Below are 165,167 nucleotides of genomic sequence, written 5' to 3' on the forward strand. Positions count from 1 at the left end.
CGGCGCTGGCGGACCTTGTCGTTCATGGGAACCTCGTCAATGGGATCAATATTGTAGCGACCACTATATCCGAGATCAAATACCTGCCACCGCACGCTTCGCGTATGTAGCAGTCACTAAATATCTTGCATCTCTCTGTGCGCCTATGTAGTGTTCACTATATATCTTGATCAATCTTCAGCGCAGACAGGGGTACATCGCCATGCAATTCCAGGACAAAGTCGCATTAGTCACCGGCGGGTCATCGGGTTTGGGGCTCGCCATCGCCAAGGAGCTAGCAGAGCAGGGGGCTCATGTGGTGATTACCGGGCGGCGCCAGCAGCAACTGGACGAATCGCTACCCAGCCTCGGCAGCCGCGCTAGCGCCGTGGTGGCGGATGTTTCAAGCAGCGCCGACCTCAGTAGGTTGTTCGGCGAGATCGAGTCACGTCACGGGCGGATCGACGTGCTCGTGGCTAACGCGGGAGTGGGGGAGCTTGCTCCGCTAGGCAGCATTACCGAGGCGCATTTTGATCGAGCGTTCAACACCAATGTGAAAGGCGTGACGTTCACCGTTCAGGGCGCAATGCCGCTCATGAGCAAGGGCAGCAGTATCGTCATCATTGGTTCCACCGCTTCAATCGATCCCGGCCCAGGCTTGAGCGTCTATGGCGCGACCAAGGCAGCGTTGCGAACGCTGGTGAGGGGCTGGGTTCTCGATATCAAAGGTCGCGGGGTACGGATCAATCTGCTGAGCCCCGGCCCCGTCGATACCGATTCGCTGCGCAATATGCTTGCCGAACACGCAGACGCCGTCATCAAGTCGCTCAGCGAAAAAAGCACCATCGGGCGCATAGGCCAGGCGCATGAAATCGGTAAGGCGGTAGCTTTTCTGGCCAGTGATGCCTCCAGCTATATCAATGGCGTTGAGCTGTTCGCTGATGGAGGGGCTTCCCAGGTCTGACGCCATAAGCTTCTTTCGAACACCTTTCGGTTGCCATCCATCCGTGCAGGAAAAGACCATGCCCCATTCGTCGCGAGCATTCGCTACAACTGCATCTCAAGGCTATAGCCGCCGAGGCCTGGCCCTGGCCATCATCCTTGGCGCGCAGCTTATGCTCCAAATGGACTTTTTGATCGTGATGGTGGCATTGCCTCAGATCCAGATCGACCTGGGCTTTTCAGCGGCAACGTTGTCGTGGGCGCCAAATGCCTTCGCATTGGCCCTTGGCGGCCTGCTATTGCTTGGCGGTCGGTTGGGGGACGCCTATGGACGGGTAAGGGCATTCAAGACCGGCATTGCATTGTTCGTGCTGGCGTCTTTACTGGGCGGGCTGGCTCAGAGCCCGCTTATATTAATCACTGCCCGAGTACTACAAGGCATTGGCGCCGCCGTCGCGGCGCCCAGTGTGCTGGCGTTGGTGACCAATATTGCGCGCAATGAGGCAGAACGTAATCGCGGGCTTGCTCTCTTCATCACAGTTTCGTCGGTCGGTGCCTCGGCGGGTCTGGTTCTGGGAGGTGCGCTGACGCAATACCTCTCCTGGCGGTGGTCGTTGCTGATCAATGTCCCAGTGGGTGTGTGGATCCTGATGATGGTGAGCAGGGTAGTGGCCGAGACAGACCGGCAGCCCTCTGGGTTTGATATCAGTGGAGCACTTGCAGCGACGGCAGGTTCAATCGCATTAGTCTTTGGCTTTATCAACGCTGCTGAGCATGGATGGACCCACCCGTTCACATTGCCGGCTTTCGCCGCTGCGGTTTTTCTGTTGGCCGCATTCTGGCTCATAGAGGGGAAGGCACGGGCCCCACTACTCAATCTCGACCTGCTGCGTAATCAGACCCGAGTAACCGCGTTGGCCGTGATGGCGATCATTGTAGGCATGCACTTCTCAATGTTGTTTTTGGTGGTGCAGTTCTTTCAGCGGGTATTAGGCTTTGGCCCTCTGGAAGCAGGTCTGGCCTATTTGCCGGTGACGGCTACGGTCTTCGTGGTGACGCATTTCATGCCTGGCTTGATGACGCATTTCATGCCTGGCTTGATGACGCGATTCGGCGCAGCCCGGATTCAATTTGTCGGATGCCTTCTCGTGTCTGCAAGCTTCGTCGGCTTCTCCTTCATGGGGATTGATGACCATTATATAGGGGCGATTTTGGGGCCAATGCTGATTCATAGCCTTGGTATCGCTTTTGTCTTTACTCCCGGCACGGTCCTGACTATGGACGGTGTTCCAGCCGAGCATTCCGGCGCCGTATCCGGGCTGTTGCAGATGGACCAGCAGATTGGCGGCGCATTGGGTATCGCCGCAGTGACGTCGGTATTCGCTGCGGCTGCGGTGCCCGGCAACTTCGCATCTGGACTGCCAACGGCCTTCAGTGTGGCAGCGGTTTTCTCCTTCGTCGCTGCCTGCACAACCCTGATTCTGATCCTCAAGCGAGGAGTATCGAAATGACCCGAGTGGTCATTGGATAGCGAACGAATCACCTGACAAAACTGCTTCTCGGTAGGCCTTTGGATGTTAACCAAGGCCCCTTGTCGCGTTCACGAAACCTCATATCCGATCCTGGATTTCATACCTACCGGGCTAGTGCCCAGGAGAGCAAACATGAGCAACAACCTGGATATCGTCATACGCCTCGCCGCCGAGAGTGCGATCCATCGACTTCACGCCACCTACATTCATCGCTTGGACAGCGGTGATTTTCCTGGCGTGGCAGACGTGCTTCAGCATGCCGTGATTCATGTACTTGGGAACGAAGCGTCCACGCTGGAGGGACTACTGGAGTTCTTTCAGGTCGGCCTTCAAGTCCATTCAGATGGAACCCCGCGCACTTGGCATTCCATCACCAACGTGCTGATCGACGTAGCTCCATCGGGCGATAGGGCGAGTTCTGAAAGCTATTACACCGTACACCAGCAACTTGATGGCTTCCCCTTACAGCCTATCTGCGCCGGCAAATACCTTGATCAGTTTGAATGTCATGACGGTGAGTGGCGGTTCAGTCGCCGTGAAGTGACATTGCGCTTTGCTGGCGACCTTCGGCACCACGTTCAAGGTGCACAAAGCGAAGCGGTGGCGCAGACAGTCTGAAAGCAAAATTCAGTCTCCATGTCAGGCTTGAGTCAGACAGTTCTGATGACTTGATCATGTGGCGAAACCTCCGAACCAACGGGAAAAAAACATGAATAACAAACGACAGGCGCTGGTCACTGGCGCCAATAAAGGCATTGGTCTGGCTATCGCCAGAGGCCTCGCGGAGGCTGGCTTTTTCGTCTGGATTGGCGCTCGGGACAGCGCGCGTGGCGAGCTTGCCGTTGCAGATTTACGTGGGCACGGACTCGATGTGGGATTGATTGAGCTGGACGTCGCAGACGAAGCCAGCGTGCATCGCGCCGCTGCTACCTTAACCTCTCAAATTACCTCGCTCGATGTTCTAATCAACAATGCTGGCATTGCCGTTGATATGACTAAGCCTCCTAGCGAAGTCCAGATGAAGGATATGAAAGCGGTTTTTGAGGTCAACCTCTTCGGTCCAGTGCGCGTTACCCAGGCCTTCCTTCCTTTGCTCAAGGCCGCCAACCAGGCACGGATCGTGATGATGAGCAGCGGGGTGGGTTCACTGACTTTAATAACTGATCCGACTTCGATCTACTCGACCGTCAACCTTCTCGACTACACCTCGTCCAAGGTGGCGCTGAACGCTGTTATGGTTTCTTTCGCAAAAGAGCTAGCGCCGCTGGGAATCAAGGTGAACGCAGTCGAACCCGGACATGTGCGTACTGATCTCAATGGGAATTCTGGTGTGTTAACGCCTGAAGAGGGCGCAGCAACGGCGATCAAAATGGCATTGCTTGGACCAGAAGGGCCAACGGGCGGCTTTTTTGGAAGTCATGGCCGCCAACCTTGGTGAGCGAGGACGGCTACAAGTAGGTAACGCCACCTCACTGAAAGCGTCTGACAGCGGCTGCTTCTGGCCGATTTCTGCCTGCCACGACCGGCTGACACCTACCCAAAGCAGCCACTCTTGACCGGCGCCAGTTGGCCGATAGAACGCTAAGGCTCAGTCGCAATCAGTCAGACGTAACGCACTGTCGAGTTGCATCACCCCAGGTTTTTTCGAAATACACGCGTTCGAAACCATGCTCGGTGCGTCGCCCCACTTGAACATACCCAAGCCTGGAATAAATCAAGAGGTTGTCGGTCATCTTCTCGTTGGTATAAAGATGCACCGCATTCATTCCCAGCTGTTGGCTGGCATCTTCGCAAAAGCTGATCAGTGATTTACCTACCCCACGTCCTGTCGCGCTGGGCAGCACGGCCACATTTTCAAGCAGCACATACCCTTGCTCGGCATAAAACACCACAAAGCCTTCGACGCGGGTGGTTTCATCCGTGGCCACGTAAACAATGCCCGCCGCGATTTGCGCCCCGTAGTCGGCAGTCATTGGAGCGGGTTTGCGCCCGATTGCAGGTATATAGCGGGCGTAGGCCTGTTCAGCACAGTGTCTGATCGCAGGCTCGTCTTTTGCTTCAGCTAAACGGATCAAGAATAGGCCTTCGATAAGGGGCGAGGCTTGCGGTTGATACTCTGGCAGATCGTAAATGCAGATGTCGAGTGACCGTTTATGGCTCAGACCGTGTCAAAACTCGTGTTGCCAATTCCACTCCAGTGATTTGCCTTACTAAGCCCAGGTCAGACATCGGTTGCTCACATTCAGTATGAAGTTCCGAAGATCAGCGAACACTCCGACGACTTGGGCTAGAGGCTATGACCTATTAGCTGGCTATTGTTATTTTGGGGTTGGTGACCGGACAACCAGTAGACTAAAAAAACACTCAAAGCCGATTTGCTCCGAAGGTCTGGGAATTGTTCATGGCATTCATTATTACCTGCGTTGTGTCCCTGGTTTTCTGGACTGTTGTTTCAGTAATCACAGGGGCTAAGGAGCCTTGGGACCTGGCGAGTTACTGGACCATCATCTATCCCGCCGCGTTAGCTTTGTCAGTGATCCTTGGAGCAGTTCTAAAAAGCTCACAGTGGTCCGCAGGCGGCGTTGTAATGCTCTCTCAGATCCCAGTGGTTTTGGCGATTTCCGGTACATCATCCCCGTTGCTAGGTGTCGGGATCATCTATGCGGCCTTCCTCTCAATTCCGGCGATAACGCTGTCATGGCTCGCTGGCAAATTGCGCTCAGGCAAGAAAGGGCGGTGGGCATCTACGAAGAAATGAAGCGGCAAGTTGGACAGTGCGACGTCACCACCCGCTCGCCCCTATACGATTTTAAGGTCATAACGGCTCAGGAGACTGCACACGGCCGAGAGGTCGATAACTCACAAGGCATGGGTGTGGGGCATCAGCAACGATTCCCGGGCGCCGGTGTTTATTGAGCTGACCACAGACGGCGGACTGAGTCGCCCCTGTTTTGTGTTGCTGTTGTCTTGGATGCGGAAGCAGTGGAGGGTGGAAGAGGGGGGGAGTCGCAGATAAGGGGAAGCACAAATCCCACCCACAAAAAAACCGGCGCAATGGCCGGTTTCTTTGTATTCAAGCTGCATTGAGCAGCAGCTTGAAGTGTGTCGTGGTGCCCCGAGGGAGAATCGAACTCCCACTTCTTTCGAAAACGGATTTTGAATCCGCCGCGTCTACCAATTCCGCCATCAGGGCTCAATGGCGGCGAAGTCTACAGACGGTATTACCGTTGGTCAATCACCTTTCATGGTCAATTTTGTCTCTTTCCGCTAAACTTCGCGGCCCTGCTAGACGAACTCCATCATGCGCGTTGCTGACTTTACCTTCGACCTCCCTGATTCCCTGATCGCTCGCCATCCTTTGGCTGAGCGCCGCAGCAGTCGTTTGTTGACCCTGGACGGGGTCACGGGCGCGCTGGCTCACGAACATTTTTCCGATTTGCTGGAGCATGTGCGCCCCGGTGATCTGATGGTGTTCAACAATACCCGCGTGATTCCGGCGCGGCTGTTCGGCCAGAAGGCGTCGGGCGGCAAGCTGGAGATTCTGGTGGAACGGGTGCTGGACACGCACAGCGTGCTGGCCCATGTGCGGTCGAGCAAATCGCCCAAGCCGGGGTCGATGATTGTTATTGATGGCGGCGGCGAGGCCGAGATGGTCGTGCGTCACGACACCTTGTTCGAGCTGCGTTTCAGCGAGCCGGTGTTGCCGCTGCTGGAGCGTGTCGGGCATATGCCGTTGCCTCCTTATATAGACAGACCGGATGACAGCGCCGACCGCGAGCGTTATCAGACGGTGTACGCCCAGCGTGCCGGTGCGGTTGCTGCGCCGACCGCGGGTTTGCATTTCGATCAGCCGCTGCTGGATGCCATGCAAGCCAAAGGCGTGGAGATGGCGTTTGTCACACTGCACGTGGGCGCGGGTACGTTCCAGCCGGTGCGGGTCGAGAAGCTTGAAGATCACCACATGCACAGCGAGTGGCTGGAAGTCGGCCAGGATGTTGTCGATGCCGTGGCCGCATGTCGTGCACGCGGCGGCCGGGTGATTGCGGTGGGTACGACCAGCGTGCGCTCGCTGGAAAGTGCCGCCCGTGACGGTGTGTTGAAGCCGTTCAGTGGTGACACCGACATCTTTATTTTTCCGGGGCGTCCCTTCCATGTGGTAGATGCCCTGGTGACCAACTTTCATTTGCCGGAATCCACGCTGCTGATGCTGGTTTCGGCATTCGCCGGTTATCCCGAAACCATGGCTGCCTACGCGGCGGCGGTGGAAAACGGCTACCGCTTCTTTAGTTACGGTGATGCGATGTTCATCACCCGCAATCCCGCGCCGACCGCTCCCAAGGCATCGGGCCCAGAGGATCACGCATGAGCCGCACCAGTCGTATGTCTTTCGAGTTGTTGGCCACTGACGGCAAGGCGCGTCGTGGTCGTTTGACCTTCCCGCGAGGCGTGGTTGAAACCCCGGCGTTCATGCCGGTGGGCACTTATGGCACGGTCAAGGGCATGCTGCCGCGTGACATCGAGGCCACCGGCGCGCAGATCATTCTGGGCAACACGTTCCACCTGTGGCTGCGTCCGGGTACCGAGGTCATCAAGGCTCACGGTGACCTGCACGATTTCATGAAGTGGAATGGTCCGATTCTGACTGACTCGGGCGGCTTTCAGGTGTTCAGCCTTGGCGCGATGCGCAAGATCAAGGAGGAGGGCGTGACCTTCGCTTCTCCGGTCGATGGCGCCAAGGTGTTCATGGGGCCGGAAGAGTCGATGCAGGTTCAGCGTGATCTGGGCTCCGACATCGTGATGATTTTCGATGAATGCACGCCTTACCCGGCTGACGAAGATGTCGCCCGTGTGTCCATGGAGTTGTCGCTGCGCTGGGCCAAACGCTCGAAAGTCGCCCATGGCGAAAGCACTGCCGCGCTGTTCGGCATTGTCCAGGGCGGCATGCATGAAAGTCTGCGCAAACGTTCGCTGGAAGGCCTTGATCAGATTGGCTTTGATGGCCTGGCCATCGGCGGTTTGTCGGTGGGCGAGCCCAAGCACGAGATGATCAAGGTGCTGGATTACCTGCCTGGCCTGATGCCTCCTGAAAAACCTCGTTACCTTATGGGGGTAGGCAAGCCTGAAGATCTGGTTGAGGGTGTGCGCCGCGGAATCGACATGTTCGATTGCGTGATGCCGACCCGCAATGCCCGCAACGGTCATTTGTTCATTGATACAGGTGTATTGAAGATCCGTAACGCGTTCCATCGTCACGATGATTCGCCTCTGGATCCGACCTGCGATTGCTACACCTGTCAGAACTTCTCGCGCGCTTATCTGCACCACCTGGACAAGTGCGGCGAAATGCTGGGAAGCATGCTTAATACGATCCACAATTTGCGGCATTACCAGCGCCTTATGGCTGGTTTGCGCGAGGCTATTCAACAAGGTACATTGGCCGCCTTTGTCGATGCCTTCTATGCCAAGCGCGGGATTCCAACGCCGCCGATGGACTGAGTCAAAACAAGTTTTTCTGCTTTTTACTTAATTATGCAACTGGAGTGCTAAATGAGCTTTTTCATCTCTCCCGCTTTCGCGGACGCTGCTGCACCTGCTGCTGGCCCTATGGGTGGCGGTTTTGAATGGATCTTCCTAGTCGGCTTCCTGGTCATCTTCTATCTGATGATCTGGCGTCCACAGGCCAAGCGCGCCAAAGAGCAGAAGAACCTGCTGGGCAACTTGCAGAAGGGCGACGAAGTGGTTACCACCGGCGGTATCGCTGGCAAGATCACTAAAGTGACTGATGACTTCGTTGTTATCGAAGTTTCCGACACTGTTGAGCTGAAAATGCAGAAGGGCGCTATTGCTGCCACGCTGCCAAAGGGCACCCTGAAAGCGATTTAAGATTCAGACTTTTACCAATCGACGGGGCGCGCAAGGCGCCCCGCGTTATAAGCGGGCGGCGTGATGCTGAACAAATACCCTCTGTGGAAATACGTACTGATCCTGGCGGTGCTGGTGATCGGTTTTATTTATTCCGCACCCAATCTCTACCCTGACGATCCAGCGATCCAGATCAGCGGCGCAAGCACTGCGCTGCAGGTGGGTCAGGCTGATCTGGAACGGGCGAGCAAAGCGCTTGTTGATTCCGGAATCGCGGTCAAGGCCTCTTCGCTGGCCGAGAATGGCAAAGGCGGTTTGTTGCGTCTGAGCAAGCAGGAAGACCAACTGCCAGCCAAGGATGTTGTGCGCAAGGCGTTGGGCGATGACTATGTCGTTGCACTAAACCTGGCCCCGACTACTCCGAACTGGTTGCGCAATGTGGGCGCAACTCCGATGAAGATGGGTCTGGACTTGTCCGGTGGTGTGCACTTCCTGTTGGAAGTTGACATGGACAAGGCCCTGGATGCGCGTCTTAAAGTTTATGAAGGCGAAGTCAAAAGCCTGTTGCGCAAGGAAAAGGTGCGTTATCGCAGCCTGCCGCAACTGGGTGGCGCAATTCAACTGGGTTTCAGCGATGACGCTGCCCGTGAAGAAGCCCGCGCTCTGGTTCGCAAGAATTTCACCGATTTCGAAATCACCCCGGCTGAGCTGAACGGCATTCCTGTGCTGCGTCTGGCAATGACCCCGGCGAAGATCAACGAGATCCGCGATTACTCCATCAAGCAAAACCTGACCACGGTCCGTAACCGTGTCAACGAGTTGGGTGTTGCCGAGCCTCTGGTTCAGCGTCAGGGTGCCAACCGTATCGTGGTTGAGCTGCCGGGCGTGCAGGATACCGCTGAAGCCAAGCGTATTCTGGGCAAGACTGCCAACCTTGAGTTCCGTCTGGGCGCAGGCCCTGATGATTCGAAAGCCACCACCGAAATGTTCGAGTTCCGCGAAGGCGGTCGTCCGGCAGCACCGGTGGAGCGTGGTCTGATCATCACGGGTGACCAGGTCACTGACGCCAAGGCCAGCTTTGACGAGCACGGTCGTCCACAGGTGAACATCACCTTGGACGGTCACGGTGGCGAGTTGATGAGCCGTGCGACCCGCAGCAACGTGGGGCGTAGCATGGCGGTGATCTTCATCGAGCAGAAGCCGACCACTACCTACACCAAGCAGACTGTCAACGGCGTCGAGAAAGACGTGCCGGTTCAGACCTTCAAGGAAGAAAAGAAGATCATCAGTCTGGCGACCATCCAGTCGCCACTGGGCGCTCAGTTCCGGATTACCGGCCTGAATGGTCAGGGTGAGTCTTCCGAGCTGGCGCTGTTGCTGCGTGCCGGTGGTCTGGCTGCGCCGATGTACTTCGCTGAAGAGCGCACAATCGGTCCGAGCCTGGGTGCAGACAACATCACCAAGGGTATCGACGCTTCCCTGTGGGGCATGCTGTTCGTTTCGCTGTTCATCATGGCGATCTATCGCTTCTTCGGCTTGATCGCGACAGTCGCTCTGGCGCTGAACATGGTCATGCTGCTGGCGTTGATGTCGTTGCTGAGTGCGACGCTGACCTTGCCGGGTATTGCCGGTATCGTCTTGACGATGGGTATGGCGGTTGACGCCAACGTGCTGATTTTCTCGCGGATACGTGAGGAAATCGCCAACGGCATGACCGTTCAGCGTGCGATCCATGAAGGTTTCGACCGCGCTTATACCGCGATCCTCGACGCCAACCTGACGACGCTGCTGGTCGGCGGCATTCTCTTCGCAATGGGCACCGGCCCGGTGAAGGGTTTTGCGGTGACCATGTCGCTCGGGATCTTTACCTCGATGTTCACGGCCATCATGGTGACCCGCGCAATGGTCAACCTGATCTATGGCGGGCGTGACTTCAAGAAGTTGTGGATTTAAGGGGCTGCCATGTTACGTACCATTAACTTCATGGGCGTGCGCAATGTTGCGTTCGCCGTCACGATGCTCCTTACCGTTCTGGCGTTGTTCAGCTGGTTCCACAAGGGGCTCAACTATGGTCTGGATTTCACCGGCGGTACGCTGATCGAGCTGACTTACGAGCGTCCTGCCGATCTGGGCAAGGTTCGTGAGGAACTGGTCAGCTCCGGTTACCACGATGCTGTGGTGCAAAACTTCGGCGCTACTACCGATCTGCTGGTGCGTATGCCCGGTGAAGATCCGCAGTTGGGTTCTCAGGTTGCCGATGCGCTGCGTAAAGCAGGTGGCGACAACCCGGCTACCGTGAAGCGTGTAGAGTTCGTAGGGCCGCAGGTTGGTGAAGAGCTGCGTGACCAGGGTGGCCTGGGCATGCTGCTGGCGCTGGGTGGTGTATTGATCTACCTGGCCTTCCGCTTTCAGTGGAAGTTCGCGGTGGGTGCGATCATCTCCCTGATCCACGACGTGGTTGTGACGATGGGTATCCTGTCGTTCTTCCAGATTACCTTCGACCTGACGGTGCTAGCGGCAGTGCTCGCCATCATCGGCTACTCGCTCAACGACACCATTGTGGTGTTTGACCGTGTGCGGGAAAACTTCCGTTTGCTGCGCAAGGCATCGTTGATCGAAAACATCAACATCTCCACGACTCAGACGCTGCTGCGTACCGTTGCAACATCGGTGTCGACCTTGCTGGCGATTGCGGCATTGTGGGTGTTTGGTGGTGACAACCTTGAAGGTTTCTCCATCGCGCTGTTCGTCGGTGTAGTGGCGGGTACTTACTCCTCCATCTATATCGCGAACGTGGTGCTGATCTGGCTGAACCTGACGACAGAGGATCTCATTCCTCCTGTAGTCGCCGAGAAGGCTGACGATCTTCCCTGATCGCTGCGCTTCCCGAGAGTGATACCAAAAGGGCATGAGTTTTGAACTCATGCCCTTTTTTGTGCTCCAAGGCTTGGGTTCGTGGATTGCCGACGCTTACGCTGAAACGGTGACGATCCCAAGTACTGCGTAGGAAAACTACGTTTGAGATGGTCAGGAGGTTCACGTGAACAAATCGTTGCTTGTTGGTGCTGTGCTGGGCGCTGCCGTTGTTACGGCTGGCGGTGCTGTTGCCACCTACAGCCTCGTTAAAAGCGGCCCGGAATATGCGGATGTACTGGCAGTCGAGCCGGTTAAACAGCAAATAAAAACGCCGCGTGAAGTTTGCAAAGATGTAACCGTAACCAAGCGTGCTCCGGTCAAGGATGAGCACCAGATTGTGGGCAGTGTGATCGGCGCTGTTGCGGGTGGCTTGCTGGGTAACCAGGTAGGCGGCGGCAACGGCAAGAAGATCGCCACCGTAGCAGGCGCTGTTGGCGGCGGTTATGCCGGCAACAAGGTTCAGGAAGGTATGCAGAACCGCGACACTTACACCACCACCGAAACTCGCTGCAACACGGTCAATGACATCAGCGACAAGGTCGTGGGTTATGACGTGAAGTACAAGCTGAATGACAAGGTGGGTCAGGTGCGTATGGATCGTGATCCGGGTGGCCAGATTCCGGTCAACAAGGAAGGTCAGCTGATTCTGGGTCAAAACCAGCAATAAGTTTTGAGTCTGTGTAGATGAGAAAAAGCACCTTCGGGTGCTTTTTCTATTTCTGTAGGTCTGAAAGTAGCAGGCACAAAAAAACCGGCGCCAGGCCGGTTTTTTTATGGGCTGAGACTTAGCGCTTCATCGTGGCCGGCAGGTGCGGCGCGATGGAGGTCAGAACAGCTTTGAAGCACTTGGTGTTACCGGCAACGATGTGGCCTTTCTCCAGGAAGTCGTGACCGCCTGTGAAGTCGCTGACCAGGCCGCCTGCTTCTTGAATCAGCAGTGCGCCTGCAGCCATGTCCCATTCGGACAGGCCTGATTCCCAGAACGCGTCGAAACGACCCGCTGCTACATAAGCCAGGTCCAGGCTGGCAGCGCCTGCGCGACGGATGCCTGCGGTCTGGCCTACCAGGCTGCGGAACATGCCCAGGTAGTTTTCCAGGTTGTCCATCTGGTTGTCGCGGAACGGGAAGCCGGTGCCGAGCAAGGCGCCATCAAGGCTGGTGCGCGGGCTGACGCGCATGCGGCGACCGTTAAGTTGCGCGCCGTTACCTGCGCTGGCGGTGAACTCTTCCTGGCGAACCGGATCCAGAACCACTGCGTGAGCCAGGCGGCCTTTATGTTTGCAGGCGATGCTGACTGCGAAGTGCGGGATGCCGCGGAGGAAGTTGGTGGTGCCGTCCAGTGGATCGATGATCCACAGGTAGTCGGCGCCTTCGCCGCTGCCTTCGTGCATGCCGGTTTCTTCGCCGAGAATGCCGTGAGTCGGATAGGCTTTGCGCAGGGCGGTGATGATCAGCTGCTCGGCGGCACGATCGATTTCGCTGACGTAATCCTTCGCACCTTTTTCATCGACCTTGATGGTATCCAGGCGCTCGATGGAGCGGAAGATCAATTCGCTGGCGCTGCGGGCGGCGCGCAGCGCGATATTCAGCATGGGCTGCATGGACGTTTCACCTAGGTCGTTAAAGAAAGCCGAACATTGTATTGGCTGTGTCGGAATTTTTCCAGCGCTGCGTGTGTTGATAATAGTGCGTACATGAACTGTGGGAGATTCTATCTTGGGCCGCTCCCACAAAGGCTCTCCATACGGTACCGCAACCGTTCATAGCGTTCACTACGGTGGTTCTGTAAGATTTCACCCCCTCCTACTTATCTGTGAGCACTCGCCTTGCTGCAAAACATTCGTGTTGTCCTGGTCGGTACCAGTCACCCCGGTAATATCGGTGGGGCTGCTCGTGCCATGAAAAACATGGGGCTTTCGCGCCTGGTGCTCGTTGATCCGCAGTTTTTCCCTCACCATGAAGCTGATGCTCGTGCTTCCGGCGCTGGCGATATTCTGGAAAAGGCCCAAGTGGTTGCGACCCTTGAAGATGCCTTGGTGGGGTGCAATCTGGTATTGGGTACCAGTGCTCGTGACCGCCGCATCCCGTGGCCGCTGCTTGATCCGCGTGAGTCCGGTGTGTTGGCTGCCGAGCAGGCGGGGCAGGGTGCAGAGGTTGCGTTGGTGTTCGGTCGCGAGTACGCAGGCCTGACCAACGAGGAATTGCAGCGATGCCATTATCACGTGCATATCCCATCTGATCCCGAGTTCAGTTCGCTGAATCTCGCTGCAGCGGTGCAAGTCCTCAGTTACGAGGTACGCATGTCGTGGCTGGCTGCGCAGGGGCAGCCCACCAAGGTAGAGAAAGTCGAAGTGACCTCGGTGCGCAGTGCTGATCTGGCAACCATGGATGAGATGGAAGGCTTCTATGGTCATCTTGAGTCAACGCTGGTGGCTATCGGCTTTCTCGATCCGGAAAAACCTCGCCATTTGATGGCTCGTCTGCGTCGTCTGTATGGGCGCAGCGAGGTGAACCGTTCCGAGATCAGTATTTTGCGCGGCATCCTTACTGAAACCCAGAAGGCTGCACGTGGCGAACCTTATAAGCGGAAGGAACAATGATGTTCGAGCGTCTGCGAGAAGATATTCAGAGTGTGTTTCATCGTGATCCTGCTGCACGGAACTCCTTCGAGGTGCTGACCTGCTACCCCGGCATGCATGCCATCTGGTTGCACCGGCTGGCACACATCCTGTGGCGCAATGGCTGGAAGTGGCCTGCGCGCGTGGTTTCCAACTTTGGTCGCTGGATGACCGGGATCGAAATCCATCCGGGCGCCAAAGTGGGTCGGCGCTTCTTCATCGATCACGGCATGGGCATTGTGATTGGCGAGACGGCTGAAATCGGCAATGACGTCACGCTTTATCAGGGTGTGACGCTCGGTGGTACCAGCTGGAATGCCGGCAAGCGCCATCCAACGCTTGAAGATGGTGTGGTGGTGGGAGCGGGTGCCAAGGTGCTTGGGCCGTTTACGGTGGGTGCCGGGGCGAAGATCGGCTCCAATGCGGTGGTGACCAAGGCTGTGCCTGCAGGGGCTACTGCGGTGGGTATTCCGGGGCGGATCATTATCAAGTCCAGTGATGACGTGGAAGCCAAGCGCAAGGCAATCGCCGAGAAGCTGGGTTTCGATGCCTATGGGGTTAGCGAAGACATGCCGGACCCGGTTGCCCGTGCGATCGGTCAATTGCTGGATCACCTGCAGGCTGTGGATGGTCGTCTGGAGGGGATGTGCGAAGCCCTTAAAGGCCTGGGCAGCGACTATTGCGCCAAAGAGCTGCCCGAGTTGCGCGATGAGGTCTTTGACTGCGTAAAGGACAAGAGCGAAAGCAAGGTCGGCTGATGCGCCTTGAATCCGGGGCGTGTCATGCGCCCTAGTGTTTGCTATGATGCGGCCGCTCTTTTGTGCTTAATCCCGACTGTTTTGCTAGGTCTTATAGTTGACTTAAATACTCGGGAATAGCATACTCGCCCCTATTCCGAACCTCTGCGGTACACGCCATGCGACTGACAACTAAAGGCCGATACGCGGTAACTGCCATGCTTGACCTGGCGTTACATGCGCAGAACGGGCCAGTGTCTCTGGCCGATATTTCCGAGCGCCAGGGTATTTCCCTGTCTTACCTTGAGCAGCTGTTTGCCAAGCTGCGCCGTGGCAATCTGGTTTCCAGTGTTCGTGGTCCAGGCGGCGGTTACCAGTTGTCCCGTGATATGCACGGCATCAAGGTTGCTCAGGTTGTCGATGCGGTCAACGAGTCTGTCGATGCAACGCGTTGCCAGGGGTTGGGTGATTGCCATGCCGGTGATACCTGCCTGACTCACCATTTGTGGTGTGACCTCAGTGAGCAGATTCACGAATTTCTAAGCGGTATCAGTCTGGCCGACCTTGTCACTCGCCGTGAGGTACAAGAAGTTGCCCAGCGCCAGGATCTGCGTCGCACCAGCGCCAAGACCCAGTACCTGGATAAGATTGAAACGTCCGCCGTTGAATGAGCGTAGATGAATCAGCGGTGCGCCTGCCTGATAGGAGAGATTCAATGAAGTTGCCGATTTACCTTGATTACTCCGCGACGACCCCGGTCGATCCGCGTGTCGCTCAGAAAATGATTGAGTGCCTGACCGCTGACGGAAACTTCGGTAACCCGGCATCGCGCTCCCACGTCTTCGGCTGGAAAGCTGAGGAGTCGGTCGAGAATGCTCGTCGTCAGGTCGCCGATCTGGTTAACGCTGATCCGCGTGAAATCGTCTGGACCTCGGGTGCTACCGAGTCCGACAACCTGGCAATCAAGGGTGTCGCGCACTTCTACGCCAGCAAAGGCAAGCACATCATCACCAACAAGATCGAGCACAAAGCGGTGCTCGACACCACGCGTCAGCTTGAGCGTGAAGGTTTTGAAGTTACCTACATCGAGCCAGGGGAAGATGGCCTGATTACTCCGGCACTGGTAGAAGCTGCACTGCGCGACGACACCATCCTGGTGTCGGTGATGCACGTGAACAACGAGATTGGCACCGTGAACGACATCGCCGCCATCGGTGAGCTGACCCGTTCCCGCGGCGTGTTGTTCCATGTCGATGCTGCGCAGTCCACCGGTAAGGTCGAGATCGATCTGGCCAACCTCAAGGTTGACCTAATGTCGTTCTCTGCACACAAGACCTATGGCCCTAAAGGTATCGGCGCGCTGTACGTCAGCCGCAAGCCGCGTGTTCGCATCGAAGCGGCCATGCACGGTGGCGGTCACGAGCGTGGTATGCGTTCCGGTACCCTCGCGACGCACCAGATCGTCGGCATGGGTGAAGCATTCCGTATCGCCAAGGAAGAAATGGCCGCAGAAAACGTGCGTGTCAAAGCCCTGAGCGATCGTTTCTACAAGCAGGTTGAGCATCTGGAAGAGCTGTACGTCAACGGCAGCCTGACTGCTCGTGTGCCACACAACCTGAACCTGAGCTTCAACTACGTCGAAGGCGAGTCGCTGATCATGGCGCTCAAGGATCTGGCTGTATCGTCAGGTTCTGCTTGCACCTCCGCGTCGCTTGAACCGTCTTATGTGCTGCGCGCCCTTGGTCGTAATGACGAACTGGCACACAGCTCGATACGTTTCACCTTCGGCCGTTTCAGCACCGAAGAAGAAATCGATTACGCCGCGCAGAAAGTTTGCGAAGCGGTCACCAAGCTGCGTGCACTTTCGCCGCTATGGGACATGTACAAAGACGGCGTCGACATTTCCAAGATCGAGTGGGCGGCGCACTAATTTAAAGCCGCCTTACCGACAGGCCATGTTTAACCTGTAGTTGCATGGCTTGCAGAGCGGCTCCCTGATAGAGGAATAGCATCATGGCTTACAGCGAAAAGGTCATTGACCACTACGAAAACCCGCGCAACGTCGGCAAGATGAACGCGGAAGACCCCGATGTTGGCACCGGCATGGTCGGCGCCCCCGCTTGCGGCGACGTCATGCGTCTGCAGATCAAGGTCAACGAGCAGGGTGTCATTGAAGACGCCAAGTTCAAGACTTATGGCTGCGGTTCGGCTATCGCTTCCAGCTCTCTGGCAACCGAGTGGATGAAAGGCAAGACTCTGGATGAAGCAGAGACCATCAAAAACACTCAGTTGGCCGAAGAACTGGCTTTGCCTCCGGTGAAAATTCACTGCTCGGTACTTGCTGAAGACGCCATCAAGGCGGCTGTTCGTGACTACAAGCAGAAGAAAGGCCTGCTGTAATAGCAGCGTTTTTTAAAGAAGCTGGTGTGAAGTAATAAGGAGTTCCGATGGCTATCAGCATGACAGAAGCTGCCGCAAATCACGTACGACGCTCCCTTGACGGGCGTGGCAAAGGTGATGGCGTTCGTCTAGGTGTTCGCACCACAGGCTGTTCAGGTCTCGCCTACGTGCTTGAGTTCGTCGATGAGGCGCAAAGCGAAGATTCCGTGTTCGAATTGCACGGCGTCAAGGTGATCATTGACCCGAAAAGCCTGGTCTACCTCGATGGCACCGAGCTCGATTTCGTCAAGGAAGGGTTGAACGAAGGCTTCAAGTTCAACAACCCCAACTCGCGCGGTGAATGTGGCTGCGGCGAAAGCTTCAACGTCTGAGGCTTATTGTGGGTACTCCTTGTCATTTCGCTCTTTTCGAGCTCAAGCCGAGCTTTCGCCTCGATCTCGATCAGTTGGCGAGCCGTTACCGCGAGCTTGCTCGCGGGGTTCATCCTGATCGCTTTGCGGACGCCTCCGAGCGCGAGCAGCGCTTGGCACTTGAACACTCCGCCAGCCTCAACGAAGCCTATCAGACGCTCAAGAGCGCTCCGAAGCGGGCACGCTATCTGTTGGCGATGCGCGGTGACGAGGTTCCGCTTGAAGTCACTGTCCACGATCCCGATTTTCTTCTGCAGCAGATGCAATGGCGCGAAGAGCTTGAGGATCTGCAGGACGAAGCGGATCTGGCCGGGGTAGCTGTTTTCAAGCAGCGCCTCAAGGTTGCTCAGGACGAACTGAACGAAAGCTTCGCTGCCTGTTGGGATGATGCTGCGCAGCGCGAGCAGGCCGAGCGCCTGATGCGACGTATGCAGTTCCTCGACAAGCTCTCTTACGAAGTGCGCCAGCTTGAAGAGCGCCTCGACGATTAACTCCGTGCTGCTTCTGGCAGCGCGCCTGTGAAATTCTGATAAAGCATGGCTCTACTGCAGATCGCCGAACCCGGTCAAAGTCCTCAACCTCACCAGCGCCGTCTGGCCGTGGGTATTGACCTGGGCACAACCAATTCGCTGGTCGCTGCGTTGCGCAGTGGCCTCTCCGAACCGCTGGCTGATGCAGAAGGGCAGGTCATTCTGCCCTCTGCTGTGCGCTACCATGCCGATCGCGTCGAGGTGGGGCTGGCTGCAAAAGCCGCCGCCTCGACAGATCCATTCAACACCGTACTGTCGGTCAAGCGCTTGATGGGTCGTGGTCTTTCCGACGTCAAGCAATTGGGCGAGCAGTTGCCTTACCGCTTTGTAGGCGGCGAGTCGCATATGCCGTTCATTGAGACTGTACAGGGGCCGAAAAGCCCGGTAGAAGTCTCCGCCGATATTCTCAAAGTTCTGCGTCAGCGTGCTGAGCAGGCATTGGGTGGTGATCTGGTTGGGGCGGTGATCACTGTTCCGGCGTATTTCGACGACGCTCAGCGTCAGGCCACCAAAGACGCCGCCAAATTAGCGGGTCTTAACGTATTGCGCCTGCTCAATGAGCCGACCGCTGCGGCCGTGGCTTATGGTCTGGATCAAAGCGCCCAGGGCGTTGTTGCGATTTATGACCTTGGCGGCGGTACGTTCGACATCTCTATTTTGCGTCTCACTGGCGGCGTGTTCGAGGTTCTGGCAACCGGCGGTGATACCGCGTTGGGTGGCGATGACTTCGATCACGCTATTGCCAGCTGGATCATTGGCGAAACAGGTTTGTCTGCCGACATCGACCCCGCTGCGCAGCGCAGCCTTTTGCGGGCGGCTTGTGCTGCGAAAGAGGCGCTGACCACTGACAGTTCGGTCGCCGTCGAATATGGCGACTGGAAAAGCACCCTGACGCGTGACGCCTTCGAGGCGATGATCGAGCCGATGGTGGCGCGCAGCCTCAAGTCTTGCCGCCGTGCCGTGCGTGATGCGGGCATCGAACTGGATGAAGTTGAAGCGGTGGTGATGGTTGGCGGTTCTACTCGTGTGCCGCGTGTGCGCGGTGCCGTAGCTGAATTGTTCGATCGCCAGCCGTTGACGGAGATCGATCCGGATCAAGTGGTCGCCATTGGTGCGGCGATCCAGGCAGATACGCTGGCTGGCAACAAGCGCGACGGCGAAGAGCTGCTGCTGCTTGATGTGATTCCGCTCTCGCTGGGGCTGGAAACCATGGGTGGCCTGATGGAGAAGGTCATTCCGCGTAACACGACCATCCCGGTGGCGCGCGCTCAGGATTTCACCACTTACAAAGATGGTCAGTCGGCCATGATGATTCACGTGCTGCAAGGTGAGCGTGAATTGATCAGTGACTGCCGCTCGCTGGCGCGCTTCGAACTGCGTGGTATTCCTTCCATGGTCGCTGGAGCAGCGAAAATTCGCGTTACTTTCCAGGTCGATGCCGATGGTCTGCTCAGTGTCGCGGCTCGTGAGCTGGGTTCGGGTGTTGAGTCGAGCATTCAGGTCAAGCCCTCCTATGGGCTGACTGATGGCGAAATTTCCCGGATGCTCAAGGACTCCTTCGAGTACGCCAGTGATGATAAGGTCGCCCGCGTTTTGCGCGAGCAGCAGGTTGATGCTCAGCGTCTTGTGGAGGCTGTAGAGGCAGCCCTTGAGGTTGATGGCGAGCGCTTGCTGGATGCGGAAGAGCGCATGGTGATCGACCTGCAGTTGCAGGAATTACGCGAATTGATGCAAGGCACCGATGGCCCGGCCATTGAGCAGCAGACCAAGCGTCTGTCGCAGGTGACTGATGCTTTTGCTGCCCGCCGCATGAACGTGACGGTAAAAGCCGCTCTGGCGGGGCGCAACCTGAATGACATTGAGGAATAACTGATGCCGCAGCTGATTTTTCTGCCCCATGCCGTGTTGTGCCCGGAAGGGCTGGTTCTGGAGGTTGAGCCTGGCACTTCCATCCTCGAAATTGCTCATGAGCATCACATCGAGATTGAAAGCGCCTGCGGCGGTGTCTGCGCCTGCACTACCTGTCATTGCGTCATTCGCGAGGGTTTTGGCTCTCTTAATGAAGCAGACGAGCTGGAAGAAGACATGCTGGACAAGGCCTGGGGGCTGGAAGCTCAGTCCCGCCTGTCCTGTCAGGCAGTCGTCGGAAATGAAGACCTGACCGTTGAAATTCCGAAGTATTCGCTTAACCATGCGGCTGAAGCGCCGCACTGATTCAAGGAAGTCTCATGAGCCTTAAATGGGTTGATGTGCAGGAAATAGCGATCCAGCTTGCCGAGTTACACCCGGATGTCGATCCGCTGTCGGTGAATTTCGTCAAGCTGCGCAATCTGGTTATGAATCTGCCCGAGTTCGATGATGTCCCGGACCGCGGCGGTGAAAAGGTCCTCGAAGCCATTCAGGGCTTGTGGATCGAAGAAGCAGACTAAGCTCTGTTACTTATGCAGTTAGGAAATCCCCCAGAACCCGCGTATAATTCGCGGGTTTAATTTTTCGCTTTAATCATCGTTTCTGGAGTTACACCATGGCTGTTCAACGTACTTTCTCCATCATCAAGCCTGACGCCGTTGCTAAGAACGTAATCGGCGAGATCACCACTCGTTTTGAAAAAGCCGGTCTGCGCGTCGTTGCTTCGAAGCTGAAGCAACTGTCCAAGGCTGAAGCTGAAGGTTTCTACGCTGAGCACAGCGCTCGTGGCTTCTTCGGCGACCTGGTTGCTTTCATGATCTCCGGTCCTGTTGTTGTTCAGGTTCTGGAAGGCGAAAACGCTATCGCTCTGAACCGTGAGCTGATGGGCGCTACCAACCCTAAAGAAGCTGCTGCTGGCACCATCCGTGCTGACTTCGCTGACTCCATCGACGCCAACGCTGTTCACGGCTCCGATTCCGAAGCAGCCGCTGCTCGCGAAATCTCGTACTTCTTCGCAGCTACAGAGGTAACCGCTCGCTAAGTCCTGGACTAACGAGTGAAGGGTGAATTCATGATTGCAACGACTGGCAAAACAAACCTGTTGGGTCTTACCCAGCCGGAAATGGAAAAATTCTTCGATTCAATCGGGGAGAAGCGCTTCCGTGCCGGTCAGGTCATGAAGTGGATTCACCACTTTGGCGTCGATGATTTCGACGCCATGACGAATGTCAGCAAGGCCCTGCGTGAAAAGCTCAAGGCCTGTGCTGAGGTTCGCGGTCCTGAAGTCGTCAGCGAGGACATCTCCAGCGATGGCACCCGTAAATGGGTGGTTCGTGTGGCGTCCGGCAGCTGCGTCGAAACCGTTTATATCCCTCAGGGCAAGCGTGGCACCTTGTGTGTTTCGTCCCAGGCGGGCTGTGCGCTGGATTGCAGTTTCTGCTCTACCGGCAAACAAGGCTTCAACAGCAACCTCACCGCCGCCGAAGTGATCGGTCAGGTGTGGATTGCCAACAAATCCTTTGGCAGCGTCCCGGCTACCGTCGACCGTGCCATCACCAATGTGGTGATGATGGGCATGGGTGAGCCGCTGCTGAATTTCGATAATGTCATTGCCGCCATGCATCTGATGATGGATGACCTGGGGTATGGTATTTCCAAGCGCCGGGTGACTCTATCCACCTCTGGCGTGGTACCGATGATCGACGTGCTGGCTGAGCACATTGATGTTTCGCTGGCGTTGTCGCTGCACGCGCCTAACGACGCGTTGCGTAACCAGTTGGTACCCATCAACAAGAAGTATCCGTTGAAAATGCTCCTCGAATCCTGCCGTCGCTACATGGCGACGCTGGGTGAAAAGCGCGTGTTGACCATTGAGTACACCCTGCTCAAGGACGTCAACGACAAGGTCGAGCACGCCGTTGAGATGATCGAGTTGCTCAAGGACACGCCTTGCAAGATCAATCTGATCCCGTTCAACCCGTTCCCGCACTCTGGTTACGAGCGTCCAAGCAACAATGCGATTCGTCGCTTCCAGGACCAACTGCATCAGGCTGGATACAACGTCACGGTGCGCACCACTCGGGGTGAAGATATCGATGCCGCGTGTGGTCAGTTGGTAGGGCAGGTCATGGACCGAACACGCCGCAGCGAGCGTTATATCGCCGTACGTGAATTGAGTAGCGAGGCGAGTGTGGCTCAAAGCGCCGCGACTCGAACCTGATCGCGAACCTGGCCGAGAGAATCTCAATGTCCGTGCGTGCCGCCTTGCTGCTCTGCTTTTTGACCGCGCTGGCTGGTTGCGTGACCACGGGTAATGTCGATCCGATGAGCACCAGCAAAGGTCGCGACGCTGCACGTCAGGCTTATGTACAGCTGGGTATTGGCTATCTGCAACAGGGGCAGACTGAGCGGGCCAAGGTGCCATTGAAAAAGGCGCTGGAGCTCGACAGTTCCGATGCGGACGCCAATGCCGCACTCGCTCTGGTCTTCCAGGTCGAGATGGAGCCCGAGCTGGCTGATCAGCATTTCCAGAAAGCGCTGTCCTCGCGCCGGGGCGACGCACGTATCCTCAACAATTACGGCAGTTTTCTTTACGAGCAGAAGCGCTACAAAGAGGCTTATGAGCGTTTTGAGCAAGCTGCCGCCGATAATCTTTATCCTGAGCGTTCGCGGGTATTCGAAAATCTGGGCATGACTGCCGTTATGCTGGGTAACCGCGAAGCTGCCGCTGCTCATTTCACCAAAGCCTTGCGCATGGATCGTCAATTGCCACGCGCATTGCTGGAAATGGCTGAGTTGTCTTACGAAGACAGGCATTATGTGCCCTCGCGTGATTATTACGACCGGTTTAGCCAACTGAGCGAGCAAAATGCACGTAGTCTATTGCTCGGTACGCGGTTGGCAAAAATCTACGAAGATCGCAACAAGGCAGCCAGTTTTGGCCTGCAACTCAAAAGACTCTATCCCGGTACGCCGGAATATCAGCAATACCTGTCGGAGCAATGATGAAAGCGGTGCATCCCGAAGTCGTAGCAGCCACTCGCGTCAATCCTGGCGATACCTTGCGTCAGGCTCGTGAGAGTAAAAACTGGTCGCTGCCAGACGTCGCCCTGAGGCTGAATCTCACCGTAACCTCGTTGAGTAACCTCGAGGCTGGCCACTTTGAAAAATTGCCGGGTCATACGTTCGCCCGCGGTTATGTGCGCGCATACGCCAAGGTGCTGGAGCTGGATCAGGCCGCATTGGTCACCCAGTTCGATCAGTACACCGGTACAGACAGCGCGGGCAGTTCGGTGCATGCCTTGGGTCGTATCGAAGAGCCGGTGCGCCTTTCCCACAATATTTTGCGAATCGTCAGCCTGCTGTTGCTGATTGTGCTGGTTGGTGGTGGTTTCTTCTGGTGGCAGGATCAGACGTCCTTGCGTGGCAAGGACGCAGGTCTGAGCCTTGAGCACGTTGAAGTTGAAAGCGCTGATGGCACCACCCAGATTCATCCGCTGGACGAGCCTGAAGATCAGGCCGTTGCTGAAGCGCAAACGTCCGACTCGGCGCCTCTGGCCCTGAATCCTTCTACGCCGCCAGCACAGGCACCTGCTCAGGCCCCGGTTCAGACGCCTGCAACCCCGTCGTCGACTACGCCTCCTGCAGCTTCGCCGACGCACAGCGCGCCTGCGACCGCTCCAGCGCCATCAGCTCCGGTTGCTGCTTCTGCACCGGCTGCTCCTGCAGTCGCCACTGAAGCTCCGGTTGCCGGTGCTGGCCAGTTGAGCATCACATTCATCGCTGATTGCTGGACTCAGGTCACTGACGCAGGTGGCAAGGTTCTGTACAGCGGTTTGAAGCGCAAGGGCGACACTCTGGACGTGAATGGCAAGCCACCTCTCAATGTGCGCCTGGGGGCGGCAGCTGGCGCTCAGGTCAGCTACAACGGCATGTCAGTCGATGTGGCTCCGTTCACCACTGGCGCAACTGCTCGCCTGAAGCTGGGACAATAAGTCATGCACGGTGAATCTCCGATCAAGCGTCGCGAATCCCGGAAAATCTGGGTGGGCTCGGTACCGGTAGGCGGCGATGCGCCTATCGCGGTGCAGAGCATGACTAACAGTGACACTAATGATGTCGCTGCGACGGTTGCGCAAATCAATCGTCTTGAAGCTGCTGGCGTGGACATCGTCCGGGTTTCGGTACCGGATATGGACGCAGCTGAGGCTTTCGGTCGTATCAAGCAGTTGGTGAAGGTCCCGCTGGTTGCAGACATTCACTTCGACTACCGGATTGCCTTGCGGGTCGCCGAACTGGGTGTCGATTGCCTGCGTATCAACCCGGGCAACATCGGTCGCGAAGACCGGGTGAAGGCTGTGGTCGATGCCGCTCGTGATCGTGGTATTCCGATTCGCATTGGCGTCAACGCTGGTTCGCTGGAAAAAGATCTGCAAAAGAAGTACGGCGAGCCAACGCCAGCGGCGCTTGTAGAATCTGCGCTGCGCCACGTCGAGCACCTCGAGCGTCTGAACTTCAAGGACTTCAAGGTCAGTGTCAAAGCTTCCGATGTGTTCATGGCCGTCGAAGCCTACCGCTTGCTGGCCAAGGAAATTGTCCAGCCATTGCACTTGGGTATCACCGAGGCGGGTGGTCTGCGTTCAGGCACGGTGAAATCGGCAGTTGGCCTAGGTATGCTGCTCGCCGAAGGAATTGGCGATACTATCCGCATCTCGCTGGCCGCTGATCCGGTCGAAGAGGTGAAAGTCGGCTACGACATCCTTAAATCGCTTCGCCTTCGTTCTCGTGGGATCAACTTCATCGCCTGCCCGAGTTGCTCGCGGCAGAACTTCGATGTGGTCAAGACCATGAACGAACTGGAAGGGCGGCTTGAGGATTTGCTGGTGCCGCTGGATGTTGCGGTCATCGGTTGCGTGGTCAACGGGCCTGGTGAAGCCAAAGAGGCGCATGTAGGTCTGACGGGCGGTACGCCGAATCTGATCTATATCGACGGCAAGCCGGCACAGAAGCTGACCAATGACAATCTGGTGGATGAGCTGGAACGCTTGATTCGCCAGAAAGCGGCCGAAAAGGTCGAAGCTGACGCAGCCCTTATCGCGCGCGGCTAAACAGAATTGCTAAGGATTTTTTGTGAGTAAGTCTCTGCAAGCCATTCGTGGCATGAACGATATCCTGCCCGATCAGACCCCGCTGTGGCGTCATTTCGAAGGCACGGTCTCGCGTCTGCTGGATAACTACGGTTACCGACAGATTCGCATGCCTATCGTGGAATTCACCGACCTGTTCAAGCGCTCCATCGGTGAAGTAACCGATATCGTCGAAAAAGAGATGTACACCTTCGCCGATCGCAACGGTGACTCTCTGACACTGCGCCCGGAAGGCACGGCAGCCTGCGTGCGTGCGGTGCTTGAACACGGTATCACCGGTGGCGGTCAGGTACAGAAACTGTGGTACATCGGTCCGATGTTCCGCCACGAGCGTCCACAGAAAGGCCGTTATCGTCAGTTTCACCAGATCGGTGTCGAAGTGTTCAACCTTGATGGTCCGGACATCGACGCAGAGCTGATCGTCCTGACCTGGCGTCTATGGGGCCTGTTGGGTATCCGCAACGCAGTCAAGCTCGAACTCAACAGCCTGGGCACCAGCGAGGCGCGAGCGCGTTACCGCGATGCGCTGGTCGAGTTCCTGTCAGCACGCCTCAGTGAACTGGATGAAGACAGCCAGCGCCGCCTGAAAACCAACCCTTTGCGCGTACTCGACACCAAGAACCCTGAAACCCAGGCCCTGCTGGTCGATGCGCCGAAACTGGCGGATTACCTGGACGACGAGTCTCGCACCCACTTCGAAGGCCTCAAGGCGCGTCTGGATGCTGCGGGTATTCCGTATGTGATCAATCCGAAGCTGGTTCGTGGTCTCGATTACTACAGCAAAACCGTTTTCGAGTGGGTAACCGATCAACTGGGAGCCCAAGGCACTGTATGCGCGGGCGGCCGTTATGACGGACTGGTCGAGCAGATGGGCGGCAAGCCTACCAGTGGCGTCGGTTTCGCCATGGGTATCGAGCGTCTGGTGCTGCTGCTTGAAACACTTGAGCAGGTCCCTGAAGAGATATCCCGTCAGGTTGACGTGTACCTGTGCGCCTTCGGCGAAGCGGCGGAGCTGGCAGCACTTGCGCTGACCGAGCGTGTGCGTGATGAACTGCCGAACCTGCGCTTGCAGGTAAACGCGGGAGCTGGCAGTTTCAAAAGTCAGTTCAAGAAAGCCGACAAGAGTGGTGCGCTGTTTGCGTTGATCCTTGGGGAAGAGGAACTGGCGCAGCAGATCATCGGCGTCAAACCCCTGCGTGGTCAGGGTGAACAACAAAATATTGCCTGGGATGCTCTGTCTGAGCACCTGGCCTCCTGCGTTGTGCAGGGTTGAAGCTGATTTACAGCCGATTTAGCGAATAGGAGTATTGGGGTGTCAGGTACTGAAGATGATGAACTGGCGGCAATGAAGGACTGGTGGCAGCGTAATGGTAAACCCCTGGTGACGGGTGGTTTGCTGGCGCTGGTAGTGGTGCTTGGCTGGCAGGCCTGGACCAGATACGAAAGCAATCAATCGCAAGGTGCTTCGGCGCTTTACCAGCAGTTGCTGGAAACAGCCCTTACGCCGAGTGGCCAGGCTGATACGGCCCGTGTTGCTGATATCGCCAACAAGCTCAAAAACGAGTTTGGTGGTTCTGCCTACGCTCAATACGGCAGCCTGTTCGTAGCCAAGGTGGCTGTCGACAACGGCAAGCTCGATGATGCTGCGGCCGAGTTGAAGCTGGTCACCGACAAGCCTGCCAGCGACACGTTGGGCGAAATCGCCCGCCAGCGTCTGGCTCGCGTATTGGCTGCACAGAACAAGGCTGACGACGCGTTGAAGCTGCTCGACGGCGATGCCGAAAAGGCATTCCTGGCCAGCCGTGAAGAACTCAAGGGCGACCTGCTGGTACAGCTGGGTCGTACCGACGAGGCCCATGCTGCATACCAAAAAGCCAAATCCGCGCTGTCTGAAGAAGCGGCCGTAGGTGGCTTACAAATGAAGCTCGACGACTTGGCCAAAGGGGATGCGTGACGTGATCCGTTGGAAACATGCAGCATTGCTGGCTCTGGCCATTTTGGCCGCGGGTTGCAGCAGCAACAGCAAAAAGGAATTGCCACCGGCCGAGCTGACCGACTTCAAAGAAGAAGTCGTGCTGCAGAAGCAGTGGAGCCGCTCTATCGGTGAGGGCCAGGGCGAAACCTACAACATGTTGGTTCCGGCCATTGATGGCGACCGTATCTTCGCCAGCGACGTTGAAGGCTTCATTGTCGCGATGGACCGAATGAACGGTAAGGTCATCTGGGAAAAAGATCTTGAGTTGCGTGTATCCGGCGCCGTTGGCGTGGGTTACGGCATGCTCATGGTGGGAACCCTGAAAGGCGAAGTCGTCGCTCTGGACTCCAGCACCGGTGAAGAAAAATGGCGTGCTCGCGTGACCAGCGAAGTGCTGGCTCCGCCTGCCACCAACGGTGATGTGGTCGTGGTTCAGACCCAGGATGACCGTATTGTCGGCCTGGATGCAGCGACTGGTAACCAGCGCTGGATCTACGAAAGCACTCCGGCAGTACTGACCCTGCGCGGTACGGGCGCGCCGATCGTGACCAACCGCCTGGCGGTGGCTGGCCTGTCGACCGGTAAAGTGGTTGCACTGGACACCTCCAACGGCGTGCCGGTCTGGGAGCAACGTGTCGCTGTTCCTCAGGGTCGCTCGGAGCTGGATCGCGTCGTTGATATCGACGGCGGTCTGTTGCTGTCCGGTGGTACTTTGTACGTCGCTACCTATCAGGGCCGGGTTGCCGGTCTTGAGCTGGAAAGCGGGCGTGTGATCTGGCAGCGCGATGCATCGAGTTACTCTGGCGTAGCACAGGGCTTTGGCAGTGTTTATGCCAGCCTGGCCTCCGGCACCGTCGAGGGTATCGATGAGCGTTCGTCCTCTGCCTTGTGGAGTAACGAAGCGCTGGCCCGTCGTCAACTGGGTTCGCCGGAAGTGTTTTCAAGCTATGTAGCTGTCGGTGACATGGAAGGCTATCTGCACCTGTTGAGCCAGGTTGATGGTCGTTTCGTGGGCCGCGAGCGCATTGACAGTGACGGCCTGCGTGCTCGTCCGTTGGTGGTTGGCGACATGATTTACGTCTACGGCAACAGCGGCAAGCTGGAAGCCCTGACGATCAAGTAATGGATGTCTATGCTTGATCAGGACCCCGCTTCGGCGGGGTCTGCAGCACTCTGAGTGCTGCCCCGAACTCCGGCCGCTGCCCTGCAGCGGCTTTTGTATTTTCTGAAATAACGAAGTGGAGAGCCGCATGGTTCCCGTAATCGCCCTGGTGGGTCGACCGAACGTCGGCAAGTCCACCTTGTTCAACCGCCTGACCAGGACTCGCGACGCCATCGTCGGCGATCTGTCCGGTCTGACCCGTGATCGCCAATACGGTGAGGCCAAGTGGCAAGGGCGCTCCTACATTCTGATCGACACCGGCGGTATTTCCGGTGACGAACACGGCATGGACGAAAAGATGGCCGAGCAGTCACTGCTGGCTATCGAAGAAGCCGATGTCGTGCTGTTCCTTGTTGATGCCAAAGCCGGTTTCACTGCGGCCGACCAGATGATCGGCGAGCACTTGCGCAAACGTGGCAAGCGCTCTTATGTGGTAGCCAACAAGGTCGACAACATCGACCCTGAAATGGCCCGCGCCGAGTTCGCTCCATTGGGTATGGGCGATGCCATTCCGGTAGCCGGTGCTCACGGTCGCGGCATCAGCCAGATGCTGGAAATCGCCCTCAGCCAATTCCCGAAAGATGAAGGTGAAGAGGACGAGGAAGGCGAAGCCGAGGTGGTTGCTGAAGGCCAGGAAGCCAAGCGCATCCCGGGTCCGAGTGAAAAGGATGGCATCAAGATCGCGATCATCGGTCGTCCTAACGTCGGCAAGTCGACGCTGGTCAATCGTATGCTGGGTGAAGACCGGGTTATCGTTTATGACGAGCCGGGCACGACGCGTGACAGCATCTACATCCCGTTTGAGCGCAACGACGAGAAGTACACCCTGATCGACACCGCCGGGGTGCGTAAGCGCGGCAAGATCCACGAGGAAGTTGAAAAGTTCTCGGTGGTGAAAACCCTGCAAGCCATCAAAGACGCCAACGTGGTGATCTTTGTCATGGACGCTCGCGAAGGTGTGGTTGACCACGACTTGAACCTGCTGGGCTTCGCCCTTGAAGCAGGTCGTGCGCTGGTTATTGCGCTGAACAAATGGGACGGTATGGTCCCGAGCGAACGTGATTACGTGAAGACCGAGCTTGAACGCCGGTTGTTCTTCGTCGACTTCGCCGATATCCACTTCATCTCGGCGCTGCACGGCACGGGCGTTGGCAACCTGTACCAGTCGGTACAGAACTCCTTCAAGTCCGCGGTAACCCGCTGGCCGACCAGCCGCCTGACGCAGATTCTTGAAGATGCGGTCAGCGAGCACGCGCCACCGATGGTGGGTAGCCGTCGCATCAAGCTTCGTTACGCTCACCTGGGTGGTGCTAACCCGCCGCTGATCGTGATCCACGGTAACCAGGTCGAGAAAGTACCCAAGTCCTACGTTCGTTATCTGGAAAACACTTACCGCCGTGTGCTCAAACTGGTCGGTACACCGATCCGTATCGAGTTCAAAGGCGGCGAGAACCCTTACGAGGGTAACAAGAACACGCTGACAGACCGTCAGGTCAACAAGAAGCGTCGGATGATGTCGCACCACAAGAAAGCCGACAAGAAGCGTAGAGACAAGCGCTGATAGCGTTGCCTGCGCAGGGCTTATGTGGGAACTGAGCTTGCTCGCGAAGAACGATGATGCGGTCTGCTTTCAAACCGGGTCGCTTGTATCGCGGGCAAGCCCGGCTCCCACAGAGCCTGCGCAGTCCCGCGGATTGGGTAAAAAGCTTTCTCAGGAAAAGGCGCTAATAGCGCCTTTTTTTATGCGCGCGCTATGGGCTATCCTGCCTGACCCCGTGCCGCCGTCGAGCCGGGCGTAGAGCAGGAAACAGGCCCAATGATTGACAGCAAGTTGCCCAATGTCGGCACTACTATTTTTACCGTCATGTCTCAGCTCGCAGCCGAGACGGGCGCGATCAACCTGTCCCAGGGTTTCCCGGATTTCGATGGTCCTCAGGCGCTGCGCGATGCGCTGAGCCGTCACGTCGCTGAAGGGCACAACCAATACGCACCAATGACCGGTTTGCCTGCGCTTCGCCAGCAGGTCGCCACCAAGATTGCGCGCAGCTATGGCCGCCAGGTCAACGCTGAAACTGAAATCACTATTACTCCGGGCGCTACCCAGGCGATCTTCTGTGCAGTCCAGGCCGTGATTCGTCCGGGTGACGAAGTGATCGTTTTTGATCCTTGCTACGACAGCTATGAGCCCTCGGTTGAGTTGGCAGGCGGCCGCTGTGTTCATGTGCAGCTGGACGCAAACGACTTCTCCATCGACTGGCAGAAACTGCGTGATGCGCTGAGCCCCCGCACCCGGATGATCATCCTCAACAGCCCGCATAACCCGAGTGGCGCGTTGATCAGCCGTGCCGAACTGGATCAACTGGCTGCGCTGATCGCCGAGCGTGATATCTACCTTGTCAGCGACGAGGTCTACGAGCACCTGGTATTCGATGGTGTTCAGCACGTCAGCATCCTGAGCCACGAAGAGTTGTACCAGCGCGCCTTTGTGGTCAGCTCGTTCGGTAAGACCTATCACGTCACAGGCTGGAAAACCGGTTACGTGGTTGCGCCGCCAGCATTGAGCGCCGAGTTGCGAAAGGTTCACCAGTACGTCAGTTTCTGTGGCGTCACGCCGCTGCAATGGGCACTGGCGGATTTCATGGCCGAGCACCCTGAGCACGTCGAAGAGCTACCTGGGTTCTATCAGGCCAAACGTGATTTCTTCTGCGATCAATTACAGGGCTCGCGCTTCACGTTTGATCGTGTTGGCGGTACCTACTTTCAACTTGTGAATTACGCGCAGATCCGACCGGACCTCAACGACGTGGAGATGTCGCTGTGGATGACGCGTGAGCATGGCGTGGCAAGTATTCCTGTCTCCGTGTTCTACCAGAAACCACCTGAAGGCCAGCGGTTGATCCGGCTGTGCTTCGCCAAGCGTGAGGAGACGTTGCGTCAGGCAGCGGAAAAATTATGCGCGATCTGAGTGAACTACCCAACCTGAATGTGGCGTTGGTCCAGACTTCGCTGGTCTGGCATGACCGCAAGGCCAATCTTGAACACTTCGCCATGCTCCTGGCTCCCATCAAGGGCGCCGATCTGGTGGTCCTGCCGGAGATGTTCACCACGGGCTTTTCCATGGCGTCTGAAACCCTCGCCGAACCAGAAGCAGGTCCCACATCCAAATGGATGCTTGAGCAGGCCAGGCTGCTCAACGCGGTGATTACCGGTAGCGTCATCGTCAAGGATGCTGATGGCAGTCACCGCAACAGGCTGTTGTGGGCTCGTCCCGACGGCGAGCTGCTGCATTACGACAAGCGCCATCTGTTTCGCATGGCGGGTGAGCATGAGCATTACAGCCCTGGCGAGCGGCAAGTGCAGTTCGAACTCAAGGGGTGGCGTATACGTCCGTTGATTTGCTACGACTTACGCTTCCCTGTCTGGAGCCGTGACGGGCAGCACACCGATCTGTTGCTCTACACCGCAAACTGGCCGGGCGCCCGACGCATGCACTGGAATCGACTGCTCCCGGCACGGGCCATTGAAAACCTGTGTTACGTCGCCGCAGTCAATCGCACAGGCACCGACGGCAAAGGCTTCGCTTATACCGGTGACAGTCAGGTGCTGGATTTCCAGGGAGAGAGCCTGTTTAACGCCGGAGAGGCTGACGGCGTTTTTGAGGTGTCGTTGAACGCTGCGGATCTCGCGGCTTACCGGACAAAGTTTCCGGCTCATCTCGACGCCGATACATTCGAGATACACTAAATCCGTTCAGCGGTGGTGGTGCAGGTCGATACAAAAACCAGAGATGACTAAATGTTTCTATCTGGAGATCGACATGACCACCATCAACACCTCTTCCCTCAGCAGCTATACAAGCTCTTACAGTGTCACGCTCAAGAAAGACGACGCGGCGACCACGGCTACAAACTCCGAAGCCACCACCGTGACGAGTGATGAGACGAGCACCAACAGCACCAAAGTTGCCGCTGGCGGAGCATCTGCCGAAGGCGGGGCGGCAGGCAGTTCGACGTCCGATGCCACTCAGCAGAGCATCGAGAAGCTGCAAAAGCAGATCGAGCAGACTGAAAAGCTGCTGAAAGAGCAGGCACAGCAACTGGCCGCTGCGCAAAACGGCAATGGCACTCCTGAGGAGAAAGCCCAGAAAGCCATGGCCATTCAGGCGCAGATTTCCAGCACCAACGCTACGCTCGCCTCTCAGCAAGCGGCTTTGGTGCAGTTGACCACGTCCGGTGGTATCGACACCACGGCTTGATGGTTGCTGACCGGTGTTGATTAACGCCGGTTTTCATCCTGCTTGGTCGCTCCTGAAGCGTTGTCGCTGTCGGGCGATGAAATACGTGTATCAAAAGATTTCATCGTTACGTTGAAGTTTTGATGCGGGCGGCCGATATCGCTGTATCAATCCAGGAGTTGACCATGACCACCATCAATACAAGCTCGCTTGGCATGTATTCCAGCGGTTTTACGGCTGCAATCAAAACCAGCACAGACTCCAAAGCGTCCGACACCAAGTCGGGTGAGGTGACTTCGGTTGATGTGAACCTTCGTGGCAATGTGTATCAGACGGGGGACGATGCGAAAGCGGGCGCTGCTGCTCCGTCGAGTCCTGCTGAAGAACAGATCGAGCGGATCCAGAAACAGATCAAAGACGTGCAGAAGCAACTCCTGCGTCAGCAACAGCAGCTATCTGCGGCGCAGAACAGCAAGGGTTCTGAAGAGGAAAAAGCTCAGCAGGTGATGTCTATCCAGCAGCAGATTTCCGCTACCCAGGCTCAGTTGGCGACTTTGCAGGCAGCTTTGCTGACTGTGATGAAGGGCAATGTAAACACGACAGCCTGATTCTCGCGCAAACAAAAAGGCCCTGAAGCTTTCACTTCAGGGCCTTTTTTGTTCGTCCGGCGCCGCTACAGGTGCAGCGCCAGGCGGATCAGGCGGCTTTCGCTTCAGCCTGACTCAGCGAGCGGTTCAGCGCGCTGAACAGTGCCTTGAAGCTTGCCGTGGTGATGTTTTCATCAACCCCGACACCGTGGACCGCACGATCACCGTTGACTCGCAGTTCGATGTAGGCAGCCGCTTTGGCTGTGGTACCGGCGCCGATCGCGTGTTCGTGATAATCCATGATTTCCACGCCAACCGGCAGGCTTGATACCAGCGCTTCGAGTGCGCCGTTGCCTTTGCCTTTCCAGCGTTGGGTTTCGTCGTTGACGCTGACTTCGGCATCTACTGCGCTGGTGTTGTTTTCTTCCTGCAGGCGATGGCTGATCAGTGCGTAAGGTTTGTTGGCCTGCAGGTATTCACGCTTGAACAGCGCGTAGATCTGCTGGGCGCTCATTTCCAGGCCGAGGCGATCGGTTTCACCCTGAACCACCTGGCTGAACTCGATCTGCATGCGACGCGGCAGCGAGATACCGTACTCCTGTTCCAGCAAATAAGTGATGCCGCCTTTGCCGGACTGGCTGTTGACACGAATCACAGCCTCATAGCTGCGGCCGATGTCCGCCGGGTCGATTGGCAGGTAAGGCACTTCCCACAGAGCGTCGTCTTTCTGTTGGGCGAAGCCTTTGCGGATTGCATCCTGGTGCGAACCGGAGAACGCGGTGTGAACCAGGTCGCCCACGTAAGGGGCGCGGGGATGGACCGGGATCTGGTTGCATTCCTCGACGACTTTACGCACGCCATCAATGTCGGAGAAGTCCAGCTGCGGGTCCAGGCCCTGGGTGTACATGTTCAGTGCCACGGTCACCAGGTCCACGTTGCCGGTGCGCTCGCCGTTACCGAACAGGCAGCCTTCAACGCGATCTGCGCCAGCCATCAGGCCCAGCTCGGTGGCAGCGATACCGGTGCCACGGTCGTTGTGGGTATGCAGGCTGATGATCACGCTGTCACGACGATTGATGTTGCGGCAGAACCATTCGATCTGGTCGGCGTAGATATTCGGGGTAGCGACTTCAACCGTGGCGGGCAGGTTGAGGATGACCTTGTTCTCAGGCGTGGCGTTCCAGACTTCGATGACCGCGTCGCAGACTTCCTTGGCGAACTCCAACTCAGTCGCGCTGAAGGTTTCCGGGGAGTATTCGAACGTCCACTGGGTGTCAGGCTGCTCTGCGGCGTACTTCACAAACAGCTTGGCTGCACTGACCGCGATTTCTTTTACGCCAGCCTTGTCCTGATTGAAGACGATGCGGCGGAAGGAAGGGCTGGTGGCGTTGTAGAGGTGAACGATTGCCTTCTTGGCGCCGCGCAGGGATTCGAAGGTGCGCGCAATCAGATCTTCACGGCCCTGGGTCAGCACTTGAATAGTGGTGTCGTCCGGGATGTGGCCTTCTTCGATCAGCGTGCGTACGAAGTCGAAGTCGGTCTGTGAAGCCGCTGGGAACGATGCCTCGATTTCTTTCACGCCTACGGCGACCAGAGTCTTCCAGAAGCGCAGCTTCTTCACCGCATCCATTGGCTCGATCAGCGACTGGTTACCGTCACGAAGGTCCGAGCTGCACCAGATCGGCGCCGCAGTAATGGTCTTTGAAGGCCAGGTGCGGTCAGGCAGGTCGATGGTCGGAAAAGCGCGGTACTTCTTCGAGGGATCTTTGAGCATTGGCATTGGAGCGAATCCTTTGGGTACTTATTTTGTATGGGCCGGGAGAAGGCGGCCAACCGGTGAAGCGAGAGGCGGGGTGAGGCACAGCGATCTAGCTTGGCAGTCGTGCACTGACCAGGCTGAGACAGCGATGTTGCCGCAACAGAATGAGGGTTTGAGAGGTTTTCATAAGGCCAACCGTACTCATTGAGGTGAAAGTTGGCAAGCACTTGAAAAAAATTGAGATAAGTTCTCTTAAATCTGTTTTTTGTAGTTTTTTATAGCTCGAATCTCTGGGGGGTAAACTATTTATTGCTGGGCTTTGTTTGATTGCAGGAGCTACCGAAGGCTGCGAAACAGTTTTGCCTGCTCTATCGCTTCGCAGCCTGCGGCAGCTCCTACAGAAAATTCCTATGGCTGGAACGCGCCGATGAATATCGCCGGATCAACCCGTGCGTCATTAAGGCTGACGTTCCAGTGCATGTGCGGACCCGTTGCGCGACCGGTTGAACCCACACGACCGACAACACCGCCACGAGGGACTGCATCGCCGACCTTCACGTCGATCTTCGACATGTGGCAGAACATGCTGATGAACCCCTGGCCGTGGTCAACAAACACGGTATTGCCGTTGAAGAAGTAATTACCGGTCAGGATCACTTTACCGGCTGCAGGGGCTTTGATGGGTGTGCCCGCGGGAACCGCGAAGTCCAGACCGGAATGCGGGTTGCGCTCTTCACCATTAAAGAAGCGGCGCACGCCGAATTTGCTGGAGAGTGGGCCTGCCACCGGTTTGTCCAGCGCCAGATTGCTCGGTGTGCCTGGGCTGAAACTGCGATAGGCCTTGAGCTGCTCGGCCAGCTCACCGTCAATGCGCTTAAGGTCATCCGGGTTTGGATTGACCTGTCTCTGGTTTTTCAGGGTGATACGTTGTTCGGGGTATTTCTTGCTACCGACCGCGAAGTTCAGGGTGCGGCTGCCGCTGGCATCTTTGGTGACCAGTTGCTGAGTGCCCGGTTTTACCGTTAACGGAACGCCAATAATTGCCAGCCAGCGCACGCCCTGTTCTTTGACCACTAACACTGGTTTGCCGTCGTACGTGGCTTTTGGCGCTTGTGCGCCATTGCCCAGATCGACCACTGCAACTCCCCCAGGCACCGGCTTGTTCAGCAGGCGGGTGATGTAACTGTCAGCGTGGGCAGGCAGGCACAGAAAAGCAGCGAGCAGCGGGGCGATAAAACGCAGCATCAGTATTCAATCCAGAAGAGAAAGGGTGACAGGCGTCAGGTGGTTGTCCTCGACGCGCACTTGCAGTTCGCCTTCGCCAAGTCGCGCGGTTAGCCGCTGGCCGGTTCGGGTTTGTGCTGCAGTGCGAATTGCGTGGCCGCGCTCGTCGAGCAATATGCTATAGCCCCGTCCCAACGTCGCCAGCGGGCTGACCACGTGCAGGGTTTGTACTTGGGTCTGCAATTGCAGGCGGCGGGTTTTCAGCGCATCGCGCATTGCTTTGGGCAAACGCTCGGCCAGAACGTCCAGACGCTGGCGCAGAAACGCCAGCGTCCGGCCCGGATGCTGTGCGGCCAGGCGACTTTCCAAGTGTGCAAGTCTGACCTGGCGCTTGTGCGTTTGCTGCTCGAATGCACGGCGCATACGCATGTCCAGATCATCCAGACGTTGCGCTTGCTGGCGCAGACGTTCACCGGGGTGGCGCAGGCGGCGGGAAATGCCTTCCAGACGCAGGCGCTCGCGCATCAGCTTGTCTTTTATACGGCTGACCAGTCGACGATGCAGGTTGTCTACCCGGCGATGCAGGTCGCTGGAGTCGGGCGCCAGCAGTTCGGCCGCTGCGGAAGGCGTTGGCGCGCGGACGTCGGCCACGAAGTCGCTGATCGAGACATCGGTTTCATGGCCAACGGCGCTGACGATTGGCGTTACGCAGCCATCAATGGCACGGGCCACGGCTTCTTCGTTGAAGCACCAGAGATCCTCCAGCGAACCACCGCCACGGGCCAGAATCAGTGCGTCGAAACCACGCGCATCCGCCAGCTTGAGGGCGCGAACGATTTGGCTGATGGCTTCGCGGCCCTGAACGGCAGTAGGAATCAACGTGAGTTCGACTTGAGGTGCACGGCGGCGAAACACGCTAATGATGTCGCGGATTACGGCGCCGGTCGGCGAGCTGATAATGCCGATGCGTTGCGGGTGAAGGGGCAGGGCGATTTTACGCTCGGCACTGAATAGGCCTTCGGCGCTGAGCTTCTCTTTCAGCGCATCGAAGGCCAGACGCAGCGCGCCGTCACCGGCGGGCTCCACTGTGTCGAGGATCAACTGGTAGTCGCCGCGACCTTCAAATAGGGAAACCTTACCGCGTACCTTGACCTGCAAACCATCCTTGAGCGCCTGGCGGACCCGCGCTGCACTCTGCCGGAACAGTGCGCAACGGACCTGAGCCCCCGAGTCCTTCAGCGTGAAGTACACATGACCGGACGCCGGGCGTGAGAGATTGGAAATTTCCCCCTCGACCCAGATATTGCTGAACACATCCTCCAGCAACACCCGGGCGCGGCCGTTGAGCTGGCTGACAGTAAGGATTTCCCGGTCGAGGCCGAGTCTTGCGAAGGGGTCTTTAATCATGACGGGCATGATAAAGGCAATGCGCAACAAGCGCACGGCGGGAAATTTATCTGTCCCTGCAGGAGCGCACGAGCTGCGTGAGGCCGCGATGGCGGTCTGCCTGATACGCCGCAATCGCGGCCTCGCGCTGCTCGTGTGCTCCCACAGGAAATGCATTAGATTCAGGCGAAGCTCAAGGAAGAAGATCAATGGGCAACATCAATGTCATCGAAGCCTTCACCCAACTGGGCTTCACGCCCCTGAACTGGCTGCTCATCGTGTCGGGTATCGTTGCGGCTTATATAGTCTTTGGCATCGCAGGCTTCGGCACCGCGTTGGTCGCCGGTCCGATCCTGATCAACTTCATGCCGCTGTCGCAGATCATTCCTTTATTGGTACTGCTGGATTTCATCGCCGCATTTGGCAATCTGCTGCCTTCGCGTCAGTCGGTGGTCAAGTCCGAGCTCGTACGTCTGCTGCCGTGCATGGCGGTAGGGTGCAGCCTTGGCGTGGTATTTCTGCTCAACCTGAAGTCCGATCTGCTTCTCCTGTTAATGGGGGTGTTCATCTCCTGTTATGCGCTTTATACCTTGGCGGTCAAAGCAAGGCCGACGCAACTGGCCGCAGGCTGGGCGATTCCGATGGGGACGGTCGGCGGGCTGTTCGGTGCGTTGTTCGGGAGTGGTGGCTTTTTATATGCGATCTACCTGAACAGCCGACTTGAATCCAAAGAGCAGGTGCGAGCCACACAAAGTGCGCTGATCAGTTGCAGCACTATAGTGCGCCTTGGCCTGTTTCTGATTGCCGGGGTGTATGCGCAAATTCCGCTGCTGCTTCTGGCGTTGTGCTTGCTACCCGCCATGGCGCTGGGATCGTGGATCGGCCGTCGGTTGACCCTGCGCATGTCGCGGGAAACGTTCGTCAGGCTGGTCACCTGGCTGGTGCTGGTCAGCGGTATCGTGCTGATAGGGCGCTATTTTGCACATTGACTCTGACTTGACCTGAGCCGCTGGAGCATTAAGCTGCCGACCCTCGCACACATTAGCCAAAGAGCATCATGAGCAGCCAAAGTATTATCGTCCCGCTGATTTCAGGTTTCCCCGGCCGTGAGGCTCGGGCGCGTCTGATTCTGCGCTGGCTGGTGAAGCTCAACGTGGTTGAGCCGGAGTTGACCACCTGTGGGCGAACCTACAACAAGATGGCCTATGCCATTGCGCCCGGTGCTCGTGCAGTGGTCGAGCATCCGGAGGCGCTGCCCTTCGGTCAGCCGGTCAACGGCCTGGAGATTGTTACCAAACGCTGTATCTATACACCGCTCAAGGATTTCGCCGAAGAAGCCGGTTGCCCCGAGTGCCGCAAGGAAATCGGCGAGGCGCTGTTCGACAGTCTCGAAGAGTGGATGCCTGGCCACACTGACAACTTCATCTGCCCTGAATGTCGCCATGAAGACGACATCAACGGCTTTCTGTTCCTGCAGCCGTGTGGCTTCTCGGACCTGGGGTTCATCTTCAATGACTGGCTTGATGCATCCTTCAAACAGAGCTTTCTGGATGACTTCGCCGAACGTCTGGATCGTCCGGTTTCCTTCGTCAAAGTACGTTTATAACGTCGTGTGATAATTGCCTAAGGTTTACATTGAGCCGGCGGGGGTGTCTGGGTATAATGGCGCGCTTCCAATTTCCCGCTCGGGAGCCCCCGCGATGCTGCGTATCAGCCAAGAAGCACTTACTTTCGACGACATTCTCCTTGTGCCCGGTTATTCCGAGGTACTTCCTAACGAAGTCAGTCTGAAAACCCGTTTGACCCGTGGCATCGAATTGAACATTCCGCTGGTCTCCGCTGCCATGGACACCGTGACTGAAGCCCGTCTGGCAATTGCCATGGCTCAGGAAGGCGGTATCGGTGTCATCCACAAGAACATGACCATCGAGCAGCAAGCTGCCGAAGTCCGCAAGGTCAAGAAGTTCGAAGCCGGTGTCGTGAAAGACCCGATCACTATCGAGGCTGACGCCACGGTTCGTGACCTGTTCGAACTGACCCGCCTGCACAATATTTCTGGTGTACCTGTCCTGCACAATGGCGACCTGGTCGGCATCGTGACGTCCCGTGACGTGCGCTTTGAAAACCGTCTGGACGTGCCTGTTCGCGAAGTGATGACCCCTAAAGAGCGTCTGGTCACTGTTCGCGAAGGCGCTGACAAGAACGAAGTACGCGAGCTGCTGCACAAGCACCGTCTGGAAAAAGTCCTGATCGTCGACGCCAAGTTTGCGCTCAAGGGCATGATGACCGTCAAGGACATCGAAAAAGCCAAGGCTTATCCGCTGGCCAGCAAGGACGACCAGGGTCGTCTGCGCGTAGGTGCTGCTGTCGGCACCGGCAAAGACACTGGCGAACGCGTCACTGCGCTGGTCGCAGCAGGCGTTGACGTAGTGGTTGTCGACACCGCTCACGGTCACTCCAAAGGCGTGATCGACCGCGTACGCTGGGTCAAGGAAAACTTCCCTGAAGTACAGGTCATTGGCGGCAACATCGCCACTGGCGCTGCTGCCAAGGCACTGGTTGCCGCTGGCGCTGACGCAGTCAAGGTCGGTATCGGTCCTGGTTCGATCTGCACCACGCGTATCGTCGCCGGTGTGGGTGTGCCGCAAATCAGCGCGATCGCCAATGTCGCCGCAGCCCTTGAAGGCACTGGCGTTCCATTGATCGCCGATGGCGGTATCCGTTTCTCCGGTGACCTGTCCAAGGCCATCGTAGCCGGTGCGTCCTGTGTGATGATGGGTTCGATGTTCGCCGGTACTGAAGAAGCGCCAGGCGAGATCGAACTGTTCCAGGGTCGCTCCTACAAGGCTTACCGCGGTATGGGTTCTCTGGGTGCCATGTCTCAGGCTCAGGGCTCGTCCGACCGTTACTTCCAGGATTCGTCCGAAGGTGCCGAGAAGCTGGTGCCGGAAGGTATTGAAGGCCGTGTTGCCTATAAAGGCTCGCTGACCGCCATCATTCACCAGTTGATGGGCGGCCTGCGTTCTTCCATGGGTTACACCGGCAGCGCTGACATTGAAGAGATGCGCACCAAGCCTGAATTCGTGCGTATCACCGGCGCCGGTATGGCTGAATCCCACGTCCACGACGTGCAGATCACCAAGGAAGCGCCGAACTATAGGGTCGGCTAAAGCCGACCAGCTATAAGCTCCAAGCTTCTAGCTGCAAGCGATGGCTGTGGTGACACAGCCATCGCATACATCCCGATTAGCTTGCAGCTTGCGGCTTGAAGCTCGCAGCTGCTCTTCAGAGCCTTTTCCATGTCCCTCGACATTCACGCCCACCGTATCCTGATCCTCGACTTCGGTTCCCAGTACACCCAATTGATCGCCCGTCGCGTGCGTGAAATCGGCGTTTACTGCGAGCTGCACCCGTTCGACATGGACGACGAAGCCATTCGTGAGTTCGCTCCAAAAGGCGTGATTCTCGCCGGCGGTCCCGAGTCCGTACACGAAGCCAACAGCCCGCGCTGCCCGCAAGCGGTATTCGATCTGGGCGTGCCGGTTTTCGGTATCTGCTACGGCATGCAGACCATGGCCGAGCAGTTGGGCGGCAAGGTTTCAGGCTCTGAACTCCGCGAGTTCGGCTACGCCCGTGTTGACGTAGTCGGCAAAAGCCGTCTGCTGGATGGTATCGAAGACCACATCGACGCCGACGGCCTGTTCGGCCTCGACGTGTGGATGAGCCACGGCGACAAGGTCACCAAACTGCCTGAAGAATTCCACATTCTGGCCAGCACCCCGAGCTGCCCGATTGCCGGTATGGCAGACGACGCTCGCGGTTACTACGGCGTGCAGTTCCACCCTGAAGTGACTCACACCAAGCAGGGCGGTCGCATTTTGTCGCGCTTCATCCTCGACATCTGCGGTTGTGAAGCATTGTGGACTCCGTCGAAGATTGCTGAAGACGCTATCGCTCAGGTTCGCGCCCAAGTGGGTACCGACAACGTACTGCTGGGTCTTTCCGGTGGCGTTGACTCTTCCGTGGTTGCGGCTCTGCTGCACAAAGCCATCGGCGATCAACTGACCTGCGTGTTCGTCGACAACGGCTTGCTGCGCCTGCACGAAGGCGAGCAGGTTATGGCCATGTTCGCCGAGAACATGGGCGTCAAAGTTATCCGCGCCAATGCTGAAGACCAGTTCCTGAACAACCTGGCTGGCGAAAGCGATCCGGAAAAGAAGCGCAAGATCATCGGTCGTACCTTCATCGACGTGTTTGATGCCGAGTCCTGCAAACTGGACAACATCAAGTATCTGGCCCAAGGCACGATCTATCCGGACGTGATCGAGTCGGCTGGCGCCAAGAGCGGCAAGGCTCACGTGATCAAGTCGCACCACAACGTGGGCGGCCTGCCAGAAGAAATGAACCTCAAGCTGGTCGAACCGCTGCGTGAGCTGTTCAAGGACGAAGTACGTCGCCTCGGTCTGGAACTGGGTCTGCCGTACGACATGGTTTACCGTCACCCATTCCCAGGCCCTGGCCTTGGCGTACGGATCCTCGGTGAAGTGAAAAAGGAATACGCCGACCTGCTTCGTCGCGCCGACCATATCTTCATCGAAGAGCTGCGCAAAGCCGACTGGTACCACAAGGTCAGCCAGGCGTTTGTGGTGTTCCAACCGGTTAAATCGGTTGGCGTGGTAGGCGATGGCCGACGTTATGCTTGGGTCGTTGCACTGCGTGCCGTGGAAACCATCGACTTCATGACCGCACGTTGGGCGCATCTGCCTTACGAACTGCTGGAAACCGTCAGCGGCCGGATCATCAACGAGATCGAAGGCATCTCCCGCGTCACTTACGACGTGTCGAGCAAGCCACCTGCGACGATCGAGTGGGAATAACTCCCTACAGCGCTGCATAAAAAAACCGGCTTTGGCCGGTTTTTTTATGCCTGCGATAACGGCTAACTCTTGCTATAGAAGAACCCGCCAGAAAATCGAAAAGTCGCGTGCTTATATTTTGAGATATTCATCACATAAACACTGCAAGTCATTATGCGTCAACGCACCTTTCACTAATCGCAGCGGTCCAACCTGCGGCTTCATGTGTACACAAGAAAATGCTCACTTATTAATCGGGCAGTGAACGACCAGCCGCAAAAGCCGGCCGCATGCTCTATGGAAATGATGCTCTTATCAGGGACCCGTCTTTATGCGCTCTTACCTTTCTGTTGTCGCCGCTTCTCTCGCTACGCTTACCTGCCTGACCGCCATGGCAGCAGACGATATTTCGGGCGTGACGCTTGGTTCCTCGTTAGCTGATGCCAAAGAAGCCATCGCCAAGGCAAGCCCCGACTTAAAGCTTTCTCCGCTCATGTTGAGAAACGGCAATGAGGGAGGGGTAACAGCGGTGAGTGCGGACCTGATACCTGAGGCAGGTGTGGGTAGCGTAAAACGTCCTTCTGACGAGTTTGCAGCACTTCAAACTGACTCAGGCAAGGTTTGGTTCATCGCTCGCGTTCAGCGTCTTGAGCAGGGTGCGCGCATCAAGACCGATACGCTTGAGGCTTCATTGACGGAAAAATTTGGTAAGCCTTCCTCCCCCGGCTTGGGCTACGGTTTTGTCTGGCAATTCGACCGCGAAGGGAAACAGTACTTCGGTCCTGGTACAGCGGGGCCTTGCGATAGCATGATGCGGGGCGTTAGCAATCTTCCCGGCGTAACAGTGGGTGCACCTGAGTCGTTCAGTCCGACATGCGGGAAGTTGATTGTCGTATCAACGACGGAACAGCCTGACGGCATGGTGCCCTATTACACCGTCTCCCTTATCGACGCCAAAACAATGTTTGACGAGCTGGCCGCACGTGATGCTCAGGCAGAAACTGAGCGCTTGAAAAAGCTTTCGGACGAGCAAGCCAAGGGTGTGAAGCCTAAAATCTGATAACAACAGATAGCCAGGTCAGGTGATCGTGGTGCTGCTAGCGCGCGGAGCATTTGTTTTATGGCTCTGCTCGCCTCAAGCGCATACCGGCTTATCTGAAGGCAATCGCTGGTGGCACCGACAGCATCAAAAAGCCCGTATCTTTGCGGGCTTTTTGCGTTTTTCAGATCGCGAATTCCCGCACTGACCAATTGTCCGGCCGCTATAAAAAGGCGGATTGTATTGATATCTTTATAAGCGTACAGTTGTGTTCACTTATAGAGAGGGAGCAGTCATGACAACCAGCAGCGCTTCTCTGGCTCACACACTGATTAAACCGTTAATTGGCAGTCGTGTGCTCAATGGCAAGGACGATTTGATATCTGGCGGACTGGCCAGTGAATTACGCGATCTGTTGGCGCAGCGCGGCGTTTTAGTGTTTCCGCAGCTTCATTTAACTGACGCAGAGCAGATAGCGTTCACACAAACGCTTGGGGTTTTCGCGCCGGAAGTCAGTGATGGTCAGGGCATTACCAAGATCACCCTCGATGCGAAGGAGAACCCGGCCGGTGCCGAGTTTCTCAAGGGATCACTGTATTGGCACATCGACGGCACCCGGAACGAGTCACCTATCTTGGCTTCGTTGTTGTCCTGCAAGGTGACCGCGACGTGGGGTGGCAACACGGGCTTTTGTAATACCTACGCTGCTTACGAGGCCTTGTCGGAAGCTGACAAGCAACGTTATGAGGAGATGCGCGTTACTCACGCCCCCTGGGCGTCGTTGCTGTACTACGAACCGGAGCCCAGCCTGCAAAAGTTGCAGGCGATGCAAGCCATCGGCGAGAAGGAGCTGCCGCTGGTATGGAAGCATCGTTCAGGGCGAAAGTCGTTGATTCTCGGCTGCACTGCGCTGCAGGTTACCGGGTTGAGTGTTACTGAAAGCGCCCAGGTTCTGGTTGGTCTCCGGGAGTGGGCGACAGCCGAACCATTCAGCTATAGCCATGAATGGCAGGTAGGTGATCTGGTGATCTGGGACAACACCGGCACCATGCACCGCGCGGAAGCCTATGACCCGAGTTGCTCACGCATGATGCATCGCACAAAGCTGGAGGGTGAGGAGCCGTTCGAGTAACCATGTTGGTCATTGGCTTCCCCAACCCGCGCTGCCTAGTGTGGCGCGGCGCCTTTTAGAAACATGTCTACGGCCGTTGTCACCATTCCTTCTATTTCATCTCGGGTCATGGGCTCGGGCGCTTGCTGGAAGAGGCGTTCTTCAGGTTCTGCCGTGATTAGCGAAAGGAACTGTTTAGCCCTGACCCTGGGGTTACCCGGGCGCAATTCCCCGCTCTCTACCGCGGCCGACATCAGCGTTGCGAGCGCGTCGATGCCCTGGCTGGGACCTGATTCGTAAAACAACGTGCCGATGTCTGAGCGACCCGACTCGGCAAGTACCATCCGGTAAACCTTAATGGCGGTCGAGTCGTTGGTGACGATCATCAGTATCTGACGCCCGAACTCCAGAAGCTTCTCTTCGAGAGGGATGCTGTTCTCCGATTTGGCCGTCAGATCCGCCACGGCGTTGTACAGATGCGAGGTCGCATACATCTGGACGACGGCGATAAAGAGCGCTTCTTTGGAGGCGAAATAACCGTAGAGAGTGGCCTTGGAACCTCCGATTCGTGTCGACACTTCTTTCATGGATGCGCCTTCGTATCCCAACTCAAGGAATACGCTGGCAGCCGTTTCTACGATGGCGGTGCGTCGACTCTCGGTACGAACCTTCATTGCCTCTCCAAAAGAGTACACCTGTGTACATTTTAGTGTTGACGGTAGCTCGGTAAGCGGCTAAAAGTATACAGGCTAGTACGGCTTTGGGCGATGTGGCGGAGAGCGTCGTTAATTGAGTTTCAAGCGGTGTAATGTCGCTGGTATTTATAGGCTGAATAGCCATTGCGGCGGCCGTTATAAACAAACGTCCTAAAAGTTGACGCTCCTTTGTCTAAGTCTGGCCTTGCCTCTTACTGAAATTAGCGCAGCGTTATCTGAATAGTTGATTCAAGAAAGTCCTGGGCGGCGTGGCCGTTCTGGTTATGGCAGATGAATCTATCTGCTGAATCCCTGCGTCCGCAATGTGTAAATCAAGCAATAGCCATTGAACACTCTATCGTGTTTAACCTTCGGAGAAACAGACATGTGCGCAGATAAAGAACCCAAAGCGGGTGTATTTTTACTGTTGGCACTGGCGTTGGCCGGGTGCGCGTCTCAAGAGCCTTTTCCGTACGCAGGCATAGAGTCTGCTCGAGAGATGCGACCGAATAAGGCGGATGAGTCTGATCGCGTTCCGTATGCCTATAGAACTCGCGTGGACTGGAGTCGGTACAAGAATGTCATGCTGGAGCCAGTGACACTTTATTCCGGCGCAGATGAGCAGTTTTCCGGGATTACGTCGGAGGATAAACGTGATTTGGCCAACTACATGACCATCGAATTTTCCGAGGCGTTGGGCAAACGCTTCCGGTTCGTGTCCACGCCGCGACCCGATACACTGAGGATTCGACTGACCTTGACCGGAGTGGAAACAACAACGCCGGTGCTGGCAACGTTCTCGAGGTTCGATATCGGCATGGGTTCTTATAATCTCGTTCAGGCTGCACGGGATCGCAAGGGAACGTTTACCGGGTCAGTCAGTTACGTGGTCGAGATCTACAACGCGTCATCAATGCGCCTCCTTGAGTCCTATGTCTCCCGACAATATCCGAAGGTGTATGACATCAGTTCGACGTATGGCCGCTTATCTGCCGCGAGATCGGGTATTGAAAGAGGGGCCGACAGTCTGGTTGATACGTTGGCTGAAAAACAGAGTCGCGCTCTCACCCAACAATATCAACTATCTGATTGAAGTGCTTTTTATCTGTAGGAGCGCGCTTGCCCGCGAATCAGTGTGTCAGTCGATAACTATATTGGCTGCGCCGACGCTATCGCGGGCAAGCGCACTCCTACAGATAATGCAGTTCTTTTTAAAGAGTATGTTTGTTTGATATGAGCGTGAGGCGGCTAGTTATTTTATTTATCCAGACAAACGAAACGCCGGGAGATATCCCCCCGGCATTATCTGCAGATAGTGAGCAAGTATCAGCGGTCAGTTGGCAGGTTCTGGTAGAGAATTGCCGTGGCTAACTCCATATCCGAAGCCTGCAGCTCCGGATTTTCAGCGCGTGCACTCGCAATGGCCGCCTCCAGATACGGTCCGCGGATGCTTCCGCCGCTGGCGACAAAGCTACTGGCGTCGTCCTGGGCAGCGAGGATCTGCTTGTTGTCTTTGGATGTCAGGTAGCTGGAGCCGGTGGTGGCCCCCGACGTGAGTACATTGCGCCAGAACGAATCGGCCATTGCCGATCCCATGGGGAGTGAGAGCGCTACAACTGCGGCTAAAGCGAATTTGGAACGCATAGACATAGACCTCGATGGATGGTGATTTTCTAAACCGTACAGTACGGTTCATTTATGAAAAGATCAACTCATCCATTTCAAATAAGTCTGTTGGTGATCGTCTCTGGGTTCAGGCTGATTCCCGCAGGTCCAATGTTTGCTGCGTGACGCAACTGCGCTTAAATTTTGCCAGATGCAGGTGTATCGTATTCGCCCTCGCAGCGACTCTCGACTGCGACTCGTGTCTGGTTTTTTGAGGTGTGCGCGTTTATGTCTTTTACCCGTCGACAAATACTCGGTGGCCTTGTCGGTCTTGCCGTGGTTGGGCTTGGGGCGGGAGGGGCGTCACGTTATTGGCTGGGCCGCCGTGGGCCGGGCGAGGGGCATGACTTCGAGCTGATTGCCGCGCCGCTGGACGTTGAATTAGTGGCCGGGCATCAGACGCCAGCCTGGGCATTTGGCGGGTCTGCGCCAGGTACCGAGCTGCGGGTGCGACAGGGCGAGTGGCTGCGCTTGCGCTTTATCAATCACTTGCCGGTTGAAACCACGATTCACTGGCATGGCATCCGCTTGCCGCTGGAAATGGATGGCGTGCCCTATGTGTCGCAGCTACCCGTCAAGCCGGGCGAGTATTTCGATTACAAGTTTCTGGTGCCGGATGCAGGCAGCTACTGGTATCACCCGCATGTCAGCAGCAGCGAAGAGCTGGGGCGCGGCCTGGTCGGGCCGCTGATCATTGAAGAGCGCGAGCCCACTGGCTTCAAACATGAGCGCACGGTCAGTCTGAAAAGCTGGCATGTGGACGAAGAGGGCGCATTCACTGAGTTCAGCGTGATTCGCGAGGCTGCTCGTGAAGGGACGGCGGGGCGTCTCTCTACTATTAATGGTATTCCTCAGGGCGTTATCGAGTTGCCTGCCGGACAGATCACTCGGGTGCGCATTCTCAACCTTGATAACACCGTGACCTACCGTCTCAATCTGCCGGGAGCCGAGGCACAGATTTATGCGCTGGACGGCAATCCGATCAAGCCTCGCCCATTAGGCAAGGATTATTGGCTAGGGCCAGGAATGCGCCTTTGCCTGGCGATCAAGGCACCGCCTGCGGGTGAAGAGCTTTCATTTCGAAATGGTCCGGTGCGCCTGGGGACTTTTCGTTCGGTCGCCAATAATGATGCGCCGGGTGAATGGCCTCCGGAGCTGCCAGCCAATCCAATTGCCGAGCCGGATCTTGAAAACGCCGAGAAGCTCAACTTCAACTTTGAGTGGGTCGGCTCGGTCTCCGTCAATGTCGATAACGGCAAGCCGCCAAGTCTGTGGCAGATCAATGGCGAGGCCTGGGATATCACCGACAAGACCTGCGCCGACCGGCCTATTGCGAAACTGGTACTGGGCAAGAGCTACATCTTTGAGCTCAAAAACATGACCCAGTATCAGCACCCGATTCACTTGCATGGGATGAGCTTCAAGGTGCTGGCTTCGGATCGCAGGAAGATTATTCCGTATTTCACGGATACGTTCCTGTTGGGCAGAAACGAGCGCGCACGCGTGGCGCTGGTGGCGGATAATCCCGGCGTGTGGATGTTCCACTGCCATGTGATCGATCACATGGAAACCGGACTTATGGCAGCAATAGAGGTTTCTTGATGCGGCAGCCGCAAATCATTGATCGCAGTCGTGATCAGGACTTCATGCGCGAAGCGTTGTTACTGGCGGCTCAAGGGGCGGCGCTAGGTGAAGTGCCGGTGGGCGCGGTGCTGGTGCAGGACGGCGAGATCATAGGCCGTGGCTTCAATTGCCCCATCAGCGGCAGTGATCCCAGTGCTCATGCCGAGATGGTCGCCATACGTGCTGCGGCGCAGGCGGTCAGCAATTACCGGCTGCCGGGCAGCACGCTGTACGTCACCTTGGAGCCGTGCAGCATGTGCGCGGGGCTGATCGTCCATTCGCGTATTACTCGCGTGGTCTACGGCGCACTTGAGCCCAAGGCTGGCATTGTCCAGAGCCAGGGGCAGTTTTTCACTCAGGGCTTTCTCAACCATCGTGTGTTGTTTGAAGGCGGGGTGTTGGGTGAGGAGTGCGGAACGATGCTGAGTGAGTTTTTCAGGATGAGGCGGGCGAAGGGCTAACGCTAAGCTTGATTTGAAATGCGATCCCACAGGGGATCGCGTCTGAGTTGGAGATTTTTTAGATAGGCAGGTAGAGGAATTGTTAAAGCGGAGGATTTTCTTCTGCAGGCTTGGTCTTGTTGACGCCCGGCACATGCAGATTGCTTTCTGCAACCTGGCTGCCTTCCAGTTGTGGCTGCGTGGCCCAGGTGAGGATGTCGTAGTAGCGGCGGATGTTGGCCACAAAGTGCACCGGTTCGCCGCCTCGGGCATAACCATATCGGGTTTTGCTGTACCACTTCTTCTGCGAAAGACGCGGCAGCATCTTTTTAACGTCGAGCCATTTATTTGGATTCAGGCCCTCGTTCTCAGCCAGTTTCCGCGCATCTTCCAAATGTCCGCCACCAATGTTGTAGGAAGCGAGAGCAAACCACGTACGATCCGGTTCTAAAATCGTGTCATCCAGCTGTTCCTTCACGTATGCGAAGTACTTGGCACCACCCTGAATGCTTTGTTTGGCATCCAGCCGGTTCGACACGCCCATGGCCTGCGCTGTGTTTTGCGTCAGCATCATCAAGCCGCGTACACCGGTCTTGGAGGTAACGCCCGGCTGCCAGAGTGATTCCTGATAACCGATAGCCGCCAGCAGGCGCCAGTCCACCTGTTCCTTCTTGGCAGACGCCTGGAAGTGTTTTTCGTACTTGGGAAGACGTTCCTGCAAATGCTGGGCGAAGGTATATGCGCCCACATAACCAAGCACATCGACGTGCCCGTAATAGCGATCTTTCAAGCGCTGCAAGGTGCCGTTCTTGTTGACCTTGTCGAGATAAGCGTTGATTTCGTTAAGCAGGCTGTTGTCTTCGCCTGGCGCTACGGCCCAGCGTTGTCCCTTGCCTTCACCCAGATCGAACGCGACGCGCACGTTAGGGAAGTAAACCTGATTCATCGCCAGCTCGTTAGAGTCCACCAGCGTGATGTCGGTCTGGCCTTCATCCACCATGCGCAGCAGGTCGACTACTTCAACAGCGTCGGATTCTTCGTACTCAATTGCAGGATTTTGCGCTTTCAGTGCAGCCATTTGCTCGGCATGACTACTGCCTTTAAGGACAGTAATGCGCTTGCCCACCAGATCCGAAGGCTCCGTTGGGCGTGACTGGCCATTGCGATAGATGACCTGCGGAGTGACATCAAGGTAGGAATGAGAGAAGCGAGCCTGCTTTTTGCGCTCTTCAGTATCAATCAAACCAGCGGCTGCCAGGACCGGGCCGCCAGGTTTCTGGATCTGGTCGAAGATGTCGTCAAGATTGTCGGCTGTTTCGATCTTCAGTTCTACGCCGAGATCTTCGGCGAAACGCTTGACCAATTCGTACTCGAAACCGGTTTCCCCGTTGCGATCCTGGAAGTAGGTCGCGGGGCTGTTGCGAGTGACCACGCGCAGCACGCCGTCCTCCTTTACTCGCTCCAGTGTGTTGGGTTTATCCACACAGGCGCCGAGCATCAGGAAGAGTCCGGTTGCGATGAGCCATCTGGCACAACGAGGGCGGAAGTCTGATTGGGAAAACATCCGGGCAGTATACGCAAAGCGCACCCGCCGCCATATCTCGACAGCGAGGCTCGGGTCTGCTAGAGCGCGGCCTTTCTTATAGGTAACTTGAGGGGCAACTCGGGCCGCCGATATTCGGACACTGTCAATCTGGCCGTTTTGGGTGCTCAAACAGTACGTTTAGGCTAGAATGCACGGCCTCAAAGCACACCCCCTTCCCGAGGCTGTCCCGAAGATGTTGATCCTGCGCGGTGCTCCTGCCCTTTCTGCCTTTCGCCACAGCAAATTACTTGAGCAACTGAAACAAAAAGTTTCAGCTGTCAGTGGCTTGTATGCCGAATTTGCCCACTTTGCCGAAGTCGCTGGCGATCTGACTGGCGAGGAACAGGAAGTTCTCGTTCGCATCTTGAAATACGGCCCGAGCGTGCCGGTTCAAGAGCCGACCGGCCGGTTGTTCCTGGTGTTGCCACGTTTCGGCACCATATCGCCATGGTCCAGCAAGGCGAGCGATATCGCCCGTAACTGCGGTCTGGCCAAAGTTCAGCGCATCGAGCGCGGTATCACCTTCTATGTAGAAGGCCAGTTCAGCGAAGCTGAGGCTGAGGTCATTGCCGGTTGCCTGCACGACCGCATGACCCAGATGGTGCTGGGTTCCGTACAGGAAGCCGAAGGCCTGTTTACGCATGCCGAGCCCAAGCCGCTGACTGCAATTGACGTGCTGGGCGGCGGTCGTGCAGCACTGGAAAAAGCCAACGTTGACCTCGGTCTGGCGCTGGCTGAAGACGAAATCGATTATCTGGTCACCAGCTTCAATGGTCTGGGGCGCAACCCTCACGACATCGAGCTGATGATGTTTGCCCAGGCGAACTCCGAGCACTGCCGTCACAAGATTTTCAACGCCAGTTGGGATATCGACGGCGAGAGTCAGGAAAAAAGCCTGTTCGGCATGATCAAGAACACCTACCAGATGCACAGTGAAGGCGTCCTGTCTGCTTATAAGGACAACGCTTCGGTGATCGTCGGCAGTGTGGCAGGTCGTTTCTTCCCGGACCCTGAAACCCGCCAGTACGGTGCGGTGCAGGAGCCTGTGCACATTCTGATGAAAGTCGAAACTCACAACCACCCGACTGCGATTGCCCCGTTCCCGGGTGCATCGACTGGTTCGGGTGGCGAGATTCGCGACGAAGGCGCAACCGGTCGCGGTGCCAAGCCTAAAGCCGGCCTGACCGGTTTCACTGTTTCCAACCTGCAGATTCCAGGCTTCGAACAGCCGTGGGAAGTGAACTACGGCAAGCCTGAGCGCATCGTGACCGCGCTGGATATCATGCTTGAAGGCCCATTGGGTGGCGCGGCGTTCAACAACGAATTCGGCCGTCCAGCCCTGACCGGTTATTTCCGTACCTTCGAGCAGTCCATCACCACACCACACGGTGATGAAGTTCGCGGCTACCACAAGCCGATCATGCTCGCGGGCGGTATGGGTAACATCCGTGCCGAACACGTGCAGAAAGGTGAAATCACCGTTGGCTCCAAGCTGATCGTACTCGGCGGTCCGGCGATGTTGATCGGTCTGGGCGGCGGTGCGGCTTCTTCGATGGCCACCGGTACCAGTTCTGCGGATCTGGACTTTGCTTCCGTTCAGCGTGAAAACCCTGAGATGGAGCGTCGTTGCCAGGAGGTCATTGACCGTTGCTGGCAACTGGGTGACAAGAACCCGATCAGCTTCATCCATGACGTCGGCGCGGGTGGTTTGTCCAACGCCTTCCCGGAACTGGTCAATGACGGCGGCCGTGGTGGTCGCTTCGAATTGCGTAATGTGCCAAACGACGAGCCGGGCATGGCCCCGCTGGAAATCTGGAGCAACGAGTCCCAGGAACGTTACGTGATGGCTGTGGGCGCCGAAGACTTCGAGCGCTTCAAAGCCATTTGTGAGCGTGAGCGCTGCCCGTTCGCAGTAGTGGGCGAGGCGACTGCCGAGCCACAACTGACCGTAACCGACAGCCACTTCGGCAACAACCCGGTCGACATGCCGCTCGAAGTCCTGCTGGGCAAGGCGCCGCGCATGCACCGCAGTGCTGATCGCGAAAACGAGCTGGGTGATGATTTCGACCCGAGCGTGCTGGATATCGAAGAAAGCGTTCAGCGCGTTCTGCATCATCCGGCCGTAGCCAGCAAGAGCTTCCTGATCACTATTGGTGACCGCAGCATTACCGGTCTGGTCGCTCGTGATCAGATGGTAGGCCCTTGGCAGGTCCCGGTGGCTGACGTTGCAGTCACTGCCACCAGCTTCGACGTCAATACCGGTGAAGCCATGGCGATGGGCGAGCGTACTCCACTGGCTTTGCTCGACGCTCCTGCGTCGGGCCGTATGGCCATTGGTGAGACGCTGACCAACATCGCTGCGTCGCGCATTGAAAAGCTGTCCGATATCAAAATGTCTGCCAACTGGATGTCCGCTGCCGGTCACCCAGGTGAAGATGCTCGTCTGTACGACACGGTCAAGGCTGTGGGTATGGAGCTTTGCCCGGCACTGGGTATCACCATTCCGGTGGGCAAGGACTCAATGTCCATGAAAACCCGCTGGAGCGATGAAGGCGTCGAGAAGAGCGTAACGTCGCCGCTGTCGCTGATCGTGACCGGCTTTGCGCCGGTGACTGATATCCGTAAGACCCTGACTCCAGAGCTGCGTATGGACAAGGGCGTCACAGACCTGATCCTGATCGACCTGGGTCGTGGCCAGAACCGTATGGGTGCTTCGATCCTGGCTCAGGTTTACGGCAAGCTCGGTCGTGTTGCGCCGGACGTCGATGACTCGGAAGACCTCAAGGCGTTCTTTGCCGTTATTCAAGGCTTGAATGCTGACGGCCATCTGCTCGCTTACCACGACCGTTCCGATGGTGGTCTGTTGACCACCACGCTGGAAATGGCCTTTGCTGGCCATTGTGGTCTGGACCTGCACATGGACGGCCTGGCTGAGACGCCGGCTGAACTGGCTGCCATCCTGTTCAACGAAGAGCTGGGTGCAGTGATTCAGGTGCGTCAGGACGCCACTCCGGACGTATTGGCTCAGTTCAGTGCGGCGGGTCTGGAAGATTGCGTTGCTGTAATCGGTCAGCCGGTCAACAACGACGAAGTGTCCATCAGCTTCAGCGGCGAGCCGGTCTTTAGCGGCCAACGCCGTCTGCTGCAGCGTCAGTGGGCTGAAACCAGCTACCAGATCCAGCGCCTGCGTGACAACGCCGAATGTGCGGATCAGGAATTCGACGCATTGCTGGAAGAGGATAATCCAGGCCTGACGGTCAAGCTGGGCTTCGACGTCAACGAAGACATTGCTGCGCCGTACATCAAGACTGGTGTGCGTCCGCAAGTGGCTGTACTGCGTGAGCAGGGCGTCAACGGTCAGGTCGAAATGGCAGCTGCTTTCGACCGCGCCGGTTTCAACGCGATTGACGTTCACATGAGCGATATCCTCGCCGGCCGTGTCGATCTGAACGACTTCAAGGGCATGGTTGCTTGCGGTGGCTTCTCGTACGGCGACGTGCTGGGCGCTGGTGAAGGCTGGGCCAAATCGGCGCTGTTCAACAGCCGTGCGCGTGATGCGTTCCAGAGCTTCTTCGAGCGTCAGGACAGCTTCACCCTTGGCGTGTGCAACGGTTGCCAGATGTTGTCCAACCTGCACGAGTTGATTCCAGGCAGCGAGCTGTGGCCGCACTTTGTGCGCAACCGTTCCGAGCAGTTTGAAGCCCGGGTTGCCATGGTGCAGATCCAGGAATCGCCGTCGATCTTCCTGCAGGGTATGGCCGGTTCGCGTATGCCGATCGCCATTGCCCACGGCGAAGGTCACGCTGAGTTCTCCAGCGATGAAGCGCTGGTCGCTGCCGATGTTTCCGGCACGGTCGCGCTGCGTTTCGTCGACAACCACGGCAAGATCACCGAAGCCTACCCGGCCAACCCGAACGGTTCGCCGCGCGGTATCGGTGGCCTGACTACTCGCGACGGTCGCGTCACTATCATGATGCCGCACCCTGAGCGTGTATTCCGTGCCGTGCAGAACTCCTGGCGTCCGGAAGACTGGAACGAAGATGGTGCGTGGATGCGCATGTTCCGCAATGCGCGTGCCTGGGTTAACTAAGACGTCATGTACAAGCTCGCGTTCTTTGTACCGCCGAGCCATGTAGAGCAGGTCAAAAGTGCCGTATTCGCCGCTGGTGCAGGGCGAATCGGTGCTTATGATCAGTGTTCATGGCAAGTGCTTGGCCAAGGTCAGTTCCGCCCGCTGGATGGCAGCCAGCCATTTATAGGGCAGGGCGGCGTGGTCGAGCAGGTGCAGGAATGGAAGGTAGAGCTTGTCGTTGCGGATGAGTTGATTCAGCAAGTAGTGGTGGCTCTCAAGCAGAGCCACCCCTATGAAACGCCCGCCTACGAGGTTTGGCGGCTGGAGGATCTGTAATCCCCTGTAGGAGCAGCCGAAGGCTGCGATGCGATTTATCTGATACCGCCATCGCAGCCTTCGGCAGCTCCTACAGGAGTCCAGCGTTCTCTTTACGGCCTGATCTCAATCATCGTGCCGTCTTTCACCAGACTCCATACTTCCCGCATGTCGTTGTTCTTCAGCGCGATGCAGCCGTTGGTCCAGTCCAGCGTGTGGAAGTACCACTCCGGATATTCCTCATCCACTGGCGTGCCATGAATCATGATCATGCTGCCCGGCTTCACCCCTTCGCGTTTTGAGCGCTCTGCGTCAGCAGCGTTCGGGTAGGAAATGTGCATCGACAGGTTGTAATTGGTGCTGGTCTTGCGCCAGTCGAGCCAGTAAAACCCTTCGGGTGTACGCTGGTCGCCTTCCTTGAGTTTGGTGCCTTTGGGTTGTTTGCCCAACGAAATACGGTACGTTTTCAGGGACTCGCCACCACTGATCAGTTGCAACTGACGGGCTGATTTGAGCACCAGCACTTTGTCGATTTTCTTGTCAGCGATGTTCTCGACGTTGATCACTTTTTCGCCGACGATCTTCTGCTCGCTGCCTTTCGGAACAATAGTCTGAGTGAACGAGGCCTGAGACAGCGGCATGAATGACAAGCACAAAACTGCGAGCAACCAACGCATCTAAACGGTATCCCTGAGGCGGTGCCTTTTTTGGCTGGCCTGATTAAGTGTCTTGAATGGGCCGCGATGGCGGCAGGGACTCGTTGCGCACAGGGTAAGCCTGTTGGCGACGATCCGCGAAAAAGCATTCTAGGGTACGGCGGACCGTCATGAAAGCCAGCTCTGACCACGGTATGTCCGCTTCGTCGAACAGGCGAACTTCGAGGCTCTCAATTCCGGCGGCGAAGTCTGGTGTAGCCAGTTCGCCCCGAAAGAACACATGCACCTGATTAATGTGCGCAACGTCTACCAGCATGTACAGGCTGAGATCGCCCGGCGTTGCGCAGGCTTCTTCATCGGTTTCCCGGCGTGCTGCCTGCTCCATGGTTTCGCCGTTTTCCATAAAACCGGCCGGCAGTGTCCAGAACCCCAGGCGTGGTTCGATAGCCCTACGGCACAGCAACACCTTGCCTTCTCACACCGCCAGGCAGCCCGCCACGATATTCGGGTTCTGGTAGTGAATGGTTTTGCAATGTTCGCAGACATAACGCAGGCGGCTATCGCCTTCAGGAATGCACTGGATAACCGGTTTGGCGCACTGGCTGCAGAATTTCATGGAATGAGTCGATTGCTGAATTCAGCCGCTATCTTGGCGCGTGCTGCGGGTCATCGGCAAGCAGCCCTTTAGTCTTGCTTACATTGTCCTACAAGGGCTTGGGCGGTTGGCCGCTTTGGTGCATGATGCGGGGTAGGCAACAGATCGAGATTTCCCATGCTGGATGAGCTACTTCGCCGTGTAAGCAGTCATACGCCGAGCACATTTGAGACGGATCGACTTTTTCCCGAAGCTGCAGTGTTACTGCCGATTACCCGTAGTGACGAGCCGGAGTTGATTTTGACTCTGCGTGCCAGCGGGCTGTCGACCCACGGCGGCGAGGTTGCCTTTCCGGGTGGGCGACGTGACCCTGAAGACAGTGACCTGATCTTTACTGCACTGCGCGAAGCCAAGGAAGAGATCGGTCTGCCGCCGGGGCTGGTCGAAGTGATCGGGCCGCTCAGTCCATTGATCTCCAAGCACGGTATCAAGGTCACACCCTATGTTGGGTTGATTCCCGACTTCGTCGAGTATCGCCCCAACGATGCTGAAATCGCCGCCGTGTTCAGCGTGCCGCTGGAGTTTTTTCGGCAGGACACCCGAGAACATACACACCGCATCGATTATCAAGGTCGCAGTTGGTACGTGCCCAGCTATCGTTACGGCGAGTTCAAAATCTGGGGGCTGACTGCGATCATGATCGTTGAGTTGATCAACGTGCTTTATGACAGCAAGATCAGTCTGCATCACCCGCCTGAACACTCCGTGATCTAAGCGTCGATTAAACGGGCCGCAGAGCCTTGAGGATTCTTACCCATGAAATATCGTCTGGGCGATTTTCGCGTCGAAACCCATCCGCAAAGCTGGGTCGCGCCCAATGCCGTGCTGATCGGCAAGGTCAAGCTGGAGGCAGGGGCCAATGTCTGGTTCAACGCCGTGTTGCGCGGCGATAACGAACTGATCCACATTGGCGAAAACAGCAACGTGCAGGACGGCACGGTGATGCATACCGACATGGGTTCCCCACTGGAGATCGGTAAAGGCGTGACGATCGGCCATAACGCCATGCTGCACGGTTGCAGCGTCGATGATTACAGTCTGATCGGGATCAACGCGGTGATCCTTAACGGCGCGAAGATTGGCAAGTACTGCATCATCGGCGCCAATTCGTTGATCGGTGAGGGTAAGGTTATTCCTGATGGCTCGCTCGTCATGGGTTCGCCCGGTAAAGTAGTGCGCGAACTCACTGATGTGCAGAAGAAAATGCTTGAAGCCAGTGCCGCCCACTACGTCCACAACGCCCAGCGCTACGATCGCGACTTGATACCGCAGGACGATTGATGGAAGCCGAACGCCGTGTTGCCTCACCCTGCGTCAGTATTTGCGCGCTGGACGACGACGATGTATGCCTGGGTTGCCAGCGTACCGTAAAAGAAATCACCGACTGGCACGCCTTGGACAACGACCAGCGCCGCGCCGTGCTCAGGCTCTGCCATGAGCGAGCCGAGGCGAGTGGGCTTGTCTGGAAAATGTAGTCCGAGGTCCCGCTTTTCCTGTAGGAGCCGAGCTTGCTCGCGATAAGGCTGGGCGCGATCTACCTGATATCTGCGGTGTCTTTATCGCGAGCAAGCTCTGCTCCCACAGGTTGAATCTCATTTCAAATAAGCCATCGCCTGGCATCGGCTGATACCATTACCCATCTTCCTCGCCACATAAGCCTCACCTCATGCTCTTCCTGATTGCCTACATCAGCAGCGTTGTGCTGATCAACTTCGCTTTTTCCGCCGCGCCGCATCTGGACGTAATCTGGTCTGCCTGGGGTGGGTTGGTGTTTGTGCTGCGCGATATGGTGCAGACTCGTTTCGGCCACGGTGCGATCCTGGCCATGCTCGCGGCGTTGGTGCTGTCGTATGTGACTTCCGACCCAACCATCGCGCTGGCCAGCGCCACGGCGTTTGCCGTGTCCGAGTGCATCGACTGGCTGGTTTTCACCATCACCAAGCGTCCATTGCGTGATCGTTTGTGGCTCAGTTCGGCGTTGAGTATCCCGGTGGATACCTTCATCTTTTTCGGCTTGATTGACGCGCTGACTCCACCAGTGATTATCACGGCGCTGGTTTCCAAGTTTGCCGGTGTTACTGCCGTCTGGCTGATCATGGCCTGGCGTGCGCGCAAGAACGCTTGTCCTGGCTGAGAATTACGGGGCTTCGTGGTAAATTGCGCGCCTTTCTCCACAGCGGTCGCTCGCATTGACGCGGGCTGCCCTCGATATCTGCTCCACGAGGACCTGAGATGACTCAAATCGGAACTCCACTGTCGCCTGTCGCGACCCGTGTATTGCTCTGCGGTTGCGGTGAGCTGGGCAAGGAAGTAGTGATCGAACTGCAGCGCCTGGGCGTTGAAGTGATCGCTGTTGATCGTTATGCCAATGCGCCTGCCATGCAGGTTGCCCATCGCAGCCATGTGATCAACATGCTCGACGGTGCTGCACTGCGTGCGGTAATCGAAGCTGAGAAACCGCACTACATCGTGCCGGAAATCGAGGCAATCGCCACTGCCACTCTGGTTGAGCTGGAGGCCGAAGGCTTCACCGTCATCCCGACTGCCCGTGCGACGCAGTTGACCATGAACCGCGAAGGCATCCGTCGTCTGGCCGCTGAAGAGCTGGATCTGCCAACTTCGCCGTATCACTTCGCCGACACCTTCGAAGACTACAGCAAGGCTGTGCAGGACCTGGGTTTCCCATGCGTGGTCAAGCCGGTGATGAGTTCTTCGGGCAAAGGCCAGAGCCTGCTGCGCACTGCTGATGACGTGCAGAAGGCCTGGGACTACGCTCAGGAAGGCGGTCGTGCCGGTAAAGGCCGCGTCATCATCGAAGGCTTCATCGACTTTGAATACGAAATCACCCTGTTGACCGTGCGTCACGCGGGCGGTACTACCTTCTGTGCGCCAGTAGGTCACCGTCAAGAGAAGGGCGACTATCAGGAGTCCTGGCAGCCGCAGGCCATGAGCCCTGTTGCACTGGCCGAGTCCGAGCGTGTTGCCAAAGCGGTTACTGAAGCGCTGGGTGGTCGTGGTCTGTTTGGTGTCGAACTGTTCATCAAAGGTGATCAGGTCTGGTTCAGCGAAGTGTCGCCGCGTCCGCACGATACGGGCCTGGTTACCCTGATTTCTCAGGATCTGTCGCAGTTCGCCTTGCACGCTCGCGCCATTCTGGGCCTGCCAATTCCGCAGATCCGCCAGTTCGGGCCATCGGCTTCGGCGGTGATTCTGGTGGAAGGGCAGTCCACGAATACCACTTTCGCCAACCTCAACGAGGCGCTGAGCGAGCCGGATACCGCACTGCGTCTGTTCGGCAAGCCTGAAGTCAACGGCCAGCGCCGCATGGGCGTTGCTCTCGCTCGTGACGAGTCCATCGAAGCTGCACGCGCCAAGGCGACTCGTTCTTCGCGGGCTGTGAAAGTCCAGCTGTAACGTAGCGCTGCGTCAGATAAGGCGGTGTCCCAGACACCGCCCTATCGCTCCAACAGAAACCTCTGTTCACAGGAGCGCTTGTCTGAGCTAAGCAATCTTGTCCAGATCTGCCTCACGCGTTTCCTTCAGGCATAGCACGGCAATCACGCTGATTAACGCTGCTGCCGACACATACCCACCGACCCAGCTCAGGCCGCCCATCGCCACCAGTTTCTGGGCGAAAAAAGGCGCAACTGATGCTCCGACAATGCCACCCAGATTGTAGGCCGCTGACGCGCCGGTGTACCTGACGCGTGTAGGAAACAGCTCAGGCAACATCGCACCCATAGGGGCGAAGGTCACGCCCATCAGGAACAGCTCGATACACAGAAACAGCGCTACGGCCCATGTCGTGCCATGTGTCAGCAATGGCTCCATGGTGAAGCCGGACAGGATCGCCAGCACGCCACCGATGATCAGTACCGGGCGTCGTCCAAAACGATCGCTGGCCCATGCAGCAAGCGGGGTCGCCGCGGCCATGAACAGCACCGCGAAGCACAGCAGGGCGAGGAATGTTTCGCGGCTATAGCCGAGTGTGGACACGCCATAGCTCAGGGAAAACACTGTCGAGATGTAGAACAGTGCATAACAGACCACCATTGATGCGGCACCGAGCAGTACCGGTGCCCAGTATTGGCTGAACAGCTCTACTATGGGCATCTTCACCCGTTCATGGCGGGCTATGGCGTTGGTGAATACCGGGGTTTCTTCCAGCTTCAGGCGCACATAGAGGCCGACCATGACCAATGCCGCGCTCAGCAGGAAAGGGATTCGCCAGCCCCAGGAGCGAAACTGCTCGTCATCCAGTGTCATGGCCAGTGTCAGGAACAGCCCGTTAGCGGCGAGGAAGCCAATCGAAGGGCCAAGTTGCGGGAACATACCGAACCAGGCGCGCTTTCCTTTGGGGGCGTTTTCCGTTGCAAGCAAGGCTGCGCCACCCCACTCACCACCAAGCCCCAACCCTTGGCCGAAACGTAGCACGCATAACAGAATTGGCGCCCACGCACCTATCGTCGCATAGCCCGGTAGTACGCCGATCAGTGTGGTACAGACGCCCATCAGCAGAAGTGAGGCCACCAGCGTCGACTTGCGCCCAATGCGATCACCGAAGTGGCCGAACAGCGCAGAGCCTAGCGGGCGGGCAAGGAAGGCGATCCCGAAGGTGAGAAATGCCGACAGCATTTGTGCGGTGCCGGACGTCTGGGGGAAGAACACCGGTCCGATCACCAGGGCGGCGGCGGTGGCGTAAACATAGAAGTCATAGAACTCGATGGCGGTGCCAATGAAGCTGGCGGTAGCGACGCGTGTGGCGGAATTGGCCGGGCGAGCGGGCGCGCTATCATTTTCATGAGCGGCAGAAGTCGTAGTCATGCGGTTTTCCTGACAGTCATAGTGCCTTTCGACGAGGCATACATTAATTATTGTGGGTACAGCGCTGATCAGGTTAGCCCGGATGCGGGCGAGAGGCGTTGGCCGTGCCGGGGGGTAGGGCAGGGCCAGGGAAATGCACGATACGTTCAGGCTGAGTGACTGGCCGGATCACACGGGGTGCGGGTAGCACACGGATCGGCGGGCTGGGTAAGCGGTTCGATTATAGGAACCGCGCCGCCCGCATAACAAGGGGGCTTTAACGAGTGGCCGGCTTTTGCCACATCATGACCCGGGTAACCCGGTTGTCCTCGGTTTCGAGGATTTCCAGCCGGTACGGCCCGATCTTCAGGCATACCGCACTTTCCGGAATGGTTTCCAGCGCTTCGGTTACCAGCCCATTGAGCGTCTTGGGGCCGTCGGACGGCAAGTGCCAACCCAGGCTCTTGTTCAGGTCGCGAATTGAAGCTGCGCCGTCCACCACCAGTCGGCCGTCGGCCTGTGGGTGAATGTGCGGGTTGTTCAGGGTTTGCTCGTTTTCGAACTCGCCGACGATTTCTTCCAGAATGTCTTCCAGGCTGACGATGCCCAGCACTTCGCCATATTCATCGACCACCACGCCCAGGCGGCGCTGTTGTTTGTGGAAGTTGAGCAGTTGCAGTTGAAGCGGCGTGCTTTCCGGAACGAAGTACGGTTCGTAGCACGCGGCGAGGATCTGCTCTTTGGTCAGGTCTGCTTTGGGCAGCAGATGGCTGATCTGACGTGTGTTGAGTACGCCCTGAACCTGATTGATATCGTTGTGATAAACAGGCAGGCGGGTGTGCCTTGAGATGATCAGGCGCTCGACAATCTGCTCAATGCTGTCGTCGAGATTGACGCCGTCCACGTCATTGCGCGGAACCAGAATGTCGTTGACGGTGATGCTGTCCAGCGCATGGATACCTGAGAGCACGGGAGAGCGGCCAGGATGGTGTTCGTTGACGCCGTCGTGATGAGCATGTGGGCGTTCGTCGTCATCGTCCGCTGCGACCACCCGTGCGTTACGCTGGCCGAACGGTCGTAGCAGCGTCCTGGCAATGCAGTTGAACAGCCAGGCAAGTGGCCAGAGCAGTTTCATCGGAATGCGCAGCAGGCTGTTCGCCATGTGCACGATTGCTTCCGGATGACGGGCTGCGAGTCTGCGAGGGATGAGTTCGGCGAAGATCAGCGTGATGCTGGTCACGCTGATCCAGGCCAGCGTCGGACCATTGTAATACCAGTAGTTCATCGACAGCAGGGTGACGATTACGGTGATCAGCACCTTGATCAAGGTGTTGGCAAGGATCAGGCTGCCCAGTTCGAATTTAAGCTCAGGCCAGAGCGGGGCCGGTTGACGGTCACCGTTGCGCAGCGCTTTGAGTTGCAGGTGTGCTGCTTCAATAGCCGTAAAAAGGGCTGCCCAAAGAATCAACAGGGCCACGACACCGAGCATCGGGGCGATTGGCAAATTATCCATAATCAGCGAACCGTCAGATGTGCAGAATGAATTCGCGGACCAGCTTGCTGCCGAAATAGGCCAGCATCAGCAGGCAGAAACCGCCCAGGGTCCAGCGGATAGCCTTGTGCCCGCGCCAGCCAAGACGATTGCGGCCCCACAACAATACGCTGAACACCACCCAGGCCAGGCACGCCAGCAGGGTTTTGTGTACAAGGTGCTGTGCGAAGAGGTTTTCGACGAACAGCCAGCCGGAAATCAGCGACAGGGAAAGCAGCGACCATCCGGCCCAGAGAAACCCGAACAACAGGCTTTCCATGGTTTGCAGGGGAGGGAAGTTCTTGATCAGCCCTGACGGATGCTTGTGTTTGAGTTGATGATCTTGCACCAGCAGCAACAATGCCTGCACGACGGCGATAGTGAACATGCCGTAGGCCAGGATCGACAGCAGAATGTGGCTGAGAATGCCCGGCTCTTCAACGATGGGCTGTACCGTGCCCGCCGGTGCAAACTGCGCAAGCAGCGCGGTAATCATCCCCAGCGGGAATAAAAGCACCAGCAGGTTTTCTACCGGGATGCGCACGGTAGCGACCAATGTCAGCGCGATCACCGCAACGGCAATCAGGCTGGCGGCGCTGAAAAAATCCAGACCAAGCCCGATGGGGCGGATCAACTGGGAAAAAAGTCCGAAGGCATGTGCCACAACGGCCAGCGTGCCGAGCAGGCAGAGCAGCCGTTTGTCGGCGCGTTTCGCCTGGCTGAGGCGGATGCCCTGATAGATAGTCGCAGCGGCATAAAGGCAGGCGGCGGCGAGGCTGGGTAGCAGGCTGGGTGGCAAAGGGAACATAAATCCTGATGGACGGGCCTTTAAAGGCGCTGAGTTTGGCATACAACCGTCATTTCACGAAAGACCACAGATGCAGACTCCGTAGTGTCAGTCCAGCGGAGTCTTCGCTATAATCCGCGACCTGCTCTAGCCACAGGCTCGCCGAGCGCCATTTTATTACGGGCCGGGCCGCATCAACCGGGGTTCGCCAAGAGCCTGAAAGGATCGCGCATGTTTGAAAACCTGACAGACCGTCTCTCGCAGACGCTGCGCCATGTGACTGGCAAGGCCAAGCTGACCGAGGACAACATCAAAGACACCCTGCGTGAAGTGCGTATGGCGTTGCTCGAGGCCGACGTTGCCTTGCCGGTTGTCAAAGACTTCGTCAACAAGGTCAAGGAGCGCGCTGTCGGCACTGAAGTGTCCCGCAGCCTGACCCCAGGCCAGGCCTTCGTGAAGATCGTCCAGGCTGAACTTGAAGACATGATGGGGGCAGCCAATGAAGAGCTGACCCTTAATGTTACGCCGCCTGCCGTTATTCTGATGGCGGGTCTGCAGGGTGCGGGTAAGACCACTACTGCTGGCAAGCTGGCCAAGTTCCTCAAAGAGCGCAAGAAAAAAACCGTCATGGTCGTGTCTGCCGACGTTTATCGTCCGGCCGCTATCAAGCAGCTCGAAACCCTGGCGGGCGATATTGGTGTCACTTTCTTCCCTTCGGATATCAGCCAGAAGCCGGTAGATATCGCTGAAGCGGCAATAAAGGAAGCGAAGCTCAAGTTCATTGATGTCGTCATCCTCGACACCGCGGGTCGTCTGCATATCGATGCCGAGATGATGGGCGAGATCCAGGCGCTGCATGCTGCGGTCAAGCCTGCTGAGACGCTGTTCGTGGTTGACGCCATGACCGGTCAGGATGCCGCCAACACTGCCAAGGCGTTTGGTGATGCACTGCCGTTGACCGGTGTGATCCTGACCAAGGTCGACGGTGATGCACGAGGCGGTGCGGCGTTGTCCGTGCGCGCCATCACCGGCAAGCCGATCAAGTTCATCGGTATGGGCGAGAAGAGCGATGCGCTCGAACCGTTCCACCCTGATCGTATCGCGTCACGAATCCTTGGCATGGGTGACGTGCTCAGCCTCATCGAGCAGGCCGAGCAGACCCTCGACAAGGACAAGGCCGACAAACTGGCCAAAAAGCTGAAAAAGGGTAAAGGCTTCGATCTCGAAGATTTCCGTGATCAGCTTCAACAGATGAAGAACATGGGCGGCCTCGGCGGGCTCATGGACAAACTGCCAAGCATTGGCGGCGTTAATCTTTCGCAAATGGGCAACGCCCAGGGTGCGGCAGAGAAACAGTTCAAGCAGATGGAAGCCATCATCAACTCGATGACCCCTGGCGAGCGTCGTGATCCGGAACTGATCAGCGGTTCGCGCAAGCGTCGCATCGCGATGGGTTCGGGAACGCAAGTCCAGGATATCGGGCGTCTGATCAAGCAGCACAAACAGATGCAGAAGATGATGAAGAAATTCTCCGCCAAAGGCGGAATGGCCAAAATGATGCGCGGCATGGGCGGAATGTTGCCCGGCGGCGGCATGCCGAAAATGTGATGCATCGCGCGCAGGTTCCTCTGCGCGCATCCCACATGGGGGCTCGCCCCCTGTAAAAGCCCGCGTTGCGGGTCTATATAGGCCGTCGGAAGTGACGGCTCCCTGGCAAATCTGGATGGCACAACAGCAAGTGCCAGAAAAAGACATTTGCAAAAGTCCGGATATTCCTTAGAATATGCGGCCTTTCGGGCACCTATGCCCGCTGTGCATCTTAGATTTGCAGCACCGACTACAGGAACGATGTTCAATGCTAACCATTCGTCTTGCCCTGGGCGGCTCCAAAAAGCGCCCGTTTTACCACCTGACTGTTACCGATAGCCGCAATGCGCGCGACGGTTCGCACAAAGAGCAAATTGGCTTCTTCAACCCGGTTGCCCGTGGTCAGGAAGTTCGTTTGTCCGTGAACGAAGAGCGCGTTAACTACTGGTTGAGCGTGGGTGCACAAACATCCGATCGCGTTGCCCAGTTGCTGAAAGAACACGCCAAGACCAAGGTCGCGGCCTGAGCAATATGAACGCGGCGCCAACGACTGCCGACGACTTGATCGTCATTGGCAAGATTTATTCGGTACATGGCGTTCGCGGCGAAGTGAAGGTCTTTTCCTTTACTGATCCGATTGGAAACCTGTTGGATTACAAAACCTGGACGCTTCGGCGCGAAGGCAGCGTTAAACAGGTAGAGCTGGTCAGCGGACGCTTGCAAAACAAGTTCCTGGTCGCAAAGCTCAAAGGTCTCGATGACCGTGAAGAAGCTCGTCTTCTGGCCGGTTTTGAAATCTGCGTGCCGCGTAACCTGTTCCCTGATCTGACCGACGGCGAGTACTACTGGTACCAACTGGAGGGTCTCAAGGTCATCGACCATCAAGGGCAATTGCTCGGGAAGATCGATCATCTGCTAGAGACAGGCTCGAATGATGTAATGGTGGTCAAGCCCTGCGCAGGCAGCCTGGACGATCGCGAGCGCTTGTTGCCCTATACAGAGCAATGCGTGTTGGTTGTTGACCTGGAAGCTGGCGAGATGAAGGTGGATTGGGATTCGGACTTCTAGCAATGGCTAGCCTGCGCATAGAAGTGATCAGTCTGTTTCCCGAGATGTTTTCCGCCATCAGCGCATACGGCATTACCAGCCGTGCGGTGAAACAAGGGCTGTTGCAGCTGACTTGTTGGAATCCGCGGGACTACACCACGGATCGGCATCACACTGTTGACGATCGCCCATTTGGCGGTGGTCCGGGCATGGTGATGAAGATCAAGCCCCTGGAGGATGCTCTGGTTCAGGCCAGGCAAGCAGCAGGGGATGCGGCGAAGGTGATTTACCTGTCGCCACAAGGCCGCCAACTGAATCAGTCTGCGGTACGCGAACTGGCGCAGGAGGAAGCGATTATCCTCATCGCCGGTCGTTATGAAGGCATTGACGAGCGTTTTATTGATGCTCATGTCGATGAAGAGTGGTCGATTGGTGACTATGTACTGTCTGGTGGCGAGCTGCCGGCAATGGTGCTGATCGATGCGGTTACGCGGCTGCTGCCTGGAGCTTTAGGGCATGCGGACTCTGCGGAGGAAGATTCCTTCACTGATGGTCTGCTGGATTGCCCGCATTACACCCGACCGGAGGTGTATGCGGATCAGCGTGTTCCCGACGTGTTGCTAAGTGGCAATCACGCGCACATCCGGCGTTGGCGTTTACAGCAGTCCCTCGGGCGGACCTATGAACGACGCGCCGATCTTCTGGAAAGCCGCTCGCTTTCTGGAGAAGAGAAGAAGCTGCTCGCGGAATACATCCGCGAACGGGACGATAGTTAACGTATCGATGGTAGATCCGACGATTTACCTTAGGAGCACAGCATGACTAACAAAATCATCCTTGCACTCGAAGCAGAGCAGATGACCAAAGAGATCCCTACCTTTGCCCCGGGCGACACTGTTGTCGTTCAGGTGAAAGTGAAGGAAGGCGACCGCGCTCGTCTGCAGGCGTTCGAAGGCGTAGTAATTGCCAAGCGTAACCGTGGCGTGAACAGTGCTTTCACTGTTCGTAAAATCTCCAACGGTGTTGGCGTTGAGCGTACTTTCCAGACCTACAGCCCGCAAATCGACAGCCTGGCTGTGAAACGTCGCGGTGACGTTCGCAAAGCCAAACTGTACTACCTGCGTGACCTGTCCGGTAAAGCAGCTCGCATCAAGGAAAAACTGTCCTGAGTACAGTTTTTCGATGCAAGAAAAAAGCAGCCTAAGGGCTGCTTTTTTGTGCCTGGGGTTTTATTGTCCTCAGTCAGTACCTTATGTAGCACTGCTCAAGCGCGAATACTCATGTCTGCTATCGATGACCCTCTGATCGACCGGTTTCTTGATGCCCTCTGGCTAGAGAAAGGGCTCTCGGACAATACGCGTGATGCCTATCGCAGTGATCTTGCCTTGTTCAACGGCTGGTTGCAGGAACAAGGCCTGGAATTGATCAGCGTTGGACGCTCGGCAATCCTTGATCATCTGGCCTGGCGAGTGGACAAAGCCTACAAGCCGCGCTCCACGGCACGGTTTCTTTCAGGTGCCCGTGGCTTCTACCGTTACCTGCTGAGAGAGAAACTGATTCAAGTCGATCCCACGCTGCAGGTGGACATGCCTCAGCTTGGCAGGCCATTGCCCAAGTCATTGTCGGAGGCAGACGTTGACGCGTTACTGGCTGCACCTGACCTGAGCGAAGCTATCGGCCAGCGGGACAAAGCCATGCTCGAGGTGCTGTATGCCTGTGGCTTGCGAGTCACCGAACTGATCAGTCTGACCCTGGAGCAGGTGAATCTCCGTCAGGGTGTATTAAGGGTGATGGGCAAGGGCAGCAAGGAGCGTCTGGTCCCCATGGGCGAAGAGGCTATTGTCTGGATCGAACGCTACATGCGCGGCGCTCGCGATGAGTTGCTGGCGGGTCGCCCTAGTGATGTGTTGTTCCCCAGTCAGCGGGGTGAGCAGATGACCCGCCAGACCTTTTGGCACCGGATCAAGCATCAGGCCATGGTTGCCGGTATCAGCAAATCTCTGTCACCCCATACATTGCGGCACGCTTTTGCCACTCACTTGCTCAATCATGGCGCTGACTTGCGGGTGGTGCAGATGTTGTTGGGGCACAGTGATCTGTCTACGACGCAAATCTATACCCATGTTGCCCGTGCCCGATTGCAAGACATGCACGCCAAGCATCACCCGCGCGGCTGAGCGATTGAGGCTGCATCTTTTGCAGGCAGTCTGTGTCAGTCCGGGTAAGGTTTACGGGCCTTATGTGGTAGGCTTTGCCGGTTTCGCAGATTGAAGCTGACGGGCGCTTTTTTTGCCCCGGCCAGTCTGCCCACCGCCCGAGGAGTTTTCATGCGCGTGACCAATATTATCGCCGCCGCAGCAGTTGCGTTGGCCAGTACCTTCAGCGTGTTCGCCCAGGCGGATGCTCCCGCCGACCAGGCCATTCGCAAGACTCTGGATTCGCTCAAGCTTGAACTGCCGGTAGAAAGCATCGGCGCCAGCCCGTTGAGCGGGCTGTACGAGGTCAAGCTCAAAGGGGGCCGCGTGCTGTATGCCAGCGCTGATGGCCAGTTCGTGATGCAGGGTTATTTGTTTCAGATCCAGGACGGCAAGCCGGTTAACCTGACCGAGAAGACCGAGCGTCTGGCTATCGCCAAGACTATCAACGGCATCCCTACCGCCGAGATGGTTGTTTATCCGGCAATTGGCGAGACCAAATCACACATCACGGTTTTCACCGACACCACCTGCCCGTATTGCCACAAGCTGCACGCTGAAGTGCCGCAGTTGAATAAAATGGGCATCGAAGTTCGTTATGTTGCGTTCCCGCGTCAGGGCCTCGGCTCACCGGGCGACGAACAACTGCAGGCTGTCTGGTGCTCCAAGGATCGCAAGGCAGCCATGGATCGCATGGTCGATGGCAAGAACATCGAAGCGCCCAAGTGCGCCAACCCTGTCACCAAACAATTCGAAGTGGGCCAATCGATCGGTGTGAACGGCACACCGGCCATCGTTTTGGCTGACGGCCAGTTGATTCCGGGTTACCAACCCGCTGCACAAGTGGCCAAGCTGGCGCTCAGCGCCAAATAAATCAGCGTGTCCCATGACCGTTGAGTAAATAGAGAGTCGTGCTGTGCTGCACGGCTGTTTTCCACGGTTGGTTCCAAGCCGACCGTTTTACGGGGAGTTCATAGTGAATCCGGTCAAAGTAGGCATCTGTGGGCTGGGTACCGTCGGTGGCGGTACCTTCAACGTACTTAAGCGTAACGCCGAGGAAATTGCCCGCCGTGCGGGTCGTGGAATTGAAGTGGCACAAATTGCCCTGCGTACGCCAAACCCCAACTGCCAGATTACCGGTACACCGACCACCAGCGACGTCTTCGCGGTGGCAACCAACCCTGAAATCGATATCGTCATTGAACTGATCGGCGGCTATACCGTAGCTCGCGATCTGGTCCTCAAGGCCATTGAAAACGGCAAGCACGTAGTCACTGCCAACAAAGCGCTGATTGCTGTGCACGGTAACGAAATTTTCGCCAAGGCGCGTGAGAAGGGCGTGATCGTAGCGTTTGAAGCTGCGGTTGCGGGCGGTATTCCGGTCATCAAGGCAATTCGTGAGGGGCTTTCGGCCAACCGCATCAACTGGGTGGCCGGGATCATCAACGGCACCGGTAACTTTATCCTTACCGAAATGCGTGAGAAAGGCCGTACCTTCCCTGACGTTCTGGCTGAAGCCCAGGCGCTGGGTTACGCCGAAGCCGATCCGACGTTCGACGTCGAAGGTATTGATGCTGCGCACAAGCTGACCATTCTGGCGTCCATCGCTTTTGGCATTCCGCTGCAGTTCGACAAGGCTTACACCGAAGGCATCACCAAGCTGACCACCGCAGACGTCAATTATGCTGAGGCGCTTGGCTATCGCATCAAACACCTGGGCGTGGCGCGCAGCACCGCGGCGGGTATCGAATTGCGAGTACACCCTACGCTGATACCTGCTGACCGGCTGATCGCCAACGTCAATGGCGTGATGAACGCGGTAATGGTCAATGGTGACGCTGCAGGTTCGACGCTGTTCTACGGCGCTGGCGCGGGCATGGAGCCTACGGCTTCGTCCGTGGTCGCCGATCTGGTCGACGTGGTGCGTGCGATGACCTCAGATCCGGAGAACCGCGTACCGCATCTGGCTTTCCAGCCTGACGCCTTGTCCGCTCATCCAATTCTGCCAATCGAAGCCTGCGAAAGCGCGTATTACCTGCGCATTCAGGCCAAGGATCATCCGGGTGTGCTGGCTCAGGTGGCAAGCATTCTGTCGGAGCGCGGGATTAACATTGAGTCGATCATGCAGAAGGAAGTCGAAGAACATGACGGCCTGGTGCCGATGATTCTGTTGACCCATCGCGTGGTGGAACAGCGCATGAATGACGCCATTGAGGCCCTGGAAGCGGTGCAGGACGTGGTTGGCCCGGTCGTCCGGATTCGCGTCGAACATCTCAATTAAACACAGCGGCAAGCGGCAAGCGGCAAGCGGCAAGTGAAAGCGTACTGCTTTGGACTTGTAGCTTGCAGCTTGCAGCTTGAAGCTCAAACCGAAGGTTTGAAATCTTATGCGCTACATCAGTACCCGCGGCCAGGCGCCGGCCCTGAATTTCGAAGATGTGCTGTTGACTGGTCTGGCCAGCGACGGCGGTTTGTACGTGCCGGAAAACCTGCCGCGCTTTACCCAGGAGGAGATTGCTTCCTGGGCAGGCCTGCCATACCACGAACTGGCCTTCCGGGTGATGCGTCCGTTCGTAACCGGCAGCATTCCCGATGCGGATTTCAAAAAGATCCTTGAAGAGACCTATGGCGTATTCGCTCATAGCTCGGTTGCACCGATGCGCCAACTGAACGGTAACGAGTGGGTTCTGGAGCTGTTTCACGGCCCGACGCTCGCGTTCAAGGACTTCGCGCTGCAATTGCTCGGTCGTCTGCTGGACTACGTGCTGGCCAAGCGTGGCGAGCGGGTGGTGATTATTGGCGCGACCTCGGGTGATACCGGTTCAGCGGCCATTGAAGGCTGCCGCAAATGCGATAACGTCGATATCTTCATCCTGCACCCACACAACCGGGTATCGGACGTACAGCGTCGGCAGATGACGACTATCTTCGGCGACAACATTCATAACATCGCTGTGGAAGGCAACTTCGACGACTGCCAGGAAATGGTCAAGAACAGCTTCGCTGATCAGAGTTTCCTGAAAGGCACGCGCCTGGTAGCTGTCAACTCGATCAACTGGGCGCGGATCATGGCCCAGATCGTTTACTACTTCCACGCTTCGCTGCAGTTGGGTGGCCCGGCCCGCTCGGTGTCGTTCTCGGTGCCTACCGGTAACTTCGGCGACATTTTTGCCGGTTACCTGGCACGCAATATGGGCTTGCCGATCAATCAATTGATCGTCGCCACTAACCGCAACGATATTCTGCACCGCTTCATGAGCGGTAATCAGTATGTCAAAGAGACCCTGCACGCCACTTTGTCGCCGTCCATGGACATCATGGTGTCGTCGAACTTCGAACGTTTGCTGTTCGATATGCATGGTCGCAACGGTGCGACGCTGGCGGGGCTGATGGATAGCTTCAAGCAGGGCGGTGGTTTCAGTGTTGACGAGGACCGCTGGACCGAAACCCGCAAGCTGTTTGACTCCCTGGCTGTCAGCGACCAAGAGACTTGCGAGACTATTGCCGACGTTTTTGCCAAGACTGGCGAGGTGCTGGACCCGCATACCGCGATCGGTGTAAAGGCTGCTCGTGCCTGTCGCCGGAGCCTGGATACCCCTATGGTGATCCTTGGCACGGCGCATCCGGTCAAATTCCCTGAGGCAGTGGAGAAAGCGGGTGTAGGAAAAGCGCTAGAGCTACCTGCACATTTGTCTGATTTGTTCGAGCGTGACGAACGCTGCACCGTTTTGCCTAATGACCTGAAAGCCATACAGGCCTTCGTTAGCCAGCATGGCAACCGGGGTAAACCGCTCTAACGGTATATCCGTGTAACAACTTAAGGCCCGCCCCCCAGCGGGCCTTCTCGTTTCTGCATGCCAAACTTCGGGAGTTTTAGACACTTACGGATGAGTTAGTCGCTGTGAAAAATGCAAACAGAGGGGGCGCCTTCGAAGGCAAGAACATCGCCCCCGGAAAAAGCGCGCTATGCGTGCTGTCACTATTACTGGCGGTACTGTTCACTCAGCCCAGCCAGGCCGAACGAAGCCTGTCTTTCAGTCTTGGTGCTCCGTTCATGGTGGTGGAGCCACTGGCTATGTCTGAGTCGGATCGCCAATGGCTTGATGAACGCCCAGCGTTGCGAGTCGGCGTGGTGACGGTCGACTATGAGCCGATCGATATCGCTAGCGATCGAAACCGATATCAAGGCATCAGTGCCGATTATCTGAGTCTGATCGGCAGCAAGCTGAATGTCAGGATGCAGGTTCGTGGATTTCCCAGGCCCGAGGGGGCAATCAACGCTTTGCGCGACGGAACAATCGATATCATTGCGACCGCAAATGGTTTCGAGCGTACTTTCAACGAGCTGCGTTTATCGGCGGGCTATGTGGCCGATCGCTCGGTAGTTGTCGGTCGCAGTGGCGGGCGGGGGCTAATGGAGGGGCTCAAGGGCAACAAGGTGGTGGTGCTGGACGGTTATGTGGATTTGCTTGCTGTGCAGGCAGATTACCCTCAAAGCGAAATCGTTATCGCCCCGACTCTGTTCAGTGCCATGGAGGCCGTCAGCCATGGCGACGCGGACGCTTTTATCGGTAACGACGTTATTGCTCGTTCTTATATGGCATTACGTCCTTATCTGGGATTGCAGGTCCAGTACGACAGTCTGTTGCCACAAGACAGCTTTTCCTTCGCCGTACACGCGAACCAGCCGCAATTGCTCTCTCTGATCGACGCCGCTCTGGCTAGCCTGAGCCCGGCGACCAAGCGTGAAATATTGGGGCGTTGGACCCTTGGCCTGGGCTCTGACGCTGGTGGCCAGCGAGTGGCGCTCAACCGCAATGAGAGACGCTGGATTGGCAAGCACCCGGTTGTGACGATCGCTTCACAACAACACCCGCCCTATATCTATAAGGATAACGATGGGCAGTGGGTAGGTCTTAACATTGACATATTGGCCCGGATATCACGCATTACCGGCCTGCAGTTCGTTCATGAAGAAACCGCGACCATCGAGCAGACATTCAACCTTATGCGCAGCGGTCACGCTCAGATGAACACGACACTTGCCGAGAATGCCGAGCGCCGCGAGATGCTCGACTTCAGCTATGCATTTGGCGGCAACAGTTGGGTGTTTGTATTGCGGGCCGGGGATTCCTCTCCGCATTCTCTGCGCGAGTTGGCAGGTAAAACATTGGCCTTGCCTGCCAGGCATGCTCTGGAGGGCATCCTGAGGCGCGAGTACCCGCGCATAAACCTGATCCCTACGGCCAGCTATGAAGAAGCCCGGGAATTGGTCGCGTCCGGCGCTGCAGTGGCGACCATACAGAATGAAGCGGGGGCTTATCTTGATCCGCGAGGCGTATTGAAGGTTGGTCGTGGCGTTGAAGGCTGGTGGTCCTCTGACCGGATGTCTGTCGTCAAGTCTCATCCGGAATTGCTCGACATCCTTAACAAGGCTCTGGAGGAATTCCCGATTGCCGAAATGCGCGCGATCCGCACTAAATGGCTTTCGGCTGCTGCTCCGCAGGCCAGCCTCTGGAGCCGGATTCCGGGCTGGATTTACTGGGGTTTCAGTATCGCGCTGTTACTGGTGCTGGTTTCGCTGGTCTGGAGCAGTCGTCTCAAGATTCAGGTCAACCAACGTCTCAAGGCCGAAGAGGCACTCAACGACCAGTTGGTGTTCAAGCATGCGTTGTTCGACGGAATACCCAACCCCGTGTACGTCCGGGACCTGAAAGGGCGGTTGATCTCCTGTAATCGCAGTTACGAAGAGAGTCTGGGGATCAGCTTCGAACAGATGAACGGCCGACGCCTGATTGATGTGGAACTGATACCCCGCGAGACTGCTGAGCAACTACATGGGGACTACATCAAGTTGCTGGAAACCCGGCAGCCTATTTTCGCTGACCGTAGCATGCGTTTGATGGGTAAGCAGATTGATGCCTTGCAGTGGACCGTACCGTTTTATCGTGCCGATGGCGAAGTGCAGGGGCTGTTGGGTGGCTGGATCGATATCAGCGAACGCAGGCAGCTTGAAACGCAATTATGTGAAGTCAGGGAGCAGACACTTCGGGCGAGTGAGGCAAAAAACGCCTTCCTGGCCAACGCAGGTCATGAAATACGCCGGGAGCTGGCGGATATTATTGGCTTGCTGGAGCTTGAAACTGAACACATTCTTCACAACGGGCAGACCCCCTCCAGCGCCCTTGAGGAGGCGCTAGTTTCGACACGCTCGTTGCTCGACAGGGTTGACGCCATCGATGTAGTTGCATGAAACGCAGGGAGCTTGTGTGGGGTAACGCGGCTGCGTCAGAGCCATTCAGCGCTGACGCCTGAGCCCGGCAGTTTTTTCTCTGTCATATTCAACAGGCATGCTCGGGTAGTCGCATTGCAAAACCATCGAGAACTTTCCACTGAGGGCGATGGTCATTGATAAGCACCTTTGCATTCAAACTGTTGAGTGGTGATCCAGATGGAAAATATCAGCTTACTGCTAAGCGAAGCGCTGGCGCCTTACCAGGCTGTTCTCGGGCCTGTTGGAATTCTGGGTGAGCGACTGGTATCGATCAGGGATGTAACCGGTGCAGTGGTGATTGAACGTACATTCACTGCCGCTCATTTACGCGACAAGCGTCAACTCACGGACGTGGTCGATGGCTTGCGTCGTGATCTGATGGTTGCCGAGGGCCGAATCGAACCGTGTGTCATTGCCGCCATGCGCCATGCAGCCCTTGATCGTCCGTTCATCCCGGCGCAGGGTTTTGTTTGAAGTGCACTGGAACCTTACGGTCCATAGACGCTCTGACTATTTACGGCAAGTTGAGACATTGTGCTCCGGTGGCTCAACCTGTTCGTACTGGTCCCGAATGGACCACGGTTTACCCCGAGTAGTCTCCCCGCTGCTCGGGGTTTCTTTTTTAAACCGGTCTGAAATCTGATTTATTTACCGGGTTCCTCAAAAAACCTCTTGGCGTCCTCCAGATACTCCTCGCGCTTGGGCGATGGAATCCACTGGGCATAGAAGCCTACCAGCTTCGTTTCGCGCAGCACGCGTATTTCACGGTTGATGATTTCCATGGCTTGACGTCCCTGCAGGGTGTTTGCGCAGCCAATATGGGTGAACTGATATTTGGGAACGCCCTTTACCGGCAAGAACGTCAGGTCCTGTTCGGGGATACCTTGTTGACGGGCTTGATAGAGCGCCTCGGGCCAGTAGCTGATCAACCCTTGCAGTCGGCCCAGCCGCTCCATTTGCAGCAGGCTACCGACTGCATCGCTGCCGTAGTGCACGCTTAATTCATCTTCCGCGACGGTGTCCACAATTCCGTCGATTACCTGGCCATAGCTGCGCTCGGCAACTACCCCGATCTTGACGCTATGGCTGTTGAACAGCGCCTTCAGGTCGATGATGTTGTCTTTCACGAAGGGTGAGAATTGCGCCATGTCCTGCTTGCGGATAATCAGGCCATTGCTGAACACGGCGTAGGTAGGGATCGAAAAAACAATGTTTTTAGCCCGCTCTGGCGTCCAGAGTACGGTGGGATCGCAAGCGAAAATGCCGTCCTTGAGCATTTGCGTGCCACGCGCCCGGTTGACGCGCATCAGCAGGTGGTCATATTCCGGCATTCTGGCGATGAGCAGCGGCATGAGCCTGTCGATTGCGCCTTTCCCCTCATCCGGGCCGGAAAAAATAGTCGACGGGGGCAAATCACGTAGCAGCCAGATGAGGGTGTCCCTGGCATGGCTGGTGCTCGTGAAGCACATCATGCCGAGCACCGAGAGGCAGGCGACCAGAACCCGTCGGGCGAGAGGCGAGTTGCGTATCTGCATTCGCGGATGTCTTCCCCGGGAAGTGGCTGAGTAGGTGTCAACTGACAAACGAGAGAATAGACGTTCTGACGCAGACATGACGTGCAGTATCGCTCAGAGGCCTGCGCTGAGAATATCGGGCTTTGCCTGATAGCCTATTGGGGTATTTGGACCTTTCGAACCACTTGAACCATTGGCACGCTGCACTCATTGCAGCCGAACAGCCGGGGCGGGTCGTTCAATCAGGCGGCATCGGGTAGACTTGCCGCCTTTCCCCGTCTCTAGAAGCCCGTTCATGGCCCAGCCGTCCACGACCTACAAATTCGAACTCAACCTTACCGATCTTGATCGCGGGGTTTACGAGAACGTCAAACAGACCATTGCCCGCCATCCCTCCGAAACCGAAGAGCGCATGACTGTGCGCTTACTGGCTTACGCCTTTTGGTACAACGAGCAACTCTCGTTCGGCCGTGGTTTGTCGGACGTAGACGAGCCGGCCCTGTGGGAAAAAAGCCTGGATGACCGCGTCCTGCACTGGATCGAGGTGGGTCAGCCGGACGCTGATCGATTGACGTGGTGTTCGCGCCGTACCGAACGCACCAGCCTGCTGGCATACGGCAGCCTGCGGGTCTGGGAAGGCAAGGTCATTCCTGCCATCAAGAACCTGAAGAACGTCAACGTTGCAGCCGTTCCCCAGGAAGTGCTGGAAGTGCTGGCCAAGGATATGCCACGGGTCATCAAATGGGATGTGATGATCAGCGAAGGGACGATCTTCGTGACTGACGATCGGGGGCAGCATGAAGTCCAGTTGCAATGGCTCACCGGCGAGCGCGGCTGAGGTCGTCCAGGTCTCAACGGCTGCTGTAGGAGCGCACGAGCACCGCGAGGCCGCGATAGCGGTTTATCAGGCAGACCGCCATCGCTGCCTCGCGGTGCTTGTGAGTTCCTACAGAAGAAAAGCAGAAGAAAAGCATTTAAGTTCAGTTACTCAGTTATTTAACGTCTGGTTGGAATCAAAAAAACCGCATGCGCATCGAACCTCGCCTACTGCCGCAAACCCTGCCTTTTCTTGGTGATTTGCCGCCGCTACTGACACGGCTGTACGCCGCGCGGGGCGTGTTGTCTGAAGCCGAGCTGGATAAAAGCCTTGCGCGGTTGATCCCCTATCAGCAGCTCAAGGGAATCGATGCTGCGGTTGATCTGTTGGTCACCGCCCTGAACGAACGCCAGCGGATTCTCATTGTCGGAGACTTCGACGCTGACGGCGCAACGGCCAGTACTGTCGGCGTGCTGGGCCTTAGATTGTTGGGCGCTGCCCATGTTGATTACCTCGTGCCCAACCGTTTCGAATATGGATACGGTCTGACCCCGGAAATCGTCGCCGTAGCGCTGGAGCGCGAGCCTCAATTACTGATGACTGTCGACAACGGCATCTCCAGCGTTGAAGGCGTCGCCGCGGCCAAGGCAGCGGGTTTACAGGTGCTGGTCACCGACCACCATTTGCCCGGTCATGAGTTGCCAGCCGCAGATGCCATCGTCAATCCCAATCAGCCAGGTTGTACGTTCCCCAGCAAGGCGCTGGCCGGTGTCGGGGTGATTTTTTACGTGTTGATGGCGTTGCGTGCCCGCCTGCGAGACACCGGCTGGTTCGAGACAAACCAGCGTGCGCAGCCAAATCTGGGTGAATTGCTGGATCTGGTGGCCTTGGGCAGCGTTGCCGACGTGGTGCCGCTGGATACCAACAACCGGATTCTGGTGCATCAAGGCTTGATGCGTATTCGCGCAGGGCGTGCGCGTCCTGGCCTGAAAGCGATTCTCGAAGTGGCGCGTCGCGATCACAAGCGGATTACCTCCACTGACCTGGGCTTTATCCTCGGGCCACGGCTGAATGCGGCGGGACGTCTGGATGACATGAGCCTGGGTATTGAATGCCTGCTTTGCGAAGATGAAACCCTGGCCCGTGAAATGGCTGTGCAACTGGACGAGCTGAACCAGGACCGCAAAACCATTGAGCAGGGCATGCAGCGTGAAGCGCTTGCCCAGCTCAAGGATCTGCCGCTGGAGTCCATGCCATTCGGCCTGTGCCTGTTCGAGCCCGACTGGCACCAGGGCGTGATCGGCATTCTCGCATCGCGCATGAAAGAGCGTTATCACCGGCCGACGATTGCTTTCGCCAGCGCTGGCGAGGGCATGCTCAAGGGCTCGGCCCGTTCGGTGCCCGGGTTTCACATCCGCGATGCACTGGACGCTGTGGCCGCACATCATCCCGAGCTGATCAGCAAGTTTGGTGGTCATGCGATGGCGGCGGGTTTGTCATTGCCTGAGGAGAACTTTCCCGCTTTTGCTGCGGCTTTTGATGAGGAAGTCCGGCGTCAGCTCCAGGAAGAAGACCTGACTGGCCGTTTGTTGTCCGATGGTGCTTTGGCCGTCGAAGAGTTCCATCTGGAGCTGGCTCGTGCGCTGCGCAATGCCGGCCCTTGGGGACAGCACTTTCCCGAACCGTTGTTCCACGGCGTCTTCCAGCTAGTGGAGCAGCGGGTGGTAGGCGAGCGGCATCTGAAGATGGTGCTCAAGAGTGAATGCGGCAGCGTGAAGCTCGATGCAATCGCATTTGGCATCGACCGCGATGTCTGGCCAAACCCTAATATTCGTTGGGTCGAACTTGCCTATAAACTCGACCTCAACGAGTTTCGCGGCAATGAAACGGTGCAACTGATGGTGGCGCATATCGCACCTCGGTAGTACACACAGCAGGAACCCCCAACAGGATCGGATTGTCGACTAGGCTCTAGACACGGTTTTTTCATTGCGTGTCTAGACGCCTATTCCTGTCTGAGAGGTCCCCATGAGCCTGTTGTTAGAACCCTATACCCTTCGCCAGTTGACACTGCGCAACCGCATTGCCGTGTCCCCGATGTGTCAGTACTCAGCGGTGGATGGCCTGACTAATGACTGGCACCTGGTCCACTTGGGCAGTCGTGCAGTGGGCGGTGCGGGCCTCGTGTTTACCGAAGCCGTTGCGGTCACCAAAGATGGCCGGATCACCCCGGAGGATCTGGGCCTGTGGAATGACGAGCAGATCGAGGGCCTGCAACGCATCACCCGATTTATCAATGCTCAAGGCGTGGTCGCTGGCATACAACTGGCTCATGCCGGACGTAAAGCTAGTAGCTGGCGCCCGTGGTTGGGCAAGTCGGGCAGTATCAAGGCCGATGAGGGCGGCTGGACCCCGTGGGGGCCATCACCGATTGCCTTCGATCCCAAACACACTGCACCGGTGCAACTCAGCGAGGGGCAGATTCAGGAAGTGATTCAGGCCTTCGTTGCAGCCGCAAAGCGAGCGCTGACGGCAGGCTTCAAGGTTGTGGAAGTGCACGCCGCTCACGGTTATCTCCTGCATCAGTTTCTGTCGCCGTTGAGTAATCAGCGTCAGGATAAATACGGCGGTTCGTTCGAAAATCGTATCCGCTTGACCCTTGAGGTGACTCAAGCGGTGCGTGCTGTCTGGCCTGAGGAGTTGCCATTGTTTGTGCGCGTCTCGGCGACTGACTGGGTGGAGGATGGCTGGAATCCTGATGAAACCGTCGAGCTGGCGCGTCGCCTGAAAGACCTCGGGGTCGACCTTATTGATGTGTCCTCCGGGGGCACTTCTGCCAATGCGGAAATCCCGGTTGGCCCCGGTTATCAGACCCGTTTTGCCGAGCGAGTGAAAAAAGAGTCCGGCATCGCGACCGGTACCGTCGGCATGATTACCGAGCCTGCTCAGGCTGAACACATCCTGCGTACCGGTCAGGCCGATATCATTCTGCTGGCTCGCGAATTGTTGCGTGACCCGTATTGGCCACTGCACGCTGATGACGACCTTGGCGGCCGCAAGGCAACCTGGCCCGCTCAGTACCAGCGCGCGACCCACCGTGACCAGCCGATTCATGAGTCTGATTTGCGCGATTGATCAGAGATGAGGTGACAGGCACCCCGCCATCGATGGGGCTTGTCACCGCGGTGGGGGGTGTCTGAAAACGCGAGCTTGTAGGAGCTGCCGAAGGCTGCGATCGCGGTATGCCAGGATGAATGCATCGCAGCCTTCGGCAGCTCCTACAGGAAATGCGTTTTAATCGCTGGTTTGCATGCTCTGTAATAAGAGTTCCTGAGCACCGCGGCGGCAGATTGTCTTTTACACCGCGTCTCGAATCCCGGTCATGCACAAAAAATTCAATGCTTGAACATCACATGCCTCACGGTGGTGTAGTCCTCCAGCCCATACATCGACATGTCTTTGCCATAGCCCGAGAGCTTCTGGCCGCCGTGAGGCATTTCGCTGACCAGCATGAAGTGGGTGTTCACCCATGTGCAGCCGTATTGCAGGCGCGCGGCCAGGCGATGAGCGCGGCCGATGTCCCGGGTCCAGACTGACGACGCCAGGCCGTAATCCGATTCATTGGCCCAGGCCAGTACTTGGGCTTCGTCATCAAAACGGGTAACCGACACCACCGGACCAAACACCTCGCGTTTGACGATTTCATCATCCTGTTGTGCGTCGGCAATCACTGTTGGCTCAAAGAAGTAGCCGTTGCCCTCTATCGCTTTGCCGCCTGTCACCAGGCGCATGTGCGACTGGGCCAGCGCACGTTCGACGAAGCCGGCTACACGGTCTCGATGCTGGGCACTGATCAAAGGTCCCATTTCGGTTTCAGGATCATTCTGCAGGCCATGTTTGATACTGCTCACGGCTTCACCCAGCTTCGTGACGAAAGCGTCATAGACAGCGTTTTGTGCGTAGATCCGGCACGCCGCGGTGCAGTCCTGACCCGCGTTGTAGAAGCCGAAAGTACGAATGCCTTCGACGGCTGCGTCGATGTCAGCATCGTCAAAGATGATCACCGGGGCTTTGCCACCCAGTTCCATGTGCATGCGTTTTACGCTGGCCGCCGTGCTGGAGATGATGTGCGCGCCTGTGGCGATTGAGCCCGTCAGCGACACCATGCGCACTTTTGAATGACTCACCAAAGCGTTACCCACGGTAGTGCCGCGTCCGAACACCAGATTCAGCACGCCTGCCGGAAAGATCCCAGCCGCCAGCTCTACGAGACGCAACGCGGTCAGCGGCGTCATTTCCGAGGGTTTGAGCACGACGGTATTGCCTGCTGCGAGTGCCGGCGCGATTTTCCAGGCGACCATCATCAGCGGGTAATTCCAGGGCGCAATCGACGCGATGACGCCAATCGGATCGCGACGGATCATCGACGTATGACCGGGTAGATACTCGCCTGCCGCCGATCCGCCCATGCAGCGACTGGCGCCCGCGAAGAAGCGGAACACATCGGCAATCGCTGGAATCTCGTCATTGAGCGCGGCGCTGTAGGGCTTGCCGCAATTGTCAGATTCCAGCTTTGCCAGCTCTTCACCGTGGGCGTCTATGGCGTCTGCCAGCTTGAGCAGCAAGAGCGAGCGATCCTTCGGAGCGGTCTGCGACCAGCTTTCAAATGCAGCGTCCGCAGCACGCACCGCGCTGTCGACCTGGGCTTCGCTGGCTTCATTGATTTCCACCAGCACGCGGCCCAGTGCCGGGTTGAACACTGACTGCTGGGGACCTTCACCTTTCACCAATTGGCCGTTGATCAACAGTTTGGTTTGCATGGGGGGCATCTCCTTTTGGCTCTGGATTATTTTCCACCGCTTCCCGCCACGCTTTCACCGCCGCGGGTCAGGTAATACGCGCCAAGAATCGGCAGCATGGTGACGATCATGACCAGCATGGCCACTACGTTGGTGACGGGCACATCCCTGGGTCGACTCAGTTGGTTAAGCAACCAGATCGGTAACGTGCGCTCGTGTCCTGCGGTGAAGGTGGTGACAATGATTTCATCGAACGACAGCGCAAAAGCCAGCATGCCGCCTGCCAGCAAGGCCGAGCCGAGGTTGGGCAGAATGATGTAGCGAAAGGTTTGCAAGCCGTCTGCGCCCAGATCCATCGACGCTTCAATCAGGTTCTGGGAGGTGCGGCGTAATCGAGCGATGACATTGTTGTAGACGATCACCACGCAGAAGGTGGCATGGCCGACGATGATGGTGAACATGCCCGGCTCTATCCCCAGGGTTTTGAACGCCGCCAGCAAGGCCAGTCCCGTGATGATGCCGGGCAAGGCGATGGGCAGGATCAACACCAGCGAAATGGAGTCTTTGCCGAAGAAGTCACGCCGGTACAGGGCGAGAGAGGCGAGGGTGCCCAGTACCATGGCTATCAACGTTGCGATAAGCGCGATCTTCAAGGACAGCTTGATCGCTTCAAGCACGTCAGGGCGGGAGAACGCCACGCTGAACCACTTCAGGGTAAAGCCTTGGGGCGGGAAGCTGAAGGCGGCGTCCTGAGTGTTGAACGCATACATGAAAATAATCAGGATCGGAAAGTGCAGAAATACCAGGCCGCCCCAGGCTGCCAGTTTCAGCCAGATGGAGGCCCGTTCTGACGGGGGCACAGTGTCAGAGCGCATCGAAAGCCCCCAGTCGTTTGACGATGGACAGGTAAACGGCGATCAGCAGAATAGGCACCAGCGTGAACGCAGCTGCCATGGGCATGTTGCCGATGGCGCCTTGCTGGGCATACACCATACTGCCGACGAAATAGCCCGGGGGGCCGATCAGTTGCGGCACGATGAAGTCACCCAGGGTCAGAGAAAAGGTGAAGATCGACCCCGCAGCGATGCCCGGTATGGCTAACGGCAGGATGACCTGCGTGAATGTCTGCCAGGGGCGAGCGCCCAGGTCTGCTGAGGCTTGCAGCAGGGTCGGCGGCAGTCGCTCCAGCGAAGCCTGGATTGGCAGAATCATGAATGGCAGCCAGATATAGACGAAGACCATGAAGCGTCCCAGATACGAAGTCGACAGGGTGCTGCCACCAACTCCGGGTATCCCCAGAATGAACTGCAACACCGGTTCCAGCCCCAGGTGCTGAATGAACCATTGCGCCACGCCGCCTTTGGCCAGTAATAACGTCCAGGCGTAGGCCTTGACGATGTAGCTGGCCCACATCGGCAACATCACGGCGATGTAAAAAAACGCTTTGGTTTTGCCTCGGGTATACCGCGCCATGTAATACGCGATGGGAAAGGCGATGATGCCGCTGGCGATGGAGACCGCGATTGCCATAGTCAGCGTACGTTTGATGACATCGAAGTTTGCCGGTTGCAGCAGCGCCGAGAAGTTGCTCAGGGTCAGGTCCGGCGTGACCGTCATGCTGAAGTCGTCGAACGTGTAAAAGCCCTGCCACAGCAGGCTGAGCAGTGAACCCAGATACACGGCGCCAAACCAGATCAACGGCGGGATCAGCAACAGCGACAGGTACAGATTCGGTCGTCGATAAAGCAAGTTGCAGAACCTGCGCATGACAGTGGCTGGCGGCTGAGGCAGGGCGCGGCTCATTTCACGAACCTGCGTTCACAGGCATGTCCCTGAGGACGACCATCGCTTCGCGAGACCATCGCACCAGCAGCCGCTGTCCTGTTTCATATGGCGAGCCGTCATCCCGCCATTGGCTGTTGGCCTGACTGACATTGAGACGCTGCCCGCTTTCCAGCGTCAGTTCGTAGCGGGTGGTGCTGCCCTGGTACTGAATGTCGTGCAACAGTCCGCGGACTTCAACCTCATGGCTGGCCAACGGGCCCTCGGCGAAACGGATATGTTCCGGGCGAATCGAGAAGGGCTGGGGGCTACCACTCAATTGCGCAGCGAGATCGCCATGCAGCACATTGGAGGTGCCAACAAACTCGGCAACAAAGCACGTCGCCGGGTTCATGTACAGATTACGCGGCGTATCGACCTGTTCGATGCGGCCTTTGTTGAATACCGCAACCCGGTCTGACATCGACAGTGCCTCGGTCTGGTCGTGAGTGACGAAAATGAAGGTGATGCCCAGTTGGCGCTGGAGTTTTTTCAGTTCGCCCTGCATCTGTTCGCGAAGCTTCAGATCCAGTGCGCCAAGGGGCTCATCCAGCAGCAGAACTCGAGGACGGTTGACCAGCGCCCGAGCCAGAGCGACACGCTGGCGTTGGCCGCCCGACAACTGCACGGGCTTGCGCTCGCCATAGCCCTCCAGAGCGACCATGGCCAGAGCCTCATCGGCTTGGGCATAACGCTCGTGCCTGGCGACGCCTTTTACTTTCAGGCCATAGGCGACGTTGTCCCGCACATTCATATGGGGGAACAACGCATAGTCCTGAAACACGGTATTCACGTCGCGTTGATAGGGCGGCAAGCCCGTGGCTTCTTCACCGTGGATGCGGATCGAGCCCGTGTCAGGCTGCTCGAATCCGGCGATCAAACGCAGACACGTCGTTTTGCCTGAGCCGGAAGGCCCCAGCATGGAGAAAAATTCGCCGTCCTGAATCTCGATGCACACTTCGTCGACGGCCTTCACCTCGCCAAACTGTCGGGACACATTGCTGAAATGGACTGCGAGGGGCATGGTGGAACTCCGATGAGTGAGTGCCTTCAGAAACTTCGTCGTCGCGCAGCAAGCGGGCATTTGTAGGAGCGCGCTTGCCCGCGATTCGGTCTTTCAGCCGATGAATGTATTGCCTGTGCTGATGCCATCGCGGGCAAGCGCGCTCCTACAGGACCCTGTTTGCTGCGCGACAGCGCTGTGTCAGTTCAATGTTTGGGTTGTTACCGGCCACCCATAATCGCGATGTAGTCCTGGGTCCAGCGGCTGTAAGGGACGTACTTGCCGCCTTCGGATTGCGGCGTTTTCCAGAATGCGATGTGCTCGAATTGATCGAAACCGTTGGTCACACAGCCTTGCGGTCCGAGCAGCTCACTGGCCTTGCATGCTTCGGGTACGGCAGGCAGGGAACCGAACCATGCGGCGATGTCGCCCTGGACTTTGGGTTGCAACGACCAGTCCATCCATTTGTAGGCGCAGTTAGGGTGCTTGGCGTCGGCGTGCAACATGGTGGTATCGGCCCAGCCCGTGGCGCCTTCTTTGGGGATGGTCGAATCGACCGGTTGTTTGTCTGCTTTCAAGCCATTGACCATGTAGCCCCAGGAGCTGGAGGCTGCAACACCTTCGTTTTTCACATCACTCATTTGCACCGTCGCGTCATGCCAGTAGCGATGGATCAACGGCTGCTGTTTGCGCAGCAGGTCGAGCACCGCTGCGTATTGCACCTCGGTCAGTTGATAGGGATCAACGATGCCCAGCTCGGGCTTGGCAGACTTCAGATACAGCGCAGCGTCGGCCATATAGATTGGCCCGTCGTAAGCCTGGACCCGGCCCTTGTTGGATTTGCCATCAGGCAAGTCCTGAGCTTCGAAAACCACACTCCAGCTAACGGGTGGGACCTTGAACACTTCGGTGTTGTACATCAGTACGTTCGGGCCCCATTGGTAGGGCGTGCCGAATGTTTGTTGATCAACCACATACCAAGGACCGCCCTTGAGGCGCGGGTCGAGGTTCTTCCAGTTTGGGATAAGGTCCGGATTGATGGGTTGAACCCGCTTGCCTGCGATCAGACGTAAAGAGGCGTCGCCTGAGGCCGTCACCAGATCGTAGCCACCCTTGGTCATCAGGCTGACCATTTCATCAGACGTTGCCGCCGTTTTTACATTGACCTTGCAGCCGGTTTGTTGCTCGAACCCGGTAACCCAGTCATAAGCCTTGTCACTCTCGCCGCGCTCGATATAGCCGGGCCAGGCGACTATATCCAGTTGGCCTTCACCGTCACCGACGGTCTTGAATGTTTCGGCTGCCTGCAAGCTGGCACTGGCGATCAACGCGGTGATTGCCGCGCTCAGGAGTGCGGTGGTGTGTGCTGACATCAGAATCCCTCTTATCTAATTATGATCGGGGCAGTAATCAACAGGTGTAGCGCAACAATGACGAGGCTGCGGGGCTTATTGCTTATTAGTGTTTGGCTAATGTGCAGGAGCGCCGGTCGCGTTGCAACATCCAGAAGCACACCCGACAACAGCCCCGACACACTTCGTTTTACTCTGGCCAATACCCAACCAAACGAATAAGTCTGTGGAGGCTTTCCATGAACACGCGTGGCTTACTGGACCAACTTCTTAAATCCGGCCAGGAAATGCTGCAGAACAAGGCCGGTGGTGCAGGGCATCAGCAAGGTGGCAAAAAGTCTTCTGCCGCTGGCGGTCTTGGCAGCTTGCTGGGCGGTGCAGGTGGCGGTGGTTTGAACAGTCTGTTGTCAGGTGCGGGTGGCGGGGCATTGGCTTCAGGTGCCATGGGCTTGCTGATGGGCAGCAAGGGCGCCCGCAAAGTTGGCGGTAAAGTACTGACATATGGCGGTCTGGCGGCGTTGGGCGTGATTGCCTATAAAGCGTATGGAAATTGGCAGGCCAAGCAGGCTTCTGCACCGCAGGGCGAGCCGCAAACGATTGATCGCCTTCCCCCGGAGCAGGTCGAGGAACACAGTCAGGCCATCCTCCGTGCGCTGGTGGCAGCGGCCAAATCGGACGGTCATGTCGACGAGCGCGAGCGTGAGTTGATCGAGGGTGAGTTCACCAAGCTGACGGGTGATCAGGAATTGCAGCATTGGCTTCATGCCGAGCTTCACAAACCTCTGGACCCCGCCGAAGTCGCCCGCGCGGCCAAGACGCCTGAGATGGCGGCCGAGATGTACATCGCCAGTGTGATGCTTGTTGATGAAGAGCATTTCATGGAGCGCGCGTATCTGGACGAACTGGCCCGTCAACTCAAGTTGGCACCGGCTTTGAAGGCGGAACTGGAGATACAGGTGCGTCAGGCGCAGGTTTAATGGCTGCAAATGCGCAATTTTTTTCTGTGTTGCTAGTAGGTATTAGCGGGTTTCTGGAGCATTCACTGGCCGGCAGCGCCAGGATGCTTTTCCTGCCGAGATAGTGCGAACACCGCGAATCGAGCGTCGGGAGGCTGAGTGGAGGTGCCGTGGTGTGGGTCGCTCGGCATGGATGCCGAGAGAGCGCCGTTGGGCCATGGATGGCCCGTCGGCGCGTGCCCACACCACGGTGCCGGAGCGAAGGAACCCCTGCGAAGCAGGGGCCGGACGTCAGCTATAAATGGTTTCCCCCCTTTGCCGAAACAAAGGGGGTCGACCGTCAGGGCGAAACCAGGCGCAAGAGCACCCTCATTTAATTGAAACTGCGCGGTGCATGACGCGCGAAAAGCAGTGAAGGCTGTAAATTTTGATCCGCAACATCCAACAAAACCCCCGCATTCATTCGAATACACAAGGCCTGTAAGAAAATTCTCAAAGGTTGGCGGGAATAACCCTAATTTATCTCTGAAACAACCCCCTTAGTTCGTAAGAGGCTGGGCTATACTCAGGCCGCGTTGGGCCGTTTGTCGGTCCGCTTCTTGAACCCGGCGTGAAGTCCGGTGTTGAACTCTTGAGGGATGACCGTGAAGAACTGGACCTTACGCCAACGGATTTTGGCGAGTTTCGCCGTAATTATCGCCATCATGCTCATGATGGTTGTCGTCTCTTTTTCCCGCCTGTTGGCGATCCAGTCCAGTGAAGAGGAAGTTCGTCTGGATGCATTGCCCGGCGTTTACTACAGCACCTTGCTGCGCAGTGCGTGGGGCGAAAGTTATATCCGTACTCTGGAGCTGATTGGCGAAGGGCAAGGCCGCGAGCTGACGGCACCGGAAAAGGATCAGTTCAACGACTTCGAGGCTCGTCTTCAGCAGCAGGTCGATAACTACAAACAAACTATTTTTGATGATGCCGACAAGGCCAACTTCACTGACTTCGAGCGTCAGCGTGAGACTTACACGCGGCTGCTCAACGATGTTCATACCAATTTTCAACGTGGTGATTACGCAAAAGCCAAATCAGAGTTTTACGACCAGACGCGGCCCGTATGGTCTTTAGGGCGTAAGCAACTGAACGACATCATTGTCATCAATAAGAAAGTGGCCGATCAGGCGACCGATGAAATCGTTTCTGCCGTGACTGCTGCCAAGATCAGCATGGGTCTTTCTCTGCTCATTGCGATCATTGCCGCCACTGCATGCGGGTTGCTGCTGATGCGCTCGATCATGTCGCCGATGCAGCGCATCGTCAGCATCCTTGAAACCATGCGTACCGGCGACCTGAGCAAACGGCTCAACCTCGACCGCAAGGATGAGTTCGGTGCTGTGGAAACCGGCTTCAACGACATGATGACCGAATTGACCGGCCTGGTTTCTCAGGCGCAACGTTCTTCGGTACAGGTCACGACCTCGGTTACAGAGATCGCTGCCACCTCCCGGCAGCAACAGGCGACCGCCACTGAAACCGCTGCAACCACCACTGAAATCGGTGCTACTTCGCGGGAAATCGCAGCGACTTCCCGTGATCTGGTGCGCACCATGACTGAAGTCACCAGCGCTGCCGATCAGGCTTCTATTCTCGCGGGTTCCGGCCAGCAGGGGCTGGCGCGCATGGAAGACACCATGCATCAGGTGATGGGCGCTGCCGATCTGGTCAATGCCAAGCTGGCCATCCTTAACGAGAAGGCCGGGAACATCAATCAGGTGGTCGTCACCATCGTCAAGGTTGCCGATCAGACTAACCTGCTGTCGCTAAACGCCGCGATTGAAGCTGAAAAAGCCGGTGAGTATGGCCGTGGTTTTGCCGTGGTCGCGACCGAAGTGCGTCGCCTGGCTGACCAGACAGCCGTGGCCACCTACGATATCGAGCAGATGGTCCGTGAGATTCAGTCGGCGGTATCTGCTGGCGTGATGGGCATGGACAAGTTTTCCGAAGAAGTCCGTCGCGGCATGTTCGAAGTCACTCAAGTGGGCGAGCAACTGACGCAGATTATTCATCAGGTACAGGCGCTCGCACCTCGTGTGCTGATGGTCAACGAAGGCATGCAGGCTCAGGCCACCGGTGCCGAGCAGATCAACCAGGCGCTCGTCCAGTTGGGCGACGCCAGCAGCCAGACTGTGGAGTCCTTGCGTCAGGCCAGTTTTGCCATCGATGAGTTGAGTCAGGTGGCGGTCGGTTTGCGCAGCGGCGTCTCGCGTTTCAAAGTCTGAGTACTGGCCATGAGCGAGCTACCGGTCAGTCGCGGCAGTTCTTCGGTAGCCCCGAAGAACAAGCTGTTCCTGCTATTCCGTATTGGCGATGAACGTTATGCCCTTGAGGCGGTGGAAATCGCCGAAGTGTTGCCTCGCCTGCCTCTCAAGGTCATTGCCCAGGCTCCACACTGGGTGGCGGGCATACTGGCCCATCGTGCGCAGATGATCCCGGTCATCGACCTGGCCGCGTTGGCTTTTGGTCAGAGCGCCAAGTCACGCACCAGCACGCGACTGGTGCTGGTGCATTACCAGGTCGATGCCCTGCAACCGAAACGCTTGCTCGGGCTGATTATCGAACAAGCCACTGACATGCTGAGATGCGCGCCAGACGAGTTCATGGATTACGGACTGGACAACCCCGATGCTGCTTATCTGGGACCGGTGCGTGAGGATGCGTTGGGGCTGGTGCAGTGGATCGGTATTCAGGACCTGCTCAGTGATCAGGTGCGTAAGCTGCTTTATCCGGCGCAGCCCTCGGAGTTTGAATTCATAGGAGAGGTGCCATGAGTCGTGAGGCACGCTTCTTCAGTTTTCTCAAAGATCGCATTGGTCTGGACGTGGCTTCCATTGGCGAAGCCATCGTTGAACGTGCCATACGCCAGCGCTATCTGGCGACCAAGGCCGCAGACAGTGATGACTATTGGCATCTGCTGCAGTCTTCGATGGACGAGCAGCAGGCGCTGATTGAAGCAGTGATCGTTCCCGAAACCTGGTTTTTTCGTTATCCGGAATCCTTTGTTTCATTAGGCAACCTGGCCAAGGCTCGCATTGCCGAACTGAGCAGCGTGCGGCCGATCCGTATCCTCAGCTTGCCGTGTTCCACCGGTGAGGAGCCTTACTCGATTGCGATGGCTCTGTTTGACGCCGGTGCTCTGGCACAGCAGTTCGCGATCGACGCGATGGACATCAGCCCGATATCGATCCAGCGTGCGCAACGCGGTGTGTACGGCAAGAACTCGTTTCGCGGCGAGGACATTTCCTTTCGTGATCGCTATTTCAATGCGACCGAAGAGGGCTTTGAGCTACAGGACCGAATCCGTGAACGAATCAGTTTTCGCGCCGGGAATCTGCTCGATCCGGCGTTGATGAACCAGACCGCCTACGACTTCGTGTTCTGTCGCAACTTGCTGATCTATTTTGATCAGGCCACGCAGAAGCATGTGTTCGAAGTGCTCAAGCGCCTGACCCGCGATGACGGCATTCTGTTTATCGGACCTGCTGAAGGCAGTTTGTTAACGCGCATGGGCATGCGCTCCATAGGCATCCCTCAGACGTTCGCTTTCAGCCATTACACAGAGCCGCAAGCCGATGTCGCAACGCCTACTGCGCCCATGCCGCGCAGCGGATTGGTGCCGCCAGGCTTTACACCAAGAAGCGTGCCGCGTCCTCCACCTCGGCCGGTTACGGCGTCGCTTGTGACCCCGCAGCGTTCAAATTCGTTTGCGCCGGGAGCCAGTACTGCGGCGACCGGCAAAGACGATATTGCGACGTTGCTGGCCACCATCGCCAGTCTGGCCAATGAAGGCAAAAGCGCTGAAGCACGCGCTGCCTGTGAGCGTTTTTTGAAGAGTCACGAGCCTGTGGCGCAGGTGTTTTATTGGTTGGGGCTGCTCAGCGAGGTCGAGGGTGGCATTGCCCACGCGCAGGGTTTTTATCGCAAGGCGCTTTATTTACAACCGCAGCATCCGGAAGCACTGGCGCAACTTGCAGCGTTGCTGGCGGCTCAGGGTGACAGCGCTGGCGCACGTCGACTCAATGAGCGTGCAGCCCGCAGCGTGAACAAGCAAGGTAGCCCGCGATGAGCAGAATCTACAGCTATTCGAGCTTCATTCACGAAGATGCCCAAGCCATTGATGATTGCTGGAACCGTATCGGGATCCACGGCGACCGGTCTTGTCCGCTGCTGGTCGAACACATTCATTGCCGTAACTGCCCGGTCTATGCAGCGGCTGCCACGACGTTGCTGGATCGCTATGCGCTCACGCGTGATGATCGCGATTACGCGCCGGGCGCCGATCTTCAGGTCGAGACCAAGACACGCTCCATTCTGGTTTTCCGTCTGGGCGAGGAGTGGCTCGGTTTCCCCACCCGTTGCCTGATAGAGATCGCGCCGTTGCAAATCATTCACTCGCTGCCGCATCAGCGCTCTCGGGCGTTGCTCGGCGTGGCCAACGTACGTGGCGCCCTGGTCGCCAGCCTGTCGCTGGTTGAATTGCTGGGGCTGGATTCGACGGGGACGCCTGCGCAATCGGGCCGGATCATGCCGCGTATGCTGATTGTCGCTGCAGAGGGTGGACCGGTAGTGGTGCCCGTGGACGAAGTTCACGGTATTCATGCCATCGAAGAGCACCTGCTGGATTCGGCGTCCAGTTCCGGCACCCATGCCAACGCCCGCTTCACGCGTGGCGTTTTGCAATGGAAGGATTACAGCCTGCGCTTGCTTGATGAAGAACAACTGTTGTCAGCGGTCAATCGGAGCCTTTCATGACGCCAGATGAAATGCGCGATGCCTCGCTGTTCGAACTGTTCACCCTTGAGGCCGAAGCCCAGACTCAGGTGTTGAGCGCAGGTTTGCTGGCCCTTGAGCGTGACCCGACCCAGGCTGATCACCTGGAAGCCTGCATGCGCGCCGCTCATTCGCTTAAAGGCGCAGCGCGTATTGTCGGCGTCCATTTCGGTGTCAGCGTTTCTCATGTGATGGAAGATTGTCTGGTCAGCGCTCAAGAGGGGCGTCTGTACCTTCAGCCTGAACATATCGACGCTTTGTTGCAGGGCACCGATCTGTTGATGCGCATCGCAACGCCTGGCGTGAGCAATGTCGCGCAGGCCGATATCGACGCCTATGTGGAACGCATGAATACCCTGATGGCGCAGGGCAGCGGGGCGTTGCGCGGAGCGACGTTACTGACGCCGTCCGCGGATGATGCCTTGCTGGCACGCGCGATGGCGCTGACTCAATCAACGCCTTCCGGTGTTGATCCGTTGCTGGCGCTGGATCTTTCTGCGCAAAACCCGCCTTCGGGTTTTACGGCCCCGTCAGTTCCAGGTCCGGATACATCTGCCGAAGAAAACCTTGCTGAACCAGCGCCTGCGCCTGCCATGCGGCGTAACCGTCGGGCATCCGAGGGCGGTGAACGGGTTCTGCGAGTAACCGCCGAACGCCTGAACAGCTTGCTGGATCTGTCGAGCAAGTCGCTGGTCGAAACGCAGCGCATCAAGCCTTACCTGGCCAATATGCAGCGCCTCAAACGTATTCAGAGCAGCAGCAGTCGTGCGCTGGACGATCTGGAAGCTACCTTTGGTGAGGCCGGTCTTGGCCCTGATGCGCAAAAGGCGTTAGACGAAGCGCGTCGTTTGCTGGCCGAAGCTCAGCAGATGCTGGTTAACCAGACCGCGGAGCTGGATGAGTTCGGCTGGGTGGCGGGGCAGCGAGCGCAAGAGCTTTATGACACCGCGCTGGCGTGCCGCATGCGACCTTTTGCCGATGTGCTCGCCGGGCAGGCGCGCATGGTGCGTGATCTCGGACGGGAACTGGGCAAGCAGGTCCGGCTGGAAATCGAAGGCGAAAAAACCCAGGTCGACCGCGACGTTCTGGAAAAACTTGAAGCGCCGTTGACCCATTTGCTGCGTAACGCTGTGGACCACGGCATCGAATTGCCCGAACGCCGCCTTGCAGCGGGCAAGCCAGCGGAAGGCTTGATCCGTCTCAAAGCATCGCATCAGGCTGGTCAGTTGCAGGTAGAACTGAGTGATGACGGCGGCGGCGTTGATCTTGAGCGGCTGCGCAGCAATATCATCAAGCGTCAACTGTCACCCGCTGAAACGGCTGCGCAGTTGAGCGAGGAAGAGCTGCTGACGTTTCTGTTCCTGCCCGGTTTCAGCCTGAAAGACAAAGTTACCGAGATTTCCGGACGTGGCGTCGGCCTCGATGCAGTCCATGACATGGTTCGTCAGCTGCGCGGCGTGGTTGTCGCTCAGCAGCAGGCAGATCACGGCACCCGGTTCGTGATGGAAGTACCGTTGACCCTGTCGGTGGTGCGCAGCCTGGTGGTGGAGGTTGGCGGCGAAGCGTATGCCTTCCCGTTGGCGCATATCGAACGCATGAGTGATGTGCACAGCGACGACATTGTCCAGCTAGAAGGGCGGCAGCACTTCTGGCACGAAGGACGCCACGTCGGACTGGTCGCCGCCAGCCAGCTGCTGCATCGGCCTGCGAGTCAGAACACCGAAGGCGTGCTCAAGGTCGTGGTGATACGCGAGCGTGATGCGGTGTATGGCGTTGCCGTCGAACGTTTTATCGGTGAGCGTACGCTGGTGGTTCTGCCCCTCGATCCACGGCTTGGCAAGGTGCAGGATATCTCCGCGGGTGCCTTGCTTGATGACGGTTCGGTGGTACTGATCATCGATGTCGAAGACATGCTCAGGTCGGTGGAAAAGTTGCTTAACACCGGACGCCTGGAGCGCATTGACCGGCGCAATCGTCAGATTGATGCCGTGTCGCGTAAACGCGTGCTGGTGGTCGACGACTCATTGACGGTGCGTGAGTTGCAGCGCAAGTTACTGGTCAATCGCGGCTACGAAGTGGCCGTTGCCGTGGACGGTATGGATGGCTGGAATGCATTGCGCGCAGAAGATTTCGATTTGCTCATCACGGATATCGACATGCCCCGTATGGACGGTATCGAACTGGTCACGCTTGTACGCAGGGATACCCGCTTGCAGTCCCTGCCGGTGATGGTGGTTTCTTACAAGGATCGCGAAGAAGATCGCCGTCGCGGCCTTGATGCGGGGGCTGATTACTATCTGGCCAAGGCCAGCTTCCATGACGATGCGCTGCTCGACGCTGTTGCTGAATTGATTGGAGATGCTCAGGCATGAAGATCGCGATCGTCAATGACATGCCTATGGCTGTCGAAGCCTTGCGTCGGGCGGTGGCCCTGGAGCCTGCGCACGAAGTGGTGTGGGTTGCGGGCAACGGGGCCGAAGCCGTACGCAAATGTGCCGAGCTGACCCCGGACGTTATTCTGATGGACCTGATCATGCCGATCATGGACGGCGTCGAAGCGACCCGGCAGATCATGGCGGCAACCCCTTGCGCCATCGTCATCGTTACAGTGGATCGCCAGCAGAATATGCACCGGGTCTTCGAAGCCATGGGGCATGGCGCGCTGGATGTTGTGGATACGCCTGCCATCGGTGCTGGTAACCCCCGGGATGCTGCGGCACCGCTGCTGCGCAAGATCCTTAATATTGGCTGGTTGGTGCGCCCGGAGCAGCGTTCGGAAACGGTCGTCCCGTCACCGCAGCGTGCAGGCGGCCAGCGTCAGCAATTGGTGGCCATCGGTTCCTCTGCGGGTGGACCTGCCGCGCTGGAGCAGTTATTGAAGGGCTTGCCGGTGAATTTTCCGGCGGCCATTGTGTTGGTGCAGCACGTAGACCAGGTGTTCGCCGCGGGTATGGCTGAATGGCTCAGCACCTCGTCCGGGTTGCCGGTGCGGTTGGCCCAGGAAGGTGAACCACCACGTCCGGGCACCGTGTTGCTGGCGGGTACCAACCACCATATCCGGTTACTCAAGAACGGTACGCTTGCCTACACGGCGGAGCCGGTCAATGAAATCTATCGGCCTTCAATCGATGTATTTTTTGAAAGTGTGGCGCGTTACTGGACCGGAGATGCGGTCGGTGTTTTGCTGACGGGCATGGGGCGCGACGGGGCTCAAGGTCTCAAGCTCATGCGTCAGCAAGGTTATTTGACCATCGCACAGGATCAGCAGTCCTGTGCTGTGTACGGCATGCCCAAAGCGGCAGCTGCCATTGATGCGGCGGTTGAGATCAGACCGCTGGAGACTATTTCGATGCGCTTGAAAGAGGTGTTCGCCCGATGAGTATTCAGGTGGGTTCGCATTCAGGCGTTGATCAGGAGTTCTTTAATGAGTGACTTGCAGCTGGACTCCCTCCAGCCAGATGACGAAAACTCGGCCATGGTGCTGCTGGTCGATGACCAGGCAATGATCGGCGAAGCGGTAAGGCGCGGGCTGGCCAATGAGGAGCGCATCGACTTCCATTTCTGTGCCGATCCGCATCAGGCCATCGCTCAGGCGATTCAGATCAAGCCTACTGTCATCTTGCAGGACCTGGTCATGCCGGGTCTGGACGGCCTGACGCTGGTGCGTGAGTACCGCAGTAATCCGCTGACCAAAGACATCCCGATCATCGTGCTTTCGACCAAAGAAGACCCGATGATCAAGAGCGCGGCGTTTTCTGCCGGTGCCAACGATTACCTGGTCAAGCTGCCGGACACTATCGAGCTGGTGGCGCGCATTCGTTATCACTCACGCTCTTACATGACCCTGTTGCAACGTGACGAAGCTTACCGGGCCTTGCGCGTGAGTCAGCAGCAGCTGCTCGATACCAACCTGGTGTTGCAGCGCCTGATGAACTCTGATGGCTTGACCGGCCTGTCCAATCGTCGCCATTTCGACGAGTACCTGGAGCTGGAGTGGCGTCGTGCGACACGTGATCAGACGCAGCTGTCGTTGATGATGATCGACGTCGATTTCTTCAAGGCCTACAACGATAACTTCGGCCACCTTGAAGGTGACGAAGCGTTGCGCCAGGTGGCCAAGGCCATTCGCGCCAGCTCAGCCCGGCCGTCGGACCTGCCAGCGCGTTATGGCGGCGAAGAGTTCGCGCTGGTGCTGCCGAGCACGTCGCCGGGCGGCGCCCGCCTGCTGGCCGAGAAGCTGCGCATGACCGTCGCGGGCATGAACATCCCGCATATCGCACCCGCACCCGGCTCATCGTTGACCGTCAGTATTGGCGTCTCGACCATCGTTCCTCAGCCGGGCAGCAACAGCCGTCAGTTGATTCAGGAAGCGGACAAGGGTTTGTACGCGGCCAAGCATAACGGGCGTAATCAGGTTTCGGTAGCGTAGGGGGGATTGTGGTGAGTGCCTCGCGGGCAAACAGGTATCTACACAGCTTCTGTATCTGTGTACATATCCATTTTGGGGGTAACGGCTGATATTGGTTGCGCTTTTACAGCGCGTCACTTTCGAAGATCCGGAAGCCGGCCCAGGCGAAAGTAACCAAAGCGCTCTTGCCCCACCACTGGGCACCTCGCTGTCGCTCGGTGTACCCGTAATCCGACATTGCTGCGTGGGGCCGCCGCCACCGGCCATCCATGGCCTGAGCCGGCTAAACCGGCATCCCTGCTGGTTTGCCCCACGCAGCGATGTCGAATTCCGGCCGACGTGGTTTAACGGGGCGCCTAAGATCAAAATCAAAAGCAGATCAAAAGCAGAGAGGGCTCGGGCCGGTAGGAGCGAACTCGTTCGCGAGACGTCACCACAGCCAGCAAAGGTTTCGTCTGACACACGGCTTCGCAGCCTTCGGCAGCTCCTACAGATGCCCGGCAAACCCACACAATCAGGTCGGCTGTCAGGCCGCTGGGTTCTTGATTTTGATCTGAAGCGTCCCGTTAAACCACGCTGGCCGAGCGCAGATTCTGAAGCGTGGGTAAACCGGCAGGGATGCCGGGTTAGCCGCACCTGGCCATGGATGGCCCATTGCGGCGGCCCACGGTTCAGGATCTGCGGGCGGGTACACCGAGCACCAGCGAGGTGCCAAGTGGTGGGGCAAGAGCGTTTTGCTTACTTTTGTCTGGGCCGGCTTCCGGATTCACAAAAGTGAGGCGCTGTAAAAGCGCAACGAATATCAGCCATCACCACGAAAATGGATATGTACACAAAAATCCCTGCATGGAAAAGATGTGTAGTAGATACCTACGCCGCGATAAGGTCACTACAGTACTGCCCAACGGGCTGCCTTCATCCGGTTCACTCGGGTATACTCACCGGCTTTGAAAATTTCGCCTGCGAGTGCTGCCCACCATGGAAATCAACCCGATCCTAAACAGCATCAAGGACCTGTCCGAGCGCTCCGAAACCATTCGGGGGTATCTTTGACTACGATCACAAACATGATCGTCTGACCGAAGTTAACCGCGAGCTCGAAGATCCAAATGTCTGGAACAACCCAAGCTATGCTCAGGAGCTTGGCCGCGAGCGCTCCCTGCTGGCGCAGATCGTAGACACCCTGGACGAAATGTCCTCCGGTCTGGCTGATGCCAAAGACCTGCTGCTGATGTCCGCTGAAGAAGAAGACCAGGCTGCCGTCGATGACGTGGCTGCTGAAGTCGAGCGCCTGCGCGAGTCGCTGGAAAAGCTGGAATTCCGCCGCATGTTCAGTGGCGAAATGGACCAGAACAACGCTTATCTGGATATCCAGGCCGGTTCCGGCGGTACCGAAGCACAGGACTGGGCCAACATCCTGCTGCGCATGTACCTGCGCTGGGCTGACAAGCGCGGTTTCGATGCCACCATCATGGAACTGTCCGCCGGTGAAGTGGCCGGTATCAAGGGCGCTACCGTGCACATCAAGGGTGAATACGCCTTTGGCTGGCTGCGTACCGAAATCGGCGTGCACCGTCTGGTGCGCAAGAGCCCGTTCGACTCCGGCAACCGTCGTCACACCTCGTTCTCGGCGGTCTTCGTTTCTCCGGAAATCGACGACAACATCGAAATCGACATCAACCCGTCGGACCTGCGTATCGATACCTATCGTTCGTCCGGCGCCGGTGGTCAGCACGTAAACACCACTGACTCGGCCGTGCGGATTACTCACGTACCGACCAACACCGTGGTGAGCTGTCAGAACGAACGTTCCCAGCACGCGAACAAAGACACCGCGATGAAAATGTTGCGGGCGCGCTTGTACGAACAGGAAGTGCAGAAACGCAACGCCGCTTCCCAGGCGCTGGAAGACACCAAGTCCGATATCGGCTGGGGTCACCAGATCCGCTCCTACGTGCTGGACGCCTCGCGGATCAAGGATCTGCGCACCAACATCGAACGCAGTGACTGCGACAAGGTGCTGGATGGCGACATCGATGAATACCTGATTGCGAGCCTGAAACAAGGGCTGTAACCCGTCAGCCTTGATCTTCAAGACCCCCGTGCAGACGCGGGGGCAACGAACCTGTGATGGAATATTTAAAGACATGAGCGACCAACAACTCGACCCGCAAGCCCTGCAACAGGAAGAAAACACCCTGATCGCCCTGCGCAAGGAAAAGCTTGCTGCCGAGCGCGCCAAGGGTCAGGCCTTCCCCAACGACTTCCGCCGCGACAGCTACTGCAATGACCTGCAGAAGCAGTACGTGGACAAGACCAAGGAAGAGCTGGCTGAAGCGGCGATTCCGGTCAAGGTTGCCGGTCGCATCATGCTCAACCGTGGCTCGTTCATGGTGATTCAGGACATGACCGGGCGTATCCAGGTCTACGTCAATCGCAAGACTTTGTCGGAAGAAACCCTGGCCGCGGTGAAAACCTGGGACCTGGGCGACATCATCGCTGCTGAAGGCACTCTGGCGCGTTCGGGCAAAGGCGACCTGTACGTTGAAATGACCAGCGTGCGTCTGCTGACCAAGTCCCTGCGTCCGCTGCCGGACAAGCACCACGGCCTGACCGACACCGAACAGCGCTACCGTCAGCGCTATGTTGATCTAATCGTCAACGAAGAAGTGCGTGATACCTTCCGTGTGCGTTCTCAAGTCATCGCTCACATCCGCAGCTTCCTGATGAAGCGCGACTTCCTTGAAGTCGAAACGCCGATGTTGCAGACCATTCCAGGCGGCGCTGCAGCCAAGCCGTTCGAAACTCACCACAATGCGCTGGACATGGAAATGTTCCTGCGTATCGCGCCTGAGCTGTACCTGAAGCGTCTGGTGGTTGGCGGTTTCGAGAAAGTCTTCGAGATCAACCGCAACTTCCGTAACGAAGGCGTCTCGACCCGTCACAACCCTGAGTTCACCATGCTTGAGTTCTATCAGGCATACGCGGACTACGAAGACAACATGGACCTGACCGAGGAGCTGTTCCGCGAACTGGCTCAACTGGTTCTGGGTACTACCGACGTCCCTTACGGTGACAAGGTATTCCACTTCGGCGAACCGTTTGTGCGTCTGTCGGTGTTCGATTCGATCCTCAAGTACAACCCGGATCTGACCGCTGCTGACCTGCAAGACATCGACAAGGCTCGCGCCATCGCCAAGAAAGCTGGCGCCAAGGTGCTGGGCTTTGAAGGTCTGGGCAAACTGCAGGTGATGATTTTCGAAGAGCTGGTCGAGCACAAGCTGGAGCAGCCGCACTTCATCACCCAGTACCCGTTCGAAGTGTCGCCGCTGGCGCGTCGCAACGATGACAACCCGAACGTAACCGACCGTTTTGAACTGTTCATCGGCGGCCGTGAAATCGCCAACGCTTACTCCGAGTTGAACGACGCGGAAGATCAGGCTGAGCGCTTCCAGGCCCAGGTGGCCGACAAGGATGCAGGCGACGATGAAGCCATGCACTACGACGCTGATTTCGTGCGTGCGCTGGAATACGGCATGCCGCCGACTGCCGGTGAAGGTATCGGTATTGACCGTCTGGTGATGTTGTTGACCAACGCACCGTCGATCCGCGACGTGATCCTCTTCCCGCACATGCGCCCGCAAGCGTAAGTGATGTGAAAAACGAGCCGCCTGTGATGGGCGGCTTTTTTTTGCGTGACGATTGAGCGTCTGAAAGCTTCAGTTCAGTCATGTTGGTTTACATTTGAACCGGAAATGGCATCTTGGCCATCTGTGATAGCGCGGGACTGGTAGGAGCGAACTTGTTCGCGAGGCGCCTGCATGACACACCGCCTCGTCGACAAATCGGTTCCTGCCGGTTTGGCGCATGCCAGACAGATCGTTTTCAAGCAAAAGGAAAGAACCGTCGTGACCCGTTCTATTGCTCAAAATGGTGCCGCTGGTGCCGCTAGCGCCGTGGTGCAAAGTGTCGAGTATCGCGGGCGCAAGGCAAGTCGCCAGGGCAGCGAACAACGCAGGCAGGACATTCTCGATGCCGCCATGCGCATTGTGGTTCGCGATGGCGTGCGCGCCGTGCGGCACCGGGCAGTCGCCGCCGAGGCAGGCGTGCCGTTGTCGGCCACTACTTATTACTTCAAGGACATCGATGACCTGCTCACCGATGCCTTTTTCCAGTACGTCGAGCGCAGCGCTAACTACATGGCCAAGCTCTGGGAGAGCACTGAAGTCAGGTTGCGTGAAATGGTCGCTCGCACTAACGGCACACCTGTGGGCCGTGCGCGTCTGGCCGACGAAATTGCGCTGATGGCCATGGAGTACATTCGTCACCAGCTCGCAACGCGCCGCGATTTTCTGATTGCCGAATATGCCTTCCATTGTGAAGCGCTGCTCAACCCGAGGCTGGCCCGGCTGGTGAATGCCCATCAGGATATTCTCCTGCAAGGCGCCTGCCGACTTTTGCAGGTCATGGGCTCTGTTCAGCCACTTCAGGACGCTCAAGTGTTGACGGGGGTAATGTGCCGGATGGAATATCAGGGGCTACTACACGGCCCGCAGCCTGACGCGGACGAAGAAAACCTCGGTATTCTCACTCGCCAGATGCACCTGGTACTGGGTACAACCAAGCCGGTTGACGAGTGATAAGCCCCTTTGGGGAGTAGCCAATGAAAGCCTGGCGCCTGTGTGTCGCCTTGTCGTTTCTGCTGTTGAGTGGTTGTCTGGTGACGTTCAAGAACCCGATCCCAGCTCGCGAGGCTGCGCCTTCGCAGCTACTGGGGACCTGGACGAGCAAGAATGCCTGGGGCGAGCCACTCGAACTGGAAATAACCCAGGCAGGTGACAACGAATACAAGGCTCTGAGCTATCGTAAGGGGGATCGCAAGAACCGCGATGAATATGCTTTTACGGTCTCAAGGCACGGCAGTCGATGGTATTTGTCGGCAGGATTACCGACCAAAGATGGCGGCCATTTTGTGATGGCTGGCTTCGAGCTGGCAGAAAGCGGCGAGCTTGTGGTCTACAACCTTGATCTGGATCGTTTCAGTCAGTGGGTTGAGCAAAAGGCACTGACTGGCGAAACAGTGCCAGCCGGGAAGGGTGAGGGGCTGTTGATTACCAGCCCGCTGGATGAGGTCTTCAGCTATCTGAACGACCCGGCCAATTCCGATGTTTTCCTTGAGGTGGCGCGTTATCAGCGCTTGCCGAAGCAGGGCACACGCCCAACCAATTAAGGCTTGGCCAACTAAGGAGCAGTGGGTGGACGAGTACCAGCAGACTATTCGAGCGTTGTCGGATCGTATCGTCGCAGCTCAGACGCCGATCCGGGTTCTGGATGCGGTGAAGTGGGACGATACGGTGCGCAAGGACTTTCTTGCGGCCAAGGGTAAAGCGCTACCGGCTGTGGACCGCGCTTACTATGAAAATCGACCGCTGGGTTTTGACTCCTCCGAAGTGAAGCTCGAATTCCAGAATATCGAGCGCGACATCACTCGGCAGTTGGGTCAGTTCAACCCTGTTGGTCAGATCATGCGTCGCATGTGCAAGGAATACCGCATGGTCGTCCGCATGCTGGAAGCACGAGGCACGGCGGATTTTGGTCTTATTTCCCAAGAGTTGTACGGTGCTGCGTCCGATGCGTTTCACGCCGGTGACCCAACCCTGGCCGACCTGGGCCTGATGCTCTCCGACTACCTCAATAACATTGCCGGGCGCGGTGACCTCAAGGATGAGCCGAAAATCCTGACCGCCAAGGACGCGGTATCGTTACTGCAAAGTCGCTTGAATAAAGTTTTTGGCGAGGCCGAAGAGACCATTCGCGTATTCGAGTCTGACGGTATTGTGGCCGACGCAGCGGCGGGTGCCGATTACATCAAGATCCGCAGCGATGCGATGTTCAACGAACGAGATGTTCGCGCGCTGGAAGTCCACGAAGGTCTGGTGCATGTGGGCACCACCCTCAATGGCCAGAATCAGCCGATCTGTACCTTTCTTTCGAAAGGACCACCTTCGTCGACAGTGACGCAGGAGGGCCTGGCTATCCTTATGGAGGTGATCGCCTTCGCGTCCTATCCGAGTCGGCTGCGCAAGCTGACCAATCGTACTCGCGCCATTCACATGGCCGAAGAGGGCGCCGATTTCCTTCAGGTGTTCGAGTTCTACCGTGAGCAAGGCTTCGGCATGTCTGAAAGCTACGGCAATGCCAGTCGGGTCTTCCGGGGCTCGGTGCCTAATGGTCTGCCATTCACCAAAGACTTGTCCTACCTCAAAGGTTTCATCATGGTTTACAACTATATTCAGCTCGCCGTGCGCAAGGGCAAGCTGGAACAAGTGCCGCTGCTGTTCTGTGGCAAAACCACCCTTGAGGACATGCGGACCCTGCGTCAACTGGTTGATGAAGGACTGGTCGTGCCGCCCAAGTACCTGCCGGAACAGTTCAGGGACATGAATGCCCTGTCGGCCTGGATGTGTTTCTCGAACTTCTTGAACCACCTGAGCCTGGATCGTATCGAAGCGGATTATTCGAACATCCTGTAGCGCCACTACCGATCCTCTGTAGGAGCTGCCGAAGGCTGCGAAGGCGGTGTGTCACTGGAATCCGATCGCAGCCTTCGGCAGCTCCTACAGGATATGTATTTTTATTGATCAGAGCCGCATCAAGAAAACAAAAGGAATCCCGCTTGAAGTTCCTGATATCCCTCGCGCTGCTCTTCTCTCTGACCGGTTGCAGTTCGATGCTGTTCTACCCGGAGCCCGGCCTGCCGTTTACCCCTGAAAAAGCCCACCTGCAATATCGCGACGTGACGCTCACCGCAGCTGACGGCACGCAATTGCATGCCTGGTGGTTGCCCGCAAAAGAGGGCGTTGAGGTCAAAGGCACGGTGCTTCATTTGCATGGCAACGGCGGCAACCTCGCCTGGCATCTGGGCGGTAGCTGGTGGTTGCCCGAGCAGGGTTACCAAGTCTTGATCCTCGACTATCGCGGCTATGGTTTATCCCAAGGGGAACCCAGCCTGCCTGCGATTTACCAGGACGTGGATGCAGCATTCGACTGGCTGAACAAGGCCCCGGAAGTGCAGAACAAACCGCTGGTAGTGCTTGGGCAGAGTATCGGCGGAGCGCTGGTCGTGCACTATCTGGCTGAGCACCCGCAGCAACGCTCGCGGCTCAAGGCGTTGATCCTCGACGGCACACCTGCCAGTTATCGCGATGTAGCCCGTTACACGCTGGGTACGTCATGGCTGACCTGGCCGGTCAAAACACCGCTTTCATGGTTGATTCCCGACTCAGACAGCGCGATCAACGGCCTCCCACAGCTGGCGGGTACGCCGATGCTGATTTTCCAGAGTCTCGACGACACCCTTGTGCCGCTCGACAACGGCATCAGCCTTTATCAAGCCGCGCCACCACCGCGGGTGCTGCAATTGACCCGTGGCGGGCATGTTCAGACATTTGCCGACCCCACCTGGCGTCAGGTGATGGTCCGTTATCTCGAAGACCCACAGCACTTCAATGGGCTACGTCGTTTGGCCGAAGTGCCGAACTACCCGGTGCCCTCCGAAAAAGAAACGCCTGAGAACCGCAATGAGTGAAGAACGTAACGCTATACCTTTGATCATCACCGGCATTTGCACCATCTTCGTCACTGTCGGCACGCTCTGGTATTACGGCTATCTGCATTTTGCCAAGCCTGAAGATGCGCTGTTGCTCAATGATTTCACCATGATCAAAACAGTGCCGGGTGAGGACTACAAAGTCGCCGCCACCCCTGCCGCAGAAGTCGCCCAGTGCATTGATGGCGTGCTGGTGCTGTTCGATACGTCGCAGAAAGGGCTGTCGGGTGTGCTGGTCAACAGCAAAAAGCAGGCAGTGCGCTGTGTGGGGCAGGAGACGCCACAGCAACTCCAGCCTTAAATCGTCGCCGCATTCTGTAGGAGTGAGCTTGCTCGCGATAGCGTCGTGTCAATCGATAGGCAGGTGACTGATACGACGCTATCGCGAGCAAGCTCACTCCTACAGGATTGTGTAAGCAACAAAAAGCCCGGCCTGTTTTCACAGGCCGGGCTTTTGGTATACAGCGTCAGCGATTTACTTCATCGACGAACGCGGTGCTACCGGCTGATTGTCGTTGGAAACGGTCACTTCCACGCGACGGTTCTGGGCACGGCCCGAAGCGCTGGTGTTGTCGGCAACCGGGTATTCCTTGCCATAACCCTGGGAAACTACGCGGGATGGATCAACGCCCATTTTCACCAGTGCCATACGCACGGAGTTCGCGCGACGTTCGGACAGGGACAGGTTGTAAGAGTCGGAACCCGAGCTGTCGGTATAGCCTTCAACGATTACCTTGCGATCCGGGTTGTCACGCAGGTAAGTCGCCAGTTGGTTAACGTTAACCAGACCGCTCGACTTCAGTTCAGCCTTGTTCAGGTCGAACAGCACGTCGCCGAAAGTCACCAGCGTACCGCGTTCAGTCTGCTTGGCATTCAGGCTGCTTTGCAGTGCCTTGATCTGAGCGTCACGAGCGTCCAGACGGGCTTGAGCGCGCTGGGCAGAGGCGTTTTTCAGCTCTTCTTCAGCGGTGCGCAGGCTGATGGTCTGCTTGGCCACTTCAACGCGTTGGTTGGTCAGATAAGCCAGTTGGTCGACTTTCTTCTCGTCTTCGCTGTTGCGATAGGCCGCGTCAGCCTTGTCCAGCCAATCGCTGGCGTCTTTGGTTTCAAGCGCCGCGACTTTAGTAGCCTGCGGGTTGGTCTGCAGCGCCGAGAAATTGGTGCGTGCCTGTTCCAGGTTCTGGTTCGGCGGCGTCGAGCAAGCGGCCAGGGCAACACTCATGGCCAGCAGGGCAGGGATCATCACTTGTTTACGCATAATAGTTTCGTCCTTTAAATCGAATTCGAAATGCATGAAAAACGTTGGTCACAACGCTGGTTACTGGGCCGGTGCCGGTTGCACCTGACGCAGGCCTTCTTCACGTAGTTCGTTGACGCCTTGACGGGCGTCCTGCACGGCTCTTTCGGCCTTGGCTGCCTGGGATTTACGCTCCGCTACACGGGCGTCCCATTCAGCTTGTTCAGCCAGGCGACGTGCTTCGTCGTATTTCTGCTCCTGCATGGCAAGTTCGGCTTGCTTGAGCTTGTCTTGCGCGGATTTCATTTCTACGGCGGAGTACTCAGTGCCACCGGCGCTCACGGCGCTATTAACGGCCGACTGGCTCACGGCGTACTGCTCGGTCGGCGGATTACCAGCGCAACCGGCGAGGACGAAGCTGGCACCCAGTGCCAGTGCGGTCAGTTTCAGGCCGCGCAGACCTTTGGACTTGGTGTTGGCAGTAAGCGTGTTCATCGTGTTCGACTCCATTATGTAACTCCTGAAAATCTTGGGTGTTCCATGACAGTCGTTGGCCTGAAGCGTGCGAGGTAGCGTGGGGCTGCGCCGTTAGCTATCCGTAGGCTTTTCTGTAATGGCTAATGGCTCGGACACATGCGCTTTTTGAATAGTTCAGCTTTTTTTTGACGTCAATTCATTAGTCGAACAAGGGAACGAATCGTGTGAAAAAACGATCCTGGCAGACAAATACCAGGTCGTTTCGGGGCGGGCGAGAGCCGGAGACAGGTGTTACTCAGCGTCCTGCTTTGCGGACAGGTCATGCAGGTAACGCCGTGACAAGGCAAGGAAGCGCGGGGTCGGGCCGACGTCTTCGTAGATGGGATCACCCTCTTCATCAGTGGTCACCACATGCTGACCCTTCACGTAAGGGAAGCTGGTTTCAAGCTCTTCCAGTGCGGCGCCAATCAGTTCACCCAGTAGCTCTTCAGGATGATGCTTGGGGTACATTTCGGTCAGTGCGCTAAGGCGTGCAGCGGACTCCATGTCCAGGTGAATCGCATATTGGGTCTTGGTCAGCCGTCCTTTGGCGTTCTCTTCCCAATGGTTGGCAAGCTCACGGATTTTCATAAGGGCCTCTTCATTTACCTGCCTGCAGCAGGTCTGCTTGAGTACTGAGCCATGGCTCAGGAATGAGATTAGTCGGGTTATTGCAAACCGGTTTACTCACAGGGATTTGGCGTGCGCAATGATTTTGGTGCACTGTTGGTAGACAAGGGGTAGATCAGATTTCTGCACGCTTGTTCAGTAGCGACTTCAGTAACGACGTTCACTGGCTGGCTGCACCCATACAAAAAAACAGCGGGGGAAAGGACGATGGCTGATATCGATGCGCGCTTACGCGAAGATGTACACCTGCTGGGGGAGCTGTTGGGGAACACCATTCGTGAGCAGCGCGGTGGTGAATTTCTCGACAAAATCGAACGTATTCGCAAGGGCGCCAAAGCTGGCCGACGGGGTTCTGCGGAGGGGACCGAGCAACTCACTTCCAGCGTCGACGGTCTTGCCGAAGATGAGTTATTACCCGTCGCCCGAGCGTTCAATCAGTTCCTCAATCTGGCCAACATCGCCGAGCAGTATCAACTGATCCGGCGTCGCGACGATTCACAACCGCAGCCGTTCGAGTCTCGTGTCTTGCCTGAATTGCTCGATCGCCTCAAGGCTGCCGGACAGACTCCCGAAGCGCTGGCGCGGCAATTGGGCAAACTGGAAATCGAGCTTGTTCTGACCGCGCACCCTACTGAAGTTGCGCGCCGCACGCTGATTCAGAAGTACGACGCCATTGCCGCGCAACTGGCGGCCCTCGATCACCGGGATTTGAGCAGCGCTGAGCGCGAGCAGATCACCGAACGTCTGCAGCGTCTGATCGCCGAAGCCTGGCATACCGAAGAAATTCGCCGCACACGTCCCACTCCAGTCGATGAGGCGAAGTGGGGCTTTGCGGTCATTGAACATTCACTCTGGCATGCAGTGCCCAATTATCTGCGCAAGGCTGATCATGCTTTGCATGCGGCTACCGGCTTTCATTTGCCGCTGGAAGCTGCACCGATTCGTTTCGCTTCCTGGATGGGCGGCGACCGTGACGGCAACCCTAATGTCACCGCCGCAGTGACTCGAGAAGTCCTGTTGCTGGCTCGCTGGATGGCAGCGGACTTGTACGTCCGTGATGTTGATCAACTGGCTGCCGAGCTGTCGATGCAACAAGCCAGCGACGCATTGCGCGCCAGTGCGGGTGACAGCGCCGAGCCTTATCGTGCGGTTCTGAAGCAACTGCGTGAGCGTCTGCGGGCGACCCGCAACTGGGCGCAGGCATCGCTAGCGGTGACTCAGCCTGCACCGGACAACGTGCTGCACGACAATCGTGACCTGCTTGGCCCACTGATGTTGTGCTTCCAGTCCTTGCATGAGTGCGGCATGGGCGTGATCGCTGATGGTCCGCTGCTCGATTGCTTGCGTCGTGCGGTGACGTTCGGCCTGTTCCTGGTGCGCCTTGATGTGCGTCAGGACTCCAGTCGGCATGAGTCTGCCATGACCGAAATCACCGACTACCTCGGTCTCGGTCGTTATGAGGACTGGGATGAACAGGCGCGTGTTGATTTCCTCTTGAAGGAACTCAACAGCCGACGTCCGTTGCTGCCTGCCCATTTCAAACCGGCGGCAGACACCGCCGAAGTGCTGGCAACCTGTCGTGAAGTGGCCTCTGCGCCCGCCGCGTCATTGGGGTCCTACGTGATTTCCATGGCCGGTGCTGCATCGGATGTGCTGGCGGTGCAACTGTTACTCAAGGAGGCTGGTTTACAGCGTCCGATGCGCGTCGTGCCGCTGTTTGAAACCCTCGCTGACCTGGACAATGCGGGGCCTGCCATTGAGCAATTGCTGAGTCTGCCGGGTTATCGTTCACGCTTGCACGGCCCGCAAGAAGTCATGATTGGCTATTCCGATTCCGCCAAGGATGCGGGCACCACCGCCTCGGCCTGGGCGCAGTATCGGGCGCAGGAAAAACTGGTGGATATCTGCCGCGCCCAGCAAGTCGAACTGCTGCTGTTTCATGGTCGGGGTGGCACCGTAGGGCGCGGGGGCGGTCCTGCCCACGCGGCGATTCTGTCGCAGCCACCCGGCTCTGTCGCGGGACGCTTCCGCACCACGGAACAGGGCGAGATGATCCGTTTCAAGTTCGGCTTGCCTGACATCGCCGAACAAAACCTGAACCTGTACCTTGCTGCCGTACTGGAAGCCACGTTGCAGCCACCACCACCGCCGGAACCTGCATGGCGAGAAATGATGGACAGCCTGGCCGCCGACGGCGTCAGTGCTTACCGTGCCGTGGTGCGTGAGCATCCTGAGTTCGTCGAATACTTCCGGCAGGCGACACCTGAGCAGGAGCTTGGGCGTTTGCCTTTGGGCAGCCGTCCGGCCAAGCGTAGGGAAGGGGGGGTCGAGAGTCTGCGGGCGATCCCGTGGATTTTTGCCTGGACCCAGACGCGTCTGATGTTGCCCGCCTGGCTCGGCTGGGAGGCCGCTTTGAACAAGGCGCTGGAGCGCGGCGAGGGTGAGCTGTTGGGGCAGATGCGTGAACACTGGCCGTTTTTCCGCACCCGAATCGACATGCTGGAGATGGTTCTCGCCAAGGCTGACCACGATATTGCCCAGTTATACGATCAGCGTCTGGTGGAACCGCGACTGCAACATTTAGGTACGCATTTGCGCGACCTATTGTCGCAGGCTTGTGCCGTGGTGCTGGGCCTGACAGGGCAATCGCAGCTGCTGGCTCATAGCCCTGAGACATTGGAGTTCATCAGTCTGCGCAACACTTATCTGGATCCACTGCATCTGCTTCAAGCGGAGCTGCTTGCGCGCTCACGCAATCGCGAGGCAAGTCTGGACAGTCCTCTGGAACAGGCGCTACTGGTGTCTGTAGCCGGTATTGCCGCCGGATTGCGTAACACCGGTTGATCCACGCGTTCGCTCAGGGCGCCTGGCAATTGCCAGTGCGCCATGAGCATCAATGACTTGCGTGCTTTTACCCGTCTCAAGCCACTCGAACCAATCCCGCACTCTGCTACCTCTGACCGGGGGGCGGATACTGCGACTTTTGGCGGCTTGTGCCACCCCTGTCGGCTGTGTATCTTGATCAGCCTTTGGCCATTCTTCGGCTGTAACCTTATTTGAGATTGGTCCTGCAGTGGCGAATCTGACGTTTACATATAAAAAATTTGAGGAGCACATCAATGCGCGTGATTCTGCTGGGAGCTCCCGGGGCCGGTAAAGGTACTCAGGCAAAATTCATCACCGAAAAATTCGGCATCCCGCAAATTTCCACCGGCGATATGCTGCGCGCTGCGGTCAAGGCTGGCACCGAGCTGGGCCTTAAAGCCAAAAGCGTCATGGACAGCGGCGGTCTGGTTTCCGATGACCTGATCATTGGCCTGATCAAGGATCGTCTGTCTGAACCGGATTGCGCCAATGGCGTACTGTTCGACGGCTTCCCGCGCACCATCCCGCAAGCAGAAGCTTTGCTGGCTGCCGGTCTGGAGATCGACAACGTGCTGGAAATCGCTGTGGATGACGAGGAAATCGTCAAGCGTATGTCTGGTCGCCGCGTGCATGAAGGTTCTGGCCGCATTTATCACACCATCTTCAATCCGCCTAAGGTTGAAGGTGTTGACGACTTAACCGGCGAGCCACTGCTGCAGCGCAAGGACGACGTAGAAGAAACCGTTCGCCATCGCCTGTCCGTGTATCACGCGCAGACCAAGCCGCTGGTTGAGTTCTACAGCAAACTCGAAGCCAAGAATGGCAAGCCTAAGTGCAGCCACATCGCAGGCGTTGGTTCTGTTGAAGAGATCACCAAAAAAGTGCTTGAAGCCCTGAGCTGATAACGCTGGTTTGAGTCAACAAACGGTCCGCTTGCGGGCCGTTTTGTCGTTTATAATGCGCCCCTTTTTTGATCTTGATGGATAACCCTGATGACCACCTTGCTGGCCCTGGACACTGCCACTGAAGCCTGCTCGGTTGCCCTGCTGCACGACGGCAAGGTGCTGAGCCACTACGAGGTGATCCCGCGCCTGCATGCCCAACGTCTGCTGCCGATGATCAAGACAATCATGGCTGAAGCCGGTATCGGCCTGTCGGCACTGGATGCCATCGCTTTCGGCCGTGGTCCGGGCGCGTTTACGGGCGTGCGGATTGCCATTGGTGTGGTTCAGGGGTTGGCGTACGGTCTTGAGCGGCCGGTACTGCCCGTCTCCAACCTCGCGGTGCTGGCTCAGCGGGCCTTGCGCGAGCATGGCGTGCATCAGGTGGCTGCCGCTATTGATGCGCGTATGGATGAGGTTTACTGGGGTTGTTATCGCGAGGCGGCGGGGGAGATGCGTTTGGTCGGGGCCGAAGCCGTATTGCCGCCAGAGCAGGTTGCATTGCCGCCTGATGTCAGTGGTGACTGGTTCGGCGCGGGCACCGGTTGGGGTTATGCCGAACGCCTGCCGGTCAACGTTGTTGGTCACGACGCCGGTATGCTGCCCCATGCACAGGATCTGCTGACCCTGGCGGCCTTCGCCTGGCAGCGTGGTGAGGTCATCATTGCCGACGATGCGCAGCCGGTTTATCTGCGCGATAAAGTGGCTACGCCCAAAGCCCGGTGATTTCCGGTGGGTATTCGCTCTTATCAAACAACATGCAAACCACTTGATTGAAATGCATTTTCTGTAGGAGCTGCCGAAGGCTGCGAAGCATTTATCCTGGCACTTCGCGATCGCAACCTTCGGCAGCGCCTACAGGCCACATGTTTGCCGCGAGACAGGGTAGCTTCCACAGGTACTGTGCCGTCCTGTGAAACCCTTTGTTATCAGTCAAAACACGACCTTTCATCGCCTGAAACCATCAATTCCCGGCTCGTTTCGAAACTTTTGCGATTTGTGTGGTCTAGTTAACGTTCGGGTAATTGCAACAACTAACCCGTGACGTTAAATTGCCACTATAAGATGCAGAGTACGCACTAATGCGCATAGACGGCCCCTCACAACGTTCATACCCCATCAAACGCAAGCCGCGTAATCAGCCTGCGATCGTTGATGGCACCTTCGAGGAAGTCGAAAACGACGCCGAAGTTGCCCAGCAGCCAGCGCACGGCGCTCGCTCAGGTGGTAGTGGGCAGGCCAATTCGACAGCCAACGTACCTGCCCGTCAGCAAGACATCATCTTTCCGCGTTCCATGAGTACCCGCGTAGCCAATGCCTTGGCCAGTTACCTGGCCACCGCAAGCTTCGTTGATTGGGATCTGGAAGTTTCCGGGCTTGATGTCCACGTTTGAATGATTCCCGCCTGCCTTACTTTCTGGGATGTCCGTCATGGAGTGAGAATGCCTGGCGCGAATCACTGTATCCGGAAGACGCTCGCAGTAACGAATTCCTAGGCCTGTATTCACAGGTTTTCAACGCCGTCGAAGGCAACACTACTTTTTACGCCCGACCCGCGCCTTCCACTGTTCAGCGCTGGGCTGAAGTGCTGCCTGATGACTTTCGCTTTACGGCCAAGTTTCCCGGCGACATCAGCCATGGCGGTGATCTGCGCCTACAGCTGCAAGCGGCTGAAACCTTCATTCAATTGCTGGCCCCGCTGGGTAAACGTGTTGCGCCTTTCTGGCTTCAGCTTTCAGCCAGCTTTACGCCGCAACGCCTCGCCGAACTGATCACTTTCATTGATGAGCTGCAGTGCCCGCTGGCTGTCGAAGTTCGTAATAGAGCGTTCTTCGAAAAGGGTGATGAAGAGCGCTTGCTTAATCGTTTGTTGCTTGAGCGCGGCGTCGAGCGCATCTGTCTGGATTCCCGCGCGTTGTTCAGCTGTGTGTCCAGCGATCCGGCAGTACTGCATGCTCAGTCGAAGAAGCCCAAGGTTCCCGCTCGCCCGGCAGCATTGACTCAATTCCCTCAGGTGCGCTTTATTGGTCATCCCGTGCTGGAAGCCAATGACCCCTTTCTGATCCAGTGGGTGACCAAGGTCGCAGGCTGGATCGAGGAAGGCCGCACGCCTTATGTGTTCCTGCACACCCCGGATAACCTCGAAGCGCCACAACTGGCCCGCCGTTTCCACAACCAGTTGATGGCACGCCTGCCGGGCTTGCGGCCATTACCGGAGTTGGACCGTACACCACCGGTGCAGCAACTGGGCTTGCTCTGAGGTCGATAACTGTGGCTTCAATAGCCGCATTGACGATCACAGGAGTCAGCAATGGATTCGCAACAACTTCTTCGCGCGCAGACTTTCAAGGCATTACACGAGCGTGATCGTGCATTTGTGATTCCCAATCCTTGGGACGCAGGGTCAGCCAAGCTGTTGGCGTCCATGGGCTTTGAAGCACTGGCCACTACCAGTGCAGGCTTGGCATTCACCTTGGGCCGCGCCGATGCTGAAGGTGCGTTGAGCTTTGCCGAGTCGCTAGAGAACATCCGCGCGATCGTTGCCGCAACCGACCTGCCTGTCGCTGCTGATCTCGAAAACTGTTTCGCCGACAGTCCGGAGGATTGTGCAGCCAACCTGTTGGCGGCCGCGCAGGCGGGCATTGTTGGTGGCTCTATCGAAGATGCTACTGGCAAGACCGATCAGCCGATTTACGATTTCGAATTGTCCGTAGCGCGGGTCAGGGCGGCGGCGCTGGCTGCACGCAGCTTGCCGTTCCCGTTCATGCTCACCGCCCGCGCGGAAAACCTGCTCAACGGGCGAATGGACTTCGCTGACACCTTGAATCGGCTCCAGGCCTACGCTGACGCTGGAGCTGACGTGCTCTACGCGCCCGGTCTGCGCACCCGGGAAGAAGTGATAGCGGTGGTGCATGCTGTCGCCCCCAAGCCGGTCAACGTATTGATGGGGCTTGGCGGCGTCACGCTGACGGTTGCCGAGCTCAGTGACTGTGGCGTCAAACGCATCAGCGTCGGTTCCTCGCTCGTCCGTGCAGCTTTCGGCGGCTTGTATCGTGCGGCTGAAGAAATCCGTACCCACGGCACTTTTAACTACGCTGAGCAGGCGCTGCCATTTGCTCAACTCAATGCGTTGTTCAAGGACTGAGGGTGCGCGGTTCTACGCTGTTTCTGGTTTTCCTGTTGCTGTGTGCCGGTATGGTTGCTGCCGTATGGCGAGGCTGGATTGAGGTGCCTGCGCAATGGAATCCCTGGGCACCGCTGGATATTCAGGCTGAGACCAACTTCCTGACGTCTTATAAATTGTCGCGGGTGAAGAACGACCCTCAGCTATGTGATCAGGTGCTGGGGTCGTCGAGCCTGCGTTTCAGTCATCAGGCTGATAGCCCCGCGTCCGCGAATTGCCCGCTCAGCGATGTGTTAAGGGTTCAGGGCAGCGAGGTGGCGCTCAGCAGCAGTTTTCTCGCCAGCTGTCCGTTGGCGGTGGCCTACGCGTTGTTTGAAGTGCACACCTTGCAGCCCGCCGCCCAGGCTGTATTTGGCCAGCAAGTGACGCGTATCGACCATCTGGGCAGTTTTGCCTGTCGTAATGTATATGGCAGAAGTAGCGGACGTTTGAGTCAGCATGCGAGCGCCAATGCGCTGGATATCGCCGGCTTCCGGCTGGCGGATGGGCAGCGGATCAACCTGTTGCGGGACTGGAAGGACGAGGGCGATAAGGGCCGGTTCTTGCGAGAGGTCCGCGACGGGGCCTGCAAGCAGTTCAATACCGTATTAGGGCCGGACTACAACGCAGCGCATCAAAACCATTTCCATCTGGATATGGGATCTTGGCGGGTGTGTCGCTGAGGTAGATGTTTTTGTAGGAGCTGCCGAAGGCTGCGAAGGCGGCGTGTCATGGGAATCCATTCGCAGCCTTCGGCAGCTCCAGATATCACCGAATCAACGAGATCAAGCAGCCATACGCAGGTTTTGCAGGATGATCGGGCGTGCCCAGCCCATGTCGTAGTTCAGTGCGCGTTGCTGGGCGACCATGGTGTCGTCATCCAGTGGCAGGGCAGGCTTGTCGGCCAGGTCCCACTCGAACTCGGCGATTGGCAAGTGCAGCGGACGTGGTTGAGGGCCGGGGCCAGGTATCACACTGTCATCGTAAGGATTGAGTACGTTTGGACGAACCCATTCGCTGTCGAACTCCAGGTTACGCTGCTGGGCGATCATCTCGCCGATGCTGAACGGTTCGTTAGGCGGGGGCAGCAGGTCCAGCTCGAATTCAGCGATAGGCAGAAACAGCGGTTCGGCAGGGATAAGCGGCTTGCCTTCAACCGGACAGGCGCGCTGCTCGACGATTTTGCCCAGCGTGCGGGCACCGGCAACAGGCTCGCCAGTGGCTACATCGGTAGCAACGGTTGCTGGATCAACAGGTTCAGCCGTTGTATCGCGCAGTTGTTCAGCCATCACACGGGCAAACGCATCCGACCAGATCTGGGTAACACCGCCCAGTGCCCGGCTGTTGCGCAGGGTAAAATCACCTGCGTGCGTTAGATAACCTATGGATGATTGCTGAATGTCTGACATATCGATCGTTACACGTCGTAGGTCTGGCAAAATGCCTGATACTTCTTTATCGGCAGATTTTGCCGATCATTAACACTTTTTGAGCGTGTGGACACAATGAGTGAGCAACAAGCGGGCAGTCGTATCCGGGTCGAGGCCCTTGAGAGTCAGAATCAGGAGCAGGCCGTGCAATGGGCGCAGCGTCTGGACCTGCTTTTAGGTGACGTTGACGCCGATTTTGCCCTGCAAGTGACTGACAATGGTCTGCAATTGCAGCAATTGGGTGATGATGCGCCTGGCCCGGTCCGCGTGGATTTCGTCGAGGGCGCGGTCGCCCATCGACGTCTGTTCGGAGGTGGTAGCGGGCAAATGATTGCCAAGGCCGTGGGCATTCAGCCGGGCGTTCGGCCTTCGGTGCTGGATGCCACGGCCGGGCTGGGCAAGGATGCGTTTGTACTGGCCAGCCTTGGCTGCCAGATGAGCCTCATCGAGCGGCAGCCAATCATTGCCGCACTGCTGGAAGACGGCTTGAGCCGCGGGCGACAGGATCGGGAAGTGGGTTCAATCATCAGCCAGATGCGTTTGCTGACGGGCAACTCCATCGAGCTGATTCGTGGCTGGGAAGGCGAGCCGCCGCAGGTGATCTATCTGGATCCGATGTTTCCTCACCGGGAAAAAACGGCATTGGTGAAGAAAGAAATGCGTCTGTTTCGGCCGCTGGTAGGTGACGACATGGACGCTCCGGCGCTGCTGGAGGCGGCACTGGCATTGGCCACCCATCGCGTGGTGGTCAAACGCCCGCGTAAAGCTCCCTGCATTGAAGGGCCCAAGCCGAGTTATGCGCTGGATGGCAAATCCAGCCGGTATGACATCTATCCGAAGAAAGCGTTGAAAGCGGTGTGATTGCAGTGCTTTGCCGCGGATTATTTGTGGGAGCAGAGCTTGCTCGCGATGAACGATAACGGGATTTATCTGAGCCATTGCAGCGCCTGCATCGCGAGCAAGCTCTACTCCCACAGGTTTTGCGTCTGCCCTGGATTCACCTCGACTCCGTGGGCCATTATTCCACCCCATACGCCCGCATAAATAACCCCACCACTTCCTGCACATGCGCTTCGGCGCTGGCCTCGTCTGGCCGCTCGCCGCAGCCGACCAGCAGGCGGAAGTTGCACACGCCTTTGATCAGGCTGAGGAAGTGCTCGGCAGCGGTCCTTGGGGAGTCGAACTTCAGCTGTCCGCTTTGCTCAAGGCGGCTCAGCAATCGTTCGGTCTCCTGAAGAATCCGTTGTGGCCCGGCATCAAAAAATATCTGCGACAGCTTCGGATCCTGAGTGCCCAACGTCACCATCAGGCGATGCAGCTCAATCGATTCCGGGCTGTTGATCAACACCTGAAACCCCCGCGCAACATTCAGCAGCAATGCCTTGGCAGGCAAGTCGCGATTGAGCTGAATGAACAACTCCGGCATTTGCTCTTCGCAGCGAGCCACGACGGCAGAGGTGAATAGCGTCTCCTTGTCGTTGAAATGGCTGTAAACCGTGAGCTTGGAAACCCCTGCCTCTGCGGCGACGGCATCCATGCTGGTACTGGCGTAGCCATTGCGCACGAATAGCTCTTTCGCAGCATCGAGAATGGCTTGGCGCTTGGCCTGATCTTTCGGTCGGCCGGGTCCCGGATTGCTTTGGGAACCGCTGTGAGGACTGCTGTGAGAGCCGCTTTGAGAATCGTCAGACATGTTCGTTTAATAATGTACTGGTGAGTTTGGTAATTTTTAATATACTCGCCAGTACAATTATTCCAAGCATCTTTTGCGAAGGGCTCCACCATGTTGCGCAAATGTCTGTGCCTCGTCCTGCCCCTGGGTCTGATGTCGTTGCTTTCTGGCTGTGGCCAGGAGGCAACCGCACCGATCACCATTCGCCCTGCCATGGTGATTCAGCCATCGCCTTCCGCGCAGTCCATGGACAGCTATCCCGGTGAAGTTCGCGCCCGTTTTGAACCCGACCTGGCCTTCCGGATTGGCGGCAAGGTCAGCAAGCGGCTGGTGGAAGAGGGGCAGCGGGTCAAGGCCAATCAGCCGTTGGCCGAGCTGGACGCTCAGGATGTACGCCTGCAACTGGACGCCACCCGTGCTCAAGTCGCTGCTGCAGAAGCCAATCTGCAACTGGTGCGCTCCGAGCGGGATCGCTACAAGACCCTGATGGATCGGCAGATGGTCAGCCGTTCGCAGTTTGATAATGCCGAAAACCTTTATCGTTCTGGCGAAGCCCGGCTCAAGCAGATCAAGGCCGAGTTGACCGTCGCCGATAATCAGACCAGTTATGCCGTGCTGCGCGCGCCTCAGGATGGAGTGGTGGCCAAGCGTCTGGTGGAAGTGGGGCAGGTGGTCGCCGCAGGGCAAACGGTCTTCACCCTCGCCGCTGATGGTGAGCGGGAAGTGCTGATCAGCCTGCCGGAACAGAATTTCGCCCGCTTCAAAACCGATCAGCCAGTCACCGTAGAGCTGTGGACCCAGCGTGAACAGCGTTTTCCTGGTCGGATTCGTGAGCTTTCACCTGCTGCTGATCCCCGCTCGCGAACCTTCGCAGCACGCATTGCCTTTGCCAGCGGCAAGGTACCTGCGGAGCTGGGACAGAGTGCACGGGTGTTCATCGAGGCTGCGCAAGCGGTGCCGCTGGCGGTTCCGCTCTCGGCCGTGACCTCGGAAAACGGCAGCCATTACGTGTGGCGGGTTGCTGCCGACAGTACGCTCAAGCGGGTTAGCGTCCGGCTCGGGCCTTATGGTCAGGAGTCCGTGCCCGTGCTGGAAGGCTTGGCGGCCAGTGACTGGATCGTTGCCGCTGGCGTGCACGTACTGCATGAAGGCGAGCAGGTTCGTCCTGTCGATCGTGATAACCGTGCGGTCAAACTGGCTGCGAAGGAGTAAGCACGGATGCGATTCAATCTTTCCGAATGGGCGCTGCGCAATCGCCAGATCGTGCTGTACCTGATGATCGTTCTGGCCGTCGTTGGCGCGTTGTCTTACACCAAGCTCGGTCAAAGCGAAGACCCGCCTTTTACGTTCAAGGCCATGGTGATTCGTACGCTATGGCCCGGCGCAAGTGCTGAAGAAGTCGCGCGGCAAGTCACGGATCGTATCGAAAAGAAACTCATGGAAACCGGCGAGTACGACCGCATCGTCTCGTTCTCACGGCCCGGTGAATCCCAGGTCACGTTTATTGCCCGGGACTCGATCTTTTCCTCTTACCTGCCAGAGCTTTTCTACCAGATCCGGAAAAAGGTCGGTGACATCCGCCAGAACCTGCCGCCAGGTGTGCAGGGGCCGTTTTTCAATGACGAGTTCGGCACCACGTTTGGCAATATCTATGCGCTGACCGGCAAGGGCTTTGACTATGCCGTGCTCAAGGATTACGCCGACCGTATCCAGCTTCAACTGCAACGCATCAACGATGTGGGCAAGGTTGAGCTGATCGGCTTGCAGGACGAGAAAATCTGGATCGAGTTGTCCAACGTCAAGCTCGCAACACTGGGCTTGCCCATGCAAGCCGTGCAACAGGCCCTTGAAGCGCAGAATGCGGTCTCGGCCACCAGTTTTTTTGAAACACCCAGTGAGCGGGTTCAGTTACGCGTCAGCGGTCGCTTCCAGACCGTCGACGAGATTCGGGAGTTTCCGATCCGCGTGGGTGATCGGACTTTGCGCATACGCGATCTGGCCGAGGTGCATCGCGGCTTCAATGACCCACCCGCGCCGCGCATGCGTTTCATGGGCGAGGAGGCCATAGGCCTTGCGGTGGCAATGAAGCCGGGCGGCGATATTCTGGTGCTCGGCAAAGCGCTTGAGGGCGAGTTCGCCCGATTGCAGAAAAACCTGCCCGCGGGTATGGAACTGCGCAAAGTTTCTGATCAGCCCGCAGCGGTGAAAACCGGAGTCGGCGAGTTCGTTCAGGTCTTGGCTGAAGCGCTGGCGATTGTGCTGCTGGTGAGTTTTTTCTCGCTGGGCATGCGCACCGGCATGGTGGTCGCGTTGGCGATTCCGCTGGTGTTGGCCATGACCTTTGCCTGCATGTATTACCTGGGAATCGGCCTGCACAAGATTTCCCTTGGCGCGCTGGTGTTGGCTTTGGGCCTGCTGGTGGATGACGCGATCATTGCTGTGGAGATGATGGCGATCAAGATGGAGCAGGGCTACGACCGGCTGCGAGCCGCGAGCTTTGCCTGGACCAGCACTGCCTTTCCCATGCTGACTGGCACGCTGATTACGGCTGCCGGGTTCTTGCCGATTGCCACTGCGCAGTCCAGCACGGGTGAATACACCCGCTCGATTTTTCAGGTAGTGACCATCGCGCTGTTGGCGTCCTGGGTGGCCGCAGTGGTCTTTGTGCCGTATCTGGGCGAGCGTCTGCTGCCTGATCTGGCGAAGATCCACGCTAAAAAACACGGCACTGGGCCCGACGCAGTGGATCCTCACGGTACGCCGTTCTATCAACGGGTACGGGCGATGGTGGGCTGGTGCGTGCGCTGGCGCAAGACGGTGATTTTCGCCACGGTTGCGCTGTTCGTGCTGTCAGTAGTGATGTTCAAATTTGTCCCGCAGCAGTTCTTCCCCGCGTCCGGTCGGCTGGAACTGATGGTGGATTTGAAGCTGACGGAAGGGGCTTCGCTGAACAGCACCGCCGAGCAGGTCAAACGTCTCGAACAGATGCTCAAGGATCATCCGGGGATCGACAATTACGTGTCCTATGTCGGCACGGGTTCGCCGCGATTCTATCTGCCGCTCGATCAGCAACTGCCCGCGACCAGCTTTGCGCAGTTCGTGGTGTTGGCGAAAACGATCGAGGACCGCGAGGCGTTACGGACCTGGCTGATCAGCAATCTCAACGAGCAGTTCCCGACTTTGCGCTCACGGGTGACGCGACTGGAAAACGGCCCGCCTGTAGGTTATCCGGTGCAGTTTCGGGTCAGTGGCGAGCACATCGATGAGGTCCGCGCATTGGCGCGCAAGGTCGCCGCCAAGGTGCGAGAAAATCCTCATGTCGCCAATGTCCATCTGGATTGGGAGGAGCCCAGCAAAGTGGTGTTCCTCAATCTGGATCAGGATCGGGCGCGTGCGTTGGGCGTAACCACCGCTGAATTGTCCAGGTTCCTCCAGCGTTCGTTGACCGGTTCCAGTGTCAGTCAGTATCGCGAGGACGATGAACTGATCGAGATCCTGTTACGCGGTACACCTGATGAGCGTCAGCAGCTCGGGGCGTTGGCGAGCCTGGCAGTCCCCACTGAAAACGGTACCAGCGTGGCGTTATCACAGGTGGCGACCCTTGAGTACGGATTCGAAGAGGGGGTGATCTGGCACCGTAACCGTTTGCCCAACGTGACGATCCGCGCCGACATTTACGGCAAGGAGCAACCTGCAACACTGGTCCAGCAAATCCTCCCAACCCTGGCCGATGTGCGCAACGAGTTGCCGGATGGCTATCTGCTGGAGGTCGGTGGAACCGTTGAGGACGCGGCACGGGGGCAGAATTCGGTGAAGGCGGGCGTGCCGCTGTTCATCGTTGTGGTGCTGACGTTGCTGATGCTTCAACTGCGCAGTTTTTCACGGATGTTCATGGTGTTTCTGACCGCGCCGCTGGGTTTGATTGGCGTGACGCTGTTTTTGCTGGTGTTCAATCAGCCGTTCGGTTTCGTTGCGATGTTGGGCACTATCGCGTTGTCAGGAATGATCATGCGCAACTCGGTGATCCTGGTGGACCAGATCGAGCAGGACATCGCCGGTGGGCTGGATCAGTGGTCGGCGATTATCGAGGCGACCGTGCGGCGCTTCCGGCCAATCGTCCTGACCGCGCTGGCGGCGGTGCTGGCGATGATTCCGCTGTCTCGCAGCGTCTTCTTCGGCCCGATGGCGGTGGCGATCATGGGCGGGCTGATCGTGGCGACAGCGCTGACGCTGCTGTTTTTGCCTGCGCTGTATGCAGCGTGGTTCAGGGTGAAGAAGGCGGGATGAAGGAGGTGGATCATCTGTAGGAGCTGCCGAAGGCTGCGAAGCCGATATTTCTGATGTACCAAGATTCGCAGCCTTCGGCAGCTCCTACAGGTTGGTCATGAAGTTACAACGCCCCAAACACTTTCTTCGCCAGACTCGTAGCCGCAGCTGCCGGGTTGGCGCGGATGCTTTCTTCCTGTTTGGCGATCATTTCAAACAGGCCATTGAGCGCCTGCTCGGTCACATAACCTTCGATATTTGAACTCTTGGCATCAAGCACACCCAGCGTGGCTGCCTGACCGGCAAAGGCGTTGTATTTCTGCGCCAGGCCAACCTTGTCGGTGGCTTGTTTGACGATGGGCAGGAATTTGGCGCGAATCTGCTCGCGACTGCTGCTGTTCAAGTACTGAGTTGCGGAATCCTTGCCACCGCTGAGAATGCCCTTGGCGTCAGCCACGCTCATTTTCTTCACGGCATCCACCAGTAACGCCTGAGCTTGCGGAACGGCGGCTTCGGCGGCCTGGTTCATGCTGGTTTCCAGCTGATCAACCTGAGCGCCCATGCCGAATTGCTTCATCTTTTTGGCGACTTTGCCAAGATTGCCCGGCAGTTCGATGCGTACGTCCTGGTTATCGCTGAAGCCACCAGGTTTACCCAGTTGCTTGACGGCAATTTGCGCGCCCTGAGTCAGCGCGTCTTTCAGGCCGCCGGTGGCGTCCGATTGCGAGACGTCGTTCAGCGACAGGGCAAATACGCTGCTCGACAGCATCAGACCCGCGCACAGGCTGGCAAACGTAAAGGGGAGACGAAGCATGAGAGCATCCTTTTCTTTGACTTGATTCGGAGACCGCCCGGGCTGAACCCCGGCGCGGTGGTGCATAGAGCCTATCAGGAAGTCAGTCTGGCTGGCGGTGCTGAAATCGCCAGGATCAACGGCTTTCTTCGACCGGCTCCGGTTCGCTGGCGTCTTCACTGCCGTGCAGCGCCACCTGGCGAATCGACAGACGAATCTCGGCAGGCAGTACCCGCTTGGCAGCGCCCTCGGCCAGTTCGCCCAGCAGCGGGTGATAACTCAATTTGCCAGCCGGGTCCTTACGCAATACGCCCAGGTCCAGCAGGGTCTGGATGAAGTGACGGAACAGGCTTTTGTCGAAGAATTCCGGAGCGTTCAGGCCGTGCAGGATCGATAGCCGCTGAGCCATCACCGTACACAGGTCTTCCAGTTCTTCCGCGCTGAGGGTTTTCTGTCCGCTGTTGAGCAGTAGCGAGATTGCCATGTAAAACCGCTGCAATGTCTGGGCAATGGCCCGCGACAACAGCGTCAACAACACAAACTCTCGGGAGCTCGGTGCGGGACGCAGGTAAACGTTGTTCTCGAAGCGCAGCAGGCCTTGCTCGACAAATGCTTGCAGCCATTCATCAACCACTTCGTCCAGCTTGTTCAATGGCCAGCGGATGAACAGCTCCGACTGCAGGTACGGATACAGCGCACGGGTGTAGCGCAGGATCTGCTCGCGGCTCATGCGCGATGAGCTCTGGAAGAAACTGGCCAGCAGCGAGGGCAGGGCGAAAATGTGCAGGACGTTGTTGCGGTAATACGTCATCAACACCGCATTCTGTTCGTCCAGGTACAAAATCTTGCCCAGTGCGTCCTTCTGTTCCGAGAGCAGGTCCATGCTTTTCACATGTTCAATCAACGCTCGACCGTCACCTTCCGGCAGGGTGGTGTGCGGCGAATACGGTACACGGCGCAGCAGCGTCAGATACAGGTCGAGGACCCGTTCCATCGCCAGATCGTCCAGCGCCAGCTTCTGGGTGGACAGCAGCGCCAGCGCAACCAGATTCACCGGGTTGATCGCAGCGGCTTCGTTCAGATGCTGAGCCACACGTTCGCCTAGGCGATTGGTGGTCTCGTTGAGCCAGGCGGGTTTGAATTGTGGCCCCAACTGCTGTTCACGCCAGTCCGGTTGTTCATCATCGAGGAATTCAGCCAGCTTGATCGGCTCGCCGAAGTTCACTGAAACCTGACCGAAGCGCTGCTTCAAGGCGCCAATGACCTTGAAGATATCGAAGATCGATTCTTTCTTTTTTGTCGCACCGCGCAGCTCGCCCAGGTAAGTGCGGCCTTCCAGTACGCGCTCGTAACCGATGTAGACCGGCACAAATACGATTGGCATACGTGAGTTGCGCAGGAAGCTACGCAGAGTAATCGCCAACATGCCGGTCTTGGGTTGCAGCATGCGTCCGGTGCGCGAGCGTCCGCCTTCGACGAAGTACTCCACCGGGAAGCCCTTGGTGAACAGCGTGTGCAGATACTCGTTGAACACCGAGGTGTACAGGGGATTGCCCTTGAACGTACGACGCATGAAAAATGCACCGCCACGACGCAGCAGGCTACCAATGACTGGCATGTTCAGGTTGATACCCGCCGCGATGTGCGGGGGCGTCAGGCCGTTGCGAAACAGCAGATAGGAAAGCAGCAGGTAATCGATGTGGCTGCGATGGCAGGGCACGTAGATCACTTCATGACCCTGGGCAACGTCCTGCACGCCTTCAATATGACTGACCTTGATGCCGTCGTAAATCTTGTTCCAGAACCAGCTCAGGATCACTTCCAGAAAGCGGATCGCCGAATAGGTGTAGTCCGAGGCGATTTCGTTGCCGTAACGCAACGCCATTTCACGGGCTTTGGCTTCGGGGATACTTTCCCGCTCTGCTTCTTCGAGGATCGCCTGTTTGACCAGCGGTTCGTCCAGCAGGCCTTTAACCAGGTTGCGCCGGTGCGATACATCGGGGCCGATTACGGCAGTCTTCAAATTGCGAAAGTGAGTACGCAGAAGGCGTTGGGTCATGCGCAGGGTCAGTTCGTAACCCTTGTTCTCGCTGACCAGATCACGCATGTGAATCGGTGCAGAGAACTGCACCCGGGTTTTGCGGCCCAGGATCAGGATGCTCACAAACCGCCGCAGCCGGCCAGTGACAGCCCAGCTGTCGGCAAACAGCAGCTTCCATGGGCTGGACTCGCGATCCGGCGATTGTCCCCAGAACACGCTGACCGGAATGATTTGCGCATCTTCGGTGGCGTTCTGGCTGACAGCACTGACCAGTCGCTCCAGTGTCGGCGGCGCACCGCGTTTGTCCTGACGGCCAAGCCAGTCCGGAGACGGTGTGAGGTAGAAGAAGGCAGCCGGCTCAACCAGCTCGCCCACTGACACCGGCAGGATAGGACGCGGCAGGCCGGCCTTGCGGCATTCGGTGTCGATAACCGCCAGATCGCTCATGGAGGGCGACTGCAAGGCGTAAAATACCGGCCGACTGCGATCCAGATTAAGCGTGAACGAAGACTGATTGATGGTCTCGGAACGAACCCAGAGATACAACAAGCGACGCAAGGTGCCAAATACAAGGCGGCGGAACGGAGAACGGGTCATACGGCATCTGCACAAAAGGGGGCGAGGCCCGCGAGGACGCTAGTGTGCCGTATCTGGTGGGGTTGGGCAAAAGGGGGCGAAGGGTTAAGATTTTATGAGCGGTGAACCCTGTGGGAGCGAGGCTTGCCCGCGATAAGGCCACCGCAACCATCAGGCCCATTGCGTCCAGCTTCATCGCGGGCAAGCCTCGCTCCCACAGACTTTGCGCCATTCCAGATATTTGCGCGATGCTGCCCGTAAGCCTGCGGGCGAACATAGAATTGCCTACAGGAAAAGAATGCGTTACGCCGTCTTCCAAGTAATCTCTTCTTCGCCATCAGCGCTGATACGAATCCAGCGATCCGCCGTCTCTTCGCTTTCTTCTTCAACCCAGGTGCCGGGTGCGCAGCGTACTTCAACATTCAGGGCAACGAACGCAGCACGGGCGCAGGCGATGTCGTCTTCCCATGGGGTGTCATCGCTGTCCAGATGCAGGCTGTTCCATTTACCTACCGCCTTGGGTAGCCAGGTGACCGGCACGTTGCCCGCTTTGCACTTCCAGGTCTGGCCTTTCTGTACCCAGTCGGTGCATTGACCCAGTGAAGCGCTGAGCCACTCGGCAATGGCCTTGTGATCAACATCAGTGTCTTTCAGGTAAATCTCGATATCGGGTTGGCGCATGGATGCCTCGTGAGAAAGTGAAAAAATCCATTCGCGGATTCGGTCGGATGCCCGTTAGCGGGGATCTTCGTTGTTTGTTATTGCAATACGAAATAATCGTAGCGCATGGAAACCGTCACCTCGAAAGGTTCGGCCTGTTCAATCACATTGGCGCGACGTTCTGCGCTGGCTCGCCAGCCGTGGGGCGTCATGGCCAGCAGGTTGGCGCGTGCCTGACCGTCAACGAGACTGAGCTTGAAACGCAGTGTCTCACTGTGAGCCAGTGACATGCCTTCTGGCACCAATGCCAGATGTTTGTCATCAGCATAGTCACGCACTTCGTCGTAAAGCCGCTCGCGCAACTCCATCAAATGCTCGCTGGTCGGGCCGACCCGCATCAAACCGCCGCCCGGCGTCAGCAGGCGCTTGGCCTCGTTCCAGTCCAGCGGGCTGAACACACTGGCCAGAAACTGGCAGCTGGCATCCGGCAGCGGGACGCGAGCCATGCTGGCGATCAACCACGTCAGCGTCGGGTTACGACGACAGGCGCGTTTTACCGCTTCACGGGATATGTCCAGCGCATAGCCATCGGCATCCGGCAGGGCTTCGGCGATTTGCGCGGTGTAGTAACCCTCACCACAACCGATGTCCAGCCAGTGCGCGGGAGCACGTTCAGCGGCCAGCTCTGCCAGACGCCTGGCGACAGGCGCGTAATGCCCGGCATTGAGGAAATCCCGGCGCGCCTCGACCATGGCCTGATTGTCACCAGGGTCGCGGCTATTCTTGTGCTGCACCGGCAACAGGTTCAGATACCCCTGACGCGCGCGGTCGAAACGATGGTTGGCCGGGCAGGCTACGCCGTTGTACACCGCAGTCAGCGGGGCAGAGCAGATCGGGCAGGTCAGCATCACGCGAGCAACTTGACCAGAGTCTGATAGTAGATCTCGGTCAGTACATCGAGATCGCTGGCCAGAATGCGCTCGTTGACCTGGTGAATCGTCGCGTTGACCGGGCCCAGCTCCACAACCTGCGTGCCCAATGTGGCGATGAAACGCCCGTCAGAGGTGCCGCCGCTGGTAGACGCTTTGGTCTCGCGGCCAGTGACGGCTTTGATGCTCGCCGAGACCGCATCGAGCAAATCGCCCGGTTCAGTGAGGAATGGCAGGCCGGATAACGCCCAATCCACATGCCAGTCCAGACCATGTTTGTCGAGAATGGCCGATACCCGTTGTTGCAGGCCTTCGACGGTGGATTCGGTAGAGAAGCGGAAGTTGAACACGGCCACCAGATCACCGGGGATCACGTTGGTCGCGCCGGTCCCGGAATTCAGATTGGAAATCTGGAAGCTGGTCGGCGGGAAGAAGTCATTACCTTCATCCCAATGCTCTGCGGCCAGTTCTGCCAGCGCCGGAGCGGCCAAGTGAATCGGATTGCGCGCCAGATGTGGATACGCCACATGGCCTTGTTTGCCGCGAACGGTCAGGGTTGCGCCAAGGGAGCCGCGACGACCGTTTTTGACCACATCGCCCACCAGTGTGGTGCTCGACGGCTCGCCGACGATGCACCAGTCCAGACGCTCGTTGCGCTCACGCAATCGCTCGACCACAGCCTTGGTGCCATGATGCGCCGGACCTTCTTCGTCGCTGGTGATCAGGAAAGTGACTTTGCCTTTGTGGTCAGGGTGATCTGCGACAAAGCGCTCAGCCGCCACCAGCATCGCTGCCAGGCTGCCTTTCATGTCGGCTGCGCCACGTCCGCACAGCATGCCGTCTGCATCGATCAGCGCGTCGAACGGGTCGTTTTGCCAAGCCTGTACCGGACCGGTCGGCACCACATCGGTATGACCGGCAAAGCACAGCACCGGACCTTCGTTGTTGCCATGACTGGCCCAGAAATTATCCACGTCCTCGATACGCATTGGCTCCAGCTTGAAGCCTGCGTTCCCAAGGCGTCCCATCATTACAGCCTGACAATCGGCATCAATGGGCGTAACCGAGGGGCGACGGATCAGGTCGCAGGCAAGTTGCAGCGTAGGCGAAAGGTCGGCTGGGGCCGTCATGTACAAAACTCCGGTTGATAGCGCAGTGGACCTGTAGAAGCTGCCGCAGGCTGCGAATTGCGATGCGTCAGGCTTATCACCTTCGCAGCTCTCGGCAGCTCCTGCAGATCGTATAAGGGCGCGAAAAAGGCGCCTATCTTAAAGCAAAACGGGGAGGGGAGGCCGCCGTTTATGGATAAGGGCGCTTATTTCCTCCCGTGTAAAAGGGGTGGCATCGCGCCGGTATCGTGAGCGTCCCTCAAGCCGCGTCAGCCCCTTTCGCCAACAAGTTGCCTCCTACCTTTAAAGGCGACCGGTCTGGGTCTCCTCGTCGCCGTGGTAGGAGCGAACTTGTTCGCGAGGCAGTATGCCTGAATAACCGTGTCAGCCCCTCTCGCCAACAAGTTGCCTCCTACCTTCAAAACGACCGGTCTGGGTCTCCTCGTCGCCGTGGTAGGAGCGAACTTGTTCGCGAGGCGGAATACCTGAATAACCGTGTCAGCCCCTCTCGCCAACAAGTTGCCTCCTACCTTCAAAGCGATCGGTCTGGGTCTCCTCGTCGCCGTGGTAGAAGCGAACTTGTTCGCGAGGCGGCATACCTGAATAACCGCGTCAGCCCCCACCTCAGTACATTTTCTGACCAATCACCCACCTTCAGGATGCCCTAACCCAGCCAAAGCCCTATAATGCGCGCCGGTTTTTGGGGTATTGGTCATGAGTTCAGAAGATCCGCGTTTTGCAGGTATCGCCCGTTTGTACGGCATCGAAGGTCTGGAGCGGCTGCGTGCTGCCCATGTTGCTGTGGTCGGTATCGGCGGTGTCGGCTCCTGGGCGGCCGAGGCCATGGCGCGTTCTGGTGTGGGTGAGATTTCCCTCTTTGATCTGGACGACGTCTGCGTCAGCAACAGCAACCGCCAGTTGCATGCGCTGGACAGCACCGTCGGCCGCCCCAAAGTCGAGGTGATGGCTGAGCGCCTACGGGCGATCAACCCGGATTGCGTGGTGCATGCGGTTGCTGACTTCGTGACCCGCGACACCATGGCCGAGTACATCACGCCGGATCTGGATTGCGTGCTGGACTGCATCGACGCGGTCAACGCCAAGGCTGCGTTGATTGCCTGGTGCAAGCGTCGCAAGATCCAGATCATCACTACCGGCGGTGCAGGTGGGCAGATTGATCCGACGCTGATTCAGGTCTGCGACTTGAACCGTACCTTCAACGATCCGCTGGCCTCAAAAGTGCGTTCGACCCTGCGTCGCGATTATGGCTTCTCGCGGACCATGAATCGTCATTACAGCGTGCCGTGTGTGTTCTCTACCGAGCAGCTGCGTTATCCGAAGCCGGATGGCAGCATTTGTCTGCAGAAGAGTTTTGTCGGAGATGGGGTCAAGCTGGATTGCGCCGGTGGTTTTGGCGCGGTGATGATGGTGACAGCGACCTTCGGTATGGTCGCGGCCACCAAGGCTGTAGACAAGATCGTTGCTGGTGTACGCCGCCCTTCGGAGCGAGCCAAACCGGTCTCGGTGCCGCCTCAGCCTGCTACTGCTGCCAACTGACGCATCCTTTGCAGCACGGCATTGAGGCCGTTGCTGCGAGAAGGGGAGAGTTGGCGACTTAAACCGAGTTGGTTGAACCAGTCCGGCAAATCCACTTGCTGGAGCTCCGCTGCCGACAATCCGTTGACCCGTGCCAGCAATAGCGCCACCAGACCGCGAATCATCCGCGCATCGCTGGCAGCGCGAAACTGCCAGTGGCCTTGGGTCATCTCGCCTAGTAACCAGACCTTGCTTTCACACCCATGAACCAGGTGCTCTTCGGACTTTTCATGATCCGCCAGAGCGGGCAATCGCTCGCCCCATTGCATGAGCAGTCGCGCACGCTGCTCCCAGCCCTGAGGTTGAGCGAAGATGTCCAGCGCCTTTTGTGCGTCGATGGGCAGGCTCATCGCAGCAACTCCAGCGCCTGATCCAGCGCGTTGAAGAAATGCTGCAAGTCGCTTGAGTCGTTGTACAGCGCAAGAGACACCCGAATCGCCCCCGACAGGCCAAGGCTTTTCAGCAACGGCATGGCGCAGTGATGTCCTGCACGCACGGCGATGCCTTGCTCTGTCAGCAGGTGGGCAAGATCGGCGTTGTGCACGCCATCGACCGTGAAGCTGACCAGCGCCAGTTGCGGCTCGCCCAGCACTCGAACACCATCACGCTGACGCAAGCCCTCAAGCAACAGGGCGTGCAGGGCAGCTTCATGCTCCAGCACTGCGCGGTGATCGAGGCTCTGCAAGTAGTCCAGTGTCGCGCCAAGGCCGATCACACCTGCAATCGGTGGTGTTCCGGCTTCGAAGCCCAGCGGTGCCGGGCGGAACTTCGCGTGTTCGTAATCAGTCGTCAGGACCATCTCGCCGCCGAACTGCCAGTGTTGCAGGCGCGGCAGCACTTCATTGCGGCCATACAGAATGCCGACGCCTTCGGGGCCGTACAGTTTGTGACTGGAAAACACGTAGAAGTCGCAACCCAGTGCTTTCACGTCATGTCGACCGTGGACCACACCTTGAGCGCCATCGACAACCGTCAGTGCGCCTTGGGCCTTGGCCAGTGCGAGTAATTCCGGCAGTGGCTGCCAGGCACCCAGCACGTTCGACAATTGGCTGACGGCCAGCAGGCGGGTACGGTCGCTGATCAGTTGCGCAGCGGCGTTCAGGTCGATCAGCCCTTGCTCATTGAGCGGCAGAATGACCAGTTTCAGGTCGCGACGTTGAGCCAGTTGCTGCCAGGGCAGCAGGTTGGCGTGATGTTCCAGCGCGCTGATGGCGATTTCATCGCCCGCCACGAACTCATGCTCCAGGCCGTAGGCCAGCAGATTGAGCGCGGAGGTGGCTCCGTGAGTGAAAATAATCTGACCTGACTCTCCGGCATTGAGCCAGTGAGCAACCTTGTTGCGGCTGTCTTCGAACGCCTGAGTCGCATGAGCGCCGGGCAAATGCTGGGCGCGATGCACATTGGCTGCGCCATTGGCGTAGTAATGGTTCAGGGCGTCGAGCAGGGCTTGAGGTTTCTGGGTGGTCGCGGCGTTGTCCAGATAGGTCTGGCCTTGCCGTTGCAGGGCGTCGATGGCTGGAAAGTCAGCGCGCCAAGGGGAAAACAGGGGCATTTGCTTTGACTCGGTGAGTCAGGCCCGATCATGTGATCGGACCTGATGCAGCATCGATCAGTTGTGAGCGTGCAGCGCTTCGTTCAGCTCGATGGCCGACTTGTGGGTTTTGCATTCCACAGCGCCGGTTTCCGAGTTGCGACGGAACAGCAGGTCAGGTTGACCGGCCAGATCACGGGCTTTGACGATTTTGACCAGCTTGTTCTGGTCGTCGAGCAGCGCAACCTTGGTGCCAGCCGTCACGTACAGGCCAGACTCCACAGTATTGCGATCGCCCAACGGGATACCGATACCGGCGTTGGCGCCGATCAGGCAGCCTTCGCCGACTTTGATGACGATGTTGCCGCCACCGGACAAGGTACCCATGGTGGAGCAACCGCCACCCAGGTCAGAGCCTTTGCCGACGAATACGCCAGCCGAAACACGACCTTCGATCATGCCCGGGCCTTCGGTGCCTGCGTTGAAGTTGACGAAACCTTCGTGCATCACGGTAGTGCCTTCACCGATGTAAGCGCCCAGACGGATACGTGCGCTGTCAGCGATACGCACGCCGGTCGGTACGACGTAATCGGTCATTTTCGGGAACTTGTCGACGGAGAACACTTCCAGCAGTTCGCCCTTGAGGCGTGCTTCCAGTTGGCGCGGTGCCAGTTCGTTCAGGTCGATGGCGCCCTGGCTGGTCCATGCAACGTTTGGCAGCAACGGGAAGATCCCGGCCAGACTCAAGCCGTGCGGCTTGACCAGACGGTGGGAAAGCAGGTGCAGCTTGAGGTAGGCCTCAGGCGTGGACGTCAGCGCTGCATCTTCGGCGAGCAGAGTCGCAACCAGCGGCTTGTGACTTTCGGCCAGACGGGTCAGCAAGGCAGCCTGACCAGCATCAACGGACTTGAGGGCTTCAGCCAGTTTCGACGCCTGATCGGTGTTGAAGGTAATGGCCTGGTTGCCACCGGTGTAACCCAGTACTGGTGTAACCGCTGCGATCAATTCAGCAGACGGGTTGATCAGTGGCTGTGCGTAGAAAACTTCCAGCCATGCGCCTTGACGGTTTTGAGTGCCGACACCGAAGGCCAGGCTGAACAGGGAAGTGGACATGCAAATACCTCTTACGAATTTAAAGGGCTATCTCAGTCAGGCGATAGCCGCTGCATACAGGTCTGGTTTGAAGCCAATCAGGGTTCTGTCACCAAGATCAAGCACCGGGCGCTTGATCATCGACGGTTGAGCGAGCATCAGTTCAATCGCTTTATCCTGGTCGAGGTCGGCTTTCTGCGCCTCATCCAGCTTGCGAAAGGTGGTGCCGGCACGATTCAACACTGTTTGCCAGCCGTGCTCGTTGCACCACTGGGTCAGATGTTCGCGATCGATGCCTTGGGTTTTATAGTCGTGAAAATCGTAGCTCACCGGCTTTTCATCGAGCCAGGTGCGAGCCTTTTTCATCGTGTCGCACGCTTTGATCCCATACAGGTGCAACTTGTTGATTTCATCAGCCACGAGCTTGCCCCCTTTGAGACAGTTGAAAAACGGTGACGGATTATGCCACGGACACGCGTGCTGGGCGTGTACTGCCGACGTCTTTATGTACCCGGACACGATGTTTTGCCTGATTCATACCTATGGGTGACGGCGGTGCAGCAGCTTAAACCGTTAATATGGCACTTCGATGTGCACTAAGTGCCTCCCTCTTGCAGGGGATCTGTAGGCGCTGCCGAAGGCTGCGAAACATTTATCCTGACAGACCGCGATCGCAGCCTTCGGCAACGCCTACAGGTCCTGTGCTTGCCGCTAGACAGCGTGGTGTCATGGATGCCGGGGCAGCACCCACAGAAAATCGCGTCAATGCAGTTCGACATGTTTTAAGGAAATCCCGCAATGCAAACCGCCTACACCGTCCTTATCCTGCTGACTCTGGTGGGGATCTCGCGGTTACTGGCCCGTGTTATCCCGCTGCCGTTGCCGCTGGTACAAATTGCTGCCGGGGCTTTGCTGGCCTGGCCCACACTGGGCCTGCACGTGGCGCTGGACCCCGAGCTGTTTCTATTCCTGTTTCTGCCGCCGCTGCTGTTCTCTGACGGCTGGCGCATGCCCAAGCGCGACTTGTGGCGTTATCGCGGGCCAATCCTGACCCTGGCCGTGGGGCTGGTGGTATTCACTGTTGTCGGCGCGGGCTACTTCATCCATTGGCTATTGCCCAGTATCCCCTTGCCAGTGGCCTTCGCTCTGGCCGCTGTGCTGTCGCCCACTGACGCCGTCGCCGTCTCGGCCATTGCCCAGGATCGTCTGCCGGCACCGATCATGCGGATGCTGCAAGGCGAGGCGCTGATGAACGATGCGTCCGGCCTGGTGACGTTCAAGTTTGCACTGGCGGCGGCGATCACCGGAGTGTTCTCGCTGGCTGATGCGAGCCTGACGTTTGTGCTGGTGGCCTGTGGCGGGCTCGCTGTTGGTGTTGCCTTGAGCTGGCTGGTCGGGCGTTTTCGTAGCTGGATGATCACGCGTGGCTGGGACGATCCTGCGACTCATGTGGTGTTCATGTTACTGCTGCCATTTGCGGCCTATGTGCTGGCTGAGCAATTGGGGGCTTCTGGCATTCTCTCGGCAGTGGCGGCAGGGATGATGCAAAGCTGGGTCGATCTGCTGCCACGCCAGACCAGTACCCGCTTGCTCAATCGCAGTGTCTGGACCTTACTGGAGTTCGCTTTCAACGGTCTGATCTTCCTGCTGTTGGGGCTGCAACTGCCGGATATTATCAGTGCCGTCACTCACGATGAAATCACCGTCTGGCCTGCCTTGCTGTATCGCTGTCTGGACGTGTTGGCGATCTTTCTGGTGTTGGTTGTGCTGCGCTATATCTGGGTGCAAAGCGTCTGGCGTTTGCTGATTCGGATTCGACGCTGGCGAGGGCGCAGCGAAGGCACGCTTGAGTTATCGACCCGCGCCTCGCTGCTTCTGACCGTAGGCGGCGTTCGCGGTGCGGTAACGCTTGCCGGCACCTTGTCGGTGCCGATGCTGATCAGTGCCGGTGTCGCCTTCCCTCAGCGTGATCTGCTGATTTTCATTGCTGCCGGAGTGATTTTGCTATCCCTGGTGGCAGCCTGTATCTGCTTGCCTCTGCTGTTGCGTGGCCTGGTCAGCGAGCCTGACCTGCGCATGAAACATGAAGTGGGGGAGGCATGGAAACGCATTGCTCAGGCGGCAATTCACGCGCTTGAAAATGAAGAGGTCAGTAGTGGGGCCAGTGCTCAGGATGCGGCGCAGGCCGCGTTGGCGACTGAAGTGAAAGCGCGAGTCATGTCTGAGTATCGTCACCGTCTGGACGTCTTCAACGACACGTCCGAGGCTCAGGCCCTGGCGTTCCAGATGGACCTGATCGAGCGGCGCATGCGTGTCAGCGCCTTGCGTGCCCAACGGCTGGAGCTGTATCGCCTGCACCGTCAACATCAGATCGGCGACGATGTGCTGCGCCAGATCCTTGCGCAGCTGGACTTGAACGAGGCAAATCTGGGTGTGGTGAAATAGACGAAAAGCAAATCTGGACGGCAGCAGGAAGTATTCTTCTTCGTTGATCAGCACCCCACGGCACATTGCATGCCGTGGGGTATACGCATTACTTGTTGATGAAGTCGCGAATCCGCTCTGCGGCTTCAATGCATTCAGCCAACGGCGCAACCAGTGCCAGGCGCACGCGTCCAGCACCCGGGTTAAAACCGTCCACTTCGCGGGATAGATAAGAGCCCGGCACCACGGTCACATGTTGATCAACGAACAGGTCTCGACAAAATTCTGCGTCGTCGCCGCCGACGCTTGGCCACAGGTAGAAGCCGCCATCGGGACGCTGTACGTCCATCACCGGCGCAAGAATCTCCAGAACTGCCTCGAACTTCTCGCGGTAAAGGTCACGATTGGCGCGCACGTGTTCTTCATCGTTCCAGGCAGCGATACTGGCCAGTTGAGTTTGTACTGGCATCGCACAGCCGTGGTAGGTGCGATAGAGCAGGAAGGCCTTGAGGATCTCTGCATCGCCAGCAACGAAGCCGGAGCGCAGGCCCGGCAGGTTCGAACGCTTGGACAGGCTATGGAATACCACGCAACGTTTGAAATCCTTGCGGCCCAGTTCCACGCAGGCGCTCAGCAGGCCAGCTGGTGGTGTCTGCTCGTCGAAGTACAGCTCGCTGTAGCACTCGTCCGCAGCAATCACGAAGTCATGCTCGTCAGCCAGAGCGATCAGCTTTTTCAGGGTTTCCAGCGGGATCAACGCGCCCGTTGGATTGCCCGGCGAGCACAGGAACAGGATCTGGCAGCGCTTCCAGATATCGGCAGACACTGCGTCGAAGTCCGGATTGAAACCGTTCTCGACCAGGCATGGAAGGTAGTGAGGCTTCGCGCCAGCCAGAAACGCTGCGCCTTCGTAGATTTGATAAAACGGGTTCGGGCTGACCACCAGCGCGTCATCGCCACGGTTGACTACGGTCTGGGTGAAGGCAAACAGCGCTTCGCGAGTCCCGTTGACCGGCAGCACGTTCCGCGCCGGGTCCAGCCAGCCATCAGGTACGCCAAAGCGACGCTCGCACCAGCCGGAGATGGCTTCGCGCAACGCCGGGATGCCCAATGTGGTCGGATAGACTGCCATCTGGTCAAGGTTGTCAGTCATGGCTTTGGCCACGAAGTCTGGCGAGCGATGCTTGGGTTCACCAATGGACAGCGCGACCGGGCGCTTTTCAGGGTTTGGCGTCACGCTGCCGAGCAGGGCGCGAAGCTTTTCGAAAGGGTAGGGCTGAAGCAATTGCATCGCGTTATTCATGGGGCTGGCTTCCAGAAGCAGGGCGCTCAAGTCAGCGAGCGCCGTAAGTCGATTCATTGAACAGCGTCAGGGTTTACTCAGATACTGATGCGCAATTCGCCGGGCTCGTGGTTGACGTTCAGTTGCTTGACGATGGCGTCCTGCAACTGGCTGCACAACTGAGGATCGGACAACGGCTGGTTATTGGCATCGGTAATGAAGAACACGTCTTCCACCCGCTCGCCCAGCGTGGCGATCTTGGCATTTTGCAGCGACAGGTCGAACTCCAGAAAGATCTTGCCAATCCGTGCCAGCAGGCCGGGGCGATCCGGTGCTGAAAGCTCCAGGATCGTTACCGGGCGCTGCGCATCGTTGTGGATCGTGACCTGCGGCGGGAAAGCAAAATGCTTGAGCTGGCGCGGTACACGACGTTTGATGATGGTCGGGTAGTCGTCCGGGTTCCTCAATGCGTCGGTCAGGCCGTCGCGAATTTCCTTGATACGCACAGGATTATCGCCAATCGAGCCGCCATCGTTGTCGAGCACGATATAGGTGTCGAGGGTGAACCTGCTGCTTGAGGTGATGACCCGGGCGTCATGAATGTTCAGGTTCAACTGGTCCATTGCCGCCACTGTTACGGCGAAGAAGTCATGTTGATCAGGCGCATAGATAAAAATCTGCGTGCCGCCTTCGAATTCGCGCTGGGTGGTCTCCTTGATCAGAACCAGCGGACCGCCATCCGTCGGTTGCTGCAGGATCGCATCGCTGTGCCAGGCCACGTCACCTGCTGTATGACGCAGGAAATAGTCATCGCCCAGTTGGGACCAGAGTTGTTCCACATCGTCCGGGTCAGTGCCGTTACGAACCAGAATATCCAGCGCGGCAATTTGAGTGCGTCGTATCTGCTCTTCGCGGTCTACCGGGTTCTCCAGGCCGCGCTTCAGGGCGCGCTTGGTTTCGGTATAAAGCTGACGCAGCAGGCTGGCGCGCCATGAGTTCCAGAGTGTCGGGTTGGTGGCGTTGATATCAGCAACCGTCAGCACATAGAGGTAATCCAGATGAACCTCATCGCCGACAAACTGGGCGAAATCGTGGATCACCTGCGGATCGGACAAGTCCTTGCGCTGGGCTGTAGTGGACATCACGAGGTGATGGCTGACCAGCCAGACGATAAGGCGCGTGTCCCAGTCAGGCAGTTGATGGCGGATACCAAATGCTTCAGCATCGACCGCGCCCAGCTCCGAGTGGTCGCCGCCGCGGCCCTTGCCGATGTCGTGATACAGGCCTGCCAGGTAGATCAGCTCAGGCTTCGGCAGCCTGCCCATGACCTTGCTCGCCAGCGGGAATTTCTCTGACACCTGTGTGTACTGGAGCTTGCGCAAGTGCTTGATCAGATTGAGCGTGTGCGCATCAACGGTGTAGATGTGGAACAGGTCATGCTGCATTTGCCCGACGATGTGACCGAACTCGGGCAAATACAGACCCAGAATGCCGTAACGGTTCATTCGGCGCAGGTTGCGATGAATGCCTAATTCGCATTTGAACAGCTCGATAAACAGGCTGGTGTTACGAATGTCGTTACGGAAATCATCGTTGATCAAATGCCGGTGTTCGCGCAGCAGGCGAATGGTGTCGGCGCGCACACCTTTGATTTCCGGGTGTTGAGCCATCAGCACAAAAATTTCGATCATGGCAAACGGCGTACGTTTGAATACGTTCGCGTTGGTCGCCTCGATGTAACCGTCATGCACCTGGAAGCGTGAGTTGAGCGGCTGAGTGCTCGCACCTTCGTCGTCGGTCAGGATGACCTCTTCGAAGTGCTGAATGATCAGGTCGCTGAGCTGCGCGATGCTCATCACTACCCGGTAGTACTTCTGCATGAAGCGTTCGATGGCCAGCTTGGCGTCGCTGTCCTGATAGCCCAGCAGGCTGGCGATGCTGCGCTGATGGTCGAACAGCAGGCGATCTTCGGAGCGACCTGCCAGCATGTGCAGGGCGTAACGCACCTTCCAGAGAAACTCCTGAGAAGAGGCGAGGAGGTTGTTTTCGCTTTCCAGCAAAAAGCCTTCGCCCGCCAGTGCATGCAGGTTCAAAGTGCCGTATTGGCGACGGGCGACCCAGAGAATGGTCTGGATATCCCGCAGGCCTCCGGGCGAACCTTTGACGTTAGGCTCCAGGTTGTACTCGGTGTCGTTGTACTTGTGATGCCGTGTTTTCTGCTCGGCACGCTTGGCCAGGAAGAACTCTTTGCTGGGCCACATCTGTTTCGGGCTGGTGACTTCGAGCATGCGCTGACGCAGACGTTCGGGCCCTGCGATAGTGCGGCTCTCCATCAGGTTGGTGATCACCGTGAGGTCGGCCTGGCCTTCCACTGCGCATTCGTCTACCGAGCGTACGCTTTGCCCTACTTCCAGGCCGATGTCCCAGAGCAGGGTAAGAAAGCGCTCTATGGGCTCACGGAAAACTTCGTGATCGGCGCTGTCCAGCAGGATCAACAGGTCGATGTCCGAATAAGGGTGCAGTTCGCCGCGGCCGTAACCACCGACTGCGAGCAACGCGATGTCGGCTTCTTCGCTCCAGTCGAAATGGTCCCATGCCTGTTGCAGGATGTTGTCCACGAACCAGGCGCGGTCTTCGATCAGACGGCGGATATCGCGGCCTGACTTGAAGCGCGCATCAAGCACCTCCCGCGCATTGCGGATGGCTTTCTTGAATGCGGCAATCGGACTCGCTTTCAACGCCAGTTCGGCCTGGAACTGACCACGGTCGAACAAATCGGGATCCACCTGCGGCATGGAACTGCTTTCCTTTTATCTAGATCAAGCGAGCGTTGTGATCAGGCTGATGTGCGGGCGATGGTGTCGTCGCTGCGCAGGGTAAAAATCTCATAGCCGTCAGCGGTGACCAGAATGGTGTGCTCCCACTGTGCCGACAGCTTGCGGTCCTTGGTGATTGCGGTCCAGCCATCACCCAGCAGGCGGGTTTCGGCGCGGCCCTGGTTGATCATTGGCTCGATGGTAAAGGTCATGCCTTCGACCAGTGCCATTCCTTCGCCTGCCTTGCCGTAATGCACGACTTGCGGCTCTTCATGGAACACCTTGCCGATGCCGTGCCCGCAATACTCACGGACTACAGAGAAGCCGCTTTTTTCCGCGTGCTTCTGGATGACTTCGCCAATATCACCGAGAGTGGTGCCCGGGCGGACGATCTCGATGCCTTTATACAGGCATTCCTGGGTGATTTTCGACAGGCGCTCGGCCCACTCAGGCACTTTGCCTACGTGGAACATCTTGCTGGTGTCGCCGTGGTAGCCATCCTTGATCACGGTGACATCGATGTTCAGCACGTCGCCATTTTTCAACGGCTTCTCATTCGGGATGCCATGGCACACGACATGGTTGATCGAGGTGCAGATCGACTTGGGGAAGCCTTTGTAATTCAGCGGTGCGGGTATCGCTTTCTGCTCATTGACGATGTAGTCGTGGCAGATGCGGTCCAGCTCTTCGGTGGTGACGCCAGGTTTGACGTAAGCACCGATCATTTCCAGGACATCGGCAGCCAGACGACCGGCAATGCGCATTTTTTCGATGTCTTCGGGGGTTTTGATGGTGACGGTCATACGAACTCTCTCGGCGCACAGGCGGCGCGGCTAATACGGAAAACGGCGATTCTAGCAGACCGTCGCAGGCGGGGGATTGTTGCTTCCTTATATAGGGTGCTGGGGCTTTTAGTTTTGTGTGCATATCCGTTATGGCGGTAACGGCTGAAATTGGTTGCGCCCTTACGGCGCCTCACTTTTGATGGAGCGCAAAAGTAAGCATGGACCTGTCCCGTGGGCCGCCAATGGGCCATCCATGGCCCGGTGCGGCTAACCCGGCGTCCTGCCGGGTTGCCCACGGTTCAGAATCTGCGTTCGGCCGGCGTGATTTAACGGGGCGCCTCAGATCAAAATCAAAAGCGCGGCCGCCTGACAGCCGATCTGATTGTGCGGATTTGCCGGGCATCTGTGGGAGCTGCCGAAGGCTGCGATGCGGCGTGCTAGACAATGCCTGTTTTGACTGTGCCGACGTCTCGCGAACAAGTTCGCTCCTACCGGTCCGAGGCGATACCACCGTTCTCGCTCTGCTTTTGCTCTGCTCTGCTTTTGATTTTGATCTGAGGCGCCCCGTTAAACCACGCCGGCCGGAGTTCGATATTGCTGTGTGGGGCAAACCGGCAGGGATGCCGGTTTAGCCGCCTCAGGCCATGGATGGCCGGTGGCGGCGGCCCCACGCAGCAATGTCGGATTACGGGTATGCCGAGCGACAGCGAGGCACCCAGTGGTGGGGCAAGAGCCTTTTGCTTACTTTTGGCTGGGCCGGCTTCCGGAACAAAAGTGAGGCGCCGTAAGGGCGCTGCCAATATCAGCCGTTACCCCGGTAATGGATATGTACGCAAAAAATCGCCTCCGCATTATTCGTGCTTACACAGGGCTAATGACTGGGGCAGTAAAGCATCGTGCAACCTGCACGTAATTGGGTTTCCGTTATCCAGACTTCTATGGTATAAAATGCGCCGCTTTCCGGGGTAAGCCCCGCAAGCACTAACCCACACACGTGTCGACACGATGACCTGGGTGCCCTCGGCTCGAAGCCGCTGGTTGGTCATTGGGATACGTGGAGGCCTAACCCGACTTATCAAGGAACTATCATGTCCCAAGTCAACATGCGCGATATGCTGAAGGCCGGTGTGCACTTCGGTCACCAGACCCGTTACTGGAACCCGAAAATGGGTAAATACATTTTCGGCGCGCGTAACAAGATTCACATTATCAACCTTGAAAAAACCCTGCCTATGTTCAACGAAGCTCTGACTTTCGTTGAAAAACTGGCTTCGGGCAAAAACAAGATTCTGTTCGTCGGCACCAAGCGTTCCGCTGGCAAGATCGTTGCTGAAGAAGCAGCACGTTGCGGTTCGCCGTACGTCGATCACCGCTGGTTGGGCGGCATGCTGACCAACTTCAAAACCATCCGTCAGTCGATCAAGCGTCTGCGTGAGCTTGAAGTACAGGCTGAAGACGGTACTTTCGCCAAGCTGACCAAGAAAGAGGCGCTGATGCGCACTCGCGATCTGGAAAAGCTGGATCGTAGCCTGGGTGGTATCAAGGACATGGGCGGTCTGCCAGACGCACTGTTCGTTATCGACGTTGATCACGAGCGCATCGCGATCACCGAAGCTAACAAGCTGGGTATCCCGGTTATCGGCGTAGTCGATACCAACAGCAGCCCGGAAGGCGTTGACTACATCATCCCAGGCAACGATGACGCAATCCGCGCTATCCAGCTGTACATGGGTTCGATGGCTGACGCTGTAATCCGTGGTCGCAACAATGTTGCTGGCGGCACCGACGTTTTCGTCGAAGAAGCTCCAGCAGCTGCAGTTGAAGGCTGAGTAACTAACGCCTAGCGTTTACTCAGTACGCAAAAAGGGGGCTTGGCCCCCTTTTTGCCACCTCGAAAACCATGTGTCGGCGTTGTCATGACGTTCTTGTCATCTACGGCTGTCACCATGCGTTTTCAAGAATTTGAACGCCCGCTCTGGCGGGTGGAATGGTTTAAGACCTATCCAAGAGGATTTTGAAATGGCAGAGATTACTGCAGCGTTGGTTAAAGAACTGCGCGAGCGTACCGGCGAAGGCATGATGGATTGCAAAAAGGCCTTGACCAAGGCTGGCGGCGACATCGAAAAAGCCATTGATGACATGCGTGCTTCGGGCGCGATCAAGGCTGCCAAAAAAGCAGGCAACGTTGCTGCTGAAGGCGCTATCGCTGTCAAGGTTGCTGAAGATGGCAAGCGCGCTACCATCATCGAAGTCAACTCTCAGACTGACTTCCTGGCCCTGCAAGACGATTTCAAGAACTTCGTCACCAGCAGCCTGGAAAAAGCATTCGCTGACAAACTGACTGACGCAGCTCCGCTGATCGAAGCTCAGGAAGTTGAGCGTACTGCTCTGGTTGCCAAAGTTGGCGAGAACGTCAACATCCGTCGTCTGTCGAGCATTGAAGGTGACGTGGTCAACGCTTACCTGCACGGCAACAAGATCGGTGTTGTTGTTGTCCTGAAAGGCGGCGACGCTGAACTGGCCAAAGACATCGCGATGCACGTTGCTGCCAGCAACCCTGAGTTCCTGCTGCCTTCGGAAGTTTCTGCCGAAGCGATCGAGCGCGAGAAGGGCGTCTTCCTGCAACTGAACGAAGACAAGATCAAAGGCAAGCCAGCCGAAATCGTTGAAAAAATGGTTGCCGGTCGTATCACCAAGTTCCTGGCTGAAGCCAGCCTGGTTGAACAAGCGTTCGTCAAGAACCCGGAAATCAAAGTAGGCGATCTGGCCAAGAAAGCCGGCGCTGAAATCGTTTCTTTCACCTACTTCAAAGTGGGCGAAGGCATCGAGAAGCCAGTTGATAACTTCGCAGACGAAGTTGCTGCTCAAGTGGCTGCTGCTTCCAAGCAATAAGATGGTTTGCAACTGTTGAACCGAAGAGGCTGCCCGCTTACGCGCGCAGCCTCTTTGTCAAAAAGGAAAAGGTATTTGTTTTCCTTGGAGAAGTGGCTTACAAGGCTGCATTCTTCTGACGCTGTCGCAGCGTCAAGCTAGAGTTAGCGCAGGCATAAAATGCCCGCACAGATTTTTTTCAGAAAACGCCGCAGGAGAGATTCGCAATGGCTCAGCAGGGCAGTGGTTATCAGGCTCGCTATAAACGCATTCTACTCAAGCTTAGCGGCGAGGCCCTGATGGGCTCCGAAGAGTTCGGAATCGATCCCAAAGTACTGGATCGCATGGCGCTTGAAGTCGGCCAACTGGTTGGCATAGGCGTTCAGGTAGGACTGGTTATCGGGGGAGGTAACCTGTTCCGTGGTGCAGCATTGAGTGCTGCCGGCATGGATCGTGTTACCGGTGATCACATGGGCATGCTGGCCACTGTGATGAACGCTCTGGCAATGCGCGATGCTCTGGAGCGTGCCAATATCTCCGCCATCGTGATGTCTGCCATTTCGATGGTGGGTGTGACCGATCACTATGATCGTCGTAAAGCCATGCGTCACCTGAGTTCAAAAGAGGTCGTGATCTTCGCGGCCGGTACAGGCAATCCGTTCTTCACCACCGATTCGGCTGCTTGCCTGCGAGCAATCGAAATCGATGCCGACGTTGTTCTCAAGGCAACCAAGGTAGACGGTGTGTACACCGCAGATCCATTCAAAGACCCGCATGCAGAGAAGTTCGATCATCTGACTTACGATGAAGTGCTGGATCGCAAGCTGGGTGTCATGGACCTGACGGCAATCTGCCTGTGCCGCGATCACAAGATGCCACTCCGTGTTTTTAATATGAACAAGCCCGGCGCCCTGCTGAATATCGTACACGGCGGCGCTGAAGGAACCCTGATCGAGGAAGGCGCACAATGATCAACGAAATCAAGAAAGACGCTCAAGAGCGCATGCAGAAATCCCTTGAATCCCTGAGCCATGCATTTGGTCAGATTCGCACAGGCAAGGCCCACCCAAGCATTCTGGGCAGTGTAATGGTGCCGTACTACGGCGCTGATACTCCTTTGAGCGGTGTTGCCAACGTTACTGTAAAAGACTCGCGCACCCTGCAGGTCGTTGCTTTCGAGCGCAACATGCTGGCTGCCGTTGACAAGGCAATCCAGAGCGCGGGGCTGAACCTCAATCCGACCAACCTCGGTGAGCTGTTGCTTATCTCGATGCCGGCCCTGACTGAAGAAACCCGTAAGGGCTTTACCAAGCAGGCCCGCAGCGCGGCAGAAGATGCGCGTGTTGCTGTGCGTAATATTCGCCGTGATGCCTTGGGTGACCTGAAGAAATTGGTCAAGGACAAGGAAATCAGCGAAGACGAAGAGCGTCGTGCTGCTGCCGATATCCAGAAGCTGACCGACAAGGCAGAGGCTGATATCGACGCAGCCACCAAGGCAAAAGAAGCAGACCTGATGGCCGTATAAGGTTCGGGGCGCTTTCATGGAAAAGACTAAGTCGACCGCGCCTTCATCGGTGCCGCGTCATGTCGCGATCATCATGGATGGCAATAACCGGTGGGCGAAAAAGCGTCTGCTGCCCGGTGTTGCAGGTCATAAAGCCGGTGTCGACGCGGTTCGTGCGGTCATTGAAGTGTGCGCCGAAGCCAAGGTTGAGGTGCTCACGCTGTTCGCGTTCTCCAGTGAAAACTGGCAGCGACCAGCCGAAGAAGTCGGAGCGTTGATGGAGCTTTTTTTCACGGCCTTGCGCCGTGAAACCAAGCGCCTGAATGAAAACCAGATCAGTTTGCGCATTATCGGCGACCGATCCCGTTTTCACCCCGAGCTTCAAGCCGCGATGCGAGAAGCTGAAAACAGTACCGCAGGAAACGACCGTTTTGTTCTGCAGATTGCCGCCAATTATGGTGGTCAGTGGGATATTGCTCAGGCTGCGCAGCGCCTGGCGCGTGAAGTGCAGGCCGGGCATCTGCGTCCGGATGACATAACGCCTGAATTGTTGCAAACCTGCCTGGCGACCGGTGATCTGCCGTTGCCGGACTTGTGTATTCGTACCGGTGGCGAGCATCGCATCAGTAACTTCCTGCTTTGGCAGCTGGCGTATGCCGAGCTGTATTTCTCCGACCTGTTCTGGCCGGACTTCAAACACGATGCCATGCGCGCCGCGCTGGCTGATTTCGCTTCGCGTCAACGTCGCTTCGGTAAAACGAGCGAGCAGATCGAAGCTGGAGCCCGGGTTTAATGCTGAAACAACGGATCATCACGGCGCTTATTCTGCTGCCGATTGCGCTTTGCGGTTTTTTTCTATTGTCCGGGGCCAGCTTTGCGCTGTTCATTGGCATCGTAGTTACCCTGGGCGCCTGGGAGTGGGCGCGTCTGGCGGGGTTCCCTGCTCAATCGGCGCGTGTCGCCTATGCGGTGTGCGTGGCTGCACTGCTGTTCTTGCTTTACCTGATGCCGGGCCTTGCGCCCTGGATTCTGGTGGCGGCAGTCATCTGGTGGGGGGTTGCAACCTGGCTGGTGCTGACCTATCCGGAGTCCAGCCGTCATTGGTCCAGCGCGATCTGCAAGCTGGCGATCGGTCTGTTGATTCTGCTTCCTGCGTGGCAGGGGCTGGTATTGATCAAGCAATGGCCGCTGGGTAACTGGTTGATTCTTGCGGTCATGGTGCTGGTATGGGGCGCAGACATTGGTGCCTATTTCTCCGGCAAGGCATTTGGCAAGCGCAAACTGGCGCCGAAAGTCAGCCCGGGTAAAAGCTGGGAAGGTGTCTATGGTGGTTTGGCCACCTGCCTGTTGATCACTGTGATTGTCGGCGTCTTTCGCGACTGGTCCGCCTCGCAGTTTCTGTTCGGTTTGCTGAGTACGGCAATCGTCGTATTTATCTCTGTGGTGGGCGATTTGACCGAAAGCATGTTCAAGCGTCTGTCAGGTATCAAGGACAGTAGCAATCTGTTGCCTGGCCACGGTGGGGTGCTTGACCGCATCGACAGCCTGACCGCTGCGATTCCGGTTTTTGCCGTGCTGCTTTGGGCTGCTGATTGGGGCGTGCTGTGAGTCGTCCTCAACAGGTAACCGTTTTAGGTGCTACTGGCTCGGTGGGTCTAAGCACCCTCGATGTCATTGCTCGTCATCCCGATCTCTATCAGGTATTTGCCCTGACTGGCTTCAGTCGCCAAAGTGAATTGCTGGCGTTGTGCATCAAGCACACACCGCGCTTTGCTGTGCTGCCGACTCAGGAGGCTGCCCGCAAGTTACAGGATGATCTGGCCGCGGCCGGTCTCGATACTCGAGTACTGGTGGGGGAGGGTGGTCTTTGCGAGGTGGCTGCTCATTCGCAGGTTGATACCGTGCTTGCTGCCATTGTGGGCGCTGCTGGTCTGCGCCCTACGCTGGCGGCTGTTGAGGCTGGCAAGAAAGTCCTGTTGGCGAACAAGGAAGCGCTGGTCATGTCCGGCGCCTTGTTCATGCAGGCGGTTCGTCAAAATGGTGCTGTGTTGCTGCCTATAGATAGCGAGCACAACGCAATTTTCCAGTGCTTGCCGCTTGATTATGCGCGCGGTCTGGCCCCGGTTGGCGTGCGACGCATTCTGCTGACAGCCTCTGGTGGCCCGTTTCGCGAAACGCCACTGAGCGAGCTGCATGACGTATCCCCTGAGCAAGCCTGTGCCCATCCCAACTGGTCGATGGGACGAAAAATCTCGGTGGACTCGGCGAGCATGATGAACAAGGGGCTTGAGCTTATCGAGGCTTGCTGGCTGTTCGACGCGCGACCTGAGCAGATTGAGGTTGTTATTCATCCCCAGAGCGTCATCCATTCCATGGTTGATTACGTGGATGGGTCGGTGCTTGCTCAGTTGGGTAATCCGGATATGCGCACGCCTATCGCTCATGCCCTGGCCTGGCCGCAACGTATTGACTCGGGCGTTGCGCCACTGGACCTGTTCAGTATTGCGCGTCTGGATTTCCAGGCTCCCGACGAGCAACGCTTTCCGTGTTTGCGTCTGGCGCGGCAAGCTGCCGAAGCGGGTAACAGTGCTCCGGCCATGTTGAACGCGGTAAACGAAGTTGCAGTAGCTGCATTTCTTGATCGGCGCATCCGTTATCCGGAAATCGCGAGTATGATCGACGATGTTTTGAATCTTGAACCCGTTGTCCCGCTCCCTGATCTGGAGGCGGTATTTGATGCGGATTCAAAAGCGCGTGTTCTGGCAGAGCAATGGCTCAGCCGCAACGGGCGATAATCGCAAAGGCTAGAAGGTGCTGGTGCGGGGCTTGAACCAGCCAGTACCCGGAGAAGGTTGATGAGCGCGCTCTATATGATTGTTGGCACCCTGGTTGCGCTGGGCGTGCTGGTTACCTTTCACGAATACGGTCACTTCTGGGTGGCGCGGCGTTGTGGCGTCAAGGTTTTACGTTTTTCCGTCGGTTTCGGCACGCCGTTGGTGCGCTGGCATGATCGTCAGGGGACCGAGTATGTGATCGCTGCCATCCCGCTGGGCGGCTACGTGAAAATGCTTGATGAGCGTGAAGGCAACGTTCCTCCCGAGTTGGCGGATCAGTCGTTCAATCGCAAGTCGGTCTACCAGCGAATTGCCATTGTCAGTGCCGGCCCGATTGCGAACTTTCTCCTGGCGATCGTGTTTTTCTGGGTCTTGGCGATGCTGGGTAGCCAGCAGGTGCGTCCGGTCATCGGCGCTGTTGAGGCAGGCAGTATTGCGCAGAAAGCAGGGCTGACTGCCGGTCAGGAAATTGTTTCGGTTGATGGCGAGTCCACTTCCGGCTGGTCAGCTGTGAATCTGCAGTTGGTGCGCCGTTTGGGGGAGAGTGGCTCGGTCGCGCTGAAGGTGCGTGAATCTGGAGCAACGGTTGATACCGCTCACAGTCTGGAGCTGGAGAACTGGCTGAAAGGTGCCGAAGAGCCGGACCCGATCAAGTCGCTGGGTATCCGTCCGTGGCGTCCGGCACTACCGCCGGTTCTGGCGGAGCTTGATCCGAAAGGTCCTGCGCAGGCTGCCGGTCTGAAAACCGGGGACAAGCTGATTGCCCTGGACGGTCGTCCGGTAGACGAGTGGCAGCAGGTCGTTGATTGGGTGCGTGAGCGCCCGGATGCAAAAATTTCTCTGCGTGTCGAGCGTGACGGATCACAGCTTGATGTGCCGCTGACACTTGCCGCGCGCGGTGAAGGCAAGGCTGCAAGCGGTTATCTGGGTGCTGGCGTCAAAGGTATCGATTGGCCTCCGGAGATGTTGCGCGAAGTCAGTTATGGTCCGTTGGCCGCTGTGGCAGAGGGCGCCAGCCGTACCTGGACCATGAGCGTACTGACACTCGATTCACTCCGGAAAATGTTGTTCGGCGAGCTCTCGGTAAAAAACTTGAGTGGACCGATAACCATTGCTAAAGTGGCGGGCGCTTCGGCCCAGTCGGGCATAGGTGATTTCCTGAATTTCCTCGCTTATCTGAGTATAAGCCTGGGAGTCCTGAATTTACTGCCTATTCCAGTGCTGGACGGGGGGCATTTGTTGTTCTATCTGATTGAGTGGGCACGTGGTCGCCCTCTTTCGGAAAGGGTTCAAGGTTGGGGGGTTCAGATTGGTATCAGTCTGGTGGTGGGCGTTATGTTGCTCGCGCTGGTCAACGATCTGGGTCGACTGTAAAGCTTAGCTTTGCTGAGTTGCGAATCTGCCGCATTTTGCGGCAGTTTGTTTATTGCCAGTTGGAATAAGAAAGGACTTCATGAAACGTCTGCTGCTAACTGCGGTTCTTGCCGTACTGATGATTGCCGAAGTTCACGCCGAGTCCTTCACTATCTCCGATATCCGTGTCAATGGCCTGCAGCGGGTATCCGCGGGCAGTGTATTTGGTGCGTTGCCGCTGAACGTTGGCGAGCAAGCGGATGATGGTCGTCTGGTGGATGCTACTCGCGCACTGTTTAAAACCGGATTCTTCCAGGATATTCAGTTGGGTCGTGACGGCAACGTGCTGGTCATCACCGTCGTCGAGCGTCCATCTGTCGCGAGTATCGAAATCGAGGGCAACAAAGCCATCTCTACTGAAGACCTGATGAAAGGTCTGAAACAGTCGGGTCTGGCTGAAGGCGAAATCTTCCAGCGGGCAACTCTCGAAGGTGTGCGCAACGAACTGCAACGTCAGTATGTTGCTCAGGGTCGTTATTCGGCTGAAGTCGCGACTGAGGTCGTTGCCCAGCCACGCAACCGCGTGGGTCTGAAGATCAACATCAACGAAGGCACGGTCGCGTCTATCCAGCACATCAACGTGGTGGGTAACAGTGTTTTCCCTGATGAAGACCTGATCGACCTGTTTGAACTCAAGACCACCAACTGGCTTTCATTCTTCAAGAACGACGACAAGTACGCCCGGGAAAAACTGTCCGGCGACCTCGAACGTCTGCGTTCGTACTATCTCGATCGCGGCTATATCAACATGGATATCGCCTCGACTCAGGTGTCGATCACCCCTGACAAGAAAAACGTCTACATCACGGTCAACGTCAACGAAGGCCAGAAGTACAGCGTCAAGTCCGTCAAGCTGAGCGGTGACCTCAAGGTTCCGGAAGATCAGGTCAAATCCCTGCTGCTGGTCAAGCCTGGCCAGGTCTTCTCGCGCAAGGTCATGACCACGACTTCCGAGCTGATCACTCGCCGTCTGGGTAACGAGGGTTATACCTTCGCCAACGTCAACGGCGTGCCGACACCTAACGATGAAGATCACACCGTCGACATCACTTTCGTGGTTGATCCTGGCAAGCGTGCTTACGTGAACCGTATCAACTTCCGCGGTAACACCAAGTCTGCTGACGAAGTGTTGCGTCGTGAAATGCGCCAGATGGAAGGCGGCTGGGCTTCGACCTATCTGATCGACCAGTCCAAGACCCGTCTGGATCGTCTGGGCTTCTTCAAGGAAGTGAACGTTGAGACTCCGGCTGTTCCGGGTACCGACGATCAGGTTGACGTTAACTACGCGGTAGAAGAGCAGGCGTCCGGTTCGATTACCGCCAGTGTCGGTTTCGCCCAGAGCGCGGGTCTGATCCTCGGCGGTTCGATCAGCCAGAACAACTTCCTCGGTACCGGTAACAAGGTCAGCATCGGCCTGACTCGCAGCGAATACCAGAGCCGCTACAACTTCAGCTATGTCGATCCGTACTGGACCGCTGATGGTGTGAGCCTGGGTTATAACGCGTTCTACCGCACCACCGACTACGACGATCTTGATGTTGACGTTGCAAGCTATGCGGTAGACAGCCTCGGTGCTGGTATCAGCATGGGCTACCCGATCAACGAAACTTCGCGTCTGACTTACGGCCTGACCGTGCAGCAGGACGAAATCAAGACCGGTACCTACACCGTTGACGAAATCTTTGACTTCGTGGACAAGGAAGGCGACAAGTACCTGAACTTCAAGGGTTCGATCGGCTGGTCCGAGTCCACTCTGAACAAAGGTGTACTGGCGACGCGTGGTCACTCGCAAAGCCTCGTGCTGGAAACTACATTGCCGGGCAGCGACCTGTCGTTCTACAAACTCGACTACCGTGCCCAGTACTTCCACCCGATCACCGACAATTACACTCTGCGTCTGCACACAGAGCTGGGTTATGGCGACGGCTACGGTTCGACCTCCGGTCTGCCGTTCTACGAGAACTACTATGCCGGTGGCTTCAACTCGGTTCGTGGTTTCAAGGACAGCACCCTGGGGCCGCGCAGTACGCCTAGTACCGGTACCAAGCCAGGCACCGCGGCTGACCCGGACCAGGATCCACTTCCGTTCGGTGGTAACGTACTGGTTCAAGGTGGCGTAGAGGTCATGTTCCCTCTGCCGTTCATCAAAGACCAACGCTCCCTGCGTACCTCCTTGTTCTGGGACGTGGGTAACGTGTTCGATACCAACTGCAATTCCAACCGGACGCTCAACGGCAAGAAAGTTGAATGTAACGACGTCGACTTCTCTGGTATGGCCAGTTCCGTTGGTGTAGGTGTGACCTGGATTACTGCGCTCGGTCCTTTGAGCTTCGCTTTGGCGATGCCGATCAAGAAGCCGGATGACGATACTGAAACCCAGGTTTTCCAATTTTCCCTTGGTCAGACTTTCTAAGCGTCTGATTTTAGATAACGACAGCGAATTCTGTAGGAGTGCATCGTGCGTAAGTTGACTCAATTGGTACTGCTGGCAACCGTTCTGGCAGCAGGCCCGGCTTTTGCCGACATGAAAATTGCCGTTCTGAACTATCAAATGGCTTTGCTTGAATCTGATGCGGCCAAGAAATACGCCGTTGATGCCGAGAAGAAGTTCGGTCCGCAACTGACCAAACTGAAAACTCTGGAAAGCAGTGCCAAGGGCATCCAGGATCGTCTGGTTAGCGGTGGCGACAAAATGGCCCAACCAGAGCGCGAGCGTCTTGAGCTTGAGTTCAAGCAAAAAGCCCGTGACTTCCAGTTCCAGTCCAAGGAGCTGAACGAAGCCAAAGCTGTTGCTGACCGTGAGATGCTCAAGCAGCTCAAGCCTAAGCTGGATCAGGCAGTGGAAGAAGTGATCAAGAAAGGTGCATTTGATCTGGTCTTCGAGCGCGGTGCAGTGATTGACGTCAAGCCACAGTACGACGTTACTCGCCAGGTCATCGAGCGCATGAACCAGCTGAAGTAACCTATGACCGCGACTATCAAGCTCGGCGAGTTGGCCGAGTTCCTGGGGGCCACGCTACGTGGTTCTCAGGATAAAGAAATTACCGGGCTGGCCACTTTGCAGGAGGCCGGTCCAGGTCAGGTCAGCTTCCTGGCAAATCCGCAATACCGTAAATTCCTCGTTGATACTCAAGCCGCGGCAGTGCTGTTGAAGCCTGCTGACGCGGATTCGTATGCTGGCGATGCATTGCTGGTCCCGGATCCGTATCTGGCCTATGCGCGTATTTCCCATCTGTTCGATCCTAAGCCCAAGGCCGTTGCCGGAATCCATCCGACAGCAGTCATCGCTGATGACGCTCAGATCGATCCCGCTGCGAGCATCGGTGCTTTCGCCGTGGTCGAGAGCGGAGCACGGATCGCGGCAGGCGTTACCATCGGTGCCCAGTGTTTCATCGGTGCCCGGTGTGAAATCGGTGAGGGCGGCTGGCTCGCTCCACGGGTTACGCTTTATCACGACGTGCGTATCGGTAAGCGAGTGGTCATTCAGTCGGGTGCTGTTCTGGGCGGTGAAGGCTTCGGCTTTGCCAACGAGAAGGGCATCTGGCAGAAAATTGCCCAGATTGGTGGTGTGCTGATAGGCGACGATGTGGAAATTGGCGTGAATACCGCCATTGACCGCGGCGCGCTGGCTGACACCCGCATCGGTAACGGAGTGAAGCTGGATAACCAGATTCAGATCGCTCACAACGTACAGATTGGCGATCATACGGCGATGGCCGCGTGTGTAGGTATCTCCGGCAGCACCAAAATCGGCAAGCACTGCATGCTTGCTGGTGGCGTCGGGCTGGTTGGGCATATCGACATCTGCGATGGTGTTTTTATCACGGGCATGACGATGGTGACCCATTCGATTACCGAGCCAGGTTCTTACTCATCGGGGACCGCAATGCAGCCTGCAGGCGAGTGGCGTAAAAGCGCTGCACGTATTCGCAAGCTCGACGACATGGCGCGTCGACTGCAAAAACTGGAAAAGATTGTTGAGGCAGTGACCTCAGGCGTTAATGCTTCATCAGATGGCTGATACTTTTTTCATATCAAGCGCGCACTGCCGATAAATTGCTTCCTTGATTTGCAGAGGAGTGCAGCGCAATTGCCGCGCACTCCCAATCTTGACTACAGGCTTCCCCTCGAAATGATGGACATCAACGAAATTCGCGAATACTTGCCACACCGCTACCCGTTCCTTTTGGTGGATCGTGTCGTTGAGCTCGATGTAGAGAGCAAAAGTATTCGTGCTTATAAAAACGTCAGCATCAATGAACCGTTTTTCAACGGGCACTTCCCTGCGCATCCAATCATGCCAGGTGTGTTGATCATTGAGGCGATGGCACAAGCGGCCGGTATCCTGGGCTTCAAAATGCTGGGTGCCAAACCGGCTGATGGCACACTGTATTATTTCGTGGGCTCGGACAAACTGCGTTTCCGCCAGCCTGTGCTGCCGGGCGACCAGTTGATTCTTGAAGCGAAGTTCCTCAGCTGCAAGCGTCAGATCTGGAAGTTCGAATGCCAGGCTTCGGTCGACGGCAAGCCGGTTTGCTCCGCAGAAATCATCTGTGCGGAACGTAAACTATGAGTTTAATTGACCCTCGCGCAATCATCGATCCGACAGCCGTCCTGGCTGACAATGTGGAGGTCGGCCCGTGGTCGATCATCGGAGCCGGTGTGGAAATTGGCGAGGGTACAGTGGTTGGGCCTCACGTGATCCTGCGCGGCCCGACCCGGATCGGGAAACATAATCGTATCTACCAGTTTTCGTCGGTAGGCGAGGACACACCCGATCTCAAGTACAAAGGTGAGGCGACGCGCCTGGTCATTGGCGATCACAACGTGATTCGTGAGGGTGTGACGATTCACCGTGGGACTATTCAGGACCGTGCTGAAACCACGATTGGCGACCACAACCTGATCATGGCTTACGCACACATCGGTCATGACAGCGTCATCGGCAACAACTGCATTCTGGTCAACAACACCGCGTTGGCGGGGCACGTGCATGTTGCGGATTGGGCGATTCTGTCCGGTTTCACCCTGGTCCATCAGTATTGCCATATTGGCGCCCATAGCTTTTCCGGTATGGGTACGGCTATTGGCAAGGACGTTCCTGCATTTGTTACCGTGTTCGGCAACCCTGCCGAAGCGCGGAGCATGAACTTCGAAGGCATGCGTCGCCGCGGCTTCACCGAAGAAGCCATTCACGCGTTGCGCCGGGCCTACAAAGTGGTCTATCGCCAAGGGTTGACGGTGGATCAGGCTATGGCTGACCTGGCTGAGCCTGCTGCCCAGTTTCCAGAGGTCGCTCTGTTTCTTGAGTCTATTCAGACCTCGACCCGCGGCATCACCCGCTAATCATGTCCAGCGTATTGCGTGTCGCTTTAGTCGCTGGCGAGGCGTCGGGGGATATTCTCGGCTCTGGCCTCATGCGTGCCATCAAGGCGCGTCATCCTCATGTCCAGTTCATCGGCGTCGGCGGTCCGCTGATGGAAGCCGAGGGCATGGTGTCGTACTTCCCGATGGAGCGTCTGTCGGTGATGGGGCTGGTTGAGGTGTTGGGTCGTTTGCGCGAGTTGTTGGCTAAACGCAAAGAGCTGATCCAGACCCTTATCAATCAAAAGCCAGATGTCTTCATTGGTATCGACGCGCCGGACTTCACACTCAATATCGAGCTTCAGTTGCGTCGTGCCGGAATAAAAACGGTGCACTACGTCAGTCCGTCTGTGTGGGCGTGGCGGCAGAAGCGGGTCCTCAAGATTCGTGAGGGCTGCGACCTCATGTTGACGCTGCTGCCTTTCGAAGCTCGTTTTTACGAAGAGAAAGGTGTGCCGGTCAAGTTCGTTGGGCATCCGCTTGCGGATACCATCCCGCTACAGGCCGACCGTGCTGCCGCGCGCGCCGAGTTGAGCCTTGGCGATGGCCCGGTCGTTGCGTTGATGCCGGGCAGTCGCGGTGGTGAAGTGGGGCGTCTGGGCGGCCTGTTCTTCGATGCTGCCGAGCGTCTGCTGGCCGCGCGCCCTGACGTTCGTTTCGTCCTGCCGTGCGCCAGTCCGCAGCGTCGCGCGCAGATCGAACAGTTACTGGTGGGTCGCGAGTTGCAGGTATTGCTGCTCGATGGCCGCTCCCATGTGGCGCTGGCCGCCTGCGATGCGGTATTGATCGCGTCGGGCACCGCGACACTGGAAGCACTGCTTTACAAGCGTCCAATGGTGGTTGCCTATCGTCTGGCACCGCTGACCTTCTGGATACTCAAGCGTCTGGTGAAAAGCCCTTACGTCTCGCTGCCCAACCTTCTTGCGCAGCGTCTGCTGGTGCCAGAGTTGTTGCAGGACGACGCCACCGCTGAAGCGTTGGTGCAGCAGCTGCTGCCGTTGCTGGATGATGGCGCTGCGCAGACTGCGGGCTTTGACGAAATACACCGGACCTTGCGTCGCGATGCATCCAATCAGGCCGCCGAGGCGGTGTTGAGCCTGATTGGCCATTCGCCTTCACTGTGAGTTCGCGTTCAATGCAAATGGGTCTGGATTTTAATCTGGTCGAGGAACTGGTTGCCGGCGTTGATGAAGTGGGCCGTGGTCCGCTTTGTGGTGCGGTGGTAACAGCAGCAGTGATTCTCGACCCGCGCCGCCCGATCCTGGGGCTCAATGATTCGAAGAAGCTGACCGAGGCCAAACGGGAACTGCTGTTCGATGAAATCTGTGAGAAGGCGCTGTCCTGGCATATTGCCCGGGCAGAAGTCGAAGAGATCGACGAATTGAATATTCTGCACGCCACCATGCTGGCCATGAAGCGTGCAGTGGAAGGCTTGATGATCACGCCGAAGCTGGCCTTGATCGACGGTAACCGCTGCCCTCAGCTGTCTGTACCCAGTGCGCCGGTGGTGCAGGGCGACTCCAAGGTCCCGGCGATAGCCGCTGCGTCGATTCTGGCCAAGGTCAGCCGTGACCGTGAAATGGCGGCCATGGAGCTCAAGTATCCGGGTTACGGGATTGGCGGACACAAGGGCTATCCAACTCCCGTGCATCTTGAAGCTCTTGCGCGCCTGGGGCCGACGCCCATTCATCGGCGTTCGTTCGGGCCGGTTCGCGCCGCCTATGAAGCTCGTGATGCAATGATTCAGTCAGCGTTGTCCTCATCGTCGATTTTCCCATTGAGCTGACAGTGGGCTGATGTTTTGCCAAAGGCCCGGTACAATCCGGGCCTTCGTTTTTGTTCTAGCGCTATAGGATCTCCATGCCGGCTTCTTTCGTTCATCTACGCCTGCACACCGAATATTCGCTGGTCGATGGCCTCGTACGGGTCAAACCGCTGGTCAAAACCCTTGCGGCCATGAATATGCCTGCCGTGGCGGTGACGGATCAGAACAACCTGTGCTCGCTGGTCAAGTTCTACAAAGCGTCCATGGGCGCCGGGATCAAGCCTATTTGCGGTGCGGACCTGTGGTTGTCGAACAAGGACGAGGACGCAGCGCTGAGCCGTATCAGCCTGCTGGTCATGAACGCTAAAGGCTATCGCAACCTGACAGAACTGATCTCCCGTGGTTTTATCGATGGTCAGCGCAACGGCCAGATCATCATTGAGCGCGAGTGGGTGGCTGAGGCCAACGAAGGCCTGATCGCATTGTCGGCGGCAAAAGAAGGCGAGATCGGCATGGCACTGCTGGGTAACAATCCAGCCGATGCTGATCAGCTGCTGCGCGAGTGGATGGCGGTTTTTCCTGATCGTTTCTATATCGAAGTTCAGCGTACCAACCGCCCCAACGATGAAGAGCACCTGCACGCTGCAGTGGCCCTGGCCGAGCGCCATGGTGCCCCGTTGGTGGCAACCAACGATGTACGCTTCATCAAGCAGGAAGATTTCGAAGCCCACGAAACCCGCGTGTGCATCGGCGAAGGCAGAGCGCTGGACGACCCGCGCCGCTCGCACAATTACAGCGATCAGCAGTACCTGAAAAGCGCCGAAGAGATGGCCGAGCTGTTCAGCGACCTGCCGGAAGCGCTGGAAAACTCGGTGGAAATCGCCAGGCGCTGCAACATTGATGTGAAGCTGGGTACTCACTTTCTGCCTGACTACCCAATTCCGGATGGCATGACCATCGACGAGTACTTCCGCAAGGTCTCGTTTGACGGCCTGGAAGAGCGCCTTGCTGTGCTTTGGCCCAAAGACACGACGCCCGACTATGAAGCCAAGCGTCAGGTTTATGTCGACCGGTTGAATTTCGAGCTGGATATCATCATCCAGATGGGGTTCCCGGGTTACTTCCTGATCGTTATGGACTTTATCCAGTGGGCCAAGAGTAACGGCGTGCCGGTGGGTCCGGGCCGCGGGTCGGGCGCCGGATCACTGGTGGCCTATGTACAGAAGATTACTGACCTTGATCCGCTCGAATATGACCTGCTGTTCGAGCGGTTCCTGAACCCGGAACGGGTATCCATGCCCGACTTCGACGTCGACTTCTGCATGGATGGTCGTGACCGCGTGATTGATTACGTGGCAGAGAAGTATGGCCGTAATGCGGTAAGCCAGATCATCACCTTCGGTTCCATGGCTGCCAAGGCGGTGGTGCGCGACGTGGCGCGGGTGCAGGGCAAGTCTTATGGGCTTGCCGATCGCCTGTCGAAAATGATCCCGTTTGAAGTCGGCATGACGCTGGAGAAAGCCTACGAGCAGGAGGAAATTCTCCGCGACTTCCTCAAAGTTGATGAAGAGGCTGCCGAAATCTGGGAAATGGCGCGCAAGCTTGAAGGCATTGTGCGTAACGTTGGTAAGCACGCCGGTGGTGTGGTTATCGCCCCGACCAAACTGACTGACTTCTCGGCGATTTATTGCGACGAAGAGGGCAGCGGTCTGGTGACCCAGTTCGACAAGGATGATGTCGAGGCTGCGGGGCTGGTGAAGTTCGACTTCCTCGGTCTGCGGACCCTGACCATCATCGACTGGGCGCTGAAGACGATTAACCGCGATCGCGCCAAGGTCAACGAAGAGCCGCTGGATATCGCCTTCATTCCACTGGATGACGCACCGACCTATCAGTTGCTGCAGAAAGCTGAAACGACTGCGGTATTCCAGCTTGAGTCGCGCGGTATGAAAGAGCTGATCAAAAAGCTCAAGCCCGACTGCCTGGAAGACTTGATCGCACTGGTTGCCCTGTTCCGTCCCGGCCCGCTGCAATCGGGCATGGTTGATGACTTTATCAACCGTAAACACGGTCGCGCCGAGCTGTCCTACCCGCACGTCGATTACCAGTACGATGGGCTGAAACCGGTTCTGGCACCGACCTACGGCATCATTCTGTATCAGGAACAGGTGATGCAGATTGCGCAGGTCATGGCCGGCTATACCCTCGGCGGTGCGGACATGCTTCGTCGTGCGATGGGTAAGAAAAAACCTGAGGAGATGGCCAAGCAGCGGGGCGGTTTCATTGAGGGTTGCAAGACCAATAATATTGATCCGGATCTGGCCGGTAACATTTTTGACCTGGTGGAAAAATTCGCCGGTTACGGCTTCAACAAGTCTCACTCTGCCGCTTATGGCCTGGTCTCCTACCAGACCGCGTGGCTGAAAGCGCATTACCCGGCACCGTTCATGGCTGCGGTACTGTCGGCGGATATGCACAACACCGACAAGGTCGTCACCTTGATCGAAGAAGTGCGGATCATGAAGCTGCGCCTGGACGCGCCCGACGTGAATACCTCCGAATACAAGTTCACCGTGAGCGAGGATGGCCGCATTATTTATGGCCTCGGCGCGATCAAGGGTGTGGGTGAAGGCCCGGTTGAGGCCATTACCGAAGCGCGTGAGGCCGGTCCGTTCAAGGATCTGTTTGATTTCTGTGCGCGGGTCGATCTCAAGCGCGTCAACAAGCGGACTCTTGATGGTTTGATTCGCAGCGGCGCGCTTGATCGCCTCGGTCCTTACTTCGAGACCGAACCTAAAGCGTATCAGGCCAACATCGACCGCAATCGCGCGGTGCTGCTGGCGTCGCTGGTGGAGGCGATTCAGGCCGCCGAGCAGACTGCACGCAGTCATGACAGCGGTCACTCGGACCTGTTTGGTGGCTTGTTCGTCGAAGAAGATACCGACGTTTATGCCAATCACCGCAAGGCCAAGGAGGGGAGTCTCAAAGACCGGTTACGCGGTGAGAAAGAGACTCTTGGCCTGTACCTGACCGGGCACCCGATTGACGAATACGAAGGCGAGATTCGCCGCTTTGCACGGCAACGAATCATCGATCTCAAGCCTGCTCGTGATACCCAGACTGTCGCCGGCCTGATCATCGCGTTGCGGGTCATGAAGAACAAGAAGGGCGACAAGATGGGGTTTATCACCCTTGACGACCGCTCTGGACGAATAGAAGCTTCGCTGTTTGCCGAAGCGTTCCATTCGGCGCAGGCCTTGCTGCAGACTGACGCCATGGTGGTGGTCGAGGGCGAGGTCAGCAACGACGATTTCTCTGGCGGTCTGCGCTTGCGAGCCAAACGGGTGATGAGCATCGAAGATGCACGCACCAACCTGGCTGAAAGCTTGCGTCTGACCGTGCGTGCCGAAGCGCTCAAGGGCGATCGGCTGCGCTGGCTGGGCGATTTGTGCAAGCGCCATCGTGGTGCTTGTCCGATTACCCTTGATTACACAGGGCTGGATGCCAAGGCCTTGCTGCAGTTTGGCGAAGCGTGGCGAATTGATCCTGCAGACAGCTTGATTCAGGCTCTGCGTGACCAGTTCGGACGTGAGAACGTCTTCCTGCAGTATCGCTGAAACCATCAGCCCAGAATTTTTTAAACTCGACCTGAATGCGCCTGTTCCCGTAAGGTAAGGCGCTAACGGATCAACCGGCCGGCCTCTTGGCCGTCGACCCAAGACGGATGCCTATGAACCCGAATTTTCTTGATTTCGAACAGCCGATCGCTGACCTGCAAGCCAAGATCGAAGAATTGCGCTTGGTGGGTAATGACAACTCGCTGAACATCGGCGACGAAATCTCGCGACTGCAAGACAAGAGCAACACGCTGACCGAAAGCATTTTCGGCAACCTGACCAGTTGGCAGATTGCACGTATGGCGCGTCACCCGCGTCGTCCGTACACGCTGGACTACATTCAGCACATCTTCACCGAGTTCGATGAGCTGCATGGCGACCGGCACTTCTCTGACGACGCTGCAATCGTCGGTGGCGTTGCACGTCTGGAAGGTCAGCCAGTTATGGTGATCGGCCATCAGAAGGGCCGTGAAGTGCGTGAGAAGGTTCGTCGTAACTTCGGTATGCCGCGTCCTGAGGGCTATCGCAAGGCCTGCCGTCTGATGGAAATGGCCGAGCGTTTCAAGATGCCGATTCTGACGTTCATCGACACGCCGGGGGCTTACCCGGGGATCGACGCGGAAGAGCGCAACCAGAGCGAAGCCATTGCCTGGAACCTGCGGGTCATGGCGCGTCTGAAAACGCCGATCATCGCCACGGTTATCGGCGAAGGTGGTTCGGGCGGTGCGTTGGCAATCGGTGTCTGTGATCAGCTCAACATGCTGCAGTATTCCACTTACGCGGTGATCTCCCCGGAAGGTTGTGCTTCTATTCTGTGGAAAACCGCCGAAAAGGCGCCTGATGCAGCCGAAGCCATGGGCATTACGGCAGAGCGTCTGAAGGGTCTGGGTATTGTTGATAAAGTGATCAGCGAACCGCTGGGTGGTGCACATCGTGATCCTGTTGCCGCTGCACTGGCAATCCGTCAGGAATTGAGCAGCCAACTGGCAATGCTCAAAAAGCTGGACAACGATGCGCTGCTGGCTCGTCGTTATGATCGCTTGATGAGCTACGGTTTGTAATCTTTTTGTTGGCGCGAGGCTTGCCCGCGAAGGCGTAATTGCAGCTTATACATACGCTGACTGATACTCCGCCTTCGCGGGCAAGCCTCGCTCCAACAGGTTAGACGACGCCGATGTCCCAATTCAGGCCGCACGGTCATGATCTCCCCGCCAGGCTTCTTCAAGCCCTGGCACCCTGGCGTAGTGCGCTAGCCTGGCATATCGGGTTCTCCGGTGGCCTGGACTCAACTGTCTTGCTTCACCTCCTGGCTGAACTCGCAAAACGCGAAAACCTGCCTCCTCTAAACGCTATCCATGTTCACCACGGCCTGCAGGCTGTAGCTGACGCATGGCCGCTGCATTGCCAGCAGATTTGCAAGTCGCTGAGCGTTCATTTGCAAGTCATCAGCGTGCAGGTGGAGTCCGGCGCCAGTCTTGAGCAAGCCGCGCGTGATGCGCGTTATGCCGCCTTTAGCGAGTGCCTTGCTGAAGGTGAAGTACTGTTAACCGCGCAGCATCAGGACGATCAGGCTGAAACCCTGCTGTTCCGCTTGTTGCGCGGAGCGGGGGTTCGGGGGCTGGCGGGCATGCCGGTGAGCCGCGCGTTGGGGCAAGGGTATTTGCTCAGGCCTTTGTTGAGTATTTCCCGGGAGGAGCTGGAAGCTTACGCCCGTCAGCATCATTTGCAGTGGGTCGAAGATCCCAGCAACGAAGACGTCCATTATTCGCGTAACTATCTGCGCAACCAGGTGCTACCCGTATTGAAGTCCCGCTGGCCGCAGGCAGCGGCGAGTATGGCTCGCACGGCTAGCCATCTGGATGAAGCGCAGCAGCTGCTTGAGGAACTGGCCCGGGCCGATCTGGCGTCGGCAGAGTCAGCCCATGCATTCGCATGGCTCACGCTGCCCTCGCTGTCTTTGGCTGAGCTGGCTGATCTGTCGCCCGCGCGTCAACGCAATGCATTGCGCCACTGGCTGGCACCGCTGACCCGTCTGCCAGACAGCGGTCATTGGGCTGGCTGGGAAACGCTTCGCGACGCAGGGCAGGGAGGGCGTCCTGTCTGGCGTCTCACTGATGGCGAATTGCACCGTGATCAAGGGCGCATCTGGTGGCTTTCCGATGACTGGTTGCAGCCGATGCAAACTGTCGGGATCTGGGCCGATGCGCGTCGACCGTTGGAGCTGCCGGGTAATGGTCAGCTTTTCATTGAGGGTGACGTACCTTCTGGCGCCCTGGAGGTGCGTTATCGTCTTGGTGGGGAAATTCTGAACCTGCCGGGCCGAGGGCATCGCGACCTGAAACGGCTGCTCAATGAGTGCGAAATACCGTTATTTGTCCGCGGCCGATTGCCGCTGTTGTTCCGCGAGGGCGAGTTTTTGGCAGTGGCGAACCTGTCCGCACTCAATGTTTGCGGCCATGAAAGCCTGATGTTGCACTGGGTGCCGCCGACGAATGACCAAAGTTTGAGCTGAAAGCCCAATTCCGGTAGACTACGCTCCCTTCTTGATACAGCTTCTGTGGATCCTTTTGGATCGACATGAGTTGCCGGTTACCAACCAGTCTTTGCTGGATGATTCTTAAATGTGGCGCGCAATTGACAGGCTTTTTCAGTCAGTCCGTTTCAACGCAGCAGTTCGGGAGTTCACCGTGAATTTTGTCGGTAATCGGGGGCTTCGGCCTTCCTTCGCTTTCCCCGGCGGCTCTGACCGCTTTAACGCAGACTTCTAGGGTTTTTCATGACGCGCTACATCTTCGTCACGGGCGGTGTTGTTTCTTCATTGGGGAAAGGCATTGCCTCGGCTTCATTGGCGGCCATCCTGGAGGCGCGGGGACTTAAGGTCACCATGCTCAAGCTTGACCCCTACATCAACGTCGATCCGGGTACCATGAGCCCGTTCCAGCACGGTGAAGTGTTCGTCACTCATGACGGCGCTGAAACTGACCTGGACCTTGGCCACTATGAGCGGTTTATCCGCACTACGATGACCCAGAACAACAACTTCACCACTGGCCGTGTGTACGAGCACGTCCTGCGCAAAGAGCGCCGTGGTGATTATCTGGGCGCGACCATTCAGGTCATTCCGCACATCACCGACGAAATCAAACGCCGGATCATCAAGGGCGCAGGCGATGCCGACGTCGCTCTGGTCGAGATCGGCGGCACCGTGGGTGACATCGAATCGCAACCGTTCCTGGAAGCGATCCGTCAGTTGCGCTTCGAAGTAGGCGCCAAGCGCGCCATGCTGATGCACCTGACACTGGTTCCCTACATTGCTACCGCTGGTGAAACCAAGACCAAGCCGACTCAGCACTCGGTCAAGGAATTGCGCTCCATCGGTCTGCAGCCTGATGTGTTGGTATGCCGTTCTGATCACCCGATCGATATTTCTTCGCGTCGCAAGATCGCTCAGTTCACCAACGTTGAAGAGCGTGCAGTTATCGCGCTCGAAGACGCCGACACTATCTACAAGATTCCGGGCATCCTGCACTCTCAGGGTCTGGATGATTTCGTCGTTGAGCGCTTTGGCCTGCAGTGCAACAGCGCCGACCTGTCCGAGTGGGACGCCGTCGTAGACGCCAAGCTCAACCCGGAACACGAAGTCACCATCGCCATGGTTGGCAAGTACATGGAACTGCTGGACGCGTACAAGTCGCTGATCGAAGCGATGAGTCACGCTGGCATCACTAACCGTACCAAGGTCAACCTGCGCTACATCGACTCCGAAGACATCGAGAACCAGGGCACTGCGCTGCTGGAAGGCGTTGATGCGATTCTGGTGCCCGGCGGCTTCGGTCTACGTGGTGTCGAAGGCAAGATCACTGCTGTTCAGTTTGCTCGTGAGAACAAGGTGCCGTACCTGGGGATCTGCCTGGGCATGCAAGTAGCGGTCATCGAATACGCTCGTAACGTATTGGGCTGGAAAGACGCCAACTCCACCGAGTTTGACCGTAACGGCGCACACGCTGTTGTGGGTCTGATCACTGAGTGGGCTGACGCTACCGGCGCAGTTGAAACCCGTACTGAAAGCTCCGATCTGGGCGGCACCATGCGCCTGGGAGCTCAGGAATGCCAGCTTGAGCCAGGTTCGCTGGTGCACGATTGCTACGCCAGCGACGTGATCGTCGAGCGTCATCGTCATCGCTACGAAGTGAACAACAATCTGTTGCCGCAGTTGCTGGAAGCCGGCCTGAAAGTGTCGGGTCGCTCCGGTGATGGCGCGCTGGTAGAAGTGGTTGAAGCACCGGATCATCCATGGTTCGTGGCTTGCCAGTTCCACCCTGAGTTCACCTCGACACCTCGCGATGGCCATCCGCTGTTCAGTGGCTTCGTCAAGGCTGCACTGACTCAACACAAGAAAAATTCTTGATTCGGGAAATCCAGAACATGGCTCAGAAAACTATCCGCGTCGGCTCGATCGATATTGCCAATGACAAGCCAATGGTGCTTTTCGGTGGCATGAACGTCCTCGAGTCCCGGGACATGGCCATGCAGATCTGCGAAGAGTATGTAAGGGTTACCGAAAAGCTCGGTATCCCTTACGTGTTCAAGGCCAGCTTCGATAAAGCCAACCGCTCTTCCATGCACTCTTATCGTGGCCCTGGCCTGGAAGAGGGCATGCGGATCTTTGAAGAAGTCAAAAAGACCTTCAATGTCCCGCTGATCACTGACGTGCATGAACCAGAGCAGGCCAAAGTGGTGGCTGAAGTCTGCGACATCATCCAGTTGCCTGCTTTCCTGTCACGTCAGACCGATCTCGTCGTAGCCATGGCCCGTACGGGTGCCGTGATCAACATCAAGAAGGCCCAGTTCCTCGCGCCTCAGGAAATGAAACACATCCTGAGCAAGTGCGAAGAAGCCGGTAATGATCAGTTGATCCTCTGTGAGCGCGGCACCAGTTTTGGCTACAACAATCTGGTGGTGGACATGCTCGGCTTTGGCATCATGAAGCAGTTCAATTACCCGGTATTTTTCGATGTAACCCACGCCTTGCAGATGCCTGGCGGTCGTTCGGACTCTGCTGGCGGTCGTCGTGCCCAGGTATTGGAACTGGCGAAGGCTGGCATGAGTCAAAACCTCGCTGGATTGTTCCTTGAGGCTCATCCTGATCCGGACAATGCCAAATGCGACGGCCCTTGCGCCTTGCGTCTGGACAAGCTGGAGCCATTCCTGGCTCAGTTAAAGGCTCTGGATGAGCTGGTCAAAAGCTTCCCGGCAGTAGAAACCGCTTAAATCGGACTTCTCCGGCAGGTTAGCCTCCGGTAAAGTGCCGCACGCTTGCATCCCCCGACCCCAGGTCGGGGTTTGTCGCTCTGAGGTCTGCTCTGTAATGAGCCCTTGAGCGACAGGCATTTCCCAGCTGCGTCGTTTTCGTCAATCTTGGAGTGTTTACAACAATGGCAAAAATCGTCGACATCAAAGGTCGTGAAGTTCTCGACTCCCGTGGCAATCCCACCGTGGAAGCAGATGTGCTCCTCGACAACGGCATCATCGGTAGCGCATGCGCACCGTCCGGTGCTTCAACCGGCTCGCGCGAGGCGCTGGAGCTGCGTGATGGCGACAAGAGCCGTTACCTGGGCAAGGGCGTTCTCAAGGCCGTAGCCAACATCAACGGTCCGATTCGCGACCTGTTGCTGGGCAAGGATCCGGTTGATCAGCAAGCGCTGGACCGCGCCATGATTGCGCTGGACGGGACCGAAAACAAAGCCAGCCTGGGTGCCAACGCCATCCTCGCTGTGTCGCTGGCTGCTGCCAAGGCCGCTGCCCAGGATCAGGACCTGCCGCTGTACGCGCACATTGCCAACCTGAACGGTACACCGGGTGTTTACTCGATGCCGGTTCCGATGATGAACATCATCAACGGTGGCGAGCATGCCGATAACAACATCGACATTCAGGAATTCATGATTCAGCCTGTCGGCGCCAAGACCTTCTCTGAAGGCCTGCGCTGGGGTACCGAGATTTTCCATCACCTCAAAGCTGTGCTCAAAGCCCGTGGCCTGAACACTGCCGTGGGTGACGAAGGTGGTTTTGCACCTGACCTCAACTCTAATGCCGATGCACTGGACGCTATCGCCGAAGCTGTTGCCAACGCTGGCTACAAGCTGGGTACCGATGTGACCCTGGCACTGGACTGCGCGGCTAGCGAGTTCTACAAGAACGGCAAATACGTTCTGAGCGAAGAAGGCGAGTACGACTCTGCCGGTTTTGCTGACTATCTGGCCGATCTGGTCAGTAAGCACCCGATCATCTCCATTGAAGATGGCCTGGACGAGTCCGATTGGGACGGCTGGAAAATTCTCACCGACAAGATCGGCGACAAGGTCCAACTGGTAGGTGATGACCTGTTCGTGACCAATACCAAAATTCTCAAGGAAGGCATTGAGAAGAAGATCGGTAACTCGATCCTGATCAAGTTCAACCAGATCGGAACCCTGACCGAAACGCTGGAAGCCATTCAGATGGCCAAGGCTGCCGGTTACACCGCCGTTATCTCGCACCGTTCTGGCGAAACCGAAGACTCCACGATTGCCGATCTGGCGGTGGGCACCTCGGCAGGCCAGATCAAGACCGGTTCGTTGAGCCGTTCTGACCGTATCTCCAAGTACAACCAGCTGCTTCGCATCGAAGAGCAGTTGGGTGCCAAGGCTGTTTATCGCGGTCGTGGCGAGTTTCGCGGCTGATAGCGAGATGGTAAAAAGACAGCCGGTGCTGTGAGACTCTTCCGGTTTTTCGGAGGATTCGGCAGTATCGATGCGGACTTGCGGTAATTGAGCCTGGCGCTGCCAGGCTCAATGCCCTCAGTCCCTTTTTCGTATTGCTAGCTTCATGTTGTTGGCCCTGCTGTCTTTTTTTACTGGGTACCTGATATTCAATGCGCAGTCCTAACTGGTTGTTTCTGGTCTTGATCCTGATGCTCGCGGGCCTGCAATATCGCCTGTGGGTTGGCAACGGGAGCCTGGCGCAGGTTGCTAGCCTCAATCAGCAGATTGCCGATCAGCATGCCGAGAACGAAGCGTTGCTTGAGCGCAATCGTGTCATGGACGCAGAAGTGCTTGAATTGAAAAAAGGTATGGAGACCGTCGAAGAGCGTGCCCGTCATGAGTTGGGTATGGTCAAAGACGGCGAGACGCTTTATCAGTTGGCACAATGAAGCGGGCCCTGTGAAGCTGACCCTATGACGAAGAGCATCCTCCCTGCCTTCTGGGCAGTGATTCCTGCCGCGGGTGTTGGTGCCCGTATGGCCGCAGACCGTCCCAAGCAGTACTTGCAACTGGGCGGCCTGACAATTCTTGAACACAGCCTTCTTTGCTTTCTCGATCACCCCCGGCTTAAAGGGTTGGTGATCAGTCTGGCTGTGGATGATCCTTACTGGCCGGACCTGCCCTGTGCACTGGATTCGCGTATTGCGCGAGTGGATGGCGGCAAAGAGCGTGCAGATTCAGTGCTCAATGCGTTGCTGTATTTACATGCGCAAGGCGCCGGAGATGAGGATTGGGTGCTGGTCCACGACGCTGCGCGGCCCAATCTGGCGCGTTCAGATCTTGATAACCTGCTGAGCGAGCTGGCTGATGACCCGGTGGGTGGGCTATTGGCGGTTCCTGCCCGCGATACGCTCAAGCGGGCTGGTTCTGACGGTCGAGTCACCGAAACCGTGGATCGCAGTTTGATCTGGCAGGCTTATACACCCCAGATGTTCCGTCTCGGCGCGCTGCATCGGGCGTTGGCTGACGGGCTGGTTTCCAACGTCGCGATTACCGACGAAGCTTCCGCCATCGAATGGGCGGGGCAGTCACCCCGGCTGATCGAAGGTCGTTCCGACAATATCAAGGTCACTCGCCCCGAGGATCTTGAGTGGTTGCGCCAAAGGCGCAGCGAGTTCAATCGCTGATTAGCTAATTTTCTGCATGTTACTGATGCTTTTGATTTTGCATTATCACGACAAATATCAACCTCAAACATGCCGCGGAAATAGCGTCGGAAGGCTGAGCGCAGGTGTCGTGGTGTGGGTCGCTCGGCCAGGATGCCGCGCGAGCCCCGGTGGGCCCAGGATGGCCCGGCGGCGCGG

The 165,167-nt window shown here is 57.3% G+C and carries 149 protein-coding genes, 1 tRNA gene and 2 pseudogenes (1 of these 152 running past the window's edge); 114 read left to right on the top strand and 38 right to left on the bottom strand.

Translation table 11 applies throughout. From position 1 onward, the window contains the following. A protein-coding gene (locus ACYASS_RS15740; protein ID WP_463586808.1) for a TetR/AcrR family transcriptional regulator crosses the window boundary here: on the bottom strand, positions 1-26 show its 5' portion. The gene continues 574 nt to the left of window position 1, outside the view; 26 of the gene's 600 nt are visible here — the first part of the coding sequence; the start codon lies at positions 24-26; its stop codon lies beyond the left edge, outside the window. Positions 27-202: 176 nt separating this feature from the next. On the opposite strand from ACYASS_RS15740, the gene ACYASS_RS15745 reads away from it, so the two are divergent. The 4 genes from ACYASS_RS15745 (at position 203) to ACYASS_RS15760 (ending at position 3,891) form a co-directional block, all read left to right on the top strand. Further along, positions 203-943, top strand: coding sequence for an SDR family NAD(P)-dependent oxidoreductase (locus ACYASS_RS15745; protein ID WP_463586809.1), 741 nt, complete (start codon positions 203-205; stop codon positions 941-943). A gap of 58 nt (positions 944-1,001) precedes the next feature. Next, entirely contained in the window at positions 1,002-2,432 is a 1,431-nt protein-coding gene (locus tag ACYASS_RS15750) for an MFS transporter (protein WP_463586810.1), read from the top strand. 153 nt (positions 2,433-2,585) lie between these two features. Then, positions 2,586-3,071 carry a nuclear transport factor 2 family protein gene (locus ACYASS_RS15755; RefSeq protein WP_463586811.1) on the top strand — a complete coding sequence of 162 codons (486 nt, stop codon included), beginning with the start codon at positions 2,586-2,588 and terminating at the stop codon, positions 3,069-3,071. 91 nt (positions 3,072-3,162) lie between these two features. Further along, positions 3,163-3,891, top strand: a complete 729-nt coding sequence (locus ACYASS_RS15760) for an SDR family oxidoreductase (RefSeq protein WP_463586812.1) — start codon at positions 3,163-3,165, stop codon at positions 3,889-3,891. Positions 3,892-4,051: 160 nt separating this feature from the next. On the opposite strand, the gene ACYASS_RS15765 is transcribed toward ACYASS_RS15760, so the two are convergent. Further along, a complete protein-coding gene (locus tag ACYASS_RS15765; protein WP_463586813.1) occupies positions 4,052-4,528 on the bottom strand; it encodes a GNAT family N-acetyltransferase in 477 nt (158 codons plus the stop codon). 326 nt (positions 4,529-4,854) lie between these two features. On the opposite strand from ACYASS_RS15765, the gene ACYASS_RS15770 reads away from it, so the two are divergent. Beyond that, positions 4,855-5,211, top strand: coding sequence for a hypothetical protein (locus tag ACYASS_RS15770; RefSeq protein ID WP_463586814.1), 357 nt, complete (start codon positions 4,855-4,857; stop codon positions 5,209-5,211). A gap of 350 nt (positions 5,212-5,561) precedes the next feature. Here the strand turns inward: ACYASS_RS15770 and ACYASS_RS15775 are convergent. Next, positions 5,562-5,646: transfer RNA gene (locus tag ACYASS_RS15775), tRNA-Leu, on the bottom strand. Between the two features lie 108 nt (positions 5,647-5,754). Here ACYASS_RS15775 and queA point away from each other — a divergent pair. The 6 genes from queA (at position 5,755) to ACYASS_RS15805 (ending at position 11,898) form a co-directional block, all read left to right on the top strand. Next, on the top strand, positions 5,755-6,819 hold the full coding sequence (queA, locus tag ACYASS_RS15780; protein WP_463586815.1) for a tRNA preQ1(34) S-adenosylmethionine ribosyltransferase-isomerase QueA: 1,065 nt from the start codon (positions 5,755-5,757) through the stop codon (positions 6,817-6,819). Positions 6,820-6,833: 14 nt separating this feature from the next. After that, on the top strand, positions 6,834-7,949 hold the full coding sequence (tgt, locus tag ACYASS_RS15785) for a tRNA guanosine(34) transglycosylase Tgt (RefSeq protein WP_087264944.1): 1,116 nt from the start codon (positions 6,834-6,836) through the stop codon (positions 7,947-7,949). A 51-nt stretch (positions 7,950-8,000) separates the two neighbouring features. Further along, complete coding sequence (gene yajC / locus ACYASS_RS15790; RefSeq protein WP_032630903.1) at positions 8,001-8,336, top strand: preprotein translocase subunit YajC; 336 nt, start codon at positions 8,001-8,003, stop codon at positions 8,334-8,336. A 63-nt stretch (positions 8,337-8,399) separates the two neighbouring features. Continuing rightward, complete coding sequence (secD, locus tag ACYASS_RS15795; RefSeq protein WP_463586816.1) at positions 8,400-10,268, top strand: protein translocase subunit SecD; 1,869 nt, start codon at positions 8,400-8,402, stop codon at positions 10,266-10,268. A gap of 9 nt (positions 10,269-10,277) precedes the next feature. Continuing rightward, positions 10,278-11,189: a protein translocase subunit SecF gene (gene secF, locus ACYASS_RS15800; protein ID WP_122665311.1), complete on the top strand. Its 912-nt coding sequence runs from the start codon at positions 10,278-10,280 to the stop codon at positions 11,187-11,189. Positions 11,190-11,355: 166 nt separating this feature from the next. Next, a complete protein-coding gene (locus ACYASS_RS15805) occupies positions 11,356-11,898 on the top strand; it encodes a glycine zipper 2TM domain-containing protein (protein ID WP_027899883.1) in 543 nt (180 codons plus the stop codon). Positions 11,899-12,016: 118 nt separating this feature from the next. On the opposite strand, the gene suhB is transcribed toward ACYASS_RS15805, so the two are convergent. Continuing rightward, positions 12,017-12,832, bottom strand: a complete 816-nt coding sequence (gene suhB, locus ACYASS_RS15810) for a type III secretion system regulator SuhB (protein WP_122665310.1) — start codon at positions 12,830-12,832, stop codon at positions 12,017-12,019. A 225-nt stretch (positions 12,833-13,057) separates the two neighbouring features. On the opposite strand from suhB, the gene trmJ reads away from it, so the two are divergent. The 23 genes from trmJ (at position 13,058) to ACYASS_RS15925 (ending at position 32,960) form a co-directional block, all read left to right on the top strand. Next, on the top strand, positions 13,058-13,831 hold the full coding sequence (gene trmJ, locus ACYASS_RS15815) for a tRNA (cytosine(32)/uridine(32)-2'-O)-methyltransferase TrmJ (protein ID WP_243246123.1): 774 nt from the start codon (positions 13,058-13,060) through the stop codon (positions 13,829-13,831). Beyond that, positions 13,831-14,607, top strand: a complete 777-nt coding sequence (gene cysE / locus ACYASS_RS15820; RefSeq protein WP_122665308.1) for a serine O-acetyltransferase — start codon at positions 13,831-13,833, stop codon at positions 14,605-14,607. The genes trmJ and cysE overlap by 1 nt, the downstream gene beginning before the upstream one ends. A gap of 158 nt (positions 14,608-14,765) precedes the next feature. Then, positions 14,766-15,257 (top strand): Fe-S cluster assembly transcriptional regulator IscR, encoded by a 492-nt coding sequence (gene iscR, locus ACYASS_RS15825; protein ID WP_122665307.1) that lies wholly within the window; start codon positions 14,766-14,768, stop codon positions 15,255-15,257. 44 nt (positions 15,258-15,301) lie between these two features. Beyond that, positions 15,302-16,516, top strand: coding sequence for an IscS subfamily cysteine desulfurase (locus tag ACYASS_RS15830; RefSeq protein ID WP_122665306.1), 1,215 nt, complete (start codon positions 15,302-15,304; stop codon positions 16,514-16,516). A gap of 83 nt (positions 16,517-16,599) precedes the next feature. Next, positions 16,600-16,986 (top strand): Fe-S cluster assembly scaffold IscU, encoded by a 387-nt coding sequence (gene iscU / locus ACYASS_RS15835; RefSeq protein WP_002552476.1) that lies wholly within the window; start codon positions 16,600-16,602, stop codon positions 16,984-16,986. Positions 16,987-17,033: 47 nt separating this feature from the next. After that, positions 17,034-17,357, top strand: coding sequence for an iron-sulfur cluster assembly protein IscA (iscA, locus tag ACYASS_RS15840; RefSeq protein ID WP_087264568.1), 324 nt, complete (start codon positions 17,034-17,036; stop codon positions 17,355-17,357). Positions 17,358-17,365: 8 nt separating this feature from the next. Next, positions 17,366-17,887, top strand: coding sequence for a co-chaperone HscB (hscB, locus tag ACYASS_RS15845; RefSeq protein WP_463586817.1), 522 nt, complete (start codon positions 17,366-17,368; stop codon positions 17,885-17,887). 45 nt (positions 17,888-17,932) lie between these two features. Then, a complete protein-coding gene (gene hscA / locus ACYASS_RS15850) occupies positions 17,933-19,795 on the top strand; it encodes a Fe-S protein assembly chaperone HscA (protein WP_463586818.1) in 1,863 nt (620 codons plus the stop codon). 3 nt (positions 19,796-19,798) lie between these two features. Then, positions 19,799-20,140: an ISC system 2Fe-2S type ferredoxin gene (fdx, locus tag ACYASS_RS15855; protein ID WP_122665302.1), complete on the top strand. Its 342-nt coding sequence runs from the start codon at positions 19,799-19,801 to the stop codon at positions 20,138-20,140. A 14-nt stretch (positions 20,141-20,154) separates the two neighbouring features. After that, entirely contained in the window at positions 20,155-20,355 is a 201-nt protein-coding gene (iscX, locus tag ACYASS_RS15860; protein WP_463586819.1) for a Fe-S cluster assembly protein IscX, read from the top strand. Positions 20,356-20,450: 95 nt separating this feature from the next. Further along, positions 20,451-20,876, top strand: coding sequence for a nucleoside-diphosphate kinase (gene ndk, locus ACYASS_RS15865; protein WP_002552482.1), 426 nt, complete (start codon positions 20,451-20,453; stop codon positions 20,874-20,876). A gap of 30 nt (positions 20,877-20,906) precedes the next feature. Beyond that, entirely contained in the window at positions 20,907-22,055 is a 1,149-nt protein-coding gene (gene rlmN, locus ACYASS_RS15870; protein ID WP_463586820.1) for a dual-specificity RNA methyltransferase RlmN, read from the top strand. 26 nt (positions 22,056-22,081) lie between these two features. Further along, positions 22,082-22,840, top strand: coding sequence for a type IV pilus biogenesis/stability protein PilW (gene pilW / locus ACYASS_RS15875; protein ID WP_243246116.1), 759 nt, complete (start codon positions 22,082-22,084; stop codon positions 22,838-22,840). Then, entirely contained in the window at positions 22,840-23,829 is a 990-nt protein-coding gene (locus tag ACYASS_RS15880) for a RodZ domain-containing protein (RefSeq protein WP_463586821.1), read from the top strand. Before pilW ends, ACYASS_RS15880 begins: the two co-directional genes overlap by 1 nt. 3 nt (positions 23,830-23,832) lie before the next feature. Continuing rightward, entirely contained in the window at positions 23,833-24,942 is a 1,110-nt protein-coding gene (ispG, locus tag ACYASS_RS15885; protein ID WP_122665298.1) for a flavodoxin-dependent (E)-4-hydroxy-3-methylbut-2-enyl-diphosphate synthase, read from the top strand. Positions 24,943-24,964: 22 nt separating this feature from the next. Continuing rightward, a complete protein-coding gene (gene hisS / locus ACYASS_RS15890; protein WP_463586822.1) occupies positions 24,965-26,254 on the top strand; it encodes a histidine--tRNA ligase in 1,290 nt (429 codons plus the stop codon). Positions 26,255-26,293: 39 nt separating this feature from the next. Beyond that, positions 26,294-26,935, top strand: coding sequence for a YfgM family protein (locus ACYASS_RS15895; RefSeq protein WP_243246113.1), 642 nt, complete (start codon positions 26,294-26,296; stop codon positions 26,933-26,935). Then, the gene (bamB, locus tag ACYASS_RS15900; protein WP_243246112.1) at positions 26,928-28,079 is read left to right on the top strand and encodes an outer membrane protein assembly factor BamB; all 1,152 of its coding nucleotides are present in this window, start codon (positions 26,928-26,930) and stop codon (positions 28,077-28,079) included. The genes ACYASS_RS15895 and bamB overlap by 8 nt, the downstream gene beginning before the upstream one ends. Before the next feature lie 127 nt (positions 28,080-28,206). Continuing rightward, positions 28,207-29,679 (top strand): ribosome biogenesis GTPase Der, encoded by a 1,473-nt coding sequence (gene der, locus ACYASS_RS15905; RefSeq protein ID WP_027902635.1) that lies wholly within the window; start codon positions 28,207-28,209, stop codon positions 29,677-29,679. A 255-nt stretch (positions 29,680-29,934) separates the two neighbouring features. After that, complete coding sequence (locus ACYASS_RS15910) at positions 29,935-31,083, top strand: pyridoxal phosphate-dependent aminotransferase (RefSeq protein WP_243246111.1); 1,149 nt, start codon at positions 29,935-29,937, stop codon at positions 31,081-31,083. Next, complete coding sequence (locus ACYASS_RS15915) at positions 31,071-31,862, top strand: amidohydrolase (protein ID WP_463586823.1); 792 nt, start codon at positions 31,071-31,073, stop codon at positions 31,860-31,862. The genes ACYASS_RS15910 and ACYASS_RS15915 overlap by 13 nt, the downstream gene beginning before the upstream one ends. Before the next feature lie 73 nt (positions 31,863-31,935). After that, positions 31,936-32,373: a hypothetical protein gene (locus ACYASS_RS15920; protein ID WP_463586824.1), complete on the top strand. Its 438-nt coding sequence runs from the start codon at positions 31,936-31,938 to the stop codon at positions 32,371-32,373. Positions 32,374-32,537: 164 nt separating this feature from the next. Then, complete coding sequence (locus ACYASS_RS15925) at positions 32,538-32,960, top strand: FlxA-like family protein (protein ID WP_243246109.1); 423 nt, start codon at positions 32,538-32,540, stop codon at positions 32,958-32,960. 88 nt (positions 32,961-33,048) lie between these two features. Here the strand turns inward: ACYASS_RS15925 and leuA are convergent, their stop codons facing one another. The 3 genes from leuA to xseA all read right to left on the bottom strand — a co-directional run bounded on the left by leuA (position 33,049) and on the right by xseA (position 37,329). Continuing rightward, a complete protein-coding gene (gene leuA / locus ACYASS_RS15930) occupies positions 33,049-34,719 on the bottom strand; it encodes a 2-isopropylmalate synthase (protein ID WP_463586825.1) in 1,671 nt (556 codons plus the stop codon). Between the two features lie 387 nt (positions 34,720-35,106). Next, a complete protein-coding gene (locus ACYASS_RS15935; RefSeq protein ID WP_463586826.1) occupies positions 35,107-35,943 on the bottom strand; it encodes a peptidoglycan DD-metalloendopeptidase family protein in 837 nt (278 codons plus the stop codon). A 6-nt stretch (positions 35,944-35,949) separates the two neighbouring features. Then, positions 35,950-37,329, bottom strand: a complete 1,380-nt coding sequence (gene xseA / locus ACYASS_RS15940; protein WP_463586902.1) for an exodeoxyribonuclease VII large subunit — start codon at positions 37,327-37,329, stop codon at positions 35,950-35,952. Between the two features lie 188 nt (positions 37,330-37,517). Here xseA and ACYASS_RS15945 point away from each other — a divergent pair, with 188 nt between their 5' ends. From ACYASS_RS15945 to ACYASS_RS15970, 6 genes are all read left to right on the top strand, one after another. Beyond that, complete coding sequence (locus tag ACYASS_RS15945) at positions 37,518-38,297, top strand: sulfite exporter TauE/SafE family protein (RefSeq protein ID WP_463586827.1); 780 nt, start codon at positions 37,518-37,520, stop codon at positions 38,295-38,297. Positions 38,298-38,365: 68 nt separating this feature from the next. Further along, positions 38,366-38,914: a sugar ABC transporter ATPase gene (locus tag ACYASS_RS15950; protein WP_463586828.1), complete on the top strand. Its 549-nt coding sequence runs from the start codon at positions 38,366-38,368 to the stop codon at positions 38,912-38,914. 94 nt (positions 38,915-39,008) lie between these two features. After that, positions 39,009-40,478 (top strand): IMP dehydrogenase, encoded by a 1,470-nt coding sequence (gene guaB / locus ACYASS_RS15955; RefSeq protein WP_463586829.1) that lies wholly within the window; start codon positions 39,009-39,011, stop codon positions 40,476-40,478. A gap of 129 nt (positions 40,479-40,607) precedes the next feature. After that, positions 40,608-42,185 carry a glutamine-hydrolyzing GMP synthase gene (guaA, locus tag ACYASS_RS15960; protein WP_463586830.1) on the top strand — a complete coding sequence of 526 codons (1,578 nt, stop codon included), beginning with the start codon at positions 40,608-40,610 and terminating at the stop codon, positions 42,183-42,185. A 310-nt stretch (positions 42,186-42,495) separates the two neighbouring features. Next, on the top strand, positions 42,496-43,224 hold the full coding sequence (locus ACYASS_RS15965; protein WP_463586831.1) for a hypothetical protein: 729 nt from the start codon (positions 42,496-42,498) through the stop codon (positions 43,222-43,224). 274 nt (positions 43,225-43,498) lie between these two features. Next, positions 43,499-44,335: a TauD/TfdA dioxygenase family protein gene (locus tag ACYASS_RS15970; RefSeq protein WP_463586832.1), complete on the top strand. Its 837-nt coding sequence runs from the start codon at positions 43,499-43,501 to the stop codon at positions 44,333-44,335. Positions 44,336-44,370: 35 nt separating this feature from the next. On the opposite strand, the gene ACYASS_RS15975 is transcribed toward ACYASS_RS15970, so the two are convergent. Then, entirely contained in the window at positions 44,371-44,988 is a 618-nt protein-coding gene (locus ACYASS_RS15975) for a TetR/AcrR family transcriptional regulator C-terminal domain-containing protein (RefSeq protein ID WP_463586833.1), read from the bottom strand. Positions 44,989-45,394: 406 nt separating this feature from the next. Between ACYASS_RS15975 and ACYASS_RS15980 the strand changes: the two genes are divergently transcribed. After that, positions 45,395-46,102: a DUF3313 domain-containing protein gene (locus tag ACYASS_RS15980; RefSeq protein WP_463586834.1), complete on the top strand. Its 708-nt coding sequence runs from the start codon at positions 45,395-45,397 to the stop codon at positions 46,100-46,102. A gap of 233 nt (positions 46,103-46,335) precedes the next feature. Here ACYASS_RS15980 and ACYASS_RS15985 read toward each other — a convergent pair whose 3' ends face one another. Beyond that, positions 46,336-46,653, bottom strand: coding sequence for a DUF2388 domain-containing protein (locus ACYASS_RS15985; protein ID WP_463586835.1), 318 nt, complete (start codon positions 46,651-46,653; stop codon positions 46,336-46,338). Positions 46,654-46,902: 249 nt separating this feature from the next. On the opposite strand from ACYASS_RS15985, the gene ACYASS_RS15990 reads away from it, so the two are divergent. Together ACYASS_RS15990 and tadA are read left to right on the top strand one after the other, a co-directional pair. After that, positions 46,903-48,276, top strand: a complete 1,374-nt coding sequence (locus tag ACYASS_RS15990) for a multicopper oxidase family protein (RefSeq protein ID WP_463586836.1) — start codon at positions 46,903-46,905, stop codon at positions 48,274-48,276. Next, on the top strand, positions 48,276-48,758 hold the full coding sequence (tadA, locus tag ACYASS_RS15995; RefSeq protein ID WP_463586837.1) for a tRNA adenosine(34) deaminase TadA: 483 nt from the start codon (positions 48,276-48,278) through the stop codon (positions 48,756-48,758). Before ACYASS_RS15990 ends, tadA begins: the two co-directional genes overlap by 1 nt. Before the next feature lie 82 nt (positions 48,759-48,840). Here tadA and mltF read toward each other — a convergent pair whose 3' ends face one another. Beyond that, positions 48,841-50,301 carry a membrane-bound lytic murein transglycosylase MltF gene (mltF, locus tag ACYASS_RS16000; RefSeq protein ID WP_243246100.1) on the bottom strand — a complete coding sequence of 487 codons (1,461 nt, stop codon included), beginning with the start codon at positions 50,299-50,301 and terminating at the stop codon, positions 48,841-48,843. Positions 50,302-50,515: 214 nt separating this feature from the next. On the opposite strand from mltF, the gene purL reads away from it, so the two are divergent. Next, positions 50,516-54,412, top strand: coding sequence for a phosphoribosylformylglycinamidine synthase (purL, locus tag ACYASS_RS16005; RefSeq protein ID WP_463586838.1), 3,897 nt, complete (start codon positions 50,516-50,518; stop codon positions 54,410-54,412). 6 nt (positions 54,413-54,418) lie between these two features. Further along, positions 54,419-54,730 carry a YqfO family protein gene (locus ACYASS_RS16010; protein ID WP_243246098.1) on the top strand — a complete coding sequence of 104 codons (312 nt, stop codon included), beginning with the start codon at positions 54,419-54,421 and terminating at the stop codon, positions 54,728-54,730. 92 nt (positions 54,731-54,822) lie between these two features. Here the strand turns inward: ACYASS_RS16010 and ACYASS_RS16015 are convergent, their stop codons facing one another. Together ACYASS_RS16015 and ACYASS_RS16020 are read right to left on the bottom strand one after the other, a co-directional pair. Further along, positions 54,823-55,386 (bottom strand): L,D-transpeptidase family protein, encoded by a 564-nt coding sequence (locus ACYASS_RS16015; protein ID WP_243246097.1) that lies wholly within the window; start codon positions 55,384-55,386, stop codon positions 54,823-54,825. Positions 55,387-55,429: 43 nt separating this feature from the next. Next, positions 55,430-55,981 (bottom strand): annotated as a pseudogene (locus tag ACYASS_RS16020) (NUDIX hydrolase). A gap of 156 nt (positions 55,982-56,137) precedes the next feature. Here ACYASS_RS16020 and ACYASS_RS16025 point away from each other — a divergent pair. The 5 genes from ACYASS_RS16025 to purT all read left to right on the top strand — a co-directional run bounded on the left by ACYASS_RS16025 (position 56,138) and on the right by purT (position 59,434). After that, entirely contained in the window at positions 56,138-56,734 is a 597-nt protein-coding gene (locus ACYASS_RS16025) for a CoA pyrophosphatase (protein ID WP_463586839.1), read from the top strand. A gap of 42 nt (positions 56,735-56,776) precedes the next feature. After that, positions 56,777-57,301, top strand: a complete 525-nt coding sequence (locus ACYASS_RS16030) for a gamma carbonic anhydrase family protein (protein WP_463586840.1) — start codon at positions 56,777-56,779, stop codon at positions 57,299-57,301. After that, entirely contained in the window at positions 57,301-57,495 is a 195-nt protein-coding gene (locus ACYASS_RS16035) for a DUF1289 domain-containing protein (RefSeq protein WP_463586841.1), read from the top strand. The genes ACYASS_RS16030 and ACYASS_RS16035 overlap by 1 nt, the downstream gene beginning before the upstream one ends. A 191-nt stretch (positions 57,496-57,686) precedes the next feature. Next, entirely contained in the window at positions 57,687-58,154 is a 468-nt protein-coding gene (locus ACYASS_RS16040) for a VUT family protein (RefSeq protein ID WP_243246094.1), read from the top strand. Positions 58,155-58,252: 98 nt separating this feature from the next. Then, complete coding sequence (purT, locus tag ACYASS_RS16045) at positions 58,253-59,434, top strand: formate-dependent phosphoribosylglycinamide formyltransferase (protein WP_122665273.1); 1,182 nt, start codon at positions 58,253-58,255, stop codon at positions 59,432-59,434. A gap of 87 nt (positions 59,435-59,521) precedes the next feature. On the opposite strand, the gene ACYASS_RS16050 is transcribed toward purT, so the two are convergent. From ACYASS_RS16050 to ACYASS_RS16060, 3 genes are all read right to left on the bottom strand, one after another. Further along, positions 59,522-60,844 (bottom strand): MFS transporter, encoded by a 1,323-nt coding sequence (locus ACYASS_RS16050; RefSeq protein WP_463586842.1) that lies wholly within the window; start codon positions 60,842-60,844, stop codon positions 59,522-59,524. 256 nt (positions 60,845-61,100) lie between these two features. Beyond that, the gene (locus ACYASS_RS16055; RefSeq protein WP_463586843.1) at positions 61,101-62,336 is read right to left on the bottom strand and encodes an HlyC/CorC family transporter; all 1,236 of its coding nucleotides are present in this window, start codon (positions 62,334-62,336) and stop codon (positions 61,101-61,103) included. Positions 62,337-62,349: 13 nt separating this feature from the next. Continuing rightward, complete coding sequence (locus tag ACYASS_RS16060) at positions 62,350-63,162, bottom strand: cytochrome C assembly family protein (protein ID WP_463586844.1); 813 nt, start codon at positions 63,160-63,162, stop codon at positions 62,350-62,352. Between the two features lie 210 nt (positions 63,163-63,372). Here ACYASS_RS16060 and ffh point away from each other — a divergent pair, with 210 nt between their 5' ends. From ffh to ACYASS_RS16115, 11 genes and pseudogenes are all read left to right on the top strand, one after another. Next, positions 63,373-64,749, top strand: a complete 1,377-nt coding sequence (gene ffh, locus ACYASS_RS16065) for a signal recognition particle protein (protein ID WP_463586845.1) — start codon at positions 63,373-63,375, stop codon at positions 64,747-64,749. Between the two features lie 247 nt (positions 64,750-64,996). After that, a complete protein-coding gene (rpsP, locus tag ACYASS_RS16070; RefSeq protein ID WP_122665269.1) occupies positions 64,997-65,254 on the top strand; it encodes a 30S ribosomal protein S16 in 258 nt (85 codons plus the stop codon). 5 nt (positions 65,255-65,259) lie between these two features. Then, positions 65,260-65,796 carry a ribosome maturation factor RimM gene (gene rimM / locus ACYASS_RS16075; protein WP_087264526.1) on the top strand — a complete coding sequence of 179 codons (537 nt, stop codon included), beginning with the start codon at positions 65,260-65,262 and terminating at the stop codon, positions 65,794-65,796. Positions 65,797-65,798: 2 nt separating this feature from the next. Beyond that, positions 65,799-66,551 carry a tRNA (guanosine(37)-N1)-methyltransferase TrmD gene (trmD, locus tag ACYASS_RS16080; RefSeq protein ID WP_463586846.1) on the top strand — a complete coding sequence of 251 codons (753 nt, stop codon included), beginning with the start codon at positions 65,799-65,801 and terminating at the stop codon, positions 66,549-66,551. 42 nt (positions 66,552-66,593) lie between these two features. Beyond that, on the top strand, positions 66,594-66,944 hold the full coding sequence (gene rplS / locus ACYASS_RS16085; protein ID WP_027902605.1) for a 50S ribosomal protein L19: 351 nt from the start codon (positions 66,594-66,596) through the stop codon (positions 66,942-66,944). Between the two features lie 111 nt (positions 66,945-67,055). Beyond that, on the top strand, positions 67,056-67,952 hold the full coding sequence (xerD, locus tag ACYASS_RS16090) for a site-specific tyrosine recombinase XerD (RefSeq protein ID WP_463586847.1): 897 nt from the start codon (positions 67,056-67,058) through the stop codon (positions 67,950-67,952). Positions 67,953-68,102: 150 nt separating this feature from the next. Continuing rightward, complete coding sequence (locus ACYASS_RS16095; RefSeq protein WP_463586848.1) at positions 68,103-68,843, top strand: DsbC family protein; 741 nt, start codon at positions 68,103-68,105, stop codon at positions 68,841-68,843. Between the two features lie 103 nt (positions 68,844-68,946). Further along, positions 68,947-70,251, top strand: a complete 1,305-nt coding sequence (locus ACYASS_RS16100; RefSeq protein WP_243246088.1) for a homoserine dehydrogenase — start codon at positions 68,947-68,949, stop codon at positions 70,249-70,251. Positions 70,252-70,357: 106 nt separating this feature from the next. Then, entirely contained in the window at positions 70,358-71,767 is a 1,410-nt protein-coding gene (gene thrC / locus ACYASS_RS16105; RefSeq protein ID WP_463586849.1) for a threonine synthase, read from the top strand. A gap of 173 nt (positions 71,768-71,940) precedes the next feature. Further along, positions 71,941-74,190: pseudogene (locus tag ACYASS_RS16110) on the top strand (transporter substrate-binding domain-containing protein); the annotation flags it as partial. Between the two features lie 231 nt (positions 74,191-74,421). Beyond that, positions 74,422-74,718, top strand: a complete 297-nt coding sequence (locus ACYASS_RS16115; protein ID WP_243246086.1) for a DUF3509 domain-containing protein — start codon at positions 74,422-74,424, stop codon at positions 74,716-74,718. A 170-nt stretch (positions 74,719-74,888) separates the two neighbouring features. Here ACYASS_RS16115 and ACYASS_RS16120 read toward each other — a convergent pair whose 3' ends face one another. Further along, entirely contained in the window at positions 74,889-75,779 is an 891-nt protein-coding gene (locus ACYASS_RS16120) for a TIGR02285 family protein (protein WP_463586850.1), read from the bottom strand. 274 nt (positions 75,780-76,053) lie between these two features. On the opposite strand from ACYASS_RS16120, the gene ACYASS_RS16125 reads away from it, so the two are divergent. The 3 genes from ACYASS_RS16125 to ACYASS_RS16135 all read left to right on the top strand — a co-directional run bounded on the left by ACYASS_RS16125 (position 76,054) and on the right by ACYASS_RS16135 (position 79,710). Beyond that, the gene (locus tag ACYASS_RS16125; protein ID WP_122665261.1) at positions 76,054-76,596 is read left to right on the top strand and encodes a YaeQ family protein; all 543 of its coding nucleotides are present in this window, start codon (positions 76,054-76,056) and stop codon (positions 76,594-76,596) included. A gap of 188 nt (positions 76,597-76,784) precedes the next feature. Beyond that, the gene (gene recJ, locus ACYASS_RS16130; protein WP_463586851.1) at positions 76,785-78,500 is read left to right on the top strand and encodes a single-stranded-DNA-specific exonuclease RecJ; all 1,716 of its coding nucleotides are present in this window, start codon (positions 76,785-76,787) and stop codon (positions 78,498-78,500) included. A 103-nt stretch (positions 78,501-78,603) separates the two neighbouring features. Beyond that, positions 78,604-79,710, top strand: coding sequence for an NADH:flavin oxidoreductase/NADH oxidase (locus tag ACYASS_RS16135; protein WP_463586852.1), 1,107 nt, complete (start codon positions 78,604-78,606; stop codon positions 79,708-79,710). Positions 79,711-79,970: 260 nt separating this feature from the next. Here the strand turns inward: ACYASS_RS16135 and ACYASS_RS16140 are convergent, their stop codons facing one another. The 5 genes from ACYASS_RS16140 to ydcS form a co-directional block, all read right to left on the bottom strand. Next, positions 79,971-81,395, bottom strand: a complete 1,425-nt coding sequence (locus tag ACYASS_RS16140) for a gamma-aminobutyraldehyde dehydrogenase (RefSeq protein ID WP_463586853.1) — start codon at positions 81,393-81,395, stop codon at positions 79,971-79,973. Between the two features lie 26 nt (positions 81,396-81,421). Then, entirely contained in the window at positions 81,422-82,249 is an 828-nt protein-coding gene (locus ACYASS_RS16145; RefSeq protein WP_463586854.1) for an ABC transporter permease, read from the bottom strand. Further along, positions 82,239-83,177: an ABC transporter permease gene (locus ACYASS_RS16150; RefSeq protein WP_463586855.1), complete on the bottom strand. Its 939-nt coding sequence runs from the start codon at positions 83,175-83,177 to the stop codon at positions 82,239-82,241. The genes ACYASS_RS16145 and ACYASS_RS16150 overlap by 11 nt, the downstream gene beginning before the upstream one ends. A gap of 1 nt (position 83,178) precedes the next feature. Further along, complete coding sequence (locus tag ACYASS_RS16155; protein ID WP_463586856.1) at positions 83,179-84,219, bottom strand: ABC transporter ATP-binding protein; 1,041 nt, start codon at positions 84,217-84,219, stop codon at positions 83,179-83,181. 200 nt (positions 84,220-84,419) lie between these two features. Then, positions 84,420-85,571 carry a putative ABC transporter substrate-binding protein YdcS gene (gene ydcS, locus ACYASS_RS16160; RefSeq protein ID WP_463586857.1) on the bottom strand — a complete coding sequence of 384 codons (1,152 nt, stop codon included), beginning with the start codon at positions 85,569-85,571 and terminating at the stop codon, positions 84,420-84,422. A 218-nt stretch (positions 85,572-85,789) separates the two neighbouring features. Here ydcS and ACYASS_RS16165 point away from each other — a divergent pair, with 218 nt between their 5' ends. The 15 genes from ACYASS_RS16165 to ACYASS_RS16235 all read left to right on the top strand — a co-directional run bounded on the left by ACYASS_RS16165 (position 85,790) and on the right by ACYASS_RS16235 (position 103,639). Continuing rightward, positions 85,790-86,527, top strand: a complete 738-nt coding sequence (locus ACYASS_RS16165; RefSeq protein ID WP_463586858.1) for a tellurite resistance TerB family protein — start codon at positions 85,790-85,792, stop codon at positions 86,525-86,527. 623 nt (positions 86,528-87,150) lie between these two features. Then, a complete protein-coding gene (locus ACYASS_RS16170) occupies positions 87,151-88,773 on the top strand; it encodes a methyl-accepting chemotaxis protein (protein ID WP_463586859.1) in 1,623 nt (540 codons plus the stop codon). A 9-nt stretch (positions 88,774-88,782) separates the two neighbouring features. Next, positions 88,783-89,322 carry a chemotaxis protein CheW gene (locus tag ACYASS_RS16175; protein WP_463586860.1) on the top strand — a complete coding sequence of 180 codons (540 nt, stop codon included), beginning with the start codon at positions 88,783-88,785 and terminating at the stop codon, positions 89,320-89,322. After that, positions 89,319-90,617: a CheR family methyltransferase gene (locus tag ACYASS_RS16180; protein WP_463586861.1), complete on the top strand. Its 1,299-nt coding sequence runs from the start codon at positions 89,319-89,321 to the stop codon at positions 90,615-90,617. Before ACYASS_RS16175 ends, ACYASS_RS16180 begins: the two co-directional genes overlap by 4 nt. Continuing rightward, positions 90,614-91,303 carry a chemotaxis protein CheW gene (locus ACYASS_RS16185; RefSeq protein WP_463586862.1) on the top strand — a complete coding sequence of 230 codons (690 nt, stop codon included), beginning with the start codon at positions 90,614-90,616 and terminating at the stop codon, positions 91,301-91,303. The genes ACYASS_RS16180 and ACYASS_RS16185 overlap by 4 nt, the downstream gene beginning before the upstream one ends. Continuing rightward, the gene (locus tag ACYASS_RS16190; RefSeq protein WP_463586863.1) at positions 91,300-93,693 is read left to right on the top strand and encodes a response regulator; all 2,394 of its coding nucleotides are present in this window, start codon (positions 91,300-91,302) and stop codon (positions 93,691-93,693) included. Before ACYASS_RS16185 ends, ACYASS_RS16190 begins: the two co-directional genes overlap by 4 nt. Continuing rightward, on the top strand, positions 93,690-94,700 hold the full coding sequence (gene cheB / locus ACYASS_RS16195) for a chemotaxis-specific protein-glutamate methyltransferase CheB (protein ID WP_463586864.1): 1,011 nt from the start codon (positions 93,690-93,692) through the stop codon (positions 94,698-94,700). The genes ACYASS_RS16190 and cheB overlap by 4 nt, the downstream gene beginning before the upstream one ends. A gap of 45 nt (positions 94,701-94,745) precedes the next feature. After that, entirely contained in the window at positions 94,746-95,750 is a 1,005-nt protein-coding gene (locus ACYASS_RS16200) for a diguanylate cyclase (protein ID WP_463586865.1), read from the top strand. A gap of 957 nt (positions 95,751-96,707) precedes the next feature. Then, a protein-coding gene (prfB, locus tag ACYASS_RS16205; RefSeq protein ID WP_463586866.1) for a peptide chain release factor 2 occupies positions 96,708-97,803 on the top strand; the annotation gives its coding sequence in 2 pieces (ribosomal slippage) (positions 96,708-96,779 and positions 96,781-97,803; 1,095 coding nt in all). A gap of 73 nt (positions 97,804-97,876) precedes the next feature. Then, positions 97,877-99,379, top strand: coding sequence for a lysine--tRNA ligase (gene lysS / locus ACYASS_RS16210; RefSeq protein WP_027897882.1), 1,503 nt, complete (start codon positions 97,877-97,879; stop codon positions 99,377-99,379). Between the two features lie 258 nt (positions 99,380-99,637). After that, positions 99,638-100,369 (top strand): TetR/AcrR family transcriptional regulator, encoded by a 732-nt coding sequence (locus tag ACYASS_RS16215; protein ID WP_463586867.1) that lies wholly within the window; start codon positions 99,638-99,640, stop codon positions 100,367-100,369. Between the two features lie 23 nt (positions 100,370-100,392). Next, positions 100,393-100,959: a hypothetical protein gene (locus ACYASS_RS16220; protein ID WP_463586868.1), complete on the top strand. Its 567-nt coding sequence runs from the start codon at positions 100,393-100,395 to the stop codon at positions 100,957-100,959. Positions 100,960-100,984: 25 nt separating this feature from the next. Beyond that, positions 100,985-102,262 carry a flavohemoglobin expression-modulating QEGLA motif protein gene (locus ACYASS_RS16225; RefSeq protein WP_243248944.1) on the top strand — a complete coding sequence of 426 codons (1,278 nt, stop codon included), beginning with the start codon at positions 100,985-100,987 and terminating at the stop codon, positions 102,260-102,262. A 197-nt stretch (positions 102,263-102,459) separates the two neighbouring features. Further along, positions 102,460-103,317 (top strand): alpha/beta hydrolase, encoded by an 858-nt coding sequence (locus tag ACYASS_RS16230; protein WP_463586903.1) that lies wholly within the window; start codon positions 102,460-102,462, stop codon positions 103,315-103,317. Beyond that, the gene (locus ACYASS_RS16235) at positions 103,310-103,639 is read left to right on the top strand and encodes a hypothetical protein (protein ID WP_463586869.1); all 330 of its coding nucleotides are present in this window, start codon (positions 103,310-103,312) and stop codon (positions 103,637-103,639) included. The genes ACYASS_RS16230 and ACYASS_RS16235 overlap by 8 nt, the downstream gene beginning before the upstream one ends. A gap of 174 nt (positions 103,640-103,813) precedes the next feature. Here ACYASS_RS16235 and ACYASS_RS16240 read toward each other — a convergent pair whose 3' ends face one another. The 3 genes from ACYASS_RS16240 to ACYASS_RS16250 form a co-directional block, all read right to left on the bottom strand. Continuing rightward, on the bottom strand, positions 103,814-104,596 hold the full coding sequence (locus tag ACYASS_RS16240; protein ID WP_463586870.1) for an OmpA family protein: 783 nt from the start codon (positions 104,594-104,596) through the stop codon (positions 103,814-103,816). 60 nt (positions 104,597-104,656) lie between these two features. Continuing rightward, the gene (locus ACYASS_RS16245) at positions 104,657-105,085 is read right to left on the bottom strand and encodes a DUF4398 domain-containing protein (RefSeq protein WP_243248947.1); all 429 of its coding nucleotides are present in this window, start codon (positions 105,083-105,085) and stop codon (positions 104,657-104,659) included. Positions 105,086-105,343: 258 nt separating this feature from the next. Further along, complete coding sequence (locus ACYASS_RS16250; RefSeq protein ID WP_243248948.1) at positions 105,344-105,682, bottom strand: pilin assembly protein; 339 nt, start codon at positions 105,680-105,682, stop codon at positions 105,344-105,346. 246 nt (positions 105,683-105,928) lie between these two features. On the opposite strand from ACYASS_RS16250, the gene ppc reads away from it, so the two are divergent. From ppc to ACYASS_RS16285, 7 genes are all read left to right on the top strand, one after another. Continuing rightward, positions 105,929-108,565 (top strand): phosphoenolpyruvate carboxylase, encoded by a 2,637-nt coding sequence (gene ppc, locus ACYASS_RS16255; RefSeq protein ID WP_463586871.1) that lies wholly within the window; start codon positions 105,929-105,931, stop codon positions 108,563-108,565. Between the two features lie 275 nt (positions 108,566-108,840). After that, entirely contained in the window at positions 108,841-109,488 is a 648-nt protein-coding gene (gene adk / locus ACYASS_RS16260) for an adenylate kinase (RefSeq protein ID WP_463586872.1), read from the top strand. A gap of 90 nt (positions 109,489-109,578) precedes the next feature. Continuing rightward, a complete protein-coding gene (gene tsaB / locus ACYASS_RS16265) occupies positions 109,579-110,253 on the top strand; it encodes a tRNA (adenosine(37)-N6)-threonylcarbamoyltransferase complex dimerization subunit type 1 TsaB (protein ID WP_463586873.1) in 675 nt (224 codons plus the stop codon). A gap of 356 nt (positions 110,254-110,609) precedes the next feature. Further along, entirely contained in the window at positions 110,610-110,921 is a 312-nt protein-coding gene (locus ACYASS_RS16270) for a hypothetical protein (protein WP_243248952.1), read from the top strand. Next, positions 110,918-111,787 (top strand): DUF72 domain-containing protein, encoded by an 870-nt coding sequence (locus tag ACYASS_RS16275; protein ID WP_463586874.1) that lies wholly within the window; start codon positions 110,918-110,920, stop codon positions 111,785-111,787. The genes ACYASS_RS16270 and ACYASS_RS16275 overlap by 4 nt, the downstream gene beginning before the upstream one ends. Before the next feature lie 51 nt (positions 111,788-111,838). Further along, a complete protein-coding gene (locus ACYASS_RS16280) occupies positions 111,839-112,672 on the top strand; it encodes an isocitrate lyase/PEP mutase family protein (RefSeq protein WP_463586875.1) in 834 nt (277 codons plus the stop codon). A gap of 50 nt (positions 112,673-112,722) precedes the next feature. Continuing rightward, entirely contained in the window at positions 112,723-113,373 is a 651-nt protein-coding gene (locus ACYASS_RS16285; RefSeq protein WP_463586904.1) for an extensin-like domain-containing protein, read from the top strand. A 102-nt stretch (positions 113,374-113,475) separates the two neighbouring features. Here ACYASS_RS16285 and ACYASS_RS16290 read toward each other — a convergent pair whose 3' ends face one another. Then, entirely contained in the window at positions 113,476-114,099 is a 624-nt protein-coding gene (locus ACYASS_RS16290; RefSeq protein ID WP_243248956.1) for an energy transducer TonB, read from the bottom strand. 96 nt (positions 114,100-114,195) lie between these two features. Here ACYASS_RS16290 and ACYASS_RS16295 point away from each other — a divergent pair, with 96 nt between their 5' ends. Continuing rightward, positions 114,196-114,981, top strand: coding sequence for a class I SAM-dependent methyltransferase (locus ACYASS_RS16295; RefSeq protein WP_463586876.1), 786 nt, complete (start codon positions 114,196-114,198; stop codon positions 114,979-114,981). Positions 114,982-115,138: 157 nt separating this feature from the next. On the opposite strand, the gene ACYASS_RS16300 is transcribed toward ACYASS_RS16295, so the two are convergent. Further along, on the bottom strand, positions 115,139-115,813 hold the full coding sequence (locus ACYASS_RS16300; RefSeq protein WP_463586877.1) for a TetR/AcrR family transcriptional regulator: 675 nt from the start codon (positions 115,811-115,813) through the stop codon (positions 115,139-115,141). A 90-nt stretch (positions 115,814-115,903) separates the two neighbouring features. Between ACYASS_RS16300 and ACYASS_RS16305 the strand changes: the two genes are divergently transcribed. After that, entirely contained in the window at positions 115,904-117,004 is a 1,101-nt protein-coding gene (locus ACYASS_RS16305) for an efflux RND transporter periplasmic adaptor subunit (RefSeq protein WP_463586878.1), read from the top strand. Between the two features lie 6 nt (positions 117,005-117,010). Beyond that, positions 117,011-120,079 (top strand): efflux RND transporter permease subunit, encoded by a 3,069-nt coding sequence (locus tag ACYASS_RS16310; RefSeq protein WP_243248960.1) that lies wholly within the window; start codon positions 117,011-117,013, stop codon positions 120,077-120,079. Between the two features lie 103 nt (positions 120,080-120,182). Here the strand turns inward: ACYASS_RS16310 and ACYASS_RS16315 are convergent, their stop codons facing one another. From ACYASS_RS16315 to dapE, 5 genes are all read right to left on the bottom strand, one after another. Further along, positions 120,183-120,872, bottom strand: a complete 690-nt coding sequence (locus ACYASS_RS16315) for a DUF4197 domain-containing protein (protein WP_243248961.1) — start codon at positions 120,870-120,872, stop codon at positions 120,183-120,185. Between the two features lie 115 nt (positions 120,873-120,987). Further along, positions 120,988-123,489, bottom strand: a complete 2,502-nt coding sequence (plsB, locus tag ACYASS_RS16320; RefSeq protein WP_463586879.1) for a glycerol-3-phosphate 1-O-acyltransferase PlsB — start codon at positions 123,487-123,489, stop codon at positions 120,988-120,990. Positions 123,490-123,771: 282 nt separating this feature from the next. Then, the gene (locus tag ACYASS_RS16325; RefSeq protein WP_463586880.1) at positions 123,772-124,149 is read right to left on the bottom strand and encodes a hypothetical protein; all 378 of its coding nucleotides are present in this window, start codon (positions 124,147-124,149) and stop codon (positions 123,772-123,774) included. 77 nt (positions 124,150-124,226) lie between these two features. Beyond that, entirely contained in the window at positions 124,227-125,036 is an 810-nt protein-coding gene (locus tag ACYASS_RS16330; RefSeq protein ID WP_463586905.1) for a putative RNA methyltransferase, read from the bottom strand. Then, complete coding sequence (gene dapE / locus ACYASS_RS16335) at positions 125,036-126,187, bottom strand: succinyl-diaminopimelate desuccinylase (protein ID WP_463586881.1); 1,152 nt, start codon at positions 126,185-126,187, stop codon at positions 125,036-125,038. Before dapE ends, ACYASS_RS16330 begins: the two co-directional genes overlap by 1 nt. 693 nt (positions 126,188-126,880) lie before the next feature. Between dapE and tcdA the strand changes: the two genes are divergently transcribed. Beyond that, a complete protein-coding gene (gene tcdA / locus ACYASS_RS16340) occupies positions 126,881-127,723 on the top strand; it encodes a tRNA cyclic N6-threonylcarbamoyladenosine(37) synthase TcdA (RefSeq protein ID WP_463586882.1) in 843 nt (280 codons plus the stop codon). On the opposite strand, the gene ACYASS_RS16345 is transcribed toward tcdA, so the two are convergent. From ACYASS_RS16345 to ACYASS_RS16360, 4 genes are read right to left on the bottom strand one after another with little or no spacing between them, the layout of a single operon-like run. Next, a complete protein-coding gene (locus ACYASS_RS16345) occupies positions 127,699-128,112 on the bottom strand; it encodes a SufE family protein (protein ID WP_463586883.1) in 414 nt (137 codons plus the stop codon). The two genes, tcdA and ACYASS_RS16345, sit on opposite strands and share 25 nt — an antisense overlap. Next, the gene (locus tag ACYASS_RS16350) at positions 128,109-129,314 is read right to left on the bottom strand and encodes an aminotransferase class V-fold PLP-dependent enzyme (RefSeq protein WP_463586884.1); all 1,206 of its coding nucleotides are present in this window, start codon (positions 129,312-129,314) and stop codon (positions 128,109-128,111) included. Before ACYASS_RS16350 ends, ACYASS_RS16345 begins: the two co-directional genes overlap by 4 nt. Positions 129,315-129,371: 57 nt before the next feature. Next, a complete protein-coding gene (gene dapD / locus ACYASS_RS16355; protein ID WP_122397370.1) occupies positions 129,372-130,406 on the bottom strand; it encodes a 2,3,4,5-tetrahydropyridine-2,6-dicarboxylate N-succinyltransferase in 1,035 nt (344 codons plus the stop codon). Between the two features lie 36 nt (positions 130,407-130,442). Continuing rightward, entirely contained in the window at positions 130,443-130,784 is a 342-nt protein-coding gene (locus ACYASS_RS16360; RefSeq protein WP_087274114.1) for an ArsC family reductase, read from the bottom strand. A gap of 399 nt (positions 130,785-131,183) precedes the next feature. Here ACYASS_RS16360 and ACYASS_RS16365 point away from each other — a divergent pair, with 399 nt between their 5' ends. After that, positions 131,184-132,830, top strand: a complete 1,647-nt coding sequence (locus ACYASS_RS16365) for a Na+/H+ antiporter (protein ID WP_463586885.1) — start codon at positions 131,184-131,186, stop codon at positions 132,828-132,830. Between the two features lie 88 nt (positions 132,831-132,918). On the opposite strand, the gene dapC is transcribed toward ACYASS_RS16365, so the two are convergent. The 3 genes from dapC to map form a co-directional block, all read right to left on the bottom strand. After that, positions 132,919-134,112 carry a succinyldiaminopimelate transaminase gene (gene dapC / locus ACYASS_RS16370; RefSeq protein ID WP_463586906.1) on the bottom strand — a complete coding sequence of 398 codons (1,194 nt, stop codon included), beginning with the start codon at positions 134,110-134,112 and terminating at the stop codon, positions 132,919-132,921. A gap of 77 nt (positions 134,113-134,189) precedes the next feature. Next, positions 134,190-136,886, bottom strand: a complete 2,697-nt coding sequence (locus ACYASS_RS16375; RefSeq protein ID WP_463586886.1) for a [protein-PII] uridylyltransferase — start codon at positions 136,884-136,886, stop codon at positions 134,190-134,192. Positions 136,887-136,927: 41 nt separating this feature from the next. Continuing rightward, entirely contained in the window at positions 136,928-137,710 is a 783-nt protein-coding gene (map, locus tag ACYASS_RS16380; RefSeq protein ID WP_122665215.1) for a type I methionyl aminopeptidase, read from the bottom strand. A 1,070-nt stretch (positions 137,711-138,780) separates the two neighbouring features. On the opposite strand from map, the gene rpsB reads away from it, so the two are divergent. The 23 genes from rpsB to ispD all read left to right on the top strand — a co-directional run bounded on the left by rpsB (position 138,781) and on the right by ispD (position 164,990). After that, positions 138,781-139,521, top strand: coding sequence for a 30S ribosomal protein S2 (rpsB, locus tag ACYASS_RS16385; protein ID WP_087273903.1), 741 nt, complete (start codon positions 138,781-138,783; stop codon positions 139,519-139,521). A gap of 190 nt (positions 139,522-139,711) precedes the next feature. Next, a complete protein-coding gene (tsf, locus tag ACYASS_RS16390) occupies positions 139,712-140,584 on the top strand; it encodes a translation elongation factor Ts (RefSeq protein WP_243247970.1) in 873 nt (290 codons plus the stop codon). 206 nt (positions 140,585-140,790) lie between these two features. Further along, the gene (gene pyrH, locus ACYASS_RS16395; RefSeq protein ID WP_027898810.1) at positions 140,791-141,534 is read left to right on the top strand and encodes a UMP kinase; all 744 of its coding nucleotides are present in this window, start codon (positions 140,791-140,793) and stop codon (positions 141,532-141,534) included. Next, positions 141,531-142,088: a ribosome recycling factor gene (gene frr / locus ACYASS_RS16400; RefSeq protein WP_243247969.1), complete on the top strand. Its 558-nt coding sequence runs from the start codon at positions 141,531-141,533 to the stop codon at positions 142,086-142,088. Before pyrH ends, frr begins: the two co-directional genes overlap by 4 nt. Positions 142,089-142,104: 16 nt before the next feature. After that, complete coding sequence (gene uppS, locus ACYASS_RS16405; protein ID WP_122665212.1) at positions 142,105-142,860, top strand: polyprenyl diphosphate synthase; 756 nt, start codon at positions 142,105-142,107, stop codon at positions 142,858-142,860. Beyond that, positions 142,860-143,675 (top strand): phosphatidate cytidylyltransferase, encoded by an 816-nt coding sequence (locus tag ACYASS_RS16410; protein ID WP_463586887.1) that lies wholly within the window; start codon positions 142,860-142,862, stop codon positions 143,673-143,675. Before uppS ends, ACYASS_RS16410 begins: the two co-directional genes overlap by 1 nt. After that, positions 143,672-144,862 (top strand): 1-deoxy-D-xylulose-5-phosphate reductoisomerase, encoded by a 1,191-nt coding sequence (gene ispC / locus ACYASS_RS16415; protein ID WP_243247967.1) that lies wholly within the window; start codon positions 143,672-143,674, stop codon positions 144,860-144,862. Before ACYASS_RS16410 ends, ispC begins: the two co-directional genes overlap by 4 nt. Positions 144,863-144,922: 60 nt before the next feature. Further along, a complete protein-coding gene (gene rseP / locus ACYASS_RS16420; RefSeq protein WP_463586888.1) occupies positions 144,923-146,275 on the top strand; it encodes a sigma E protease regulator RseP in 1,353 nt (450 codons plus the stop codon). Positions 146,276-146,354: 79 nt separating this feature from the next. Further along, positions 146,355-148,727 (top strand): outer membrane protein assembly factor BamA, encoded by a 2,373-nt coding sequence (gene bamA / locus ACYASS_RS16425; protein WP_122665208.1) that lies wholly within the window; start codon positions 146,355-146,357, stop codon positions 148,725-148,727. 45 nt (positions 148,728-148,772) lie between these two features. Continuing rightward, positions 148,773-149,276 carry an OmpH/Skp family outer membrane protein gene (locus tag ACYASS_RS16430; protein ID WP_027898803.1) on the top strand — a complete coding sequence of 168 codons (504 nt, stop codon included), beginning with the start codon at positions 148,773-148,775 and terminating at the stop codon, positions 149,274-149,276. 3 nt (positions 149,277-149,279) lie between these two features. Beyond that, the gene (lpxD, locus tag ACYASS_RS16435) at positions 149,280-150,335 is read left to right on the top strand and encodes a UDP-3-O-(3-hydroxymyristoyl)glucosamine N-acyltransferase (RefSeq protein ID WP_463586889.1); all 1,056 of its coding nucleotides are present in this window, start codon (positions 149,280-149,282) and stop codon (positions 150,333-150,335) included. A gap of 111 nt (positions 150,336-150,446) precedes the next feature. Further along, complete coding sequence (fabZ, locus tag ACYASS_RS16440) at positions 150,447-150,887, top strand: 3-hydroxyacyl-ACP dehydratase FabZ (RefSeq protein WP_122665206.1); 441 nt, start codon at positions 150,447-150,449, stop codon at positions 150,885-150,887. Continuing rightward, complete coding sequence (gene lpxA, locus ACYASS_RS16445) at positions 150,884-151,660, top strand: acyl-ACP--UDP-N-acetylglucosamine O-acyltransferase (RefSeq protein WP_463586890.1); 777 nt, start codon at positions 150,884-150,886, stop codon at positions 151,658-151,660. Before fabZ ends, lpxA begins: the two co-directional genes overlap by 4 nt. Before the next feature lie 2 nt (positions 151,661-151,662). Then, entirely contained in the window at positions 151,663-152,802 is a 1,140-nt protein-coding gene (lpxB, locus tag ACYASS_RS16450) for a lipid-A-disaccharide synthase (RefSeq protein ID WP_463586891.1), read from the top strand. An 11-nt stretch (positions 152,803-152,813) separates the two neighbouring features. Continuing rightward, complete coding sequence (rnhB, locus tag ACYASS_RS16455; RefSeq protein WP_122665203.1) at positions 152,814-153,464, top strand: ribonuclease HII; 651 nt, start codon at positions 152,814-152,816, stop codon at positions 153,462-153,464. A gap of 74 nt (positions 153,465-153,538) precedes the next feature. After that, entirely contained in the window at positions 153,539-157,060 is a 3,522-nt protein-coding gene (gene dnaE / locus ACYASS_RS16460) for a DNA polymerase III subunit alpha (RefSeq protein ID WP_463586892.1), read from the top strand. A 113-nt stretch (positions 157,061-157,173) separates the two neighbouring features. Next, the gene (locus tag ACYASS_RS16465) at positions 157,174-158,121 is read left to right on the top strand and encodes an acetyl-CoA carboxylase carboxyltransferase subunit alpha (RefSeq protein ID WP_463586893.1); all 948 of its coding nucleotides are present in this window, start codon (positions 157,174-157,176) and stop codon (positions 158,119-158,121) included. Positions 158,122-158,234: 113 nt separating this feature from the next. Continuing rightward, positions 158,235-159,572, top strand: a complete 1,338-nt coding sequence (gene tilS, locus ACYASS_RS16470; protein WP_463586894.1) for a tRNA lysidine(34) synthetase TilS — start codon at positions 158,235-158,237, stop codon at positions 159,570-159,572. A 264-nt stretch (positions 159,573-159,836) separates the two neighbouring features. Beyond that, positions 159,837-161,468 (top strand): CTP synthase, encoded by a 1,632-nt coding sequence (locus ACYASS_RS16475; RefSeq protein WP_095093583.1) that lies wholly within the window; start codon positions 159,837-159,839, stop codon positions 161,466-161,468. 17 nt (positions 161,469-161,485) lie between these two features. Beyond that, on the top strand, positions 161,486-162,331 hold the full coding sequence (gene kdsA / locus ACYASS_RS16480) for a 3-deoxy-8-phosphooctulonate synthase (protein WP_027898794.1): 846 nt from the start codon (positions 161,486-161,488) through the stop codon (positions 162,329-162,331). Positions 162,332-162,495: 164 nt separating this feature from the next. Continuing rightward, positions 162,496-163,782 carry a phosphopyruvate hydratase gene (gene eno, locus ACYASS_RS16485; protein ID WP_087273932.1) on the top strand — a complete coding sequence of 429 codons (1,287 nt, stop codon included), beginning with the start codon at positions 162,496-162,498 and terminating at the stop codon, positions 163,780-163,782. A 191-nt stretch (positions 163,783-163,973) separates the two neighbouring features. After that, positions 163,974-164,252, top strand: a complete 279-nt coding sequence (ftsB, locus tag ACYASS_RS16490) for a cell division protein FtsB (RefSeq protein WP_122665198.1) — start codon at positions 163,974-163,976, stop codon at positions 164,250-164,252. Positions 164,253-164,276: 24 nt separating this feature from the next. After that, positions 164,277-164,990 carry a 2-C-methyl-D-erythritol 4-phosphate cytidylyltransferase gene (ispD, locus tag ACYASS_RS16495; protein WP_463586895.1) on the top strand — a complete coding sequence of 238 codons (714 nt, stop codon included), beginning with the start codon at positions 164,277-164,279 and terminating at the stop codon, positions 164,988-164,990. The last annotated feature ends 177 nt before the right edge of the window (positions 164,991-165,167 follow it).

The sequence above is a fragment of the Pseudomonas sp. HP_14 genome (genome assembly GCF_055283875.1).

Coding starts and splice junctions, on each gene's coding strand:
- ACYASS_RS15745 (WP_463586809.1), top strand. CDS start 203: ATGCAATTCCAGGACAAAGTCGCATTAGTCACCGGCGGGTCATCGGGT.
- ACYASS_RS15750 (WP_463586810.1), top strand. CDS start 1,002: ATGCCCCATTCGTCGCGAGCATTCGCTACAACTGCATCTCAAGGCTAT.
- ACYASS_RS15755 (WP_463586811.1), top strand. CDS start 2,586: ATGAGCAACAACCTGGATATCGTCATACGCCTCGCCGCCGAGAGTGCG.
- ACYASS_RS15760 (WP_463586812.1), top strand. CDS start 3,163: ATGAATAACAAACGACAGGCGCTGGTCACTGGCGCCAATAAAGGCATT.
- ACYASS_RS15770 (WP_463586814.1), top strand. CDS start 4,855: ATGGCATTCATTATTACCTGCGTTGTGTCCCTGGTTTTCTGGACTGTT.
- queA (WP_463586815.1), top strand. CDS start 5,755: ATGCGCGTTGCTGACTTTACCTTCGACCTCCCTGATTCCCTGATCGCT.
- tgt (WP_087264944.1), top strand. CDS start 6,834: ATGTCTTTCGAGTTGTTGGCCACTGACGGCAAGGCGCGTCGTGGTCGT.
- yajC (WP_032630903.1), top strand. CDS start 8,001: ATGAGCTTTTTCATCTCTCCCGCTTTCGCGGACGCTGCTGCACCTGCT.
- secD (WP_463586816.1), top strand. CDS start 8,400: ATGCTGAACAAATACCCTCTGTGGAAATACGTACTGATCCTGGCGGTG.
- secF (WP_122665311.1), top strand. CDS start 10,278: ATGTTACGTACCATTAACTTCATGGGCGTGCGCAATGTTGCGTTCGCC.
- suhB (WP_122665310.1), bottom strand. CDS start 12,832: ATGCAGCCCATGCTGAATATCGCGCTGCGCGCCGCCCGCAGCGCCAGC.
- cysE (WP_122665308.1), top strand. CDS start 13,831: ATGTTCGAGCGTCTGCGAGAAGATATTCAGAGTGTGTTTCATCGTGAT.
- iscR (WP_122665307.1), top strand. CDS start 14,766: ATGCGACTGACAACTAAAGGCCGATACGCGGTAACTGCCATGCTTGAC.
- ACYASS_RS15830 (WP_122665306.1), top strand. CDS start 15,302: ATGAAGTTGCCGATTTACCTTGATTACTCCGCGACGACCCCGGTCGAT.
- iscU (WP_002552476.1), top strand. CDS start 16,600: ATGGCTTACAGCGAAAAGGTCATTGACCACTACGAAAACCCGCGCAAC.
- iscA (WP_087264568.1), top strand. CDS start 17,034: ATGGCTATCAGCATGACAGAAGCTGCCGCAAATCACGTACGACGCTCC.
- hscA (WP_463586818.1), top strand. CDS start 17,933: ATGGCTCTACTGCAGATCGCCGAACCCGGTCAAAGTCCTCAACCTCAC.
- fdx (WP_122665302.1), top strand. CDS start 19,799: ATGCCGCAGCTGATTTTTCTGCCCCATGCCGTGTTGTGCCCGGAAGGG.
- iscX (WP_463586819.1), top strand. CDS start 20,155: ATGAGCCTTAAATGGGTTGATGTGCAGGAAATAGCGATCCAGCTTGCC.
- ndk (WP_002552482.1), top strand. CDS start 20,451: ATGGCTGTTCAACGTACTTTCTCCATCATCAAGCCTGACGCCGTTGCT.
- rlmN (WP_463586820.1), top strand. CDS start 20,907: ATGATTGCAACGACTGGCAAAACAAACCTGTTGGGTCTTACCCAGCCG.
- pilW (WP_243246116.1), top strand. CDS start 22,082: ATGTCCGTGCGTGCCGCCTTGCTGCTCTGCTTTTTGACCGCGCTGGCT.
- ACYASS_RS15880 (WP_463586821.1), top strand. CDS start 22,840: ATGAAAGCGGTGCATCCCGAAGTCGTAGCAGCCACTCGCGTCAATCCT.
- ispG (WP_122665298.1), top strand. CDS start 23,833: ATGCACGGTGAATCTCCGATCAAGCGTCGCGAATCCCGGAAAATCTGG.
- bamB (WP_243246112.1), top strand. CDS start 26,928: ATGCGTGACGTGATCCGTTGGAAACATGCAGCATTGCTGGCTCTGGCC.
- der (WP_027902635.1), top strand. CDS start 28,207: ATGGTTCCCGTAATCGCCCTGGTGGGTCGACCGAACGTCGGCAAGTCC.
- ACYASS_RS15910 (WP_243246111.1), top strand. CDS start 29,935: ATGATTGACAGCAAGTTGCCCAATGTCGGCACTACTATTTTTACCGTC.
- ACYASS_RS15915 (WP_463586823.1), top strand. CDS start 31,071: ATGCGCGATCTGAGTGAACTACCCAACCTGAATGTGGCGTTGGTCCAG.
- ACYASS_RS15920 (WP_463586824.1), top strand. CDS start 31,936: ATGACCACCATCAACACCTCTTCCCTCAGCAGCTATACAAGCTCTTAC.
- ACYASS_RS15925 (WP_243246109.1), top strand. CDS start 32,538: ATGACCACCATCAATACAAGCTCGCTTGGCATGTATTCCAGCGGTTTT.
- leuA (WP_463586825.1), bottom strand. CDS start 34,719: ATGCCAATGCTCAAAGATCCCTCGAAGAAGTACCGCGCTTTTCCGACC.
- ACYASS_RS15935 (WP_463586826.1), bottom strand. CDS start 35,943: ATGCTGCGTTTTATCGCCCCGCTGCTCGCTGCTTTTCTGTGCCTGCCT.
- xseA (WP_463586902.1), bottom strand. CDS start 37,329: ATGATTAAAGACCCCTTCGCAAGACTCGGCCTCGACCGGGAAATCCTT.
- ACYASS_RS15945 (WP_463586827.1), top strand. CDS start 37,518: ATGGGCAACATCAATGTCATCGAAGCCTTCACCCAACTGGGCTTCACG.
- ACYASS_RS15950 (WP_463586828.1), top strand. CDS start 38,366: ATGAGCAGCCAAAGTATTATCGTCCCGCTGATTTCAGGTTTCCCCGGC.
- guaB (WP_463586829.1), top strand. CDS start 39,009: ATGCTGCGTATCAGCCAAGAAGCACTTACTTTCGACGACATTCTCCTT.
- guaA (WP_463586830.1), top strand. CDS start 40,608: ATGTCCCTCGACATTCACGCCCACCGTATCCTGATCCTCGACTTCGGT.
- ACYASS_RS15965 (WP_463586831.1), top strand. CDS start 42,496: ATGCGCTCTTACCTTTCTGTTGTCGCCGCTTCTCTCGCTACGCTTACC.
- ACYASS_RS15970 (WP_463586832.1), top strand. CDS start 43,499: ATGACAACCAGCAGCGCTTCTCTGGCTCACACACTGATTAAACCGTTA.
- ACYASS_RS15975 (WP_463586833.1), bottom strand. CDS start 44,988: ATGAAGGTTCGTACCGAGAGTCGACGCACCGCCATCGTAGAAACGGCT.
- ACYASS_RS15980 (WP_463586834.1), top strand. CDS start 45,395: ATGTGCGCAGATAAAGAACCCAAAGCGGGTGTATTTTTACTGTTGGCA.
- ACYASS_RS15985 (WP_463586835.1), bottom strand. CDS start 46,653: ATGCGTTCCAAATTCGCTTTAGCCGCAGTTGTAGCGCTCTCACTCCCC.
- ACYASS_RS15990 (WP_463586836.1), top strand. CDS start 46,903: ATGTCTTTTACCCGTCGACAAATACTCGGTGGCCTTGTCGGTCTTGCC.
- tadA (WP_463586837.1), top strand. CDS start 48,276: ATGCGGCAGCCGCAAATCATTGATCGCAGTCGTGATCAGGACTTCATG.
- mltF (WP_243246100.1), bottom strand. CDS start 50,301: ATGTTTTCCCAATCAGACTTCCGCCCTCGTTGTGCCAGATGGCTCATC.
- purL (WP_463586838.1), top strand. CDS start 50,516: ATGTTGATCCTGCGCGGTGCTCCTGCCCTTTCTGCCTTTCGCCACAGC.
- ACYASS_RS16010 (WP_243246098.1), top strand. CDS start 54,419: ATGTACAAGCTCGCGTTCTTTGTACCGCCGAGCCATGTAGAGCAGGTC.
- ACYASS_RS16015 (WP_243246097.1), bottom strand. CDS start 55,386: ATGCGTTGGTTGCTCGCAGTTTTGTGCTTGTCATTCATGCCGCTGTCT.
- ACYASS_RS16025 (WP_463586839.1), top strand. CDS start 56,138: ATGCTGGATGAGCTACTTCGCCGTGTAAGCAGTCATACGCCGAGCACA.
- ACYASS_RS16030 (WP_463586840.1), top strand. CDS start 56,777: ATGAAATATCGTCTGGGCGATTTTCGCGTCGAAACCCATCCGCAAAGC.
- ACYASS_RS16035 (WP_463586841.1), top strand. CDS start 57,301: ATGGAAGCCGAACGCCGTGTTGCCTCACCCTGCGTCAGTATTTGCGCG.
- ACYASS_RS16040 (WP_243246094.1), top strand. CDS start 57,687: ATGCTCTTCCTGATTGCCTACATCAGCAGCGTTGTGCTGATCAACTTC.
- purT (WP_122665273.1), top strand. CDS start 58,253: ATGACTCAAATCGGAACTCCACTGTCGCCTGTCGCGACCCGTGTATTG.
- ACYASS_RS16050 (WP_463586842.1), bottom strand. CDS start 60,844: ATGACTACGACTTCTGCCGCTCATGAAAATGATAGCGCGCCCGCTCGC.
- ACYASS_RS16055 (WP_463586843.1), bottom strand. CDS start 62,336: ATGGATAATTTGCCAATCGCCCCGATGCTCGGTGTCGTGGCCCTGTTG.
- ACYASS_RS16060 (WP_463586844.1), bottom strand. CDS start 63,162: ATGTTCCCTTTGCCACCCAGCCTGCTACCCAGCCTCGCCGCCGCCTGC.
- ffh (WP_463586845.1), top strand. CDS start 63,373: ATGTTTGAAAACCTGACAGACCGTCTCTCGCAGACGCTGCGCCATGTG.
- rpsP (WP_122665269.1), top strand. CDS start 64,997: ATGCTAACCATTCGTCTTGCCCTGGGCGGCTCCAAAAAGCGCCCGTTT.
- rimM (WP_087264526.1), top strand. CDS start 65,260: ATGAACGCGGCGCCAACGACTGCCGACGACTTGATCGTCATTGGCAAG.
- trmD (WP_463586846.1), top strand. CDS start 65,799: ATGGCTAGCCTGCGCATAGAAGTGATCAGTCTGTTTCCCGAGATGTTT.
- rplS (WP_027902605.1), top strand. CDS start 66,594: ATGACTAACAAAATCATCCTTGCACTCGAAGCAGAGCAGATGACCAAA.
- xerD (WP_463586847.1), top strand. CDS start 67,056: ATGTCTGCTATCGATGACCCTCTGATCGACCGGTTTCTTGATGCCCTC.
- ACYASS_RS16095 (WP_463586848.1), top strand. CDS start 68,103: ATGCGCGTGACCAATATTATCGCCGCCGCAGCAGTTGCGTTGGCCAGT.
- thrC (WP_463586849.1), top strand. CDS start 70,358: ATGCGCTACATCAGTACCCGCGGCCAGGCGCCGGCCCTGAATTTCGAA.
- ACYASS_RS16115 (WP_243246086.1), top strand. CDS start 74,422: ATGGAAAATATCAGCTTACTGCTAAGCGAAGCGCTGGCGCCTTACCAG.
- ACYASS_RS16120 (WP_463586850.1), bottom strand. CDS start 75,779: ATGCAGATACGCAACTCGCCTCTCGCCCGACGGGTTCTGGTCGCCTGC.
- ACYASS_RS16125 (WP_122665261.1), top strand. CDS start 76,054: ATGGCCCAGCCGTCCACGACCTACAAATTCGAACTCAACCTTACCGAT.
- recJ (WP_463586851.1), top strand. CDS start 76,785: ATGCGCATCGAACCTCGCCTACTGCCGCAAACCCTGCCTTTTCTTGGT.
- ACYASS_RS16135 (WP_463586852.1), top strand. CDS start 78,604: ATGAGCCTGTTGTTAGAACCCTATACCCTTCGCCAGTTGACACTGCGC.
- ACYASS_RS16140 (WP_463586853.1), bottom strand. CDS start 81,395: ATGCAAACCAAACTGTTGATCAACGGCCAATTGGTGAAAGGTGAAGGT.
- ACYASS_RS16145 (WP_463586854.1), bottom strand. CDS start 82,249: ATGCGCTCTGACACTGTGCCCCCGTCAGAACGGGCCTCCATCTGGCTG.
- ACYASS_RS16150 (WP_463586855.1), bottom strand. CDS start 83,177: ATGAGCCGCGCCCTGCCTCAGCCGCCAGCCACTGTCATGCGCAGGTTC.
- ACYASS_RS16155 (WP_463586856.1), bottom strand. CDS start 84,219: ATGCCCCTCGCAGTCCATTTCAGCAATGTGTCCCGACAGTTTGGCGAG.
- ydcS (WP_463586857.1), bottom strand. CDS start 85,571: ATGTCAGCACACACCACCGCACTCCTGAGCGCGGCAATCACCGCGTTG.
- ACYASS_RS16165 (WP_463586858.1), top strand. CDS start 85,790: ATGAACACGCGTGGCTTACTGGACCAACTTCTTAAATCCGGCCAGGAA.
- ACYASS_RS16175 (WP_463586860.1), top strand. CDS start 88,783: ATGAGCGAGCTACCGGTCAGTCGCGGCAGTTCTTCGGTAGCCCCGAAG.
- ACYASS_RS16180 (WP_463586861.1), top strand. CDS start 89,319: ATGAGTCGTGAGGCACGCTTCTTCAGTTTTCTCAAAGATCGCATTGGT.
- ACYASS_RS16185 (WP_463586862.1), top strand. CDS start 90,614: ATGAGCAGAATCTACAGCTATTCGAGCTTCATTCACGAAGATGCCCAA.
- ACYASS_RS16190 (WP_463586863.1), top strand. CDS start 91,300: ATGACGCCAGATGAAATGCGCGATGCCTCGCTGTTCGAACTGTTCACC.
- cheB (WP_463586864.1), top strand. CDS start 93,690: ATGAAGATCGCGATCGTCAATGACATGCCTATGGCTGTCGAAGCCTTG.
- ACYASS_RS16200 (WP_463586865.1), top strand. CDS start 94,746: ATGAGTGACTTGCAGCTGGACTCCCTCCAGCCAGATGACGAAAACTCG.
- lysS (WP_027897882.1), top strand. CDS start 97,877: ATGAGCGACCAACAACTCGACCCGCAAGCCCTGCAACAGGAAGAAAAC.
- ACYASS_RS16220 (WP_463586868.1), top strand. CDS start 100,393: ATGAAAGCCTGGCGCCTGTGTGTCGCCTTGTCGTTTCTGCTGTTGAGT.
- ACYASS_RS16230 (WP_463586903.1), top strand. CDS start 102,460: ATGCTGTTCTACCCGGAGCCCGGCCTGCCGTTTACCCCTGAAAAAGCC.
- ACYASS_RS16235 (WP_463586869.1), top strand. CDS start 103,310: ATGAGTGAAGAACGTAACGCTATACCTTTGATCATCACCGGCATTTGC.
- ACYASS_RS16240 (WP_463586870.1), bottom strand. CDS start 104,596: ATGCGTAAACAAGTGATGATCCCTGCCCTGCTGGCCATGAGTGTTGCC.
- ACYASS_RS16245 (WP_243248947.1), bottom strand. CDS start 105,085: ATGGAGTCGAACACGATGAACACGCTTACTGCCAACACCAAGTCCAAA.
- ACYASS_RS16250 (WP_243248948.1), bottom strand. CDS start 105,682: ATGAAAATCCGTGAGCTTGCCAACCATTGGGAAGAGAACGCCAAAGGA.
- ppc (WP_463586871.1), top strand. CDS start 105,929: ATGGCTGATATCGATGCGCGCTTACGCGAAGATGTACACCTGCTGGGG.
- adk (WP_463586872.1), top strand. CDS start 108,841: ATGCGCGTGATTCTGCTGGGAGCTCCCGGGGCCGGTAAAGGTACTCAG.
- tsaB (WP_463586873.1), top strand. CDS start 109,579: ATGACCACCTTGCTGGCCCTGGACACTGCCACTGAAGCCTGCTCGGTT.
- ACYASS_RS16270 (WP_243248952.1), top strand. CDS start 110,610: ATGCGCATAGACGGCCCCTCACAACGTTCATACCCCATCAAACGCAAG.
- ACYASS_RS16280 (WP_463586875.1), top strand. CDS start 111,839: ATGGATTCGCAACAACTTCTTCGCGCGCAGACTTTCAAGGCATTACAC.
- ACYASS_RS16285 (WP_463586904.1), top strand. CDS start 112,723: ATGGTTGCTGCCGTATGGCGAGGCTGGATTGAGGTGCCTGCGCAATGG.
- ACYASS_RS16290 (WP_243248956.1), bottom strand. CDS start 114,099: ATGTCAGACATTCAGCAATCATCCATAGGTTATCTAACGCACGCAGGT.
- ACYASS_RS16295 (WP_463586876.1), top strand. CDS start 114,196: ATGAGTGAGCAACAAGCGGGCAGTCGTATCCGGGTCGAGGCCCTTGAG.
- ACYASS_RS16300 (WP_463586877.1), bottom strand. CDS start 115,813: ATGTCTGACGATTCTCAAAGCGGCTCTCACAGCAGTCCTCACAGCGGT.
- ACYASS_RS16305 (WP_463586878.1), top strand. CDS start 115,904: ATGTTGCGCAAATGTCTGTGCCTCGTCCTGCCCCTGGGTCTGATGTCG.
- ACYASS_RS16310 (WP_243248960.1), top strand. CDS start 117,011: ATGCGATTCAATCTTTCCGAATGGGCGCTGCGCAATCGCCAGATCGTG.
- ACYASS_RS16315 (WP_243248961.1), bottom strand. CDS start 120,872: ATGCTTCGTCTCCCCTTTACGTTTGCCAGCCTGTGCGCGGGTCTGATG.
- plsB (WP_463586879.1), bottom strand. CDS start 123,489: ATGACCCGTTCTCCGTTCCGCCGCCTTGTATTTGGCACCTTGCGTCGC.
- ACYASS_RS16325 (WP_463586880.1), bottom strand. CDS start 124,149: ATGCGCCAACCCGATATCGAGATTTACCTGAAAGACACTGATGTTGAT.
- ACYASS_RS16330 (WP_463586905.1), bottom strand. CDS start 125,036: ATGCTGACCTGCCCGATCTGCTCTGCCCCGCTGACTGCGGTGTACAAC.
- dapE (WP_463586881.1), bottom strand. CDS start 126,187: ATGACGGCCCCAGCCGACCTTTCGCCTACGCTGCAACTTGCCTGCGAC.
- tcdA (WP_463586882.1), top strand. CDS start 126,881: ATGAGTTCAGAAGATCCGCGTTTTGCAGGTATCGCCCGTTTGTACGGC.
- ACYASS_RS16345 (WP_463586883.1), bottom strand. CDS start 128,112: ATGAGCCTGCCCATCGACGCACAAAAGGCGCTGGACATCTTCGCTCAA.
- ACYASS_RS16350 (WP_463586884.1), bottom strand. CDS start 129,314: ATGCCCCTGTTTTCCCCTTGGCGCGCTGACTTTCCAGCCATCGACGCC.
- dapD (WP_122397370.1), bottom strand. CDS start 130,406: ATGTCCACTTCCCTGTTCAGCCTGGCCTTCGGTGTCGGCACTCAAAAC.
- ACYASS_RS16365 (WP_463586885.1), top strand. CDS start 131,184: ATGCAAACCGCCTACACCGTCCTTATCCTGCTGACTCTGGTGGGGATC.
- dapC (WP_463586906.1), bottom strand. CDS start 134,112: ATGAATAACGCGATGCAATTGCTTCAGCCCTACCCTTTCGAAAAGCTT.
- ACYASS_RS16375 (WP_463586886.1), bottom strand. CDS start 136,886: ATGCCGCAGGTGGATCCCGATTTGTTCGACCGTGGTCAGTTCCAGGCC.
- map (WP_122665215.1), bottom strand. CDS start 137,710: ATGACCGTCACCATCAAAACCCCCGAAGACATCGAAAAAATGCGCATT.
- rpsB (WP_087273903.1), top strand. CDS start 138,781: ATGTCCCAAGTCAACATGCGCGATATGCTGAAGGCCGGTGTGCACTTC.
- tsf (WP_243247970.1), top strand. CDS start 139,712: ATGGCAGAGATTACTGCAGCGTTGGTTAAAGAACTGCGCGAGCGTACC.
- pyrH (WP_027898810.1), top strand. CDS start 140,791: ATGGCTCAGCAGGGCAGTGGTTATCAGGCTCGCTATAAACGCATTCTA.
- frr (WP_243247969.1), top strand. CDS start 141,531: ATGATCAACGAAATCAAGAAAGACGCTCAAGAGCGCATGCAGAAATCC.
- uppS (WP_122665212.1), top strand. CDS start 142,105: ATGGAAAAGACTAAGTCGACCGCGCCTTCATCGGTGCCGCGTCATGTC.
- ACYASS_RS16410 (WP_463586887.1), top strand. CDS start 142,860: ATGCTGAAACAACGGATCATCACGGCGCTTATTCTGCTGCCGATTGCG.
- rseP (WP_463586888.1), top strand. CDS start 144,923: ATGAGCGCGCTCTATATGATTGTTGGCACCCTGGTTGCGCTGGGCGTG.
- bamA (WP_122665208.1), top strand. CDS start 146,355: ATGAAACGTCTGCTGCTAACTGCGGTTCTTGCCGTACTGATGATTGCC.
- lpxD (WP_463586889.1), top strand. CDS start 149,280: ATGACCGCGACTATCAAGCTCGGCGAGTTGGCCGAGTTCCTGGGGGCC.
- fabZ (WP_122665206.1), top strand. CDS start 150,447: ATGATGGACATCAACGAAATTCGCGAATACTTGCCACACCGCTACCCG.
- lpxA (WP_463586890.1), top strand. CDS start 150,884: ATGAGTTTAATTGACCCTCGCGCAATCATCGATCCGACAGCCGTCCTG.
- lpxB (WP_463586891.1), top strand. CDS start 151,663: ATGTCCAGCGTATTGCGTGTCGCTTTAGTCGCTGGCGAGGCGTCGGGG.
- rnhB (WP_122665203.1), top strand. CDS start 152,814: ATGCAAATGGGTCTGGATTTTAATCTGGTCGAGGAACTGGTTGCCGGC.
- dnaE (WP_463586892.1), top strand. CDS start 153,539: ATGCCGGCTTCTTTCGTTCATCTACGCCTGCACACCGAATATTCGCTG.
- ACYASS_RS16465 (WP_463586893.1), top strand. CDS start 157,174: ATGAACCCGAATTTTCTTGATTTCGAACAGCCGATCGCTGACCTGCAA.
- tilS (WP_463586894.1), top strand. CDS start 158,235: ATGTCCCAATTCAGGCCGCACGGTCATGATCTCCCCGCCAGGCTTCTT.
- ACYASS_RS16475 (WP_095093583.1), top strand. CDS start 159,837: ATGACGCGCTACATCTTCGTCACGGGCGGTGTTGTTTCTTCATTGGGG.
- kdsA (WP_027898794.1), top strand. CDS start 161,486: ATGGCTCAGAAAACTATCCGCGTCGGCTCGATCGATATTGCCAATGAC.
- eno (WP_087273932.1), top strand. CDS start 162,496: ATGGCAAAAATCGTCGACATCAAAGGTCGTGAAGTTCTCGACTCCCGT.
- ftsB (WP_122665198.1), top strand. CDS start 163,974: ATGCGCAGTCCTAACTGGTTGTTTCTGGTCTTGATCCTGATGCTCGCG.
- ispD (WP_463586895.1), top strand. CDS start 164,277: ATGACGAAGAGCATCCTCCCTGCCTTCTGGGCAGTGATTCCTGCCGCG.